Below are 163,587 nucleotides of genomic sequence, written 5' to 3'. Positions count from 1 at the left end.
CCCCGCCGACACCGCCCGCCGCCTGGCCGCCCACGCCCCCTCCTTCACCCGACTCCTCACCCACCCCGAAACCGGGGCCGTGCTCAGCGTCGGACGCACCACCTACACCGTCCCGGCCGACCTCAAACAATGGCTACGCGTCCTCTACAAGACCTGCCGCCACCCCGGCTGCAACACCCCCGCCTCCCGCTGCGAACTCGACCACACCGTGCCCTGGTCCCACCACGGAACCACCAACCACGACAACCTCGCCCACCTCTGCCGCACCCACCACATGCTCAAAACCCAAGGCATCTGGCACTACACCCAACACACCCCCAGCACCCCCAGCACCCCCAGCACCCCCAGCACCCCCAGCAGCCCAGGCACCCTCACCGCGACCTCCCCCACCGGCCGCACCTACACCACCACCCCCGACCCACCACCCTTCTGACCCGCCCTTCCAATTGCGCGTTACCCATCATCCCCACAGGAATATGCCGCAAAAATGAGAGTGATGTTGTTGAAGAAGTCAGCTGGGAATCGCATCGATCTCGAAGAACGCGAGCCATGCAAATGCGCGGCCGCCAGTGCGGATGAGCCCTGCGAATTCCATGCCCTTTATGCATTCAGCGCAGTTCCAGCAGGATCACTCATTCGAATACCGCCCCGACGCCGGCAGGAACACCACCGGCGATGCCTGCCCGCGTGGGCGGACGACGTCGTAGCCCTGGACCGCCGCGGATGTGACGGATAGGCTCCTCGCCATGATGACCAGTCAGGCCCGATCGGGCCGCTCCCGGATAGGCAACCTGGTCGGCACCTGATCCGCGCTCCTCCTTGCGTCGCTGTACAGCAATCCCGACAGCCCACGCACAAGGAGATCCAATGACAGCGCACTTCAACCACACCATCATCGCCTCACTCGACAGCTCCGCCATGGGCGCGTACTACCGCGACCTGCTCGAAGCAGCGGAAGCCCCCGCCTGGGGGCCGTTCGTTAACATCCAGCTCCCCGACGGGGTGCTGCTGCAGTTCGCGAGCCCGCCCGTGGAGTTCCCTCCCCAGCACTACGCCTACCTGCTCGACGACGACCACTTCGATCGCGCGTACGCCAGGATCGTCGCTGCAGGTACCGAGCACTGGGCCGACCCGCAGCGCACTCACCCGGGAGAGACGAACACGGAGCACGGCGGCCGCGGCGTCTACCTCCTCGACCCGTCCGGCCACTATCTGGAGCTCATCACGCGGCCCTACCTCTAGGCAGGACGGGGTGGCTGTGGCCTCGAGCAACGGCCTGACGCTAGGCTCGACAGGTGACCCACGACACTTCGTCCTCCGACGCTCCCGACACTCCCACCTCCCCCGACGCTCCCCCGGCACGCCCTGCGACGGCGATCGACGCCGTCGCCACGTCCTACTACGAGACCCTGCTCGAACTGATGCCGAACTTCGCCACCGAACTGGGCATCCCCGGCCACGAGACCGAGTACCAGGACTATTCACCCGCGGGCATCGAGGCCCTGGCCGAGGCCACCCGGGAGACCCTGCTCCGCCTCGACGACCTGCAGCCCACCGACGACGTCGACGCCGTCACGCTCGACGCCATGCGGGAGCGCCTCGGGCTCGACCTCGAGATCCACGCGACGGGCCTCGCCTACGCCGAACTGAACAACATCGCGTGCCCGGCGCAGAGTATCCGTGCGATCTTCGACCTCATGCCCACCGACACGGTAGAGCACTGGACCTACATCGCCGGCCGCATGGCGAACGTGCCCGCCGCGATCGACGGGTACACCTCGTCACTCCGTGCAGGCCGCGAGCGCGGCCTCGTCGCCGCACGCCGGCAGGTTTCCATCGTCATCGAGCAGTCGACGAAGTACGCGGAGGACGGCGGCTTCTTCGACGCGCTCGGCGCCACCACGAGCGCGGGTGACGTCGAGCTTCCTGAGCCCGTGCGCGAGCAGCTCCGCGCCGGCGCCGATGCCGCCCGTGCCGCCTACCGCGCCCTGGCCGCCTTCCTGCAGGACGACCTGCTGCCCACCGCACCCGAGAAGGACGCCGTAGGCCGCGACCGCTACGCCCTGATGTCCCGCGTCTTCCTCGGTTCCGCCGTCGACCTCGAGGAGACGTACCAGTGGGGCGTCGAGGAACTCGACCGCGTGATCGCGGAGCAGGAGGCCGTGGCGAACGAGATCCGCGAGGGCGCGAGCATTGAGGAGGCCATGCGCCTCCTCGACGAGGATCCCGCCCGCCAGCTCCAGGGCACCGAGGCCCTGCAGGCGTGGATGCAGGAACTCTCGGACAAGGCCGTGGACGCCATGGCCGGGGTGCACTTCGACATCCCGGAGATCATGCGCCGCCTCGAGTGCAGGATCGCCCCGACCAACGAGGGCGGCATCTACTACACCGGGCCGAGCGACGACTTCTCCCGCCCGGGCCGCATGTGGTGGTCCGTGCCCGAGGGCGAGGACTCCTTCACCACCTGGAAGGAGACCACCACCGTCTACCACGAGGGCGTGCCCGGCCACCACCTCCAGGTCGCGACCGCCACCTACCAGCGGGCCCTGCTGAACCCCTGGCGCCGCAACGCCATCTGGGTCTCGGGCCAGGGCGAGGGCTGGGCGCTGTACGCCGAGCGCCTCATGCAGGAACTCGGCTTCCTGTCCGACCCCGGCGACCGCCTCGGCATGCTCGACGCCCAGCGCATGCGAGCGGCCCGCGTGGTCTTCGACATCGGCGTGCATCTCGAACTCGAGGTGCCCGAGCGCTGGGGCGAGGGCACCTGGACCCCGGAGAAGGGCTACGACTTCCTGAGGAAGAACATCGCCATCAGCGAGGGCCAGCTGGACTTCGAGTACACGCGCTACCTCGGCTGGCCGGGGCAGGCACCGTCGTACAAGATCGGCCAGCGCCTGTGGGAGCAGGTCCGCGACGAGGTGCGCGCCCGCGAGGGCGATGCCTTCGATCTCCGCGCCTTCCACACGCGCGCGCTCAACCTCGGCTCCGTCGGACTCGACACGCTGCGCCGCGCCCTGGTGTCCTGACCGTCCGGCCGCGATGTAACATTTCGCAACTCCCGCTTCACTTGGGTATAAAGCTCCCCCTAGTGTTTCGGGCGTGTCTACTGGAACCAGCTCCCCGCCCTCGCGGCGCCGGTTGCCCCGCTGGGCGACCTCCTTTGGCCCGCAGATCATCGCGGCCCTCCTGGTCGGGCTCGCCCTCGGCCTCCTCGCCAAGTACACGGGCCACACCAAGGAGACCCCGAACGGTCTGGGCACCACGCTCGCGACGCTCGGCTCGAGCTACGTGGCCCTGCTTCGTGCCGCCGTGGTCCCGCTGATCTTCACCGCGGTCGTCAGCTCCATCGCCAACCTCCGGGCGGTCAACAACGCGGCACGTCTCGCGGGGCAGACCCTGCTCTGGTTCGCGATCACCGCGCTGATCTCCGTGGTCATCGGCATCGGCCTGGGCGTCCTCTTCCAGCCCGGCGCGGGCACCGGCGCCACCCCGCCCGCCGAGTACACCGGCAGCACGGGTAGCTGGTGGGCGTTCCTGACAGGACTCGTCCCCGCGAACTTCCTCGGCCTCCAGGCGTCGTCGTCCGTCGCCGAGTCCGGAGCTGTCACCACGGCACTGAACTTCAACGTGCTGCAGGTGCTCGTCGTCGCGATTGCCGTCGGCATCGCGGCCCTGAAGGTCGGCAAGCAGGCCGAGCCCTTCCTCACCTTCAACGCCTCGGCACTGGCCGTCATCCAGAAGGTCCTCTGGTGGATCATCCGGATCGCCCCGCTCGGCACCGTGGGCCTGATCGGCAACGCCGTGGCCGTCTATGGCTGGGACACCATCGGCTCGCTCGGCAAATTCACGCTCGCCATCTACGTGGGCCTCGCGCTCGTGCTGTTCGCCGTCTACCCCGCACTCATCAAGGCGCACGGCCTGTCGGTCCGTCAGTACTTCTCGGGTGCCTGGCCCGCCATCCAGCTGGCCTTCGTCTCCCGCTCGTCGGTGGGCACGCTCCCCCTCACCCAGCGCGTCACCGAGCGCAATCTCGGCGTGCCGCTGGGCGCGACGACGAAGATGGACGGCTGCGCCGCCATCTACCCGGCCATCGCGGCGATCTTCGTGGCCCAGTTCTTCGGCATCGAGCTGACCCTGGCCCAGTACTTCCTCATCGCCCTGGTCTCGGTGCTCGGCTCCGCGGCGACCGCCGGCACCACCGGCGCCGTCGTCATGCTGACGCTCACGCTCTCCACGCTGGGACTCCCCCTCGCCGGCGTCGGGCTGCTCCTGGCCGTGGATCCCATCCTCGACATGGGCCGCACCGCCGTGAACGTCGCGGGCCAGGCGCTCGTGCCCACCATCGTGGCCCGGCGCGAGCAGCTCCTGGACCTCGACCTCTACAACGCCCGGCGCACCGGCGACCCGTTCGCCGACGACAGCGCCATCGACGAGGTCGACGCGGCTGCACCGAACGACGGCATCTCGGCGTCCGTCACCCGCTAGCCGCCGCCCGTCCTGCGGCCCGTCCCGGCATCCCGGGGCGGGCCGTCGCGCGTCTCCGGCTAACGATTCGGCGCCGATCCGCCGGATGGCGGCGCTTTCCCTCCCCTCCGGGAGGACCATTGGTGCACCTATCCAGTTCGACCAGGTGGTGCGCCATGATCACATCGCGCCTGACGGAGAAACTCTCCGCCACACTCGCCGCACTCGCACTTGCAGGTGGCCTCGGCCTTGCAGGAGCGCCTCCGGCGTCCGCCGCGTACTGCGGCATCTCCTGGGGCTCGACGACGAAGGTCGTCGGCTCCTACTCCTCCGGTCCCATCACCGATGTGCGCTCCGGGCGGCACGAGTGCTTCGACCGACTCGTCGTCGATGTCCGGGGCCTGGCACCGGGCTACATCGTGAGGTACGTCGGGAATGTCCACCAGGACGGGTCCGGGCACGTCGTCCCGCTCCGTGGGGGCGCCCGGCTCGCGGTCATCGTCCGCGCCCCGGCGTACCGCAACGGCCACGCGACATATCTCCCCTCCAATCGCGCCGAAGTCGTCGACGTACGCGGGTACTCGACCTTCCGCCAGGTCGCCTGGGCGGGGAGCTTCGAGGGCCAGACGACGATCGGACTCGGGGTACGGGCACGCCTCCCGGTCCGCGTCATCGTCCTGCCGGGCCACGATGGCGGATCCAGGGTGGTGATCGACGTCGCGCACCGCTGGTGAGACTCCTGTCGGTCACTGCCGAAGGGGCCTCTAGGCTTGGCGTATGACGGCCCGCCTGATCCTCGCCTCCAAGTCCCCCGCCCGCACCAAGCTCCTGGCCGACGCCGGCATCGGCCACACCATTCTGGTCTCCGACGTCGACGAGCCCGCCGTCGTCGCCGCGTACGGGGAGATCGAGCCGCACGACACGTCCCTGCTGCTCGCGCGGGCCAAGGCCGAGGCCGTCGCGGCGCTCGACGACGCCGACGACGCCCTCGTGCTCGGCTGCGACTCGGTGTTCGAGTTCGACGGCGAGGCGCACGGCAAGCCCTACGAGCCCGCCGTCGCGATCGAGCGCATCAGCCGGATGCGCGGGCGCTCCGGCGTCCTGCACACGGGCCACTGGCTCGTGGACACGCGCGACGGCGGATCGGGCGCCACGATCGGTGCAGTGTCCTCCGCGAGCGTGTACTTCGGTGCGATGTCCGACGCCGAGGTCGCGGCGTACGTGGCGAGCGGGGAACCCCTGCACTGCGCCGGGTCGTTCACCATCGACGGTCTCGGCGGCGCGTTCATCGAGCGCGTGGACGGCGATCCGCACGCCGTCGTCGGGCTGAGCATCTCGACGCTGCGCGGCCTCCTGCAGGCGGCCGGCGTCTCCGTCACTGATCTGTGGGCGCACGCGAACGCGTTGTAGGTTCTCTACAAAGGATGGGGGTACAACACTCCCCTTCAGCACGATTCATGGGCGGAAGACGCCAAACCGGGCTAGGCTCCGAACTGAGAAAAAGGAGTTCACGCCCCATGAGCCAATCCCCCCTCGCACCATTCGTGTCCACGGATGCCAGCAGCTCCCCCGATGCCGACGTCCCCGCCGGCCAGCGTCGTCCGGTCACGAAGGTCCTGGTGGCTAACCGCGGGGAGATCGCCGTCCGGGTCATCCGCGCCGCCCGGGACGAGGGCATCGCCTCGGTCGCCGTGTACGCGGATCCGGACCGCAACGCCCTGCACGTACGCATGGCGGACGAGGCCTTCGCGCTCGGCGGGGACACGGCCGCGGAGTCGTACCTCGTGGCGGACCGCCTGCTCGAGGCGGCCGAGCGCAGCGGCGCCGATGCCGTCCACCCGGGCTACGGGTTCCTGTCCGAGAACGCCGAGTTCGCGCAGCGCGTCATCGATGCCGGCCTCACCTGGATCGGCCCGTCCCCGCACTCCATCGCGCAGTTGGGCGACAAGGTCCAGGCCCGCCATATCGCTGAGCGAGTCGGCGCCCCGCTCGTCCCCGGCACCAAGGATCCCGTCGGGTCGGTGCAGGAGGTCATCGACTTCGCGGAGGAGTTCGGCCTGCCCATCGCGATCAAGGCGGCGTTCGGCGGCGGCGGCCGCGGCATCAAGGTGGTCCGCAGCCACGAGGAGATCCCCGAACTGTACGAGTCGGCGGTGCGCGAGGCGACGGCGGCCTTCGGCCGCGGCGAGTGCTTCGTGGAGCGCTTCCTCGACGCCCCCCGCCACGTCGAGACGCAGTGCCTGGCGGACGCCCACGGCAACGTCGTCGTCGTCTCCACCCGCGACTGCTCCCTGCAGCGCCGCAACCAGAAGCTCGTCGAGGAGGCACCCGCACCGTTCCTGTCCGAGGAGCAGAACACGCGGCTGTACGAGGCGTCGAAGGCCATCCTCCGGGAAGCCTCCTACCAGGGCGCCGGCACCTGCGAGTTCCTCGTGGGGCAGGACGGCACCATCTCCTTCCTCGAAGTCAACACCCGCCTCCAGGTGGAGCACCCCGTCTCCGAGGAGGTCACGGGCCTCGACCTCGTCCGCGAGCAGTTCCGGATCGCCCGCGGCGAGGAGCTCGGCTACGGCGACCCCGAGGTGCGCGGCCACTCGTTCGAGTTCCGCATCAACGGCGAGGATGCCGGCCGCGGATTCATGCCCGCACCCGGCACGGTGCAGACTCTCACACTGCCCAGCGGCCCCGGCGTACGGGTCGATTCCGGCATCGAGGCAGGTGAGATCATCGGGGGCAACTTCGACTCCATGCTCGCCAAGCTCATCGTCAGCGGCGCCACCCGCGAGCAGGCCCTGCAGCGCGCCCGGCGCGCCATCGACGAGATGGTGATCGAGGGCATGCCCACGGTGCTGCCCTTCCACGCCGCCGTCGTCGCCGATCCCGCCTTCGCTCCCGCCCACGGCCCGTTCTCGATCCACACGCGCTGGATCGAGACGGAGTTCAGGAACACCATCGAGCCCTGGAAGGGCGCGGTGGACCCGGCGCCCGAGGAGGATTCCCGCCAGCGCGTGGTCGTCGAGGTCGGCGGACGCCGTCTCGAGGTGGTGCTGCCGGCCGGGCTCGGTGCGTCGACGAACGGCAAACCCAGCGCTCCGGCGAAGTCGAAGAAGTCCTCGCGGGCCCGCGCCGGCAAGGCCACCATGAGTGGCGACGAGCTGACCTCCCCGATGCAGGGCACCATCGTGAAGGTCGCAGTGTCCGACGGCGAGGTGGTGGCCGAGGGCGACCTCATCGTGGTGCTCGAGGCCATGAAGATGGAGCAGCCCCTGACGGCGCACAGGGCGGGGACGGTGACCGGGCTGGCAGCAGCCCCGGGTGACACCGTCTCGGCCGGCTCCGTCATCGCGACCATCCGGGAGTAGCTCCCGCCGGAGCCGGCCGCCTGCCCTGTCGTCCTTCAGCTGGCTCCCGGGCGTATCCGCCCGGGACCCAGCTGTCGGCCCCGGACCGAGCGGAACGGTTCCGGCCCGGCCGTGGATCAGCCGCCAGGCGACCGTGCCGGTCGCCCGGCCGCCCTTGCCCTTGTTGCCCGCATTCCCCGGGCCTTCCCCGCAGCTCCCTGCTCGGCCGCCGTGCCCGCTGCCTGCCGTGGCACCTGGGACGAACCCTTCACGGGACCCTTCGGTGCCCGTGTTCCCGAGCCCCGCATCCTCCCCCTCGCCGTCCCCCTCGCCGTCCCCTTCGCCGCGCCCTTCACCGTGCCCTTCGCTCGCGGGAGCAGGCACCGGCCGGACCGGAGCCCGGGTGGATTCTCCGGCGTCGGCTGCCCGCGCCAACCTTTTTCCAAGGTCCACTTCCTACGGTCGTGACAGTTCAGTGCCCGTTCCGCCGATGCAGCGGGAAGCTAGCAACGCCTAAGGAAGAAAAATGACAGACATCTTCGCATCCTTGGAGTCAGAGGTCCGCAGTTACAGCCGGGACTGGGACACAGTTTTCGACCGCGCCGCTGCAGACCACTTGTACAGCGAGGACGGCACAGAGTATTTGGACTTCTTCTCCGGAGCAGGTGCACTCAACTACGGGCACAACAATCCACTCCTGCTGGAACCGCTGATCGACTACCTGCGCTCGGGGTCTGTCATTCATTCGCTGGACATGAAGACGACGGCGAAGCGGCGCTTCCTGGAGACGTTCCGTGAACTCATCCTTCTGCCCCGAAACCTGGACTACAAGGTCATGTTCACCGGCCCGACCGGAACCAACAGCGTTGAAGCAGCGCTGAAGCTCGCTCGGAAGGTCACCCGCCGGCACCACGTGCTGGGATTCAGCAATGCGTTCCACGGCATGACCCTCGGCGCACTGGCCGTCACCGGAAATTCGATGAAACGCCACGGGGCAGGGGTTCCCCTCAACAACACCTCGAGCATTCCCTACGAGGGGTACCTCGGCCGGGGGACGGACGACCTGCTGTGGTTGCAGCGCGCGTTGGAGGACAGCGGGTCCGGACTGGACAAGCCGGCTGCTGTCATCGTGGAGACCGTGCAGGGCGAGGGAGGGCTCCGGGCAGCCAGTGCAGGGTGGCTGCGCCGTCTTTCCGCTCTCTGCCAGCAGCACGGCGTGCTTCTCATCGTCGACGACGTCCAGGCCGGGTGCGGGCGTACCGGCACGTTCTTCAGTTTCGAGGAAGCGGGCATCCAACCCGACATCGTCTGCCTGTCCAAATCGCTCTCCGGCTTCGGCATTCCGCTTGCTGTGACGCTTTTCAAGCCCCAATTCGACATCTGGAAGCCCGGGGAGCACAACGGCACTTTCCGTGGTCACAACCCGGCCTTTGTGACCGCAACTGCCGCGCTCGAGCATTTCTGGGACGGCCGTGGATTCGAACGGCAGATCGCTGCTCGGTCCGTCCAGTTGCACGGGGGTCTGGCCGCGATTGCTGACAGCATCGAAGGCGCCCACGTCCGTGGCAGAGGACTTCTGGCCGGTGTCTATTGTCCGGACCCCACCATGGCACGGAAAGTCGCCGCCGAATCCTTCGCCCGCGGCCTGCTCGTGGAAACCTCCGGGCCCGTGGGAGAAGTGGTCAAAGTCATGCCGCCGCTGACCATCAGCGCGGAGAACCTCGCCTATGGTCTCGCCATTCTTGCCGACGCGGTCCGTTCGGTCAGCGGTGAGCCGGCGGAGGACTTACCGGGCGTCCTGAGCGAGGAAGTCCTCGAATCAGGTTCACGATGAGAGTGCTCGAGCTCCCGCATGAAACTGCTGTGCGTGAGGTGGAAGGCGCAGTGTCCCTGCCGCACAGCGCCCTTCCGATCCCCGGTCTGCTGCAGCCGGACAACCTCCCCGTAGGCACGAAATGACCGGCTCACCGGGGAACGTCATCGTGCAGAAGTACGGTGGCTCGTCCATCGCCGATGCCGCAGGGATTCGACGCGCTGCGATGCGGGTGGCAGAGGCACAGGCGTCGGGATATCAGGTGGTCGTGGTGGTGTCCGCGATGGGCGACACCACCGACGAGTTGTTGGACCTGGCGGCAAGCATCTCCCCTCACCCCCGTGCCCGCGAACTCGACACCCTCCTGACGACCGGCGAACTCGTATCCGCGGCTCTGCTGGCGATCGCGCTGGCAGACCTTGGAGCCGAGGTGCGGACGTTCACCGGCAGTGAGGCCGGCCTCATCACCGACGACTGCCATGGGAAAGCACGCATCACGGACGTGAATCCAGGCCGGTTACGGGCCTGCCTGGAGCGCGGACGGATTGCGGTGGTGGCAGGGTTCCAGGGCATCAGCGGGACGGAAGGAACGGTCACCACGCTCGGGAGGGGAGGCTCGGACCTCACCGCCGTCGCGCTTGCAGCGGCTCTGGGAAGCGTATGCGAGATCTATACCGATGTAGACGGTATTTATACGGCAGACCCGCGGATCGTTCCCAGGGCCCGCAAGATCGAGATGCTCTCCAGCGAGGAGATGCTCGAGCTCGCGGCCTCGGGAGCGAAGGTTCTGCATCTTCGATGCATCGAGTACGCTCGTCGCTTCGGTGTTCCGATTCACGTACGGTCCTCGTTCGTGCAGAAGCGGGGCACCATGATTCTGCCGAGTTCGGACCAGTCGGGCCCGGACGCGCGCGCAGGCGAGCGAACCGTGGTTTCCAGCGTGGCAAGTTCCAACTCTGCTGCGCGTATCACTGTCACGGGCGTCCCGGACCGCTCCACGGCCACGGCGAGGTTGCTCGAGAACCTCTCCGCATCGGGTCTGCACATCGAGATGATCACCGGAAATCCTCGACTTGCAGGCGGCCGGCTCTCGGATATCACCTTCGCTCTCCCTTCCGCGGAGCTGACGGCAGCCATCGGCGTACTGCACGCAGCCCAGAACCACGTCGGCTTCGAGTCCCTCCACCACACCGATGAGATGGGAAGGGTTTCGCTCAACGGGCTCGGCATGCGCTCCTCCCCCATACCCTTCTACACGTTCTTCAAGGCTCTGACCGAAGCAGGAATCAGCGTGCAGATGATCTCGATGTCCGAATTGTCCATCGTGGCGGTGACCCCTGCCGATCAGCTGGCTGATGCAGTCCGCTCGTTGGAGACGGCGTTCGGGCTGACACCACCGCCAAGGGCGACGGCGACCGAACAGCGCGTCAGGCGCACTTCCACCGCTCGGGTTCGGACGGCCGCGGCAACGGGATAGGGGCAGCTCGCGTGGCATCCAGAGGAAAACGTAGGCGGTCACACAATGACGCCATCGCCGATCCGGCACAAGTACCCCCATATGACCAAGAGCACCACGGAGGGAGACACGGAGTGGCTCTGCTCGACAATTCTTCTCCGGAGCCGGGCAGCACCACCGTGCCGGTCCGGAAGCTGCCGGCGCACGCACCGGCGACAGGGGCCCACCGGGTCGTCCACAACGGCTTCGTAACCGCTCCCGCCCCGCGGGCCATGGCAGCGGCCGATGAAGAGGCCGGCAGCATCGCCGTGTACTCCGGAGGCCCTGCACCGGCCCCTCGCACGCTGCTGGACATCCTCTTCCACACCGTCGACGAATACCCGCACGCGTCAGCTTTGGATGACGGCACCACGTCCTTGAGTTACCTCTCCCTGCTGGGGCGGATCGAAACGCTGGCCCTGGACCTGCGCGACCGCGGGATCGCCACCGGAGACCGGGTCGGCGTTGTCATGGCGCCCGGCACCGTCGATCTCTACATCGCCGTGCTGGCCGTGCTCGCCCGGGGAGCGGCCTACGTGCCGGTTGATCCTGACGAGCCCGAGGGCTGGGCCGCCACGGTGTGGGAGCAGGCCGAAGTCTGCGCCATCATCGACGCCGGCCTTCAGGTCCGCACCGTCGTCGAAGCGCCCCCGCAGGGCGAGGATCGGCCGCCCACGGTCGACGACGATGTGCTCTCCATCTTCACCCGTGGGACGTCCGGCGGGCCGCAGGGGGTCGCCGTTTCACATCGCTCCGTGGCCGCACGGGTGGACGCACAAGCGTTCGTCTTCTGCACGGCGGAGCCGCTCGGGCCGGGAGATCGCGTGCTGGGCGGCCTCACCGCCGGGTTCGATGTCGGATGCGACGAGATGTGGTTGGCCTGGCAGTCCGGCGCCTGCCTGATACCGGCTCCTCGGGAGATCGTCCGCTCCGGCGAAGACCTTGGCCCCTGGATTGCCGCACGGGGCATCACAGTGGTGTCGGCGGAGCCTGCCCTGGCTGCGCAGTGGTCGGCGGAATCGCTCCAGAACGTCCGTCTGCTGATTTTTCGCGGTGAGGCGTGCCCCCCGGCCCTTGCAGCGCGACTGGCGAGCCCGGAGCGGGAAGCCTGGAACACCTATGGGCCCGTCGGAGGCCCTGTCGTCGCGTGTGCTGCAGCAGACGGGGCAACCCCGGTACGCATCGGTCTCCCGCTGCCCGGCTGGCAGCTGGCCGTGGTGGACAAGGACGACCGGCCTGTCGCCTGGGGCGAGAAGGGAGAACTGGTCATCGGCGGGGTCGGCCTGGGTCGGTACCTCGATGCAGGTGAAGACGCCGTGAAGCAAGCACCGATTGCCGCCCTGGGCTGGCCCAGGGTGTATCGCAGCGGAGATCTCGTGCGCGCCGACCGGGACAGCCCCGCTTATGCCGCGGCATCCGATGAGGCGGAGACGGCGGCTTTGAACCCTCTGCTGCTGCAATCCCCGCACCGCCAGAGTGTGCGCTGGTCACCGGGCGAACGTCTGGAAGCGCTCTTCGAAGGCCAATGCGACGTGCTGCGCCGCGACGGCCGAGCGGGCCAGTTGGCCGTCGAGTCGAATGATGCGACGTTGACCTACGACCAGCTCGACGCGCGGGCCAATCAGCTGGCCCGTCACCTACTGGCCGACGGAGCGACGGCCGGCGACCGCATCGCACTGTTGTTCGACCACGCGGTATGGTCCTACATCTCGATGCTGGCGGTGCTGAAGATCCAGGCAGCCTATGTTCCGTTGGACGCCGGATTTCCCACGGACCGCATGGGCTACATCATGGAGGACTCCGAAACCAACCGGGTGCTGACCCTGAGCCACCTGGCCGACCTGTTGCCGGAGAACGGACCCCGAGCTCTGAGTCTCGATACTGCCGCCGCGGACATCGCGGCCCAGCAGGACTCCCGCCTCACAGATGGCGAGAAACCCGATCCTGTCGAAGACCTGGCCTACATCATCTACACCTCCGGGTCCACAGGCCGCCCCAAAGGAGTGGCCATCGAGCACGCCAGCATCTGCAACTTCGTGCGGGTCGCCGCCGAGGTGTACGGATACAGGAACGACGACCGGGTCTATCAGGGGCTGACGATCGCCTTCGACTTCTCCGTCGAGGAGATGTGGGTGCCCTGGATGGTGGGGGCAACACTGGTGCCGAAGCCGAGTTCCAAGAGCCTGCTCGGCGCCGACCTCGAACGGTTCGTGATCGACAACCGAATTACCGCCATGTGCTGCGTACCCACCCTGCTGGCCACCCTGGAGAACGAGCTCCCTGACCTGCGTTTCCTGCTCGTCTCCGGTGAGGCCTGTCCTCGTGACCTGGCCGACCGGTGGCACCGGCCGAACCGGCGATTCCTGAATGTCTACGGACCCACCGAAGCGACCGTGACTGCCACCTGGGACGTCATGCACCCCGACAAGCCGATCACCCTTGGGCAACCCCTGCCGACCTATACAGCCATGATTCTCGATCCCAGTGAGCCGCGGGCCCTGCCGCGGGGCGAGATGGGTGAGATCGGCATAGCCGGGATCGGACTCGCCGTCGGGTACATGAATCATCCCGAGAAGACGGGAGCAGCCTTCATCCCCGACTTCATGGGCATCCCGAACAATCCTTCCGGCCGCATCTACCGCAGCGGCGATCTCGGCCGTATCACGGAGGACGGCTTGATCGAGTACCACGGGCGCATCGACACCCAGGTCAAGATCCGCGGATACCGGATCGAGCTGTCCGAGATCGAGTCAGTGCTTCTTCAGGTCGCCGGGATCGCCCAAGCCGTGGTGGAGACCCATGCATCCGCACCGGGGATGACAGAGCTCGCCGCGTTCTACACGTTGCGCCAGGGCGTCACGGATCTTGCGCCGCAGATGATCAGGGAGGAGCTTCGCGACCGGCTGCCGAGCTACATGATCCCCGCATTCTACGAGCAGCTGGACACCATGCCGATGCTGCCCAGCGACAAGGCCGACCGGAAGAACCTGCCGACACCAACCACCCGGGTCAGCACCTCCGTCGATGCCGAGTACTGCGAGCCGGCAACGGACACCGAAGCGGCTCTCGCCGAGCAGCTCGCTGCTGTCCTGGGAGTGGAGAGGGTCTCCGTCGACGCGGATATCTTCGACCACCTCGGGCTCAGTTCCCTTCTGGTCGCCCACTTCTCCGCTGCGCTGCGGAAGAACACCGACCTGCCGCCCGTCGGTCTGCAGGTCATCTATGAGCATCCGACGGTCAGGGAACTGGCGGCTGCCATCACCTCACCGGCCGCCGCCGGCCGGTGGGCGGATCCGGAACCGTACGACCGGCCCAAGAGAGAGTCGGTCGGCACCCTCGAATTCGTGCTCTGCGGTGCCCTGCAGGCTGCGCTCGCCATCGGCTACTCCTACGCCCTCATCACGGCGATGGTGGTCGGCTTCCTCTGGATCATTGAAGCGCCGAACGTCCTGGAGATGTGGGGGCGTTCCATCGGCTTCGGAGTCGGCTTCTTCCTTGTACTCAGCCTGGTGCCGATCCTGCTCAAATGGCTGATCCTTGGCCGGTGGAAAGAGGAGGAAGTGCGCATCTGGTCCCTGGCCTACGTCAAGTTCTGGTTCGTCCGCACCCTCGTCAGGATGAACCCGCTGGCCCTCTTCGTCGGCACGCCGATCCTCCCGATCTACCTACGTCTGCTGGGCGCCAGGATCGGCCCGAACGTCGCCATCCTGTCCCCCCACCTCCCGGTGTGCACTGACCTGTTGACGATCGGCGGCGGGACGGTGATCCACAAGGATACGTATTACCTGTGCTACCGCGCCCGCGACGGATGGATCCAGACCGGGAGGGTCGCGCTGGGCGAGAACACCCAGATCGGCGAGAAGTGCGTGCTGGACATCGGCTCCGCGATGGGGGACGGAGCGCAGCTGGGGCATGCGTCCTCCCTGCAGCGGCTGCAGTCGGTACCCGCGGGCGCGAGCTGGCACGGATCTCCTGCGGTGCCGAGCGAGGTGAACTACCGGCTGGTCGACCCCATGCCGTCGAGCCGGCGGCGGCGGGTCACCTACGGTGCGCTGGTTGTGGTCAGCAGGCTGGGGCTCCTCGGTCCCCTGCTTCCGTTCTCCTTCGCACTGCTCCTGCCCGCCTATCTGGAAACCGGTCATCTCGATTATGCGAACCCGGTGTTCTACGCGGATCTGGCGATCGTCTCCTTCGGATTGGTCTTCGGTGGCCTGTTCCTCGTTCTTGCCGCCGTGCTCACGATTCCCCGGCTCCTCAACCTGTTGATCAGACCGGACCGGGTGTACCCGCTCTACGGGTTGCACTATGCGGCCCACCGGCTCATCTTCCAGATGACCAATGTCTTCCAGTTCATGCACATCAGCGGGGACAGTTCCCTGGTTGTGCACTACCTCCGCCTTCTGGGCTACAAGCAGCCCAACCTGGAGCAGACGGGGTCGAACGTCGGGACGGAGCTCGACCACGAGAACCCCTACCTGACCAGCCTGGGCTCCGGAACCATGGTTTCCGACGGCGTGTCGATCATGAACGCCAATTACTCGAGTACGTCCTTCCGTGTGTCCGAGGTGAAGATCGGAGCGAGGAACTTCTTCGGTAACGACATCCCCTATCCCTCTGCAGCCCGCGTCGGGGACAACATTCTCTTCGGCAGCAAGGTCATGGTTCCCATCCATGGCGAGGTCCGGCAGGACATCGGCCTGCTGGGTTCGCCCGCGTTCGAGATCCCGAGGTCGGCCGACCGGGACACATCGGCCCTCAAGATCACCAGCCGGGAGGAGATCCTCCGCCGGCTGCCCGCCAAGAACCGGCACAACGCGGTCTCGATATGCCTTTACCTGGCGAGCCGATGGATCCTCGCCTTCGCCGGCCTGCTCGCGGTCGCGCTCGCCATCACGTTGTTCCCGGGGATTCCGGGGCTCGGACTCTACATCGGCGTTGTGGGCTTCGGCGCCTTCACGATTGCCTTCGTCATCGTGCTGGAACGTGCGTCCCAGGGATTCAAGGCGATGGTGCCGCTTCGATGCTCGATCTATGAGAGGAAGTTCTGGCAGCACGAACGGTTCTGGAAGTTCATCGCGTATCCGCTGCCGCTGTTCGATGGGACCCCGTTCAAACCCCTGTTCTGGCGTTTGCACGGCGTGCGGATGGGCAAGCGCGTCTTCGACGACGGCTGCGTCATTCCTGAGAAGACGCTTGTGACCATCGGCGACGACACCACGCTCAATATGTTCAGCGTCGTGCAGTGCCACTCGATGGAGGACGGTGTCTTCAAACGGGACGCCATCACCATCGGCCGGGGAGTCACCCTGGGTGTCGGCTCCTATCTGCTGTACGACGTCGTCATGGGCGATGGTTCGGCCCTGGAGCCGGATTCCTTCCTGATGAAGGGCAGCCACGTGCCGGAGGGTGCCCGGTACGGTGGCAACCCCGCGCAGGAGATCGTTTAGAAAGCGAGAAACAGACCGACCATGAGTGAACTCCAGAACGAGCAGGGGCAGGAGACCGGCCCTGCCGGCGGAAAGCCGAAGCAGGGTCGGGCGCGCCTGGTCGGCATAGACGCGGCACGTGGTCTGGCGTTGATCGGGTTGATGGCCGTCCACATCCTTCCGGACGAGAACGAGGACACCGGTGATCCGTCGTTGTCCTTCAACTTGTTCTATGGAGACTCGGCGGCACTGTTCGCCCTTCTCGCCGGAGTGGGTCTGGCGCTGGCCTCCGGTGGGAGCAAACCGCATGTGGGACGCAGGATGGCGGGAGACCGTCTGGGATTGGTGGCGAGGGCCCTTCTGATCGGGGTTGTCGCACTGGTGGTCTCAGCGTTCATGCCGCAGAATGACGACCCGCCGGCCAACGGTATCCTGCTCTATTATTCGGTGTTCTTCCTGCTTGCCATTCCGTTCCTGCACCTGAGAGCCAGGACACTCTTCCTCAGTGCAGCGGCCTTCGGTATCGTCGCGCCGATCCTGCTGCAGAACCTGGGTCCGCTACTGCCCCCGGGATCGTCCCTCAATCCCACGCTGGGGCTGATCTTCTCCGAGCCGGCCGGCGTGGCCTCGCAACTGCTGCTCACCGGTTCCTATCCGGCGCTGGCATACATGGTCTACATCCTGGTCGGCCTGGGGATAGGTCGCCTGGACCTGCGGAGGAGCCTCGTACTGGTCTGGATCGCCGGAGTCGGAGCCGGCCTGGCCATCCTGTCCAACGTCGTGTCGTCGCTCCTGCTGTACTCCGTGGGTGGTGGCTACGATCAGATGCTCGACGCCGGGATCGACGAAGACTTTCTGGACGAGTCCATCCTGTTCGGACTCGCGTACATTCCGGATACCTCGGCCTGGTGGCTCGTCGTCCCGACTCCACACAACAACACGCCCTTCTCGATCGCCAGCAGCCTCGGCATCGGCCTCCTGGTGACCGCCGTACTGATCGCTGTCGGCCGGAAGGCGGGACGTTGGCTGACCCCCCTTGCCGCGATGGGGTCGATGACCCTGACCCTGTACTCCGCGCACCTACTCGCGCTCAGCACCGAGATGCACTACGACGACCCCGGCCTGTGGTTCGTCGTGCATGTAGCGGTCGCCATGGCGTTCGGCATGATCTGGAGCCGGCGGATGGGGCAAGGACCACTTGAACGGATAGTCGCTGGGGCCGCGAGGAACTTCCGGCAGATCGTGGACGAAGAGCCCGCAGGCGGTGCTGCCGGGGCCTCCGGGCCGGTTTCCCGGTGAGGGGCCTTCTTCCCCCGGGCACCTACGCGGAGGAGTGCTTCGGCGATCTGGTGCCCAGCGCGGTTCTTCCGGAGGAACTCGCCGCAGTCAGGACCGCCACTGCCGCACGCCGACGTGAGTTCCACACGGTGCGAACCCTCGCTCGCCGTGCCCTCGCAGAACTCGCGCCGGAAGGCGGCCCACGATACCAAGCCCATGCGCTGCTGCCGGACGCCAGGGGCGCCCCGATCTGGCCCATCGGCGTCGTCGGCAGTATGACCCATAGCCGGAACTACCGCGCCGCCGTGGTGGCCAGGTCGAGCACCTACTCCGCCATCGGGCTGGATGCGGAGCCGGGGCGTGCACTCCCGCCGGGAGTGTACGAGATCGTCTGCCGCCCGGAGGAACGGGTGATGATCGAGGCACTGTCGCGGAAGGAGCCGGGGCTGCCCTGGTCCTGCGTAGTATTCAGCGCCAAGGAGTCCGTGTACAAGGCCTGGTACCCCCTGACGGGGGCATGGCTGGATTTCGAGGACGTATCGGTGCGGATCGAGCCCGGTTCGCGGACGTTTCGTGCTCGTCTGTTGGCGCCCGTCGGAACGGACCGGACCAGCACGGTCGAGGAACTGGAAGGACGGTGGACGGTCACGGGTGACTTCGTCCTCACGACCGCGTACTTGCCGACGGGAAGTCCATGGGCAGCAGCCCGAGAACGCTAGAATACTCCTGATGTGATGCTGTTACGCAAAAAAGGACACCATGAATCGGCACCGGAAGCGGCATCGGAAGCGTCACCGACGCCGGCGCCGGATAGCAATAGCCGCGATTGCGGGGTTCAGCGCGGTCACCCTGCTGCTGACGCTTGTCACGGCCATCGGGCTGCTGGACCGTTTCGGGCCGCCGCCGCCTCCGCCTCCGCAGGACCTCGGCGCGTACGGCCATCTGGAGGCTTTCCAGGCACTTGCCGACGAGCATGGCGATCGTGCTGCCGGCACCGCCGGATACGAGGCCGCCGCTCAGTACGTGGAACAGCAGCTCGAGAGCGCGGGCTATCGCACCAGCCGCCAGTACTTCACCGTCGGACGTAGTGGCGAGGAATTCGAGACTTTCAGCGTTATCACCGAGACCGCCGGCGGCAGTGCGGACAATGTGATCATGCTCGGCGCGCACCTCGACGGGGTGTCGGACAGTCCGGCGATCAATGACAACGCCTCGGGCGTGGCTGCACTGCTGGTGGCCGCGGAGGAGCTCAGTGAACGGGACGAACCCACCAACAAAGTGCGCTTCGCGTGGTGGGGAGCCGAGGAGTACCGGGGGACGCCCGGTTCCAGATTCTACGTCGATGACCTGGCGGATCATGACAGCGACGAGCTCGACAACATCGCCGCCTACCTGAATTTCGACATGGTCGCCTCACCGAACCATGTCATCGGGGTCTACGACGCGCGGGAATCGAACGGCGACTCCCGGAATGAAGTGCCCGACGGTTCGCTGGAGATCATGGAGTTCTTCACCGACTACTTCGACGCCCGCGACCAGCCGTGGGTAACAGTCAGCTGGGATATCGTTTCCGATCAGGTGGCGTTCACGGAGGAGGCCGTCCCGGTGGGAGGCCTGTTCACCGGCAGCAGTGAGCGGAAATCGGCAAGGCATGCGGACCTGTTCGGCGGCGCTGCGAACCAGCCACGGGATCCCAATTACCACACCTCCGGCGATGACATCAGCAACGTCGATCGGGAGGTGCTGGCCACCATGACCGACGCCATCATCCATGCCGCCATCAGCCTGGCCGAGGACAGCAGCGCCCTCGGGTAGGCCGGGCAGCCGAGCGTAACCGCCGCGATCGACGTCCGGCGTCACTGGTCGTCGGGCTTGCCCTTCCTGCCTGACTCCTCAGCTTTCTCAGCAGCCTTCTCAGCGGCTTTCTCAGCAGCCTCCCTGGCCTTCTCCTCGGCCTTGCGCTGCTGTTCGGCCGCCTTGTCCGCGGCCCTGCCGCCCTGTTCGCCCGGTACGGCATCCTCACCCGCTGCCTCCTCACCGGCGTCCTCCGATCCCGTATCCGGGCCGTCCTCCGCATTCTCCTCCGGGATCGGGGCGGGTGCAGGCTGGACCGGAGCAGGGGTGGGTGCCATCGGCGTGGGTTGCGCGGGAGGAGCGTACGTCGCATCCGGCGCCGGCGTGTCGGCCGACACCTCGACCGGCGCTTCGGTCGGTCCCGCCGGCTCCTTGCCGGGCACTCCGGTCGATGCATCGTCGGCCGGTACCCGGCCGGCCTCGAGGGAGGCGATCACCGCGTCGATGCGCAGACCGATCGTGGTGGCCCGGTCCTCGGTGACGGTGCCCGCTGCGCGGGCCGCGTCCACCTCCTGCTTCAGGCTCTGCGCGAGGGCGATCGCTCCCACCGCGTCACCTGCGGCAGCGGCCGAGGCGATGCTGCGAACCTCGGCCTGGAGGTCGCTCGCCGTCGCGGTATCGATCGCTGGCGCCCCGCACCCCGTCAGGAGGACGGCGGCAGCGACCAGCACCGCGACTCGGGACCTCGTGGTACGGCTCATGGCTTCACGCTTTCGTAGAGTTCCTGCAGTCTCTGGCCTGTCTCGCCGGTCACCGTGGGCAGGGGCTCGACGGCGGGGGCGGGATCGCCACCGATATTCAGGACGACGGCCCAGAGCGCCACCGCCAGGACCACGACAGCCAGCACGGCGAGCAGCCAGAAGGAACGACGGCGGCGCCCTCGTGAGGCGGTGCCTCGCGGCGGAGCGTTCCTGGCCGCTGGAGTGCTCGGCCCCGATCGGGTGACGGCGTCTGCGGCATCGGTCTCGGATTGTTCCGGCGGCAGAGGACGCTCGGCGCTGATCGGGGACGACGGACGAACGGACGGACGAACGGACGGCCGATCGAGCGGCGCGGACGCAGCGAGCGCCGTGGCGTCGGCGTCGGCGTCGGCGTCGGCGTCGGACATCCGCGCCGCGTCGTCCTGCTGGACCGGCAGGCCCTGCGGAACCGGTACGCCGGAAGCCGGCAGAGCGGTGGTCGGCACGGTTCCACCGAAAGCCGGCATGGCCGCTGTCGGGGACTCCGCGACGGGCAGGACCGTGGTGGTCCCGTGATCGTGCTGCTGCGGGCCCATGGCCGTCAGGGCCCGGACCACCTGCGCGGCATCGGGTCGGTCGGCAGGCTCGTCGAGGGTCATCGACACCAGGAGCGCCGACAGCGCAGGACCCGCAGAATGCGGGATGGACGGGCTACGGTGCAGGCGCGCCAGTGCGCTCTCGACCCCGGTGCCGGGGAACACCCGGTCTCCGGTGAGGGCCTCGATCATCACCAGGCCGAGCGAGTAGATGTCCGAAGGCTGCCCCACGCCGTCGCCCCGGGTCTGTTCCGGGCTGAAGTAGGCGGCACTCCCGATGACCTGGCCGGTGGCCGTGACGCGGGTGCCGTCGAAGAACCGGGCGATCCCGAAATCGGTGAGGAGGTAGCGGAACTGGCCGCTGTCCGGATCGGCCTGCCGAGTCAGGATGTTGGACGGCTTGATGTCGCGGTGCACGATCCCCCGGCCGTGGATGTACTGCAGCGTCCGCGCGAGGTCCAGCGCCATGACCCGGACGTCCTCCTGACCGAGCGGCCCTCCGGCCTTCAGCAGGTCCCTCAGATCGGGGCCGTCGACGAGCTCCATGACCAGATAGGCGGCGCCGTCGTGCTCGCCGCTGTCCATGTCCAGCACGCGGACCAGACCCGGGTGGTCGAGCCCGGCGAGCATCCGGGCCTCCGCGGACCCGCGCTCCAGACCGTCGGCGGTGCCGGGCCGGAAGATCTTGATGGCGACGTCCCGCTCGAGCCTCGTGTCACGGGCGGAGAAGACGTCCGCCATACCCCCGGCCCCGATCCGCTCTCCTACCGCGTACCGGCCGGTCAGTGCCTGCTTCTCCATGCCACCCGCTTCTACTACCCCGTCGACCCGCGTCCGGGCACACGAAGTCCTCGCGCCGCACCGGAACCGGTATGCCACCGGTCCTTCCAGTCTACGATGCGCCCCGATGACGGCGCCGGGGCCGCGGCGCAGGACACCCAGGAACGACGGCGGCGCCGCACCCGGGCGGGTGCGGCGCCGCCGAACGGGCTGAGGAGCCCGTGATCGGGAAGCCGGGTCAGGCGACGTTGTTCTCGTAGTCGTTGTCCCGGGTCTCGCGCGAGATGTACAGCGCGATGAACGTCAGGACCGCGGCGACCGTCAGGTAGGCGCCGACGAGGACCGTGCTGCCGCCGGCAGCCTGCCACAGGGCCACCGCGATGAAGGACGCGGGTGCTGCGCCGATCATGCTCGACACGTTGTAGGCCACGGCGGATCCGGTGTACCGGACGTTGGCGGGGAACAGCTCGGGCAGCACCGCAGCCATGGGTCCGAACGTGAGTCCCATGAGGATGAACCCGATGATGAGCAGGGCCATCGCGCCGGCAGTCCCCGCGGCGAACAGCGGCGCCCACAGGAGACCGAAGACGGCGATGCCGACAGTCGTGGCGAGCAGCATCTTGCGGCGGCCGAAGCGCTCCGCGAGCGGCCCCGACACGATGGTGAAGATGCCGAAGAACACGACGCCGATGATGAGCATCCACAGGAAGTCGGTCCGTGCCATGCCGAGGCCGGGCACGAAGGCGGCCTCCTGCGCCGCGGTGAACTGCTTGCCGGCTGCTTCCGCGCGGGCCTGTGCCTGCTCGAGGCTCGACGGCGCCGTCCCGTAGGTCAGCGTGAAGGCCGTCATGAAGTAGAACAGCACGTAGGTGGCGAACATGATGAAGGTGCCGAGGATCAGTGCACGCCAGTGGAGGCGGAACGTGGTGCCGAGCGGGACCTTCACCACCTTGCCCTCCTTCTGGACCTTCTGGAAGGACGCGCTCTCGATCAGCTTCAGCCGAACGTAGAGGCCGATGACCACCATGACGGCGCTCAGCAGGAACGGAACCCGCCAGCCCCAGTCGAGGAACGCCTCCGGGCTGAGCGTGCTGCTCAGCAGGACGAACAGCAGGTTGGCCAGGATGAAGCCGATCGGCGCTCCGAGCTGCGGGAACGTGCCGTAGACGGCGCGCTTGCCCTCGGGCGCGTTCTCGGTGGCCAGCAGCGCGGCGCCGCTCCACTCACCGCCGAGGGCGAGCCCCTGGAGGAAGCGCAGCACCACGAGCAGCAGCGGCGCCAGGAAGACCCACCCCTCGTTCGTGGCCGCCGGGAGCAGGCCGATGAGGAACGTGGCGATACCCATGGTCAGCAGGGAGGCCACGAGAGTGGCCTTGCGGCCGATCTTGTCGCCGAAGTGGCCGAACACGATGGAGCCGAGCGGGCGGGCGACGAACGCGACGCCGAAGACGGCGAAGGAACTCAGGAGCTGGTTCGCGGACGTCTGGTTCGGGAAGAACAGCGCCGGGAACACGAGCACGGCGGCCGTGGCGTAGATGTAGAAGTCGTAGAACTCGATCGTGGTCCCGATGAGGCTGGCGAAGATCACCTTGCCCCGGGAGTTCAACGGTTTCGTGGTCCCGCTGGCACCAGCGGCGGTGGAGGAGGTCATGGTTGCGGCTTTCTCATACGAGGCACCGCCACCGGGTGCACGAAGCTCCCGCGGCACGGCGCCCGCGCTTCACTTGAATCCTGATATCAGACCACCGGCGTCCAGCACGTGGATAAACGTGTCCACATGTTGGACGCCGGGAACCGGGCAGGGCCGGGAACCGGGCAGGATCGGTGTGGGGCGGGCGGCAGCGCTGCGTCAGAGCCGCACGTGCAGGCGCCGCGCCGCCTCCGAGATGGACCCGGTCAGCGACGGGTACACCGTGAACGTGTTGGCGACGTCGTCGACGTGCAGCTTCTTGGTCACGGCGAGCGCGAGCGGGAAGATCAGCTCCGAGGCACGCGGGCCGACGACGACGCCGCCGATCACCGTGCCGGAGCCCTTGCGCGAGATGACCTTCACGAAGCCGTCCTTGACGTTCATCATCTTCGCGCGCGCATTGGTGTGCAGGGAGAGCTTCACGATGTCGCCCTGGTACCGGCCGGACGCGATGTCCTCCTCCGTCACGCCCACCGTGGCGATCTCGGGGGACGTGAAGATGTTCGACGCGACCTGCTTGAGCTTAATGGGGCTCACGGAGTCACCCATGAGGTGGGCGATGGCGATCCGGCCCTGCATCGCGGCCACCGAGGCGAGGGCGAAGACACCCGTGCAGTCCCCCGCGGCATACACGTTCGACGCCGTCGTCCGTGAGACGCCGTCCACCTGGATGTGCCCGGACTCGCTGACCGCGACCCCGGCCTCCTCGAGGCCGATCCCGCTCGTGTTGGGGACGGCCCCGACGGCGACGAGGCAGTGGCTGCCCTCGACCGTGCTGCCGTCACCGAGGGTCACGATCACGCCGGTGTCGGTGCGTTCCACCGAGTTGGCCCGCGAGCGGGACAGCACGGTCATGCCGCGGTCCTTGAAGACGCCCTCGAGCACCTCCGCGGCGTCGGCGTCCTCCCCCGGGAGCACGCGGTCCCGGCTGGAGATGAGGGTGACCTTGGAACCGAGACCGTTGTAGGCACTCGCGAACTCGGCTCCGGTCACACCCGAGCCGACGACGACCAGGTGCTCCGGGATCTCGCGGAGGTTGTAGAGCTGCGTCCAGTTGAAGATACGTTCGCCGTCGGGCATGGCGCTCGGCAGTTCGCGCGGCGTGGAGCCGACCGCGAGCAGCACGGCGTCGGCCTCGACGATGGTGGTCTCGCCGTCGGCCTCGACCTCGAGCCGGTGGTCGTCGAGCAGCTTGCCGGTGCCGATGAGCACCCGCACTCCGAGGCGTTCGAGGGTGGCGCGGATGTCCGAGGACTGCTCGAGCGCGAGCTTCAGCAGCCGCTGGTTGACCTTGTCCAGGTCCGCGTACACGGCGCTGTCGGCGGAGAAGTGCACCCCGAGGCCGCTCGCGTCCGTGAAGCGCGTCATGGTGTCCGCGGTGGCGATGAGGGTCTTGGACGGCACCACGTCCGTGAGCACCGCGGACCCGCCGAGGCCCTTGCGCTCCACGATGGTGACCTTCGCGCCGAGCGACGCCGCAACCATCGCCGCTTCGTAGCCGCCGGGGCCGCCACCGAGGATCGCGAGGCGCAGTGAACTGAAATCGAGTTGGTTCGTCACCGTCCGATTATTGCCCATACCACCGACATGCCCGAACGGCGCGGGCGCGGCGCGCGGACAGGACGGCGGGGCGTCCCGTCCAGCGGCCGCAACGCACCGGGCAAGTGGTAGCGGGTAAGTTGTAACGGTGACTTCTGATCCTTTTGACCTGGCCCGCGACGCTGCCGACCACATCGCCCGAGCAACCGGCATCGACCGGCACGACACCGCCCTCGTCCTCGGCTCCGGCTGGGGCGAGGCCGCCGAGCTGATCGGCGAGACCACCCACACGCTCGACGCCGCGGAGATCCCCGGCTTCTCGGCTCCCGCCGTCGTCGGCCACACCGGCACCATCCGCTCCGTGCTGACGCCCAACGGCAAGCGCGCGCTCGTGCTCGGGGCCCGCACCCACTTCTACGAGGGCAAGGGCGTGCGGGCCGTGGTGCACGGTGTACGCACCGCGGCGGCTGCCGGTGCGACGACGATGATCCTCACCAACGGGTGCGGCGGCTTGAAGGAGCACTGGCAGCCCGGCACACCGGTGCTCATCAGCGACCACATCAACCTCACGGCGTCCTCCCCGCTCGAGGGTGCGACGTTCGTGGACCTGACGGACCTCTACTCCTCGCGCCTCCGCGACCTCGCCCGCAGGGTCGATCCCACCCTCGAGGAGGGCGTGTACGCGCAGTTCACCGGCCCGCACTACGAGACGCCCGCCGAGGTGCAGTACGCCAGGCGGATCGGCGCCGACCTCGTGGGCATGTCCACCGCGCTCGAGGCCATCGCCGCCCGGCATGCCGGCATGGAGGTCTTCGGCATCTCGCTCGTCACGAACCTCGCCGCCGGCATCAGCCCCGTTCCGCTCTGCCACACCGAGGTCCTCGAGGCCGGACAGGCAGCCGGGCCGCGCATCTCCCGCCTGCTGGCCGACATCGTCGCCGCCCTCTGACCCAGGTCACCAGCGCACCAGCGCACCAGCCATCTGCAGCACGCGGGCCCTGACCGGCGCCCGTCGGACTTCCTCCGCCGACCCACGTTAGGGGCCCGCATGACCACCTCGGAACTGGACACCCTCCTCACCACCGCGGATGCCTGGGCCGCCGCGGACCCGGACCCGCAGACCGCGGAGGAGCTTCGCGCGGTCGTCGCGCACGTGCGCGCCGGTGACTCCGCCGCCGCCGCCGCAGAACAGGACCTGCGGGACCGCTTCTCCGGTCCGCTCGCCTTCGGCACCGCCGGCCTGCGTGCCGCCCTAGGCGCCGGGCCGAACCGCATGAACCGCGTGGTGGTCCGTCGGGCCGCCGCGGGCGTCGCCGCACACGCGCTCGATCTCGCCGCCGGTTCCTACGCTCCCCGCGCCGTCGTCGGCTTCGACGCACGCCACAACTCGCGGATCTTCGCCGAGGAGACCGCGGCGATCTTCACCGCCGCCGGGATCGAGACGTTCCTCATGCCGCGCGAGCTGCCGACGCCGGTGCTCGCCTACGCCATCCGCGCCCTGGAGTGCGAGGTGGGCATCATGGTCACCGCGAGCCACAACCCGCCGCAGGACAACGGGTACAAGGTGTACCTCGGCGGGCGCGCCGTGGAGGAGGACGCGCGCGGCGTCCAGATCGTGGCACCGCACGACGCCGGCATCGCCGCCCGCATCGAGGCCGCGGACCGCATCGAGCTCGCCTCCGACGGCTGGACCGTGCTGCCGGAGACCATCGAGACCGACTACGTCGCCGCCGTCTCCGGCCTCGCCGACCCGTCCAGCCGGGACCGCGACCTGAAGATCGTCCTCACGCCCCTGCACGGCGTGGGCGGCCGCACCGCCCGCGCGGTCCTCGCCGCGGCGGGGTTCGACGACGTCACCCTCGTGGAGCGCCAGGCGGAGCCCGATCCGGACTTCCCGACCGTCGCCTTCCCCAACCCGGAGGAACCCGGAGCGCTGGATCTCGCGCTCGAGACCGCCGGGCAGGTCGGCGCGGACCTCGTGATCGCCAACGACCCTGACGCCGACCGCGTGGCACTCGCGGCGCTCGAGCCCGCCACGGGCGCGTGGCGCATGCTGCGCGGCGACGAGGTGGGCACGCTCCTCGGCCTGCACCTCGCCGCACGCCTCACCGCGGCGTCGCGGGACGGCGGCGGAACCGACGCTGCCCGCCCCGACGCCCTGCGCCAGGGCGTCTTCGCGAACTCGATCGTGTCCTCGCGCCTCCTCGGACGGATCGCGGGCGTCTCCGGGATCGGCCACGCCCAGACCCTGACCGGCTTCAAGTGGATCGCGCGCGTGCACGACCTGGCCTTCGGGTACGAGGAGGCCCTCGGGTACTGCGTGGCACCGGAGGTCGTGCGCGACAAGGACGGCATCTCCGCGGGACTGCTGCTGGCCGAGCTCGCCGCCGCCACCAAGGCCGCCGGCCGCACGCTCTTCGACCTGCTCGACGACGCGTTCCTGGTCCACGGGCTGCACGCCTCCGACCAGCTCTCGGTGCGGGTGGGCAGCCTCGGGCTCCTCGGCGCGATGATGAACCGGCTGCGCGAGAACCCGCCGACGTCGTTCGCCGACTCCACGGTGAGCGCGGCCGAGGACCTCGCCGGGGGCTCCGCGCAGCTGCCGCCCACGGACGGGCTCCTGTACCTGACGCAGAACGGGACCCGCGTGATCATCCGGCCCAGCGGCACCGAGCCGAAGCTGAAGTGCTACCTCGAGGTGGTGGAGCCGGTCGGGTCCGCCGCCGAGCTCGGTGCCGCCAAGGAGACCGCCCGCGCGCGCCTCGATGCCGTGCGGCGCGACGTCGGCGAGGCGCTCGGCCTGTGAGGCGCCGGGCGACATGGAAGGATGGAGGACATGCCTAACGACGTTTCCCTCGCCTCCTACATCGACCACACCCTCCTGAAGCCCGAGGCCAGCCGTGAGCAGATCCTCACCGTGTGCCGCGAGGCGGTCGAGTACTCGTTCAAGTCCGTCTGCGTGAATCCCCTCTGGGTCAGCACCGTGCGCACGGCCGTGAAGGGCTCCGGCGTCCTCACGTGCTCGGTGATCGGCTTCCCCCTCGGGGCCACCACCACCGAGTCGAAGGTCTTCGAGGCCCGCGGCGCCGTGGCCGACGGCGCCGACGAGATCGACATGGTCATCGACATGGCCGCCGCCCGCGCCGGCGAGAAGGACGTGCTGCTGGCGGACATCCTCGCCGTCGCCGACGCCGTGCACGAGCAGGGCGCGATCCTGAAGGTCATCATCGAGACGGCGATGCTCACCGACGAGCAGAAAGTGCTTGCCTGCGAGGCCGCTGTCGAGGCAGGGGCCGATTTCGTGAAGACCTCCACGGGCTTCAACGGTGGAGGCGCCACGGTCGAGGACGTCGCCCTCATGCGGAAGACCGTCGGCCCGGACATCGGCGTGAAGGCCTCCGGGGGCGTCCGCTCGCTCGAGGACGCCCGCGCCATGATCGACGCCGGGGCAACGCGTATCGGTGCCAGCTCGGGAGTCGCTATCGTTAAGGGTGAACAGGGCGCGTCAGGCTACTGACGGCGCAGCAGATCCAGCACGCAAGGAGACCGTAATGTCACACGAAGCCAACGCCAGGGCCGAGGCCCAGCCCGCCCACGCCGGCAAGGGCCACCTCGTCGGGAACATCCTGGTGTTCGTGATCATGTTCGGCCTGTTCCTGCTCGGGATGTACCTGATGACCTGGTTCACCCCGCAGGACGTGTGGCCCATGGCAGCGATCATCGTGCTGGCCTTCATCGCGTTCTTCGTCCCGCAGGGCATCCTGGGGCGCGCCGACACCGGCTACAACCTCGCCCAGGGCAACCGCACCGACGAGAAGGAGACGTCCGCGGGCGTCAGCTCCTAGCAGCGGCGGCACACCGCCGCTCCCCCATCGCAGAAGAGGCCGTCCCCGAGGGGGCGGCCTCTTCGCGTGAGGGGCGCGTATCCGGCCGGCGGGGGCCGCAGGGCTAGGGCGTGAACACCGTCTCGAGCACGTCCTTCGCCCAGCCCAGGATCTCGGCGTCCACGAGGTCCCTGCCGCCGATCCTCGCGGTCTTCGGTTTCGGCACCAGCACCGCGTTGAGCGCCGGCTTCACCGCGGCGCCCGGGTACATGCGCGTGAGCCGCATCTGCTTGGACTCCGGCAGCTCCGCCGGGGCGAACTTGATGAAGTTGCCCTGCAGCGCCACGTCCGTCAGCCCGAGGGCACGGGCGCTCACCCTGAAACGCGCGACGGCGATGAGGTTCTCCACCGCGGCGGGCGGCTCGCCGTAGCGGTCCTTGAGCTCGGCGACGACGGCGTCGATCGCCTCGTCCGTCACGGCGGCGGCGAGCTTGCGGTACGCCTCGAGGCGCAGCCGCTCCCCCGGCACGTAGTCGTGCGGCAGGTGCGCGTTGACGGGCAGCTCGATCTTCATCTCCGCCGCCTTCTCCTCCGCCTCGCCCCGGAAGTTGGCCACGGCCTCGCCCACGAGGCGGATGTAGAGGTCGAACCCGACGCCCTGGATATGGCCGGACTGCTCGCCGCCGAGCAGGTTGCCCGCCCCGCGGATCTCGAGGTCCTTCATGGCCAGCTGCATCCCCGCACCGAGCTCGTTGTGGGATGCCACGGCCTTCAGCCGCTCGAGGGCCACCTCGCCGAGCGGCTTCTCCGACGGGTACAGGAAGTACGAGTACGCCCGCTCGCGACCACGGCCGACGCGGCCGCGCAGCTGGTGCAGCTGGGACAGTCCGTAGGAGTCGGCCCGGTCCACGATCAGCGTGTTGGCGTTGGAGATGTCCAGCCCGGTCTCGATGATCGTGGTGCACACGAGCACGTCGAACCGCTTCTCCCAGAAGTCCACGATGATCTGCTCGAGCCGCGACTCCGTCATCTGCCCGTGCGCGACGGCGACGCGCGCCTCGGGCACGAGCTCCTTGAGGTGCGCCGCGGTCCGGTCGATCGACGAGACCCGGTTGTGCACGAAGAACACCTGGCCCTCGCGCATGAGCTCGCGGCGGATGGCGGCGGACGCCTGCTTGTCCGTGTACGGGCCCACATAGGTGAGCACGGGGTGGCGTTCCTCCGGCGGGGTGGCGAGCGTGGAGGTCTCGCGGATACCGGTGAGCGACATCTCGAGCGTGCGCGGGATCGGTGTGGCGCTCATCGCGAGGACGTCCACGTTGGTGCGCATCTTCTTCAGCGCCTCCTTGTGCTCCACGCCGAACCGCTGCTCCTCGTCCACGATCACGAGCCCGAGGTCCTTGAAGGAGATCTCCTTCGACAGGAGCCGGTGCGTGCCGATCACGACGTCGACGGCACCCGAGGTGAGCCCTTCCGCCGTCTCGCGCGATTCCTTCGCGGTCTGGAAGCGGGACAGGGCCCTCACGCGCACCGGGAAGCCGGAGAAGCGCTCGGAGAACGTCTCGAAGTGCTGCTGCACCAGCAGCGTGGTGGGCACGAGCACGGCCACCTGCTTGCCGTCCTGCACGGCCTTGAACGCGGCGCGGACGGCGATCTCGGTCTTGCCGTAACCGACGTCGCCGGAGACGAGCCGGTCCATGGGGACCTCGCGCTCCATGTCGGCCTTGACCTCGTTGATGGTGGTCAGCTGGTCGGGCGTCTCGACGTAGGGGAACGCCTCCTCGAGCTCGCGCTGCCAGGGCGTGTCCGGTCCGAAGGCGTGGCCGCGGGAGGCCATGCGCGCCGAGTAGAGGCGGATGAGCTCGCCGGCGATCTCCTTGACGGCCTTGCGCGCCTGGTTCTTGGTCTTGCTCCAGTCGGAGCCGCCCATCTTGCTGAGGGCCGGCGCGTCGCCGCCCACGTAGCGCGTCACCTGGTCGAGCTGGTCGGTGGGCACGAAGAGCCGGTCCCCCGGGGCGCCGCGCTTGGACGGCGCGTACTCGAGCACGAGGTACTCGCGTGTGGTGCGGGTGGGCCCGGCGCCGGTGGAGCGCTGCATCAGCTCGACGAACCTCGCCACGCCGTGCTGCTCGTGGACCACGAAGTCGCCCTCCTTGAGCTGCAGGGGGTCGACGGCGTTGCGGCGGCGCGAGGGCATCTTGCGCATGTCCCGGGTGCCCGCGGCGCTGGTGCGGCCCAGCAGGTCGGCCTCGGTGAGCAACCCGATCTTCAGGCCGTCCACCACGAACCCGCGGCCGGCGCACGCCGTCGTGATCTCGATGATGCCCGGCTGCGGAGTGCCGTCGAGGGAGTCCACGCGGCTCGCAGGGATGTCGTTGTCGTGGAAGAGCTCGGCGAGGCGCTGGGCCGGACCGGGGCCCTCGGTGGCGACGACGACGCGCCACTGGTCGCGCACGCGCCCGCCGATGAACTCCATCATCTCGGCGACGTCGCCCTGGTAGCCGCGGGGCTCGCGAGCGTGGAGCGTGAAGCTGTCCACGTCGCTCAGCTCCTCGTCGGCGCCGAAGGACGTGATGCCCCACCACGCCACCGAGTTGGCGAGCGCCGTCGAGCGGGTGTCGGTGAGCGAGCGGAAGCTCGCCTCCTGCAGGTCAGTGCCCAGGGCTCCGCCGAGATCGAGCGGCGCCGCGCCACCCTCGGACGCCGTCGACCATGCAGCGGCGAGGAACTCCTCGTTGGTGGCGGCGAGGTCGTGGGCGCGCGCCCTGACCTTCTCGGGCTCGATCACGACGGCGATGGACCCGGGCGGCAGCTCCCCGGCGAACGGCACCATGGCGTCCACGAGCACGGGGGCGAGGGACTCCATGCCCTCGACGGCGATCCCGCCGGCGATCTTCTCCAGCATGGCGGCGGCGGCCGGGAGTTCGGACTGCAGCTTCGCGGCCCGGGACATGACCGACGGCGTGATGAGGATCTCGCGGCACGGCGGCGCGTACAGGGCGGCCGGCGGCTCCCCCGACGTGAGGGAGCGCTGGTCGGCGACGGCGAACCACCGCATCTGGTCCACCTCGTCGCCGAAGAAGTCCACGCGGATGGGGTGGTCCTCGGTGGGCGGGAAGACGTCGATGATGCCGCCGCGCACGGCGAACTCGCCGCGGTGCGTGACCATGTCCACGCGCGCGTAGGCGGCGTCGGAGAGGGCCTTGACGACGTCGGAGAACGCCACCTCGTCACCGACCTTCAGCGCCACGGGCTCGAGATCACCGAGCCCGGCGACGAGCGGCTGCACGACGGCGCGGATGGGCGCCACGATGACCTTGACGGGCGGACCCTCCGGGTGGGCGAGCCGGCGCAGCACGGACAGGCGTCGGCCCACGGTGTCGGAGCGGGGTGAGAGCCGTTCGTGCGGCAACGTCTCCCAGCTGGGGAACTCCTCGATGGCGCTCTCGGGCAGGTAGCTGCGCAGCGCCGAGGCGAGGTCCTCCGCCTCGCGCCCCGTGGCGGTGACGGCCAGCACCACGGGCGCCGCGTCGTTCCCGGGGGTCCCCGGACCCGACGACGCGAGCCCGTCGACCATCTCGGCGATCAGCGGGGCGCGCAGGCCCGCGGGGGCACCGATCTGCAGATCCGCGCTGCGCTGGTCCACAGGTCGCGACGCATTGGTGCGCACGCGGGCGTAGGACGCATCCTCGGCCAGGGCCGCGCGCAATCCGTTAAGGCTCATCTGTTCGGGACTCCTCAGGCGGTGGTTCCTCCGTCCCGTCCCGTCACCGGCGAAGCGCAGCGGCAGCGGTGCTGGGACAGCACGAAAGCCCGGAAAGACGAATCGTTCCCGGGACGTCTCCACACTACCAAGGGGCCCTGACGCTTTCCCGCCCGGGCAAGTGGTCCCCGGGCTGCCGTGGGGCAGGCCGTAGGATTGCCGGAAGACCCCTGCGTACCGCTCCCTGCGGTCAGCGCGCCGAAATCCCGGAGGAACCATGGCTTTGAACGCGTCCACCACGCTCCCCTACGACGCCCACACGGTGCTCGGCGTCTTCACCGACGAGGGCTTCGTGCGTCACATGAGCGAGTACGTCGGCGGCACCCTGGAGTCGCTCACTGTCGACGGCGACACCGCCGGGGCGTTCACCCTCACCGCAGTCCGCACCATGCCGACCACCCGCCTGCCGGACATGGCCCGCAAGTTCGTGGGCGAGACCCTCTCGGTCACGCAGACCGAGCACTGGGAGGCGCCCGCAGCGGACGGCTCCCGCCAGGCCTCGCTCGAGATGACCGTCGCCGGCGTGCCCCTGAACGTGTCCGCCGTCCAGCGACTGATCGCCCAGGGCACCGACACCGTCGTGGACCTGCAGGGCAACGTCACCTCCTCCATCCCGTTCCTCGGCGGCAAGATCGCCGGCGCCGCGGAGCCCATGATCGGCAAGGCCCTGAACGTGCAGGCCGTCGAGGCCCGGAAGTGGCTCGAGAGCCGCTGACGCACGATCGTCCAGCCCCGCCCCCGAACCGAAAGACCCGCACGCCATGGAACTGCCCACACCCCTCGCCCTCATCCTGATCCTCGCCGGCGTCTGGACCCTGATCGTCTGGCCCCCGTTCCTGCGCCGCATCCTCAAGGACCCGCGCGCCCGCGACGAGAACGGAGCGGCCACCCGCTTCCTCACGGTGCACGTCATGCTGATCTCCACGTCGATGATCCTCGGCGCGGCCACCGCCGTCATCGGGGTCCGCACCCTCATCGGCTGAGCCCCGCAGGGCCGTACCTCCCGAGGAGCAGACCATGTCCCGCCCCTGGCTTCCCGCCGGTTTCGAGCACCCGCTCCTGGTCGAGTGGACGGAGGGCGTGCACCTGCGTCCCATCGGCCCCGACGACGTGGACATCGACCTGCCCGTCGTCCTCGAGAACCGGGAGATGCTCTGGGCGATGTACGGACGGGCCTGGGGCTGGCCGCCGCCGACCATGACCCGCGAGCAGGACCTCGAGGACCTGCAGCACCACGCCGACGACATGGACGCGCACGCGTCGTTCAACTACGCCATCCTGCCCGCCGACGAGAACACCCTCCTGGGCTGCCTCTACATCGACCCCGTACCCACCGACGAGGGGGCCGAGGCCGAGGTGTCCTGGTGGCTCGCCGCCGGCGCGCCCCCACGGCTCCGGGACGAGCTGGACGCCTTCGCCCTGTCCTGGCTCCGGTCCGACTGGCCCTTCACCCGCCTCCACACGCCCTTCAACGACGTCCTCCGCCCTGCGGTCGACGAGGACTCAGGCGAGGGAACGGACGGGGTGACCGGTGGGCGCTGAGGACTCCCCCGCGGCGGCTGCGGACGGGCACGGTCAGTGACCCGCGCAGCCCGCCACAGGGACCCGCCGGGCTACGACCGGCCGTCCTGCTCGTACACGTCGGGGATGCCGTCCTGGTCGGCGTCGATGGTCTCCTCGACCGCCAGCGCGCGGTAGTGGCGGTTGCGGAGGACCAGCACCGCCGCTGCCAGGAGAGCGGCCAGCAGCGACGCCGTGAGGATGCCCACCTTGGCGTGGTCGTCGTGGATGCTGCCCAGCCCGAAGCTGAGCTCCGCCACGAGCAGCGAGACCGTGAAGCCGATCCCGGCCAGGAGCGAGACCCCGAACACGTCGACCCACTTCAGGGACCGGTCCAGGGACGCCCGGGTGACCTTCGTGACGAGCCAGGTGGTCCCCAGGATCCCGATGGGCTTGCCCGCCACGAGGGCCACGATGATGCCGACGGCCACGGGATCGGTGACGGCCGAGAGCAGCCCGTCCCAGCCCCCGATGGCGACGCCGGCGGAGAAGAAGGCGAACACCGGGACGGCGAAGCCTGCCGAGATGGGCCGGAACCGGTGCTCGAAGATTTCCGAGAGCCCGGGGCCGGCCGTCGGGCCGCCGCTCGCCTGCGAGCGGATCACCGGGATGGCGAAGCCCAGGAGCACGCCGGCTACCGTGGCATGGATGCCCGAGGCGTGCACGAGCGCCCAGGTGACGATGCCCAGGGGCAGGAGGATGATCCAGGCCGCCCAGGGCCGGGTGCCGAAGAACCGGCGGTACCGCTGGGCCAGGAACGTGAAGACCGCCAGGGGCAGGAGCGCCAGCAGCAACGGACCGGCGGAGAGATCGCTGGTGTAGAACACCGCGATGATGGTGATCGCGATGAGGTCGTCGACCACGGCCAGGGTGAGCAGGAAGATCCTCAGTGCGCTCGGCAGGTGTGAGCCGATGATCGCCAGCACGGCCACAGCGAACGCGATGTCCGTCGCCGTGGGGATCGCCCAGCCGCGCAGCGCCTCCGGGCTGGCAAGGTTGATCAGCGCGTAGATGACGGCGGGAACCACGACGCCCCCGACGGCGGCGGCGATCGGCACCACCGACCGGCTGAAGCTTCGGAGGTCGCCGGCCACGAACTCGCGCTTGAGCTCCAGGCCGACGAGGAAGAAGAAGATGGCCAGCAGCCCGTCGGCAGCCCAGGCGCCGAGGGACAGCTCGAGGTGCCACGGCGCGTAGCCGACACGCAGGTCGCGGAGCGCGAAATAGCTCTCGGAGGCCGGTGAGTTGGCCCAGACGAGGGCGAGGACGGCCGCGGCGACGAGCAGGATACCGCCGACGGTCTCCTTGCGCAGGATCTCGCCGATCCTCAGCGCCTCGCCGTAGGTGCCCCTCCCCAGCACGGAGGAACGCGGCGGAACGGATGGGGTCTGGCTCATGGTGATGTCCTCACAAGGGGTTGACGAAGAAACTGCCGACCAGACTTCCCGGCTCACCTCCGTCCAGTCTACTGGGCCTCTGGCCTAGGATCAGCCCATGGGCGAAACCGCACACGCACCGACGGCGGGAAGCCTCCAGGGAACGGGCCGCAGTGCGCGGCGCTCGCGGCACCGGCGCCGCATCATCTACAGCGAGCTCGCCCTCACCATCGCGTTCACCCTCGCCACGGCGCTGGCCTTCACCGAGCCCGACGCCCTCGCGTCCGCCCCGGGATTCCTCGCCGGCTGGGCCCTGAATCTCCTCGTCCTGGCCCTGTGCTGCACACTGCCGTGGTCGCGTATCCCGAGCCGCTGGGTGATCGTCCTGCCGCTCGTCGACTTCGTCGCGGTCGGCTTCTCCCGCGCGTCCGCGGGCGAGAGCCTTGCGGGGGTCGGCCTGCTGGCGGCGTTCCCCGTCGTCTGGATCGCATCCCGGGTCCGCACGGGTACCGCCGTCGCCGTCTCCGCCCTCGCGTCCCTGACGATCATCTGGCTGCCGCTCGCGTTCCGCGCCGAACCGCTGACCTTCGACGAGCTGGTGGACCCGGTCCTTCTCCCCGTGATGCTCTCCGGCCTCGCCTGGTTCGTCGGCGCGCTCACCAAGGAGAACCGGCGGCGCCAGGAGGCGCTGAGGGCCTCCCAGGAGGCGCTGCGCGAGAACGTGGAGGCCGGCCGCGCCCGCGAACGCCTGCTCGGCACCATCCTCGACACGGTCAGCGTGGGGCTGCTGGCGATCGACGCCGAGGGTCACGACATCCTCATGAATGCCCGTCAACGGGAGGCCCACGCCGCTGCCGCGCCTCCCGGCAACGACGATCCGAACGAGTCCGACCTGCTGATCTTCGGCGCGGACCGGGTCACGCCCGTCCCGCTGGAGGAGCGGCCGGTGCGCCGGGCGATCCGCGGTGAGGACCTCGACGCCGAACAGGTGTGGGTGGGCAGCGGGCGGGCCCAGCGCGCATTCAACATCTACTCGCACGCCATGCACGACGACGACGGCGCGTTCGCCGGCACGGTCGTCTCCTTCAACGACGTGACCGAACTGGTCCTCGCGCTGCAGGCCAAGGACGACTTCCTGTCCAACGTGTCGCACGAGTTCAGGACGCCGCTGACGTCCATCCTCGGGTACCTCGAGCTGACGCTCGAGCGCGAGGAGGACCTGCCCGACGGCGTCGCCAGACACCTCCAGGTGGCGCGCCGCAACGCGGTGCGGCTCGAGCGTCTCGTCGAGGACCTCCTCGCCATCAACGCCGGGTCCTTCCGGGTGGACCCCGTGCCCACCGACGTCGGGCGGCTCCTGGCGGACGCGACGTCGTCGGGGTACGTCCGCGCCACGCGTGCGGGTCTGCGGCTCGTGAACCGCGCGCCGTCGTGCCTGCCCGCCGTGGTGGACCCGGTGCGCCTCGGGCAGGCCGTCGACAACCTGCTCACCAATGCGGTGAAGTACAACCGGCGGGGCGGAAGCATCACGCTCGACGCCCGCCGGGACGAGGACGGCCTGGTCATCGAGGTCGAGGACACGGGGATCGGGATCGACTCGGAGGACCTGCACCGGATCTTCGACCGCTTCTTCCGCTCGCCGACGGTCCGCGCGACGGCGGTGCCCGGCGTCGGGCTGGGGCTGCTGATCACCAAGACCATCGTGGGCGAGCACCAGGGGTCCATCACCGTGACGAGCGAGCGCGGCAAGGGCACGTGCTTCACGATCCTGATCCCGCAGCCCGCGATGAACGGCGTCCGGCCCTGACCGAGTGCCGATGCGGTGGAATCCGGGCTGCCGGCGGGCCGGTGGCAGTGCCTACTCGTGGACGGGTTCCCCGGTGACGCGGTGGTCGGCGTGGTTCATGCCCTCGAGGATGAGCCGGGTCAGGTGCCCGTCGACGATGCTGTAGACGACGTTCCGCGCCTCCTTCCGCGTGGACACCAGCCCGGACAGGCGGAGTTTGGCGAGGTGCTGGCTCACCGCGGTCCGGTTGGCGCCCGTCGCCGCGACGAGGGTTCCGACGTCGGCCGCCCCCTGGGTGAGGAGCCACAGGAGATGCAGGCGGGTCGGGTCGGCGAGCATGCGGAAGGTCGCGGCTCCCGCTTCCAGCCGCGCCGCGTCGGGGGCGACGGGATGCACCAGGCTCGGCCGGGCGGGCTCGCCGCCCGAGGCGGTGGGGGTGCTGATCTCGACCACTCTCCTCGTCCCGGCGTCGTGTCCCGTGCCGCTCCTACGCTACCGCCCCGGGACGGCGCCCGGCCTGGCGTGGGCCGCCCGGGCGCCGTCCCCTGCCGGTCGCCAGACGGCGAGCGCGGTGAGCGTGCCGGCCAGGGCCAGCCCTCCCAGCACGAGGGCCGCCGTCGGCTGGCCCGCGGCGGCCCCGACCCACCCTGCGACCGGGTACGTGAGCATGAAGCACGCATGGGACAGGGAGAACTGGGCGGTGAAGAGGTAGCTCCTGGTGTCGTCGGTCGCCGCGCGCCGGAGGAGACGCGAGGACGGCGTACTGATCATGGAGGTCCCGATGCCGAGGACCGCCCAGAGGCCGAGGAACAGCGCCCACGACCCGCCGGTCCCGGCGACGGGGGCCGCGCCGAGCAGGCCCAGCGGGAGGATGGTCCCGCCGGCGAGCATGAACGTGCGGTCCGCCACGCGCTCGAGGACTGCGGGCGCGACGAACGCGACGAGCATCGACCCGGCGCCGAAGGCGGCCAGGGCGATCGCGACGCCGGTGTTCGACCCGCCGAAGAGCTCCCGGACGTAGACGACGGTGTTCACCAGGACGAGCGCCGTTGCCGTGGCGACGACGAGGTTCAGGGCCATCAGCCCGCGCAGGGTCGGGTCCCGCAGGAAGATTTTGGTGCCGAGGGTGGTGCGGCGCAGGAGCGGTCCCTGATGCTGCGAGGGCGGGATCACCGGGAGCCGCGTCGCGAGGACCATCGCCGCGGACACGAGGAACCCCGCCGTCGTGCCGGTGAACAGGTCGGAGTACGACACCACCGTCAGCAGCGCGGCGGCCAGCAGCGGGCTGAGGAGGGACTCCAGGTCGTAGGCGAGCCGGGAGAGCGACAGCGCCTTCGTGTAGTCCTTCTCCTCCGGCAGGACGACGGGGATGAGGGACTGGAACGCGGGCGTGAAGGTCGCCGACGCCGACTGCAGGACGAACACCAGCACGTAGATCTGCCAGACCTGGTCCACGAAGGCCAGGCCCACCGCGATCGCGGCGCGCACGAGATCCGCACCCACGAGGACGCCCTTGCGCGGCAGGCGTTCGACCAGGGCCGCCATGACGGGGGCGACGAAGACGTAGGCGATCATCTTGATCGTCAGCGCGGTGCCGAGCACCGCGCCTGCCCGGCCGCCGGCGAGGTCGAAGGCCAGGAGGCCGAGGGCGACGGTGAGCAGTCCGGTACCGAGCAACGCCACGACCTGCGCGGTGAAGAGGGTGCGGTACGCGGACCGCCGGAGGACAGAGAGCATGGGAGGCCCGTCTCGTGCAGGGGTGGGTTCCCCCACCATAGGTGCACGAGTGTGCACCTATGAACCTGCTCGTGGGACAGGCCTCGGGAGGCCCGGGTCAGGCGTTCGCGGCGAGCAGCGACTCCTCGAGCGCCACCCACGCGAGCATGGCGCACTTGACCCGGGCCGGGAACCGCGAGACCCCGGAGAACGCCGCGGCGTCGCCGAGGACCTCCTCGTCCGCCTCGATCTTCCCGCGGGAGCGCAGCACCTCGCGGAATGCGTCCACCAGCGTGATGACCTCGTCCCGCGGCAGCCCCTGCACCAGGTCGGTGAGCACGGACGCGGAGGCCATCGAGATGGCGCAGCCCGCGCCGTCCCACGTCACGGTGGTGAGCGTGCCGCCGGCCACGCCGGCGCGGAGGGTGATCTCGTCGCCGCACACGGGGTTCAGCTGGTGGGACTCGCCCACGCGGCCCGCGCCGTCGTACTCCCGCAGCGGCGAGCCGTGCCGCGCCTTGGCGTGGTCGAGGATGATCTGCTGGTACAGCTGTTCGAGGCCCGTGCTCATGTCAGTTCGCTCCGAAGAAGGGACGGACTCCGGCGACGGCCTCGAGGAAGGCATCCACCTCGTCCGTGGTGGTGTACAGGTAGGTGCTGGCGCGTGTGGTGGCGGTGAGGCCGAAGCGCCGGTGGAGCGGCTGCGCGCAGTGGTGGCCCACCCGCACCGCGATGCCGCGGTCGTCGAGGAACTGGCCCACGTCGTGGGCGTGGACACCCTCGACGTCGAACGCGGCGAGGCCGATGCGCGGCTCGCCCGCCCGCGGCCCGAGGACGCGGATGCCCGGGACGGCGTCGAGGCCCTCCACGAGCCGTGCGCCGAGGGCGGACTCCCAGGCCTCGACGCGGTGCATGCCGGTCTCGGCGAGGTAGTTCGCGGCGGCACCGAGGGCGATCGCCTGCGAGATCCGCTGCGTCCCCGCCTCGAAGCGGTTCGGGGCGGGCAGGTACTCGGCGCGCTCCATCGTGACGGTGGTGATCATGGAGCCGCCCGTGAGGAACGGCGGCATGGCGTTCAGCAGCTCCGCCCGCCCGTACAGTGCGCCGATCCCGGTGGGCCCGAGCATCTTGTGGCCGGAGAACACGAGGAAATCGACGTCGAGGGCCTTCACGTCCACCGGGAGGTGCGGCACGGACTGGCAGGCGTCCAGCAGGGTGAGGGCGCCCGCGGACCGCGCGAGCGCCACGAGATCGGCCACGGGGTTGATGGTGCCGAGCACGTTGGAGGCGTGCGAGAACGCCACGAGCCGGGTGCCGGCAGTGATCACCGCGGCGGCGTCGTCGAGCCGCAGGGCGCCGTCGTCGGCCACCGGCAGGAAGCGCAGCTCGGCGCCCGTGCGCGCGGCGAGTTCCTGCCACGGGATGAGGTTCGCGTGGTGCTCCATCTCGGTCACCACGATGTTGTCGCCGGGCCCAACGGCGAACCGGCGCGCCGCCGCTCCCCCGCGTCCGGCAGCGGCGTTGGACATCGCGTAGGCCACGAGGTTGATGCCCTCTGTGGCGTTGGAGGTCCAGACGAGCTCGTCGGTGCGGGCCCCGATGAAGCGGGCGACGGCGGTGCGCGCGTCCTCATAGGCGTCGGTGGCCTCGACGGCGAGCGTGTGGGCCCCGCGGTGCACGGCGGCGTTGCGCTGCTCGTAGTACTCCTGCTCGGCCTCCATGACGCTCAGCGGGTTCTGCGAGGTGGCCCCGGAGTCGAGGTAGACGAGCGGCCTGCCGTTGACCTCGGTGCCGAGGATCGGGAAGTCGTTGCGGATGCGGTGCACCTCGGCGTCGGTCAGCACCGCGTGGGACGGCGTGAGCGTGACGGGCGTTTCGACCACGGGCACGTGGGACTCCTCAGGATCGGGCAGGCCTCGCGGCAATTACGCAAGGCTTCTCTGCTCTAATCCTGCCACCGGATGCGATCCGGGGCACCCCAGTGGTACCTAAGTTCCCTGCGCGAACAGGTGCAGGTCCTCGCGCCGGCTGATGCCGAACTTCATGAAGAGCCGGTAGAGGTGCCCCTCGACCGTGCGCACCGACGTCCCGTGGCGGTCGGCGATCTCCTTGTTGGTCAGCCCCTGCAGCACGAGGGTCACCACAGCGGTCTCCCGCGGGGTCAGCTTCACGGCCGCGGGGAGGCGGATGGCCTCCGTGGAGGAACCCTCGAAGCCCGCGGTCGCGGCCGAGAGCTTCTTCTGGGCACGGCGTGCGGCGGCGGGATCACGCCGCTTGTCGTGCACCTCGCGCGCACGCTCGAAGCATACGGCGGCGAGCGGCCGGTAGCCGGCGTCGAGCGCGGCGTCACCGGCCTCGAGGAGCCGGTCCGCGTCCGAGGCGGCGCCGGCACCGGCGAAGGCGTGCAGCAGCGCCTGTTCGCGGCCGTCGAACGTCGCCGTGAGGGCGGCCAGGCGCGCGAAGACCGTGCGGTCACCCAGCATGAGCGCCTGGTTCAGCGCGGTGGCGGCGACGAGCGGAAGCCCGGCCTCCTCGGCCTCGTCCGCGAGCCGCACGAGCCGCGGGATGCCGTCGGCGTCCGTCTCGAGGACGGCCGTGACGGACTCCGCGTGGACGCGGCCCAGCATGCGCGCCAGGCGGGTGCCGCCCGTCCACTCCGTACCCTGCTCCACCAGGAGCGCGGCCTGCCGCTGGTCGCCGGCCAGGAGGGCGGCGTAGGCGGCCAGCCCGGTGATCCACGGGAGGACGTGCAGGTGGTCCGTGGTGCGCAGGGCATGCACCGCGAGGCTCAGCCGCGACTGCGCGGTGGGGAACCGGCCCTCCTGCAGGGCGTGGACGCCGTCGAGCAGGTCGAGCCACCCGGCCAGGAAGTGCGTGCGCCGGGCGTCCAGCCGGAGCCTGGTCATCGCGGTGGCGCGTGCCTGCTCCCACTCCCCCGCGACGGCCAGTGCCAGGAGTTCGAGGCAGATCGCGTGGGTGCGGTAAGCCACGGTGTCGGCGTCCGTACCGGTGAGCTCCAGGGCCCGCCCGGCCAGGCGGGCCGCTTCCGCGGGTCTCCCGGCCCCGGTCGCGTCGACCGCGAGCGCGAGGAGGGCCGCCAGCCGTGACGGCACCGGGGCGCCGTCGTCGTCGGCCAGCGCCCGGAGTGCGACGGCGTCGAAGGGTTCGTCGTCGACCGCGAGCGCCGCGATGCTGCGTCCCACCGCCACCGTCCGGGGATCCGACGCCGACTCCGAGCGGGTCAGGAACTGCTCCCAGCGCCCGGCGTCGGCGTCCATGCCGTCGGCTGACGCCGCCCGGCGCATCCTCACCTCGAGCGCGAGCAGCGCGCCGCCTTGAAGGACATCGGGCGGGGCGGGAGCCTCGAGGGCGTCCCCGAGGAGGTCGAGTGCCTCGTCGAGCAGCCCGCCGTTGGCCCGCGCCCAGGCGAGTTCCACGAGGCAGTGCCGCTCGAGCTCCGGAGACCGGATGGCGCGGATCGCCCGGACGGCGAAGGCGCTGTCGGAGCAGCGGTTGGCGCTGGTCGCGGCGGACAGGAGGATGCGGTCGTCGAGCGGCATCCCGGCGTCGAGGGCCAGTGCCGCCCGCTGGCGGACCTCCTCGACGTCGCGCGGCGGGGTGGTCGCGGCGGCCAGGACGCGTCGCTGCAGCAGCACGCGGCGCGCCGTGGGGATCGAGGCGCGCAGTGCCTCTGCGTGCAGCGGATGCCCGACCGTCAGTGCGCCGTCGTCGCGGCTCCTGATCCAGGAGCCACCGAGCAGGCGCTGCAGCACGCCGTGGCCGATGAGCTCCCGCGCCTGGTCGCCGGGCAGCGGGCCGCCCACCGCGAGGAGCTCCATCGCCTCCCGCTGGGCGGAGTCGAGCGGGGCGAGCGCGGCCTGCACGAGGTCCGCGAGGTGCGCGCCGAGGGGCGGGAGTTCGGGGGCCGACTGCCAGACGCCGTCGGTCTCGGTGATGAAGCCGCGCGTGAGGCCGTCGCGCACGAAGAGGCGGACGAACTGCGGGTTGCCGCGCGTCAGGTACGCCACGGTGTGGACGAGCCCGGCACCCACGGGCCCGCCGAGGAGCGCGGCGCACAGCTCCTCGACGTCGGTGAGCGTCAGCGGTTCCACGGGCATGCTGGTGACGATGCCGTCGGCCACGAGCTCGTCGAGGCCCTGCGGCAGTCCGGGCGCGGGACGGGCGAGGAAGAGGGCGCGGGCGCGGCGCATGCCCAGGAGCTGCGCGACCAGCGTCACGGAGCCCGGGTCGAGGTCGTGCGCGTCGTCCACCACGAGGAGCGGGAGGTCACCGCCGGACTGCGGCACCCCGCCGAGCTGCGAGGGACCGCCGAGCGCCTGGCCCACGCGCCGCAGGACGGCCACGGGCTGCGCCATGTCCTCGGACCTCAGGCCGGCGAGCCACGTGGAGAACGCTCCGTACGGCACGGTCCCGAGGACGGCGCTGCCGCGGACGCGCAGCACCCGCGTGCCCTCGGCGAGCTGGCCGACGACGGCGGCGGCCAGGGCCGTCTTGCCGATCCCGGCCTCGCCCAGCAGGAGGATGCCGGAGGTCGAGGGGTCGGAGAGGTCCCCGATCAGGCGCGCGAGCTGGTCCTCGCGTCCGATCAGCAGGTGCGGGGCGTCCCTGGGCGCGCTCATTGCGTGAACACCGTGGCGAGCTGTTTGCGGCTGGAGACGCCGAGCTTGCCCATGGCCTTCAGGATGTGCCCTTCGACGGTGCGGATGGAGAGGTGGTGGGTGGCGGCCACTTCCTTGTTCGTGGCGCCCCGGGCGGCCATGCGGGCGAAGGCGCGCTCCCGCTCCGTGAGGATGCGCCGCGCGCTGGTGTTCCTCCGGGGTACGTGCGTGCGCCGGAAGATCTGCTCGGCGCGGATGAAGTGCAGCGGCTCGTCCTCGGTGTCGTGCAGGCGCATGGACATCAGGGCGGCGGAGCCGGCCAGGTCCAGGTGCCCGAAGGCGAACGCCGCCTCGGCGGCCTGCAGCAGGATCATCGGGTCCCGGGCCGCCACGCCACGGGCCAGGAGCTCCCCGGCTCCGGCGAGGGGAGTGTCGATGCCCCGCGCGAGCTCCAGCAGGAACGGGGCCTGGGACTGCTGGCCGAGCCGGACGGCGTGCATGCGCAGCAGCAGTTCGGCGCCGGTGTTGCCGGCCTTGCGCTGGGCGCCGGCCATGACGACGAACCGGCGCGCGGCGGCATCGCTGTCGGACATGAGGGCGTCCGCGAGGGTGCGGAGGAGGCCGATCGTGGAGCGGTGCAACCAGGGAAGGTGCTCGGCGGACCCGGCGTCGCGGCCGTCCCGCACGTCGGTCGGGGACGCATCGGCGTCGTCCTCGCGGCCCAGCGCGGAGGCGTAGGCGGCCGCCGCGACGGCGAGGGGCAGCAAACCGCTCCGGTTGTCCTCGCGCAACTGCTCGAGCGCGGGCCGCACCACCGCGCTCGCGGCGTCCCTGTGCCCGAAGGCGGCCAGTGCGGTCCCGGCGAGGGTGTCCGCCACCGCGGGGTCCTGCCATTGCCCGGCGGCGAGGGAGGAGCTGCCCGTGAAGCGCAGGGCATCCTCGAGGTAGCCCTCCTGGACCAGCGCCGCGAATCCGTTCTCCTGCAGCAGGCGGGCCGCGGTCCCCGTAGGGGCGGGCAGGCCGAGGCCGTGGAGCCGGGCGAGGGACCGCCTCGCTCCCGGCCCGGTGCCCGTGAGGCTGCGCGCCAGGACGAGCCGTGCGGCGCGTTCCGCGGCGAGTGCGCCCGTGCGGAGCACGCCGTCCCGGGGTGCGGCGAGCTGCAGGACGTCCGTGAAGCGTCCGTCGTTCGCGGCCGCCTCGACGGCCACCGTCAGGGCCTGATCGGCCGCGCGGGCTGGATCCGACGCCGGCGCGTCGCCGGCCACGATCCGTTCGAGGAGCGCGCCGGCTTCGCTGAACCGCAGGCGCAGCAGGCATCCGCGCACCTCCGCGAGGTCCGCGGCGTCGACCCCCGCGAGGTGCCGGACGGCGAGCAGGGCGAGACGCGGCTCACCGGCGTCCGTGGCGGGCCGGGCAATGTCCCGGAGGTATGCCTCCTGCAGCGGGATCTCGGCGTCCAGGAACCATCGCAGCAGGTTCAGGCGGCCGGTGACCGGCAGGCCGCCGGCGTCGAGGCTCGTCAGCCGTTCGAGGAACGCGGGCAGCGGGTTGACGGCGAGCGCAGCGCGCAGGCGATCGCCGATCACCCCGTTGGCGACCGAGACCGCGTGCGGCGCCTCGGGGTCGACGACGCACACGCCTGCCTGCTCGAGCTCGTCCACCACCTCCGCGCTGCAGGACGGCAGGAGTGCGTCGAGGGGTACCGGTCCGGCGACCGCGACCACGTCCAGGACCTGGCGGGCGGCGTCGGTCAGGCCGGCCGGCGGGCCGGGCAGGCCGTCGTTCCCGTGCGCGGTGGCCGGGTCCACGCCGTCGTGCCATATCCACGCCTCGGCGCTGCGCGTGAGCGCACCCGCCGCGACGGCACCGCGCACGGCGAGCTGGAGGGCGCGGAGGTTGCCGCGGGAGGCATGCCAGAGGGCGACGGCGGCCGTGCCGGAGAGCGGCCCGTCCAGCAGCTGCGCGAGCAGGGTGCGCATACCCTCGAAGGTCAACGGTGCCACGTCCACGCGGGCGAGCCGGCCGGTGCGCCAGAGGTCGAAGAAGCGGGCTGCGGACGGGGCGGGGCCGTCGCAGGCCACGAGGAGGCGGGCGGCGCCGACCTCCGCGAGGTAGGAGAGCACCCGGACGGAGGGGTCGTCGAGGTGGTGCACGTTGTCCACCATGAGGATGGCGGGGCGGTTCCGGGCTCGCACGCGCAGCGCGGCCTGGAGGGAGTGCAGGACGGGGAGCGATTCGATGTCCCCGGCGGGGTCCACGTCCATCAGCAGCACGCTGAGCGCACCGTAGGGCGTGGAGGTCATGGCGGCGGAACCGCGGATGAGGACCACCTGCGCGGTACTCTCCAGCTGTGCCGTAGCTGCGCGGGCGATGGCCGTCTTGCCCACTCCGGGTGCTCCGACGATCAGCACGCCGGCCGAACCGGGTGCGGCGAGGCCCGCCAGGATCGAGGAGACCTCCCCCGAGCGCTCGAGCAGCGGCCAGGCACCCATGTAGTCGTCGGTCATGACGGCGGGTCTCCCCTGTCCATCAGCAGAGCCATAGCCAGTCCCCTCCAGCCGCCTTGCCCGGGCATTCACCCCGACCGTTGCATCGTCGACCAGGTCGTTTTGCCGAATCCTACTCGATTATGCGCCGTTATCGCAGTGGGAACGCCCTCCGACACAAGTAATCTTCGCCGTGGGGCGAGTACCGGCACGCGGAGTGGGCGGGGCCGGATGCGTAGTTGCCACACCTCCGCTGCAGCGACGCCGCAGCATCCCGAAGGAGTAGTCCGCTCTCCCACGAATGACACGGGCGTGCGGCAGATCCGCGCAATGCCCCTACGCCGGATTCATCGCCGGCTTCATCGCCGCCTGGTTCTCCGCTGCTTGCTCCGATGCCAGCCTGCGGGCGGTGTCCTCGCGGATGACACGGAGTGCCTCACGTGTCTCCCGGAGCATCCGGCGTTCGGCGATCACGAACCTGCAGGCCCCATACAGACCGGGCAACGAGAACAGCACGCCGTACAGCATCCATGGCCTGGCCCGCCTGAATTCATGCAGATCCCGCTGCACGCGTTCGTGCTCCTCAGCCTTCACAACGCCCCCTCGTGTCGCCGAACAATGGCCTTGAGCATACGATGCCCGCGGCTCTTTCCAGCGTCTGCTGGAATGCCGATGTCGCGGTGCCCTGGAGGAGTTCCAGGGCACCGGGACCGGGGACTAGCGGCTGGTCGCTGCGCGCTGGGTGGCGTTGAAGGCGAAGTTCACGGTGCTGGTGAGCCCCTGGAACGTGTTGCCGGCCGTGGTGGGGAGTGTCGCGGTGACGGGCCCGCGGGCGTAGGCAAAGCCGGGCTGTATCGTTTCGGTACAGCCGCTGGCGCAGGACACGATGGTGATCTTGAGACCGTTGAAGGCGTCGATTGTCAGCTCCGAGGCGGGGCCGCTGCGGTCGTGCTGAGAGTTCTAGTTGCCGGTGCTGTTCAGGTTGGCCCGTATCCGTTCGGGAGGACTGCAGGTAGTGCTCGCCCGTTGCTGTGCAGTCGACCCACTCGTGCCATCGGTCGCCCGGCGGCACGCATGGAGGTATTTGTTCGAGTCAGGGCTTTGGGTAGCGAATCCAGCACCTGAAGCACCTAGACCGGGGCGTGGAATTCCTGCTGGGCAGCCGTCAGGCCGTCGCGTATGAGGAGCTCGACGGCGTCCGCGGCGTCATCGAGGAGGAACGGCAGTTCCTTCTTCTCCACGGTGCCGAAGTCCTTGAGCACGAAGTCCGCGGGGTCCTGGCGTCCAGGCGGGCGTCCCACGCCGACCCGCACCCGGTAGTAGTCCTTGGTGCCCAGGGCCCTGCTGATGTCGCGCAGGCCGTTGTGTCCGCCTTCTCCACCGCCGACCTTGAGCTTCAGCGTGTTGAAGGGAATGTCGATCTCGTCGTGCACGGCGATGACGTGGTCGGGCGCGACGTCGTGGAAGCGGGAAAGCGCCGAGACCGGACCGCCCGTGATGTTCATGTAGGTCAGAGGCTTCGCCAGGACCAAACGCGGACCACCGATGCCCATCCGCCCCTCGAGGGTGACGGCTTGGGCCTTCGATGAGGTGAAGCGGCCGCCCATCCGGGTAGCGAGGAGGTCGAGGACCATCTGGCCGACGTTGTGGCGGTTGCCGGCGTAGCCGGGCCCGGGGTTGCCGAGCCCGACTACGAGCCAGGTGTCAGTGGACACCGGTTGCTTGCCTACTTCTCGTCGGCGTCGGTGATGACGGCGTCGGCGTCGGCGTGGCCGGCGGTCGCGCCCTCGGAGGTACCCTCGACGTCGGCGTCGGTCTCGGGGGTCTCGGGGGTCTCGCCGAGGTCCTGGACCGTCGGTGCCATGAGGTTGACGATGAGGGTCTCGGCCTCGGTGAGGAGGATGACGCCCTGGGGCAGCTCGATGTCGGAGGCGTGGATGTGCTCCCCGACCTCGCGGCCTTCGATGTTGACAGTGAGGGTCTCGGGCAGGTGCGTGGCGTCGGCCTCGACGAGGACCGTGTTGGCCTCGAGGTTGAAGGTGACGTCCGCGGCGGGCTCGCCCTCGACGTGGATCGCGACGTCGACCTGGACCTTCTCGCCGCGGCGGACGGTCAGGAGGTCGAGGTGCTCGACGATGCGCTTGAGCTGGTTGCGCTGGATGTCCTTGACCAGGGCCAGGTGGTCCTCGCCGTTGATGTCCAGCGTCAGCAGGGCGTTGGGGGTGCGCACGGCCAGCGTGGTCGCCTTCGCGGGCAGCAGGATGTGGATGGGGTCCGCGCCGTGGCCGTAGATGACGGCGGGGATCATGTTGGCGCGGCGGGCCTGGCGAGCCGAGCCCTTGCCGAACTCGGTACGGACGTGTGCTGCGAGCTTCTGCTCGGACATGGTTTCTCCTGAACGGTTGAGGCTCTTTGCGGTAGGCGAGAGCACTGGGACGTTACCGGGGCGGAAGGAACACGCGTGAGGCAGTCGTCTAGAAACCAGTAGAGTCGCTAGCCACCGTCGATCACGGAGTACGGCCGGATAGTGCTTCCTCCGGCCCGCTCCCTCGCCTAGGCATCGCCTCCAATCCTACAGGAGAGCGGACGGTCGGCTGTTCCTCAGGTTCGTGCGGCCATAATGGAGCAACTCCCCCACTGCCCGTCAGTCTTCTTTCTCGAAGGACTTCCCGTGAGCACCGCGCCGCTCCCCTCATCCCGGTACAGGGACGTGACCGCGGGCTTGTGCGCGGCATGGCTGCTGGCAGTAGCGCTGATCGTCCTGTGGCCGACGCCGGTGGACCGTACGGGCGGACCACTGCTTCAGCGGGCACTGGCGTATCTGCACGCACACGGTTTGTCCGCGTCCGTGACCTACAACTCGGTGGAGTTCCTGTCCAACGTGCTGATCTTCGCGCCGTTGGGCCTCTTCTGGTTCATTCTCGCCCCGCGGGGTTGGCGGTGGGCCGGGCCGCTGGTCGGGATGGGCCTCTCGTTGCTGATCGAGGGGACGCAGGCCGTCCTGCTGCCGCTGCGGGTCGCGACGCTGGATCACGTGCTCGCCAACACCTTCGGTGCAGTGTGCGGCACTCAGGTGGCGTGGATGCTGATCTCTGTGCGCCACCGCCGGCGGACGCCATAGGTTCACCGACTGTTCAGTTAGTCCCAGCCTGCGCTCACTGGGAGTCTTCCGGGCCTCGTTAGCGTCATCCTCGGATCAGTCCCTTCCCCGAGGAGCACCAGAATGCGCATTTCCATCATCGGCTGCGGTTACCTGGGTGCGGTCCATGCTGCATGCATGGCGAAGCTGGGGCATGACGTCGTCGGCATCGACGTAGACCCGTGGAAGATCGGTGAGTTGCAGGCGGGCCGCGTCCCCTTCTTCGAGCCGGGCCTGCCAGAGCTCCTTGAAGAGGTGCTCGCGACCGGCCGGCTGAAGTTCAGCCCCGACATCGCGGACGCGAAAGGAGCGCAGGTCCACTTCCTGTGCGTTGGAACCCCTCAGCGGAAGGGCGAGTACGCAGCGGACATGCGCCACGTCGACGCCGCCTTCGCCTCCCTCCTGGACTCACTCGAACCAGGCAACGTTGTGGTCGGCAAGTCCACGGTCCCGGTGGGCACCGCGGCGCGCCTTGCCGAGGATCTTGCGAAGCGCCACCCCGACACCGTGCTCGCCTGGAATCCGGAGTTCCTCCGCGAGGGCTTCGCCGTCAAGGACACGCTCTCACCGGGCCGGTTCGTCTATGGGGTACCTGCCGGCGAGCCTGGCGTTCGTGCTTCCGCTGCCCTCGACGAGGTGTACAGCTCGGCGCTCTCCCTCGGCACGCAGCGCCTTGTGTCCGACTACGCCACGGCCGAACTCGTGAAGTCCGCCGCGAACTCCTTTCTCGCCACGAAGATCTCTTTCATCAACGCCATGGCTGAGGTCTGCGAGGTCACCGGTGCGGACGTCACGATGCTCGCCGACGCCATCGGCATGGACGAGCGGATCGGTCGCAAGTTCCTCAACGCGGGTATCGGTTTCGGCGGTGGGTGCCTGCCGAAGGACATTCGCGCATTTATGGCTCGGGCGGGTGAGCTCGGCGCCGACCAAGCACTAACCTTCCTGCGGGAGGTGGACGACATCAACGTGCGCCGACGCATGCGAGCTGTCGAACTCACCCGCGGACTGCTCGGAGGCTCGTTACTAGGTAAGCGCATCACTGTCCTCGGGGCAGCCTTCAAACCCAACAGCGACGACGTGCGCGACTCCCCTGCGCTGAACATCGCCGCGCAGCTGCAGCTCCAAGGAGCGGACGTGACCGTCACCGACCCCCGGGCGATTGAAGGCGCACGCCGTCGCTTCCCCGAACTGGTGTACGAGCAAGATCTCAACGCGGCGATCTCAAGGGCGGACGCACTCCTTCTACTGACCGAGTGGGATGAGTACAGAACCATCACGCCTCAGCACGCCGCTCGATTCGTGTGCACTAGGAACGTGCTCGACGGACGCAACGTCCTTGACGGTCAAGCCTGGCGCGCAGCGGGATGGACCTATAAGGGGATTGGAAGACCCTGATTCTCCACCGCCCGTGGGCGCGGCACCGGCTTACGTCACCGAGGAGACCGCCACCGTCAGCGATGGCACCATTGCTCCCGGTGAGACCGTCACCTTCAGCGGCACCGACGGACTCTTCGAGCCAGGCGAAGCCATTCGCATCACCGTCGACCGCACCGACGCAACGCCTTCGGCCGCCGGCTTCGGCGCTGGTGGAGCGGCTTCAGCCCGTGGCGGGCTCATCGTCCTCAACCAGATCGTCCTGGACGAGACCATTAACGCCGATGCCAACGGCAACTTCTCCTACGACGTACAGCTCAACGAGGAAGGCGTCTACACGCTGACCGCCGCTGCCCTGGACGGCTCCCCTGTGGTCACTGCACGCGTGGTCGTCAATTCCGCGAACGCTGTCGGTGGCACTACCGGCGGCACCACCGGCGGCACCACCTCGGCCACCGGCAAGAGTGGCCTCGCCAACACCGGTATGGACTCCGCCATGCTTCTCTGGGGCGCCGCCGGCATCGGTGCGCTCGGCCTGGGTGCCGGCAGCATCGTTGTTGCTCGCCGTCGCTCCGTCGAGGCGTAACACCTCGTAGCACCTGGCAACACGCAGTACGCAGAAGAAGGGCCGGAGCACTTGCTCCGGCCCTTCTTTTGCGTTCGTTTCGCTCTGGTCAGGTTGCCCTGATTCCGGGGAAGGGGCCAGCGACAGCTGGGGACGAAGTCTCGGTCTCAAGAAGACTCCTATGCCGCTGGCCCCAGTCCGGGACCCGCCTTCACTCGGGTGAGGGCATGAGCCCTGCTGCTGGACCACCCTTGCTCCAACACATGCAACATTACGTATTGCTTGCATACCTCTCACGAGTACGAGGGGCTCGTTTTTCCCCCACGGCTACCCGGAATTGTCTGTTCAACTACCTAGTCGGAACGTAGAACTACATGGTCGGGCCCGCCGTCATCGCTGATCCTGGTCGCCCGAGAACTCGGCGGTGAGTTCTTCGCGGGTCGTGATGCCGAGTTTCCCGTAGATCCGGTAGAGATGCCCCTCCACAGTGCGAGTAGAGAGGACGAGGATTCTCGCGATGGCGCGGTTCGTCGCACCCTCGGCGGCGAGCTTCGCGATCTCCCGTTCCCTCGACGTCAGCTCGTGGGACGTGCGCGCATCACCCTCCTCGTGCGGCAGCACGCCCTCGAGCAGTGACTGGCGCCGGCGCATGGCCCGCAGGGCGAGCCGACGTGCCCTCACATCCCCCTTGTCCGCGTACAGGCGCATGGCCCGGGCCGAGGCATCGGCGGCAAGCGGGACCTTCTGGATGCTCTCCGCCTTGTCGGCGGCCAGCAGGAGGGCGTCGGGGTCCGAGGCGGTCAGCGCGTGGGCGTACTGCGAGAGGACCTGCGCCTCCGATCCTTCGAAGCTGTCCGCGAGCTCCGCGAGGCGCCAGGCCCGCGCCGTGTCCCCGAGGGCCAGCAGCAGTTCGAGGGTGTCCTTCTCGCAGGCCGGGAAGGGCGCCGACCCTGCCGTCTCGGCCAGCTCCCGCAGCGCATCGAGATCGTGGCCGTCCTCGGAGCTGCCGGAGTTCGCGGCGGCGAGGTAGGCCCGGGCCACGAGCAGCATGGGACGGCTGCCGGTGCCCGGGACCTGGTTGAACTCCTGCTCGAAGGCGCCCGCGGTCTCCTTCTCCCCCAGCGAATGCGCGCACCAGGCCGCCACGCCGAGCGCGTAGGGCAGCAGCATCTCGCTGTCCGCCTGCCGCAGCGACACCAGGGCGGGGATGAGGATCCGCAGCGCCGAGCGGTACTTGCCGCGGCGGACCTCCAGGACGGCCTGCAGTACGGGGAGGGCGCCGCTGACGTAGCTCAGGTCCACCAGCGGCTGCCGGCGGTACTCGTCGATCGCCTCCGTGGCCGTCGAAAAGTCACCGGACGCCATGAGAGCGGTGACGTACTGGGCCACGATGGGCGCCCGGAGATGCTCCAGCCGACCCTGGGACCGGTCCACGTTCTCGAGGGCCGCCCGCAGTTCCGCGTGCGCGGCGTCGGAGAGGCCGAGGGCGCCGTCGATCATGCCGCGCAGCGTCAGCACCAGCACCGGGACGTGGGCCGGCGGGTCGGCCTGCTGCGGGGAAAGGGATGCGTCGAGGGCCTCCAGTTGCGTGCGGGCCGTGTCGAACTGCCCTTCCAGGACCCAGCCGAGCAGGTGGAGCAGCGTCAGGTCCTCGCGGGCCGACGCCGCGTCATCCGCGGTGTCTGCCGACTGTGGTGCGCCGACACTCCCCGCTCCGGCGGCCTCGAGCCGCGCCGCGCACGCTTCCGCGATGCGGTGGAGGGTGTCCGGGTCGTCGCCGCGCCGCACACAGGCCAGGGCCTTGAGCGTGGCGGCGTCGGCCAGCGTGCCCGGCCGAGCCGGACCGGTGAGCACCTGATCGAGCATCGCGACGGCGACCGCGTACTCCCCCAGGGTCACCCGCACGCGGGCCTCCTCGACGGCCGATGCGGCGTCCCCTCCCCCGGCCTTCGCGGCTCCTGCGAAGCGGAGGGCCGACTCCGGCCGCGAGACGTGGGCCGCCGTCCGCGCAGCCTCGAGGAGGATCGTGGCCGGGACCGGCACGTTGGCGTCGAGGGCCCAGTTCAGGTACTCGATCCGCCCGTCCTGCAGGGCGGGCAGCGTGACGTCGTCGTCGAACACCTGCCGGCGCAGCTCGGCGCTGCGCCCGGCGGGGACGAGCGCCCGCATCACGCGCGTCATCATGGGGTGAGCCACCCGGAGCAACCCGTTGGGCGAGCCGGGGCTGCGCAGGAGCCCGCGCCGCAGCAGCTGCTGCGCCACGGCGTCCTCCACGAGCCGCGCCAGGCGCGCCGCGGTCAGTCCGCCGCTGAGGGACACGGCCTCGTACGCCGTCCGTTCCTGCTCGCTGAGCCCCTGGAGGAGGGTCTTGGCGAGGTCCGTGAGCGGCGGGCCGGGCGGGTGGAAGCGTCCGGTGAGACACCACACGCCGTCGCGGAGCACCAGCTCCCCCGTGGCCGAGGCGTGGTCGAGCAGGGCGCGCAGCATCAGCGGGTTCCCTGCGCTCTGGCGGGCGAAATAGACCTCGGCCCCCCGGGTCACGGGACCGCCGAGGGCGCTCTCGCAGAACCTGCCGGCGTCGGCGTCGGACAGACCGGCGAGGTCCACGCGGCTGATGAACCCGTCCGTGTAGAGGGAGAACAGCTCGCCGGAGCGCGGCGGGATGCCGTTGGAGAAGAGCACCACCTTGATGGTCCGCGAGACCACGAGCTGGGTGAGGACGTGGCTGCTGTCGTCGTCGAGGTACTGGGCGTCGTCGATGATGACCACGGCGTCCCGGCCCTGCGACGCCTCCCTCAGGTATGCGACGAGCGCACGGAGTGCGGACAGGGACGAACGCAGCGCCTGCGGCGAGGCGTCCGAGAGATAGGCGCCGAGCGAGCCGTAGGGCACATCGGCGAGGTTCGATGTCGCCCGGATCACGAAGCACCGCTTGTGCTGGCCGTCGATGATCGGCACGAGCCGGCGCGCGATGGCGCTCTTGCCCATCCCGGTCTCACCGATGACGAGTGCCCCGTGGAGATCGGGGTGGGACAGTGTGTGGACGATCGCACCCAGGATGCGCTCGATCCCGACGAGGGGGACCGAACCGTCTTCCCGGAGTGTCACTGCAGTCGGGTGGGCAGCAGCTCGGCGAGCTGGAGGCGGGAAGAGACGTGCAGCTTGGAGTAGATCTGGTACAGGTGGCCCTCGATGGTCCGCACGGACACGCACATCACATCGGCGATCTCCCGGTTGGCGTAGCCACCCGCCGCGAGCTGCGCGATCTCGCTCTCCCTCGGGGTGAGCGACTCGAGCTGCGACAGAGGGCCGCCGGAGGTTTCGTTCACGAGGACCTGCCGCGCCCGCTGCTGCACCTCGCGCACCGTGGACTTGTTGCCCATGGCCTGCGCCGCACTCAGCGCGGACCGGGCGGCGTCGCGGCCGAAGTTCTGGTCGCCGGCCGCGGCTGCGAGTTCCATGGCCTGCAGGAGCACCTCGGCGTCTCGGTGACTCACTCCCTTCGCGAACATCTCGCTGAGGCGGGCGAACGGTCCCTGCACGCGGGCGGCGACCTCGGACAGCTCGGCCAGTGCCTCGGTGTTGCCGAGCCGCACCGCGGTGGTGAAGGCGGAGAGCCCGAAGAGCGACGCTCCCCGTTCCCTGTCCCGCTGCCCCAGTGCCTGCAGCTGCAGCGCGGCCTCCGACTTCGATTCCCGCAGGCCGAGGCTGGAGAGCTGCAGCTGGGCGGTGAGCCGCCGCACCATCCACGGCACGCCGGCGGCTGGCTCCGCGTGGACGAGGAACGGGATGGCGTCCTGGATGTTCCGGTTCATGGTGTGGCAGTAGGCGATCGACGCCGCGGCGACCGGCAGGAGGCGGTGCGGATCTCCGCCCCGCAGCTGGTCGAACGCCGGCTTCAGCAGCCCGAGGGCGTCCTCGGGCTGGCCGCAGCGGGCGCGGACGAGTCCCAGGGCGAGCTGCACGGAGGAGCCGCGGTGCGCCACCTCGCCGTCCTCGATGTCCAGGCCGAGCCGCCGGGCACCGGAGCCCCAACTGCCCGACGCGCTGTAGACGGCGATGAGGCGGAGGTAGGCGATCTCCCGCGTGCGGTGGCTCACGCCGCCGTGCTGCAGGCGGTCGGCAAGATCGTCGGCGAGCTGGAGGGCCTCGAACTGGCTCTCCATCATGGCCCACGCCTCGCACAGGAGGACGTCGCTGCGGATCTTCTGCTCGGGGCTGAGCGGGTAGGCCGCCGCCCTGAGGGACTGCATGAGTTCGCGGGAGCGCGGGTACTCGCCGTCGAGGGAGGCGAGCTCCGCCCGGGTCATGATGATCTCTGCGCGCAGCGCGTCCGTATCTCTGGTGGCGGCGTCGACGCGGGCTTCCGCCTCCGCGACGGGGTCACCCGCACCGCGCAGACCCAGGAAGCTGCGCAGGGCCGCGTCGGCGAGGAGCATCCGCACCGCGTCGGCGGGCGCGGCCTGCTCCGCGAGCGGAGCGGCGAGGGAGAGGGCGTTCGCGGCGTCCTCGAAACGGCCGGCGTCGGTGAGCGCCCGGATCCGCTCGGTTGCCACGGCGGCGGACGACCGGTGGGCGTCGTGGATCTCGGTGAACTCGACGGCGTCGCAGTACCGGCCCTCGGTCCTCGCGGACTGCGCGGCGGCCAGCCCGAGGGCGGCGGGGACCGGGCGGTGGCAGCGCAGGAGCCAGCGCGCGTGCTGTTCCGGGTCGAGTGCGTCGGTCAGTCCGGCCTCGTCCGCGACCCGTGCGTACAGTTCCTGCGCACGCTGTGCGGAGAGGGACTCGACGGCGCCGGCGCCCAGCACCGGGTTTGTGAGTTCCACATACTCCTGCTTGCCGTGGCGGACGACGACGAGGCCCGCGGACTGCAGGGCGTCGACGTCGGCACTACCGGCGAGCCGGTGCACGTCGGGGACGGGCAGCCGGCCCGCGAGTGCCAGGAGGAGTGCGACGTCCCGCTGCCCCGCGGGCAGCGCGTCCAGGACGGCGGTCGCTGCCTCGGTGACCTCGGTCGGCACGGGGGTGCCGCCAGGCAGGAGCACCCAGGTGCCGTCCTGCCCGACGATGCGGCGACCGCGCAGTGCGCGGACGGAGGCCTGCAGGAAGCGGGCGTTGCCTCCGCTCATCCTCAGGAGCAGGTGCACGCACTCGACGCTGACCCGCCCCTCGAGCTCGGCTTCGATGAAGACCCGGGCCTCGGCTGCCGTGAAGGGCGAGAGGTCGAACCTCCTGAGGGAGCCGTCCCGCCACAGCGAGGCGAACATGGGATCCGCGGCGGTGAAGTCCTGCGTGGTCAGCAGCACGCTCGCGGTCCCGTTGAGGACCAGCTGCGTGATGAGCGCGGCGGAGGACGGGTCGAGGTACTCGATGTTGTCGACCGCGAGGACCACGCGCCGGCCCCGCGCCTGGAAGTTGAGGAGCTCGGAGACCGCCCGCAGGACCGTCACGGGATGGTCGATGACGTCCGTCTCGAGTTCTGAGAGCAGGAAATTCACCGGCCGGAACGCCTGGTGGTAGGAACCCTTGGAGCCCCGGATGCGGACGACCAGCAGGTCTGCGGCCCGCGCTGCCAGGGCCTGCTGCATGACGGCGGTCTTGCCGACGCCTGCATCACCTACCAGCACGGCTCCGACCGAGCCGGCCGAGAGCAGGGCCTCCTCGACCGCCGCGACGGTATCGGCTCGCCCTACGAAGAAGGGTGCTTCGGCCAGCCTGCTCATATCGTTACCACCTTGCGGTGAACGGAGACTAGCGAGGGTTGGACGGTTGCGCCAGCGGTTCGAGCATCCATGGGAGCACTTCCTGGATTCGAAGAATGTGTGGTTCCCCCGAGCCTAGAAAGGCTTCCAACCGTCTACACGAGTAACACTTACTGGAGTTCGATGCCACCTACTCGCTTTGCACCCAAGTAGTAACGGTAAGACTACTTGCAAACCCCGCAATTAATACGTGGGATACGAGTGTTCAATTGCGTGCCAGTATGCGTGGAACTCCTGTCAGGCATTGCCGTCGAACAGGCTGGTGACCGAACCGTCATCGAACACCTCGCGGATGGCGCGGGCGATCAGGGGCGCGATGGAGAGCACGGTGAGTTGCGCGAACCGCTTCTCGGGCGGGATGGGCAGCGTATTGGTGACGACCACCTCGCGCGCGCCCGACTCCGCCAGCCGGCGGGCCGCCGGGTCGGAGAACACGGCGTGGGTGGCGGCGATGATGACGTCCTTCGCGCCGGCGTTCTTCAGCACCTGTACGGCACCGGAGATGGTTCCGCCGGTGTCGATCATGTCGTCGATCAGGACGCAGGTGCGTCCCTCGATCTGTCCGACGACCTGCTTGGACACGGCCTGGTTCGGCACCGTGAGGTCCCGGCTCTTGTGGACGAAGGCGAGCGGTGCGCCGCCGAGGCGCTCGGCCCACTGCTCGGCCACGCGGACGCGGCCGGTGTCCGGGGAGACCACGGTGACGTTGTCGGCGTCGACCCGTGACCGTATGTAGTCGGCCAGGAGCGGGATGGCCATGAGGTGGTCCACGGGTCCGTCGAAGAAGCCCTGGATCTGCGAGGTGTGGAGGTCCACGGACATGAGTCGGTTGGCGCCGGCGGTCTTGTAGAGGTCGGCGACGAGGCGCGCGGAGATGGGCTCGCGGCCACGGCCCTTCTTGTCCTGGCGTGCGTAGGGGTAGAACGGCGAGACGACGGTGATGCGCTTGGCCGAGGCGCGCTTGAGCGAGTCGACCATGATCAGCTGCTCCATGAGCCAGTTGTTCAGCGGCGCCGGGTGCGCCTGGATGACGAAGACGTCGGTTCCACGCACGCTCTCCCCCGAGCGGACGTAGATCTCGCCGTTGGCGAAGTCGTAGGCGGACACCGGAAGGAGTTCCGTGCCGAGCCACGACGCGATCTCCTCGGCCAGTTCGGGGTGCGCGCGTCCCGAGGCGAGGACGAGCTTCTTTTCGCCGCGTGCCGTGATCTCACTCATGCGTTGGGGCTCTCTTCTGTGGTTGTGCTCGAGGTCGTGCCTGTGGGGGTCTGGGTGGTGCCGGCTGCTGCGGTGGCGGCCGCCGTGCCCGGGCGCTTGCCCGCCACCCAGTCGGCGATGTTCCGCTGGGGCGCGAGGCTCAGGGCGAGCGAACCGGCGGGGACGTCCTTGCGCACCACGGCGCCCGCCCCGGTGTACGCGCCGTCGCCCACCGACACCGGGGCCACGAACACGGTGTTGGAGCTGGTGCGGACGTGCGAGCCGATGACCGTGCGGTGCTTGTCGACGCCGTCGTAGTTGGCGGTGATGTTGCCGCAGCCGATGTTCGTGTACTCGCCGATCTCGGCGTCGCCGGCGTAGCCGAGGTGGGAGAGCTTGGAGCCGCGGCCGATCGTCACGTTCTTCGTCTCGTAGAACGCGCCGATCTTGCCCTCCTCGCCGAGGACGGTGCCCGGGCGCAGGTAGGTGAACGGTCCCACGCCGGCGCCGGCACCGATGCGGGCACCGCTGCCGTGCGTGCGCACCACGTGCGCGCCCTCGCCGATGACGACGTCGGTGAGGCTCGTGTCCGGGCCGACGACGGCGTCGCGTGCCACGACGGTCCGGCCGTGGAGGCTGGTGCCGGGCAGCAGGGTGACGTCCTCGTCGAGGACCACGGTGGTGTCGATCCAGGTGGTGGCCGGGTCCACGACGCTCACGCCCGCGAGCATCCAGCGCTCCACGATGCGGCGGTTGAGTTCGGCGCCGAGCGCGGCGAGCTGCACGCGGTCGTTCGCGCCCTCCACCTGCCAGCGGTCGGCGAGGACGACGGCGGCCACGCGCCCACCGGCGGTGCGGGCGATCGCGAGGACGTCCGTCAGGTACATCTCGCCCTGGGCGTTGGCGGTGTCCACCCGGGTCAGCGCGTCCCGGAGGACGGCGGCGTCGAACGCGTAGATGCCGGAGTTGACCTCGCGGATGGCGCGCTGCTCGGGTGAGGCGTCCTTGTGCTCGACGATCGCGACCACGGTGCCGTCCTCGTGCCGCTGGATGCGCCCGTAACCGGTGGGGTCCTCGAGGAGCGCGGTGAGGACTGTGACGGCGTTGCCGTCGCTCTGGTGCACGGCGACGAGTTCGCGGAGGGTCTCGGGCGTGAGCAGGGGGACGTCGCCGTAGGTGACCACGACGGTGCCGGTGAGCTGTTCGGAGGCGCGCGCGTCGAGGGCGTCGAGGGCCACCTGCACGGCGCGGCCGGTACCGGGGACGTCGTCCTGGTCGACGAGGACCGCGGTGGCGTCCAGCTGCGTGACGTGCTCGGCCACGCGGTCGCGCTCGTGCCGGACGACGACGGCGAGCTCGCGGGGCTGCACGCCGCGGGCGGCACCGAGGGCGTGGCCGATCATGGACAGGCCGCCGATGGGGTGCAGGATCTTCGGGGTCCGGGACTTCATGCGGGTGCCGGCGCCTGCAGCGAGGACGATCACTGCGGCCGGCGCTTCCTGTGCCTCGTCCGTGCGTGCAGCGATGATGGAACCGTCATGGTTGCTCATGAAGAAGCGCTCCTATGCTGTAGCTGACCGGCGGCGTCCTGGCCCCACCGGCCGAGGACTCTCCCCGTTCCGCCCATAGGATTCGAACCTATACTCCACAGCTCCAAAGGCTGGGGTGCTGCCGTTACACCAGGGCGGACCGCGTCCACGCCCGACCGGTGCCGGAGCATGTGCGCACGGTGTACCAGTTTGCCATGTCCCGGGAGGGCGGGCGACCCGGCCCCTGCCGCACGGGCTCCCCGGACCCGTTGTGGCCCGGGTGCAGCGCGGCTAGATTACGACCATGCGTCCTCCCCGGCCAGAGATGTCCAACGCCATACCGCCTCCCGTCACCGTCGAGCGGCAACCGCCTCCGCTGCTGCGCATGGCGGGCGGTCTCTGGCTCGCCTCGGTGGCTGCCGGTATGGCCGCGCTGGTCATCGCCTTCATGGACCGGGAGTCCTTCCTCGCGGACCTGCAGGACACCGCCCTGAGCCTCGACTCCGGCGTGGCCGCCGAGGACGCGGAGATGGTCGCCAGGATCGCCTTCTGGGGAAGCCTCGGCGCGCTCGCGGTGGTCCTGCTGGTCACGGGGCTCCTCGCCCGCACGCTGCTGCGCAGAGGCGGCTGGGCCCGGTGGGCCCTGCTCGCGGTCCTGGTGCTCGACGTCGGCGCGGTGCTGCTCGTCCAGGCGTTCCTCGGGACCGAGGACGCGGGCTTCCAGCCCGTACCCCACCTGGCAATCGCCCACCTGGTCCTCGCCGCCGTCGCGCTCGTGGTGGCGCTGCTGCCCCAGGTCTCCGGCTGGCTCAAAGGAACCGCTCCACGGAGGTGACGGGCAGGCGTCAGCCGCCCGTCTTCGCCAGAGGCCCGGGGGTTCCCGCACGCGCCACCAGCGCCTCGCACGAACGCATCACCACCTGGCAGGCCTCCAGTGCACCGCGGTCCACGAGCGGATTCTCCGTCAGCACCCGCCACCGGCCGAGCTCCGCCAGGGATGCCGCGCGGATGTCCTCGGAATCGGCGTCCGGCGCGAGAGCCAGGCGCTCCGCCGGGGCGACCCCCGATCCCCCGATCAGGCGCTCCGCATCGGCGGCCACCGACGGCGGCAGGGGGACCTCGTTGGAGCGCAGTGCCGACAGCAGCTGCAGTTCGCGGATCTCGTGGGCATTGGCCTTGACCCTCTCGATACCCGTCACCAGCACCGAGCTCCCCGCCCGCGGATGGGTGCGCACGAGCGTCTCCAGCCCCGCGAGCGCCGTCCTGGCCCGGAGGGGCGAGGACCGCGCGTCGAACTGCCTGGTCACGAGCCCCAGCAGCGCATCGAGTCCGCTGCGCCGCGAGAGTTCGTGGGCCAGCGCCGTGGCATTGTCGGCGCCGCCGCGCACGAGGGCGGAGCCGAGCCGGACACCGAAGAGTCCGAAGCGGTCGAGCAAGCGGCGTCCGTCGTCCGCAGCTATGCCGAGGGCGGTGCAGCCGGCGACGAAGCGGTCGGCGGAGAGCAGCGCGCGTTCACGCTGGGTCCGCTCCAGGCCGGCCAGCGTGACGAAGGCCTCGTACTCCGCCTGCCGCAGGGTCCTGGAACTCTGGGCGAGCAGACCCGCCATGGGGAGGACGTCCAGCACCAGGGCACGCAGGGAGGGATCGGTGCGATAGCGGTCGGCGACGCGCGAGGCGGAGATGAGGGAGTCGATGCGCCCCGCCCCTACCTCGTCCGCCCGCGACAGCACCGCCAGCGCGTTGACCGTGCCCGCGCTCGCCGCACTCGTGTCGCGGAACGCCTCGAGGAACGTGACATCCGAGGCATGGAGGTGGCGCATCAGGTAGATCACCGCATCCGCCTCGGACGGCGTGTCCTGCGGCGTGAGGAAGTTCGTGCTGCGCTTCGACACGTCCTCCGAGAGCGAGGCGATGCCCGGGGTGTCGATCAGCGTCATGGCGCGCAGGTTCTCCGCCGGCCACTCGACCACGATCCGCTCCACCTCCGCGGTCGGCTGGCCGCCGAGATCGAACACGAGCCGGCCGTCCTCCCTGGTGAGCGGGAGCAGCCGCGGCTCTCCCTCCACGGGGTAGGCGGTGATCCGGGGCGTCGGGGCGTGCCGGTACCAGGTGATGATGCGGGTGCACTCCCCCGTGCCGGTGGGGGCGATCTCCTCGCCGATGATGGCGTTGAGGAGCGTGGACTTGCCTGCCTTGACCATGCCCGCGATCGCCACGCGCAGCGGTTCCTGCAGCCTCCGCGCGTAGGTCTCGAGTTCGGTGCGCACGGTCGGCTCGTCAGCATAGACCTCGAGGGCCTCCTGCAGGAGACCCTCGACGGCGCCGCCATCCGTCATGGGCGTGCCAGGGACTCGGCGGGGTCCGGCGCAGCCCCGTCGGCCACGGGGACGAGGCGTTTCGCCTTCGCGGAGAGCTGGTCGAGGCGGGAGAGCAGGGCCTTCAGCTCGGTCACCCGACCGGCCCGTTCCTGCCGGTAGGTCGCGGCGGTGCGCTGGGCCGCGGTCACCGAGTCCGCGAGCGACCGGTGGTGCTCCTCGGCGATGTCCCCGAAGTGGTCGCGGATCTCGCGCTGGACGAGGCGCAGCCGGTCTTTGAGCTGCTTCCCCACCTGGAAGACGACGTCGTCCATCTGCCGCCGGACGAGGTTCTTCGCATCCGTCTGCCGGCGCTTGAGCCGCGCCTCCTTGTCCTCGCGGTAGGCCTTGCGCCCCAGGAGCAGGCCGGCACCCACCGAGAGGGGGTTGATGAGGGACATGCCGATGATGCCGGTCAGCAAACCGAACATCAGCACCCCGCCGTAGGAGCCGCGCATGCCGATCAGCACCTTCCCCGCCGCGCTGACGCGCCCGGGGTCCAGGAACGGTATCTCCTCGACGGGCGCGAGGACGCCGTCCGTGCCGGCCACCTCCAGCAGGGGCAGCGGAACCTCGTCGAGTGCGAAGAGCTCGGCCACCTGCTCGGCGAGCCACTGCGAGCGCTCGTTGGTCCACACGAAGGTGTCGGACACCGCCGAGGCGACGCGCTGCTCGATCCACTCCGCGAACTGGTCCCACACGGGCCCGGGATCCCCGGCGTCGATGGCGGCTTCCGCTTCGCGCTGGATGGACCGGAGGCGGTCGCGGAGATCGTGCTCCATGTCGGCGATGAGATCCGAGGCGCCGTCGTTGAGGGTCGTCTGCCAGCGTGAGGACTGCTTGCGCTGCTGGTCCGCCTTCTCCTTGGCCTCCTCCAGCTCCGCCAGCAGCACCGGGACCCCCTCGGGGTCCTGGAGTGCCGAGAGTTCGGTCGTGAAGGACAGGCGCAGGTGATCGGTGACGGACAGCAGGTCCTGGGCGACGGAGCGCCGGCGCAGGGCCTGCGCCTTCCCGACTACGTCCTTGCGGAGGTACGCGATGAGGTCCGGGAACCCCGATTCCTGGTTGAGCTCCGCGTCGTTGCTCTGCGCGGCGACGAGGCGGAGGTCCGAGGACACGGGGATCAGCGGCATGGACCCGACGCCTGCCGCGCCGAGATGCGCGCGGTCGAGCTCGGCGACGGTCCTCCACTGGGGATAGAGGTCGGTCTTGGACAGCACGCATCCCACGTTCGGCACGATCCGCTGCGCCTGCTTGAGGAACCGCAGCTCCGGCTCGGTGTACTCCTGGGAGGCGTCGGACACGAGGATCATGGCGTCCGCCGTGGGCAGGGCGGTCAGAGTGGTCAGTGCGTGGGCGGAGTCGAGTCCGCCGACTCCGGGCGAATCGATGACCGACAGGCCGTCGGCGAGCACCCGCCGGGGAAGAAGCACCTCGGCCGACGCGAGGCCCTGCCGGTTCGAGGGGTTCCCCTTCTCCGAGACGAAGGAGGCGATCTCCTGCAGCGCCACGGGCTGCCGCTCGAACGCCGGGCCGTCCTGCTCCGGGCTTGCGCCGGTCCGAGGGACCAGCACCGCCGCCGACGCCGGATCCCCGAAGCGGACCACGGTGGGCACGGAGGTGGCGATGTCGTCGTCGACCGGGCACACGGGGGCGTTGACGAGCGCGTTGATCAGCTTGCTCTTGCCCTGCTTGAACTCACCCACCACGATGACCCGGACGTCCGGGTTGGCCAGCCGGACCAGGGTCTGCTCCAGTCGCTGGCGGAGATCGGACCGATCCCCCTCGGCGACGAGACCCAGACCGGCTTTGACGAGTGGAACGAGATCGTCCATGTGGACCTCCCCGATGAGTTGTTGTGTGAGACCACGGACAAGCCCAACGGGGACTGTGTCCCCGTTGGGCTCGACCGGCGTGCCGTGGAGCTAGAGTGCCGAGTCCTCGACCGTGACCTCGGTGTCGACCTCGACCTCATTGTCGACGAAGAACGCCGAGTCGTCGATGGACGTGTACTCGTTCTCCGAGTTGTCGGTGATGACTGCGGTGTCGTTGAACGCATCCTGGACCACGACGTCGGTGGTGGTCGAGCTGTCCGAGGTGAACGAGTCCTCGATCTCCACGTCCGTGTTGATCGAGTTGTCGGAGGCGTCGATGACCGCGGTGTTGTCGGTGTTGAAGGAGTCCTCGACCTCGAGGTCCACCTCCGTGTTGACCGAGTTGTCCGAGGCGTCGATCGTGGTGTCCGAGTTGTCGGTGTTGAAGGAGTCCTCCACCTCGATGTCGGCGTCGATGGAGTTGTCGGTGTTGAAGGAGTCCTCCACCTCGATGTCGGCATCGATGGAGTTGTCGCTGTTGTCCGAGTTGTCGGTGTTGAGCGAGTCCTCGGTATTGAGCGAGTCCTCGATCTCCACGTCGATGTCGGTGTCCACCGAGTTGTCGGAGTTGTCGTTGTAGGAGTCCTCGATGGAGTTGTCCGAGTTGTCGGAGTTGTCCGAGTTGTCGTTGTAGGAATCCTCGACGGTGCCGATGTCCACGCTCACCGAACCGCCGGCCTGGACGTTGGTGGAGTTGTCCTGGGAGTGGTCGTCGGAGTTGTTGACGGAGTTGTCGACCTTGACATCGCCGTCTGCAGCCACTGCACGGTCGCCCGAGGCAATGAAGGCGTCGTTGTCGAACATCTGGCTGACGTCGCCGTTGGCCCAGATGTTCTGGTTCACCGACTGGTCCGTGATGGTGTCGCGGTCGTCCACGGACGAGGTGTAGGAGTAATTGTTCACCACGTGGAGGAGCTGCTGGACCGCATTGCCGTGGTCGCTGTCGTCACCACCGGTGCTGCCACCGCCGTCGTGGTCATGGTCGTGACCGTGGTCGTGGTCATGGTCATGGTCGTGACCGTGGTCGTGGTCGTGGTCGTGGTCATGACCACCGTCGCCGGGCGTGGACGGTCCGGTCGGGGTGGTGGACCCGCCACCGCCGCCGCCCGGGGAGACATCGCCCGAGGAGTTCCCGCCCGTGTCGTAGTTGCGGTCGAACGAGCTCTCGTTCCGGCCGCCGAAGCTGACCGGGGCGTAGTCGAGGACCACGGGCATGACGGCGTCGACGTCGTCGGAGCAGACGTCACTGAGGCCCGCCTCGGCCAGCGCGGCCTCGGGGTCGCTGATGAACGCGCTGGCCGCTTCCTGGTCGTTGAAGAGGTTCATGAGGAAGTCGAGGAGATCTGAAGCGAGAGTAGTCATGAGTCGTTCCTTCGTCGGTTATGGGTTTGCCGGCGGCTCTGCTGGCTTGGCTCAAACGTATGAGGGGAGGGGGCGACCGGGCATCGGTAGTTGTACCCCTAGCCTCCGGCAACCGTTAGGGGTTTCGCCCGCGCCCGTTAGGGGTTTCGGTGGGAGGACCATCCCCTGCGGTGGTGCTGCCACCGGGGGCGGAGTCGAGGAACAGGCGGAGCCGGGCCAGCAGTTCCGAGCGGGAGGACGCGCCGAAGCGGCGCCTGATACGGGCCACGTGGTGCTCGACGGTCCGGGGCGAGATGAAGATCTCCTCGCTGATCTCCCGGTACGTCCGGCCCAGGAGCACCAGCTGTGCGATCTCGCGCTCGCGTCCACTGAGCGCCGGCCCTCCGGACCTGTGCTGGGTGCTCGCTGTGACAGCCCGTGCGGTGGCCGGGCCCGGCCGGTGGGTGGCGGGAACCGGTGGGACGGGTGTCTCCCGCTGGGGCCGCACCTCCGGACGCACCGCCCGATCACGGGCGGGCCTGAGGTCTCGTGCACAGGAGAGCAGCCGGGTCATGTCCCGGCGGTCCGCGGCCCGGGCCGACGCATGGCCTGCGAGCCGTGCGCCCTCCCAGGAGAATCCTGCCCTGGCCAGGCCGCGCGCCGCCTCCTCGACGGCGTCGGTGTCGAAGTGTTCCGCGAGGACCGAGACCCAGGCCTTGCCCGCCGTCGCGAACGTGGCCGCGAGCGGGTACGTCGTCGCCCGGCCCACCAGCGCCGTCGCATGCGGGGCGAGGTCGTCCGGGCGGTCGAGGAGCAGGGCGGCCTGCGCGGCCGACCAGTGCAGCGGTACGGACCACAGCGCCGGGTCCCCCAGGTTCGAGAGGAGGCGCCAGGCCTCGTCGAGGTGCGGCTTGAGCGCTTCGGCGTCCCGGAGGCGTGCCGCCGCGATGACCAGCTCGGTGAGCGGCAGGACGGTCAGCAGGTCCACCGACACGTGCAGCAGTGCCTCGCGGGCCTTCTGCCAGGTCCGGACGAGGGCGGAGGCCTCACCGGCCCGCCGGGCGAGCCCCACCTCGAGGGATTGCAGCAGCAGCTCGTCCCGGGGGCCGGGCCGGAAGCCGGCACGTCCGGCCTCGGTGATGAAGCTGCGCGCCGCGGCGGGCTGGTCGAGGAGCATGGCCGCCCATCCGCCCAGGAGGCACAGGCGCGGACGCATCCCCTGCCCTCCTTGCCCGCTCGCGAGCGCCGCCTGGACGAGGGACAGCGCCGCCTGCGGGCTCCCGGCCAGGAGCCCGACGATCGCGGCGAAGCTCGCCGGCAGCTCCGGCGCCGGTGAGATGCTGCCGGCGGCATCGAGGGTGTCGGACGCGCGGATGAGGACGGGGAGGGCAGCGGTGGGATCCTCGCCGAAGGACAGCAGGGCCCCCTCCATGAGCAGCATGTCCGCGGCCTCCTGCAGCGACGGGCTCGGTGCGCGCCCTCCGACGTCGAGCAGGCGACGCGCGCCGGCGGCATCACCGGCGGCCAGCAGTGCCAGCGCCCCGAGGGGTTCGATCTCCGGCGGGCGGAGCGTCGCGGCCCAGCGCTGCACGTCGGCGGCACGCGACATCATGCCGCGGTGCGCCCACAGCGCGCAGGACACCCGCAGGGCGCGGGGTAGATCGGGGAGCGTTCTCCGCGCTTCAGCGGAATGGTGCGCGAAGTAGGACTCCAGGATGCGGGAGGCAGCATCGAGGTCGCCGGTGGTGAGTGCAGCCTCCGCCCGTCGCGGAGCCGTACGCGGCACATCCGCACCGGCGGCCACGGCGAGCCCGAGCAGTTCCAGGGCACCGCCCGGATCGGTGCCGAGAAGCGCCGTGCCTTCGTCCTCGAGGACGACCGCGAGGCGTTCGTCGGCGAAGCCGTCGGCCGCGAGCTGGCGGGCGAGCCGGCCGAGGGGCAGGGCCTCCTCGCAGTACAGGTCCACGAGCGCGCGCTGCAGCCGCCGCACCTGGTACACCTCCGCCTCCTTCAGCATGGTGGCGCGCAACTCCGCCGAGGGGCGCCCGTCGGACTGCACGAAACCCGCGGCCCGGGCTCGACTCAGGAGCTGCTCGGGAGGCGCTCCCTCGCTGTGCAGCAGGGGCGGGACGAGGCCCGGGATGGAGAACCCGATGCACAGGGCGAGGACCACTTCATAGGTCGCCGCATCCAGCTCCAGCGGGTGGCTCACGTGGGCCGCGCGCGCGCCTGTATCCAGGAAGTTCCCGGCCACGGTCAGGACCCCGGAACCGTGGACTGGCCGGCGGCACCCTCGCCGGGAGCCGGCGGATCGACGGGAGCCGGAGGCCCGGGCGTCGCGGTGTCGGTGGGCTCGACCGGCGCAGGCGGATCCGCGGGCGGGACAGGCGGGGTCGCCGTCGGCGGCGGAACGATCGGATCCGTCGACGGAGGCGTGGTCGGCGTCGACGGAGGCGTGGTCGGCGTCGACGGAGGCGTGGTCGGCGTCGATGGAGGCGTGGTCGGCGTCGTCGGATCCGTCGTCGGCGGCGGAACGGTCGGATCCGTCACCGGAGGCGTAGTCGGCGTCGTCGGCGTCGGCGGCGTCGGCGGCGGAACGATCGGATCCGGCGACGGGAAGGGAGCGGGCTGCGCGGGCTTCTCCGGTCCTGTGCCGGGTCCGGACGGCGTCGACGGGGCCGGGGCAGGCGCAGGGCCTTCCCCCGACCGCGGCTCCGCTGGGACTCCCGGCGTCGGCCGACCCGCGCCGGCGTCCTCGGACGCCTTGTCGGTGCTCCGCTTCGCGCCGTCGGGCGCGCGTGACGGCGTTCCTGCGGTGCCCGGCACCCCGTCGGCCGACGCTCGCGAGCCCACGCCGAAGAGCTTGTCCTGCAGCGGGGTGTCCGCCGGACCGGCAAGCGGTCCGACGCCGGCTCCGGCGGCCGGACCCGACGCCTGCGGCGCCGGTGCCTGCCGTGCCGGGTTCGTCTCCTCGGCCGCCTGGGCGTACGAGTCACCCACCCACTTCGAGATGGCGGCGGAGAAGTTCGGGGCATTCGTCGCCGTCGCCGTCGCGACCCCCAGCAGTGCCACCGCCGCGGCGACCGCACCTGCCCGGAGGCCCAGCTGCTTCTTCGGGGCCTTGGCCACCGGGCCGTGGCGGGGTGAGGGTGACGCCCCCCGGGCCGGTACTGCGAACCCCGCTGCGTTGACCCCGGAGCGGCGGCGCTCGGACGCCCCTGCCTCGGCGCCCCCGCCGGAGCCCGCCGCGGGGGCCACCTGCGCTGCATTCTCCGTGTCCTCGAGGGCGGCCGTCGCGAAGGCGGCCCCGAGGGCTACGGACGCCTTCGGGTCCACGTCGATGGCCAGGGGGCGGTTGAATTCCGTGGACAGCAGCTGCGCCACCAGCGGGATGCGCGAGGACCCGCCGATCAGCAGGATCGCGGTGAGATCCTCGGCCCTGACGCCGGCACTCTCGAGCGCCGAGCGCATGGTCTCGACGGTCTCCTGCAGGGCGGGTTCCACCATGAGTTCGAACTCGGACCGCACCAGGCGCACCTGGGAGTGGGACCCGGGCACCATGACGGACACCGTCACCTCCGAGTCGGAGGACAGGGCCTCCTTGGCCTCGGCGCACTCGCGGCGCAGCCGGTTCAGTGCGACCAGCACCTCGGGGGACGAGTGCTCCAGCTCCCCGAAGGACACGTTGGAGTCGTCGAGCACGCGGTCGAAGACGTCCTGGTCGAAGTCGGCGCCGCCGAGGCGTTCAATGCCCTGGGGAGTCCCGAGGATGGTGAACGTATCGGCGTCGGCTTTCCGGACCACCGTCGCGTCGAACGTCCCGCCGCCGAGATCGTAGACGGCGAGGGTGCTGCCCTGGCTCACGCGCTCCCGCGCGGCGTACGACAGCGCGGCGGCCTCCGGCTCCGACATGAGGACGACGTCGTCGTAACCGGCTGCGGCGAGCGCGCCCCTCAGCAGCGATGTGCGGTGCTCTCCCCACCCGGCGGGGTGCGTGAGGGTGATCGAGGCCGGGGGCCCACCTTCCCTCTCCGTGGCCACACCCACCACCCAGCCGACGATCACGGCGAAGAGCTCCTCCGGGAGGATCGCGGTGCCGCCGAGGACGAGGGGCACGGAATCGCCCATGCGTCGCTTGAACTCCCTGGCCACGTTGCCCGGCTCCGCGAGCCCTCGCCGCTCGGCGACCTCGCCGACCAGGCGCGTGCCGTCGGAGCCCACGAAGACGACCGTCGGGATGCTGGTGCCGCGGCCGCCCAGCGGCAGGATCCTCGGCTCCTCGGGCCCCTGCCCGTCGGTCCGCAGCACCGCTGCTGCGGTGAAGCTGGTGCCTACATCGATGCTGAGACCGTAACTCATAGCTTCCCCACGTGCCGCTCGTCCTTGACCATGTGGGCCTCAGCTAACAGGGCGCCCGGCCGGATTACGAGAGTGATCTACGCGCTCCGGTACCCGTCTTCAGCGGCGTACTACTCGGTCCGGCGGTGCTGCTTCGCGCAAGGAAGCTCCAGTGTTCCCGCAGAGCTTGCCCTTTTTCTCGCAAAGCAGGGGGTACGCCGTGGTGTCCCGCCCGGGCCCTTCGTAGCCTCGGAGCCTCCGAACCGCGCACGCGGTAGGTCTCATAAGGAAAGAAGCAGATGAACCCGTACTTCTCTCTGCGCGCCTGCGGCAGGCTCGCGATGGTCGCCGCTGTCACCGCAGTTGCGACGTCCTCCCTCGCCCTCCCGGCGTCGGCCTCCACCCCGACCGTCCTCGGCGACGGCTCCCCCCTCGCCGGCACCGTGCAGTCCGACGGCGTCCTCACCGTCAGCGTCGATGCGCCGGCCGGTGCCAAGGTGAAGTTCAAGCTGGACGGCACCTACCTGGGGCAGGACGCGACCGCCCCCTACTCGTGGCCCGTGACCGCGGGAGCGGGGTCGCATAAGCTCGATGTCCGGTGGGAGACGCCCGCCGGACGGGAGGAGAGCACCGTGGTCTTCTCCGTAGCGAAGCCCGCACCCGCTCCGGCGCCTGCCGTTGCGCCTGCCCCCGTAGCGAAGCCCGCACCCGCTCCGGCGCCTGCCGTTGCGCCTGTCCCCGCAGCCGCACCCGCCCCCGCCGGCGTCGTCCAGGTCTCCACGGCCGCCGGGCTCAAGTCGGCCCTCAGGACGGCGCGCCCGGGGTCGGTCATCCAGTTGGCCGACGGCCGGTACGTCGGGTCCTTCGTGGCCTCGGCGCAGGGATCCGCCGCAGCCCCGATCACCCTGCGCGGCTCGCGCAACGCCGTCCTCTCCTCGGGCTCCACGTCGAAGGGCTACGGCCTGCACGTGACGGGCTCCTACTGGCGCGTCGAGGGCCTCTCGGTCACGACGTCCGCGAAGGGGATCGTCCTCGACGGTTCGAAGAACACCGTCATCAGCGGCGTCGACGTCGGCAGCACCGGCGCCGAGGCGGTCCACTTCCGGACCGGCAGCACGGACGGCGCGCTCCTCGGCTCCTCCATCCACGACACCGGGCTGAAGCAGCCCGGGTACGGCGAGGGCGTCTACGTGGGCAGCGCCAGGAGCAACTGGACCGGCGGCGTGCCGGACCGGTCGGACCGCGTCACCATCCGCGGGAACCGCATCAGCAACACCGCCGCCGAGGGCGTGGACATCAAGGAGGGGACCACGGGCGGCGTGGTCGCCGGCAACGTGTTCACCAACGCGGGCTTCTCCGGCGCCAACTCCGCCGACTCCTGGATCGACGTGAAGGGCAACGGCTACCGGATCGAGGGCAACTCCGGCTCCGGCACCAGGCTCGACGCCATCCAGGTGCATTCGGTCCTCGCCGGCTGGGGCACGGGCAACGTGCTCACGGGCAACACCGTGCGGGGCGGCGTACCCGGCCACGAGGTCTGGGTCCAGTCCGCGAGCCTCGGGAACACCGTGTCCTGCAAGCCCAGCGGCGCCGTCCGCGGACTGAGCAACATCGCCTGCCGCTAGCTCCGACCGGACACGGCAGGGGCCGGGTGGGATTCTCCCACCCGGCCCCTGCCGTGTCTGCCGTGTCTGCTGTGTCAGCCCGAAAGGCTAGAGCGCGAGCGTCGGCGTTTCGTCGCGCACGTCACTGGCGAGCTCCACGGTGGCTGCCTGTGCAGGCCGGCCGAGGGCCCGGTACTGCCAGCCCTTCGCCGTGTAGTCGTTGGCGTCCAGCGCGTGGCGGCCGTCGAGGATCCGCCTGTGGGCCACCAGGGCGCCGAGCTCCTCGGGGTCCGCGTCGCGGAACTCGGACCACTCCGTGAGCAGGGCGACGACGTCGGCCCCTTCCACGGCCTCGGCCATGGACCCCACGTAGTTGAGGTCCGGATAGGCGCGGTGCGCGTTGGCGTTGGCCTCGGGATCGTAGACCGTGACGATGGCGCCCTCGAGGTAGAGCAGCCGGGCGACGTCGAGCGCCGGGGCGTCCCGGACGTCGTCGGAGTTCGGCTTGAAGGCGGCGCCGAGGGCGGCGACGCGCTGGCCCTCCAGGTTCCCGCCGGCGAGCTCGCGGATGAGGTCCACGGTGCGCACGCGGCGGCGGTTGTTGATGGAGTCGACCTCGCCGAGGAAGCTCACGGCCTGGCCGACACCGAGCTCCTCGGCACGGTACTTGAACGCGCGGATGTCCTTGGGCAGGCACCCGCCGCCGAAGCCGAGCCCCGGCTTGAGGAACCGGCCGCCGATGCGGTCGTCCAGGCTGAGCGCCTGGGCGAGGTGGTTGACGTCCGCGCCCGTCGCCTCGCAGACCTCCGCCATCGCGTTGATGAACGAGATCTTCGTGGCGAGGAAGGAGTTCGCTGCCACCTTCACGAGCTCGGAGGTGGCGAGGTCGGCGACGATCACGGGGGTGTCGAGGTCGAGGATCGGAGCGAAGACCCGGCGCAGCTGCTGCTCGGCCCACGCGGAGCCGACGCCGAACACGAGGCGGTCGGGGAACAGGGTGTCCTGGACGGCGAATCCCTCGCGGAGGAACTCCGGGTTCCAGGCGAGCTCGAGCTCGGCACCGAGGGGTGACACCGACTGCACCATCGTGGTGAGGCGCGCCGCGGTACCGATGGGGACGGTCGACTTGCCGACGAGCAGGGCCTTCCGGTCGATCCGGGTGGCCAGCGCGGTGAAGGCGGCGTCGACGTAGCGCATGTCCGCGGCCGAGGAGTCGGATGCCTGCGGCGTGCCGACGCAGACGAAGTGCACGTCGCCGAAGGCGGCGGCCTCGTCGAAGTCGGTGCTGAAGCGGAGGCGGCCGGAGGCGAGGGCCTCGCCGAGCTTCTCGGGCAGGCCCGGCTCGAAGAACGGCACCCTGCCTGCTGACAGCATGTCGATCTTGCGCTGGTCCACGTCGACGCCGAGGACGTCGAAGCCCATGATCGCCATGCAGACGGCGTGGGTGGCCCCGAGGTAACCGGTGCCGATGACGGTCACCCGGGGTGCTGGCTGGTCGTTCCGAGGTGGGATGCTCATGAGTCCTCTTTTGGGTAGGGGGTAGCACGGATTGTCATAAGGGGTGGTGCTGGCGGGTAGTAGTGGGGTCGGAGGTCCGGGACGGATCAGCCGGAGGCGCAGGGCTCGTTGGACAGGCCCTCGCCGGCGTCGGAGGCCGTGTTGCTGCATTCGACGACGTTGTCGCGCACCGGTTTCAGGGAGTAGCCGAGGCCGGGCCCGTTGACCTGCGCGACGTTGTCACGGAAGACATTCTCGGTACCCCAGCCGTCCACGATCTCGTGGGTCTGGAAGCCGTCCTGGGGCGAGTCGGCGCCGGTGTTCTCGGCGATGACCCAGCCGCGGCCCTTCACGTCCACCCAGGAGTCGGCCTCCACGATCCCGGATCCGTCGAAGCTGTTGGCCCGCAGGATGCCGTCGGAGGTGCCCTCCTTGATGTCGACGTTCTCCGAGGTGGTGCCGGAGATGGTGTTCCCGGCGATCTCGTTGCGGTCGCTGCGGTCCGGCTCGCAGTTGCTGATGTCGCACCAGTTGCTCTCCGCCGTGCCGATGTAGATGCCCTCGCCGAACTTGGGCTTCCGCAGGCCGGTGTCGCTGATGGTGTTCGCCAGCACCCGGTTGTCGGTGCTGAACTTCCGCAGGTGGATGGCCTCGTCACCGGTGGTGGTGACGGTGAGGCCCTGGATCACGGTGTTCGTGGTCTGGTCCACCATGACGCCCTTCTGGCCGTTGCGGACGGTGAACCCCTGCAACACCCAGTACGAGGAGTCCTCCAGGTGGAACACGTAGCCGTCGTCGGTGGTGCCACCGTCCAGGATGCTCTCCGCGGTCCCGCAGAGCGTGATGGGCTGCTCTGCCGTCCCTTCGGCCGACGCCGTGAAGTTCCCCGTGTACACGCCGGGTGCGAGGCCGATGACGTCGCCCGGCTTGGCGGCGTCGAGCGCGGTCATGAGGTCGGTCGGGTTGCTCACCGTCGCCGTCGCCTCGGGGCATTCGGCGGGTGTCTCAATCGGTGCGGGCGGCGGCGCGGCCTCCTGCGTGGTACCGGGCTGGGGGCTGCGCTCCTCCTCCGCGGATCCCTTGCCGTCGGTCCCGTTGAGACCCACCACCACGACGACGGCGGCCACGGCGAGCGCGACGACGGCGAGGACCAGGGCGATCAGGCCGCCCCGGCGCGTCATCGGGCACCCCGGACGTCATCGATGCGGACGATCCCGCGGCTGAGGGCCGTCAGCGGGATGCGCTCCTCGTAGGGGTTGCGGATGGTCCGCACCCGTAGGTGACGCTTGCGTGTGAAGGCCGTCGCGACGAGCAGCGCGCCCAGCATGAGCCACACGAAGGTGAGCGGCTGGAACACGGAGTTCACGACGCTCTGCACGGTCGGGGCGGGGTGCCAGTCCAGCAGCTCGTTCTCCTCGACCAGCGCGCCGGTGGACGTCTCGTCCCAGATGGCGGTGGTGCCGTAGCCGCCCACGTCGTTGCCGGTGACCCGGGTGTCCGGGACGTTCCCGCGGAGGGAGACGCCGTGCCCGGAGAGAGAGGACATGGTGTTGCCGGTGATCGCCGCGGTCGCGTCCCGGACGTACACGCCCGTGTCACCGCCGGAGATGGCGTTCCTGCGGATGTCCGCCTGCGCACCGGTGTCGCGTATGGCGATGCCCTGCTGGTGCTGGTCGCGGATCTCGTTGTCGACGATGGTGACTCCCTTGGCTCCGTAGTTCACGACGACGCCGACCTCGTTGCCGCGTATGGTGTTGCCCGTCAGGCGGAGGTTCTCACCGCCGCTGACCTCCACGCCGTAGCGGCCGTTGTCGCTGACAGTGCTCCTGACCACGCGGTTGGCCCCGTAGGTGACCACGGCGGTACCGACGGCGTTCGGGCCGTCCGCGAGGGGCTGGCCGTCGAGGGAGATCCCGTTGCGTCCGTTGCCCCGCGCCGTGACGTCCTGCAGCTGCACGCGCATGCTGGAGCGGCCGACGGTGATGCCGTCCACCGCGTTGTCCGACGAGGTGGTGCCGGTGATGGTGGCGTCGGTGACGGAGCGGTGCAGCACCAGGCCGTCCACGAGGCTGCCCCTGATGGTGGTGTCGCGGATGGCGACGTCGCGGGCGTTGGTGACGAACAGGCCGAAGGCGTTGTCCCGCACCGTGAGGTTGTCGATGCCCGCGGTGACCACGCTGTAGTCGATCTCCGACTGGTCCGCGATGGACTGCAGGTCGGCGTCGGGCAGCAGGCGGGCGCCCGCCGGGGCCACGGGTTCCGGCGTGGCGGCGGCGTCCCGGAACGTGCCCGCGGTGTCCGTACCCGTGAGGGCGAGGCCTCCGGTGTTGCCGCTCCAGAAGCCCAGGGACGTGACGGCGGTGTGCGAGAACGCGGCATGGCCGCCGATCATCCGCACGTAGGCGCGCCCGTCGGAGGTGTCGGTGTCGACGCCCGTGCCGTCCCAGCTGGTGAGCGAGACGGCGTTCTCCGGTGTGCCGGCCATGGCGAGCGAGCCGCCGAGGGCCACGATCGAGACGAAGGCGTTCTCGTCGCTCTGCATGCGGACCGTGACGCCCTCCGCCCCGTTCAGGGACAGGGTGGCGCCGGGCAGCACCACGATGTTCTCGCCCAGCAGGAACGTCGAGGACGCCACCTGCCGGAAGGTGTCCGGTGCGAGCTGGAGGAGGTCGGCGGTGGTGTACGGCACCGTGCGGGCCGGCAGCACGAGCGTGTTCGTGGCGCCCGTCTGGAGGCGGTAGGGGCCTTCGAGGCCGTCCACGCGCCAGCGGGCCGCGGAGGCGATGGTCCGCACGTAGACGAGCCGCTCCTCCTCGCTCTGCACGATGCGGGCCTCGCTGCGCGGGTCACCGGTGTAGAGCTCGCCCTGGACGTTGCCGTTGGCGGCGATCTCGTTGCGTCCCACGGCGTCGGCCTCGGACTTCTTCCACGCGTTGCCGGCCGCGAGGAAGCCCGCTCCGACGAGCGCGATGAAGACGACGGCGAGGACGCCGAGAAGAATCGGTTTGCGACTGGTCATGCGACGGCCTCCCGGGTGTCCTGGCCCGAGAGCGTGTCGGCGGCGGTCCTGGAATCGAGGCTGCCGGCGTCCTGGCCGTCGCCACCGATCTGGTCCGCGTGCCGTGTCAGCCAGCCCTGCTTGTTCATGGTGGCGAAGGCGTAGAGCTTGATGGGCAGGGCCACGAGGATGACGGCGAAGGCGAGGACGGGCAGAATCAGGATGTCCTTGGGGTGGCGGCGGAGGTGGGAGGCGCCGCGGATGCCGCGGCCGAGGAGCAGCCAGCACAGGGCTGCGGCCACGCCGAGGGCGGTGAAGTCCAGGCGGTTGAAGAGCAGGTAGAACATGGTCAGGCCCATGGTGACCGGCGTCAGCAGGATCTGCAGGACGGTGACCTTGGTGATGAAGGGGACCCGCCACAGCCAGCCCGTGCCGATGGCCGTGAGGTAGCAGCGGTAGGAGTTGCGGCTCCAGCGCACGCGCTGCTTGACGAAGGCGCGGAAGCTGGCGGGGAACATCGACAGGGCCCGCGCCGTCGACTGGTGCACGGTCTTGTAGCCCGAGGCGAGGACCAGCCAGGTCAGCCGGCCGTCGTCGCCGGAGATGCAGCGCTTGCCGAGGAAGTACTCGTTCTCGAGGTGCTCGAGGACGGGCAGGACGGCGGAGCGGCGGTAGACGGCCGTCCGTCCGGACACGCATGGCACGGCCCCGGCGGCACCCATGGCGGGGACGTAGTCGAGGTAGCGGAGGTTCACGAGCCAGTCGGCGATGCGACGCCACACGCTGGTGTCGCGCTGGTAGACGTTCTGGTGGGTACCGACCGCGCCGACGAGCGGGTCGATGAACGGCATCTGAACGTTCTTCAGCAGGTCCGGCTGCCACCAGGTGTCGGAGTCCGTGAGCACGAGGATGTCGTACTGCGCGAGGCGGATGCCGGCGCCGAGCGCGGACCGCTTGCCCACGTGGTGGAACAGGATCGGCTTGATCGTCGGATCCCCGAGCGCCTCGATCCGGGCGTAGGCGTCGAGGTCCTCGACGTCGAGGACGATGATGATCTCGTCGGGGTTCTGGGAGCGCCACGACTCGAGCGCGCTCATGAGGATGTCCGGGTCCTCGTGGAAGGACGGCACCACCACCGAGGTCGTGGTGCGGTAGTCCGTCACGATCGGCTTGGCCCGGTGGGAGAGGATGAAGCGGTAGAGCCAGAGGCCCCAGACGATGGCACCGGCGACCGCGATCGGGAAGTAGGGCGAGATCTCCGCCCAGAACGCACTGACGTCGGTCCAGTCGAGAGAGGCGGTCCAGGCGGACCACCGGTCGCCCAGGACCCGCACGCCGAGGTCGACGGCGGAGGCTGGGCTGGCGGCGAGCGCGATTGAATGCATCGATGTCCTCGGAAGATGAAATGGCTGTAGGGATGCACGTCAGCGGGCGTGGGGGCCGGTCACCTTCGCAGCCGTGCTGCGTCCGGTCCTGGCGAGTGGTCCGATGCGATGATCAGGACCCTTTCCTTGTTGAGACTAGGGGGACGCGCGAGCTCGTGTCCTACTCGAAAAATCACCGCTATTACTTGTCACTACTCAAGGGCGCCGGCGGACGGCAGGCCGTCCGGCGACGAGGGGATGGCCGGTCGCAGCCGGGCGCGGGATGCCTGCGGGAGGCGCGGAAGAAGCACCTGTCGGCTACCCGCGGAGCCGTATCCCGAGGCGGTCGATCCGCCGCTGACCTGCGGTTACGTCCTCATCGCCGGACGACGGCCGGCGCGGTGGGACGGGCGTGCGGGAGCGTTCGCGGCACTGTTCGGACCCCTTTGGGGGCCGGGGCCCGGAGGGTGGGTCCGACAGCTCTCCGGAGCCCGTTGTCGAGCATCCTCGGCGTGGCGCCTGTGAGCTTAAACATGCTTGACACGCGCAGGAAACGCGAGGAAAAGCAGAATTTACTCCCCGAGCACCTCGGCGGCTTCCATCCACTGCGTCTCGAGGTCCTCGATCTCCGTCTGCAGCTCCTGCAGGCGCACATTGAGGCCCGCGATGTGCTCGAAGTCCGCGTCGGCCCTGGCGCCGGCATCGTTCATCTGCTGCTGGACCTTGCCCTTCTGGGCATCCACCTTGCTGATCTGCCGTTCGATGCGGGCGAGGTCCTTGCGCGCCTGCCGCAGCTCGCCCTCGGAGGAGCCGCCCGTGGAACCGCCGCTGATCGCCGGGGACGCCGCGCTGCCGGTCGCCGTCATGGGCCCCGCGGCGTTGCGCAGCTCGAGGTACTGGTCCACGCCGCCGGGCAGGTCCCGGAGCCTGCCGTCGCCCAGAAGCGCCATCTGGCTGTCGGTCACCCGCTCGAGCAGGTAGCGGTCGTGCGAGACGACCACGAGCGTGCCCGGCCAGCCGTCGAGCACGTCCTCGATGGCGGACAGGGTGTCGGTGTCGAGGTCGTTGGTGGGCTCGTCGAGCATCAGGACGTTCGGCTCGCCGACCAGCAGGCGGAGCAGCTGGAGCCGTCGGCGCTCACCGCCGGAGAGCTCGCTGACGCGCGTCCACTGCTTCTCGTTGGTGAAGCCCAGCTGCTCCACCAGCTGGCTGGCCGAGACCTCCTTGCCGCCGACCGCGAAGACCCGCTTCTCGGACTCGATGACCTCGATGACCCGGCTGTCGCGGACGTCGTCGAGCTCACGGACCTCCTGGGACAGCACGGCGGTCTGGACGGTCTTGCCCTTCTTGACCTTGCCGGCATCCGGCTGGAGCTCGCCGTTGAGCAGGCGCAGCAGCGTGGTCTTGCCGGAGCCGTTGACCCCCACGAGGCCGAGGCGCTGGCCCGGCGCGAGCCGGAGCGTGATCCCGTCGAACAGCTGCCGGTCCGAGCCCTCGCCGTCGTCGATCCTCAGGCTGACGTCCTCGAGGTCGAGGACGTCCTTGCCGAGACGCGACATGGCCATCTTGCTGAGCGCGAGGGAGTCCCGTGGCTCGGGGACGTCGGCGATCAGCTCGTTCGCGGCCTCGATGCGGAACTTCGGCTTGGCCGTGCGGGCGGGGGCGCCGCGCCGCAGCCAGGCCAGCTCCTTCTTGACGAGCTGCACGCGCTTGGACTCGACGACGGCGTTCATGCGGTCGCGCTCGGCGCGGGCGAGGACATAGGCGGCGTACCCGCCGTCGAAGTCCTCCACCATGGCGTCGTGCACCTCCCACGTGTGGTTGCAGACCTCGTCGAGGAACCAGCGGTCGTGGGTGACCACCAGCATCCCGCCCTCGGTCGCACGCCAGCGCTGCTGCAGGTGGCGGGCGAGCCACGCGACGCCCTCGACGTCGAGGTGGTTGGTGGGCTCGTCGAGCATGATGACGTCGTCGTCGCCGATGAGGAGCTTGGCCAGGGCCACACGCCGCTTCTGCCCGCCGGAGAGGGAGGACACCTTCGCGTGCCAGTCCACCTCGGAGACGAGCCCGCCCATGACGTCGCGGATCTTCGGGTTGGACGCCCACTCGTGGTCGGCCTGGTCGCCCACGATGGCGCTCCCCACCTCGAGGTCACCGTCGAGCACGTCCGACTGGTCGAGGTACCCCACGGTGACGTCGCGCCGCTTCGTCACGCGGCCCGAGTCGGGCGTGCTCCGCTGCGCGAGGAGGCGCATGAGCGTTGACTTGCCGTCGCCGTTGCGGCCCACCACGCCGATGCGGTCACCGTCCTCGAGGCCGAGGGAGACGTTGTCGAGGATGGTGCGGGTGACGTAGGCGACGCTGAGGTTTTCCGCGCCGAGGAGGTGTGCCAAGGAGATGCTGCTTTCGGTTGGAGCTGGAGTGTCCGGTCAGGCGGCGATGCGGGCCCCGTGTGCCGGGCCGCGGACGGACGACGCCTGCAGCCCCTCCGTGCCGAGGAGGGACTCGAGTTCGGCCGCGTGGCCCGAGCTCGAGGTGAGGAAGGCGATCGTGGGACCGGACCCGGAGATGATCCCGGCCAGCGCGCCCGCCACCTTGCCCGCCTCAAGGATATCGCCCAGTGCGGGGGCGAGTTCCAGCGAGGCCTGCTGCAGGTCGTTGTGCAGCAGCGGGGCGAGGCCCTGGGCATCGCCGGCGCGCATGGCACCGAGGATGGCCGGGTCGATCTGCGGCTGCGGGTCCGGTTCCACGCCGTCGCGCAGGCGGATCTCGTCGAGACGGCGGTAGACCTCGGGGGTGGAGAGACCGTAGTCGGAGGTGACGAGGACCCAGTGCAGGGGTGTCTTCGAGATGGCGGGGGTCAGCTGGTCGCCCACCCCGAGTCCGACGGCGGTGCCCCCGACGAGCGCGAAGGGCACGTCCGCGCCGAGGTCCACGGCGATCTTCGCCAGTTCGTCCCGGGAGAAGCCGCTGCCCCACAGGGCGTCGCAGGCCAGCAGGGCCGCTGCGGCGTCGGCCGATCCGCCGCCCATGCCGCCGGAGATGGGCACGCGCTTGGTGATGTCCAGGTGCACGCCGGTGCGGCCCGGGCTGACCTCCGCGAGGAGCTCGGCGGCCCGGACTGCAAGGTTGGTGCGGTCCAGCGGGATGGAGTCGTGCGGGAGGTTCAGGGTGCCCTGGCCGTTGACGGTCACGGTGATGGCGTCCCCGGGCGCGAGCGTGGCAGTGACCTCCTCGTAGAGGGACACGGCGAGGAACACGCTGGCGATCCCGTGGTACCCGTCCTCGCGCGGCGGGCCCACCTTGAGGGAGACGTTGATCTTCCCGGGTGCCCGGACGCGGACGGAGCGTGTGCCGGCGCGCATGTCGACTGTTCTGCCCGGGACCATACCCACCAACCTAGCCCACCGGCCGCGCCGGCGCCGGGGCGTCCCGCCGGGCCTCGGCGATGCGGGCGAAGGCTGCGATGTCGAGCACCTCGCCCCGCGCCGTGGGATCGACGCCCGCGTCCCGGAGGGCCTGCTCCGCGAGGACGGGGCTGCCCGCCCAGCCCGCGAGCGCCGCGCGCAGGGTCTTCCGGCGCTGCGCGAACGCGGCATCGATGACGGCGAACACCTGCTCACGCGTGGCGGTCGTGGCCGGAGGTTCCCGGCGCGTGAAGCGGACGAGGCCGGAGGCGATCTTCGGGGCTGGCCAGAAGACGTTCATGCCCACCACACCGGCCTTGGTCATGCTCGAGTACCAGGCGGCCTTCACGGACGGGACGCCGTAGGTCTTCGAGCCGGGAGGGGCGGCGAGACGGTCCGCCACCTCGTCCTGCACCATGACGAGCCCGTGCCGCAGGGAGGGGAAACGCTCGAGGAGGTTGAGGACCACGGGCACGGCGACGTTGTAGGGCAGGTTGGCAACGAGGGCGGTGGGCGGGTGAGGCAGGTCCGTCACGCGCAGCGCGTCCTCGAGGACGACGTCGAGGGCGGCGGTGCGCTCGGGCCGCCACTGCGCGACGGTGGCCGGCAGCCTCCCGGCGAGCACCGGGTCGATCTCCACGGCGACCACGCGCTCGGCGGCGTCGAGCAGGCCGAGCGTGAGGGACCCGAGGCCGGGGCCGACCTCGAGGACGGTCTCGTCAGCGCCGAGGTTCGCCGCGGCGACGATCCTGCGGATGGTGTTGCCGTCGATCACGAAGTTCTGCCCGAGGGTCTTGGTGGGCCGGATGTCGACGTCGGCCGCGAGGCGCCGGATGTCGGCGGCGCCTAGGAGGGGTGCGGGCGTGCCGGCGGCGGGGGGCGTAGTCACCCTGCCATGGTATCCGCCGCGCCGCGACGGGCAGGTGGCACTCCATGTGCTGCACGTGCGTCGAGGGGCGGATCGGGAGTCGGCGACGCCTGGTGGGAGCCCTGGTCTCAGGAGGGCCCCGGCGCCGCCGACCCGATCAGGGCAGCTCCCTGCTGGGAAGGAAAGCTGCCGGTCGCACCGCCGTCTTCCGGTCTCACGAGAAGGACGGTACGGGGAGGGCTACCGGCTTCGGCGCGATGACTCGTCGGCAGTGCCTCTCCTTGAAGAACAGTACGGAGGAAGAAAGGCACGGGCACGGGTGCTCCCTACCCGAATCCGGTCGACCGGTACTCGCACTCCGGTCCGGAGCTACGTGTGATCGGGGACACGCTCCTTGCAGCACAGCGGGGGGCCGGTTCCGGCCCCGTACGGAGCCTGGTCCTGCGACCACCGGATCAGTTCCACGCGCCGTAGACGGCCTCCGTGTTCGCCGTCAGCCGGGCGCACAGGGCGTCGAGGTCGGTGTCCAGGACCCCCGCCATGGCGCGCACGGTATAGGGGACCAAGTAGGCGGCATTGGGCCTGCCGCGGAAGGGGTGCGGTGTGAGGAAGGGTGCGTCCGTCTCGGTGAGCACGAGGGCGGGATCGGCGACGAGCAGGGCCTCGCGCAGGTTCTCGGCGTTGCGGAACGTCACGGTCCCGGCGAAGGACATGTACCACCCGTGCTCGTTGCAGATACGGGCCAGGCCTGCGTCGCCCGAGAAGCAGTGCAGCACCACGCGGTCGGGGGCACCGTCGGCCAGGAGGGTGGCCACCACGTCGTCGTGCGCGTCCCGGTCGTGAATCTGCAGCGCCTTGCCGAGCCGCTTCGCGATGTCGATGTGGCGGCGGAAGGAGGCGAGCTGGCTCCCCCGGCCGCCCTCCCCTGTGCGGAAGTAGTCGAGCCCCGTCTCCCCGAGCGCCCGGATACGGGGACCCGCGGCGAGGCGTTCGATCTCCTCGAGGGCGTCGTCGAGCGTCCCGGCCCCGGCGAGCAGCGGAGCATCGTTGGGGTGCAGCGCCACGGCGCCGAGCAGCCGGTGGTCCTGCTCCACGACCTCGGCCGTGAAGCGCGACGACGCGAGGTCGGTGCCCACCTGGACCGCGCCCCGCACCCCCGCCGCCTCGGCCGCGTCCAGGGCGTCCCCGATGGACACCGCCGGGCCCTCCCGGAAGTCGAAGTGCGTGTGGTTGTCGATCACGGGAACGGCCAGCGGCTCCGGCAGGGGCGGGTACCCGCCCTTGCGCCGTCGTCGGGCCGCCTCCGCACCACCGTCCCCTTCGATGTCCCCTTTCCCGGTGCTGGCTTCCGGCTCCCGGTAGGCCGGCGGGGTCTCCCCCACAGCGTAGGGATGGCGGACCGATGCGGCACTGTTACACATGGTGCAAGCCTATCGACGGCACGGAACTTATCTGCCGGCGATCAAGTTGACCTAGTAATCTGTTGAATCAGCCAGGCCGTCCTGCCCCGTGCCGGAGAGGCCGTGGCCGTTTCCTGCGTGTCGCCTGCACGGCCGCCCGGCCGACGCCTGCTCCCGCAGCCGCACGCATGGAAGGTACCCATGGACGTCCAGCACAACATCGCCGAGGCCGCAGCGGAACCGCGAAGGGCGGCACCAGCGGACCCGGACGTCCCCGGCGCCCGTTTCCACGACATCAGTTCGCGCATCCTCGGCTCGATCAACACGGTGATCGACGGCAAGCCCGAGGCCGCGCGCCTCGCCCTCACCGTCCTGCTGGCCCAGGGCCACCTGCTCCTCGAGGACGTACCGGGCGTCGGCAAGACGCTGCTCGCGAAGACCCTCGCCCGGACCATCGACTGCACCGTGAACCGCATTCAGTTCACCCCGGACCTGCTGCCGTCCGACGTCACCGGGGTCTCCATCTTCAGCCAGGAAACCCGGCGCTTCGAGTTCCGGCCCGGACCGGTCTTCGCGAACATCGTCATCGGCGACGAGATCAACAGGGCCTCGGCCAAGACGCAGTCCTCCCTCCTCGAGTGCATGGAGGAGCACCAGGTCACCGTGGACGGCACCACGCACGCGCTCGGCGACCCCTTCATGGTGGTCGCCACGCAGAACCCCATCGAGATGGAGGGCACCTACCCCCTGCCCGAGGCGCAGCGCGACCGCTTCATGGCCCGGATCTCCCTGGGTTACCCGGATTCCCGTGCCGAGGTGGACATGCTCGAGACGCACCAGTCCGTGTCCCCGCTCGAGGGGATCCGGCCCGTGGCGAGCGTGTCGGACATCGCCGCCATGATGCGCGAGGTGCGCGGCGTCTACGTCTCGCCCGCCGTCAAGGAGTACACCGTCGCCGTCGGGCACGCCACGCGCCAGCACCCGCGGCTGCGGCTCGGCGCGAGCCCCCGGTCCCTGCTGCAGCTGCTCCGTGCGGCGAAGGCGGGCTCGGCGCTCGAGGGCCGCGACTTCGTGCTGCCCGACGACGTCGCCGCCGTCGCCGACGCGGTGCTCGCGCACCGGCTCCTGCTGGACCGGAAGGCCACGAGTGCGGGTGAGACGGCGTCGAGCATCGTGCAGGACATCCTGTCGCGGGTCCCGGTGTCGCGCGGGATTCAGCGGCGATGACGGCCCGGGCGGGCACCTGATGGCCCTTCTCGACAGGCTCCCCTCGCGCGTCCTGACGGTACGCGGATGGGGCTTCGTCCTCACCGCGGTCGTCGCACTCCTGTCCGCGCAGGTGCTCGGCCGCCGTGACCTGCTGTACGTGGGGATCCTGCTCGCGGCCCTGCCCGTCACCTCGATCGTCGTCCTGAGGCTCGTCAAGCCCCGCTTCACGGTGGGTCGCCGGTTCCAGCCGCAGTCCATGGAGATCGGCTCGACGACGACCGTCACGCTCTCCCTCACGGCCTCCGCGGCGGGAGGCGCGAGCATCGCGATGGAGGAGCAGCTGCCCGCGCGCTTCGGGCAGGCACCGCAGTTCACCTACCCCTCGCGCAACCCGACGCCGGACGGCACGTCCCTCTACGAGTACCGGCTCCGCTCCACCTCGCGGGGCGTCTACTTCATCGGTCCCGTCACCGCCGAGTTCACCGACCCGTTCGGTCTCGCGAAGTCGCGGCACGTCCTCGGCGGCTCGGACGGGCTCGTGGTCACCCCCGCCCCGCTCGAGCTGCTCGCCTCCACCCTGTCGGGCTCGCGCGGCAACGACGGCCTGGCCGCGACGCACCGCCAGGCGAACCCGAGCGACGACGACGTCATGACGCGCGAGTACCGGCACGGCGACTCCATGCGACGCGTCCACTGGGCGGCGACCGCCCGGCACAGCGAACTCATGGTGCGGCAGGAGGAGTCCGTGACCACGCCGCAGGCCACCCTGCTGATGGACCAGCGGCACGCGAGCTTCAGCGGCGGGTTCACGGCCGCCTTCGCGGGCGACGCCGCCGGCAACGGGCTCTCCACCTCGCCCACGTTCGAGTGGGCGGTCACGGCGGTCATGTCCGTGAGCGCCCACCTGCTGGAGCGCAACTACGCCCTGCGGTTCCTCGACCACCAGGGCGCGCCGGCGCTGCTGCACTCCCCGTCGGCGCCGTTCCCGACCGACGAGGAACACCACGGCCAGGGCGCCGTCAACGGCATCGCCGAGGGCCTCGCGGCGCTCGAACTCGGACCCGAGGGCGGGCGCCGCGCCCACCCCGAGGAGGCGCCCGGCGTGTCGGCGCGCACGGGCGACGCGGTGCGCGGCGCCGCACGCCGGCTCCGCCGCGCGGCCACGGACGGCCCCCAGCACACGCCGCACGCCGCGTTCGGGGACGATCTGCTGGACAAGCTCGCGGCCACCCGCCACCGCGGCCCGCTGATCGCCGTCCTCGGTACCATCACCGGCGAGGAGGCGCGGGCCCTCGGGTCCGCCGCGGACTACGGCTCCGCGGCCTACGCCCTGATCGTGACGGAGCGGCCCGCCGATGCCCGGCGGCAGCTCGACATCCTCCGCGACGCAGGATGGCAGGCCACGGCAGCCTCGCCCGCCGCCCACCTGCCCACCGTCTGGGCCGGCCTCGGGAGCGCCGGCGCCACACCCGCCGGCGCCCTTCCGACCTCTTCCCCCGGGCCCGTCCGCACCCCACGACACACTCCAGGATCGGCATGACCACGACACTCTCCCGCCCCGCACCCGCCCCGGCCACCGGGTCCCCGGCGGCCCGGCACGCGCCCTCCGCCGACCCCTGGCACTGGTCCGTCACCGGCGCGTCGCTGCTCGCCGTCCTCGCTGCCGCCACCGGCCTCAACGGCGTCCTCGAACCCTGGACGTGGCTGCTGCCCGTCCTCGGCACACTCGTCCCGGTGCTCCTGGCCATGACGCTGACCCGGACGCTGCGCCTGAACGGCGTCCTCACGGCCCTCGTGGGTCTGCTCGCCCTGATCGGGGCCCTGACCGCGCAGTTCGTCCCGCGGCAGAGCATCCTCGGCATCGTACCCGGGCCCGGCACCTCGCTCGAGCTCCGGCGTCTCCTCGCGCAGGCCGAGGAGACGGTCGTCTCGCAGGTGGCCCCCGTGCTGCCGGGTGCCGGCATCGTCCTGATCGTGTGCGCGGCGCTGGGGCTCGTGGCCATCATCGTGGACATCCTCTCCACGACCATGCGCATGCCCGCGGCGAGCGGACTCGGGCTCTTCACGATCCTGATCACCCCGGCCGTCGTGAAGCCCAACGGGGTGGGGATGGCTGCCTTCATCGCCACGGCGCTGGCGTTCCTGCTGCTCCTCGCCGTGGCGCAGTGGCGCGAGAACCGCCTGGCGTCCGGTGGGGCCAGGGCCTCATCGGGCTTCGCCGGGCGCAGCGCCATCATCGGCTCGGCGGCCCTCGCCGTGACCGTGATCCTGCCGATGTTCGTGCCCGGCTTCAACTCCGGCGCCTTCCCGCAGGGCGCCCGCCTCAACGTGTGGAGCAACGCGACCGGCCTGAACCCGGCCGTGACGCTCGGCAACGACCTCCGCAATCCCACGGGCTTCGGCCGGATCGCGTACTCCACCAACTCCGACGTCCCCCTGTACCTGCGGGCCGTCACACTGGAGAACTTCGACGGCCGCCGCTGGGAACCCGACCAGAGGCTCGACGGCCGCGAGGACGGCGTCGCCGAGATCGGCGGCGAGGACGGCGCCCCCGCACCGGCGCCCGCCGGTTCCACCGTCTTCACGCGCGTCACGACGCAGAGCTACGCGAGCCCCTGGCTGCTCTCGCCCTACGCCCCGGTGGGCATCACCAACCTCACGGGCAACTGGTCGTGGGACCCGGCGAACCTGTCCGTCCTCGCGACCGACGGCGGATCCACCGCGCGCCAGGACTACCTCGTGCAGAGCAGGGCCGCCGAGCTCACACGGGAAGGGCTCGGGGCCATCGGACCGTCGGACGACGACGACGTCCCGGAGGTCTTCACGCAGCTCCCGCAGGACACACCGGAGGTGGTCCGCACCCGGACCAGCGAGGTCGCGGACGAGTTCGTGAACCCCTACGACAAGGCCATCGCCATCCAGAACTATCTTCGCGGCCCCGACTTCACCTACTCGGTGGAGGCACCGGTGGACGGCGGGTACGACGGCAGCGGCATGGAGGTCATGGCGCGGTTCCTCGACGCGAAGTCCGGGTACTGCGTCCACTACGCCGGCACGATGGCCGTCATGGCCCGGGCTGCGGGCATCCCCAGCCGCGTGGCCATCGGCTACACGCCCGGCAGCCCCACGGGCGACACCACGGAGGGCCCCGGCGGCACGGAACTGCGCGAGTTCGTCGTCGACTCCCGCAACGCCCACGCCTGGCCCGAGCTGTACTTCGAGGGTGTGGGGTGGGTGCAGTTCGAACCGACGCCCTCACGCGGCGTGGTCCCCACCTACGCCCAGCAGTCCTCCACCCCGGTGGGGCCGCGTGCGGACGACACCGACGAACTGAACCCCGGCGCCCGCACCGACCCGGACGACCAGACGTCGTCGTCGGCCGAGCCCTCGGGCTCAGCCGACGAGTCCGGTACCGGGCCGCAGGAGGAGGCCACGCCGGCCGCCGGAGCGCTCGCCCTGGGGAGCATCGGGCTGCTGGCGCTCCTGCCGCTGCTGCTCCGGACATCGAGGACCCGGTCCCGGCGCCGCGCCGTGACGGTCGGCGAGGTCTCGCCGGGCGCGGCAGGGGCGGCGACCGCCGCCTGGGCCGAGACGACGGAGATCGCCGGCGACTACGGCTACCGGCTCGAACCCACCGACACCCCCCGCACCTTCGTCGGTCGCCTCACCAAGGACGCCGGGCTGGCAGGCGAACCCGTCGCCTCGCTCGGCAGGCTGCAGTCGGCCTACGAGTACGAGGAGTACGCCGACCACGACCCCGCAGCCACCGCGGGCGGCGCGGGAGCTCCTGCCGTGGCGACGCTCGCACGGCCCGTGGCCGTGCCCCGCTGGGACGACGTCGACACCGTGACGCGTGCGCTCCGGCGCGGCAGTTCGTGGGGTCGGCGGGTCAGGGCGCGCCTGTTCCCGCAGTCGCTGCTCAACAGGTTCCGGAGCGGCATCCGACGCTGACCGGCCTCGAACCGCCGGGCACGCGCAGGGACACCGAAGGCAGGGACACCGAAAGCAGGGACACCGAAGGCCGGCACCCGATCGGGTGCCGGCCTTCGCTGTGCTGCCTCGGCTGCCTAGGCTGCCTAGGAGGCGTACGGATCGGCGATGCCGACGTACTGCGTGTACAGGTACTCCTCGATGCCTTCCGCGCCGCCCTCACGGCCGAGGCCGGACTGCTTGACCCCGCCGAAGGGTGCGGCCGCGTTGGACACCACGCCCGCATTGAGGCCCATCATGCCGGTGTCGAGCCGCTCGCCGATGCGGAGCCCGCGATTGAGGTCGCGGGTGAAGACGTACGCCACGAGGCCGTACTCGGTGTCGTTGGCCAGGTCCACGGCCTCGTCCTCGGTGTCGAACGTGATGATCGGGGCCACCGGGCCGAAGATCTCCTCCTGCATGATTCGTGCGGTCCGAGGGACGCCCGTCAGGACGGTGGCCTGGTAGAAGTAGCCGTCCCCCGTCACGGGGGCCCCTCCGGTGACGGTCTGCGCGCCGTCGCCGACGGCGGACGTCACGAGCTCGTGCACCTTGTCGCGGCTCTTCCGGTCGATCAGGGGGCCGAGCTTGGACCCGTCCTCGGTGCCGCGGGCCGGCGTCATGCCCTTCATGCGCTCCGCGAGCGCCGCGGCGAAGCGGTCGGCCACGGAGGCGTGCACGATGAACCGGTTGGCGGCCGTGCAGGCCTCCCCCATGTTGCGCAGCTTCGCGAGCATCGCGCCCTCCACGGCGGCCTCGAGGTCGGCGTCCTCGAAGACGATGAACGGGGCGTTGCCGCCGAGTTCCATGCTGGTCCTCAGCACGTTCTTGGATGCCGCGGCCAGGAGGCTGCGACCCACGGGCGTGGAGCCCGTGAAGGAGAGCTTGCGCAGGCGTGGGTCCTCGATGAGCGGCCCGGTGACGTCGCCCGCCGTCGTCGTGTTGACGATGTTGAGGACGCCGGCCGGCAGGCCCGCCTCCTGCAGGACGGTCGCGAACAGCGAGGACGTCAGGGGCGTGAGATTCGCGGGCTTGAGCACCATGGTGCAGCCCGCGGCGATCGCGGGGGCGATCTTGCGGGTGGCCATGGCCAACGGGAAGTTCCACGGCGTGATGAGCAGGCACGGGCCCACGGGCTTCTTGCTGACGAGCAGGCGGGACTTCCCGTCGGGGGACGTGGAGTAGCGGCCCGACGCGCGCACCGACTCCTCCGAGAACCACCGCAGGAACTCGGCACCGTACGTGACCTCGCCGCGCGCCTCCGCGAGCGGCTTGCCCATCTCGAGCGTCATGAGGAGTGCGAACTCGTCGGCGCGGGCGGTGACCAGGTCGAAGGCCCGCCGCAGGATCTCGCCCCGCTCGCGCGGGGCCGTCCGCGCCCAGTCGGCCTGCGCGGCGACCGCGGCGTCCAGTGCGGCAATGCCGTCCTCGGGAGTGGCGTCGGCGAGCGTCCGCAGGGTGCGGCCGGTCGCGGGGTCCTCGACGTCGAACGTGGCACCGGAGGACGACGCCCGCCATCGCCCGCCGATGAAGAGCCCGGTGGGCACCTTGTCGAGTACTGCCTTCTCCTGATCGGCGGTGACGGCCATCTTGAGCTCCTTCGCGAAGATACTGCGGGTTCGGTAACGGGGTGCGGTACTGGGGTTCGGGACCGGCTCGCCGGTCGCCCCGCGCGGGGGCATCCCGCTCACGCTAGACCCGGCGGAGAAGGGGTGTCCAGTGAAGGCTGCACTCCGGAAGTGCTCGCGCATTGGGCGACTGCACAGGCCGGTCGCGGCTCGTCGCCGGTGGTTCAGCGCGCGGCGATCACCGCGGCGTACAGCTCCCGCTTACTGACCCGGCTCTCCGCGGCCACGGCCGCCACGGCGTCCTTGAGCCGCATCCCGCCGGCGATCAGGGCATTGACGTCGACCACGTGGTCCTCCGGGCGGGACGGCGCGGACTCCGGCGCACCGCCGACGACGACGGCGATCTCGCCCCGGACCTCACCCTCCTGGGCCCACTGGAGGAGTTCGAGCAGCGTGCCGCGGATGACCTGCTCGTACACCTTCGTGAGCTCCCGCGCCACGGCGGCGGGCCGCTCGGAGCCGAAGGTCTGCTGCAGCGAGCGCAGCATCGCTTCGAGGCGGTGGGGGGCCTCGAAGAACACCATGGTGCGTCGCTCCGCCGCGAGGTCGATCAGGCGCGCCGTCCTGAGGCCCGACTTCCGCGGCAGGAACCCCTCGAAGCAGAACCGGTCGGTGGGGAGACCGGACAGCGCGAGCGCCGCGAGGACGGCCGAGGCGCCCGGCACCGCCGTCAGGTCGATCCCCTCCGCGACCGCCGCCTCCACCAGGCGGTAGCCCGGGTCCGACACCGACGGCATGCCGGCGTCGGTCACCATGAGCAGGGTGGCGCCCTCCCGCACCAGGTCCAGGAGTTCGGGCGTCCGTTCGGTCTCGTTGTGCTCGTGGTAGCTGATCACGCGGCCCGCGACGGTCACACCGAGCGCCTGCACGAGCCGGTGCAGGCGGCGCGTGTCCTCGGCCGCGATGACGTCCGCGGTCCGGAGCAGGCCGATCAGCCGCTCGGTCGCATCGCCCATGTTGCCGATCGGCGTCGCCGCCAGGACGATCCGCCCCCGGCCGCTGCCGTCACCCGCGGTGCCGCGATAGGCCGTCCCGGGGACGCGGGCGTCCGGCTCGCCGAGCCCGGTATCGACGTCCGGCTCGCCGAGCCCGGTATGGGCGTCCGCAGCCGCGGGATCGCCGGGTCCGTCGTCGTTCCAGTCCCTGTCCTCCCGGGAGGTGTCACTGCTCGTGTCAGGGGTCGCGGCGTTGCGTGGCTGGTTCACCGGACCAGCCTAGCCGCCCCGGCCGCCGCGGTCCGGAGCCCGTGGACCCCTGCGCCCGCCCGGCGTGCCGGGCGGGCGCAGGGACCGCCGGTAGCATGACAGGGTGAGCCACACCGCCGTCCAGCCCCGACCGGCCAGTCCGCAGCCGGGCGGTTCCTGGATCGTCGCTCCGCTGCGCGCCTACACGCGCGCCGACCTCACCGCCCGGCTCCTCGGCGCCGCTGCTCCCGGCGGAGCGCTCCGCTGGATCCTGCCGCTCGCCATGGCGGTGCTCGGGGGGATCCTGCGCTTCGTGCGGCTCGACGAGCCCGGGTCGCTCGTGTTCGACGAGACGTACTACGTCAAGGACGCCTACTCGATGCTGCAGTCGGGCTACGAGCGCGAGTGGCCCGAGAACGCCAACGACTCCTTCAACGCGGGCAACCCCGGCGTGCTCCTCGACTCCCCCGACTACGTGGTGCATCCGCCGGTCGGCAAGTGGATGATCGCCGTCGGCATGCTGCTGTTCGGCTCCGACAACGCCTTCGGCTGGCGCTTCTCTGCGGCGGCGATCGGCACGCTCTCGGTCCTCCTGCTCGCGCTCGTGGCCCAGCGCATGTTCGGGTCCGCCCTGCTCGGCGCCGCCGCGGGTCTGCTGCTCGCCATCGACGGACACCACCTCGTGGAATCGCGGACGTCGCTGCTCGACATCTTCCTCAGCTTCTGGCTGCTCGCGGCCTTCGCGGCCCTGCTCCTCGACCGCGACGACGGCAGGCGCCGGCTGGCGCTGCGGCTCTCCGCGAAGGCGGGCGACGACGGCGTCCCTCAGCCTTCCCGCCTGGCCTACGGGCCCTTCCTAGGGTTCCGCGCCTGGCGCCTCGTGGCGGGGATCTGCCTCGGCCTCGCCCTCGGGACCAAGTGGTCGGCCCTCCCGTTCATCGCCGCGTTCGGCCTGCTCACGCTCGCCTGGGACCTCAGCGCACGCCGCATCGCGGGGGTGCACCACTGGTTCCGTGCCGGCGTGCTGAAGGACGGTCCTCTCGCGTTCGCCTGCATCGTCCCCGTGGCCCTGCTGACCTACCTGGCCACCTGGACGGGCTGGTTCCTCTCCACGGACGCCTACGACCGCACCTGGGCGGAGCGCAACCCGTCCGAGCAGTGGGGCTGGCTCCCGGACGGGCTGCGCTCGCTGGCCGAGTACCACCGGAGTGCGTTCTCCTTCCACCAGGGGCTCGGCACCGACCACCCGTACGAGGCGAGTGCCTGGACGTGGCTGGTCATGGGACGGCCGACGTCGTTCTTCTACGAGAAGCCCTCGGGCTGCGGTGCGGAGGCCTGCTCGCAGGCCGTGACGGTGCTCGGGAACCCGCTCATCTGGTGGGGTGCGGCGCTGTCCCTGCTCGTACTGCTGTTCTACTGGGTGGGCCGCCGCGACTGGCGTGCCGCGGCCATCCTGACCGGCGTCGCCGCGGGCTACCTGCCGTGGTTCCTGTACCCGGAGCGCACCACCTTCTATTTCTACGCCGTGTCCTTCGAACCGTTCCTCGTGCTGGCCCTCGTGTACTGCCTGGGCCTCGTGCTCGGTGGACCGGACGCGGACGGGGCCCGCCGTCGGCGGGGTATCGTGCTGGTGGGGGTGTACCTGGCGGCCGCCGTCGCGCTGTCCGCCTATTTCCTGCCTATCTGGACGGCCGAGGTCATCCCGTACGACCAGTGGCGCATGCGCATGTGGCTGCGGAGCTGGATCTAGGGCGAGGCCCCACCCACTGGAACGAAAGCGAGCAATGGTGCGCGAAGCCATCACGGAACTCCTGGTCGACCTCCCGGCGACCGACAACACCACGGACCTCCTCCTGCGGACCCACGACGCCGACCCCGGGCGTGCCCTGTACGCGCTGCGGTCCCAGGGGCAGTGGCGGGACGTCTCGGCGGCGGAGTTCCTGCAGCAGGTGCGCGGCGTGGCCAGGGGCCTGATGGCGCTCGGCGTGCGGCCCGGCGACAGCATCGCCGTCATGTCGAAGACGCGGTACGAGTGGACGCTCGCCGACGTCGCGATCTGGTTCGCCGGCGCGGTGACGGTGCCCATCTACGAGACCTCCTCCGCCCACCAGGTGGCGTGGATCCTCGAGGACGCCCGGCCCACCGTCGTCTTCGTGGAGGACGAGGGAAAGGCCGGGATCGTGCTCGACGCCGCCGGTCGGTCGGGCCGCGCGGACACGACCACGGTGGTGTACCTGACCGGTGAGGCCGGCGGCACCTCCGGGTCCCCTGGTGCCGGGACGACGCTCCCCGCCCTCATCGATGGCGGGGCCGGGGTGACCGACGCGGCACTCGAGGCGGCCCGGAGCTCGCGCGGCCTCGCCGACCCGGCGTCCATCGTCTACACCTCGGGCACCACGGGCCGGCCGAAGGGCTGCGTCATCACCCACGGCAACTTCGCGCTGTTCGCCGTGAACACCCTGGAGTTCCTGCCCGAGTTCCTGAAGCAGGAGAACGCGCGCACGCTCATGTTCCTCCCCCTCGCGCACGTGCTGGCGCGGGCCGTGCAGGTGGTCTGCTTCACCGGCGGCATCAAGCTCGCGCATTCCGGGTCCGCGGCGCAGTTGCTCGAGGACCTGACGACGTTCCGGCCCACGTTCCTCCTCGCCGTGCCCCGCATCTTCGAGAAGATCCACGCGTCGGCCGGGCAGAGGGCCGCCGAGGCCGGCAAGGGACGCCTGTTCGCGGCGGCCGAACGGACCGCCGTCGCCTACTCCCGGGCCGTGGATGCCCGCGGGCGCGGCGGTCGCGGACCCTCCCCCGTGCTGCGGACGTCGCACGCCCTGTTCGACCGCCTCGTCTACCCCCGGCTGCGCGGCGTCTTCGGCGGCGAGGCGACCTACACCGTGTCCGGCGCCAGCCCGCTCAGCGAGCACCTCACCCACTTCTTCCGTGGCGCGGGCATCCTGGTGCAGGAAGGCTACGGCCTGACCGAGAGCACCGCCCCCTGCACCGTGAACACCGTGCCGCTCACGCGCGTCGGGTCCGTGGGCATCCCGATGCCCGGCATGAGCGTCCGGCTCGACGACGACGGCGAGGTCCAGGTGAAGGGGTCGGCCATCTTCGCGGGGTACCACCACAACGACGAGGCGACCGCTGCGGCGTTCACCGACGACGGGTACTTCCGCACGGGCGACCTCGGGTCCCTCGACGAGGACGGCTTCCTGACCATCACGGGCCGCAAGAAGGACCTGCTCGTGACGTCCGGCGGCAAGAACGTGGCGCCGGGTCCGCTCGAGGAGAAGCTCCGGGAGAACCCGCTCGTGGCGCAGGCCGTCGTGGTCGGCGAGGGCAGGCCGTTCATCGGCGCGCTCATCAGCCTGGACCGCGAGGCGCTGGAGCCGTGGGCTGCGGCGCGCGGGAAACAGGGCCTGACGGCCGACGACGCCGCCCGCGACCCTGAGGTCCTGGCCGAACTGCAGACCGCCGTCGACGCCGCGAACGCGACCGTCTCGCAGGCCGAGCAGATCCGGCGCTTCACGGTGCTGGACGTCGAGTTCACCGTGGAGTCCGGGCACCTGACCGCGACGCTGAAGCTGAAGCGCGCCGCCGTCGTCGCCGACCACGCGGCCGCGCTGGCGGAGCTGTACGGAGCCGTGAAGCGCTAGACCCGCCGCGCCCGCCGCGGCGGCCCGGACGGGAGGGGTCAGGAAGCGTCCAGCGCCTCACGGTAGCGGGCCTGGGCTGCATCCTGGGCCAGCATGGAACGCTCCCGGCGGGCCTTCGTGGGCCACGTGAGGATCAGCGTGAGGAGCGTCGCGCCGAGCACCAGCACGGCGATGGTGATGGCCGAGTCCGTCCAGAACTGCTCGGGGAACAGCCGGATCAGGGTGTCGTCCACCCGGAACGTCCAGGTCCCGTCCGCGAAGAACAGGGCATGGACCTGCGTGAAGAAGGTCTGCCAGGCCAGCACCGCGAGCACCGTCAGGGCGGCGATGCCCACGAGGGTCAGGACCGCTCCGGCGAACAGCGCCCGCCGGATGCCGCCCTTGTAGCGCCGTGCGAGGTAGGCGCAGGCGAGCAGCGACAGCACGAAGAGCACCAGGGCGATGAAGAAGGACAGGCCCAGCACGCCCTTCACGTCCGCCATGTGCCCGACCTCCGACTCGAGGAACAGCGGCTCGCCCTCCGGCGTCACCAGTCCTCCAAGGTATCGCGGGGGCGCGAGGTTCACGACGTAGTCGAGTGCGTAGGACCCGTAGGTCATGCGGTCGTCCAGGGAGAAGCCGAACTGGTCGGCGGGGAAACCGGGCCGGTGGTACTCCAGCCAGAGGAACGACGACGTCGCCACCGCTCGGACGGCCGCTGCGACCACGATGACGGGGAAGAACAGCGCGACGACGACCTGGAGGAAGCGCGCGAGGACGGGCTTGGCGGCCACGGCCTGGTCGCGCACGGCAGCACGCCGCGCGGCGTCCTTGTCGGGGGGCCGGATCGAGAGCGACGCCGTGTCGGTGGAGGGTTCCCGCGAGCCGGAGCCGGACGACGCGTGGCTCCCGCTGCCGACCGCAGCCACGGCGGCGGGCGCCGGGTCGCCCGCGGCCACATCGGCGTCCGGGCTCTCCGAGGAACGATCGGGGACCGCCGCGTGCGCCGTATCGGCGGCGTCGGTCGTCGTCGCCCGGGAAGCACCGGTCGGCTCGGCGGACGGTGTGTCAGGAGAAGAGGTCGTGGCAGCGGCGTCATCCTCACCGGACGCGGACCCAGGGGACGTGGCCTCGCCGGACGCGGCTTCACGGGACGCGGCCTCACGGGACGCATCACCGCGGGAGGCATCGACGGACCCGGCATCAGCGGTGGCGTCGTCGTCGACCGGATCGGCAGGCGACCCGGCGGGATGCGACCCGGCGGAGGAGCGGCGGGACTCCACGGCGTCGTCGTCCGCGATGCCCGACAGGTCGGGCATCGTGCCGGCCTTCCGCCGTGGCAGGTCATGGCGCTGGGCGATGCCCGTCACTCCCTGGTCGTCCGGGGCCGCACTGTCGGTCCGCGCGGCGGCCGACGGGTCGTGTTCCGGGTCCCGTGCGCCGGGAGGGGTCGAACGGGTGCTGTCCATCTGTGCCACTGCGTCTCCTCGATCGGTGCCCGCCGGCGCTACGTCCGACGTCCATCGACACTACCGGGCATTCGTGCGACCCGACGGGAGACTCCCCGCGCAGCAGCAGGGAGCCGGCCGCCGTCGTCGGCGGTCAGGCGGTGATGACGGCCTCGCCGCGGTCGACGGCGCCGAGGTCCCCGCGGTGCCCGGCCGCGAACGCCCGCCGTCCGAGGACGAGGGTGTAGGTCCAGTAGGCCGCCAGCACCAGGATGCCGATGGTCAGGCGGAGCCACGGCGGCAGTCCGCTCGGCGTCACGAAGCCCTCCACGAGCCCGGAGACGAGCAGCACCAGCACCAGGCCGAGCGCCACCGTGATCAGCGACCGCCCCTCCTCCGCGAGGGCCACGGACCGCAGCCTGCGCCCCGGAGCCGCCCACGCCCAGAAGATGCGCAGCCCGGCGGCCGTGGCGACGAAGATCGCGGTCAGCTCCATGAAGCCGTGCGGGAGGATGTAGAGGAAGAACACGTCGAGCCGGTCGTAGGCCGCCATGGTGCCCGCGGCCATGCCGACGCCCTGCGCGTTCTGGTACAGGATGAAGGCGGGCCAGATGCCGGTGACCCCGAAGGCGACGGCCTGCAGCGAGATCCAGGCGTTGTTGGTCCACACCAGCCCGGCGAAGGACGCAGCGGGGTTCTCGGAGTAGTAGTCGGTGAAGTCCTCCTCAACGTACTGGCGCAGCGCCTCGTCCGAGCCGAGCGCCCCGATGACACCCGGCGTCGTAGCCACCCAGACCGCGTACAGCGCGGCGACCACGAGGAAGGCCGTACCGACCACGACCGTGAGCCACCGGATGCGGTAGAAGGCGGCGGGCAGCGACGCCACGAAGAACTGCGCCACGTCCTCCATGAAGTGGGACCGCGCACCCGTGAAGCGGGTCCGCGCGCGGGACAGGCGCGTGGACAGCGACCCGGAGAGGGCACTCTCCGGGTCGACGGAGCGGATGATGGACAGGTGGGTGGACACGCGCTGATAGAGCACCAGCAGTTCGTCCGCCTCCTCGCCGCTGAGGCTGCGCCGGCCGACGAGCTCGTCCAGTCGTTGCCAGTCGCTGCGGTGCACGGCGATGAATGCGTCCACGTCCATGAGCCCACCCTATAGTTCCGGCGCGGAACCATGGGCTGCGCCGCGGACCACGCCCGCGGCCGTGCCGGCGATAGGCTGGCTCCGTCGCATCCAGCCGATCAGAGGGAACACATGAATCCAGTCGTCACCGGCGAGGCCGTCGTCCTCGAACTCAAGCCGGCCGGTTTCGCCGCCCGCGGACTGAGCGTCCTGATCGACATCATCGCGCAGGTCATCGCCGCGGTGCTGCTCGTACTGCTGGTGGGCAGGGTCTTCGGCGGGGCGCTCGACCCGGCGCTCACCACGGCGCTCCTGCTCGTCATGGTGGTCCTCCTCCTCGTCGTCGTGCCGGTGACCGTGGAGACCCTCACACGCGGCAAGTCGCTCGGCCGCCTCGTCATGGGGCTGCGGATCGTGCGCGACGACGGCGGCGCCATCCGCTTCCGCCACGCCTTCATCCGCGGGATGCTCGCGGTCTTCGAGATCTACATGCTCGGCGGGTCGCTGGCGTTCCTCGTGTCCCTGTTCAACGAGCGGTCCAAGCGTCTCGGCGACCTGCTCGCGGGCACCTACGCGATGCGGGAGCGCGTGGTCGCCAGGCCGCGCGCACTCGCCGTCATGCCGCCGGCGCTGCAGCCGTGGGCCGCGACGGCGGACATCGGCCGCCTGCCCGACGCCCTCGCCCGACGCATGTCGCAGTTCCTCGCCCAGGCGCCGAGGCTGACCCCGCAGGCGCGGCACGCCCTGTCCCTCGACCTCGCCGCCGAGGCGAGCCACCACGTCTCTCCGCCGCCGCCCGTCTCGACGCACCCCGAGGAGTTCCTCCACGCCGTCATCGCCGCACGCCGCGACCGCGACTACACGGCGATGATGCGGCAGCGCGAGCGCACCGAGGCGACAGCGAAAAGGCTCCACACGCTGCCCTTCGGCCGGCGCGCGGAGCCCTCGGGCCTCGAACCTCCCAGGCAGCCCTAGGGCTGGCCGACCCACTCGGTCCAGGGCACGTTCCAGTCGCCGAAGCCGTCCCACACGTACATGGGGCCGTAGCCGGTGTTGAGGATCTGCACCACGTCACCCGGGCCGAAGGTGTTGTAGAAGTACTCCGCGCCCTCGGGCGACATCCCGATGCAGCCGTGGGAGACGTTGATGCTGCCCAGTGCCACCTGCGCCGCAGGCAGCGCCTCGTGGACGAACGCCCCGCCGTTGCTCAGCCGGCTCGCGTGGTTCACGACCGTGGGCGGGTAGTAGGCCGGGTCTCCGGGCTTCAGCCCGATGGACTCCGCCGTGAACTTGGTGGTCTCGTAGTGCTCCATCACCACCATGTACCCCTCGGTGGAGGGCCATTCCTCCGTGCCGAGGGTGATGGGGAACGTCCTGTCGAGCTTGCCGTCCAGGTACACGTTCATCATCTTGGTGGTGTTGTCGACGACGGCGAGGCGCGTGTTGTGCGTCTTCACGGTCATCGCCGTGTCGGCGTTGCCGATCATGCCGTTGCCGAAATCGACGCCGAAGAGGTTCGAGGCCACCGTGATGGTGCTGTTCGGGGCCCAGAACGTCTCCGGACGGTACCGGACCTTCGTGTCCGACAGCCAGTAGAAGGCACCCGCCTGGCCGCTGGTGCTCGTCACCGTGATGGCCTTCTCCACCGCGTCCCGGTTGGTGACGGGCTCGCTGAAGGTGAACTCGAGGGGCTGCCCCGTGCCCACGGTGCTCCCGTCGCGCGGGAACATCGAGGCATCGGCCTCGTTGGCGGGTTCGACGGTCGTGAAGCCGGCGGTCTCCCGCTGCGGCCGGCCGGCGGAATCGAGGACGGTGTAGGAGAACGTGTACTCGGTGTCGAACGCGAGCCGCTCCGTGGCGGTCCAGCTGGTACCGTCCTCCGAGAGCGTGCCCGGTACGGCTGTGCCGCCGGCACGCGGGGCCAGTTCGACGGCGTCGAGCGTGGCACCCTCGACCGTGATCGCGGCGGGGGTGGCCGGGTTGACGGCGTAGGCCTGGTCGGTGGGTGTCAGACCCACTGTGTACTCGCCGGCAGGAGCGCCGGTCGCCGCCGGCGCCGGCTCTGCCTTCGGATCCTGGCTGGCCGCGGGCGACGACGACGGCGCGGATGACGGGGACGCTGCATCGTTCCAGGGCGACGCCGTGGCGATCCCCACGCCGCCTCCGACCACGACGACCGCAGCCGCGCCGACGGCCGCGATCTTCCAGCCCCTGCGGCGCGCCGCGTCCTTGCCCGACTCCTGCTTCATGCGCATGCGTCTGCCCTCCATGTAGCTTTCCCGTGCGATGCTACGCGACGGGTCCGACGACGCCGCGCAGGCAGCGGGCTGTTTCGGCAACGATCCGGCCGCTGCCTGCGGGAGACCGGCAGCGGCCGGCGAGGACCGGGACGGATCCCCTAGTAGCGGTACTGCTCGGGCTTGTACGGCCCGGCGACGTCGAGGTCGAGGTACTCCGCCTGGCCCTTGGTGAGTTCCGTGAGCTCCACACCGAGGGCGTCGAGGTGCAGGCGCGCCACCTTCTCGTCGAGCATCTTCGGCAGCACGTAGACGTCGTCCTCGTACTCGCGGTTGCCCTCCGCGTCCTCCTGCTCGAACTTCGTGTAGAGCTCGATCTGGGCGATGGTCTGGTTCGCGAACGAGTTGCTCATGACGAAGGACGGGTGGCCGGTGGCGTTGCCGAGGTTCAGCAGGCGGCCCTCGGAGAGCATGATGATCGAGTGCTCCGCGACTCCCCCGGCCTCGTCGGCGGGGATGACCCACTCGTGCACCTGCGGCTTGATCTCGATCTTCTCGACGCCGGGGATGCGGGCCAGTCCGGCGATGTCGATCTCGTTGTCGAAGTGGCCGATGTTCCCGACGATCGCCTGGTGCTTCATGCCGGCCATGTGGCGGGCCATGATGACGTCCTTGTTGCCGGTGGTGGTGATGAAGATGTCACCCTGTCCGAGGACCGTCTCGAGCCTGGCGACCTGGTACCCGTCCATGGCGGCCTGCAGCGCGCAGATCGGGTCGATCTCGGTGACGATCACGCGGGCGCCCTGACCGCGGAGGGCCTCGGCCGCGCCCTTGCCGACGTCCCCGTAGCCGCACACGACGGCCACCTTGCCGCCGATCAGGACGTCGGTGGCACGGTTCAGGCCGTCCGGCAGGGAGTGGCGGATGCCGTACTTGTTGTCGAACTTCGACTTCGTGACGGAGTCGTTGACGTTGATCGCCGGGAACAGGAGCTTGCCCTGGGCGGCGAGCTGGTACAGGCGGTGCACGCCCGTGGTCGTCTCCTCGGTGACGCCCCGGATGCCGGCGGCGATGGCGGTCCACTTCTGCGGCTCGGACTCGATGGTGGCCCGCAGCGTGTCGAGGAACACCGTGTACTCGTGCGAGTAGTCGGCGTCGCCCTCCTGCGGGTTCGCCGGCACCGCGCCGAGCGCCTCGAACTCGGCACCCTTGTGCACGAGCATGGTGGCGTCCCCGCCGTCGTCCAGGATCATGTTCGGACCGAGGCCCTCGGCCTGGCCGGGCCAGGTGAGGATCTGCGTGGCGGTCCACCAGTAGTCCTCGAGCGTCTCGTTCTTCCACGCGAACACGGGGACGCCGGCGGGCTCGTCGACGGTGCCGTTGCCGACGACGACGGCGGCCGCGGCCTCGTCCTGCGTGGAGAAGATGTTGCACGACGCCCAGCGGACCTCGGCGCCGAGGGCGGTGAGCGTCTCGATGAGGACGGCCGTCTGCACGGTCATGTGGAGGGATCCGGCGATCCGCGCGCCCGCGAGGGGCTGGACCTCGGCGTACTCGCGGCGCAGGGCCATCAGCCCGGGCATCTCGTGCTCCGCGAGGCGGATCTGGTGGCGCCCCGCCTCGGCGAGGGAGAGGTCGGCGACTTTGTAGTCGAACATTGTGCTGTACCTGCCTGTAGGTCGGGGTGCGGGGAGCGGCCCTATCGGGTGGGGGCCGCGCCGTCGAGTAGTTCGGCGCGGAGGAGCACCGGGATGCCTTCGTCGAGTCCGTAGGTGGGCGTCTCGCCGTCGGGCCCGGCCGCCGTAGCGCGGAGGGCGGCGCCCTCCTGCACGAGCTTCGACCCGGTGACGGGGCAGCGGAGGACGTCGAGCAGCCGTGCTGGGAGGTTGGCCATGGGACGCTTTCGCTCGGGAGGGACGGAATTGTGCACCCCAAGTCTACCGCGGGCGCGCTGCCGGGCCCGACCCGGGCGGGTGCATCAGGGTTCGCGGAGGATGCGCAGGTGTCCGCGCCGGGGGCCCGTGACGCCGGCCGGCGGTTCCATGGGGGCCTTGCTGCCGCGCTTGCCCGTGGGCTGCTCCACGGCCGGCTCCGCGGCCGCTTCCCGCACGGCGTCGGCGAGTGCGAGCAGGTCGTCCGAGTTGTGCTCGGGGACGACATCGGGGAGCGTCAGGCGGAGCACTTCCCAGCCGCGCGGCACGGTCAGGCGCTCCGCGTGCACCGCGCACAGGTCGTAGGTGTGGGGCTCCGCGTACATCGCGAGAGGGCCGAGGACCGCCGTCGAATCCGCGTAGACATACGTGAGGGTGGCCACGGCCGGCCGCTGGCAGGCGGATCTGGAGCATTGACGGAGTGATCCCACGATCGGCAAGCCTACCGGGCTTCGGCCCCGGCCACCCGCAGGACGCGCACCGGCCACCCCTTTGCATCCCCCGGCTTCTTGCTGTGGTGTCCCCTTTCGCGCGTGCGGCGGAGAGGATCAAGGCTTAGAGTCTTTACATGCAGGATGCTTCCAGTTTTTCGGTCGAGCTGACCGATCCCTCGTCCACGGGAGGACGTCCGGCACGGTCCTTCTACGAACGCCGGCGCAACCGCCGCGGTCGGGGCATGCGCGGCGAGCTCCTCCCGCAGCACCTGCCGGCATCCCGGTCCCGGTCCGAGCAGTTCGACGACTGGGTGATGGAGTCCGCGCAGCGGCTCGAGCGCCTCTGGGGCGAGCGCATCCAGGACCTCCAGATCGTGGTGCAGGAGATCCCCGACGGCCTCGAGGACATGACGCCCGAGACGCTCCGCGGCCTCCTCGGGTCCTGCTCCCCCGCCGCGCCGGGCAGGCCCGGCGTCATCACCATCTACCGCCACCCGGTGCTCATGGCCGCACGGTCCGTGCTCCCGGTCAACGAACTGGTGCACGACGTCGTGGTGGAGCAGACCGCCGAACTGATGGGTCTCGCGCCGGAAGCCGTCGACCCGGCTTACGGACGCTCCCAGGCCTGAGCGGGATCCGAGGCGGGCGCCGCCCGTACCGGAATCAGTACCGGAGTTCCACCGGGATGCTCTGCGGGCCCGTGGCGCCGGGCGGGACGCTCGCCACCGCGATACCGGCGACCGCGCCGGAAAGGGTCATGACCTGCGCCCCGTAGACGGGATCCCCCGTCGCATCGATGAGGACGCCGGCGGGAGCCCTGCCGAGGGCGGACGCCGGCACGGTGACCGAGGTGCCGCCCGCGATGCCGATCACCACCGGGTCACCGAGCGCGCCGTCCGCGGCGACGGGGGTCAGGGTGACCTCTCCCCTGCCGCTCGGTGCACCCAGCACGAGGGCCGCGTCCACGCCCTCGGCCATGGCCATCGCATGATCGGTACCCAGACGGACCGCGGACGGTGCCCCTCCGAAGTCCACGGGCTTCCCGCCGCCGTCGATGCCGCGGGTGACGCGCGCCGACGCCACCACGGCGACGTCCGAGGTCACGGCGATCGTGTAGATGCCTTCCGGCAGGTCGGTGAGGGGGACGCTCATCACGGAGCCTGCTGCGGCGGTCGCCACTCCTCCGCCGGGCAGGTCCACGACGCCGTCGGGCCCGTAGACCTTGATGTCCAGCACGGCGTCGCTGGACCCGGGGACGAGCACCTGCAGCGCGGGGGCCGCGGTGCCGTAGCCCTCCTGCTCGCGGATGCGCCGTGCCGTCGCCGCGTCCTGCACGACGACGCCGGGCACCACCTGCGTGACGCCGGCGGCCGCCGTCGGGGAGAGCAGTTCCACGCCGCCCGGGGTGAGGCCGCGCAGCAGGCTCTGCTGGATGACGCCCGTCACGCGTCCGCCGTCGCTGCGGACGCGCACCGCCACCTGGTCCTGGTTGCCGGCGAGACCCGCGAGGACGATCCGCCGGGTCTCGCCCGGCGCGACGAGCTGGCCCCGGGTCCCGACGGCCTCGAGGGGTCCGTCCTGGCCGAACAGCTCCAGGGTCACGGTGGCGGGCGTCCCGGTCGGGTTGGTCAGGGTGAGGACGGCGGAGGCCCCCACCGTGGTGGAGGCGCCGAGGAGCCAGAAGTCGTTCGACGGCGCCTGGCAGCCGGTGGCGGCGAGCCCTCGGAGATCGCCGTCGGTGGCGGTGTACGTGGAGGTCGCCGCGGCCACCGGGGTGAGTCCGCCCTGCGGCTGTGCACGGAAGAGCGACGGGGCGTCCACCGCGATGGTCCGGGTGACCCCGGCGACCCGGCTGGTCAGACCGTCCGCACCGCTACTGGCGGGGCCTTCTGCGGTGAGGGACGCCTCGGGCGCGAATTCCTTGATCATCGACAGCGGCGCGCCGGTGCCCACGGGCAGCAGCCCGCTGCCGGTCAGCGTGGCACTGAGGTCGCTCAGCACGACCGCGGCGACGGTGGTCCTGGCCGTCGCGGACGCGGGGCCGAACTCAGGATCGGCACCCTCCGGGGCGGCCTCGAGCAGGCGGGGCGGGGCGGGGCAGACGGCCGTGTAGTCGCCGGCGGGCACGGCGGCGGCCGGTACCGGGAGGTCGGTCGCCACGGACCGGACCAGGGGGTCCGTCACGGTCCCGGAGGAGATGGCGGCAGTCGCCGCGAGGAGCAGGACGCCCGTCGCGGCACCGACGGCACCACCCAGGCGCGCACGGCGGGCGCCGCCCGTCGCGGCCCTGTCACGGGCGACGGCGCGAGCGGCGACGGCCGCGTCGGCGTCACCGGTGGCACCGGCGGCACGGGCGGCACCGGTGGCACCGGCGGCGTCGGGAGCTGAAGCGTCCGCGTCCGTCGTCGGTTCGACGACGGGCTCGTCGATCTCCCGCGCGGCGGGCTCCGGCGCCATGGCGGGCTCCGGCCCGACGGCAGTCTCCGGAGGAGTCCCCGCCTCGTGCTGCAGCGGCTTCCGCTTGCGTCCCCACATCACATCGGGCTACTTCCACTGGTCACGGGCTGCAGGTCGTCGTCGCGGGCGCCGTCGTCCGCGCGGGTCGTGGCGTCCTGCGACGGCCCGGGTGGGGGCGTCTGGGGGCGGCGGCCGTCCTTGGGCCGCTCGACGCGCGGACGCGACGGCAGCGGGATGGCCAGGAGGACCGTGAGCGCGAGGAGCACCGCCTGGACTCCCTCGGCCCACGGCTGGAACGGGCTGACGAAGGACACCGTGACGTCGCCGCCGGCTGTGGGCAGGTCGAACGCCTGCTGCCAGCCGCCGGATGCGGCGTCGAGCCGTTCTCCGCCGAGGTTCGCCTGCCACCCGGGGTCGGCCTCCTCGGCCAGGACGAGCTTCCTGCCCTCCGCGCCGGGAGGGACGGTGCCCTCGGCGAGGACCGCGGAGGACGGGACGATCGCCTCGGTCCGGCCGTCGGCGTCGACCACCCGCACGCGTGCCGTGCGGTCGCCCGCGTCCTCCGTCCCGTCGTCGAGGGTGGCGGCGGCCACGCGCCACAGGCGTCCGGCGTCGGTATCGCCCACGGCGGTGAGGCCCGGCACGGAGTCGATCCGGCTGCCGAGGAAATCGCCGGCGGTACCGGACTGCTGCAGGACCACGAACCCGACGCCGAGATCGCGGAGGTCGCTGCGCGGATCAGCGCCGCTCGCGCCGACGATCACCGCGACGGTGGTGCGCAGGGTCCGGGCGGAGGCGCTGTCGTCCGCGGGCGTGACGTCCTGCCCGCCCTGGAGGGTGCGCGCGGCGTAGACCGGGTTCAGCGCGTCGAGGGTGGTCCCGGATCCGCGCATGAGGGAGGCCGCCACGGTGTCGTCGTCGTCGACCGAGATGACGAGCGTGCGCGTCCGGTCCGGTCCGTTGCCGCGGTCCGCGGCTGTTGCCGGCAGCGGGCGTTGAGCCACGGGGTCGAGTCCCACGGCCGTGCCGAAGTCGGTGGTGCCCTGCCCGGCATCGGAGGCCTCCTCGACGGGGGTTCCGGGGATGACCACGGGTTCGGCGACCGCTGCGGGCGGGCCCGTGAGCTCGGGGGTGAGCCACAGGCCGAGGCTCAGGAGCGGGCCGACGGCGAGGACGAGTCCGCCAGCGAGGCGGAGGGAGCGGCGGCCGGCCCCGGGGCGCGGGGCGGGCGCCGTGTCGTCGCGCCCTGGCAGACGCGACAGCGCGGCGGCCAGGAGGCAGAGGGCGACCACGGACACCAGCGGGCCCGGGAAGACCGGGATGAACGACCCGGTGCCGAGCGCCACGGGGAGGACGGGCGTCATGGCCGCCACCGCGAGCGCCAGGACGGCGAGCAGCCAGGACCGGCGCACGACACGCCCGCGGCTGCGGCGGGAGAAGAGGGCTGCGGCGGCGAGCACGACGACGGGGCCGCCGATGAGGACGGCGGCGACGAGCGACCACGGCCCGGCGCCCAGGAAGCCGGCCGCGGCGGGTGGGAGCAGGGGGTCGAAGGACACGGGGAACCCGAGGAGGTGCTGCCAGGGAGCCGCAGGGTCGAAGGGCGCGGGCACCCCGGGATCGCCGAGGATCCCGCGGGGTGCGCGCACCGCGGACAGGGCGTACGGCAGGTGGAGCGCGACGACGGGCAGGAGCGTCCACCAGAGCGTACGGGCCCTGCGTCCGCCGACGATCAGCGCGACTCCGAGCGCTGCGACGACCACCACGAGGAGGGACGGCGCGCAGGCGGTGACGATCGCGAGGACGAGCCCTGCGGAGGCACCCGCGGTCCAGCTGCGGCTGCCGTTGACGCCCGGCGTGAGCACGCCGTCTGGCAGTGTCCGCGAGGGCAGGGCGGCACCGACCGCGCGGACCACCCCGAGCAGTGCCAGGGGCAGCAGGAGGTGGGCGATCAGCGCTCCCAGGCGACCGCTGCCGAGGGCCACCTGGAGGGCGGGTGCGGCACCCCAGAAGAAGGCGGCCCAGAGCCGGAGGCCGCGCGAGCGCGTCAGCGCGCCGGCCGCGATCCACGCGGACAGTCCCGCCAGCGGCAGCGCGCAGACCACCGTGATCACGATCATCGTGTTCGCCGAGCCGAACCCGAGGAGGGACAGGAGCCAGAGGACGTAGGAGAACGGGGAGCCGTGGGCGGCGAACCCGGTGCCGAGGCCCGTCCACCAGGTGGTCGCGTTCGCCCAGATCGCCTCCGGGGTCTCCGAGGCCGGCAGCAGCGCGCCGCCTGCCAGGGCACCGGCCCCGACGAGCCGGTGCAGGCCCGTGAGGCCGGCGGCGAGGAGGACGACGGCGGCGAGCACCGCCCCGGCGCCGACCCACAGGCGCGCGGGAGTGGCGAGGGCCGTGAAGTCGTCGTTGCTGTCCCCGGACGGGATGTACTCCTCCGCGTCCTGCAGCCCGTGGGAGCCGGCCTGCGCGCCGCGCGAGGTGAACGCGTCCACCACGGACCTGCGGTGGGACCAGACCTCGCGCCGTGACGTGACCAGGGAGCGGACGATCGAGCGCGGCAGCTGCCGGGTCCGCGCGGCGGAGCGGCGCGAGCGCCAGAGCTGCAGGGGGCGGCTGACCCCGGCGAGGCTGCCGAGCAGCTGGCCCGTGCCGTGCGCCGGGTCCTTCGCCAGCAGGCCGAGGAGGAGCCGGCCCAGCCCTCCGAGGACGGCGCCGACCGCGAGGAACGGGACGTTCAGGGGCGCGGCGTGCTTGAGCCGGAGGTACACCTCGGCGGCGCGCGCGGCACGCGGCGTGGAGACGGGATGGGGCCTGGCTGTGGCATGACGCATCACGGCGGCGGGCACCACCACCACGCGGTTCCCGGCGAGGCGGTTGCGCCAGCACAGGTCCACGTCGTCGCCCACACCGTGCAGGGCGGGGTCGAACCCTCCGAGGGCGTCCCAGACGTCGCGGCGCACCAGCATGCCGGCGGAGTTCACAGCGAACATGTCGCTGCGGGCCTCGTACTGCCCCTGGTCGTGCTCCCCGACGTCGATGAGCGTGAGCCGCTCGGCCCACCTGCTGATGGACAGGCCCACGTCCACCAGCGCGCGCCGGTCGTCCCAGCCCACCTGCTTGGCCCCGGCGATGGTCACCGAGGGTGCACGCTCGACGGCGAGGAGGAGTTCGGCGAGCGCCCCGGGCTCGGGCGCGGAGTCGTCATGGAGGAGCCAGAGCCAGTCCGTCGTGTCCCCGGTGCCGCCCCGGCCGGGGATCTCCGCGACGGCCGTCCGCACCGCAGTGCCGAAACCGGCCCGGGCGGGAGCCCCCACCACGGGGCTGCCCGTGGGCAGCTCGAGCTGGAGGATGGAGGCCGAGGAGTCGGTGGACCCGGTGTCGACGCCGACGCAGATGTCAGCCCGGCGGGTCTGGCGTTGCAGTGCTTCCAGGGTGGTGGGAAGGTACGCGGCGCCGTTGTGGGCTACGACAACGGCGGTGACGCGAAGGGGCAGCGGAATCAGACCGCTCGCTTCCGCAACCTGCGCCGCTCGCGCTCCGAGAGTCCGCCCCAGATACCGAAGCGCTCGTCGTTCTCGAGTGCGTACTCGAGGCACTCGGATCGCACCATGCACGAGCCGCAGACCTTCTTGGCGTCGCGGGTCGATCCGCCCTTCTCCGGGAAGAAGGCCTCGGGATCGGTCTGCGCGCACAGGGCGTCGGCCTGCCAGGAGAGTTCGCCGTCGTCGTCGACGTTCCCGGGGGCCATGGGCTGGCCGGGCCAGCCGGGCCGGCCGGCGGGAGCCGGGCGGGCATCCTCGTGCACGCCGGGCAGGATGCCGTAGGACCCGGGAGCCACGGTCGGGAGGACGAGGAGGCTGCTGGGTCCGTCCACGTCGGGGAGTGCTGCGAGCGCCTCCTGGGCGGCGAGGAAGACAGTGGCCTGATCTTCGAGAGGGGACCGGGTTTCCCGGTAGCGCTCGCCCGCCAGGGGATCGGCCGGGTCCAGGAACCAGTCGGCAGGAACGCCCCTCGATCCGTAGCGCGCTGATGCCTGCGCCGCGATATCTGGTCGTGCGTGAGTGCGTTCTGCCTGCCCCATGAGTAAACCCTTCCGGTGTTTCGGTTCCAACATCAGCATGGGTCGACCCTCGCGCCCCGCTGCTGGAACCAATCCGATGTCTAATTACACGGGTGTAAGTCGATTTTCGTCAAGCGGTCGGGCGGATGATATAGATTCGCTACCGCAGAATCACGAGCGCCACGCCGACTCCACTACCTGTCTTCGTCGGCGCGTCCAAGTAGTCTCCGACCGAGCCGGAAGCCCATCATGCCACAGCCACCCTCACGCATCCTGTCCACCATGAGGTCCGTCAACCCCTCCTCCCCCCGCCTGGTCTGGCACGGACAGGACGGCCGGATCGAGCTGTCCGGACGCGTGTTCGACAACTGGGTGGCGAAGAGCAGCAACCTCCTCGTCGACGAGCTCGACGCGACCGACACCAGCCGGATCGCCCTCGACCTGCCCCCGCACTGGAAGTCCCTCGCCCTCGCGTTCGCCTGCTGGCAGGTCGGCTCACTCGTGGTCCTGCCGGAGGAGACGGCCTCCCCGCCCGACGCGGACATCGTCCTGTCCTCGCGCCCCGATCCGCAGGCCGCACCGTCGGGCCTGCTGGTCTGCGTGGCGCTCGGCTCACTCGCCCTGGGCTGGGACGGGCCGCTACCCCGGGGGGCCGTGGACTTCGCCGCGGAAGTGCGGTCGCACGGCGACGTCTACCAGGGGCAGTCCGTCGACGACGACGCCCCCCTGCTGCAGGCGGGCGTCCGGACCCTGACGGCGCAGGACCTGCTGGACACCGTCACACTGCCGGCGGCCCCGGGTGACACCGACACGGATGGGCCCACCCTGCTGCTGGAGCCGGGAGCCGGCCTCGAGCGGACCCTCGCCGCGGCGCTGGCCGTCTGGGCGCAGGGCGGCGTGCTCGTGCTCGTCGAGGACGGCCTGCCGGTCACCGATCGCCTGCTGACCGGCGAGCGCGTCACGGGCCGGCTGGGGACTGCCTGACCGGCTCACCCGGTGCACCCGGCGCACCCGGTGCCGGCGTCTCCTTCGCCTCCGCGGGCGCCGTCGCGGCCTGCTGGCGCAGCGCGTCGGTCCGCGGGTGGAGGAGCTCCTGGTCGTGACTGAACTCGGGCTCGGCGTCGAGCTCGACGTTGAACACCCAGAAGCGGTAGGCCACGAAGCGCACGAGGGTGGCGAGCACCGTGCCGAAGATACCGACGACGAACAGGGCGCCCGGCTCGGTGACGTCGAAGGCGTACTTCGCGACCCACACGCAGCCTGCGGCGATGCCCATGCCGATCACGTTGATGAAGACGAACATGGCGAGCTCGCGGGCCGCATTGGGCTGTCGGCGGTGGCGGAACGTCCAGTAGCGGTTCGCCACCCACGCGAAGACCGTGGCGACGCCCGCCGAGACGAAGCGCGCCTTGACCTCGCTGCCGCTCATGGGCCCGTGGATCAGGTACCAGTACAGCCCGTTGTCGATCACGAAGGCCACGCCTCCGACGGCGCCGAACTTCGCCACCTCCCGCCAGAAGAGGGATGCGAGGCCCCTGAGCCTGTCCATGAGTCCTGCCACTGCTTACCTCCGCGGTCGGGTCCGAACGCCGCCGCAGGGCGCATGTCTCCCGGCGACTGCAGGACGAACCGCGGGAGGAGCCGGCAGCGCAACCCACCCCGGCTGACCTTTGCATGGCGTGTTTCGACCCTATTTTACGGTGTCGGCCCCGCTGCCGCGTCGCCGATCCCCCGCCGGCACCCTGGGAGCTTCCCGGAAATGTGACCGGAAGGGCGGGGCCACGCCCGGCGGATGGCGGGCCGGGACGGCGCCGTGGGTACGCTGTAACGGTGACTTTTCCCGTGATAGGCGTGATCGGCGGCGGCCAGCTGGCCCGGATGATGGCCGGTCCCGCCGTCGAACTCGGCCTCGAACTCCGCGTCCTGGCCGAGGGCCCGGACGTCTCCGCGGTGGCTGCCGTGGCCCACGCCGAGGTCGGCGACTACCGTGACCTCGGCACGCTGCGCGCCTTCGCCGCGGGCGTCGACGTGGTGACCTTCGACCACGAGCACGTGCCCGGCGAACTGCTGGAGGAACTCGCCCGCGACGGCGTCGCCCTCCACCCCGCGCCGCGGGCCCTTCGCCACGCCCAGGACAAACTCGTGATGCGGCAGGCGGTCGAGGACCTCGGCCTGCCGAACCCCGCCTGGCGGGCCGTGCGGACGACCGCCGACGTCGAGGCCTTCGCGGATGCCGTCGGGTGGCCCGTGGTCCTGAAGACGCCGCGCGGCGGGTACGACGGCAAGGGCGTGCTCGTGGTGCGCGACCGCGGGGGCCTCACCGCCGCCGCGTCGTGGTTCACCGGCGGCGAGCTCCTCGTCGAGCAGTTCGTGCCCTTCAGCCGTGAACTCTCCGTACTCGTGGCGCGGCGCCCGTCCGGCGACGCCGTCACGTGGCCGGTCGTCGAATCCATCCAGGTGGACAGCGTGTGCGACGAGGTCCTCGCGCCCGCCCCGGATCTCCCCCACGCGGTCGCCGACGCCGTCACGGCAGCCGCGCTGCGTCTCGCCGAACGACTGGGAGTCACGGGTGTGATGGCGGTGGAGCTGTTCGAGACCCCCGGTGCCGGAGCCGGGTACCTGATCAACGAGCTCGCCATGCGCCCGCACAACTCCGGGCACTGGACCATGGACGGTGCCGCCACGGGCCAGTTCGAGCAGCACCTCCGGGCGGTGCTCGACCTGCCGCTCGGTGCCACGCACGCCGTGGCCCCGCACGCGGTCATGAAGAACGTGCTCGGCGGGTCCAACACCGACATCTACTCGGCTTACCCGTCGGCCCTGTCCTCAGGTCCGTCCGCTAAGGTGCACTTCTACGGCAAGGGCGTACGTCCCGGCCGCAAGATCGGCCATGTGAACGCGCTGGCGGCTCCCGGGGAGCCGCTCGACGCCGTGCGCGCAAGGGCCTCGAGGGTTGCCGCGATCCTGCGCGACGGCACGGAGCCGCCCTCCTCCGAGAACACTCCACCGAAGGGAATGCAGTGACGAACGCCCAGGTAGGCCTCGTGATGGGGTCGGACTCGGACTGGCCCGTGATGGAGGCTGCAGCGGCCGCGCTGGCCGAGTTCTCGATCCCCTACGAGGCCGACGTCGTCTCCGCCCACCGCATGCCCGACGCCATGATCGAGTACGGGCGGACGGCCGCCGACCGTGGCCTGCGTGTTCTCATCGCCGGTGCCGGCGGTGCGGCGCACCTCCCGGGGATGCTCGCCTCCGTGACGCCGCTACCCGTGATCGGCGTCCCCGTGCCCCTGCGCTATCTCGACGGCATGGACTCCCTGCTGTCGATCGTCCAGATGCCCGCCGGCGTGCCCGTCGCCACGGTGTCGATCGGGGGCGCCCGCAACGCCGGGCTGCTCGCCGTCCGCATCCTGGCCGCCGGGTCCGACGACCAGGCCTCGATGCTCCGCGCGCAGCTCGTCGAATTCGCCGGCGCCCTCCGGGCCACCGCGGAGGAGAAGGGCGCCGCCCTGCGGTCCCGCATCGCAGCCTCCACGGCGGACGACGAGTGATCACCGGCACCCGCGTGATCGGCACGGACTCCACCGGCTCCGCCGGACTCACCAACCCCGTCCGCTACCCGGAGGCGGCGCCGCCCGAGGTCCGCACGAAGCGGGCGTTCGTCCTGCTGGCCCTGACCCTCGTGCTGCCGGGCTCCGCGCAGGTCGTCGCCGGCGACCGGCGGCTCGGCCGACGAGCCCTCAAGACCACGTTCACGTGCTGGGCGCTGATCGTGCTCGGGCTCGTGCTCGCCCTCACCGATCGCACCCTCGCGGTGGGCCTCGTCACCCACCGCTGGTGGTCCCTCGCGTTGATCGTCGTGCTCCTCGGCATCGCCATCGGCTGGGCGCTGCTGTTCGTCAACACGCTGCGGCTCATCCGGATGCCCCTGCTCGAGCGCCGCGTCCGGCCCCTCGTGGCCGGCGCCCTGGCGCTCCTCATGGTCCTCACCAGCGGATCGCTCGCCTACGGCGCCTACGTGCTCGGCGTCGGCCGGTCGACGGTGGGCTCGATCTTCCAGTCCGGCCCGGCCTTCGACCCCGTGGACGGCCGGTACAACTTCCTGCTCATGGGCGGCGATGCGGGCGAGGACCGCACGGGCCGGCGCCCGGACAGCATCTCCGTGATCAGCGTGGACGCCGAGACCGGCGCGACCGTGACGTTCAGCATCCCCCGCAACTTCCAGAACGCCCGGTTCTCCGAGGACTCCCCGCTCTGGGAGGTCTACCCCGACGGCTACAACTGCGGCGACCCCTGCATCATCAACAGCCTCTACACCGACGTCACGCAGAGCTACCCGGACCTGTACCCGGGGGCCGCGGACCCAGGAGCCGAGGCCATGATGGACGCCGCGAGCGGCGTGCTCGGGATCGAGGTGCAGTCCTACCTCCTCGTCGACATGAACGGTTTCGAGCAGCTCGTGGACGCCATGGGCGGCATCAGGATCGACGCCGGCGGCTGGGTGCCGATCACCGCCGCCGAGATCCCCGGCACCGACCCCATCCGCCATTACCCGCCCGACGGCTGGATCAAGCCGGGCGTGCAGACGCTCGACGGGTACCACGCCCTCTGGTACGCGAGGTCGCGGGAGTTCGTGACGGACTACGACCGCATCTCCCGCCAGCAGTGCGTCCAGCAGGCCATGATCGCGCAGCTCGACCCCGCCACCGTGCTCACCCGCTTTCAGTCGATCGCCGCCGCGGGCACGCAGATCGTCGAGACGGACATCCCCCAGGACCAGCTGGCCAGCTTCGTGGACCTCGGCCTCAAGGCCCAGGGACAGGAGACCCGCCGCCTGATCATCGGCCCTCCGGACTTCGGCACCCCCGCGGACAACTTCGTGACCTACCCGGACTTCGACCTCATCCACGAGCGCGTGCAGGGCATGTTCGCTGAAGGTACGGCCGACCCCGCGGCCGACGCCCCGCTGCAGCTCGAACGCGCGGGCGTCGTGGTCCCGGCGCAGGTCCCGGCGCAGGCGACGGACGACGGCATCACCGAGGAGTACCTGCAGGAGCTCGCCACCATCGGCGACGACGCGACCCTAGGCGACCTGCTGGCCGACAACGGGCAGTGCTCCCCCGCCTGACCCGCTGCCCGCACCACCCCGACCAGCCGAAGGACCGACCACGATGTACCTCCTCGACAACACCCTCCGCCCCTACGCGTGGGGATCGGAACGCGCCATCGCCGACCTGCTCGGCCGGGAGCCCTCCGGCGGCCCGGAGGCCGAACTGTGGATCGGGGCCCACCCCGACTCGCCGTCGCACGTGGTCCACCCCGACGGCGCCCGGGACAGCCTGCACGAGCTGATCGAGCGGGACCCCTCGGGGCTGCTCGGCGAGTCGGTGGCCGGGCGGTTCGGGAACCGCCTGCCGTTCCTGCTAAAGGTGCTCGCAGCCGGCTCCGCGCTGTCCCTGCAGGTGCACCCGAGCCTGGAGCAGGCGGCCGCGGGGTTCGACGCCGAGGAGGCCGCAGGTGTGCCCCGCGACGCGGCGCACCGCAACTACCGGGACCGGAACCACAAGCCCGAGATGATCTACGCCCTGACGCCGTTCGAGGCCCTCTGCGGGTTCCGGCCCCTGCCCGAGGCCGCCGGGGTGTTCACGGTGCTCGCCGCCGCCGTTCCGCCCGGCTCCCCGGCCCATGCCCTGCTCGAGGACGTCGCAGCGCACCTCGCCTCGGGGGACGACACGGCCCTGCGATCGTCCTTCACGCTGCTGCTCGAGGCCCCGCGCGGGGTCGTCGACGAGGTCGAGGCCGCAGCGCGCCGGGACGGGACGGGATCCGGAGACTCCGTCGCCGGCGACCTCGCCACCATCGCCGAGCTCTCGGGCCAGTACCCGGGCGATCCCGGCGTCCTCGTGGCCCTGCTGCTCAACCGTGTGTCGCTGCGCCCCGGGGAGGCCCTGTACCTGCCGGCCGGGAACATCCACGCGTACCTGAGCGGGCTCGGCATCGAGGTCATGGCATCCTCGGACAACGTCCTGCGGGGAGGCCTCACGCCCAAGCACGTGGACACCGGGGAGCTGCTCGCCACCGTGGTCTTCGAGCCGCTCGCTCCCCCGGCGCTGACGCCCGACACCACGCTCCTCGACCAGGAGCTCTACCGGCCGCCGTTCGACGAGTTCCAGCTCCAGCGGATCGAGCTCTCGGACCCCGCGGCGGGTCCCGCGGGCGAGCCGGGCGAGAGCGCCGGCGGGGACGACGATCCGCGCGGACCCCTCCCTGCGGGCGAGAGTCTCACACCCGCGCACGTCCCCGTGGTGCAGAACGGGCCCGTTGTGGTCCTGGCCGTCAGCGGACCGATCCTGCTCGACACCCCGAACTCCACGCTCATGGTGCCGCGGGGCGGCAGCGCCTTCGTGGGCGCGTCGGAGGCACCGCTCGTCGTCCGCCCGGCAGCCAACGGGCACGGGGCGACGGACGGCCCCGTGCTGGCGTTCGCCGTCACGGTCGGCGGCGCGATGCCGTCGCTGTAGGAACCGCCGCTAGCCGCGCACCCGCCGCACCGCGCCGACCGCGCGGCCGGCCTGCCGGCGCGCGAGCTGCATGCCGCGCTTGGCGAGGGGCAGGGCCCGGCTGAACACCGGGTAGAACGGGGAGAGCGGAAGGTCCCAGCTGCCGGCGAGCTGGTCCTCGTGCTGCGCCCAGCCCATCTTGAACCGGGACACGCCGTCGTTGAGAAGGCCGTTGAAGTCGTAGCGGGTCACGCCGCGCGCCTTCATCTCCCGGATGGCGAACCACTTCAGCGCGTAGTTGGCGCGGAGCCGTTCGCCATCCTCGGTCATGCCGCCGTAGAGCTCGAAGGAGGTCGTGTGCGTCGCGGAGATCCACAGGAACGCGACCACGTCGTCGCCCTGGAACGCCGCGTACACGGGCGAGGCGTCGCCGAGGTTGTCGAAGATGTCGAGGTAGTAGGAGTCCTCGTGGATGCCGAACCCGGCGCGCTCGGCGGTCAGCCGGTAGACGTCGAGGCAGGCCGGGATCTCGCTCCGCAGCACGCGGCGGAGCGAGAGGTCCTCCCGGCCGGACTTCCGGATGTACTGGCGGTGCTTCTTCGTCATGTCGGCGAGCAGCTCATCCTCCGTGCGGCTCAGATCCAGGATGAGGGTCCGCCCGATGAGGATGGTGTTGGTGCTCCGCCTCCAGCCCGCGGCCGGCAGCGCCGTCACGACGTCGTCGGCGGCATCCCAGTCCGGTTCGATCGACAGCGCCACCGAGCCGTGGGCCTCGCGCACGTACCCGGCGATCGCCGCGAGGACCTCGATCTCCCGGCCCTCCGCGGCCTGGGGTCCGCGCGGGATGTACGCGAGGCTCCGCAGCGGCAGCGGGAGGGACCGCACCACGAGCTGGGCTGCGCCCACCACGACGCCGTCCTCGGCGACGAGCACGCGATCGGCGCTCCAGCCGTGCGCCGCCTTCGTCTGCCCCCACCCCCACAGCTGCTGGGGATGCCCGCCCAGCTCATCGACGGTGGTGTCCCACCGGGCGCGGTCGGAACAGGGCGACACGGAAAGACTCATCCGACCAGCCTATAGGGGTGGGCGCCCTAGTCCTTGACGCGGGCGTAGGTCTCCCACTTGTGGGCCTGGTGCTCGCCGTCGACCACGCGGATGGTGCCCGACTTGGAGCGCATGACCATGGACTGGGTGAGGACCTTGTCCTTGCTGTACCGCACGCCGCGCAGCAGGTCGCCGTCGGTGATGCCGGTGGCGGCGAAGTAGCAGTTGTCGCTCGTGACGAGGTCGTCGGTCGAGAGCACGCGGTCGAGGTCGTGGCCGGCGTCGAGGGCCTTCTGCTTCTCCTCGTCGCTCGTGGGCCACAGGCGGCCCTGGATCACGCCGCCGAGGGACTTGATGGCGCAGGCCGCCACGATTCCCTCGGGGGTCCCGCCGATCCCCATGAGGGCGTCGACGTCGGTGCCCTCGCGGGCCGCGGCGATGGCTCCGGCGACGTCGCCGTCCATGATGAACTTGGTGCGCGCCCCGGCGGCGCGGATCTCCTCGACGAGGGGCTTGTGCCGGTCGCGGTCGAGGATCATGACGTTGAGCTGGCTGACCTTCTTGCCGCTGGCCTTCGCGATGAGGTGCAGGTTCTGCTTCACGGGCAGGCGCAGGTCCACCATGTCGGCCGCCTCGGGGCCGGTCACGAGCTTCTCCATGTAGAAGACGGCGGACGGGTCGAACATCGAGCCGCGCTCGGCGACGGCGAGCACCGCGAGCGCGTTGTTGATGCCCAGGGCCGTCAGGCGGGTGCCGTCGATGGGGTCGACGGCGACGTCGCACTCGGGGCCGCTGCCGTCGCCCACGCGTTCCCCGTTGAAGAGCATGGGCGCCTCGTCCTTCTCACCCTCGCCGATCACCACCACGCCGTTGAAGTGGACGGTTTGCAGGAGCGAGCGCATCGCGTCCACGGCGGCGCCGTCGGCCAGGTTCTTGTCGCCGAAGCCCACCCAGTGACCGCCGGCGATCGCCGCGGCCTCCGTGACGCGGACGAGTTCGAGGGCGAGGTTCCGGTCCGGCTCGTCGTCCCCGACGGCGAGCGCCGGTGAGAGGGTGGAGTACTGGGCGTTGCTGGCGTTCTGGGACACGTCGATCCTCATCGTCGAAGGTGGTCGGGTCCCCGCGGGCCCGATGGTGCCGTGCTGCCATCATAGGCGCGCCGCGCGCTGCTGTTCCTGTGATGCTGCCGACGCATCGGCCCGTACGGGCTGCTCCGGTTAGGCGGCACGGGCAGCATCAGCGAAAATGGAGGGGTGAGCGATCAGAGCGACGAGCGGACCCCCGGCCCCGAGGCGGAGCTGGACGACGACGCGCCACCCATCACCCTCACCCCCAACCAGGCCAAGCGCACCAGCGCGACAGCGCGCGGCATGCTGATCGCCACGGGCGCGACGATCGCCGTCGTGCTCCCCGTCTACTTCCTGAACCCCACGTACACGGCGGAGACCTACCGGCGCGACATCGACGTCTCGACCATCGCGCGTCAGGCGGCCGGCGACGCCGGCTACCTCCCCGCCTCACCGGCCCTGCCCGAGGGCTGGTCCTCGAACTACGCGCGCTGGGTGACGGGCCGCAGCGACGGCGTGGACTTCTGGGAGGTCGGGTTCCTGACCTCGGACGCCGGTTTCATCCAGCTCACCCAGACCGACGACGCCAACCCCACCTGGGTGGCCCAGCGCATCGGTGATGCGCAGGTCTCCGGCACCCGCACCATCGGCGGCCTCGAGTGGGAGCTGCTCGATGCGTCGGACGGCGACACCGTGCTCACCGCCGACGTCGACGGCGCCACGGTGATCCTCGACGGGGAGGCGACGCTCTCCGAGTTCGACACCGCGGGGACCGCCGTCGTCGAGGACGTACGGCAGAACGCGGCCGAGGAGGCAGAGCGCCTCGCATCTGCCGGCGCGGACGGCGCCTGAGCTCCACGGCAGGTGCGGCCCGGTCCGGATCCGCCCCGACACGTGCGGACCGGCGCCGGACCAGTACAGTGGGCGGCGTGACCCAGCAACTGACCCCGGCCGACGCGTGGCTCCGCCTCCAGGAGGGCAATGCGAGGTTCGTCGCCTCCGACGTCTCCCACCCCAACCAGGACGCCTCCCGCCGCACCGCCCTCGTGAACGACCAGAACCCGTTCGCCGTCATCTTCGGCTGCTCGGACTCGCGCCTGGCGGCGGAGATCATCTTCGATCTCGGCCTCGGGGACGTCTTCGTGGTGCGGACAGCCGGCCAGGTGATCGACGACGCCGTCCTCGGCTCGCTCGAGTACAGCGTCAGCGTCCTGGGCGTGCCGCTGATCGTGGTGCTCGGCCACGACAGCTGCGGCGCGGTCACGGCGACCATGAACGCCGTCGAGACCGGGGAGATGCCGGTCGGGTTCATCCGCGACCTCGTGGAGCGCATCACACCGTCGGTCCTCACGGCGCGCCGGGCCGGCGTGACCGATGTGAACGCGACCGTCGTCGAGCACACGCGGCAGACGGCGCACCGGCTGGTGGACAGTTCCCGCGTCATCGCGGATGCCGTCGCCGGCGGGGACACCGCCGTCATCGGCGTCTCCTACCGCCTGGACGAGGGCAGGGCCGTCCTCGTGTCGGGATTTGGCACGCCGAAGGACTGAAGGCGAGAATTGCCGCATGACTTCCACGCCTGCAGCCGGCCCTGAGTACCGCATCGAACACGACACCATGGGCGAGGTGCGGGTTCCCGTCGACGCCCTGTACCGTGCGCAGACGCAGCGCGCCGTCGAGAACTTCCCGATCTCCGGCACCACCCTCGAGCGCGCGCACATCGAGGCGCTCGCCCGCATCAAGAAGGCCGCGGCCACCGCCAACGCAGAGCTCGGCGTGCTCGACGCGGAGCGCGCCCGGGCGATCGAGGCGGCGGCCGAGGACGTCGCGTCGGGGCGGTACGACGGCGACTTCCCCGTCGACATCTACCAGACCGGTTCCGGCACGTCCTCGAACATGAACACCAACGAGGTCATCGCCACCCTCGCGAGCAGGGCGCTCGAGGCGGCCGGCAGCACCACCACGGTGCATCCCAACGACCACGTCAACGCGTCGCAGTCCTCCAACGATGTCTTCCCGACCTCCGTCCACGTCGCGGCGACCTCCGCCCTCGTGAAGGACCTCATCCCGTCGCTGGCGCACCTCGCCGAGGCGCTGGAGCGCAAGGCCGAGGAGTTCAGCACGGTGGTGAAGTCCGGCCGGACCCACCTCATGGATGCCACACCGGTGACCCTCGGCCAGGAGTTCGGCGGCTACGCGGCCCAGGTCCGCTACGGGATCGAGCGCATCGAGGCCTCCCTGCCGCGCGTGGCGGAGGTGCCTCTCGGCGGCACCGCCGTCGGGACCGGCATCAACACCCCGGCCGGCTTCTCCGCCCGCGTCATCGAGCTCCTCGCCGAGGACACGGGACTGCCCCTCACGGAGGCGCGGGACCACTTCGAGGCCCAGGCGAACCGCGATTCCCTCGTGGAGGTCTCCGGGATGCTCCGCACCATCGCCGTCTCGCTCACCAAGATCCACAACGACCTGCGCTGGCTCGGCTCCGGCCCCAACACGGGCCTCGGCGAGATCGCGCTCCCCGACCTGCAGCCCGGATCCTCGATCATGCCGGGCAAGGTCAACCCCGTCATCGCAGAGGCCGTCATCATGGTGTGCGCCCAGGTGGTCGGCAACGACGCCACCGTGGCGTGGTCCGGCACCAACGGCGCGTTCGAGCTCAACGTCGGCATCCCCGTGATCGCCCGCAACGTGCTCGAATCCATCCGCCTGCTCAGCAACTCGACGCGCGTATCCGCCGACCGCATGATCGACGGCATCACCGCCAACGTCGAGCGCGCACGCTTCCTCGCCGAGGCCTCCCCGTCGATCGTCACGCCGCTCAACAAGCACATCGGCTACGAGAACGCGGCCAAGATCGCGAAGAAGGCCGTCGCCGAGGGGCTCACGGTGCGTGAAGCCGTGATCGCGCTCGGCTTCGTGGAGCGTGGCGAACTGACCGAGGAGCAGCTGGACTCCGCCCTCGACGTGCTCTCGATGACGCGTCCTCCGAAGGCCTGACACCCGCACCTCCCGCCGTTCCGGAAGGGCGTACCCGTACCGGGTACGCCCTTCTTCCATCCCGAGGGAATTTGCACTCACAACCTCATAGTGCAAATATGTACTCCGTGCAGAACAGTGCAAGAAACGACGACCTGGGGCTGCGGGAGCGCAAGCGCCGCCAGACACGCTCGTCCCTCGTGGCGGCGGCCCGCCGGCTGACGCTCGGGCACGGCATCGGCGGATTCACCGTCGAGCAGCTCTGCGACGAGATCGGCATCTCGCGCCGCACCTTCTTCAACTACTTCCCCTCGAAGGAGGACGCCGTCATCGGCTCCACCGACGAGGAGCTGACGCAGCCGGTTCTCGACGCCTTCGTCCTGTCGGGACGCGCCGATCCACCCACCCCGCTGATCGACGCGCTCACCGACCTCTTCGCGGAGTTCGGCGACCGGCTGGCCATCTCCCGCGAGGAGTACGAGCTGATGTCCGCCGTCCTGCACCGGGAGCCGCAGCTCATGCACCGCCTCTTCGCCCGCGCAGAGGCGAAGTCCCAGCTGCTGGTCGACCTCATCATCGCGAGGGAGGGCCTGCCCGCGGACCATCCTCTGCCCCGCGTGGCCACGTTCGTGCTGGGCGGTCTCGCCCGCCGGTCCCTCGACGAGTTCTTCGCCGACGAGAACGAACTGAGCTACCCCGAGGTCATCCGCCGCAACATCGACGCGCTCCGCCTTCTCTTCCCATCGTCCCCGGGGGTCCCCCGCGACCTCCCCGCATCCCAGAACCAGGAACCGGCATGAGTACAACGACGGCGCCGGAGGGCCCGCTCCTCCTGACGCAGAAGCGCATCTGGATCATCTTCTCGGCACTCATCGCCGGGATGCTGCTCTCCAGCCTCGACCAGACCATCGTCTCGACCGCCATGCCCACCATCGTGGGCCAGCTCGGCGGCGTCGAGCACCAGACGTGGATCACCACGGCATACCTGCTCGCCACCACCATCGTGATGCCGATCTACGGCAAGTTCGGTGACGTGCTCGGGCGCCGCAACCTCTTCCTCTTCGCCATCGCCCTGTTCACCGTCGCGTCCATCGGCTGCGCCTTCGCCACCGACTTCTGGGCCTTCGTGGTGTTCCGTGCCATCCAGGGCTTCGGCGGCGGCGGCCTGATGATCCTGTCCCAGGCGATCATCGCGGACATCGTGCCCGCCAACGAGCGCGGCAAGTACATGGGCCCCCTCGGCGGCATCTTCGGCCTCAGCGCCGTCGCGGGCCCGCTGCTCGGCGGCTACTTCGTGGACCACCTGACCTGGAACTGGGCGTTCTACATCAACATCCCGGTCGGCATCGCGGCGTTCGCCATCGCCTGGTTCACCCTGCGCCTGCCGTCCAAGAAGGCGACCAGGCGCATCGACATCCCCGGCGTCGTCCTGCTGTCGATCGCCACGACGTGCCTCATCTTCTTCACGGACTTCGGCGGTGACGCCGCCGAGGGCTGGACCTCGCCGCTCACCTGGAGCTTCGGCGCCGGCATGGTCCTCGCGGCGGTCGCCTTCATCATGGTGGAGCGCCGGGCGGAGGATCCCATCATCCCGCTCGAGCTCTTCCGCAACCGCACCTTCGTCACCAGCACCGGCATCGGCCTGACGCTCGGCCTCGGCATGTTCGCCGCGCTCGCCTTCATGCCGACCTTCCTCCAGATGGCCTCCGGCACCTCGGCCGCCGTCTCCGGTCTGCTGCTCGTCCCCATGATCGTGGGGCTCATGGGCACGTCGATCTTCTCCGGCATCGCGATCTCCCGCACGGGCCGGTACCGGAAGTACCCGATCATCGGTGTCTCGCTGACGCTGGCCACGCTGCTCTGGATGTCCACGCTCACCGCCGACACCCCCATCTGGGTCATCTGCACCATGCTGTTCTTCTTCGGCGCGGGGCTCGGCCTCATCATGCAGGTCATCGTCCTCGTGGTGCAGAACTCGGTGGCACCGACCATGGTCGGTGTCGCGACGAGCACCAACAACTACTTCCGCGAGGTCGGTGCGTCGCTCGGCGTCGCCGTGTTCGGGGCGATCTTCACCAGCCGCCTCTCCGAGCGGCTGCGGGAGACGTTCGCGGCATCCGGTGCGAGCCCCGAGGCAGCAGGCCAGGCGACCTCGACCCTCGACCCCGCGGCACTGAACGCACTGCCCGACCAGCTGCGGGAGGCCGTCGTGAGTGACTACGCCGAGTCACTGGCTCCCGTGTTCCTCTACCTCGTCCCGTTCCTCGTGATCGCCCTGGTCCTCGCGCTCCTGCTGCGGGAGATCCCGCTGTCCGACACCTCGGGCATGGTGGCGCGTGGCGAGGCGATCGGCGGGGAGGAAGCGGACCGCCTGGAGCGGGAGCAGACCGCAGCGGCGGCCGCTGCACGGCAGTCCGGAGCGGCCGTCGCCGCCGCGCCGTCCGACACCCGGCTCGCGGGGCCGCGCGACGGGTCCTCGGAGCGACCCGGGTCCTGACCTCGGGCACTCCCCGAGCCCGTCACCGGGCCGGCGGCGTCAGCGGCCCGGCAACGGCGTCAGCGTTCGAAGCGGGTCACGCCGTCGGACGTCCCCGCCTGCCGGATCAGCGCGAGGTGCCGTGGCTTGAGGGGCGGCAGCGCGTCCAGCGGGAACCAGCGGACGTCGAGGGACTCGTCGTCGTTGACGCGCGCGGTGCCGCTCACCCACCGGCACCGGAAGTCGAGGGTCAGGAAGGTGCACACGTCGCCGTTGGGGAAGGTCATGGGACCGTCGACGCCGGTGGCGAGCAGGTACTCCACCTCGACGACGACGCCGGTCTCCTCCTCCACCTCCCGGCGCAGCGCGACGGCCGGCTGCTCGCCCGGATCGACGATGCCCGTGATGATGGCCCAGCGGCCGTTGTCCGCGCGCTGCCCGAGGAGCACGCGCCCGTCGTCGTCGAGGACCACGCCCCCGACGCCGGGCAGCCACAGCGGGTCGTGGCCGATCTTCTCGCGCAGCGCGACGACGAACTCGGGTGTAGGCACGCTCTTCAGGCTAGTACAGCGAGCGCCAGGGCCGCCCCGCCGATGAGGAACGGCCCGAACGCCACCGAGGAGGCGGGCGTGGCCCGGCCTGTCAGGACGAGCGCGAGGCTCCACAGGCCGCCGAGCACGACGGCGAGGAAGGGACCCCACCACAGCGCGGCACCTCCCGCGAAGCCCAGGTAGAGCCCCAGGAGTCCCGCGAGCTTGACGTCCCCGAAGCCGAGCCCTCGCCGGGACAGCAGGTGCAGCGCCCCGAACCCCAGCCAGAGCACGGCCCCGCCGGCGAGCATCCCGAGGATCCGGTGCCACTCACCCGCGACCCCGGCCGCGAGCCCGAGCAGGAGCGCGGCCCCCGGGTAGGCGGGCAGGACGATCCGATCGGGCAGCCGGTGCGTGCGCCAGTCGACCACGCCGAGCCACCCGCCCACCGTCACGAAGCCCAGCAGGGCGGCCGCGAGCAGGGCGAAGGCGAGGGGCTCCTGCGCCAGGTAGTCGGCGAGCACGGCGGTCACGCCCCCACGCTACGCCCGTGGCCCTGACCGGCCGACGGGGCGCCGGTTACACTGTGGAAATGTCGGGCCAGCGCAGCACCAGTTCCGCGTCCATACCGGAGGAAACCTTCCGCTCCCTCTGCCGCTCCTCCCCCTGGCGCTGGGAGACCCTGCGCTTCACAATCGCCTGGCGGGCACCGTCCGACCAGGGCCTCGACACCTCCCCGCCCCTGAGCGCCTGGCTCCGCCGCCCGGCCGCGCTGCGCGTCGAGGCCGCGGACGGCACGCTGCTGCACTCCACCACGGGCAACGAACGATCCCGCGACGCGCTGTACGTCAGCGCCACGCGGAAGTCGTGGCTCGTGGCGCCCCGCCTCGTCACGCCCGTGTACGACGGCGCCGGGCTCGTGCGCCGTCGACCCGAGGCCGCCTACGGCGAGGCCGTGTTCGGTGATCCGCGCTGGTCGTCCATGCTGGACCCGGTCGAGCTGGCAGGCAACGCGCCGGTGTCCATGGCCCCGGGCGCGAACCGCGTGGAGCTGGCGGACATCGCGGAGGAGTCGTTCGCGGGCCGCCCGGTCCTCGCCGCCACGGTCACCCCGAACGCCTCCTACGAGCCCGCCGCGCCCGGCCGTCCCCTGATCGGCGAGGGCCGGACGCGCGTACTCGTCGACGTCGGCACGGCGGTCTGCGTGTCCACGACGGCCCTCGACGGCGCCGTCGAAGGGGCCGGTCACGACCTCGCGATCCTCGGCGTGGACGAGTACCTGACCGACGACTATTTCCGTGCCGCTCCCCCGGAGCTCAGCGACGTGAGCCGGCACGTCCCCTGGATCGTGGGGTAGCCGGCACGCCTAGCCGTCCGACCCCTCCAGCAGCTCGGTGACGAGGGCCGCGATCGGCGAGCGCTCCGAACGCGTCAGCGTGACGTGGCCGAACAGCGGATGGCCCTTGAGCGTCTCGACGACGGCCGCGATGCCGTCGTGCCGGCCCACCCGGAGGTTGTCGCGCTGCGCGACGTCGTGCGTGAGGACGATCTTCGAGTTCTGCCCGATGCGGCTCATCACCGTGAGGAGCACGTTCTTCTCGAGCGACTGCGCCTCGTCGACGATCACGAACGAGTCGTGCAGGCTGCGGCCGCGGATGTGCGTCAGCGGCAGCACTTCGAGCATGCCGCGGTCCAGCACCTCCTCGACGACCTCGGGCGAGACGATCGCGCCGAGCGTGTCGAAGACGGCCTGCGCCCACGGATTCATCTTGTCGTTCTCGCTCCCGGGCAGGTAACCGAGCTCCTGCCCGCCCACCGCGTACAGGGGCCGGAACACGACGACCTTGCGGTGCTCGCGCCGCTCCAGGACCGCCTCGAGGCCCGCGCAGAGCGCGAGGGCCGACTTGCCCGTCCCCGCGCGCCCGCCCAGGGAGACGATCCCCACCTCGGGGTCCAGCAGGAGGTCGATCGCCAGGCGCTGTTCCGCGGACCGCCCGTGCAGGCCGAAGACGTCGCGGTCGCCCCGGACCAGGCGGATGTGCTTGTCCGCCCCGACGCGCCCGAGCGCCGAGCCGCGCGGCGAGAGCAGGATGACGCCCGTGTTCACCGGCTGCTCCGCGCCGCCGGGCGTCAGGACGGCCTCGTGGTCGTAGAGGGCGTTGACCTCCTCGACCGTGGCGTCGAGCTCGGCGACGCCCGTCCAGCCGGAGTCCTTCACGAACTCGTTGCGGTACTCGTCGGCCTGCAGACCCATCGCGGACGCCTTCACGCGCATCGGCAGGTCCTTGGACACCACGACCACGTCGCGCCCGGCGACGGCGAGGTTCTTGGCGACGGCGAGGACCCGGGAGTCGTTGTCGCCGCTGCGGAACCCGACCGGCAGTACCTCGGGTGAGACGTGGTTCAGTTCCACGCGCAGCGTCCCGCCCTCGTCCCCGAGCGGGACGTCGGTGTCGAGCCCGCCGTTGTCCACCCGCAGGTCATCCAGCAGCCTCAGGGCCTTCCGCGCGAAGTACCCCAGCTCCGGGTCGTGGCGCTTACCCTCGAGCTCGGTGATGACGACGATGGGGAGGATGACCTCGTGTTCCGCGAACCGCAGGATGGCGCGGGGATCGGACAGGAGCACCGAGGTGTCGATGACGTAGCTGCGCCGCGGATCGACCGCGTCCTGCTCCGGGGTGTTGGTTGTAGCCACATGGACTCCGCTCCGGGGTGGGCACCCCGAATTCGTAGGGGTGGGGTGGGCGTTCCGGCCAGGAGGCCGGGCGGCCTCCCCGACTCGTACGAGATGCCTGGCACCATCGACGTCATCAGCGGCCTTCCGTCGGCGGATCCGATGTCCGTCGATGGGTAGACCCTACGCCGTCGACCCCCGCAGCGCAGCGCCCCCCATCGTGTCGTTCATGAAGCGCCGGTGAACACTCGGGACGGCTGCTCAGGACCCGAAGCGGCGCTGCCTGCGGCCGTAGTCGCGGAGGGCGCGGAGAAAGTCAACGCGCCGAAAATCAGGCCACAGGGCCTCGCAGAAGTAGAACTCGCTGTAGGCGCTCTGCCACATGAGGAACCCGGAGAGCCGCTGCTCCCCCGAGGTGCGGATGACGAGGTCCGGGTCCTGCTGCCCGCGCGTGTAGAGGAAGGAGGAGATGTGCTGGTCCGTCAGTTCCTCGGCGAGGGTCTCGAGGGACATGCCGCGGGCTGCGGCGTCCCGCATCAGTTCCTTGACGGCGTCGACGATCTCGCGCCGCCCCCCGTACCCGACGGCCACGTTCACGTGGAGTCCGTCGATCCGCTCCGTCGACGCCGCGAGGTCCACGAGCTTCCCGGCCAGGTCGTCGGGCAGGAGGTCGAGGGCGCCGACGGGCTGGACCCGCACACGGTTGCTCTCCCCGAGGCGGTCGAGGGTGTTGGCGATGATGTCGAGGAGCTGGTCGATCTCCTCCTGGGGCCGGCCCATGTTGTCCGTGGACAGCATGTAGAGGGTCACCACGTCGACGCCGAGTTCCTCGCACCAGCCGAGGAACTCGTGGATCTTGTCCGCGCCCGCCTGGTGCCCGTGGCTCGTGGGCGCGCCCGCGAGCTTCGCCCACCGCCGGTTGCCGTCCACCATGACGCCGATGTGGTGCGGGATGCGTTCGGGCGCGAGGTTCCGCTGCAGCCTGCGCTCGTAGAAGCTGTAGCCGACTTCAGGGAACTTCAAGCTCACGCCCGGCCGCCCTCCCCTGATTCCCGCTCCGGCCGGGGCCGGAGGCATGCTCGACACGGGGCGCCTGACCCCGGATACCTCCTCCTACCGTACCGGCAGTTGCCCGGCAAAGGCCTGCATGCAGGGCGGGACCGCCTGCGGCGACCATCTCCTCGACAGGCGGCCGGCGGAAGGGCGGGCAGGAGCCTGGGCTAGAATTCCGGCATGACCCCGCGCTATCCGACCCCTGTCCCGGGCCCTTCGGATCCCGCGGCCGGCCGCGACAGCTCGTTCGAGGACGCGGTGTCCTCGGTGGCGGGACCCCTCGCGGATGCGATTGCGGCCAAGCCGCTGTGGCGGGGGTGGATCCACGCGGTCGCGACGCCCCTCGCCGTCGCCGCGGGTGTAGTCCTCGTGGCAGTGGCCCCGACGCCGGGGCTCCGGGTCGCCTCCGCCATCTACGCCCTCACGGGCGTGCTGCTGTTCGGCGTGAGCGCGGTCTACCACCGGGGCAACTGGAGTCCGGGCGTGAAGGTGGTCCTGAAGCGCCTGGACCACACCAACATCATGCTGGTCATCGCCGGGTCCTACACGCCGCTCGCCTGGGCCCTGCTGGACCGGGGCAAGGCGGAGACGCTCCTGTGGATCATCTGGGGAGGCGCCGTCGCCGGCGTGCTCTTCCGGAATCTGTGGGTGCATGCGCCGCGGTGGCTGTACGTGCCCATCTACGTGGCGCTCGGCCTGGGCTCCGTGTTCTACATGCCCGACTTCTTCGCGGCCAATGTGCCCGCCGCGCTGCTGATCTGCGTGGGCGGCGTCCTGTACATCGCCGGCGCCGTGTTCTACGGGATCAAGCGGCCCAACTTCTCACCGCGCGTGTTCGGCTTCCACGAGCTCTTTCACGCGTTCACGGTCGCGGCCTTCGCTGCGCACTTCGTCGCGATCATGCTCGCCGTCCTGCACCCGATCGGGGTCTGACCCGGCCGGGTACCGACCGGGTACGGGACGGACCTCGCGATCAGCGGTTGTCCGGGCCGTGCTTCCCGCCCGGCTGGGGGCGACCGCCGTCGGCCGTGCCGTCCCTGCCGCGGGACAGGCCGGGCCCGTCGTCCTCTCCTGCCGTCGGCGCGCCGTTGGCGGCACGCTGGGCCCGCGCCCGCTCCACCTCGGCGGTGTACCGGACGCGGCGGATGCGCTTGACCATGTCGCGGATCAGGAAGATGACGAGCACGACGACGAAGAGGGTCGCCAGGAAGCCGAGCGTCCCGGGCGTGACCGACGCCGGGTCGAGGCCCGGCTTGAGCGTCGGGTCCCCCGACGGCGTCACGGTCGCAGCCAGGCTGAGGGGAAGGAACACGCAGGCACCACTTTCGAAGCTCGCGGCAGGTCGGGGTTGCCCGCCACCCATAATTCTACGCGGGATAGAAATGCGGCGCGGACCTAGCCGCCCGGCGTGATACCGGCGAAGAAGTCGTCCTCGGGCACGGCGGACTCCACGCGCGAGGTGATGAGGGAGTAGTCCTCCCAGGGCCACACCTCCTGCTGCAGGTCCACCGAGACGGCGAAGAAGAACCCCTCCGGGTCCACCTGCGTGCGGTGCGCGAGCAGCGCGCGCTCGCGGTGCCCGAAGAAGTCGCCGCAGCGGATCTGCGTGGTGGTGGGGTGCGTCGGGGCGGGCGGCTGGTGGCCCTCCGCGTCCGCCTCGAGCCACTGCGCGATGCGCTCCGCGTAGGGCGACTGGAGGCCGGCCTCCTCGAGGGCCGCGTGCAGTGCGCGGAAGCGTTCCGGGTTGAAGGCGCGGTCGTAGTAGAGCTTGGACACGCTCCAGGCCTCGCCCGTGCCCGGGTAGCGCTCCGGGTCGGCCGCCGCCTCGAACGCCTCCACGGCCACACGGTGCGCCATGATGTGGTCCGGGTGGGGGTAGCCGCCGTTCTCGTCGTAACTGAGGATCACGTGCGGGCGGAACTCGCGCACGAGCTTCACGAGGGGTGCGGCCGCACGTTCGAGGGGCTGGAGGGCGAAGCAGCCGAAGGGCAGGTCCGGGAGCGGATCGCCCTCGGGCAGGCCGGAGTCGGTGAAGCCCAGCCACCGCTGCTGCACGCCGAGCTCGGCGACGGCGCGCGCCATCTCGACGCGCCGCAGGCCCGGCAGGTCGCGGCCGGCATGCGCGTCCCCGTCCATGGCCGCGTTGAGGATGTCTCCCCGCTCGCCGCCCGTGCAGGTGGCCACCATGACCTCGGCACCCGCTGCGACGTAGGCGGCCATGGTGGCCGCTCCCTTGCTCGACTCGTCGTCGGGGTGGGCGTGGACCGCGAGGAGGCGGAGGCCCGCACCGGACGCGCGGGGAAGATCCTGGCTTGGCAACACGAGCTCCTGGCTCTGCGGGGACGGACGTCCGCGAGGGGGACGGCCGGCGGACGGTAAAATGGGACGGTGAGCTCCGCCCCTACGCCCTCAAGAGTAGCCAATCGCTACGGCACCCCCAAGCCGGCCAGGCGCATGAGCCGTGTGCGGAGCCTGCTCCTCGCGGCGCTCGTCGTCGCCGTCGCGATGGTGGGCCTGGTGGCCCTGACCTCCGGCAGCCCCGACGTCTCGTCGAAGGACGTGGGGTTCGCCCTGGCGTCGGACGGGCGGGCGAGCGTCGATTTCGAGGTGACGAAGGACCGCTCGGCCACGGCGCAGTGCGCCGTGCAGGTGCTCAGCGAGAACTATGCGGTGGTCGGCTGGAGGGTGGTCACCATCGGGCCCAACAGCGCCGAGGACGGTGTGAACGGCGGTGGGACGACGGCGCACCGCACGGACATCCGGACCGACTCGCCCGGCGTCTCCGGCGGTGTCAACGCCTGCTGGATCGTCGAGGACTGAGCGGTTCCCTCCGGCATCTCTTGGGTTCTGGCCCGCACCCCTCTAGACTGGATGGAAACCTAGCGCCCCGCCTCACCGGCGTACCGGTCTCCCGGTCCCACGAGGCGGGGTGTTTGCTTGCCGCGGACGGTGGCTCCACGACCGTCCGTCCGATCACAAGCCCCTCCGTCCGCGGAGGCGGCCGTACCGAAGGAGTAATCCCGTGTCCACTAACAGCGCCTCCGTCGCCTGGCTCACGCAGGAGTCCTACGATCGACTCAGGAACGAGCTCGAGCACCTCTCCGGTCCCGGTCGCACGGAGATCGTCGCCCGCATCGAGCAGGCCCGCTCGGAGGGTGACCTGAAGGAGAACGGCGGCTACCACGCCGCCAAGGAGGAGCAGGGCAAGGCCGAGGCACGCATCCGGCAGCTCACCCACCTGCTCGAGAACGCGCACGTCGGCGAGGCCGCGGCCGACGACGGCGTCGTCGAACCGGGCAAGATGGTGTCCGCGCGGATCGCCGGTGACGTGGAGAATTTCCTGCTCGGCAGCCGCGAGGTCGCCGGCGACACGGACGTGGACGTCTACAGCGAGAAGTCGCCCCTCGGCGCTGCGATCCAGGGCAAGAAGGCCGGTGACACGGTCACGTACGCCGCCCCCAACGGCAAGCAGATCACCGTCGAGATCCTCTCGGCAACGCCGTACGTCGGCTGACGACGCCCCTCAGCCGGGCCGAGCGGTCCGGCCGTGCACCACTAGACGCCCAAGCGGTCCGTCCCCCCGGGGGCGGGCCGCTTCCGTTTGAGCAGGTAGGCCGCGAGGATCCCGCCGAGCACCCCGAAGAGGTGGGCCTGCCAGGAGATGTTGGAGCCCAGCCGCGGCAGGATGCCCCACAGGATGGACCCGTAGACGAGGAACAGCACCCCGGCGAGGAGGATCTGCTTCCAGTCGCGGTTGTAGAACCCGCGGGTGATCAGGTAGGCGAACAGGCCGAACACGACGCCGGAGGCGCCGATGGTCAGTCCGCCGCCGAACAGCCAGGTACCGAGGCCGGAGGCCAGCCAGCTGATGCCCACGGCGACGGCGAAGCGCCGCGCACCCTCGAGGAAGGCCAGGAACCCGAGCACCAGCAGGGGCAGGGTGTTGCCGGCCAGGTGCTCCACGCCGCCGTGCAGCAGCGGCGCGAACACCACGCCGTCGAGCCCGTCGAGCCGGCGGGGCGCGATCCCGAGGGTCCGGACCAGGAGGTTCCCGAGGAGCAGGTTCAGCACGAACACCGCCCACATCACGGCCACGAGGCCGCCGACGGTGATGAGGCCCGCCTGGGCCCGATGCGCGAGGGGATGCACGGCGTCCTCAGCCCTTGATGACGACGGGCTGGAAGCCCTCGGCGCGCAGGTTGCTGAGGACCTGCTCGCAGTGCTCCTCGCCCTTGGTCTCCATGTTGATGGTGATGGCGACGTCGCCCATGCTGATCGACCCGCCCACGCGCGTGTGGTCGACGCCGGTCACGTTCGCATCCGACTCGGCGATGATGCGCGAGATCGTGGCCAGCGAGCCGGGCCGGTCGTCGAGCAGCATGCGCACCACGAGGTAGCGGCCTGCCGCGGCCAGGCCGCGCTGGATGACCTTCAGCATGAGCATGGGATCGATATTGCCGCCCGAGAGGACGACGACGGTGTTGCCGGGCTGCGCCCCGCCCTCCGTGAGCTTGCCGTCCAGCAGGGCCGCAACGCCCACGGCACCGGCAGGTTCGACCACCATCTTCGACCGTTCCAGCAGGAAGATGAGCGCGCGGGCGAGGGAGTCCTCGCTGACGGTCACGACGTCGTCGACGAGTTCGCGGATGATCGAGAAGGGCAGCTGACCGGGGCGTCCGACGGCGATACCGTCGGCGATGGTCGAGACCTTCGTCAGGGGGACGAGGGCGTCCGCGGCGAGTGACGGCGGGTACGCGGCGGCGTTCTCGGCCTGGACCCCGATGATCCGGATGGTGCGGCCGAGCTCCTTCGCCCGTGCCTTGACCGCGACGGCCACGCCGGCGAGGAGCCCGCCGCCGCCGACGCCCATGAGGATCGTGTCGACGTCGGGCACCTGCTCGAGGATCTCGAGGCCGAGCGTGCCCTGGCCCGCGACCACGTCCACGTTGTCGAACGGGTGGACGAATACGGCGCCGGTCTCGTCGGCGTACTTCCGGGCCTCGGTGAGCGCCTCGTCCACGTTGTGGCCGTGCAGCACCACCTCCGCGCCGTGGCCGCGGGTCGCCGCCAGCTTCGGCAGGGCCACGCCGAGGGGCATGTAGATGCGGGCCGCGATCCCGAGGCGGGCGGCGGCGACGGCGACGCCCTGCGCGTGGTTGCCGGCCGACGCCGCGACCACGCCGCGGGCGCGCTCGGCCTCGCTGAGTTTCGCCATACGGTTGTACGCGCCGCGCACCTTGAAGGACCCGGCTCGCTGGAGGTTCTCGCACTTGAAGGACACGGTCGAACCGGTGAGGCGGCCGAGGGCGCGGGACTGTTCGATCGGCGTGCGGGCGATGACGCCCTCGAGGGTCCGGTGGGCGGCCTCGACGTCGGCCAGGGTCACCGGGAGATCGGCGCCTGCGGGGATGTCGAGCACCGCCGTCGGGCCGGTGCTGTCACTGCCGGTGGTGCGGGTGTTCGTCACGGTCTGCTCGGTCACTGTGAGGTCTCTCTCTGGAGGGCTGGCGCCGCTGCTGCGGCGGGAGGTCCCGGGGTGCTGGCCGGCGGTGCCGGAGCTCCTCGCTCCTCCGCCGGCCCGCTAATGACTCCCCCTCCGGGCCAGCCCTCCCGTGCCACGACCGGATCGTACTCCCAGGCCCGCTGCGCGATGTAGCGCACCGAGGTGTTGAGGACCGCCAGGAGCGGGACGGAGAACAGGGCGCCCGGGATCCCGGCGAGCAGCGTGCCGCCCGCGACCGCGAGGACGACGGCGAGCGGGTGCAGCGCGACGGCAGGGCCCATGATGAGCGGCTGGAGGATGTGCCCCTCCACCTGCTGCACCAGCAGCACGATCGCGAGCATCACCAGGGCGTTGACCCACCCGTTGGCCACGAGGGCCAGCAGCACGGCGACGCAGCCCGTGGCGAGGGCTCCGACGATGGGGATGAAGGACCCGAGGAACACGAGCACGCCGAGCGGCAGGGCCAGCGGCACACCGATGACGGCGGCCCCCACCCCGATGCCCACCGCGTCGACGGCCGCGACGACCATCTGCACCCGCACGTAGCTGGCCATGGACATCCACCCGCGCCGCCCCGCACCGTCGACCGCCGCCCGCGCCCGGCGGGGCGTGAGGCCCACGAGGAAGCGCCAGATCCGGCCGCCGTCGAGCAGGAAGAAGATCAGGGCGAACACCGTCAGGAGCGTGCCCGCGGCCACGTGGCCCGCCGTCGTGCCGAAGGAGAGCGCCCCGCTGAGGATCGAGGCGCTGTTGTTCTGGACGGCGTTGCCGATGTCGGTCAGGTACTGGTCGATCTGCGACGTCGTGAGCTGGAGGGGGCCCTGCGACAGCCAGGCCAGCACCTGCTGGACGCCGTCCTGCGCCTCGCCGCCGAGGCTCGTGATCCCGAGGGCGAGCTGGCGGCCGACGAGGAGCAGCGCGCCCGTGATGAGGCCGAAGAAACCGACGAGCGTGATGGCGACGGCCGCCCCGTTGGGGACCCTGCGTCGTCGGAGGGCGTCCTTCAGCGGCATGAGCAGCGCGGCCACCAGGCCCGCGATCATGAGCGGGATGACGAGGAGCGAGATGCGGCTGAGCAGGTAGACGAGCACACCGCTGACGAGGATGACGAGCGCGAGCCGCCAGGACCAGGACGCGGCGATCCGGAGGGCGACGGGGACGTCCGAGCGGTCGGCGCTCCGGTCGTGGCGCTGGTCCGTGAGCACGGGGTCCCGCGGGTCGGCGGGCTGCCGGGGCAGTGGGTCGGGCAGTGCCGCGGCTCCACGGCTCACCGCACGCTGGAGGGCGCGCTGGGGTTTCGCTCCGGGGAGACGCTGCATGGCCCAATCCTTCCATAGAAGGCCCGGGCGCCCGCTATCCGAGACCCGGCAGTATCCCCCATTTCGCGGAGAAGGACGCACCCGGCTCGAGCCACGCCAGGCCCTCCCCGGAATTGAACGCATTCGCGGGCGCGGTCATCGGCTCGACCGCAACCGCCTTGCTGACGCCGGGGTAGATCGTGCTGATGAACACGTGGGCGTAGGCGAAGGAGGCGTCGGCCCACAGCGTCACGCGCCGCCCGTCCGGGGCGGACAGCACGTGCTCGTGGCGTCCGTCCACGAGCGCGAGGCCCGTGAAGGCGGTATCGAACGCGATGTCCCCGATCCGCTGCCCCTGCCGCAGGTCGTGCTGCCCCGACACGGGTGCCCGCCCGGTCGGGATGGACTGGTCGTCGGCCTCGAACATCTCCTCCGCACGCAGGGTGAGGACGAGCTGCTCGGTGGGGACGCCCGAGATCTTCAGGTAGGGGTGCGCGCCGAGGGCGAAGGGCGCGGGCGCCGCCGAGAGGTTCGAGAGCTCCTGTGTCACCGTCAGCTGCTCCTCCGTAAGCTCGTACGTGGCCCGGTGGATCAGGTGGAAGGGATAGCCGTGCTGCGGGAAGATCTCGGCGTCGAGGACCAGCCGGGCGTCGCCGACCTCCACCGCCTGGTAGCCGGTGTTGCGCAGCAGCCCGTGGATCGCGTTGCCCTTCGACGGCTCCGTGATGTCGAGGCGCTGCTCCTCGCCGTGCAGCGTCCAGCGGCCGTCGGCCACGCGGTTGGGCCAGGGTGCCAGCAGGATGCCGCCGCCACCCGCCGGGATGGCGTCGTCCCCCCAGGTCTCGGTCAGCGCCACCCCGTCGTACCGGTAGGACCTGAGCGCGGCGGCGAGACTCGCGACGACGGCGGTCGCCCGGCCCGCCGTCAGCGTGTAGTTGGTACCGCTGGCCGGTCGGGTTCCCGAAGTCATGGTGCGATGCTACCGCCGCCCTGTCACGCACCGGTTCTCCGCACCCGCGGTGGCACGGACGCCTATGATAGGTTTTGTTCGTTTTGGTGCGGTCCAGTGCGATTCCGTGTTGTGCCCCGCTGCCGCCGACAGGAGGACCATGCTCGCAGCCGAACGCCATGCAGCGATCATCGATCGCCTCACCCACCAGCCCGCGGTACGCGTGAGCGGCCTCGCCCTGGCGCTCGGCGTCTCCGAGATGACCGTCCGCCGCGACATCGACACGCTCGAGGCCAGGGGCGCGCTCGTGAGGGTGCACGGCGGCGCCGTCCGCCCCGGCAGCCTCAGCTCGGTGGAGGCCGGCTTCGACGCCAACAGGACCCGCGGGGGCGAGGCGAAGCGGAGGATCGCTGCCGCCGCCGTCTCCCTCCTCGCACCCGGCATGACGGTGTCCATCACGGGCGGCACCACCACCTACGCCCTGGCCCCCCTCCTCGCGCGCATCCAGGGACTGACCATCATCACCAACTCGCTCCCCCTCGCGGACGAGCTGCACCGGCTGCACGCCGTGTCCCCCGGTGACGCCGCACCGCAGGTCCTCCTCTCGGGCGGCCAGCTGACGCCGTCGAAGGCCCTCGTCGGCCCGCTCGCCACCGGCACCATCGCCTCGCTCCGCGCCGACCTGTGCTTCATGGGAGCGCACGGCGTGGACGCGGACGCCGGCATCACCACCCCCAATCTGGCCGAGGCCGAGACGAACCAGGCGTTCGCCCGGACCTGCGGGCAGCTCGTCGTGCTCGCCGACGCGAGCAAGATCGGCGTCGTGAGCCTCGCCCGCGTGGCACCCCTCGACACCGCCGGCACCCTGGTGACCGATCTCCGGCCCGGCGACGAGTACGCCGCCCGTACCCGGATCCTCTGCGACCCCGTTCCCGACCCCCTCCTGGAAGAGCGACCATGACCCACATCACCCCCACGCGCCTGTCCGACGGGCGCGAGCTGATCTACTTCGACGCCCGCGAGGAGAGCGCGGCGCTGCACCGGGACGCCGCCGCGACCCATGACACCCGCGGCCTGCCCTCGCGCGGCCCGGCGGGCACGGCCCGCTACGACGCCCTGACCGGCGAATGGATCGCGGTGGCCGCGCACCGCCAGTCGCGGACGCACCTGCCGCCCGCCGACCAGTGCCCCCTGTGCCCCACGACCGCCGCGAACCTCTCGGAGATCCCGGCCGACTACGAGGTCGTCGTCTTCGAGAACCGCTTCTCGTCCTTCGGCCCCGACCTCGGCGACCTCCCGGCCGCCCCGGAGTGGGGCACGACGGCGACGGCGTACGGGCGGTGCGAGGTGGTCGCGTTCGACTCGGCGCACGAGGGGTCCTTCGGCTCGCTGAGCCCCGAGCGCGCCCGGACCGTCATCGACGCGTGGGCGCAGCGCACGGAGGCCCTGTCCGCGATGCCCGGTATCAAGCAGGTGTTCTGCTTCGAGAACCGCGGAGCGGACATCGGCGTGACCCTGCTGCACCCGCACGGGCAGATCTACGCGTACCCGTTCATCCCGCCGCGCGCCGCGACGCTCGCGGCCCGGGCAGCCGAGTTCTTCGAGTCCTCCGGCGGCACGCAGACCCTCATGGGGCACGCGCTCGCCTCTGAGCGCGCGTCCGGGGACCGCATGGTGATCGAGGGGAAGCACTTCAGCGCGTTCGTGCCCTTCGCCGCCCGCTGGCCCCTCGAGGTGCACCTGGTCCCCCACCGCCAGGTCGCCGACTTCACGGGCCTCACCGGCGAGGAGCGCGACGAGCTGACCACCGTCTACCTCGACCTCCTCGGCAGGCTCGACGCCCTGTATCCCACGCCCACCCCGTACATCGCCGCCTGGCAGCAGGCGCCGATCGACGACGTCCTCCGGCCCGCCGGGTACCTGCACCTCCAGCTGACCTCTCCCCGCCGCGCCGCCGACAAGCTGAAGTTCCTGGCCGGCTCGGAGGCCGCGATGGGCGCCTTCATCAACGACACCACCCCGGAGAAGGTCGCTGAGGCACTCCGCAGCGCCACTCCCGCTCCAGCACGTAAGGACCAGGCATGAACACCACACCCCTCGATCTCGCGGCGGCCTTCACCGAGCGCTTCGGCACGGAACCGGACGGCCTCTGGTCGGCTCCGGGGCGCGTCAACGTGATCGGCGAGCACACCGACTACAACGACGGCTTCGTGCTGCCCTTCGCCATCAAGCACTCGACGACGGTCGCGGCCGCCGTCCGCCCGGACCGCACCGTCCGGGTCGCGTCCACCTTCGCGCCCGACGACGCCCCGGTGACGGTCGACCTCGATGCCCTCGAGGAGGGCGGTGTGGAGGGGTGGGCTGCGTACCCGCTCGGCGTCCTGTGGGCCATGGAGCAGTCGGGCTACCGCTGCCCGGGCATGGACCTCCTCGTCGATTCCTCCGTCCCCGTCGGCGCGGGACTGTCGTCCTCCGCGGCCCTGGAGTGCTCCGTGGCCGTCGCGGCCAACGACCTCTCGCAGGCCGGCGTCTCCCGGCGCGAGCTGGCGGCGATCGGCCAGCTCGCCGAGAACCGGATGGTCGGTGCCCCCACGGGCATCATGGACCAGTCCGCGTCCCTGCTGGGCGAGGTGGGCCACGCCGTCTTCCTCGACTGCCGCTCCGGCGACTCCCGGCTCGTCCCCCTCGACCTCGAGGGTGCCGGACTCGAACTCATGGTCATCGACACGCGGGTCAGCCACTCGCACTCGACCGGCGGCTACGCCGCACGGCGCCGCTCGTGCGAACTCGGTGCCGAACTGATGGGCGTCCCGGCCCTCAGGGACCTCTCCGTGAAGGACCTCGCGGAGGCTGCGGGCGTGCTCGACGAGGAGACCTTCCGGCGGGTCCGCCACATCGTCACGGAGAACGCGCGGGTGGAGGACGCCGTGAAGGTGCTGACCAGTGCCGGGCCGACGGACCTCGGCCCGCTGCTCGTCGCCAGCCACGCCTCGATGCGCGACGACTTCGAGATCTCCTGCGCGGAACTCGACACCGCGGTGGACGCGTCCCTCGAGGCCGGCGCCCTCGGGGCCCGCATGACCGGAGGCGGTTTCGGCGGTGCGGCGATCGCCCTCGCGCGGGTCGACGACGTCCCGGCCATCCGCACGGCCGTGGAGCGGGCCTTCGCGGCGGCGGACTTCCGCGCCCCGGTCATCTTCAGCGTCCTGCCGGGCGCCGGAGCGGCGCGCGTGGCCTGATAAGGGCCCGACGACAGGAGAGGCCCGCACCCCTGACGGGTGCGGGCCTCTCCTCATGGAGCGGGGCGCCGAAGCGCCCGGGGAGTGCTAGTCGTCGCCGCGTAGGATCGCGAGGAGACGCAGGATCTCGACGTACAGCCACACGAGGGTGACCGTCAGGCCGAAGGCCGCGGTCCACGAGTAGCGCTGGGGCGCGCCCTGGCGGACGCCCTCGCTGATCGAGGTGAAGTCGATGATGAGCGAGAAGGCTGCGAGGCCGATCGCGACGATGCCGATCAGGACGCCGACGGGAATGCCGAAGATCTCGTAGTCACGCATCCCGAACATGCTGTCCGTCGCACCGAAGAGCATCATTCCGAGGTTCACCAGGGAGAACGCCGCGTAGCTGATGAGGGCGATCATGAAGAACTTCATGGCCTTCGGGGTGGCCCGCACCTTGCCGCTCTTGAACAGGGCCAGCGTGACACCGAAGACGATGAGCGTTCCGAGCAGCGCCTGCACCGCGATGCCCGGCCACATGGCCTCGAAGAACATCGTCAGTCCACCGAGGAACAGGCCCTCGAGCCCGGCGTAGGCCAGGATCAGCGCGGGCGAGGGCTCGCGCTTGAACGCGTTGACCAGTCCCAGGACGAAACCGCCGAGTGCGCCGACCACCATCAGGGGAAGGGCGAGGTTGGGGACGAGGAATGCCGGAACGGCGGCACCGATGAGCACGAAGCCCAGGCAGAGCAGCGTCTTGACGATGACGTCGTCGAACGTCATGCGCCCGGTCTGCGCCGGACCGGCCGACGGCTGGTTGTACATGTGCTCCAGCTGCTGCTGGTTCGCCATGGCCGTGCCGCCGTATGTCATGGTGCCGAGGCCTGCGCTTTCCTTGCCTCGGGTCGCGGAACGGAAGTTCTTCCCGTTGAAGACCGGATTACCGCCAAGTGCCATTGTGAGTTAGTCCTCCAGTAGGGGGCTGCATGTTCGTCAAAGCCTACCAATTACAACGTTTTCGGCGCCCCTTTGTTCCCGGACGATGGCGCACCACAGGGGTTCCGGACCCGCAGAATTCAACTGCGAAGGTCCCTTAGTACAACATTCGTTACCGAATCGCTACCTCGACGGCATGCTTTTGTGAAAAGCGGAAACATGCCGCTAGTAACATGATCCCCACGCCAGTGACACTCGTCACAACTCTTGATCCCGGCGGCTGCCGCCGGGCCTGCCCCCACCGTGGAGGTTCCCATCTTGATCACCTTATCGACGCCTGCACGGATCAGGAGGTCGCTCCTGATGGTGCTCGGTTTCCTGGCTCTCGTGCTGCTCGGCGCCCCCGCGGCGCAGGCGTCCCCCGAGCTGCCCGACCCGCCCCAGCACCGCATCATGTTCCAGGCCCAGACCGGCGGGACCCTGCAGGCCGCCGAGTTCGACAACCGCATCGGCGGTGTCCTCCGTGGCGCCGACGGTCCGATCGCCGACGTCACGGTCACGGCGACGGGCAACGGCTTCGAGGGTGAGACGACGTCCGGACCGAACGGCGCCTGGAGCATCGGAGTGCCCGAGCAGGGCACCTACGAGGTGGAGGTCGACGAGGACACCCTCCCCGAAGGCATCACGCTCGCCGAGGGGCAGGAGAACCCCCGCCAGGTCACCTTCGCCAACACCACCAGCGCCACGACGCTGTTCCTGTTCGGCGAGGGCATCGTCGCGCAGCAGACCTCGTTCCTGGAGACCCTGGCCGAGCGGGCCCTCGCAGGCTTCAGTTTCGGGCTCCTGCTCGCGCTCAGCGCCGTCGGGCTCTCACTGATCTTCGGCACCACCGGCCTCACCAACTTCGCCCACGGCGAGATGGTCACCCTGGGCGCCGTCCTCGCGTTCGCCTTCGCCGCCGCGGGGCTCCCGATCACCGTCGCGGTCGTCCTCGCGGTTCTCGGAGGCGGGCTCCTCGGCTACGTCCAGGACGCGGGGCTGTGGAAGCCCCTCCGGCGGCGCGGCACGGGCCTCGTGCCGATGATGATCGTCAGCATCGGCTTCGCCCTCGCCCTGCGCTACATCATCCAGTTCTTCTTCGGGGGCGCTACGCAGCAGCTGCCGGGTTCGCAGAGCGAGATCATCGATTTCGGCTCCATCTCGATCTCGCGCAACAACCTGACCTCGCTCATCGTGAGCCTCGTGGTCATCCTCCTGGTCGCCTTCCTTCTCCTGCGCACGCGCATCGGCAAGGCCACCCGCGCCGTTGCGGACAATCCTGCCCTCGCTGCGGCCTCCGGCATCGACGTCGACCGCGTCATCCGGATCGTCTGGGTCCTCGGCGGCATGCTCGCGGCCCTCGGCGGCATCCTCTGGGCCTACTACCGTCCCGGCGTCTCCTACAACATGGGCCAGCAGATCCTGCTGCTCATCTTCGCCGGCGTCACCCTCGGCGGGCTCGGCACCGTGTTCGGCGCGCTCGTCGGTTCCATCATCGTCGGGCTGTTCGTGGAGATCTCCACGATCTGGCTCGAGGCAGACCTCAAATACGTGGGTGCGCTGCTGATCATGATTCTCGTGCTCCTGTTCCGGCCGCAGGGTATCCTCGGCCGCCGTGAGCGCATAGGTTAGGGGCCCCCATGGACTTCGGAAACATCCTCGTCAACGCCTTCGGTGAACTGATCAGCCCGACGACCGCGGCCTACGCGCTCGCCGCGCTCGGCCTCGCCGTCCACTTCGGCTACTCCGGCCTGCTGAACTTCGGCCAGGCCGGCTTCATGGCGGTCGGCGCCTACGGGTTCGCCATCTCCACGCTCAGCTTCAATGCCCCCCTGCCGGTGGCGGTTCTCGTCGCGCTCCTGGCCTCGGTCATCTTCGCGATCGTGCTCGGCGTGCCGACGCTCCGGCTCCGGGCCGATTACCTCGCCATCGTGACGATCGCCGCGGCGGAGATCATCCGCTACATCGTGACCACGAACGGGCTCACGGACATCACGGGATCCGCCAACGGACTCGCGGCGTTCGAGGGCGGCTTCTACGCCCTCAACCCGTTCCCGCCCGGCACCTACAACATCGGCCCACTCGGCATGAACGAGCGCGACCTCTGGATCCGCATCGTCGGCTGGACCGTCGTCATCATCGCCTGCCTCGTGGTCTGGCTCCTCATGCGCAGCCCCTGGGGCCGCGTACTGAAGGGCATCCGGGAGGACGAGAACGCCGTGCGCTCACTCGGCAAGAACGTCTACGCCTACAAGATGCAGGCCCTCGTGATCGGTGGAGTCCTCGGCTCGCTGGCGGGCATCATCTTCACGCTCCCCCGCGGGGCCGTGCAGCCCGCGAACTACGCGACCGAGCTGACCTTCTTCCTCTACACCTGCCTCCTCCTCGGAGGAATGGCCACTGTCCTCGGACCGGTGATCGGGGCGATGATCTTCTGGGTAGTGCTCTCGTTGACGCAGGGAATCCTGTACGGGCTGATCGAGGTCGGCGCCATCACATTCCTGTCCAACTCGCAGGCGGGTCAGCTCCGCTACATCCTCGTGGGTGTGGCACTGATGCTGCTCATGGTCTTCAGGCCGCAGGGCGTCCTGGGTAACAAGAAGGAGTTGGCGTTCGCATGACCGGCAGCCACAGCACCAGCAATCCCGACGACGCCGCGGCGGTACCCGGCGACGACGCCACGACCGGCGGCTCGCACGCCGCCGGCGGAAGCGCGTCCGGTCACGACCACATGACCGACACCGCGCCGATCACCACAGGCGAGACGGGGCCGGGGTGCCGCAAACGGGATCCGATCGTGATCGCCCAGAACGTGACGCGCACCTTCGGCGGCATCAACGCCGTCGACGTGGAGCACCTCGAGATCCCGCGGCACAAGATCACCGCGCTGATCGGTCCCAACGGTGCCGGCAAGACGACCCTGTTCAACCTGCTGACGGGCTTCGACACCCCGAACAGCGGCGACTGGGAGTTCGACGGCAAGCCCCTGGCCAAGGTCGCCTCGCACAAGGTGGCCCGCATGGGCATGGTGCGGACGTTCCAGCTGACCAAGGTGATGGGCAAGCTCACCGTCATGGAGAACATGCGCCTCGGGGCGACGGACCAGCCGGGCGAGAGCCTCGCGCGGGCGCTGTTCAAGGGCATCTGGGGCGGCCGGGAACGCGAGATCACGCAGCAGGCGGAGGTGCTGCTGGCGAAGTTCAAGCTCGACACGAAGCGTGACGACTACGCTGCATCCCTCTCCGGCGGCCAGCGCAAGCTCCTCGAGATGGCACGCGCCCTGATGGTGCGGCCGCGCCTGGTGATGCTCGACGAGCCGATGGCGGGCGTCAACCCGGCGCTCACGCAGTCGCTCCTCGACCACATCAAGAACCTGAAGGCCGAGGGCATGACCGTGTTGTTCGTCGAGCACGACATGCACATGGTCCGGCACATCGCCGACTGGGTGGTGGTCATGGCCGAGGGCAAGGTCGTGGCGGAAGGGCCGCCGGAGATCGTGATGAAGGACCAGGCCGTCATCGACGCCTACCTGGGCGCGCACCACGACGTCGACCTCGGCGACTCCACGGGCATCGAGCGCCTCGAGGAGGAACTGGCCCACGACGAGGAGTCGGTGGTCGGCACGGAGAACGAGGGCATCCTCGGGCACGGCGTCACCGAGATCGGGGGCGGCGGGGCCTACGCCGCCGGCACCGCGCACAAGGACGAGGAGACGAAGTAATGGATGAGTTCGAGGGCGACTCCGTCGTCAAGGTCACGGACCTCGTCGCCGGCTACCTGCCGGGCGTGAACATCCTGAACGGCTGCAGCATCGAGGCGCGCCGCGGCGAGCTGATCGGCATCATCGGTCCCAACGGGGCGGGCAAGTCCACGCTCCTGAAGGCGATGTTCGGCCTGGTGAAGGTCCACTCGGGCACTGTCGTGGTGCGCGGGCAGGACATCACGGGACTGAAGGCCAACAAGCTGGTCAGCCGGGGCGTCGGGTTCGTGCCGCAGAACAACAACGTCTTCGGCACCCTGACCATCGAGGAGAACCTCCAGATGGGCATGTACCAGCGGCCCAAGGACTTCAAGGAACGCTTCGACTTCGTGGCGAGCCTCTTCCCCGAACTGGGCAAGCGGAAGGCGCAGCGCGCCGGGTCGCTCTCGGGCGGAGAGCGGCAGATGGTCGCCATGGGCCGGGCACTCATGATGGACCCCGCGGTGCTGCTCCTCGACGAGCCGTCCGCGGGCCTCTCCCCCGTGAAGCAGGACGAGACGTTCCTCCGGGTCCACGAGATCAACCGCGCCGGCGTCTCGGTGATCATGGTGGAGCAGAACGCCCGCCGCTGCCTGCAGATCTGCGACCGCGCGTACGTCCTGGACCAGGGCAAGGACGCCTACACGGGAACGGGCCGTGAGCTGATGAAGGACCCGAAGGTGATCCAGCTCTACCTCGGGACGCTGGCCGACACCGCCTGAGGCCCAGCGCACAGGGCCGTGAAGTGCAAGGGATGGGCGGGACCGGCAGCGGTCCCGCCCATCGCCGTGTCGGGGCCGCTACGTTGGCAGGAGGGGTGCCGGACGTGTGCTCCGAGGAAGGACGACTCATGGCAGGACTGGTCAGCAGCGCGGTCGGGAAGGGCTTCGAGGTGCTGTTCCGCGGCATCAAGCACGTCCGCCGGCACCGCCCCATCCACTCGCGTGGCCTGAGGCTCGACGGAACCGTCGTCGTGCACCGCCACGGCCTGTCCAGCGGGATCTCCTGGATCGACCGGCCGGGTGAGGGCACCGCCACGGCACGGATCTCCCGGTCCGTGGGGACTCCGGACGGACTGCCCGACATCGTCGGGCTCGCCGTGCGGTTCCACCACCAGGACGCAGGCCCCACCCCGTCCGCGTTCTCCGACATCCTGCTGTCCTCGACGGGCTGGTCCTTCCCCGGCCGCTTCATGCTGGTCCCCAGGCTCAGCGTCTCGAAGGCCCCCTTGGGCACCATGATGCCCTACCGGGGCGAGGCCGGGCCCGTGCTCCTCGGCGCCCGGACGCTCAGCCCTGCAGGTCTCCCGTCGTCGCTCCGCGGCTTCGCACGGTCGCTCGGCTCCTCCCCCTGGCAGCTCGGCCTCTACTTCGCCACGCCACACGGTGCATGGCAGCACTTCGGCACGCTCACGCTGCAGCTGAACCCCGACGCCGAGGAGAAGGACCTGCGGTTCGACGCGGTCCTCCACCCGCTCGCGGGCGCCGGGACGTACGAGTGGGCGCGGAAGGTGCGGGAGCCCTCCTACGCCATCTCCCGGCGCGCGCCGGGGAACTCCTGACCACCGGCGGCAGCAGGAAGGCCCCGGCCGCACCTCCGGGGGGAGGGCGGACGGGGCCTTCTGCTGTGCCGCTACTGCCGGCCCGGAGGCCGGAGCGAAGCCCTAGAGCTTGCCGACCTCGGAGCGGTTCGGCTGGTGCACGTTGTTCTCGTCGAACTCGTAGATGCCGATGATGGCCTCCGTGGGATCGCCGTTCTCGTCGAAGGAGACAGGACCGGAAATACCGTCGTAGTCGATGTCCTCACCGTTGCGCAGGAGCGTGACGCAGCCTGCGAAGTCGAAGCACTTGGTGCCGTCCTTCGACACTCCTGCGAGCTCCTTGCCGATGGCGGTTCCCTCGACGCTTCCGGCCGCTTCGGAGGCGAGCGCGATGAGGTTCACGGCGTCGTAGCTCTCACCCGAGTAGGCGAAGTTCTCCAGGTTCGGATCGACCGCGGCAAGCGCTTCCTTGAATCCGGTCCCGACGAACGGGCCGGGGATGGTGCCGTGCGCGCCCGCGAGGGTGCCCGGGTCGAAGTCCGCGCTGTAGTCGGCGACGTTGCCGTCGACCATGAAGATCGAGCCGGCGTCGATGCCCTTCGCTACGAGCAGCGGGATGATGCTCTTGGCCTCGTCGAAGCTGATCAGGACGATCGCATCCGGCTTCGCGGCGGCGATGGCGTCCACCTGGCTGGAGAACTGCGAGTCACCCGTGTTGAACATCTCGTTGCCGACGACCTGGCCACCGGCCCCCTCGACGACCTCCTGGATGGTGCTCTGCAGGCCGGTGCCGTACGCGTCGTTCAGGGTGATCATGCCGACGGACTGCGCGCCGCACTCCATGATGTAGTTGCCGAGGATGCGTCCCTGGATCACGTCCGAGGGAGCGGTGCGGAAGTACAGTCCCTTGTCGTCCCACGTCGTGAATTCGGCTGCCGTGTTGGCGGGCGAGAACTGGACGACGCCGGCGCCCGTGATCTGGTTGATGACGGTCTTCGAGACACCCGAGGACGCGGCACCGATGATGGCGCTGACGTCCTGCGAGAGGAGGTCGGTCACGGACTGCGTGGCGATGTCGGTGGTGGTGTCACCGGAATCGCGGTGCGTGATCGAGATCTCCTGGCCCAGCACGCCGCCGGCCTCATTGACCTCGTTGACGGCGACGTTGACACCCGCGATCTCAGGCGGGCCGAGGAACGCGAGGGTGCCGGTGGTCGGCAGGATGGAACCGAGCTTCAGGGGCTGGGGGCTCGTGGTCTTGCTGGCGGGCACGGCGGCGGGATCGCCCTTTTCGCCCTGTTCCTCGTCTGCTCCACCCTCGCTCTCGGGGCATGCCACCGCCGAGGTGGCAGCGGTCTCCGTCGCGGTTCCGCTCTCGGTCTCGGTGGTCTCGCCTTCAGTGCCCGAGGAACCGCCGCAGCCGGAGGCGAAGAGCGCGATGCCAAGGCCCAGGGCGGCGACCTTTGCCGCTCGCGGGGCACTCTCCCCGATGCCGAAACGCATCGGGTTGCGTGTTGCAGTCATGAATTATTCTCCTCGACCGAAAGGCACTTGCCGCCTTTGATGCTGGGTGCCAGGTGTTCCTGGCTTGTAGGAAAAGCTAATCCAAAAATGTGTCTGAGATAAGGGAATCCGGTTACATCCTTGTAACGCTCGTCACAGGCGTCGCATCCGGCCCTTGACAGCGGGCACTGCACAGTCCACTGCCTATCTGCCCCGATGCCCGGGGAAGTGTGCCCCAGCAGGGACTCGAACCCTGACTGAACAGATTTTAAGTCTGGTGCCTCTGCCATTGGGCTACTGGGGCGCTGCCGCCGGATCAGCCTACCCCGCGTGGCAAGGGCACCCGGCGCCGGCTAGGGAGGATCGGCGGCGGAAGATCGGCGGTGGAACGAGGAACGACGGCGACCCCGGGCAGGGATCGCCGTCGTCCGTCATGCTGTGGTGCCTAGCGTCGGGCGGAGGCCTTCGCGGATGCGGCCTGGCCGGCCGGCGTGGGCGGCTGGCTCTGCAGGGCCGTGTCCTTCTTCGGCGGCGGGGTGGCCGCTTCGCGGAACTGGCGCTGCGGGGTCTGCAGGTCGGACAGCGGGGCGAGGTCGCGACCGAACAGGAAGCTCATGCTCCAGTTGATGATAACGCGGGCCTTGCGCTCGTACATCGGCATCGCGAAGCCGTGGTAGCCGCGGTGGGCCAGCCAGGCCGGGAAGCCCTTCATGCCGAAGCCCATGATGTTCGCGACACCCTTGAACTGGCCGAAGCCGGCAACGGCGCCGAGGTTGGTGTGGCGGTACTCCTTGACCTCCCCCACGCCGTAGTTCTCGGCGAGGAGGTTGGCGGCCAGGAGCTTGGCCTGGCGGACGGCGTGCTGGGCGTTGGGGACGCAGAAGCCTCCCACTCCACCGCCGGTCAGGTCGGGCACGGCCGCGACGTCGCCGGCGGTCCATGCATGGGCGATGGGTCCGTCGTCGCCCGTGATGCGGAGTTCGGGGGTGGCGCGGACGCGGCCGCGCTCATCGACCGGGAAATCGGTGGAGCGGGCGACCGGGTTGGCCTGGACGCCTGCGGTCCACAGGAGCGTGTCCGTCTCGAACTCGTCGGCCGCGCTCTTGTCCGGCATGTTGATCAGCTTGAGGGTGCCGTCCTTGGCGCTGGAGAGCGACGTGTTCAGCAGGACCTCGATCTCACGGGAGCGGAGGTGCTCCACGACCCACTCGGCCTGCTCGGCCGTGACCTCGGGCATGATGCGTCCCATGGCCTCGACGAGGACGAAGCGGAGGTCGGAGCGGCTGAGGCGGGCGTTGGCCTTGACGGCGTCGCGGGCCGCGTCCTCCATCTCCGTGATGGCCTCGATGCCGGCGAACCCGCCGCCGACGACGACGAAGGTCAGGGCGCGGTCGCGCTCCGGGCCGGCGGGCATGACGGAGCCGGTCTCGATGCGCTCGAACATCCTGTCGCGCACGGCGACGGCCTCCTCGATGGTCTTGAGGCCGATGCCCTGGTCCTTCAGGCCGTCGATCGGGAAGGTCCGCGTGATGGCGCCTGCGGCGACGACGACGTCGGTGTAGCCGAGCTCGAAGGACTCGCCGCCGCCGGTGGGCTCGATGGTGGCCGTGCGGCCGGCGTGGTTGATCGAGGTGACCTTGCCGGAGATCAGTTCGGTCTTCCGCAGGTGCTTGCGGAAGGACACAATCGCGTGGCGCGGCTCGATGCTGCCGGCGGCCACCTCGGGGAGGAAGGGCTGGTAGGTCATGTAGGGCAGGGGGTCGACCAGCGTGACGATGCCGCCGTGGTCCTTGACCTGTTTCTGCAGCCGGTGCGCGACGTAGAGGCCGACGTAACCGCCGCCGACGACGAGGATGCGCGGGCGGTCGGAGAAGTGTGGGTTCGATGCCATGCCCCGATGCTACCGGAGTTTGTGAAAATCTTCACTAGCTCCGGGAGCGTTCCGGAACCTCCCACGGGGCCCGCTCGTTCAGGCGGCCGGTGGCCCTGGACGGTCCGGTCCTGAGGGTCCGTTCGCCGCGGCGCGCCGGTGCACGCGGGTCACGTGCACGGCCCCGCCGAGCAGCACCGCGAGCAGGAGCCCGCCGAAGCCGAGCACCACCAGCGCAGGTACGTCGTGCACAGGGGTGAGGGGGTCCTCGGCCTGCGGGGCGGCGGGGGGCGGGAGGACCTCCGCCGGTGGCTCCTCCGCGGGAGCCGGCGGAGGGGCGGGTGTCTGCCCGCCGCGCCGGTAGAGCTGGATCCACTCGGCCATGCTGCCGAGGCGGTTCTCCTGGGGTACGGCCACGTCCCGGTCGACGGCGGAGGCGACGTCGAGGATCCCGTAGCCGTAGAGGGTGTCGAAGCCGGGGGCCCCCGCGTCCCTGGCCGTGCCGACGATGCGGTTGACCACCTGGCCCGCGGAGAGCTCGGGGTATCGGGCGCGGATGAGTGCGGCGACGCCCGAGACGAGGGGTGCGGCGCCCGACGTCCCGGACCAGTCGGCGTAGAACCCGCCGGGCAGTCCGCCGACGAGGTCCTCGGACGGCGCGGCGACGGCGATGCTGATGCCCTCGCTGGAGGCCTCGTCGCTGGCGGCCCCGGACCGGTCCAGGCCTGCGACGGCGAGGACGCCGGGGATGGTCGCGGGAGCGCCGACCTGCGTGAGGCCGCCCGCGCGGTTGCCGGCCGCCGCGACGACGACGACGTCGTTCTGCTCCGCGTAGAGGAAGGCGTTGTCCCAGCTCTCGGGCCAGGCGGTGCTGGTGCTGCCGAGCGACATGTTGATGACGTCCGCGCCGTTGTCCACCGCCCAGCGGACTGCGTCGGGCACCTGCTGGTCCACCGGGATGCCCGCGGGATTGGGGCCGCTGTTCTGGCCCTCGATGAAGAGGGAGACGGCGAGCAGGTCGGCCTTCGGCGCGACGCCGACGATGCCGTCGGGGCCCTCGCCGTACTGCCCGAGCGGGCCGGCGTCGGCGTCGGCAGGGGGGCCTGCGGGGGGCTCCGCCCTGCCGGTGCCGCCGGTGCCGCCGGTGCCGCCGGTGCCGCCGGAGGGGGCGGGTGCGGGCTGCGCGGGTGCGGGTGCGGGCTGTGCGGGTGCGGGGGCGGTGTGCCCGCGCCCGGCGAGGAGGGTACCCACGAGGGTGCCGTGGCCCGCGACCTCCCCGATGCCGCGCAGGCCTCCGGGGTCGCCCGCGCCGGAGGCGTCGGTGCCGCCCACCACGGCGCCGACGAGGTCGGGGTGGGTGGCGTCGATCCCGCTGTCGATCACGGCCACCGTGACGCCCTCGCCCTGCGTGCTCTTCCACGCCTCCGTGATGCCGTAGTCCTCGAGCCAGTACTCCTTGTCGCGGACCTCGTCCGCGGCGGCGGGCACCGCTCCTGGCAGCAGGACGGCGGTGGCGAGGACGACGGACGCGCCCGCCCTGACCGGCCGGAGGGCGGCATGCTGCCGGGTGCGCATCAGCTCACCCGACCCGGTCCGCGACGCTCAGGGCGATCCCGTCCAGGATGTCGTGCTCGCTGGAGACTGCGGTCGTGACGCGCCCGCCGGTCGCCGCGGCGACGCGCTCGATGACGGTCGCCCAGATGAGCGCGCCCGCTCCGATGACGTCGACGCGGCCCGGGTGCATGTAGGGCAGCGCGGCCCGTGCCGCGCGGGCCATGTGCAGGAGGTCCGACGCCGCCGCCGAGATCGCGGTGATGGGGAGCTCGGCGCCGTGGATGCGCTCGGGCTGGTAGGTCGGCAGCTCGAGGGCGTGGGCGGTGACCGTCGTGACGCTGCCCGCGACGCCGACGATCCTCGTGACGCGGTCGAGGGGCACCTCGGCGGCCGCCTCGTCGATGAGGCGCCCGACCTCCACCGTCATCGCGGTGATCTGCGTGTCGGTGGGCGGATCGTCGGCCAGGAAGCGCTCGGTGTACCGGACGCACCCCATGTTCGTGCTGAGCGAGGCGACCAGCCCGGCCTCCGTGCCCGCGACGAACTCGGTGCTGCCGCCGCCGACGTCGATCACCAGGACCGTCTCGTCCGCTGCGGTGGCGAGCACGCTGACGGCCCCGTCGAAGGAGAGCCGGGCCTCCTCGTCGCCGGTGATGACCTCGGGTTCCACGCCGAGGCGCTCCCGGATGCCGTCGACGAAGTCCTGGCGGTTCTCGGCGTCGCGGGACGCGGAGGTGGCGACGAACCGCACGGGCGGGGCGCCGTGCTCCTCCAGCAGGGCCGCGTACTCCTCCGCCGCTGCGAAGGTGCGGGCGAGCGCGGCCTCGGACAGGCGCCCGGTGGCATCCACGCCTTCACCGAGGCGCACGACGCGCATGAGACGGACCACGTCGGTCAGGACGCCGTCCTCGCTGTCGGCGATGAGCAGGCGGATGGAGTTGGTCCCGCAGTCGATGGCGGCTGTACGCATCAGGTCTCCTCGGTGGGTGCGGCGGATGGGGTCGGGCCCGCCGGGCCGGCGATGCCGTCCGTCGTCGGTGGTTCGGCTGCCCTGCGACGCGCCTCGCGCTTGGCGTCGAGTTCCTCGGCGCTGAGGCCCTGCGTCCTCGTGTGCCTGCTGAGATCGGCGTGGGGCGCCTGGCCCGTCGTGTCCCACGCACCCTCGCAGGAGCACTGTCCGGGGGTCCACCACTGGGCGATGCGGGCGATGGCCTCGTCGCCGAGCGGATTGACGCCGGGGCCCGCTGCCAGGGCGTGCCCCACGAGCACGTGGAGGCACTTGACGCGGGTCGGCATCCCGCCGGCGGACACGCCGTCGATCTCGGGGACGGGTCCCGTGCCCGCGCGTTCGCCGACGGCGGCACGGGCGGCGAGGTAGGCCTCGTGCGCGGCGCGGTACCGGTCGGCGAGGTCGGCGTCGTTCGCGAGCCGTTCGCTCATCTCCGTCATGACGCCCTCGGCCTCCAACCGCGAGACCGCCGCCGTGATGACGGGATGGGTGAGGTAGTACGTGGTGGGGAACGGGATGCCGTTGGACAGTCGCGGGGCGGTGGTGGCGACGAGCGGGTTGCCGCAGACGCACCGGGCACCGATCTCGACGACGTCCCGTACGGGACGGCCGAGCTGGCGGCTGAGGACGTCGAGGTCCCGTGCGCTCGGGGTCCGCGGATCCGCCGACCGGTCGTGCTGCCGGCGCTCGTCGTCGTGCCCGCCGTGCTGCTGCTCGTGCTGGTCCTGCTGGTCCTGCTGGTCCTGCTGGGTCACGCTGTTCCTTCCTGGGACACCGCGTCTGGGTGTCCTGGTGGCGGCCGACCGGTCTCGGGGATCGGCCGCCGCTCTCAATCCGTTGCCGCGCGCTCGACCGAGCTCCAGAGGGAGTCGACCCAGGGCAGGTCGGCGGGCTCGGCGGCCGAACCCTCGCCCGTGCCCTCCTCGATGCCCTCGCCGCCCTTCACGAGGTAGCGGGTCTCCCCCGGCATGACGAGGAAGATGCGCTCGCGCGCCTGCTGCCGGACGAAGGCCGGATCGTCCCAGCGTGCGAGCTCGGACTCGTAGTCCGCCTGCTGCTGCTGCTGGCGGGCGATGTCTGCGCGCAGGGCGTCGAGTTCGCTCTGCTGCTGCAGGTACCGGCTGACCGACGGCGCGAGGAGCACGATCACGGCGACGAGGACGACGGCGAGGGCCAGCAGCCTCCCGGAGAAGGTCTTCGCCGGGATGGGGGTGGCTTCCTCGGCGGGCTGGATCGGGGATTCGACCCGCTTCGAACCGACCTGTCCCCGGCGGATGTTCCCCGCCAGCTGCGAGCGCTCGGCGGCACGGGCCTCCGACGGGGAGGACGTCTTCGCCGCGGTCCGGGCCGGCGTCCCGTCCGCTCCGGCAGTGCGTGACCGGCCTGCAGCGGGGGCCGCCCCAGCCCGGGGATCCTTCGTGGCGGAGGGACCGACGACCCGGGGCGGGGCGGGCTTCCGCTGGGAGGCACCGGCGGGCCGCGCCGGCTGGTGCCCGGCGCCACGGGACCCGTGGTCGATGGTCGGACCCTTGGCCGTGCCGGGGGCCGGCCGTTCCTCCGCCACAGGCGTCGGACGGCCGGCTCGCGGCACGTTAGGGCGGCGGGCAGTCATGGAGCTCCTCGTCGACGCTTTCGCGTATGGTCGCGTCGGGTCCCTCGCGGGACCCGTCTAACGAGGGTAGCCGCCCTCCTGATGAACTGCCGAGTTTCTACGCGGTGAAACGCGGGAAGGCGCTGCGTCCGGCGTAGCGTGCGGCGTCGTCGAGCTCCTCCTCGATGCGCAGCAGCTGGTTGTACTTGGCCACGCGCTCGCTGCGGGCGGGCGCGCCGGTCTTGATCTGGCCGGCGTTGGTGGCCACGCAGATGTCGGCGATCGTCGTGTCCTCGGTCTCGCCGGAGCGGTGGGAGGTGATCGTCGTGTAGCCCGCGCGCTGCGCCATCGAGATGGCGTCGAGGGTCTCGGTGAGGGTGCCGATCTGGTTGACCTTGACCAGCAACGAGTTGGCTGTCTGGTTCTGGATGCCCTTGGCCAGGCGGACGGGGTTGGTGACGAAGAGGTCGTCGCCCACCAGCTGCACCTTGTCGCCGATGGAATCGGTCAGGTGCTTCCAGCCCTCCCAGTCGTCCTCGTCGAGGGGATCCTCGATGGAGACCAGCGGGTAGTCGCGGACGAGCTCCACGTAGTAGGCGCTCATCTCCTCGGTGCTGAGGGCCTTGCCCTCGAACTGGTACGCGCCGTCCTTGTAGAACTCGGAGGCGGCGACGTCGAGGGCGAACGCGATGTCGGTACCCGGGGTGTAGCCGGCCCGCTCGACGGCGGTGGTGATGAGGTCGAGTGCGTCGCGGTTGGACGGCAGGTTCGGGGCGAAGCCGCCCTCGTCGCCGAGGCCCGTGGCGAGGCCCTTCTCCTTCAGCACGGCCTTGAGCTCGTGGTAGACCTCGACGCCCCAGCGGAGGCCCTCGGAATAGGACTGCGCGCCGAGCGGCACGATCATGAACTCCTGGATGTCGACGTCGGAGTCGGCGTGCGAGCCGCCGTTGAGGATGTTCATGAGGGGAACGGGCAGCACGTGCGCGTTCGGGCCGCCGAGGTAGCGGTAGAGGGGCAGGGCCGAGGACTCGGCGGCGGCGCGGGCGATCGCGAGGGAGACGCCGAGCATCGCGTTGGCGCCCAGGCTGGACTTGTTCTCGGTGCCGTCGAGGTCGATCATCGCCTGGTCGATGGCGCGCTGGTCCGCGGCGTCGAAACCGAGGAGAGCCGGCTGGATCTGCTCGATGACGGCTTCGACGGCCTGCAGGACGCCCTTGCCGAGGTAGCGGTCCTTGTCGCCGTCGCGGCGCTCGTTGGCCTCGAACGCGCCGGTGGAGGCGCCGGAGGGGACGGCCGCGCGGCCGAAGGTGTCGTCGTCGAGCAGTACCTCGACCTCGACGGTCGGGTTGCCGCGGGAATCTAGGATTTCCCTCGCGTGGATGGCATCGATGATGGCCATGGATTAGCTCCTCTTCGTTGGAGTGTATAAGTTCACATCGTGTTGGGACGTCTTTGTCAGAGCAACGGAGGTGGTGCTCCCAGCCTAGTTCACGCGCGTCCCGGCGTGGGCTGGATCACCGCCGGAGGAGCGGCCGGGCGCTCACGGCCCGCCGGCGGCGCCGTCCCGCTGGTAGTCGAGCACGGCACGCCGCAGGGCACGCTCCGGGTCGATGCCCGCCGCGAGCGCCCGCCGGGTGAGGCCCAGCAGCTCCCGGCCGAGCTCCTCCTCGGTCGCGGTTCCCTCGGTCGCGGTTCCCTCGGTCGCGGTACCCTCGGTCGTCCCGACGGTCGTCCGGTCGATGGTGCCGACGGGCTCCCCCGCCCGCCGGAGGGTCTTCGCCGCGAGGGCGAGGGCGGGGAGGTGGTGCGGGATGGCGTCGAAGGGCGAGGTGCGGGCCGGCCGCTCCTGCTGCTTGACGGACTGCCAGGTCGCCACGATCTCGTCCACCGTCGCCGGGAAGCTGTCGCGCAGGGACCCGTCGGGCGCGAAGACGTGCGGGTTGCGGCGCACGAGCTTCGCCGTCAGCCCGCCCGCCACCTCCGCGAACCCGAAGGCGCCCTCCTCGGCCTGCAGCTGCGCGTGGAGGACCACCTGGAACAGGACGTCGCCGAGTTCACCGCGCAGTTCGTCCCGCAGCCCGGCCGGCGCCGCCGGTGACCGGCCCTGCGCGCGGGCGACGTCGTCGACGGCCTCGTAGAGCTCGTACGTCTCCTCCACCAGGTACTCGAGCAGAGACGCGTGGTCCAGTGCGGCCGTCCACGGGCAGTGGCGGCGGAGCAGGTCCACGACCTCCACGAGCCGCTCGACCGCCGCGCCCGGACCCGTGTGCGTCACGGGGTCGGTCAGGCCGAGGCCTGCCGGGCGGCGGTGTCGAAGCTCTCGGCGACGAACTGGGCCAGCGCCTCGCGATCCTCGAGGGGCAGGAACGCGGCGTCGACGGCGTTGAGCGTGAGCTCGAGCAGGTCGCCGAGGTCGTAGCCAAAGGTGTCGACGAGCAGCTCGAACTCACCCGTCAGGGTGACCCCGCTCATGAGGCGGTTGTCGGTGTTCACGGTGACCTTGAAGCCGAGCTGGTAGAGCAGGTCGAATGGGTGCGCGTCGATGGTGTCGCCGAACGCCGCGATGGCGCCGGTCTGCAGGTTGGAGGACGGGCACAGCTCGAGCGGGATGCCGCGGTCGCGGACCCAGGAGGCGATGCGGCCGAGGTTGGCGATGCCGACCTCCTCGCCGTCGGCGGCGTGCTCGCCCTCGGACTCCTCGATCTCGATGTCCTCGGCGATGCGGACGCCGTGGCCGAGGCGCAGCGCGCGCCCTGCGACGAGCGCGTCCTGGATGCTCTCGAGGCCTGCCGCCTCACCGGCATGGATGGTCGCCGGGAACTGCTCGGAGGCGAGGAAGGTGAACGCGTCGGCGAAGCGTGAGGGCAGGAAGCCGTTCTCGGCGCCGGCGATGTCGAAGCCGACGGCGCCCCGGTCGCGGTGGCGGACGGCGAGCTCGGCGATCTCCTGGCCGCGGTCGGCGTGGCGCATCGCGGTGATGAGCTGGCCGACCTGGATGACCCGGCCCGCGGCGACGGCCGCGGCGGCACCCGCCTCGAGGCCCTCCTGCACGGCCTCGACGGCCTCGTCGAGCGTGAGGCCCTTCCGGGTGTGCTGCTCGGGGGCCCAGCGGACCTCCCCGTAGACGACGCCGTCGAGCGAGAGGTCCTCGACGAACTCGCGGGCCACCCGGATGAGGCCCTCGCGGGTCTGCATGACGGCGATGGTGTGGTCGAAGGTCTCCAGGTACCGCTCGAGCGAGCCGGAGTCCGCCGATTCCCTGAACCAGGTGCCGAGCGACGCGGCGTCGGAGGCAGGCAGTTCGTGCCCGATCCCGGCGGCGAGCTCGAGGATGGTGGCCGGCCGCAGGCCGCCGTCGAGGTGGTCGTGGAGGGAGATCTTCGGCAGGGTCTGGATGTCGATGGCAGCGTCGGGGACGGCGTCGTTCTGGGTCTGGGTCACGCTGCCAAGCCTACGCGATCACCCTCACGGCGGGCTGGTCTCGCGGGCCGGCTCCGGCCGGTGCCGGGCCTGCGCGGACGACGCGGTGGGCGCTCCGTCGGGTGATTCGTCGGGCGCTCCGTCGAGGGGTGCCCGGAGCGGGGTGGAGCCCCGGACGAGGGCGATCACACGGTCGACGACGAACCCGATGACGACGGCGATCGCGATGGCCACCGCCACGCCGAGCAGGTGGTTCTCCTGGAACCAGGTCCCGGCGAGCGCGCCGATCCCCACGGAGTACCCTCCCCAGACCACGCCGGAGAGGGCGGTGAGGGCCACGAAGCGCCGGTGCGAGAAGCCCGTGGCGCCGGCGGTGAGGTTCACGGCCACGCGGCCGATGGGGATGAAGCGCGCCACGAGGATCAGCGAGGCGGCGCGCTTGGCCAGTTCCGTGCCTGCCCATGAGAACGATCGCTGCATCCGCGGGCGGCGCATCCAGCGGAAGCGCGTGGTGCCGATCCCCCGGCCCAGGAGGTAGGCGATGTTGTCGCCGAGGAACGCCCCGAGCGCTGCGACCAGGATGAGCAGCCACGGGTTGGGCACGCCCTGCGTGATGATGAGGGACGCGAGGCCCACGACGACGGACTCGCTGGGGAACGGCGGGAAGAAGCCGTCCACGATGCAGCACACCAGCACGAGGACGTACACCCACGGCTGCTCGGCGGCCGCCAGCACGAAGTCGCTGATGCCGCCGAGTGCACTGGTGATCGCATCCATCGGGTTCCTCCCGCTCGTCCGTCCCGCGTCGGCCCGCCGGAACCGGAGGTGGGGGCGGGCGCGGGACCCGACGTGCGGGGGCGGTCCGTCCGGACCATGCGTCGCCGCGCGTCTGCCTCCGACGCTACCGGTGGGAACCCTCGCGGGTCGTCGCCCTTCCGGGCGACATGCTTCGGCGGCCGGCTCACCCTCAGGGATGAGGCCGGCCGCGCCCTTCCCTAGGGCGAACCCTGAGGACCCCGTCAGGGCGTGCCCGCCCGTCCCCACCCTGACGGGGCCGTTCCCGGGGTCACCCCTCTCCCGCTTGGAGCATCAGGACACGCGCCGGGGCTGAAGCGGTTCCGCCATTGTCAGGTGCGGCTGCCGGTAGGGCCTGGCGCCGGAACCGCGTCGGCGAACCGCAGGGGGTAGGCCGGCGCCTCCGTTCCCCGCCCTCGATGTCACGATCGACCAGGAGCTCGCATCGGCCGTGCCGGACGCCCAGGAGGACCCGCGGTTCGCAGGCCTGCCGGATGTCGCCGGCGTCTGCGTGCCCTACCGGCAGGTGGGCGGCGACGTTCCATCCCGAATGCAGCATCACCGCCGATCCTGTGTCAAGCGGTGGATCAGAAGGGGAGCCGGCCGCACAATGAAGAGGACGGACCCATCGTGCCCGTCTTGGAGCCGGGGCGCCGGGGGTGGGATGAAGAGCCGACGACTGATGGCATGCCTTCTGGTGCTGCTGACCCTGCTCGCTGCCGCCCCGGTCCCGGCCGCGGCGCCCTCCGGCCCGTCGATCAGCATCCGTCCCTCCTCCCATCCGGCCGGGACGTCGCTCACGGTCACCGGAACCGGATTCCCGCAGAGGAGGACCGGGACCGTCACCGGCGGCACCGATCCCGTGGTCTTCCGGACGAGCGCATCGGGTCGATTCGACATCAGGCTGTCCATCCCCGACACGACCGGACCGGTGGTGGTCGTCCGGGCCCTCTCGGGGGACGTGAGTGCCTCTGCTACGTTCAGGGTCCGTCACCCCTCGCGGCCCCCCGGCACCGCCGCCCTGCGTTTCGGAGTCGGGACACCCGGGGGTCCCCTGGCAACCGCCGAACTCGACGAGGTCACAGCCCTGGCCGGGGAATCACCCACGATCGTCCTCGCCTACAAGGACTTCCGTCAGGCCCCGCCGATCGCCGAACTCGATGCGGCGCGTATACGGGGAGCCGACACCCTGCTGACCTGGGAACCCTGGGCATGGGGAGGCGGCACGGAACAGCCCGCCTATGCGCTCGACCGGGTCACAGCGGGAGATCTCGATCCCTACCTGCGCTGGTGGGGCCACTCCCTCGCGGACTGGGGCCACCCGGTCCTGCTGCGATTCGGGCATGAGATGAACGGCGACTGGTATCCGTGGTCCGCAGGGGTCAACGGCAACACCTCCGGGGACTACGTCGCGGCCTGGCGGCACGTCCACGAGACGCTCGCATCGACGGGCGCATCGAACATCACCTGGGTGTGGAACCCGAACGTCCCCTATAGCGGATCCACGCCGCTGAGAAGCCTCTACCCCGGTGACTCCTACGTCGACGCCGTCGCCCTCGACGGATACAACTGGGGCACCTCCGTGCCGTGGGGCACCTGGCAGGTGCCGTCCGAGGTCTTCGGCCGGGGACTGTCCGAACTCCGGGCCCTCGCACCGGGCAAGGAGATCCTGATCGCTGAGACGTCCTCCGCCGAACACGGTGGCTCCAAGGCCGAATGGACCACGGAGCTGGTCGGCTACCTGGCAGCGCAGGACGACGTCACCGCGGTGGTCTGGTTCCACCTGGACAAGGAGACGGACTGGCGGATCGACAGCAGCAGCTCATCGGCGGCCGCGCTGACAGAAGCCCTCACCACACGCCGGAAAGGACCGGCGAGCCCGTCGGAGTCCCCCGGCGAGCGTACGGGGGTCCCGGCTACGGCGGTGGCCGCACCCCGGAGTCCGCCCGGCTGTCCGGTAGGAGACGTTCCCGGGAGTAGCCACGCGACAGGACCCACGTGTTCGTGCCGTCCTGTCGTTCGAAGATCACCGTGGTCACCAGCGCCTGGATGAGTGCCAGGCCCCTGCCCGACTCGGCCTCTTCCTCGGGCATGCGCGGGATCATCTCGCCGTACGGCGGCTTGGCGTGCAGCGCACTGACGCGGGCCTCGAGCGCCGTGGGCCGAACCGTGATGACGACGCCGAGCTTCACCGGCTCCTCCCCGACGGGCTCGGCGTGCTGGACGACGTTCGAGGCGGATTCGATCACCGCCGTCGTGAAGGTCATGCGGTCGATGTCCTGGGTGAGGGGAACCTCCGACCACAGACCGTCCAGCATGTCGTGGACGGACTCGATGGCCTCCTCCCCGGCGGGCCCGAGGAAACTGCGCGCAGCCAGCGCATCATTCATCGCCGAAGGCCTCCTCCACGGTGTCGTAGGACGTGAGCACCCTGTCCATACTGGTCAGCTGCAGCACCATCTTGACCTGCGGATGCACGGCTGCGATACGGAGGTCGCCGCCGGCCTGCCGGGTGGCCTTCAGACAGCCGATGAGCGCGCCGAGCCCGGAGGAATCCATGAACGAGGTCTCCGCGAGGTTCACGACGATGCGGTTGGAGCCCTTGAGGATCACATCACCCACGAATTCGCGCAGCCTCGGCGCGGACACCATGTTCAGGCGACCGCTGACCTTGACCTCCGTGTAGGAATCCCTGAGCTCATAACTGAAATCCATCGGCATACACCTATCCAACGTCGGGTCCTGCCGATCGACGGCGTGCGCGAAGAGCAGGAGGGGCGGGTCACTCGTGAATCCTCACCCAAAACTAACCCACGTCGCCGACGATCACCCGGCGCGCCGTCGTCAGGGCGCGCCGGTCAGCGGCTCACCGCGTGCGACCCGTCCTCCTCGGGGACGTACCCGTCGTAACGCACCGCCTTGAAGAGGACACTCAGGACGACGAGGTCGTAGACCACCCAGGCGACGTTCACGAGCGTCCCCAATGGCTCGTTGAGTCCGACCGCCAGCCGGAACACCCCGACCACTGCCGCTACGGCGAGCAGGGCCATGGCGACGAGTTGCGGACGGATCAGGTGCCAGTCACGGCTGTTGCCCTCCTTGACCTTCGGCGTCACGGCGAAACCCAGGGGCCTGCCGAACCACACGTTGCGAGCAGCAGTGGTGCAGGCCTTGATCCAGGTGGGGAACAGCGCCAGGCTGTACTGCTGTCCCCGCCATGTCTTCGCCCCCCGTCCGGCGACTGCGAAGAGGATCTGGTTGACCACCATGAAGGGGATGAAGCGGATGAAGAATTCCGTGCTGAGGCTGGTCACGGGCAGGATGCCGAGGATCAGGTAGATGATGGGCGCAGCGATGTAGACGACCGCGGCGAAGCCTGACAGGTAGCTCCACATGGTGGCGAAGTACATCAACCGCTGGGTCCACTTCATCCCCCGCTTGGTCAGGGGGTTCTCCCGGAGCAGCACCTGGATGGTGCCCTGGGCCCAGCGCAGCCGCTGGGTCAGCATGGTCTTCAGATCCTCGGGGGCGAGGCCGATGGCGAGGATCTCGTGATGGTAGACGCTCTTCCATCCCATGGCGTGCAGTCGCATGGACGTGGCCATGTCCTCGGTGACGGAGATCGTGGCCAGAGGCATGACCGGCTGCGCCTCCTCACCGCGCTCGATCGAGATCGCCTCCAGCACGGCCTGCACCGACTCCAGCGCACCGAGCGGGGACCACTGCCGGGAGGACAGTCCTGCCACCGCGACCTCGACTTCTTCGGGGCTGAGCGAGCCGGAGCCGGGTCCGAGACCCATGGCCTCGATCTCCGCCAGATCGGCCTGCAGCGCATGGACATCGGCAGCGACGAGCTTCTGGACAGCGGCATCGACCGTGCGGCGCAGGGTGTAGGTGATCTCGCTGTAGGACCGCCCCTCCTTGAGTCCGGCTGCCGCCCCGGCCATTGCCCGTTCCACCTCGTCGAGCAGCTGGGCGACCATGGGGTCACGGGCCTGCTCCGACCTACGGGCGCGACGGATCGCGGAGCGGGATCCCTTCAGGGCGGTGCGGATGTTCTTCTCGACCTCGTCGACATACCCGACCAGGCCGAGCTGCATGAGCGCCTCCCTGCGCAGCAGTGCGTTGGAGCCGCAGAAGAACGCCGCGTTCCAGCCATCCTTGCCCTGCTGCAGCGGGCCGTAGAACAGCGGCGCCTGGCTCCCCAGAGGGTCGTCATCGGGGACATTGACGAACCACTGCGGCGTCTGTACCAGAGCCACCTTCCGGTTGTTGAAGTAACCCAGGGTCCGGTCGAGGATCTCGGGCTTGGGGATTTGGTCCGCATCGAGGATCATCATGAACTCGCCGTCGGTGGCCATGAGGGCATTGTTGAGGTTGCCCGCCTTGGCATGCCGGGGACGGTCCGCCCAGTCGGCGCTGCGGGTCAGGTAGCCGACGCCGTGCTGCTCGGCCGCCTCCCGCAACTCGGTCCGGGTGCCGTCGTCGAGGATCCACGTCCTGTGCGGATACCGGATGCGTTGCGCCGCGAGTGCCGTCTCGAGGACCATCTCGATCGGTTCGTTGTACGTGGTGATGAACACGTCCACGCTCAGGCCGGGGGGTGCCGGCGGAGGCGTGCGCTCCCTGGTCCGCCACACCGTCAGCCCGAAGAGGCACACGTCGACGAGGCTGTAGGTCTCTGCCAGCACCAGCGGCACCGCGATCCACCACGCCGACCAGTTCAGCGACTCCAGCCAGCGCCACCCCACGTAGTTCACCCCGAAGATCACGGTGAGCAGGACCAGCAGGCGGAGCAGGAATTGATGCACGTCGTTCCTCCAGGTGTACGTCCGGTCCGGACTCTGCGCCAGCTGTTCGTGCCACACGAGGCGCGTGTTGCACGTGTGGTTCGGGGATCACCCTAGTTCAGCCCGGCGCTCATCCGCACAGGCCATCAGCAGGCGCGCCCTAGGCGATGCGGTCGATGATGAGCTGCTGCGCGGGGCGGGAGCCCTCGGGGGCGATCACGACGGCATCGGCCAGCGCCTCGCGGGCGCGGTCGAACTTGTCCGGGGTGTCGGTGAGCAGTGTCATGAGCGGCTCGCCGGCGCGGACGGTGGCGCCGGGCTTCGCGTGCAGGCGGACGCCCGCCCCGGCCTGCACCTGGTCCTCCTTGCGGGCACGGCCGGCCCCGAGGCGCCAGGCGGCCACCCCCACGGAGAGCGCGTCGAGGCCCACGAGGACGCCGTCGGCCGGGGCGAGGATCACCTCGGACTCCTTCGCGACCGGCAGGGCAGCCCGGGGATCCCCGCCCTGCGCCTCGATCATCCGGTTCCAGACGTCCATGGCGCGTCCGTCCTTCAGGGCGGCCGCCGGGTCGGCGTCGTGCACTCCCGCGCAGGCGAGCATCTCCTCGGCGAGGCGGACGGTGAGCTCGACGACGTCGGACGGCCCGCCGCCGGCGAGAACCTCCACCGACTCCTCGACCTCGATGGCGTTGCCGGCCGTCAGGCCGAGCGGCGTGCTCATGTCGGTCAGGAGCGCGACGGTGTTCACGCCGGCGTCCTTGCCGAGCACAACCATGGTCTCGGCGAGCTCGCGGGCCTGGTCGACGTCCTTCATGAACGCGCCGCTGCCGACCTTCACGTCGAGCACCAGGGAGCCGGTGCCCTCGGCGATCTTCTTGCTCATGATCGAGGACGCGATGAGCGGGATGGCCTCGACGGTCCCGGTGACGTCGCGCAGGGCGTAGAGCTTCTTGTCCGCGGGGGCGAGGCCCGTGCCGGCGGCACAGATGACCGCGCCGACGTCGGCGAGCTGCCGCAGCATGTCCTCGTTGCTGAGGTGCGCCCGCCACCCGGGGATGGACTCGAGCTTGTCCAGCGTGCCGCCGGTGTGGCCGAGGCCGCGGCCGGAGAGCTGGGGCACGGCCACGCCGAACACGGCGACGAGCGGGGCCAGGGGCAGGGTGATCTTGTCCCCCACGCCGCCGGTCGAGTGCTTGTCGCTGGTGGGGCGCCCGAGGGAGGAGAAGTCCATGCGCTCGCCCGAGGCGATCATGGCGGCGGTCCAGCGGGAGATCTCGGCACGGTCCATGCCGTTGAGCAGGATCGCCATGTTGAGGGCGGCCATCTGCTCGTCGGCGATGACGCCGCGCGTGTAGGCGTCGATGGTCCAGTCGATCTGCTCGGGCGTGAGGGTGCCGCGGTCGCGCTTGGTGCGGATGATGTCGACGGCGTCGAAGGCTTCGGTCATGGGGGAGTCCTCGGGTTGTTCGGCTGATGGGAGCTGCTGGGAGCTGCTGGGAGCTGCTGGAGAAGAGAGGGGCGCGGCCGCTCGGGCCGCGCCCCTCTCGGCGGTGGTCAGGCGAGGTGCTGCGGCCCGAAGGCGTCGGGCAGGACCTCGTCCATGGTCCGGATGCCGCTGACGGTCATGAGCACCATGTCGGGTGCCCGGAATTCGTACAGCAGCTGGCGGCAGCGCCCGCACGGCATGAGCGTGGTGCCCTCGCTGTCCACGCAGCTGAAGGCGCGGATGCGGCCGCCGCCGCTCATGGCGAGCGCGCTGACGAGGGCGCACTCGGCGCACAGCGTCAGCCCGTAGGACGCGTTCTCCACGTTGCAGCCGGAGATGATCCGGCCGTCGTCGAGGAGGGCCGCAGCCCCCACGGGGAACTTCGAGTACGGCACGTAGGCGCGCCGCATGGCCTCCGTGGCCGTGGCGGCGAGGGTGTCCCAGGGGATCTCGGTCCCCGTGGTCTGCTGATCGGTCATGGTGGGTACTCCTAGCCCTTGATGTAGGGGATGCCGCTGGCGCCCGGTGCCCGCGAGCGGCCCACGAGGCCGGCGACGGCGAAGACCGTCACCACGTAGGGCAGCATGCGCAGGAACTGGTCCGGCACCGGGGTGCCGAGCAGGCTCAGGACGTTGGACAGGTTGGTCGCGAAGCCGAACAGCAGGGCCGCGAAGAACGCGCCGATCGGGTTCCAGCGGCCGAAGATGAGCGCCGCCAGGGCGATGTAGCCCTGGCCCGCCGTCATGTCGCGGCCGAAGCCCGACACGGCCACGAGCGTGAAGAAGGACCCGCCGATCCCGGCGACCACACCGGCGAGCAGGACGTTCATGAAGCGCATCCGGTTGACGTTGACGCCGAGGGTGTCGGCAGCCTTCGGGTGCTCACCGACCGCGCGCGTGCGCAGGCCCCAGCGGGAGTGGTACAGGGCCACGTAGACGACGGCGACCGCGATGTACATGAGGTAGCCCACGATGGTCTGCTGGAAGAGGATCGGGCCGATCACGGGGATGTCGGCGAGCAGCGGGATCTCGATGACGGGCAGGCGCGGCGGGGAGTTCCACCGCTCCGAGTCCTCGCTGAGGACGGCGGAGAACAGGAACCCCGTGAGGCCGGAGACGAGCACGTTCAGCACCACGCCGACGATGACCTGGTTGACCACGTAGCGGATGCTGAAGACGGCCAGGACGAGCGAGACGAGGACACCGGCGACGGCCGCCGCGAGGAGGCCGACGAACGCGCTGCCGGAGAGCGACGCCGCGACGGCCGCCGCGAAGGCTCCGAACAGCAGCTGCCCCTCGATGGCGATGTTCACGACGCCGGAACGCTCGCAGAGGACGCCGGAGAGCGAACCGAAGATCAGCGGCACCGCGAGGGTCACGGACCCGGCGAGGAGCCCGTAGAGGGCCACGTTCGGGGTGCGGGCGCTGCCCACCACCCACGTCAGGAAGGCGACGAGGAACAGCGCCGCGAACACGGCGAGCACCCACGTGGGGACCTTCTGCCCGGCCCGGGTGCGGAGGATCGCGAGGACCGCGAGGGCGAGCATCGCGAGGGCCGTGATCCAGCCGATCACGGGTGCGGACACGACGATCGACGGCAGCACGATCGGGTCGTTGTCCTCCGAGAGCCGGAACGTGACGTCGTTGTCCGGCGCGCCCAGGGCGAAGACCAGGAGCGCGAAGAGGGCGACGACGGACAGGATGATCGGGTTCTTCCAGCTGCGCACGCCGGCGTCGCCGGCACCGCGGGCGGGATTCTTGCTCTTGTCGCTCTCATGGCGTGCGGTCGCTGTGCTCATGCTGCTGCTCCGGTCGAGGCTGGCGTGCGGGTCGTGGCGCCGCCCTTGCCGGCGCGGGAGGCGCCGGGTGCGGGGAGGCGGAACAGCGCGCGGACGAGCGGCGGCGCTGCGATGAAGAGGACGATGAGCGACTGCACCACGAGGACGATGTCGATGCTGGTCCCCGTGGAGGCCTGCATGGCCACTCCCCCGGCCCTGAACGCGCCGAAGAGGATCC

130 protein-coding genes, 2 tRNA genes and 1 pseudogene (1 of these 133 running past the window's edge) are annotated in these 163,587 nt (G+C 70.6%); 56 read left to right on the top strand and 77 right to left on the bottom strand.

Going from position 1 to position 163,587, the window contains the following annotated elements; genetic code table 11:
• From AC4D2O_RS06080 to AC4D2O_RS06020, 13 genes are all read left to right on the top strand, one after another.
• A partial coding sequence (locus tag AC4D2O_RS06080) for an HNH endonuclease signature motif containing protein (protein WP_490905839.1) occupies nt 1-433 on the top strand: 433 nt, incomplete at its 5' end.
• Between the two features lie 434 nt (nt 434-867).
• Complete coding sequence (locus tag AC4D2O_RS06075; RefSeq protein WP_490905836.1) at nt 868-1,242, top strand: VOC family protein; 375 nt, start codon at nt 868-870, stop codon at nt 1,240-1,242.
• 53 nt (nt 1,243-1,295) lie between these two features.
• The gene (locus AC4D2O_RS06070; protein WP_490905835.1) at nt 1,296-3,026 is read left to right on the top strand and encodes a DUF885 domain-containing protein; all 1,731 of its coding nucleotides are present in this window, start codon (nt 1,296-1,298) and stop codon (nt 3,024-3,026) included.
• 73 nt (nt 3,027-3,099) lie between these two features.
• Nucleotides 3,100-4,485 carry a dicarboxylate/amino acid:cation symporter gene (locus tag AC4D2O_RS06065; RefSeq protein ID WP_490905833.1) on the top strand — a complete coding sequence of 462 codons (1,386 nt, stop codon included), beginning with the start codon at nt 3,100-3,102 and terminating at the stop codon, nt 4,483-4,485.
• Between the two features lie 155 nt (nt 4,486-4,640).
• Nucleotides 4,641-5,198: an AMIN-like domain-containing (lipo)protein gene (locus AC4D2O_RS06060; protein WP_490905831.1), complete on the top strand. Its 558-nt coding sequence runs from the start codon at nt 4,641-4,643 to the stop codon at nt 5,196-5,198.
• A 43-nt stretch (nt 5,199-5,241) separates the two neighbouring features.
• Entirely contained in the window at nt 5,242-5,874 is a 633-nt protein-coding gene (locus AC4D2O_RS06055) for a Maf family protein (protein WP_490905829.1), read from the top strand.
• Between the two features lie 47 nt (nt 5,875-5,921).
• Nucleotides 5,922-7,826, top strand: a complete 1,905-nt coding sequence (locus AC4D2O_RS06050) for an acetyl/propionyl/methylcrotonyl-CoA carboxylase subunit alpha (RefSeq protein WP_490905828.1) — start codon at nt 5,922-5,924, stop codon at nt 7,824-7,826.
• Between the two features lie 505 nt (nt 7,827-8,331).
• A complete protein-coding gene (gene ectB, locus AC4D2O_RS06045; protein WP_490905826.1) occupies nt 8,332-9,639 on the top strand; it encodes a diaminobutyrate--2-oxoglutarate transaminase in 1,308 nt (435 codons plus the stop codon).
• 121 nt (nt 9,640-9,760) lie between these two features.
• On the top strand, nt 9,761-11,095 hold the full coding sequence (locus AC4D2O_RS06040) for an aspartate kinase (protein WP_490905825.1): 1,335 nt from the start codon (nt 9,761-9,763) through the stop codon (nt 11,093-11,095).
• Between the two features lie 113 nt (nt 11,096-11,208).
• Nucleotides 11,209-16,560, top strand: a complete 5,352-nt coding sequence (locus AC4D2O_RS06035) for a Pls/PosA family non-ribosomal peptide synthetase (protein ID WP_490905822.1) — start codon at nt 11,209-11,211, stop codon at nt 16,558-16,560.
• 21 nt (nt 16,561-16,581) lie between these two features.
• Nucleotides 16,582-17,838, top strand: coding sequence for a heparan-alpha-glucosaminide N-acetyltransferase domain-containing protein (locus AC4D2O_RS06030; protein ID WP_490905819.1), 1,257 nt, complete (start codon nt 16,582-16,584; stop codon nt 17,836-17,838).
• Nucleotides 17,835-18,536: a 4'-phosphopantetheinyl transferase family protein gene (locus tag AC4D2O_RS06025; RefSeq protein WP_490905814.1), complete on the top strand. Its 702-nt coding sequence runs from the start codon at nt 17,835-17,837 to the stop codon at nt 18,534-18,536. The genes AC4D2O_RS06030 and AC4D2O_RS06025 overlap by 4 nt, the downstream gene beginning before the upstream one ends.
• Nucleotides 18,537-18,576: 40 nt before the next feature.
• Nucleotides 18,577-19,632, top strand: coding sequence for a M28 family peptidase (locus AC4D2O_RS06020; protein WP_490905809.1), 1,056 nt, complete (start codon nt 18,577-18,579; stop codon nt 19,630-19,632).
• A gap of 41 nt (nt 19,633-19,673) precedes the next feature.
• Here AC4D2O_RS06020 and AC4D2O_RS06015 read toward each other — a convergent pair whose 3' ends face one another.
• The 4 genes from AC4D2O_RS06015 to AC4D2O_RS06000 all read right to left on the bottom strand — a co-directional run bounded on the left by AC4D2O_RS06015 (nt 19,674) and on the right by AC4D2O_RS06000 (nt 24,977).
• Nucleotides 19,674-20,372: a hypothetical protein gene (locus tag AC4D2O_RS06015; RefSeq protein ID WP_490905804.1), complete on the bottom strand. Its 699-nt coding sequence runs from the start codon at nt 20,370-20,372 to the stop codon at nt 19,674-19,676.
• Nucleotides 20,369-21,748, bottom strand: coding sequence for a serine/threonine-protein kinase (locus tag AC4D2O_RS06010; protein WP_490905800.1), 1,380 nt, complete (start codon nt 21,746-21,748; stop codon nt 20,369-20,371). The genes AC4D2O_RS06015 and AC4D2O_RS06010 overlap by 4 nt, the downstream gene beginning before the upstream one ends.
• A gap of 217 nt (nt 21,749-21,965) precedes the next feature.
• On the bottom strand, nt 21,966-23,378 hold the full coding sequence (locus AC4D2O_RS06005) for an MFS transporter (protein WP_490905797.1): 1,413 nt from the start codon (nt 23,376-23,378) through the stop codon (nt 21,966-21,968).
• 198 nt (nt 23,379-23,576) lie between these two features.
• Entirely contained in the window at nt 23,577-24,977 is a 1,401-nt protein-coding gene (locus AC4D2O_RS06000; protein WP_490905794.1) for an NAD(P)H-quinone dehydrogenase, read from the bottom strand.
• 127 nt (nt 24,978-25,104) lie between these two features.
• Between AC4D2O_RS06000 and AC4D2O_RS05995 the strand changes: the two genes are divergently transcribed.
• The 4 genes from AC4D2O_RS05995 to AC4D2O_RS05980 all read left to right on the top strand — a co-directional run bounded on the left by AC4D2O_RS05995 (nt 25,105) and on the right by AC4D2O_RS05980 (nt 28,801).
• Nucleotides 25,105-25,905 carry a purine-nucleoside phosphorylase gene (locus tag AC4D2O_RS05995; RefSeq protein WP_490905792.1) on the top strand — a complete coding sequence of 267 codons (801 nt, stop codon included), beginning with the start codon at nt 25,105-25,107 and terminating at the stop codon, nt 25,903-25,905.
• A 99-nt stretch (nt 25,906-26,004) separates the two neighbouring features.
• The gene (locus tag AC4D2O_RS05990) at nt 26,005-27,762 is read left to right on the top strand and encodes a phospho-sugar mutase (RefSeq protein WP_490905790.1); all 1,758 of its coding nucleotides are present in this window, start codon (nt 26,005-26,007) and stop codon (nt 27,760-27,762) included.
• 30 nt (nt 27,763-27,792) lie between these two features.
• Nucleotides 27,793-28,473, top strand: a complete 681-nt coding sequence (gene deoC, locus AC4D2O_RS05985; protein ID WP_490905786.1) for a deoxyribose-phosphate aldolase — start codon at nt 27,793-27,795, stop codon at nt 28,471-28,473.
• 34 nt (nt 28,474-28,507) lie between these two features.
• Nucleotides 28,508-28,801: a hypothetical protein gene (locus AC4D2O_RS05980; RefSeq protein ID WP_490905782.1), complete on the top strand. Its 294-nt coding sequence runs from the start codon at nt 28,508-28,510 to the stop codon at nt 28,799-28,801.
• A gap of 103 nt (nt 28,802-28,904) precedes the next feature.
• Here the strand turns inward: AC4D2O_RS05980 and mfd are convergent, their stop codons facing one another.
• Entirely contained in the window at nt 28,905-32,504 is a 3,600-nt protein-coding gene (gene mfd, locus AC4D2O_RS05975) for a transcription-repair coupling factor (protein WP_490905779.1), read from the bottom strand.
• Between the two features lie 256 nt (nt 32,505-32,760).
• Here mfd and AC4D2O_RS05970 point away from each other — a divergent pair, with 256 nt between their 5' ends.
• The 3 genes from AC4D2O_RS05970 to AC4D2O_RS05960 are packed head-to-tail and all read left to right on the top strand — an operon-like array spanning nt 32,761 to nt 34,085.
• Entirely contained in the window at nt 32,761-33,258 is a 498-nt protein-coding gene (locus AC4D2O_RS05970; RefSeq protein WP_490905777.1) for a DUF2505 domain-containing protein, read from the top strand.
• A 46-nt stretch (nt 33,259-33,304) separates the two neighbouring features.
• Entirely contained in the window at nt 33,305-33,526 is a 222-nt protein-coding gene (locus AC4D2O_RS05965) for an SCO4848 family membrane protein (protein WP_490905776.1), read from the top strand.
• A gap of 34 nt (nt 33,527-33,560) precedes the next feature.
• Nucleotides 33,561-34,085 (top strand): GNAT family N-acetyltransferase, encoded by a 525-nt coding sequence (locus AC4D2O_RS05960; protein WP_490905774.1) that lies wholly within the window; start codon nt 33,561-33,563, stop codon nt 34,083-34,085.
• Nucleotides 34,086-34,156: 71 nt separating this feature from the next.
• Here AC4D2O_RS05960 and nhaA read toward each other — a convergent pair whose 3' ends face one another.
• On the bottom strand, nt 34,157-35,500 hold the full coding sequence (nhaA, locus tag AC4D2O_RS05955) for a Na+/H+ antiporter NhaA (RefSeq protein WP_490905772.1): 1,344 nt from the start codon (nt 35,498-35,500) through the stop codon (nt 34,157-34,159).
• Nucleotides 35,501-35,597: 97 nt separating this feature from the next.
• On the opposite strand from nhaA, the gene AC4D2O_RS05950 reads away from it, so the two are divergent.
• Nucleotides 35,598-37,286, top strand: coding sequence for a sensor histidine kinase (locus tag AC4D2O_RS05950; protein WP_490905771.1), 1,689 nt, complete (start codon nt 35,598-35,600; stop codon nt 37,284-37,286).
• Between the two features lie 51 nt (nt 37,287-37,337).
• On the opposite strand, the gene AC4D2O_RS05945 is transcribed toward AC4D2O_RS05950, so the two are convergent.
• The 10 genes from AC4D2O_RS05945 to AC4D2O_RS05900 all read right to left on the bottom strand — a co-directional run bounded on the left by AC4D2O_RS05945 (nt 37,338) and on the right by AC4D2O_RS05900 (nt 48,472).
• The gene (locus AC4D2O_RS05945) at nt 37,338-37,718 is read right to left on the bottom strand and encodes an ArsR/SmtB family transcription factor (protein WP_490905769.1); all 381 of its coding nucleotides are present in this window, start codon (nt 37,716-37,718) and stop codon (nt 37,338-37,340) included.
• A gap of 39 nt (nt 37,719-37,757) precedes the next feature.
• Nucleotides 37,758-39,002, bottom strand: a complete 1,245-nt coding sequence (locus tag AC4D2O_RS05940; protein ID WP_490905767.1) for an MFS transporter — start codon at nt 39,000-39,002, stop codon at nt 37,758-37,760.
• 97 nt (nt 39,003-39,099) lie between these two features.
• The gene (gene sufU / locus AC4D2O_RS05935; RefSeq protein ID WP_490905765.1) at nt 39,100-39,552 is read right to left on the bottom strand and encodes a Fe-S cluster assembly sulfur transfer protein SufU; all 453 of its coding nucleotides are present in this window, start codon (nt 39,550-39,552) and stop codon (nt 39,100-39,102) included.
• A gap of 1 nt (nt 39,553) precedes the next feature.
• Nucleotides 39,554-40,870 (bottom strand): cysteine desulfurase, encoded by a 1,317-nt coding sequence (locus AC4D2O_RS05930; RefSeq protein WP_490905763.1) that lies wholly within the window; start codon nt 40,868-40,870, stop codon nt 39,554-39,556.
• Nucleotides 40,871-40,969: 99 nt separating this feature from the next.
• Complete coding sequence (locus tag AC4D2O_RS05925) at nt 40,970-43,621, bottom strand: LuxR C-terminal-related transcriptional regulator (RefSeq protein ID WP_490905762.1); 2,652 nt, start codon at nt 43,619-43,621, stop codon at nt 40,970-40,972.
• Nucleotides 43,618-46,107: a LuxR C-terminal-related transcriptional regulator gene (locus AC4D2O_RS05920; protein WP_490905760.1), complete on the bottom strand. Its 2,490-nt coding sequence runs from the start codon at nt 46,105-46,107 to the stop codon at nt 43,618-43,620. The genes AC4D2O_RS05925 and AC4D2O_RS05920 overlap by 4 nt, the downstream gene beginning before the upstream one ends.
• Before the next feature lie 315 nt (nt 46,108-46,422).
• Nucleotides 46,423-46,680 (bottom strand): hypothetical protein, encoded by a 258-nt coding sequence (locus AC4D2O_RS05915; RefSeq protein WP_490905758.1) that lies wholly within the window; start codon nt 46,678-46,680, stop codon nt 46,423-46,425.
• A 123-nt stretch (nt 46,681-46,803) separates the two neighbouring features.
• Nucleotides 46,804-46,971 (bottom strand): hypothetical protein, encoded by a 168-nt coding sequence (locus AC4D2O_RS05910; RefSeq protein ID WP_490905757.1) that lies wholly within the window; start codon nt 46,969-46,971, stop codon nt 46,804-46,806.
• 245 nt (nt 46,972-47,216) lie between these two features.
• Nucleotides 47,217-47,801 (bottom strand): aminoacyl-tRNA hydrolase, encoded by a 585-nt coding sequence (pth, locus tag AC4D2O_RS05905; RefSeq protein ID WP_490905755.1) that lies wholly within the window; start codon nt 47,799-47,801, stop codon nt 47,217-47,219.
• An 11-nt stretch (nt 47,802-47,812) separates the two neighbouring features.
• Complete coding sequence (locus tag AC4D2O_RS05900; protein ID WP_490905753.1) at nt 47,813-48,472, bottom strand: 50S ribosomal protein L25/general stress protein Ctc; 660 nt, start codon at nt 48,470-48,472, stop codon at nt 47,813-47,815.
• 285 nt (nt 48,473-48,757) lie between these two features.
• Here AC4D2O_RS05900 and AC4D2O_RS05895 point away from each other — a divergent pair, with 285 nt between their 5' ends.
• The 3 genes from AC4D2O_RS05895 to AC4D2O_RS05885 all read left to right on the top strand — a co-directional run bounded on the left by AC4D2O_RS05895 (nt 48,758) and on the right by AC4D2O_RS05885 (nt 51,188).
• Nucleotides 48,758-49,207, top strand: a complete 450-nt coding sequence (locus tag AC4D2O_RS05895; protein WP_490905752.1) for a VanZ family protein — start codon at nt 48,758-48,760, stop codon at nt 49,205-49,207.
• Nucleotides 49,208-49,309: 102 nt separating this feature from the next.
• Entirely contained in the window at nt 49,310-50,623 is a 1,314-nt protein-coding gene (locus AC4D2O_RS05890; protein WP_490905750.1) for a UDP-glucose dehydrogenase family protein, read from the top strand.
• A 13-nt stretch (nt 50,624-50,636) separates the two neighbouring features.
• Entirely contained in the window at nt 50,637-51,188 is a 552-nt protein-coding gene (locus AC4D2O_RS05885; protein WP_490905748.1) for an LPXTG cell wall anchor domain-containing protein, read from the top strand.
• Between the two features lie 369 nt (nt 51,189-51,557).
• Here AC4D2O_RS05885 and AC4D2O_RS05880 read toward each other — a convergent pair whose 3' ends face one another.
• The 5 genes from AC4D2O_RS05880 to AC4D2O_RS05860 form a co-directional block, all read right to left on the bottom strand.
• The gene (locus AC4D2O_RS05880) at nt 51,558-54,275 is read right to left on the bottom strand and encodes a helix-turn-helix transcriptional regulator (RefSeq protein ID WP_490905746.1); all 2,718 of its coding nucleotides are present in this window, start codon (nt 54,273-54,275) and stop codon (nt 51,558-51,560) included.
• Nucleotides 54,272-56,890: a LuxR C-terminal-related transcriptional regulator gene (locus tag AC4D2O_RS05875; RefSeq protein ID WP_490905744.1), complete on the bottom strand. Its 2,619-nt coding sequence runs from the start codon at nt 56,888-56,890 to the stop codon at nt 54,272-54,274. Before AC4D2O_RS05875 ends, AC4D2O_RS05880 begins: the two co-directional genes overlap by 4 nt.
• 276 nt (nt 56,891-57,166) lie before the next feature.
• Nucleotides 57,167-58,147, bottom strand: a complete 981-nt coding sequence (locus AC4D2O_RS05870; RefSeq protein ID WP_490905742.1) for a ribose-phosphate diphosphokinase — start codon at nt 58,145-58,147, stop codon at nt 57,167-57,169.
• Nucleotides 58,144-59,676 carry a bifunctional UDP-N-acetylglucosamine diphosphorylase/glucosamine-1-phosphate N-acetyltransferase GlmU gene (gene glmU / locus AC4D2O_RS05865; RefSeq protein ID WP_490905741.1) on the bottom strand — a complete coding sequence of 511 codons (1,533 nt, stop codon included), beginning with the start codon at nt 59,674-59,676 and terminating at the stop codon, nt 58,144-58,146. Before glmU ends, AC4D2O_RS05870 begins: the two co-directional genes overlap by 4 nt.
• 67 nt (nt 59,677-59,743) lie before the next feature.
• Nucleotides 59,744-59,815, bottom strand: a tRNA-Gln gene (locus AC4D2O_RS05860).
• Between the two features lie 144 nt (nt 59,816-59,959).
• Between AC4D2O_RS05860 and AC4D2O_RS05855 the strand changes: the two genes are divergently transcribed.
• Nucleotides 59,960-60,490 carry a hypothetical protein gene (locus AC4D2O_RS05855; RefSeq protein WP_490905740.1) on the top strand — a complete coding sequence of 177 codons (531 nt, stop codon included), beginning with the start codon at nt 59,960-59,962 and terminating at the stop codon, nt 60,488-60,490.
• Nucleotides 60,491-60,500: 10 nt separating this feature from the next.
• Here the strand turns inward: AC4D2O_RS05855 and AC4D2O_RS05850 are convergent, their stop codons facing one another.
• From AC4D2O_RS05850 to AC4D2O_RS05830, 5 genes are all read right to left on the bottom strand, one after another.
• Nucleotides 60,501-61,991 (bottom strand): dynamin family protein, encoded by a 1,491-nt coding sequence (locus AC4D2O_RS05850; RefSeq protein ID WP_490905737.1) that lies wholly within the window; start codon nt 61,989-61,991, stop codon nt 60,501-60,503.
• A complete protein-coding gene (locus AC4D2O_RS05845) occupies nt 61,988-63,844 on the bottom strand; it encodes a dynamin family protein (RefSeq protein WP_490905735.1) in 1,857 nt (618 codons plus the stop codon). The genes AC4D2O_RS05850 and AC4D2O_RS05845 overlap by 4 nt, the downstream gene beginning before the upstream one ends.
• Before the next feature lie 90 nt (nt 63,845-63,934).
• Nucleotides 63,935-65,245, bottom strand: coding sequence for an IniB N-terminal domain-containing protein (locus tag AC4D2O_RS05840; RefSeq protein WP_490905733.1), 1,311 nt, complete (start codon nt 65,243-65,245; stop codon nt 63,935-63,937).
• Nucleotides 65,246-65,360: 115 nt separating this feature from the next.
• Nucleotides 65,361-67,478, bottom strand: a complete 2,118-nt coding sequence (locus AC4D2O_RS05835) for a LuxR C-terminal-related transcriptional regulator (protein WP_490905731.1) — start codon at nt 67,476-67,478, stop codon at nt 65,361-65,363.
• A gap of 2 nt (nt 67,479-67,480) precedes the next feature.
• On the bottom strand, nt 67,481-69,583 hold the full coding sequence (locus AC4D2O_RS05830; RefSeq protein WP_490905729.1) for an Hsp70 family protein: 2,103 nt from the start codon (nt 69,581-69,583) through the stop codon (nt 67,481-67,483).
• A gap of 278 nt (nt 69,584-69,861) precedes the next feature.
• On the opposite strand from AC4D2O_RS05830, the gene AC4D2O_RS05825 reads away from it, so the two are divergent.
• Nucleotides 69,862-71,187, top strand: a complete 1,326-nt coding sequence (locus tag AC4D2O_RS05825) for a right-handed parallel beta-helix repeat-containing protein (RefSeq protein WP_490905728.1) — start codon at nt 69,862-69,864, stop codon at nt 71,185-71,187.
• Between the two features lie 87 nt (nt 71,188-71,274).
• Here the strand turns inward: AC4D2O_RS05825 and AC4D2O_RS05820 are convergent, their stop codons facing one another.
• The 8 genes from AC4D2O_RS05820 to AC4D2O_RS05785 all read right to left on the bottom strand — a co-directional run bounded on the left by AC4D2O_RS05820 (nt 71,275) and on the right by AC4D2O_RS05785 (nt 82,721).
• A complete protein-coding gene (locus AC4D2O_RS05820; protein WP_490905727.1) occupies nt 71,275-72,684 on the bottom strand; it encodes a UDP-glucose dehydrogenase family protein in 1,410 nt (469 codons plus the stop codon).
• A gap of 86 nt (nt 72,685-72,770) precedes the next feature.
• Nucleotides 72,771-73,844, bottom strand: coding sequence for a right-handed parallel beta-helix repeat-containing protein (locus tag AC4D2O_RS05815; RefSeq protein WP_490905726.1), 1,074 nt, complete (start codon nt 73,842-73,844; stop codon nt 72,771-72,773).
• Entirely contained in the window at nt 73,841-75,682 is a 1,842-nt protein-coding gene (locus tag AC4D2O_RS05810; protein WP_490905725.1) for a right-handed parallel beta-helix repeat-containing protein, read from the bottom strand. The genes AC4D2O_RS05815 and AC4D2O_RS05810 overlap by 4 nt, the downstream gene beginning before the upstream one ends.
• The gene (locus AC4D2O_RS05805; protein ID WP_490905724.1) at nt 75,679-77,046 is read right to left on the bottom strand and encodes a glycosyltransferase; all 1,368 of its coding nucleotides are present in this window, start codon (nt 77,044-77,046) and stop codon (nt 75,679-75,681) included. The genes AC4D2O_RS05810 and AC4D2O_RS05805 overlap by 4 nt, the downstream gene beginning before the upstream one ends.
• 551 nt (nt 77,047-77,597) lie before the next feature.
• A complete protein-coding gene (locus AC4D2O_RS05800; protein WP_490905723.1) occupies nt 77,598-79,418 on the bottom strand; it encodes an ABC-F family ATP-binding cassette domain-containing protein in 1,821 nt (606 codons plus the stop codon).
• Nucleotides 79,419-79,454: 36 nt separating this feature from the next.
• Complete coding sequence (locus tag AC4D2O_RS05795; RefSeq protein ID WP_490905721.1) at nt 79,455-80,390, bottom strand: 4-(cytidine 5'-diphospho)-2-C-methyl-D-erythritol kinase; 936 nt, start codon at nt 80,388-80,390, stop codon at nt 79,455-79,457.
• A gap of 34 nt (nt 80,391-80,424) precedes the next feature.
• Nucleotides 80,425-81,321, bottom strand: a complete 897-nt coding sequence (gene rsmA, locus AC4D2O_RS05790) for a 16S rRNA (adenine(1518)-N(6)/adenine(1519)-N(6))-dimethyltransferase RsmA (RefSeq protein WP_490905720.1) — start codon at nt 81,319-81,321, stop codon at nt 80,425-80,427.
• Between the two features lie 434 nt (nt 81,322-81,755).
• A complete protein-coding gene (locus AC4D2O_RS05785) occupies nt 81,756-82,721 on the bottom strand; it encodes a TatD family hydrolase (protein WP_490905719.1) in 966 nt (321 codons plus the stop codon).
• A gap of 180 nt (nt 82,722-82,901) precedes the next feature.
• Here AC4D2O_RS05785 and AC4D2O_RS05780 point away from each other — a divergent pair, with 180 nt between their 5' ends.
• Genes AC4D2O_RS05780 through AC4D2O_RS05770 form a run of 3 tightly spaced genes read left to right on the top strand, consistent with a single transcriptional unit; the run spans nt 82,902 to nt 87,860 of the window.
• Nucleotides 82,902-83,927, top strand: a complete 1,026-nt coding sequence (locus tag AC4D2O_RS05780) for an AAA family ATPase (protein WP_490905718.1) — start codon at nt 82,902-82,904, stop codon at nt 83,925-83,927.
• 19 nt (nt 83,928-83,946) lie between these two features.
• Entirely contained in the window at nt 83,947-85,449 is a 1,503-nt protein-coding gene (locus AC4D2O_RS05775) for a DUF58 domain-containing protein (protein WP_490905717.1), read from the top strand.
• Entirely contained in the window at nt 85,446-87,860 is a 2,415-nt protein-coding gene (locus AC4D2O_RS05770; RefSeq protein ID WP_490905716.1) for a transglutaminase TgpA family protein, read from the top strand. The genes AC4D2O_RS05775 and AC4D2O_RS05770 overlap by 4 nt, the downstream gene beginning before the upstream one ends.
• A 125-nt stretch (nt 87,861-87,985) precedes the next feature.
• Here the strand turns inward: AC4D2O_RS05770 and AC4D2O_RS05765 are convergent, their stop codons facing one another.
• Both AC4D2O_RS05765 and rsmI read right to left on the bottom strand, forming a co-directional pair.
• Nucleotides 87,986-89,467 carry an NAD-dependent succinate-semialdehyde dehydrogenase gene (locus tag AC4D2O_RS05765; protein WP_490905715.1) on the bottom strand — a complete coding sequence of 494 codons (1,482 nt, stop codon included), beginning with the start codon at nt 89,465-89,467 and terminating at the stop codon, nt 87,986-87,988.
• Between the two features lie 203 nt (nt 89,468-89,670).
• On the bottom strand, nt 89,671-90,492 hold the full coding sequence (rsmI, locus tag AC4D2O_RS05760; RefSeq protein ID WP_490905873.1) for a 16S rRNA (cytidine(1402)-2'-O)-methyltransferase: 822 nt from the start codon (nt 90,490-90,492) through the stop codon (nt 89,671-89,673).
• Nucleotides 90,493-90,814: 322 nt separating this feature from the next.
• On the opposite strand from rsmI, the gene AC4D2O_RS05755 reads away from it, so the two are divergent.
• Both AC4D2O_RS05755 and AC4D2O_RS05750 read left to right on the top strand, forming a co-directional pair.
• Nucleotides 90,815-92,440, top strand: a complete 1,626-nt coding sequence (locus tag AC4D2O_RS05755) for a dolichyl-phosphate-mannose--protein mannosyltransferase (RefSeq protein WP_490905714.1) — start codon at nt 90,815-90,817, stop codon at nt 92,438-92,440.
• Between the two features lie 37 nt (nt 92,441-92,477).
• Nucleotides 92,478-94,337 carry an AMP-dependent synthetase/ligase gene (locus AC4D2O_RS05750; protein ID WP_490905871.1) on the top strand — a complete coding sequence of 620 codons (1,860 nt, stop codon included), beginning with the start codon at nt 92,478-92,480 and terminating at the stop codon, nt 94,335-94,337.
• 38 nt (nt 94,338-94,375) lie between these two features.
• On the opposite strand, the gene AC4D2O_RS05745 is transcribed toward AC4D2O_RS05750, so the two are convergent.
• Together AC4D2O_RS05745 and AC4D2O_RS05740 are read right to left on the bottom strand one after the other, a co-directional pair.
• Nucleotides 94,376-95,785 carry a TIGR01906 family membrane protein gene (locus AC4D2O_RS05745; protein ID WP_490905869.1) on the bottom strand — a complete coding sequence of 470 codons (1,410 nt, stop codon included), beginning with the start codon at nt 95,783-95,785 and terminating at the stop codon, nt 94,376-94,378.
• 133 nt (nt 95,786-95,918) lie between these two features.
• Nucleotides 95,919-96,911, bottom strand: a complete 993-nt coding sequence (locus AC4D2O_RS05740; RefSeq protein ID WP_490905713.1) for a stage II sporulation protein M — start codon at nt 96,909-96,911, stop codon at nt 95,919-95,921.
• 111 nt (nt 96,912-97,022) lie between these two features.
• Here AC4D2O_RS05740 and AC4D2O_RS05735 point away from each other — a divergent pair, with 111 nt between their 5' ends.
• On the top strand, nt 97,023-97,865 hold the full coding sequence (locus AC4D2O_RS05735; protein ID WP_490905712.1) for an RDD family protein: 843 nt from the start codon (nt 97,023-97,025) through the stop codon (nt 97,863-97,865).
• On the opposite strand, the gene AC4D2O_RS05730 is transcribed toward AC4D2O_RS05735, so the two are convergent.
• The 4 genes from AC4D2O_RS05730 to AC4D2O_RS05715 form a co-directional block, all read right to left on the bottom strand.
• Entirely contained in the window at nt 97,862-99,145 is a 1,284-nt protein-coding gene (locus tag AC4D2O_RS05730) for a L,D-transpeptidase (protein WP_490905711.1), read from the bottom strand. The two genes, AC4D2O_RS05735 and AC4D2O_RS05730, sit on opposite strands and share 4 nt — an antisense overlap.
• Before the next feature lie 143 nt (nt 99,146-99,288).
• Entirely contained in the window at nt 99,289-100,785 is a 1,497-nt protein-coding gene (gene ahcY, locus AC4D2O_RS05725) for an adenosylhomocysteinase (RefSeq protein ID WP_490905708.1), read from the bottom strand.
• A 41-nt stretch (nt 100,786-100,826) separates the two neighbouring features.
• A complete protein-coding gene (locus AC4D2O_RS05720) occupies nt 100,827-101,021 on the bottom strand; it encodes a hypothetical protein (RefSeq protein WP_490905664.1) in 195 nt (64 codons plus the stop codon).
• Nucleotides 101,022-101,105: 84 nt separating this feature from the next.
• Entirely contained in the window at nt 101,106-101,489 is a 384-nt protein-coding gene (locus AC4D2O_RS05715; protein ID WP_490905663.1) for a DUF3499 domain-containing protein, read from the bottom strand.
• Nucleotides 101,490-101,626: 137 nt separating this feature from the next.
• Between AC4D2O_RS05715 and AC4D2O_RS05710 the strand changes: the two genes are divergently transcribed.
• Entirely contained in the window at nt 101,627-102,121 is a 495-nt protein-coding gene (locus AC4D2O_RS05710; RefSeq protein ID WP_490905662.1) for a metallopeptidase family protein, read from the top strand.
• A gap of 34 nt (nt 102,122-102,155) precedes the next feature.
• Here the strand turns inward: AC4D2O_RS05710 and AC4D2O_RS05705 are convergent, their stop codons facing one another.
• The 3 genes from AC4D2O_RS05705 to AC4D2O_RS05695 are packed head-to-tail and all read right to left on the bottom strand — an operon-like array spanning nt 102,156 to nt 108,033.
• Entirely contained in the window at nt 102,156-104,027 is a 1,872-nt protein-coding gene (locus AC4D2O_RS05705) for a DUF5719 family protein (RefSeq protein WP_490905868.1), read from the bottom strand.
• On the bottom strand, nt 104,027-107,548 hold the full coding sequence (locus AC4D2O_RS05700) for a glycosyltransferase (protein ID WP_490905661.1): 3,522 nt from the start codon (nt 107,546-107,548) through the stop codon (nt 104,027-104,029). The genes AC4D2O_RS05705 and AC4D2O_RS05700 overlap by 1 nt, the downstream gene beginning before the upstream one ends.
• Complete coding sequence (locus AC4D2O_RS05695; protein ID WP_490905660.1) at nt 107,452-108,033, bottom strand: WhiB family transcriptional regulator; 582 nt, start codon at nt 108,031-108,033, stop codon at nt 107,452-107,454. The genes AC4D2O_RS05700 and AC4D2O_RS05695 overlap by 97 nt, the downstream gene beginning before the upstream one ends.
• Before the next feature lie 228 nt (nt 108,034-108,261).
• Between AC4D2O_RS05695 and AC4D2O_RS05690 the strand changes: the two genes are divergently transcribed.
• Entirely contained in the window at nt 108,262-108,996 is a 735-nt protein-coding gene (locus tag AC4D2O_RS05690) for a TIGR03089 family protein (protein WP_490905659.1), read from the top strand.
• Here the strand turns inward: AC4D2O_RS05690 and AC4D2O_RS05685 are convergent.
• Nucleotides 108,971-109,561, bottom strand: a complete 591-nt coding sequence (locus tag AC4D2O_RS05685) for a GtrA family protein (protein ID WP_490905658.1) — start codon at nt 109,559-109,561, stop codon at nt 108,971-108,973. The genes AC4D2O_RS05690 and AC4D2O_RS05685 overlap by 26 nt on opposite strands.
• A gap of 281 nt (nt 109,562-109,842) precedes the next feature.
• On the opposite strand from AC4D2O_RS05685, the gene AC4D2O_RS05680 reads away from it, so the two are divergent.
• The 4 genes from AC4D2O_RS05680 to manA are packed head-to-tail and all read left to right on the top strand — an operon-like array spanning nt 109,843 to nt 114,533.
• Entirely contained in the window at nt 109,843-111,036 is a 1,194-nt protein-coding gene (locus AC4D2O_RS05680) for a 5-(carboxyamino)imidazole ribonucleotide synthase (RefSeq protein WP_490905657.1), read from the top strand.
• Nucleotides 111,037-111,059: 23 nt separating this feature from the next.
• Nucleotides 111,060-111,563, top strand: a complete 504-nt coding sequence (gene purE, locus AC4D2O_RS05675; protein WP_490905866.1) for a 5-(carboxyamino)imidazole ribonucleotide mutase — start codon at nt 111,060-111,062, stop codon at nt 111,561-111,563.
• Nucleotides 111,560-113,140 carry an LCP family glycopolymer transferase gene (locus AC4D2O_RS05670; RefSeq protein WP_490905656.1) on the top strand — a complete coding sequence of 527 codons (1,581 nt, stop codon included), beginning with the start codon at nt 111,560-111,562 and terminating at the stop codon, nt 113,138-113,140. Before purE ends, AC4D2O_RS05670 begins: the two co-directional genes overlap by 4 nt.
• Nucleotides 113,141-113,183: 43 nt before the next feature.
• Entirely contained in the window at nt 113,184-114,533 is a 1,350-nt protein-coding gene (gene manA / locus AC4D2O_RS05665; RefSeq protein ID WP_490905655.1) for a mannose-6-phosphate isomerase, class I, read from the top strand.
• Nucleotides 114,534-114,542: 9 nt separating this feature from the next.
• Here the strand turns inward: manA and AC4D2O_RS05660 are convergent, their stop codons facing one another.
• Nucleotides 114,543-115,577, bottom strand: a complete 1,035-nt coding sequence (locus tag AC4D2O_RS05660) for a lipid II:glycine glycyltransferase FemX (RefSeq protein WP_490905654.1) — start codon at nt 115,575-115,577, stop codon at nt 114,543-114,545.
• Between the two features lie 26 nt (nt 115,578-115,603).
• Nucleotides 115,604-116,656 carry a class II fructose-bisphosphatase gene (gene glpX, locus AC4D2O_RS05655; RefSeq protein ID WP_490905653.1) on the bottom strand — a complete coding sequence of 351 codons (1,053 nt, stop codon included), beginning with the start codon at nt 116,654-116,656 and terminating at the stop codon, nt 115,604-115,606.
• 153 nt (nt 116,657-116,809) lie between these two features.
• Between glpX and AC4D2O_RS05650 the strand changes: the two genes are divergently transcribed.
• The 5 genes from AC4D2O_RS05650 (at nt 116,810) to AC4D2O_RS05630 (ending at nt 122,096) form a co-directional block, all read left to right on the top strand.
• A complete protein-coding gene (locus AC4D2O_RS05650) occupies nt 116,810-117,475 on the top strand; it encodes a DUF4245 domain-containing protein (protein ID WP_490905652.1) in 666 nt (221 codons plus the stop codon).
• 77 nt (nt 117,476-117,552) lie between these two features.
• A complete protein-coding gene (locus AC4D2O_RS05645) occupies nt 117,553-118,173 on the top strand; it encodes a carbonic anhydrase (RefSeq protein WP_490905650.1) in 621 nt (206 codons plus the stop codon).
• Between the two features lie 16 nt (nt 118,174-118,189).
• Nucleotides 118,190-119,620 carry a class II fumarate hydratase gene (locus AC4D2O_RS05640; RefSeq protein WP_490905647.1) on the top strand — a complete coding sequence of 477 codons (1,431 nt, stop codon included), beginning with the start codon at nt 118,190-118,192 and terminating at the stop codon, nt 119,618-119,620.
• A 98-nt stretch (nt 119,621-119,718) separates the two neighbouring features.
• Complete coding sequence (locus AC4D2O_RS05635; RefSeq protein WP_490905645.1) at nt 119,719-120,399, top strand: TetR/AcrR family transcriptional regulator; 681 nt, start codon at nt 119,719-119,721, stop codon at nt 120,397-120,399.
• Nucleotides 120,396-122,096 (top strand): MDR family MFS transporter, encoded by a 1,701-nt coding sequence (locus AC4D2O_RS05630; protein ID WP_490905644.1) that lies wholly within the window; start codon nt 120,396-120,398, stop codon nt 122,094-122,096. The genes AC4D2O_RS05635 and AC4D2O_RS05630 overlap by 4 nt, the downstream gene beginning before the upstream one ends.
• Nucleotides 122,097-122,155: 59 nt before the next feature.
• Here AC4D2O_RS05630 and AC4D2O_RS05625 read toward each other — a convergent pair whose 3' ends face one another.
• Nucleotides 122,156-122,626, bottom strand: a complete 471-nt coding sequence (locus AC4D2O_RS05625) for an NUDIX hydrolase (RefSeq protein ID WP_490905643.1) — start codon at nt 122,624-122,626, stop codon at nt 122,156-122,158.
• Between the two features lie 5 nt (nt 122,627-122,631).
• Nucleotides 122,632-123,138, bottom strand: a complete 507-nt coding sequence (locus tag AC4D2O_RS05620; protein ID WP_490905642.1) for a prepilin peptidase — start codon at nt 123,136-123,138, stop codon at nt 122,632-122,634.
• A 59-nt stretch (nt 123,139-123,197) separates the two neighbouring features.
• Here AC4D2O_RS05620 and AC4D2O_RS05615 point away from each other — a divergent pair, with 59 nt between their 5' ends.
• Nucleotides 123,198-123,962 carry a hypothetical protein gene (locus tag AC4D2O_RS05615; RefSeq protein WP_490905640.1) on the top strand — a complete coding sequence of 255 codons (765 nt, stop codon included), beginning with the start codon at nt 123,198-123,200 and terminating at the stop codon, nt 123,960-123,962.
• A gap of 9 nt (nt 123,963-123,971) precedes the next feature.
• Here AC4D2O_RS05615 and phoH2 read toward each other — a convergent pair whose 3' ends face one another.
• A complete protein-coding gene (phoH2, locus tag AC4D2O_RS05610; protein WP_490905638.1) occupies nt 123,972-125,300 on the bottom strand; it encodes an RNA 5'-3' helicase PhoH2 in 1,329 nt (442 codons plus the stop codon).
• Nucleotides 125,301-125,540: 240 nt separating this feature from the next.
• Nucleotides 125,541-126,302 carry an isoprenyl transferase gene (locus AC4D2O_RS05605; RefSeq protein ID WP_490905864.1) on the bottom strand — a complete coding sequence of 254 codons (762 nt, stop codon included), beginning with the start codon at nt 126,300-126,302 and terminating at the stop codon, nt 125,541-125,543.
• A gap of 210 nt (nt 126,303-126,512) precedes the next feature.
• Here AC4D2O_RS05605 and trhA point away from each other — a divergent pair, with 210 nt between their 5' ends.
• Nucleotides 126,513-127,265, top strand: a complete 753-nt coding sequence (trhA, locus tag AC4D2O_RS05600; protein WP_490905637.1) for a PAQR family membrane homeostasis protein TrhA — start codon at nt 126,513-126,515, stop codon at nt 127,263-127,265.
• A 40-nt stretch (nt 127,266-127,305) separates the two neighbouring features.
• Here the strand turns inward: trhA and AC4D2O_RS05595 are convergent, their stop codons facing one another.
• Nucleotides 127,306-127,644 (bottom strand): hypothetical protein, encoded by a 339-nt coding sequence (locus AC4D2O_RS05595; RefSeq protein ID WP_490905636.1) that lies wholly within the window; start codon nt 127,642-127,644, stop codon nt 127,306-127,308.
• A gap of 83 nt (nt 127,645-127,727) precedes the next feature.
• Complete coding sequence (gene mca, locus AC4D2O_RS05590; RefSeq protein WP_490905635.1) at nt 127,728-128,651, bottom strand: mycothiol conjugate amidase Mca; 924 nt, start codon at nt 128,649-128,651, stop codon at nt 127,728-127,730.
• A gap of 69 nt (nt 128,652-128,720) precedes the next feature.
• Between mca and AC4D2O_RS05585 the strand changes: the two genes are divergently transcribed.
• Both AC4D2O_RS05585 and greA read left to right on the top strand, forming a co-directional pair.
• Nucleotides 128,721-129,152 (top strand): DUF4307 domain-containing protein, encoded by a 432-nt coding sequence (locus AC4D2O_RS05585; protein ID WP_490905634.1) that lies wholly within the window; start codon nt 128,721-128,723, stop codon nt 129,150-129,152.
• A gap of 202 nt (nt 129,153-129,354) precedes the next feature.
• Nucleotides 129,355-129,846: a transcription elongation factor GreA gene (greA, locus tag AC4D2O_RS05580; protein ID WP_490905633.1), complete on the top strand. Its 492-nt coding sequence runs from the start codon at nt 129,355-129,357 to the stop codon at nt 129,844-129,846.
• A gap of 41 nt (nt 129,847-129,887) precedes the next feature.
• Here the strand turns inward: greA and AC4D2O_RS05575 are convergent, their stop codons facing one another.
• From AC4D2O_RS05575 to AC4D2O_RS05560, 4 genes are all read right to left on the bottom strand, one after another.
• Nucleotides 129,888-130,481 carry a rhomboid family intramembrane serine protease gene (locus tag AC4D2O_RS05575; RefSeq protein WP_490905632.1) on the bottom strand — a complete coding sequence of 198 codons (594 nt, stop codon included), beginning with the start codon at nt 130,479-130,481 and terminating at the stop codon, nt 129,888-129,890.
• A gap of 7 nt (nt 130,482-130,488) precedes the next feature.
• Nucleotides 130,489-131,742, bottom strand: coding sequence for a threonine ammonia-lyase (ilvA, locus tag AC4D2O_RS05570; protein WP_490905862.1), 1,254 nt, complete (start codon nt 131,740-131,742; stop codon nt 130,489-130,491).
• Between the two features lie 68 nt (nt 131,743-131,810).
• Nucleotides 131,811-133,154, bottom strand: coding sequence for an AI-2E family transporter (locus AC4D2O_RS05565; RefSeq protein ID WP_490905630.1), 1,344 nt, complete (start codon nt 133,152-133,154; stop codon nt 131,811-131,813).
• A gap of 34 nt (nt 133,155-133,188) precedes the next feature.
• Nucleotides 133,189-134,103: an aldose 1-epimerase family protein gene (locus AC4D2O_RS05560; RefSeq protein ID WP_490905629.1), complete on the bottom strand. Its 915-nt coding sequence runs from the start codon at nt 134,101-134,103 to the stop codon at nt 133,189-133,191.
• A gap of 139 nt (nt 134,104-134,242) precedes the next feature.
• Here AC4D2O_RS05560 and AC4D2O_RS05555 point away from each other — a divergent pair, with 139 nt between their 5' ends.
• Genes AC4D2O_RS05555 through galK form a run of 3 tightly spaced genes read left to right on the top strand, consistent with a single transcriptional unit; the run spans nt 134,243 to nt 137,321 of the window.
• Complete coding sequence (locus AC4D2O_RS05555) at nt 134,243-135,043, top strand: DeoR/GlpR family DNA-binding transcription regulator (protein WP_490905628.1); 801 nt, start codon at nt 134,243-134,245, stop codon at nt 135,041-135,043.
• Nucleotides 135,040-136,167 carry a galactose-1-phosphate uridylyltransferase gene (gene galT / locus AC4D2O_RS05550; RefSeq protein WP_490905627.1) on the top strand — a complete coding sequence of 376 codons (1,128 nt, stop codon included), beginning with the start codon at nt 135,040-135,042 and terminating at the stop codon, nt 136,165-136,167. The genes AC4D2O_RS05555 and galT overlap by 4 nt, the downstream gene beginning before the upstream one ends.
• Nucleotides 136,164-137,321, top strand: a complete 1,158-nt coding sequence (galK, locus tag AC4D2O_RS05545; protein WP_490905626.1) for a galactokinase — start codon at nt 136,164-136,166, stop codon at nt 137,319-137,321. Before galT ends, galK begins: the two co-directional genes overlap by 4 nt.
• Before the next feature lie 87 nt (nt 137,322-137,408).
• Here galK and AC4D2O_RS05540 read toward each other — a convergent pair whose 3' ends face one another.
• The gene (locus tag AC4D2O_RS05540; protein ID WP_490905624.1) at nt 137,409-138,257 is read right to left on the bottom strand and encodes a Bax inhibitor-1/YccA family protein; all 849 of its coding nucleotides are present in this window, start codon (nt 138,255-138,257) and stop codon (nt 137,409-137,411) included.
• A 342-nt stretch (nt 138,258-138,599) separates the two neighbouring features.
• On the opposite strand from AC4D2O_RS05540, the gene AC4D2O_RS05535 reads away from it, so the two are divergent.
• From AC4D2O_RS05535 to AC4D2O_RS05515, 5 genes are all read left to right on the top strand, one after another.
• Nucleotides 138,600-139,907 (top strand): branched-chain amino acid ABC transporter permease, encoded by a 1,308-nt coding sequence (locus AC4D2O_RS05535; protein ID WP_490905860.1) that lies wholly within the window; start codon nt 138,600-138,602, stop codon nt 139,905-139,907.
• 8 nt (nt 139,908-139,915) lie between these two features.
• Nucleotides 139,916-140,896, top strand: coding sequence for a branched-chain amino acid ABC transporter permease (locus AC4D2O_RS05530; protein WP_490905623.1), 981 nt, complete (start codon nt 139,916-139,918; stop codon nt 140,894-140,896).
• Nucleotides 140,897-141,006: 110 nt separating this feature from the next.
• Nucleotides 141,007-141,996: an ABC transporter ATP-binding protein gene (locus AC4D2O_RS05525; protein ID WP_490905859.1), complete on the top strand. Its 990-nt coding sequence runs from the start codon at nt 141,007-141,009 to the stop codon at nt 141,994-141,996.
• The gene (locus AC4D2O_RS05520) at nt 141,996-142,736 is read left to right on the top strand and encodes an ABC transporter ATP-binding protein (RefSeq protein WP_490905620.1); all 741 of its coding nucleotides are present in this window, start codon (nt 141,996-141,998) and stop codon (nt 142,734-142,736) included. Before AC4D2O_RS05525 ends, AC4D2O_RS05520 begins: the two co-directional genes overlap by 1 nt.
• Before the next feature lie 128 nt (nt 142,737-142,864).
• Nucleotides 142,865-143,575 (top strand): hypothetical protein, encoded by a 711-nt coding sequence (locus AC4D2O_RS05515; protein ID WP_490905619.1) that lies wholly within the window; start codon nt 142,865-142,867, stop codon nt 143,573-143,575.
• Nucleotides 143,576-143,677: 102 nt separating this feature from the next.
• On the opposite strand, the gene AC4D2O_RS05510 is transcribed toward AC4D2O_RS05515, so the two are convergent.
• The 11 genes from AC4D2O_RS05510 to AC4D2O_RS05460 all read right to left on the bottom strand — a co-directional run bounded on the left by AC4D2O_RS05510 (nt 143,678) and on the right by AC4D2O_RS05460 (nt 155,278).
• The gene (locus AC4D2O_RS05510) at nt 143,678-145,078 is read right to left on the bottom strand and encodes an ABC transporter substrate-binding protein (protein ID WP_490905618.1); all 1,401 of its coding nucleotides are present in this window, start codon (nt 145,076-145,078) and stop codon (nt 143,678-143,680) included.
• 210 nt (nt 145,079-145,288) lie between these two features.
• Nucleotides 145,289-145,361, bottom strand: a tRNA-Leu gene (locus tag AC4D2O_RS05505).
• Nucleotides 145,362-145,502: 141 nt separating this feature from the next.
• Nucleotides 145,503-146,948, bottom strand: coding sequence for an NAD(P)/FAD-dependent oxidoreductase (locus AC4D2O_RS05500; RefSeq protein WP_490905617.1), 1,446 nt, complete (start codon nt 146,946-146,948; stop codon nt 145,503-145,505).
• A 78-nt stretch (nt 146,949-147,026) separates the two neighbouring features.
• On the bottom strand, nt 147,027-148,502 hold the full coding sequence (locus AC4D2O_RS05495; protein ID WP_490905616.1) for a S8 family serine peptidase: 1,476 nt from the start codon (nt 148,500-148,502) through the stop codon (nt 147,027-147,029).
• A gap of 4 nt (nt 148,503-148,506) precedes the next feature.
• The gene (locus AC4D2O_RS05490) at nt 148,507-149,454 is read right to left on the bottom strand and encodes a Ppx/GppA phosphatase family protein (RefSeq protein ID WP_490905858.1); all 948 of its coding nucleotides are present in this window, start codon (nt 149,452-149,454) and stop codon (nt 148,507-148,509) included.
• Nucleotides 149,451-150,245: a DUF501 domain-containing protein gene (locus AC4D2O_RS05485; protein WP_490905615.1), complete on the bottom strand. Its 795-nt coding sequence runs from the start codon at nt 150,243-150,245 to the stop codon at nt 149,451-149,453. The genes AC4D2O_RS05490 and AC4D2O_RS05485 overlap by 4 nt, the downstream gene beginning before the upstream one ends.
• Nucleotides 150,246-150,319: 74 nt before the next feature.
• Entirely contained in the window at nt 150,320-151,102 is a 783-nt protein-coding gene (locus tag AC4D2O_RS05480) for an FtsB family cell division protein (protein ID WP_490905614.1), read from the bottom strand.
• Nucleotides 151,103-151,199: 97 nt separating this feature from the next.
• The gene (gene eno / locus AC4D2O_RS05475) at nt 151,200-152,480 is read right to left on the bottom strand and encodes a phosphopyruvate hydratase (RefSeq protein ID WP_490905613.1); all 1,281 of its coding nucleotides are present in this window, start codon (nt 152,478-152,480) and stop codon (nt 151,200-151,202) included.
• Nucleotides 152,481-152,621: 141 nt separating this feature from the next.
• Nucleotides 152,622-153,356: a MazG nucleotide pyrophosphohydrolase domain-containing protein gene (locus AC4D2O_RS05470; RefSeq protein ID WP_490905612.1), complete on the bottom strand. Its 735-nt coding sequence runs from the start codon at nt 153,354-153,356 to the stop codon at nt 152,622-152,624.
• A gap of 8 nt (nt 153,357-153,364) precedes the next feature.
• A complete protein-coding gene (locus AC4D2O_RS05465; RefSeq protein ID WP_490905611.1) occupies nt 153,365-154,522 on the bottom strand; it encodes an adenosine deaminase in 1,158 nt (385 codons plus the stop codon).
• A 24-nt stretch (nt 154,523-154,546) separates the two neighbouring features.
• A complete protein-coding gene (locus AC4D2O_RS05460) occupies nt 154,547-155,278 on the bottom strand; it encodes a DedA family protein (RefSeq protein WP_490905610.1) in 732 nt (243 codons plus the stop codon).
• Between the two features lie 568 nt (nt 155,279-155,846).
• On the opposite strand from AC4D2O_RS05460, the pseudogene AC4D2O_RS05455 reads away from it, so the two are divergent.
• Nucleotides 155,847-156,854, top strand: a pseudogene (locus AC4D2O_RS05455) (glycoside hydrolase family 26 protein); the annotation flags it as partial.
• A gap of 358 nt (nt 156,855-157,212) precedes the next feature.
• Here the strand turns inward: AC4D2O_RS05455 and AC4D2O_RS05450 are convergent.
• The 7 genes from AC4D2O_RS05450 to AC4D2O_RS05420 all read right to left on the bottom strand — a co-directional run.
• The gene (locus tag AC4D2O_RS05450) at nt 157,213-157,686 is read right to left on the bottom strand and encodes an ATP-binding protein (RefSeq protein ID WP_490905609.1); all 474 of its coding nucleotides are present in this window, start codon (nt 157,684-157,686) and stop codon (nt 157,213-157,215) included.
• Nucleotides 157,679-158,011 (bottom strand): STAS domain-containing protein, encoded by a 333-nt coding sequence (locus AC4D2O_RS05445; RefSeq protein ID WP_490905608.1) that lies wholly within the window; start codon nt 158,009-158,011, stop codon nt 157,679-157,681. Before AC4D2O_RS05445 ends, AC4D2O_RS05450 begins: the two co-directional genes overlap by 8 nt.
• Before the next feature lie 143 nt (nt 158,012-158,154).
• Nucleotides 158,155-160,107, bottom strand: a complete 1,953-nt coding sequence (locus AC4D2O_RS05440; protein ID WP_490905607.1) for a glycosyltransferase — start codon at nt 160,105-160,107, stop codon at nt 158,155-158,157.
• Nucleotides 160,108-160,246: 139 nt separating this feature from the next.
• Nucleotides 160,247-161,533 carry a thymidine phosphorylase gene (locus tag AC4D2O_RS05435; protein ID WP_490905606.1) on the bottom strand — a complete coding sequence of 429 codons (1,287 nt, stop codon included), beginning with the start codon at nt 161,531-161,533 and terminating at the stop codon, nt 160,247-160,249.
• 107 nt (nt 161,534-161,640) lie between these two features.
• Nucleotides 161,641-162,051: a cytidine deaminase gene (locus AC4D2O_RS05430; protein ID WP_490905605.1), complete on the bottom strand. Its 411-nt coding sequence runs from the start codon at nt 162,049-162,051 to the stop codon at nt 161,641-161,643.
• 11 nt (nt 162,052-162,062) lie between these two features.
• Nucleotides 162,063-163,370 (bottom strand): ABC transporter permease, encoded by a 1,308-nt coding sequence (locus AC4D2O_RS05425; RefSeq protein ID WP_490905604.1) that lies wholly within the window; start codon nt 163,368-163,370, stop codon nt 162,063-162,065.
• On the bottom strand, nt 163,367-163,587 hold the final stretch of the coding sequence (locus AC4D2O_RS05420) for an ABC transporter permease (protein WP_490905603.1). The gene runs 1,177 nt beyond the window's last position; the window shows 221 of its 1,398 coding nt (coding positions 1,178-1,398); its start codon lies beyond the right edge, outside the window; the stop codon is at nt 163,367-163,369. Before AC4D2O_RS05420 ends, AC4D2O_RS05425 begins: the two co-directional genes overlap by 4 nt.

This window comes from Arthrobacter sp. TJ-238 (genome assembly GCF_058269215.1).
Note: the sequence above shows the minus strand (reverse complement) of the source record. Positions and strands in the feature narration are given on the sequence as shown.

Bases quoted from the DNA above. Each gene is read 5' to 3' on its own strand.
- AC4D2O_RS06075 (WP_490905836.1), top strand. From the start codon at position 868: ATGACAGCGCACTTCAACCACACCATCATCGCCTCACTCGACAGCTCC.
- AC4D2O_RS06060 (WP_490905831.1), top strand. From the start codon at position 4,641: ATGATCACATCGCGCCTGACGGAGAAACTCTCCGCCACACTCGCCGCA.
- AC4D2O_RS06055 (WP_490905829.1), top strand. From the start codon at position 5,242: ATGACGGCCCGCCTGATCCTCGCCTCCAAGTCCCCCGCCCGCACCAAG.
- AC4D2O_RS06050 (WP_490905828.1), top strand. From the start codon at position 5,922: ATGGGCGGAAGACGCCAAACCGGGCTAGGCTCCGAACTGAGAAAAAGG.
- ectB (WP_490905826.1), top strand. From the start codon at position 8,332: ATGACAGACATCTTCGCATCCTTGGAGTCAGAGGTCCGCAGTTACAGC.
- AC4D2O_RS06040 (WP_490905825.1), top strand. From the start codon at position 9,761: ATGACCGGCTCACCGGGGAACGTCATCGTGCAGAAGTACGGTGGCTCG.
- AC4D2O_RS06030 (WP_490905819.1), top strand. From the start codon at position 16,582: ATGAGTGAACTCCAGAACGAGCAGGGGCAGGAGACCGGCCCTGCCGGC.
- AC4D2O_RS06020 (WP_490905809.1), top strand. From the start codon at position 18,577: ATGAATCGGCACCGGAAGCGGCATCGGAAGCGTCACCGACGCCGGCGC.
- AC4D2O_RS06015 (WP_490905804.1), bottom strand. From the start codon at position 20,372: ATGAGCCGTACCACGAGGTCCCGAGTCGCGGTGCTGGTCGCTGCCGCC.
- AC4D2O_RS06010 (WP_490905800.1), bottom strand. From the start codon at position 21,748: ATGGAGAAGCAGGCACTGACCGGCCGGTACGCGGTAGGAGAGCGGATC.
- AC4D2O_RS06005 (WP_490905797.1), bottom strand. From the start codon at position 23,378: ATGACCTCCTCCACCGCCGCTGGTGCCAGCGGGACCACGAAACCGTTG.
- AC4D2O_RS05990 (WP_490905790.1), top strand. From the start codon at position 26,005: ATGACCACCTCGGAACTGGACACCCTCCTCACCACCGCGGATGCCTGG.
- deoC (WP_490905786.1), top strand. From the start codon at position 27,793: ATGCCTAACGACGTTTCCCTCGCCTCCTACATCGACCACACCCTCCTG.
- AC4D2O_RS05980 (WP_490905782.1), top strand. From the start codon at position 28,508: ATGTCACACGAAGCCAACGCCAGGGCCGAGGCCCAGCCCGCCCACGCC.
- mfd (WP_490905779.1), bottom strand. From the start codon at position 32,504: ATGAGCCTTAACGGATTGCGCGCGGCCCTGGCCGAGGATGCGTCCTAC.
- AC4D2O_RS05970 (WP_490905777.1), top strand. From the start codon at position 32,761: ATGGCTTTGAACGCGTCCACCACGCTCCCCTACGACGCCCACACGGTG.
- AC4D2O_RS05965 (WP_490905776.1), top strand. From the start codon at position 33,305: ATGGAACTGCCCACACCCCTCGCCCTCATCCTGATCCTCGCCGGCGTC.
- AC4D2O_RS05960 (WP_490905774.1), top strand. From the start codon at position 33,561: ATGTCCCGCCCCTGGCTTCCCGCCGGTTTCGAGCACCCGCTCCTGGTC.
- nhaA (WP_490905772.1), bottom strand. From the start codon at position 35,500: ATGAGCCAGACCCCATCCGTTCCGCCGCGTTCCTCCGTGCTGGGGAGG.
- AC4D2O_RS05950 (WP_490905771.1), top strand. From the start codon at position 35,598: ATGGGCGAAACCGCACACGCACCGACGGCGGGAAGCCTCCAGGGAACG.
- AC4D2O_RS05940 (WP_490905767.1), bottom strand. From the start codon at position 39,002: ATGCTCTCTGTCCTCCGGCGGTCCGCGTACCGCACCCTCTTCACCGCG.
- sufU (WP_490905765.1), bottom strand. From the start codon at position 39,552: ATGAGCACGGGCCTCGAACAGCTGTACCAGCAGATCATCCTCGACCAC.
- AC4D2O_RS05925 (WP_490905762.1), bottom strand. From the start codon at position 43,621: ATGAGCGCGCCCAGGGACGCCCCGCACCTGCTGATCGGACGCGAGGAC.
- AC4D2O_RS05920 (WP_490905760.1), bottom strand. From the start codon at position 46,107: ATGACCGACGACTACATGGGTGCCTGGCCGCTGCTCGAGCGCTCGGGG.
- AC4D2O_RS05900 (WP_490905753.1), bottom strand. From the start codon at position 48,472: ATGTCCGAGCAGAAGCTCGCAGCACACGTCCGTACCGAGTTCGGCAAG.
- AC4D2O_RS05890 (WP_490905750.1), top strand. From the start codon at position 49,310: ATGCGCATTTCCATCATCGGCTGCGGTTACCTGGGTGCGGTCCATGCT.
- AC4D2O_RS05875 (WP_490905744.1), bottom strand. From the start codon at position 56,890: ATGAGCAGGCTGGCCGAAGCACCCTTCTTCGTAGGGCGAGCCGATACC.
- AC4D2O_RS05870 (WP_490905742.1), bottom strand. From the start codon at position 58,147: ATGAGTGAGATCACGGCACGCGGCGAAAAGAAGCTCGTCCTCGCCTCG.
- glmU (WP_490905741.1), bottom strand. From the start codon at position 59,676: ATGAGCAACCATGACGGTTCCATCATCGCTGCACGCACGGACGAGGCA.
- AC4D2O_RS05855 (WP_490905740.1), top strand. From the start codon at position 59,960: ATGCGTCCTCCCCGGCCAGAGATGTCCAACGCCATACCGCCTCCCGTC.
- AC4D2O_RS05850 (WP_490905737.1), bottom strand. From the start codon at position 61,991: ATGACGGATGGCGGCGCCGTCGAGGGTCTCCTGCAGGAGGCCCTCGAG.
- AC4D2O_RS05845 (WP_490905735.1), bottom strand. From the start codon at position 63,844: ATGGACGATCTCGTTCCACTCGTCAAAGCCGGTCTGGGTCTCGTCGCC.
- AC4D2O_RS05840 (WP_490905733.1), bottom strand. From the start codon at position 65,245: ATGACTACTCTCGCTTCAGATCTCCTCGACTTCCTCATGAACCTCTTC.
- AC4D2O_RS05830 (WP_490905729.1), bottom strand. From the start codon at position 69,583: ATGAGTTACGGTCTCAGCATCGATGTAGGCACCAGCTTCACCGCAGCA.
- AC4D2O_RS05825 (WP_490905728.1), top strand. From the start codon at position 69,862: ATGAACCCGTACTTCTCTCTGCGCGCCTGCGGCAGGCTCGCGATGGTC.
- AC4D2O_RS05820 (WP_490905727.1), bottom strand. From the start codon at position 72,684: ATGAGCATCCCACCTCGGAACGACCAGCCAGCACCCCGGGTGACCGTC.
- AC4D2O_RS05815 (WP_490905726.1), bottom strand. From the start codon at position 73,844: ATGACGCGCCGGGGCGGCCTGATCGCCCTGGTCCTCGCCGTCGTCGCG.
- AC4D2O_RS05810 (WP_490905725.1), bottom strand. From the start codon at position 75,682: ATGACCAGTCGCAAACCGATTCTTCTCGGCGTCCTCGCCGTCGTCTTC.
- AC4D2O_RS05805 (WP_490905724.1), bottom strand. From the start codon at position 77,046: ATGCATTCAATCGCGCTCGCCGCCAGCCCAGCCTCCGCCGTCGACCTC.
- AC4D2O_RS05795 (WP_490905721.1), bottom strand. From the start codon at position 80,390: ATGCGCGCCGGCACACGCTCCGTCCGCGTCCGGGCACCCGGGAAGATC.
- AC4D2O_RS05785 (WP_490905719.1), bottom strand. From the start codon at position 82,721: ATGTGTAACAGTGCCGCATCGGTCCGCCATCCCTACGCTGTGGGGGAG.
- AC4D2O_RS05780 (WP_490905718.1), top strand. From the start codon at position 82,902: ATGGACGTCCAGCACAACATCGCCGAGGCCGCAGCGGAACCGCGAAGG.
- AC4D2O_RS05775 (WP_490905717.1), top strand. From the start codon at position 83,947: ATGGCCCTTCTCGACAGGCTCCCCTCGCGCGTCCTGACGGTACGCGGA.
- AC4D2O_RS05770 (WP_490905716.1), top strand. From the start codon at position 85,446: ATGACCACGACACTCTCCCGCCCCGCACCCGCCCCGGCCACCGGGTCC.
- AC4D2O_RS05765 (WP_490905715.1), bottom strand. From the start codon at position 89,467: ATGGCCGTCACCGCCGATCAGGAGAAGGCAGTACTCGACAAGGTGCCC.
- AC4D2O_RS05745 (WP_490905869.1), bottom strand. From the start codon at position 95,785: ATGGACAGCACCCGTTCGACCCCTCCCGGCGCACGGGACCCGGAACAC.
- AC4D2O_RS05740 (WP_490905713.1), bottom strand. From the start codon at position 96,911: ATGGACGTGGACGCATTCATCGCCGTGCACCGCAGCGACTGGCAACGA.
- AC4D2O_RS05735 (WP_490905712.1), top strand. From the start codon at position 97,023: ATGAATCCAGTCGTCACCGGCGAGGCCGTCGTCCTCGAACTCAAGCCG.
- AC4D2O_RS05730 (WP_490905711.1), bottom strand. From the start codon at position 99,145: ATGCGCATGAAGCAGGAGTCGGGCAAGGACGCGGCGCGCCGCAGGGGC.
- ahcY (WP_490905708.1), bottom strand. From the start codon at position 100,785: ATGTTCGACTACAAAGTCGCCGACCTCTCCCTCGCCGAGGCGGGGCGC.
- AC4D2O_RS05720 (WP_490905664.1), bottom strand. From the start codon at position 101,021: ATGGCCAACCTCCCAGCACGGCTGCTCGACGTCCTCCGCTGCCCCGTC.
- AC4D2O_RS05710 (WP_490905662.1), top strand. From the start codon at position 101,627: ATGCAGGATGCTTCCAGTTTTTCGGTCGAGCTGACCGATCCCTCGTCC.
- AC4D2O_RS05705 (WP_490905868.1), bottom strand. From the start codon at position 104,027: ATGTGGGGACGCAAGCGGAAGCCGCTGCAGCACGAGGCGGGGACTCCT.
- AC4D2O_RS05695 (WP_490905660.1), bottom strand. From the start codon at position 108,033: ATGGGGCAGGCAGAACGCACTCACGCACGACCAGATATCGCGGCGCAG.
- AC4D2O_RS05690 (WP_490905659.1), top strand. From the start codon at position 108,262: ATGCCACAGCCACCCTCACGCATCCTGTCCACCATGAGGTCCGTCAAC.
- AC4D2O_RS05685 (WP_490905658.1), bottom strand. From the start codon at position 109,561: ATGGACAGGCTCAGGGGCCTCGCATCCCTCTTCTGGCGGGAGGTGGCG.
- purE (WP_490905866.1), top strand. From the start codon at position 111,060: ATGGGGTCGGACTCGGACTGGCCCGTGATGGAGGCTGCAGCGGCCGCG.
- manA (WP_490905655.1), top strand. From the start codon at position 113,184: ATGTACCTCCTCGACAACACCCTCCGCCCCTACGCGTGGGGATCGGAA.
- AC4D2O_RS05660 (WP_490905654.1), bottom strand. From the start codon at position 115,577: ATGAGTCTTTCCGTGTCGCCCTGTTCCGACCGCGCCCGGTGGGACACC.
- glpX (WP_490905653.1), bottom strand. From the start codon at position 116,656: ATGAGGATCGACGTGTCCCAGAACGCCAGCAACGCCCAGTACTCCACC.
- AC4D2O_RS05640 (WP_490905647.1), top strand. From the start codon at position 118,190: ATGACTTCCACGCCTGCAGCCGGCCCTGAGTACCGCATCGAACACGAC.
- AC4D2O_RS05635 (WP_490905645.1), top strand. From the start codon at position 119,719: ATGTACTCCGTGCAGAACAGTGCAAGAAACGACGACCTGGGGCTGCGG.
- AC4D2O_RS05630 (WP_490905644.1), top strand. From the start codon at position 120,396: ATGAGTACAACGACGGCGCCGGAGGGCCCGCTCCTCCTGACGCAGAAG.
- AC4D2O_RS05615 (WP_490905640.1), top strand. From the start codon at position 123,198: ATGTCGGGCCAGCGCAGCACCAGTTCCGCGTCCATACCGGAGGAAACC.
- trhA (WP_490905637.1), top strand. From the start codon at position 126,513: ATGACCCCGCGCTATCCGACCCCTGTCCCGGGCCCTTCGGATCCCGCG.
- AC4D2O_RS05565 (WP_490905630.1), bottom strand. From the start codon at position 133,154: ATGCAGCGTCTCCCCGGAGCGAAACCCCAGCGCGCCCTCCAGCGTGCG.
- AC4D2O_RS05560 (WP_490905629.1), bottom strand. From the start codon at position 134,103: ATGACTTCGGGAACCCGACCGGCCAGCGGTACCAACTACACGCTGACG.
- AC4D2O_RS05555 (WP_490905628.1), top strand. From the start codon at position 134,243: ATGCTCGCAGCCGAACGCCATGCAGCGATCATCGATCGCCTCACCCAC.
- galT (WP_490905627.1), top strand. From the start codon at position 135,040: ATGACCCACATCACCCCCACGCGCCTGTCCGACGGGCGCGAGCTGATC.
- galK (WP_490905626.1), top strand. From the start codon at position 136,164: ATGAACACCACACCCCTCGATCTCGCGGCGGCCTTCACCGAGCGCTTC.
- AC4D2O_RS05540 (WP_490905624.1), bottom strand. From the start codon at position 138,257: ATGGCACTTGGCGGTAATCCGGTCTTCAACGGGAAGAACTTCCGTTCC.
- AC4D2O_RS05535 (WP_490905860.1), top strand. From the start codon at position 138,600: ATGGTGCTCGGTTTCCTGGCTCTCGTGCTGCTCGGCGCCCCCGCGGCG.
- AC4D2O_RS05530 (WP_490905623.1), top strand. From the start codon at position 139,916: ATGGACTTCGGAAACATCCTCGTCAACGCCTTCGGTGAACTGATCAGC.
- AC4D2O_RS05525 (WP_490905859.1), top strand. From the start codon at position 141,007: ATGACCGACACCGCGCCGATCACCACAGGCGAGACGGGGCCGGGGTGC.
- AC4D2O_RS05520 (WP_490905620.1), top strand. From the start codon at position 141,996: ATGGATGAGTTCGAGGGCGACTCCGTCGTCAAGGTCACGGACCTCGTC.
- AC4D2O_RS05515 (WP_490905619.1), top strand. From the start codon at position 142,865: ATGGCAGGACTGGTCAGCAGCGCGGTCGGGAAGGGCTTCGAGGTGCTG.
- AC4D2O_RS05510 (WP_490905618.1), bottom strand. From the start codon at position 145,078: ATGACTGCAACACGCAACCCGATGCGTTTCGGCATCGGGGAGAGTGCC.
- AC4D2O_RS05500 (WP_490905617.1), bottom strand. From the start codon at position 146,948: ATGGCATCGAACCCACACTTCTCCGACCGCCCGCGCATCCTCGTCGTC.
- AC4D2O_RS05495 (WP_490905616.1), bottom strand. From the start codon at position 148,502: ATGCGCACCCGGCAGCATGCCGCCCTCCGGCCGGTCAGGGCGGGCGCG.
- AC4D2O_RS05480 (WP_490905614.1), bottom strand. From the start codon at position 151,102: ATGACTGCCCGCCGCCCTAACGTGCCGCGAGCCGGCCGTCCGACGCCT.
- eno (WP_490905613.1), bottom strand. From the start codon at position 152,480: ATGGCCATCATCGATGCCATCCACGCGAGGGAAATCCTAGATTCCCGC.
- AC4D2O_RS05460 (WP_490905610.1), bottom strand. From the start codon at position 155,278: ATGGATGCGATCACCAGTGCACTCGGCGGCATCAGCGACTTCGTGCTG.
- AC4D2O_RS05450 (WP_490905609.1), bottom strand. From the start codon at position 157,686: ATGAATGATGCGCTGGCTGCGCGCAGTTTCCTCGGGCCCGCCGGGGAG.
- AC4D2O_RS05445 (WP_490905608.1), bottom strand. From the start codon at position 158,011: ATGGATTTCAGTTATGAGCTCAGGGATTCCTACACGGAGGTCAAGGTC.
- AC4D2O_RS05435 (WP_490905606.1), bottom strand. From the start codon at position 161,533: ATGACCGAAGCCTTCGACGCCGTCGACATCATCCGCACCAAGCGCGAC.
- AC4D2O_RS05430 (WP_490905605.1), bottom strand. From the start codon at position 162,051: ATGACCGATCAGCAGACCACGGGGACCGAGATCCCCTGGGACACCCTC.
- AC4D2O_RS05425 (WP_490905604.1), bottom strand. From the start codon at position 163,370: ATGAGCACAGCGACCGCACGCCATGAGAGCGACAAGAGCAAGAATCCC.